This is a genomic window from Mucilaginibacter sp. UR6-1, assembly GCF_020880975.1.
In the GTDB taxonomy this organism is placed as follows: domain Bacteria; phylum Bacteroidota; class Bacteroidia; order Sphingobacteriales; family Sphingobacteriaceae; genus Mucilaginibacter.
This window is the reverse complement of the sequence record NZ_JAJIWP010000003.1, coordinates 692,058-922,743: the sequence shown is the minus strand read 5'-3', so window position 1 is coordinate 922,743 and position 230,686 is coordinate 692,058. Positions and strand designations below refer to the sequence as shown.

Annotated in this window: 196 protein-coding genes and 1 tRNA gene (2 of these 197 only partly in view); 87 read left to right on the top strand and 110 right to left on the bottom strand. The window is 44.7% G+C overall.

Annotation, left to right across the window (positions count from 1 at the left end; genetic code table 11):
• Together priA and LJ707_RS14545 are read right to left on the bottom strand one after the other, a co-directional pair.
• Positions 1–879 carry the beginning of a primosomal protein N' gene (gene priA / locus LJ707_RS14550; protein WP_228952197.1) on the bottom strand. It extends 1,605 nt beyond the left edge of the window, so 879 of the gene's 2,484 nt are visible here — the first part of the coding sequence; the start codon lies at positions 877–879; the stop codon falls past the left edge of the window.
• 9 nt (positions 880–888) lie between these two features.
• Positions 889–1,275, bottom strand: a complete 387-nt coding sequence (locus LJ707_RS14545; protein ID WP_228952196.1) for a DUF423 domain-containing protein — start codon at positions 1,273–1,275, stop codon at positions 889–891.
• A gap of 93 nt (positions 1,276–1,368) precedes the next feature.
• Here LJ707_RS14545 and LJ707_RS14540 point away from each other — a divergent pair, with 93 nt between their 5' ends.
• Positions 1,369–2,952 carry a hypothetical protein gene (locus tag LJ707_RS14540; protein WP_228952195.1) on the top strand — a complete coding sequence of 528 codons (1,584 nt, stop codon included), beginning with the start codon at positions 1,369–1,371 and terminating at the stop codon, positions 2,950–2,952.
• A 109-nt stretch (positions 2,953–3,061) separates the two neighbouring features.
• Positions 3,062–4,492, top strand: a complete 1,431-nt coding sequence (locus LJ707_RS14535; protein WP_228952194.1) for a DUF5723 family protein — start codon at positions 3,062–3,064, stop codon at positions 4,490–4,492.
• On the opposite strand, the gene tsaB is transcribed toward LJ707_RS14535, so the two are convergent.
• From tsaB to mscL, 5 genes are all read right to left on the bottom strand, one after another.
• Positions 4,487–5,176, bottom strand: a complete 690-nt coding sequence (tsaB, locus tag LJ707_RS14530) for a tRNA (adenosine(37)-N6)-threonylcarbamoyltransferase complex dimerization subunit type 1 TsaB (protein ID WP_228952193.1) — start codon at positions 5,174–5,176, stop codon at positions 4,487–4,489. The two genes, LJ707_RS14535 and tsaB, sit on opposite strands and share 6 nt — an antisense overlap.
• Positions 5,177–5,193: 17 nt before the next feature.
• Complete coding sequence (gene yidD / locus LJ707_RS14525; RefSeq protein WP_228952192.1) at positions 5,194–5,439, bottom strand: membrane protein insertion efficiency factor YidD; 246 nt, start codon at positions 5,437–5,439, stop codon at positions 5,194–5,196.
• Entirely contained in the window at positions 5,436–5,819 is a 384-nt protein-coding gene (locus LJ707_RS14520; protein ID WP_228952190.1) for a ribonuclease P protein component, read from the bottom strand. Before LJ707_RS14520 ends, yidD begins: the two co-directional genes overlap by 4 nt.
• Positions 5,820–5,890: 71 nt before the next feature.
• A complete protein-coding gene (rpmH, locus tag LJ707_RS14515; RefSeq protein ID WP_092390256.1) occupies positions 5,891–6,049 on the bottom strand; it encodes a 50S ribosomal protein L34 in 159 nt (52 codons plus the stop codon).
• A gap of 136 nt (positions 6,050–6,185) precedes the next feature.
• Positions 6,186–6,599 (bottom strand): large-conductance mechanosensitive channel protein MscL, encoded by a 414-nt coding sequence (gene mscL / locus LJ707_RS14510; protein ID WP_228952188.1) that lies wholly within the window; start codon positions 6,597–6,599, stop codon positions 6,186–6,188.
• 148 nt (positions 6,600–6,747) lie between these two features.
• Here mscL and rpoN point away from each other — a divergent pair, with 148 nt between their 5' ends.
• On the top strand, positions 6,748–8,220 hold the full coding sequence (rpoN, locus tag LJ707_RS14505; protein WP_228952186.1) for an RNA polymerase factor sigma-54: 1,473 nt from the start codon (positions 6,748–6,750) through the stop codon (positions 8,218–8,220).
• 2 nt (positions 8,221–8,222) lie between these two features.
• On the opposite strand, the gene LJ707_RS14500 is transcribed toward rpoN, so the two are convergent.
• The 8 genes from LJ707_RS14500 to LJ707_RS14465 all read right to left on the bottom strand — a co-directional run bounded on the left by LJ707_RS14500 (position 8,223) and on the right by LJ707_RS14465 (position 23,301).
• Positions 8,223–11,708, bottom strand: a complete 3,486-nt coding sequence (locus LJ707_RS14500; RefSeq protein WP_228952184.1) for a PKD domain-containing protein — start codon at positions 11,706–11,708, stop codon at positions 8,223–8,225.
• Positions 11,709–11,792: 84 nt separating this feature from the next.
• A complete protein-coding gene (locus LJ707_RS14495; RefSeq protein WP_228952182.1) occupies positions 11,793–12,500 on the bottom strand; it encodes an NUDIX domain-containing protein in 708 nt (235 codons plus the stop codon).
• A 66-nt stretch (positions 12,501–12,566) separates the two neighbouring features.
• Positions 12,567–13,832: an L-fucose:H+ symporter permease gene (gene fucP / locus LJ707_RS14490; protein WP_228952179.1), complete on the bottom strand. Its 1,266-nt coding sequence runs from the start codon at positions 13,830–13,832 to the stop codon at positions 12,567–12,569.
• Positions 13,833–14,000: 168 nt separating this feature from the next.
• Entirely contained in the window at positions 14,001–16,037 is a 2,037-nt protein-coding gene (locus LJ707_RS14485) for a beta-L-arabinofuranosidase domain-containing protein (protein ID WP_228952177.1), read from the bottom strand.
• A 21-nt stretch (positions 16,038–16,058) separates the two neighbouring features.
• Positions 16,059–18,527: a glutaminase family protein gene (locus LJ707_RS14480; protein ID WP_228952175.1), complete on the bottom strand. Its 2,469-nt coding sequence runs from the start codon at positions 18,525–18,527 to the stop codon at positions 16,059–16,061.
• A 141-nt stretch (positions 18,528–18,668) separates the two neighbouring features.
• Positions 18,669–20,618 carry a glycoside hydrolase family 97 protein gene (locus LJ707_RS14475; RefSeq protein ID WP_228952173.1) on the bottom strand — a complete coding sequence of 650 codons (1,950 nt, stop codon included), beginning with the start codon at positions 20,616–20,618 and terminating at the stop codon, positions 18,669–18,671.
• 41 nt (positions 20,619–20,659) lie between these two features.
• A complete protein-coding gene (locus tag LJ707_RS14470) occupies positions 20,660–22,816 on the bottom strand; it encodes a TIM-barrel domain-containing protein (protein WP_228952172.1) in 2,157 nt (718 codons plus the stop codon).
• Between the two features lie 92 nt (positions 22,817–22,908).
• Positions 22,909–23,301, bottom strand: a complete 393-nt coding sequence (locus LJ707_RS14465; RefSeq protein WP_228952171.1) for a group III truncated hemoglobin — start codon at positions 23,299–23,301, stop codon at positions 22,909–22,911.
• A 131-nt stretch (positions 23,302–23,432) separates the two neighbouring features.
• On the opposite strand from LJ707_RS14465, the gene LJ707_RS14460 reads away from it, so the two are divergent.
• Positions 23,433–24,548, top strand: coding sequence for an AI-2E family transporter (locus LJ707_RS14460; RefSeq protein ID WP_228952170.1), 1,116 nt, complete (start codon positions 23,433–23,435; stop codon positions 24,546–24,548).
• A 128-nt stretch (positions 24,549–24,676) separates the two neighbouring features.
• On the opposite strand, the gene LJ707_RS14455 is transcribed toward LJ707_RS14460, so the two are convergent.
• Positions 24,677–25,390, bottom strand: coding sequence for a superoxide dismutase (locus LJ707_RS14455; protein ID WP_228952169.1), 714 nt, complete (start codon positions 25,388–25,390; stop codon positions 24,677–24,679).
• A gap of 167 nt (positions 25,391–25,557) precedes the next feature.
• Here LJ707_RS14455 and LJ707_RS14450 point away from each other — a divergent pair, with 167 nt between their 5' ends.
• From LJ707_RS14450 to LJ707_RS14435, 4 genes are all read left to right on the top strand, one after another.
• Positions 25,558–26,463 (top strand): AraC family transcriptional regulator, encoded by a 906-nt coding sequence (locus LJ707_RS14450; RefSeq protein WP_228952167.1) that lies wholly within the window; start codon positions 25,558–25,560, stop codon positions 26,461–26,463.
• Positions 26,464–26,548: 85 nt separating this feature from the next.
• Positions 26,549–27,379: an SDR family NAD(P)-dependent oxidoreductase gene (locus LJ707_RS14445; protein ID WP_228952165.1), complete on the top strand. Its 831-nt coding sequence runs from the start codon at positions 26,549–26,551 to the stop codon at positions 27,377–27,379.
• 32 nt (positions 27,380–27,411) lie between these two features.
• Positions 27,412–28,272 carry an SDR family NAD(P)-dependent oxidoreductase gene (locus LJ707_RS14440; RefSeq protein ID WP_228952163.1) on the top strand — a complete coding sequence of 287 codons (861 nt, stop codon included), beginning with the start codon at positions 27,412–27,414 and terminating at the stop codon, positions 28,270–28,272.
• 12 nt (positions 28,273–28,284) lie between these two features.
• Complete coding sequence (locus LJ707_RS14435) at positions 28,285–28,521, top strand: Atu4866 domain-containing protein (RefSeq protein WP_228952161.1); 237 nt, start codon at positions 28,285–28,287, stop codon at positions 28,519–28,521.
• Positions 28,522–29,015: 494 nt separating this feature from the next.
• Here LJ707_RS14435 and LJ707_RS14430 read toward each other — a convergent pair whose 3' ends face one another.
• The 3 genes from LJ707_RS14430 to LJ707_RS14420 form a co-directional block, all read right to left on the bottom strand.
• Positions 29,016–29,699: an HAD family hydrolase gene (locus LJ707_RS14430; protein WP_228952159.1), complete on the bottom strand. Its 684-nt coding sequence runs from the start codon at positions 29,697–29,699 to the stop codon at positions 29,016–29,018.
• A 67-nt stretch (positions 29,700–29,766) separates the two neighbouring features.
• Positions 29,767–30,288: a DinB family protein gene (locus LJ707_RS14425; RefSeq protein WP_228952157.1), complete on the bottom strand. Its 522-nt coding sequence runs from the start codon at positions 30,286–30,288 to the stop codon at positions 29,767–29,769.
• A 20-nt stretch (positions 30,289–30,308) separates the two neighbouring features.
• On the bottom strand, positions 30,309–30,773 hold the full coding sequence (locus LJ707_RS14420) for an SRPBCC domain-containing protein (protein WP_228952155.1): 465 nt from the start codon (positions 30,771–30,773) through the stop codon (positions 30,309–30,311).
• Between the two features lie 174 nt (positions 30,774–30,947).
• Here LJ707_RS14420 and LJ707_RS14415 point away from each other — a divergent pair, with 174 nt between their 5' ends.
• The 5 genes from LJ707_RS14415 (at position 30,948) to LJ707_RS14395 (ending at position 38,674) form a co-directional block, all read left to right on the top strand.
• Complete coding sequence (locus LJ707_RS14415; protein WP_228952153.1) at positions 30,948–31,631, top strand: response regulator transcription factor; 684 nt, start codon at positions 30,948–30,950, stop codon at positions 31,629–31,631.
• Positions 31,632–31,637: 6 nt separating this feature from the next.
• Positions 31,638–33,008, top strand: a complete 1,371-nt coding sequence (locus LJ707_RS14410; RefSeq protein WP_228952145.1) for a HAMP domain-containing sensor histidine kinase — start codon at positions 31,638–31,640, stop codon at positions 33,006–33,008.
• 84 nt (positions 33,009–33,092) lie between these two features.
• Positions 33,093–34,367: a TolC family protein gene (locus tag LJ707_RS14405; RefSeq protein ID WP_228952143.1), complete on the top strand. Its 1,275-nt coding sequence runs from the start codon at positions 33,093–33,095 to the stop codon at positions 34,365–34,367.
• A 15-nt stretch (positions 34,368–34,382) separates the two neighbouring features.
• A complete protein-coding gene (locus LJ707_RS14400) occupies positions 34,383–35,480 on the top strand; it encodes an efflux RND transporter periplasmic adaptor subunit (RefSeq protein ID WP_228952141.1) in 1,098 nt (365 codons plus the stop codon).
• 56 nt (positions 35,481–35,536) lie between these two features.
• Entirely contained in the window at positions 35,537–38,674 is a 3,138-nt protein-coding gene (locus LJ707_RS14395; protein WP_228952139.1) for an efflux RND transporter permease subunit, read from the top strand.
• A gap of 487 nt (positions 38,675–39,161) precedes the next feature.
• Here LJ707_RS14395 and nagB read toward each other — a convergent pair whose 3' ends face one another.
• Entirely contained in the window at positions 39,162–41,081 is a 1,920-nt protein-coding gene (gene nagB / locus LJ707_RS14390; protein ID WP_228952136.1) for a glucosamine-6-phosphate deaminase, read from the bottom strand.
• A gap of 154 nt (positions 41,082–41,235) precedes the next feature.
• Positions 41,236–42,453: an ROK family transcriptional regulator gene (locus LJ707_RS14385; RefSeq protein ID WP_228952134.1), complete on the bottom strand. Its 1,218-nt coding sequence runs from the start codon at positions 42,451–42,453 to the stop codon at positions 41,236–41,238.
• Between the two features lie 351 nt (positions 42,454–42,804).
• Here LJ707_RS14385 and LJ707_RS14380 point away from each other — a divergent pair, with 351 nt between their 5' ends.
• Together LJ707_RS14380 and LJ707_RS14375 are read left to right on the top strand one after the other, a co-directional pair.
• Complete coding sequence (locus LJ707_RS14380; protein ID WP_228952132.1) at positions 42,805–43,671, top strand: N-acetylglucosamine kinase; 867 nt, start codon at positions 42,805–42,807, stop codon at positions 43,669–43,671.
• Positions 43,672–43,781: 110 nt separating this feature from the next.
• A complete protein-coding gene (locus tag LJ707_RS14375; RefSeq protein ID WP_228952130.1) occupies positions 43,782–46,307 on the top strand; it encodes a family 20 glycosylhydrolase in 2,526 nt (841 codons plus the stop codon).
• Positions 46,308–46,463: 156 nt separating this feature from the next.
• On the opposite strand, the gene LJ707_RS14370 is transcribed toward LJ707_RS14375, so the two are convergent.
• The 4 genes from LJ707_RS14370 to LJ707_RS14355 all read right to left on the bottom strand — a co-directional run bounded on the left by LJ707_RS14370 (position 46,464) and on the right by LJ707_RS14355 (position 56,130).
• Positions 46,464–48,557, bottom strand: coding sequence for a glycoside hydrolase domain-containing protein (locus LJ707_RS14370; protein WP_228952122.1), 2,094 nt, complete (start codon positions 48,555–48,557; stop codon positions 46,464–46,466).
• A 372-nt stretch (positions 48,558–48,929) separates the two neighbouring features.
• Positions 48,930–50,351, bottom strand: coding sequence for a SusD/RagB family nutrient-binding outer membrane lipoprotein (locus LJ707_RS14365; RefSeq protein ID WP_228952120.1), 1,422 nt, complete (start codon positions 50,349–50,351; stop codon positions 48,930–48,932).
• A gap of 13 nt (positions 50,352–50,364) precedes the next feature.
• Positions 50,365–53,640, bottom strand: coding sequence for a SusC/RagA family TonB-linked outer membrane protein (locus LJ707_RS14360; protein ID WP_228952117.1), 3,276 nt, complete (start codon positions 53,638–53,640; stop codon positions 50,365–50,367).
• A 147-nt stretch (positions 53,641–53,787) separates the two neighbouring features.
• Positions 53,788–56,130, bottom strand: a complete 2,343-nt coding sequence (locus LJ707_RS14355) for a PAS domain S-box protein (RefSeq protein WP_228952115.1) — start codon at positions 56,128–56,130, stop codon at positions 53,788–53,790.
• A 179-nt stretch (positions 56,131–56,309) separates the two neighbouring features.
• Here LJ707_RS14355 and LJ707_RS14350 point away from each other — a divergent pair, with 179 nt between their 5' ends.
• Positions 56,310–57,017: a GDSL-type esterase/lipase family protein gene (locus LJ707_RS14350; protein WP_228952113.1), complete on the top strand. Its 708-nt coding sequence runs from the start codon at positions 56,310–56,312 to the stop codon at positions 57,015–57,017.
• Positions 57,018–57,092: 75 nt separating this feature from the next.
• The gene (locus LJ707_RS14345) at positions 57,093–60,110 is read left to right on the top strand and encodes a PAS domain S-box protein (protein WP_228952111.1); all 3,018 of its coding nucleotides are present in this window, start codon (positions 57,093–57,095) and stop codon (positions 60,108–60,110) included.
• Between the two features lie 117 nt (positions 60,111–60,227).
• Here LJ707_RS14345 and LJ707_RS14340 read toward each other — a convergent pair whose 3' ends face one another.
• The 9 genes from LJ707_RS14340 to fbaA all read right to left on the bottom strand — a co-directional run bounded on the left by LJ707_RS14340 (position 60,228) and on the right by fbaA (position 77,495).
• Complete coding sequence (locus LJ707_RS14340; protein ID WP_228952109.1) at positions 60,228–62,063, bottom strand: beta-galactosidase family protein; 1,836 nt, start codon at positions 62,061–62,063, stop codon at positions 60,228–60,230.
• A 128-nt stretch (positions 62,064–62,191) separates the two neighbouring features.
• Entirely contained in the window at positions 62,192–63,883 is a 1,692-nt protein-coding gene (locus LJ707_RS14335; RefSeq protein ID WP_228952107.1) for a RagB/SusD family nutrient uptake outer membrane protein, read from the bottom strand.
• 19 nt (positions 63,884–63,902) lie between these two features.
• Entirely contained in the window at positions 63,903–67,082 is a 3,180-nt protein-coding gene (locus tag LJ707_RS14330; RefSeq protein ID WP_228952105.1) for a TonB-dependent receptor, read from the bottom strand.
• A 249-nt stretch (positions 67,083–67,331) separates the two neighbouring features.
• Positions 67,332–71,465, bottom strand: coding sequence for a two-component regulator propeller domain-containing protein (locus tag LJ707_RS14325; protein WP_228952103.1), 4,134 nt, complete (start codon positions 71,463–71,465; stop codon positions 67,332–67,334).
• Between the two features lie 166 nt (positions 71,466–71,631).
• Positions 71,632–73,209: a glycoside hydrolase gene (locus tag LJ707_RS14320; RefSeq protein WP_228952101.1), complete on the bottom strand. Its 1,578-nt coding sequence runs from the start codon at positions 73,207–73,209 to the stop codon at positions 71,632–71,634.
• Between the two features lie 35 nt (positions 73,210–73,244).
• Positions 73,245–75,419 carry a family 43 glycosylhydrolase gene (locus LJ707_RS14315; protein WP_228952099.1) on the bottom strand — a complete coding sequence of 725 codons (2,175 nt, stop codon included), beginning with the start codon at positions 75,417–75,419 and terminating at the stop codon, positions 73,245–73,247.
• Positions 75,420–75,572: 153 nt separating this feature from the next.
• Positions 75,573–75,803 (bottom strand): hypothetical protein, encoded by a 231-nt coding sequence (locus LJ707_RS14310; protein ID WP_228952097.1) that lies wholly within the window; start codon positions 75,801–75,803, stop codon positions 75,573–75,575.
• Positions 75,804–75,859: 56 nt separating this feature from the next.
• On the bottom strand, positions 75,860–76,333 hold the full coding sequence (locus tag LJ707_RS14305; protein WP_228952095.1) for a low affinity iron permease family protein: 474 nt from the start codon (positions 76,331–76,333) through the stop codon (positions 75,860–75,862).
• Positions 76,334–76,415: 82 nt separating this feature from the next.
• Entirely contained in the window at positions 76,416–77,495 is a 1,080-nt protein-coding gene (gene fbaA, locus LJ707_RS14300) for a class II fructose-bisphosphate aldolase (RefSeq protein ID WP_228952093.1), read from the bottom strand.
• Between the two features lie 211 nt (positions 77,496–77,706).
• On the opposite strand from fbaA, the gene accD reads away from it, so the two are divergent.
• Positions 77,707–78,558 carry an acetyl-CoA carboxylase, carboxyltransferase subunit beta gene (gene accD, locus LJ707_RS14295; RefSeq protein ID WP_228952091.1) on the top strand — a complete coding sequence of 284 codons (852 nt, stop codon included), beginning with the start codon at positions 77,707–77,709 and terminating at the stop codon, positions 78,556–78,558.
• A gap of 85 nt (positions 78,559–78,643) precedes the next feature.
• On the opposite strand, the gene LJ707_RS14290 is transcribed toward accD, so the two are convergent.
• The 4 genes from LJ707_RS14290 to LJ707_RS14275 form a co-directional block, all read right to left on the bottom strand.
• Positions 78,644–79,072, bottom strand: coding sequence for a VOC family protein (locus LJ707_RS14290; protein WP_228952088.1), 429 nt, complete (start codon positions 79,070–79,072; stop codon positions 78,644–78,646).
• A gap of 56 nt (positions 79,073–79,128) precedes the next feature.
• A complete protein-coding gene (locus tag LJ707_RS14285) occupies positions 79,129–79,620 on the bottom strand; it encodes an SRPBCC domain-containing protein (RefSeq protein WP_228952086.1) in 492 nt (163 codons plus the stop codon).
• Complete coding sequence (locus LJ707_RS14280; RefSeq protein ID WP_228952084.1) at positions 79,620–79,937, bottom strand: helix-turn-helix transcriptional regulator; 318 nt, start codon at positions 79,935–79,937, stop codon at positions 79,620–79,622. The genes LJ707_RS14285 and LJ707_RS14280 overlap by 1 nt, the downstream gene beginning before the upstream one ends.
• 112 nt (positions 79,938–80,049) lie before the next feature.
• Positions 80,050–82,878 (bottom strand): FAD-binding and (Fe-S)-binding domain-containing protein, encoded by a 2,829-nt coding sequence (locus tag LJ707_RS14275; protein WP_228952082.1) that lies wholly within the window; start codon positions 82,876–82,878, stop codon positions 80,050–80,052.
• 334 nt (positions 82,879–83,212) lie between these two features.
• Between LJ707_RS14275 and LJ707_RS14270 the strand changes: the two genes are divergently transcribed.
• The 3 genes from LJ707_RS14270 to LJ707_RS14260 all read left to right on the top strand — a co-directional run bounded on the left by LJ707_RS14270 (position 83,213) and on the right by LJ707_RS14260 (position 84,919).
• Positions 83,213–83,590, top strand: a complete 378-nt coding sequence (locus LJ707_RS14270; RefSeq protein ID WP_228952080.1) for a response regulator — start codon at positions 83,213–83,215, stop codon at positions 83,588–83,590.
• A gap of 168 nt (positions 83,591–83,758) precedes the next feature.
• The gene (locus tag LJ707_RS14265) at positions 83,759–84,181 is read left to right on the top strand and encodes a secondary thiamine-phosphate synthase enzyme YjbQ (protein WP_228952077.1); all 423 of its coding nucleotides are present in this window, start codon (positions 83,759–83,761) and stop codon (positions 84,179–84,181) included.
• Positions 84,182–84,235: 54 nt separating this feature from the next.
• On the top strand, positions 84,236–84,919 hold the full coding sequence (locus LJ707_RS14260; protein ID WP_228952075.1) for a DsbA family protein: 684 nt from the start codon (positions 84,236–84,238) through the stop codon (positions 84,917–84,919).
• 81 nt (positions 84,920–85,000) lie between these two features.
• Here LJ707_RS14260 and LJ707_RS14255 read toward each other — a convergent pair whose 3' ends face one another.
• Positions 85,001–86,215, bottom strand: a complete 1,215-nt coding sequence (locus LJ707_RS14255) for a sterol desaturase family protein (protein WP_228952073.1) — start codon at positions 86,213–86,215, stop codon at positions 85,001–85,003.
• Between the two features lie 230 nt (positions 86,216–86,445).
• Here LJ707_RS14255 and LJ707_RS14250 point away from each other — a divergent pair, with 230 nt between their 5' ends.
• Positions 86,446–86,718 (top strand): (2Fe-2S) ferredoxin domain-containing protein, encoded by a 273-nt coding sequence (locus LJ707_RS14250; protein WP_228952071.1) that lies wholly within the window; start codon positions 86,446–86,448, stop codon positions 86,716–86,718.
• Here LJ707_RS14250 and LJ707_RS14245 read toward each other — a convergent pair.
• Complete coding sequence (locus LJ707_RS14245; RefSeq protein ID WP_228952069.1) at positions 86,715–87,245, bottom strand: ferritin; 531 nt, start codon at positions 87,243–87,245, stop codon at positions 86,715–86,717. The genes LJ707_RS14250 and LJ707_RS14245 overlap by 4 nt on opposite strands.
• Before the next feature lie 96 nt (positions 87,246–87,341).
• Positions 87,342–87,704, bottom strand: coding sequence for a hypothetical protein (locus LJ707_RS14240; protein WP_228952067.1), 363 nt, complete (start codon positions 87,702–87,704; stop codon positions 87,342–87,344).
• Between the two features lie 197 nt (positions 87,705–87,901).
• Here LJ707_RS14240 and LJ707_RS14235 point away from each other — a divergent pair, with 197 nt between their 5' ends.
• Positions 87,902–89,233: a BamA/TamA family outer membrane protein gene (locus tag LJ707_RS14235; protein ID WP_228952066.1), complete on the top strand. Its 1,332-nt coding sequence runs from the start codon at positions 87,902–87,904 to the stop codon at positions 89,231–89,233.
• On the opposite strand, the gene LJ707_RS14230 is transcribed toward LJ707_RS14235, so the two are convergent.
• The 3 genes from LJ707_RS14230 to LJ707_RS14220 all read right to left on the bottom strand — a co-directional run bounded on the left by LJ707_RS14230 (position 89,230) and on the right by LJ707_RS14220 (position 91,957).
• On the bottom strand, positions 89,230–90,675 hold the full coding sequence (locus LJ707_RS14230) for an NAD(P)/FAD-dependent oxidoreductase (RefSeq protein ID WP_228952065.1): 1,446 nt from the start codon (positions 90,673–90,675) through the stop codon (positions 89,230–89,232). The genes LJ707_RS14235 and LJ707_RS14230 overlap by 4 nt on opposite strands.
• Positions 90,676–90,763: 88 nt before the next feature.
• The gene (locus tag LJ707_RS14225; RefSeq protein ID WP_228952064.1) at positions 90,764–91,381 is read right to left on the bottom strand and encodes a redoxin domain-containing protein; all 618 of its coding nucleotides are present in this window, start codon (positions 91,379–91,381) and stop codon (positions 90,764–90,766) included.
• 246 nt (positions 91,382–91,627) lie between these two features.
• On the bottom strand, positions 91,628–91,957 hold the full coding sequence (locus tag LJ707_RS14220) for a multidrug efflux SMR transporter (RefSeq protein ID WP_228952063.1): 330 nt from the start codon (positions 91,955–91,957) through the stop codon (positions 91,628–91,630).
• Between the two features lie 116 nt (positions 91,958–92,073).
• Between LJ707_RS14220 and LJ707_RS14215 the strand changes: the two genes are divergently transcribed.
• Together LJ707_RS14215 and LJ707_RS14210 are read left to right on the top strand one after the other, a co-directional pair.
• Positions 92,074–92,316, top strand: coding sequence for a MoaD/ThiS family protein (locus tag LJ707_RS14215; RefSeq protein WP_194099769.1), 243 nt, complete (start codon positions 92,074–92,076; stop codon positions 92,314–92,316).
• Positions 92,316–92,747, top strand: a complete 432-nt coding sequence (locus tag LJ707_RS14210; protein WP_228952062.1) for a molybdenum cofactor biosynthesis protein MoaE — start codon at positions 92,316–92,318, stop codon at positions 92,745–92,747. The genes LJ707_RS14215 and LJ707_RS14210 overlap by 1 nt, the downstream gene beginning before the upstream one ends.
• Before the next feature lie 10 nt (positions 92,748–92,757).
• On the opposite strand, the gene LJ707_RS14205 is transcribed toward LJ707_RS14210, so the two are convergent.
• The 11 genes from LJ707_RS14205 to LJ707_RS14155 form a co-directional block, all read right to left on the bottom strand.
• On the bottom strand, positions 92,758–93,822 hold the full coding sequence (locus LJ707_RS14205) for a HesA/MoeB/ThiF family protein (RefSeq protein WP_228952060.1): 1,065 nt from the start codon (positions 93,820–93,822) through the stop codon (positions 92,758–92,760).
• Positions 93,815–94,951 (bottom strand): NTP transferase domain-containing protein, encoded by a 1,137-nt coding sequence (locus LJ707_RS14200; protein ID WP_228952058.1) that lies wholly within the window; start codon positions 94,949–94,951, stop codon positions 93,815–93,817. The genes LJ707_RS14205 and LJ707_RS14200 overlap by 8 nt, the downstream gene beginning before the upstream one ends.
• Positions 94,952–94,964: 13 nt before the next feature.
• A complete protein-coding gene (gene moaC / locus LJ707_RS14195; protein ID WP_228952055.1) occupies positions 94,965–95,438 on the bottom strand; it encodes a cyclic pyranopterin monophosphate synthase MoaC in 474 nt (157 codons plus the stop codon).
• A 3-nt stretch (positions 95,439–95,441) separates the two neighbouring features.
• Positions 95,442–96,644: a molybdopterin molybdotransferase MoeA gene (locus LJ707_RS14190; protein WP_228952053.1), complete on the bottom strand. Its 1,203-nt coding sequence runs from the start codon at positions 96,642–96,644 to the stop codon at positions 95,442–95,444.
• 9 nt (positions 96,645–96,653) lie between these two features.
• On the bottom strand, positions 96,654–97,643 hold the full coding sequence (gene moaA, locus LJ707_RS14185) for a GTP 3',8-cyclase MoaA (RefSeq protein ID WP_255678929.1): 990 nt from the start codon (positions 97,641–97,643) through the stop codon (positions 96,654–96,656).
• Between the two features lie 103 nt (positions 97,644–97,746).
• A complete protein-coding gene (locus tag LJ707_RS14180; RefSeq protein WP_228952051.1) occupies positions 97,747–98,826 on the bottom strand; it encodes an aldose epimerase family protein in 1,080 nt (359 codons plus the stop codon).
• A gap of 124 nt (positions 98,827–98,950) precedes the next feature.
• The gene (locus tag LJ707_RS14175; RefSeq protein WP_228952049.1) at positions 98,951–100,039 is read right to left on the bottom strand and encodes a cellulase family glycosylhydrolase; all 1,089 of its coding nucleotides are present in this window, start codon (positions 100,037–100,039) and stop codon (positions 98,951–98,953) included.
• Positions 100,040–100,061: 22 nt separating this feature from the next.
• The gene (locus tag LJ707_RS14170; protein ID WP_228952046.1) at positions 100,062–101,093 is read right to left on the bottom strand and encodes a family 43 glycosylhydrolase; all 1,032 of its coding nucleotides are present in this window, start codon (positions 101,091–101,093) and stop codon (positions 100,062–100,064) included.
• A gap of 96 nt (positions 101,094–101,189) precedes the next feature.
• On the bottom strand, positions 101,190–102,059 hold the full coding sequence (locus LJ707_RS14165) for an HAD-IIA family hydrolase (RefSeq protein ID WP_228952041.1): 870 nt from the start codon (positions 102,057–102,059) through the stop codon (positions 101,190–101,192).
• Positions 102,059–103,096: a hypothetical protein gene (locus tag LJ707_RS14160; protein WP_228952040.1), complete on the bottom strand. Its 1,038-nt coding sequence runs from the start codon at positions 103,094–103,096 to the stop codon at positions 102,059–102,061. The genes LJ707_RS14165 and LJ707_RS14160 overlap by 1 nt, the downstream gene beginning before the upstream one ends.
• A gap of 148 nt (positions 103,097–103,244) precedes the next feature.
• Positions 103,245–104,603, bottom strand: a complete 1,359-nt coding sequence (locus LJ707_RS14155) for a glutamine synthetase family protein (protein WP_228952039.1) — start codon at positions 104,601–104,603, stop codon at positions 103,245–103,247.
• Between the two features lie 80 nt (positions 104,604–104,683).
• Here LJ707_RS14155 and LJ707_RS14150 point away from each other — a divergent pair, with 80 nt between their 5' ends.
• Positions 104,684–105,097 (top strand): gamma-glutamylcyclotransferase, encoded by a 414-nt coding sequence (locus LJ707_RS14150; protein ID WP_228952038.1) that lies wholly within the window; start codon positions 104,684–104,686, stop codon positions 105,095–105,097.
• On the opposite strand, the gene LJ707_RS14145 is transcribed toward LJ707_RS14150, so the two are convergent.
• On the bottom strand, positions 105,073–105,441 hold the full coding sequence (locus LJ707_RS14145; RefSeq protein WP_228952037.1) for a DUF5655 domain-containing protein: 369 nt from the start codon (positions 105,439–105,441) through the stop codon (positions 105,073–105,075). The genes LJ707_RS14150 and LJ707_RS14145 overlap by 25 nt on opposite strands.
• A gap of 149 nt (positions 105,442–105,590) precedes the next feature.
• On the opposite strand from LJ707_RS14145, the gene LJ707_RS14140 reads away from it, so the two are divergent.
• Positions 105,591–106,154, top strand: coding sequence for a hypothetical protein (locus tag LJ707_RS14140; protein ID WP_228952036.1), 564 nt, complete (start codon positions 105,591–105,593; stop codon positions 106,152–106,154).
• A gap of 537 nt (positions 106,155–106,691) precedes the next feature.
• Here the strand turns inward: LJ707_RS14140 and LJ707_RS14135 are convergent.
• The gene (locus LJ707_RS14135) at positions 106,692–107,699 is read right to left on the bottom strand and encodes a glutamine synthetase beta-grasp domain-containing protein (RefSeq protein ID WP_228952032.1); all 1,008 of its coding nucleotides are present in this window, start codon (positions 107,697–107,699) and stop codon (positions 106,692–106,694) included.
• 529 nt (positions 107,700–108,228) lie between these two features.
• On the opposite strand from LJ707_RS14135, the gene LJ707_RS14130 reads away from it, so the two are divergent.
• The 7 genes from LJ707_RS14130 to rseP all read left to right on the top strand — a co-directional run bounded on the left by LJ707_RS14130 (position 108,229) and on the right by rseP (position 116,805).
• A complete protein-coding gene (locus LJ707_RS14130) occupies positions 108,229–109,731 on the top strand; it encodes a malate:quinone oxidoreductase (RefSeq protein WP_228952030.1) in 1,503 nt (500 codons plus the stop codon).
• 140 nt (positions 109,732–109,871) lie between these two features.
• Complete coding sequence (locus LJ707_RS14125) at positions 109,872–110,822, top strand: glycosyltransferase family 2 protein (protein WP_228952029.1); 951 nt, start codon at positions 109,872–109,874, stop codon at positions 110,820–110,822.
• Between the two features lie 193 nt (positions 110,823–111,015).
• The gene (locus LJ707_RS14120; protein ID WP_228952027.1) at positions 111,016–111,987 is read left to right on the top strand and encodes a glycosyltransferase family 2 protein; all 972 of its coding nucleotides are present in this window, start codon (positions 111,016–111,018) and stop codon (positions 111,985–111,987) included.
• 9 nt (positions 111,988–111,996) lie between these two features.
• Positions 111,997–112,725 carry a hypothetical protein gene (locus LJ707_RS14115; protein WP_228952024.1) on the top strand — a complete coding sequence of 243 codons (729 nt, stop codon included), beginning with the start codon at positions 111,997–111,999 and terminating at the stop codon, positions 112,723–112,725.
• Positions 112,726–112,728: 3 nt separating this feature from the next.
• Positions 112,729–114,228 carry a GH3 auxin-responsive promoter family protein gene (locus tag LJ707_RS14110; RefSeq protein ID WP_228952023.1) on the top strand — a complete coding sequence of 500 codons (1,500 nt, stop codon included), beginning with the start codon at positions 112,729–112,731 and terminating at the stop codon, positions 114,226–114,228.
• 39 nt (positions 114,229–114,267) lie between these two features.
• Complete coding sequence (locus tag LJ707_RS14105) at positions 114,268–115,473, top strand: 1-deoxy-D-xylulose-5-phosphate reductoisomerase (RefSeq protein ID WP_228952022.1); 1,206 nt, start codon at positions 114,268–114,270, stop codon at positions 115,471–115,473.
• 3 nt (positions 115,474–115,476) lie between these two features.
• Complete coding sequence (gene rseP, locus LJ707_RS14100; RefSeq protein WP_228952019.1) at positions 115,477–116,805, top strand: RIP metalloprotease RseP; 1,329 nt, start codon at positions 115,477–115,479, stop codon at positions 116,803–116,805.
• A gap of 401 nt (positions 116,806–117,206) precedes the next feature.
• On the opposite strand, the gene LJ707_RS14095 is transcribed toward rseP, so the two are convergent.
• The 4 genes from LJ707_RS14095 to LJ707_RS14080 are packed head-to-tail and all read right to left on the bottom strand — an operon-like array spanning position 117,207 to position 121,798.
• A complete protein-coding gene (locus LJ707_RS14095) occupies positions 117,207–117,767 on the bottom strand; it encodes a DUF4199 domain-containing protein (RefSeq protein ID WP_228952017.1) in 561 nt (186 codons plus the stop codon).
• Between the two features lie 19 nt (positions 117,768–117,786).
• Positions 117,787–118,455, bottom strand: coding sequence for a hypothetical protein (locus LJ707_RS14090; protein ID WP_228952014.1), 669 nt, complete (start codon positions 118,453–118,455; stop codon positions 117,787–117,789).
• Between the two features lie 3 nt (positions 118,456–118,458).
• On the bottom strand, positions 118,459–119,718 hold the full coding sequence (locus LJ707_RS14085; RefSeq protein ID WP_228952012.1) for a dihydroorotase family protein: 1,260 nt from the start codon (positions 119,716–119,718) through the stop codon (positions 118,459–118,461).
• 10 nt (positions 119,719–119,728) lie between these two features.
• Positions 119,729–121,798, bottom strand: coding sequence for a BatA and WFA domain-containing protein (locus tag LJ707_RS14080; protein ID WP_228952011.1), 2,070 nt, complete (start codon positions 121,796–121,798; stop codon positions 119,729–119,731).
• 86 nt (positions 121,799–121,884) lie between these two features.
• Between LJ707_RS14080 and LJ707_RS14075 the strand changes: the two genes are divergently transcribed.
• Positions 121,885–122,490, top strand: a complete 606-nt coding sequence (locus LJ707_RS14075) for a CDP-alcohol phosphatidyltransferase family protein (RefSeq protein WP_228952010.1) — start codon at positions 121,885–121,887, stop codon at positions 122,488–122,490.
• Between the two features lie 68 nt (positions 122,491–122,558).
• Here the strand turns inward: LJ707_RS14075 and LJ707_RS14070 are convergent, their stop codons facing one another.
• The 3 genes from LJ707_RS14070 to trxB form a co-directional block, all read right to left on the bottom strand.
• Complete coding sequence (locus LJ707_RS14070) at positions 122,559–123,311, bottom strand: hypothetical protein (protein WP_228952009.1); 753 nt, start codon at positions 123,309–123,311, stop codon at positions 122,559–122,561.
• 20 nt (positions 123,312–123,331) lie between these two features.
• Positions 123,332–125,638, bottom strand: coding sequence for a family 20 glycosylhydrolase (locus LJ707_RS14065; protein WP_228952008.1), 2,307 nt, complete (start codon positions 125,636–125,638; stop codon positions 123,332–123,334).
• A gap of 196 nt (positions 125,639–125,834) precedes the next feature.
• Positions 125,835–126,791 (bottom strand): thioredoxin-disulfide reductase, encoded by a 957-nt coding sequence (gene trxB / locus LJ707_RS14060; protein WP_228952007.1) that lies wholly within the window; start codon positions 126,789–126,791, stop codon positions 125,835–125,837.
• A 217-nt stretch (positions 126,792–127,008) separates the two neighbouring features.
• Here trxB and LJ707_RS14055 point away from each other — a divergent pair, with 217 nt between their 5' ends.
• Complete coding sequence (locus LJ707_RS14055; protein ID WP_228952005.1) at positions 127,009–127,374, top strand: YtxH domain-containing protein; 366 nt, start codon at positions 127,009–127,011, stop codon at positions 127,372–127,374.
• Positions 127,375–127,441: 67 nt separating this feature from the next.
• Here LJ707_RS14055 and LJ707_RS14050 read toward each other — a convergent pair whose 3' ends face one another.
• Genes LJ707_RS14050 through LJ707_RS14040 form a run of 3 tightly spaced genes read right to left on the bottom strand, consistent with a single transcriptional unit; the run spans position 127,442 to position 130,453 of the window.
• Positions 127,442–129,313, bottom strand: coding sequence for a M1 family metallopeptidase (locus tag LJ707_RS14050; RefSeq protein WP_228952003.1), 1,872 nt, complete (start codon positions 129,311–129,313; stop codon positions 127,442–127,444).
• A gap of 44 nt (positions 129,314–129,357) precedes the next feature.
• Positions 129,358–129,936, bottom strand: a complete 579-nt coding sequence (locus LJ707_RS14045) for a hypothetical protein (RefSeq protein WP_228952001.1) — start codon at positions 129,934–129,936, stop codon at positions 129,358–129,360.
• A 10-nt stretch (positions 129,937–129,946) separates the two neighbouring features.
• Complete coding sequence (locus LJ707_RS14040) at positions 129,947–130,453, bottom strand: DUF892 family protein (RefSeq protein WP_228951998.1); 507 nt, start codon at positions 130,451–130,453, stop codon at positions 129,947–129,949.
• Between the two features lie 194 nt (positions 130,454–130,647).
• Between LJ707_RS14040 and LJ707_RS14035 the strand changes: the two genes are divergently transcribed.
• On the top strand, positions 130,648–131,601 hold the full coding sequence (locus LJ707_RS14035; RefSeq protein ID WP_228951997.1) for a Smr/MutS family protein: 954 nt from the start codon (positions 130,648–130,650) through the stop codon (positions 131,599–131,601).
• An 8-nt stretch (positions 131,602–131,609) separates the two neighbouring features.
• Here the strand turns inward: LJ707_RS14035 and LJ707_RS14030 are convergent, their stop codons facing one another.
• The gene (locus tag LJ707_RS14030; protein WP_228951996.1) at positions 131,610–132,944 is read right to left on the bottom strand and encodes a sensor histidine kinase KdpD; all 1,335 of its coding nucleotides are present in this window, start codon (positions 132,942–132,944) and stop codon (positions 131,610–131,612) included.
• 144 nt (positions 132,945–133,088) lie between these two features.
• Positions 133,089–133,778 (bottom strand): bifunctional 2-polyprenyl-6-hydroxyphenol methylase/3-demethylubiquinol 3-O-methyltransferase UbiG, encoded by a 690-nt coding sequence (locus LJ707_RS14025; RefSeq protein WP_228951995.1) that lies wholly within the window; start codon positions 133,776–133,778, stop codon positions 133,089–133,091.
• Positions 133,779–133,819: 41 nt separating this feature from the next.
• Here LJ707_RS14025 and LJ707_RS14020 point away from each other — a divergent pair, with 41 nt between their 5' ends.
• Positions 133,820–134,527 (top strand): DUF92 domain-containing protein, encoded by a 708-nt coding sequence (locus tag LJ707_RS14020; protein ID WP_228951994.1) that lies wholly within the window; start codon positions 133,820–133,822, stop codon positions 134,525–134,527.
• A 58-nt stretch (positions 134,528–134,585) separates the two neighbouring features.
• Here the strand turns inward: LJ707_RS14020 and LJ707_RS14015 are convergent, their stop codons facing one another.
• The 6 genes from LJ707_RS14015 to LJ707_RS13990 all read right to left on the bottom strand — a co-directional run bounded on the left by LJ707_RS14015 (position 134,586) and on the right by LJ707_RS13990 (position 139,826).
• Positions 134,586–134,780, bottom strand: a complete 195-nt coding sequence (locus LJ707_RS14015) for a cold-shock protein (protein ID WP_228951993.1) — start codon at positions 134,778–134,780, stop codon at positions 134,586–134,588.
• Between the two features lie 120 nt (positions 134,781–134,900).
• On the bottom strand, positions 134,901–136,061 hold the full coding sequence (lysA, locus tag LJ707_RS14010; RefSeq protein WP_228952536.1) for a diaminopimelate decarboxylase: 1,161 nt from the start codon (positions 136,059–136,061) through the stop codon (positions 134,901–134,903).
• A gap of 51 nt (positions 136,062–136,112) precedes the next feature.
• Positions 136,113–137,423 (bottom strand): aspartate kinase, encoded by a 1,311-nt coding sequence (locus LJ707_RS14005; RefSeq protein ID WP_228951992.1) that lies wholly within the window; start codon positions 137,421–137,423, stop codon positions 136,113–136,115.
• A gap of 640 nt (positions 137,424–138,063) precedes the next feature.
• Positions 138,064–138,786, bottom strand: coding sequence for an ABC transporter ATP-binding protein (locus tag LJ707_RS14000; RefSeq protein ID WP_228951991.1), 723 nt, complete (start codon positions 138,784–138,786; stop codon positions 138,064–138,066).
• A 141-nt stretch (positions 138,787–138,927) separates the two neighbouring features.
• Positions 138,928–139,218: an Asp-tRNA(Asn)/Glu-tRNA(Gln) amidotransferase subunit GatC gene (gene gatC, locus LJ707_RS13995; RefSeq protein WP_228951990.1), complete on the bottom strand. Its 291-nt coding sequence runs from the start codon at positions 139,216–139,218 to the stop codon at positions 138,928–138,930.
• Complete coding sequence (locus LJ707_RS13990) at positions 139,215–139,826, bottom strand: 1-acyl-sn-glycerol-3-phosphate acyltransferase (RefSeq protein WP_228951989.1); 612 nt, start codon at positions 139,824–139,826, stop codon at positions 139,215–139,217. The genes gatC and LJ707_RS13990 overlap by 4 nt, the downstream gene beginning before the upstream one ends.
• Before the next feature lie 157 nt (positions 139,827–139,983).
• On the opposite strand from LJ707_RS13990, the gene trpS reads away from it, so the two are divergent.
• From trpS to LJ707_RS13950, 8 genes are all read left to right on the top strand, one after another.
• Positions 139,984–140,979 carry a tryptophan--tRNA ligase gene (gene trpS / locus LJ707_RS13985; RefSeq protein WP_228951988.1) on the top strand — a complete coding sequence of 332 codons (996 nt, stop codon included), beginning with the start codon at positions 139,984–139,986 and terminating at the stop codon, positions 140,977–140,979.
• Between the two features lie 177 nt (positions 140,980–141,156).
• Positions 141,157–141,771: a deoxynucleoside kinase gene (locus tag LJ707_RS13980; RefSeq protein WP_228951986.1), complete on the top strand. Its 615-nt coding sequence runs from the start codon at positions 141,157–141,159 to the stop codon at positions 141,769–141,771.
• A 79-nt stretch (positions 141,772–141,850) separates the two neighbouring features.
• Positions 141,851–142,618, top strand: a complete 768-nt coding sequence (gene kdsB, locus LJ707_RS13975) for a 3-deoxy-manno-octulosonate cytidylyltransferase (protein ID WP_228952534.1) — start codon at positions 141,851–141,853, stop codon at positions 142,616–142,618.
• A 326-nt stretch (positions 142,619–142,944) separates the two neighbouring features.
• Positions 142,945–144,267, top strand: a complete 1,323-nt coding sequence (locus tag LJ707_RS13970) for a M23 family metallopeptidase (protein ID WP_228951984.1) — start codon at positions 142,945–142,947, stop codon at positions 144,265–144,267.
• A 126-nt stretch (positions 144,268–144,393) separates the two neighbouring features.
• Positions 144,394–146,004 carry a CTP synthase gene (locus LJ707_RS13965; RefSeq protein WP_228951983.1) on the top strand — a complete coding sequence of 537 codons (1,611 nt, stop codon included), beginning with the start codon at positions 144,394–144,396 and terminating at the stop codon, positions 146,002–146,004.
• Between the two features lie 20 nt (positions 146,005–146,024).
• Positions 146,025–147,827 carry a membrane protein insertase YidC gene (yidC, locus tag LJ707_RS13960; RefSeq protein ID WP_228951982.1) on the top strand — a complete coding sequence of 601 codons (1,803 nt, stop codon included), beginning with the start codon at positions 146,025–146,027 and terminating at the stop codon, positions 147,825–147,827.
• A 1,764-nt stretch (positions 147,828–149,591) separates the two neighbouring features.
• Positions 149,592–149,918 (top strand): hypothetical protein, encoded by a 327-nt coding sequence (locus LJ707_RS13955; protein ID WP_228951981.1) that lies wholly within the window; start codon positions 149,592–149,594, stop codon positions 149,916–149,918.
• Between the two features lie 60 nt (positions 149,919–149,978).
• Positions 149,979–151,349: an exonuclease domain-containing protein gene (locus LJ707_RS13950; protein ID WP_228951980.1), complete on the top strand. Its 1,371-nt coding sequence runs from the start codon at positions 149,979–149,981 to the stop codon at positions 151,347–151,349.
• 55 nt (positions 151,350–151,404) lie between these two features.
• Here LJ707_RS13950 and LJ707_RS13945 read toward each other — a convergent pair whose 3' ends face one another.
• On the bottom strand, positions 151,405–152,469 hold the full coding sequence (locus tag LJ707_RS13945) for a glycosyl hydrolase 53 family protein (RefSeq protein WP_228951978.1): 1,065 nt from the start codon (positions 152,467–152,469) through the stop codon (positions 151,405–151,407).
• A gap of 335 nt (positions 152,470–152,804) precedes the next feature.
• Between LJ707_RS13945 and LJ707_RS13940 the strand changes: the two genes are divergently transcribed.
• Entirely contained in the window at positions 152,805–153,341 is a 537-nt protein-coding gene (locus tag LJ707_RS13940; protein ID WP_228951976.1) for a pyridoxamine 5'-phosphate oxidase family protein, read from the top strand.
• 292 nt (positions 153,342–153,633) lie between these two features.
• On the opposite strand, the gene pyrF is transcribed toward LJ707_RS13940, so the two are convergent.
• The gene (pyrF, locus tag LJ707_RS13935) at positions 153,634–154,464 is read right to left on the bottom strand and encodes an orotidine-5'-phosphate decarboxylase (RefSeq protein ID WP_228952532.1); all 831 of its coding nucleotides are present in this window, start codon (positions 154,462–154,464) and stop codon (positions 153,634–153,636) included.
• 262 nt (positions 154,465–154,726) lie between these two features.
• Between pyrF and rho the strand changes: the two genes are divergently transcribed.
• From rho to purS, 3 genes are all read left to right on the top strand, one after another.
• Positions 154,727–156,355, top strand: a complete 1,629-nt coding sequence (gene rho, locus LJ707_RS13930) for a transcription termination factor Rho (protein ID WP_228951974.1) — start codon at positions 154,727–154,729, stop codon at positions 156,353–156,355.
• A gap of 80 nt (positions 156,356–156,435) precedes the next feature.
• Entirely contained in the window at positions 156,436–157,161 is a 726-nt protein-coding gene (locus LJ707_RS13925; RefSeq protein ID WP_228951972.1) for a phosphatidylcholine/phosphatidylserine synthase, read from the top strand.
• On the top strand, positions 157,142–157,396 hold the full coding sequence (gene purS / locus LJ707_RS13920) for a phosphoribosylformylglycinamidine synthase subunit PurS (RefSeq protein ID WP_228951971.1): 255 nt from the start codon (positions 157,142–157,144) through the stop codon (positions 157,394–157,396). Before LJ707_RS13925 ends, purS begins: the two co-directional genes overlap by 20 nt.
• A 1-nt stretch (position 157,397) precedes the next feature.
• Here the strand turns inward: purS and LJ707_RS13915 are convergent, their stop codons facing one another.
• Both LJ707_RS13915 and folK read right to left on the bottom strand, forming a co-directional pair.
• Complete coding sequence (locus LJ707_RS13915) at positions 157,398–157,766, bottom strand: Hpt domain-containing protein (protein WP_228951970.1); 369 nt, start codon at positions 157,764–157,766, stop codon at positions 157,398–157,400.
• 24 nt (positions 157,767–157,790) lie between these two features.
• Complete coding sequence (folK, locus tag LJ707_RS13910; RefSeq protein ID WP_228951968.1) at positions 157,791–158,270, bottom strand: 2-amino-4-hydroxy-6-hydroxymethyldihydropteridine diphosphokinase; 480 nt, start codon at positions 158,268–158,270, stop codon at positions 157,791–157,793.
• Positions 158,271–158,356: 86 nt separating this feature from the next.
• Between folK and sppA the strand changes: the two genes are divergently transcribed.
• From sppA to LJ707_RS13870, 8 genes are all read left to right on the top strand, one after another.
• Positions 158,357–160,147, top strand: coding sequence for a signal peptide peptidase SppA (gene sppA / locus LJ707_RS13905; RefSeq protein ID WP_228951959.1), 1,791 nt, complete (start codon positions 158,357–158,359; stop codon positions 160,145–160,147).
• 72 nt (positions 160,148–160,219) lie between these two features.
• Positions 160,220–161,893 (top strand): helix-hairpin-helix domain-containing protein, encoded by a 1,674-nt coding sequence (locus LJ707_RS13900; RefSeq protein ID WP_228951957.1) that lies wholly within the window; start codon positions 160,220–160,222, stop codon positions 161,891–161,893.
• Positions 161,894–161,912: 19 nt separating this feature from the next.
• On the top strand, positions 161,913–162,896 hold the full coding sequence (gene rfaE1 / locus LJ707_RS13895) for a D-glycero-beta-D-manno-heptose-7-phosphate kinase (protein ID WP_228951955.1): 984 nt from the start codon (positions 161,913–161,915) through the stop codon (positions 162,894–162,896).
• 2 nt (positions 162,897–162,898) lie between these two features.
• On the top strand, positions 162,899–163,453 hold the full coding sequence (gene gmhA, locus LJ707_RS13890; RefSeq protein ID WP_228951953.1) for a D-sedoheptulose 7-phosphate isomerase: 555 nt from the start codon (positions 162,899–162,901) through the stop codon (positions 163,451–163,453).
• 17 nt (positions 163,454–163,470) lie between these two features.
• A complete protein-coding gene (gene rfaE2 / locus LJ707_RS13885) occupies positions 163,471–163,983 on the top strand; it encodes a D-glycero-beta-D-manno-heptose 1-phosphate adenylyltransferase (protein ID WP_228951951.1) in 513 nt (170 codons plus the stop codon).
• Positions 163,984–163,985: 2 nt separating this feature from the next.
• Positions 163,986–164,954: a glycosyltransferase family 9 protein gene (locus LJ707_RS13880; RefSeq protein WP_228951950.1), complete on the top strand. Its 969-nt coding sequence runs from the start codon at positions 163,986–163,988 to the stop codon at positions 164,952–164,954.
• A 67-nt stretch (positions 164,955–165,021) separates the two neighbouring features.
• Positions 165,022–165,651 carry a porin family protein gene (locus tag LJ707_RS13875; RefSeq protein ID WP_228951949.1) on the top strand — a complete coding sequence of 210 codons (630 nt, stop codon included), beginning with the start codon at positions 165,022–165,024 and terminating at the stop codon, positions 165,649–165,651.
• Between the two features lie 69 nt (positions 165,652–165,720).
• Positions 165,721–166,191 (top strand): histidine phosphatase family protein, encoded by a 471-nt coding sequence (locus LJ707_RS13870; protein WP_228951948.1) that lies wholly within the window; start codon positions 165,721–165,723, stop codon positions 166,189–166,191.
• Here the strand turns inward: LJ707_RS13870 and dprA are convergent.
• Entirely contained in the window at positions 166,188–167,318 is a 1,131-nt protein-coding gene (gene dprA / locus LJ707_RS13865) for a DNA-processing protein DprA (RefSeq protein WP_228951946.1), read from the bottom strand. The two genes, LJ707_RS13870 and dprA, sit on opposite strands and share 4 nt — an antisense overlap.
• 104 nt (positions 167,319–167,422) lie before the next feature.
• On the opposite strand from dprA, the gene LJ707_RS13860 reads away from it, so the two are divergent.
• Entirely contained in the window at positions 167,423–167,794 is a 372-nt protein-coding gene (locus tag LJ707_RS13860; protein ID WP_228951945.1) for a BlaI/MecI/CopY family transcriptional regulator, read from the top strand.
• Positions 167,791–169,668, top strand: coding sequence for a M56 family metallopeptidase (locus tag LJ707_RS13855; protein ID WP_228951943.1), 1,878 nt, complete (start codon positions 167,791–167,793; stop codon positions 169,666–169,668). The genes LJ707_RS13860 and LJ707_RS13855 overlap by 4 nt, the downstream gene beginning before the upstream one ends.
• On the opposite strand, the gene rsmG is transcribed toward LJ707_RS13855, so the two are convergent.
• The 3 genes from rsmG to LJ707_RS13840 are packed head-to-tail and all read right to left on the bottom strand — an operon-like array spanning position 169,665 to position 171,995.
• Positions 169,665–170,291 (bottom strand): 16S rRNA (guanine(527)-N(7))-methyltransferase RsmG, encoded by a 627-nt coding sequence (rsmG, locus tag LJ707_RS13850; RefSeq protein WP_228951942.1) that lies wholly within the window; start codon positions 170,289–170,291, stop codon positions 169,665–169,667. The two genes, LJ707_RS13855 and rsmG, sit on opposite strands and share 4 nt — an antisense overlap.
• Positions 170,281–170,886 carry an RNA polymerase sigma factor gene (locus LJ707_RS13845; RefSeq protein WP_228951941.1) on the bottom strand — a complete coding sequence of 202 codons (606 nt, stop codon included), beginning with the start codon at positions 170,884–170,886 and terminating at the stop codon, positions 170,281–170,283. The genes rsmG and LJ707_RS13845 overlap by 11 nt, the downstream gene beginning before the upstream one ends.
• Positions 170,877–171,995, bottom strand: coding sequence for a glycosyltransferase (locus tag LJ707_RS13840; RefSeq protein WP_228951940.1), 1,119 nt, complete (start codon positions 171,993–171,995; stop codon positions 170,877–170,879). Before LJ707_RS13840 ends, LJ707_RS13845 begins: the two co-directional genes overlap by 10 nt.
• 114 nt (positions 171,996–172,109) lie before the next feature.
• On the opposite strand from LJ707_RS13840, the gene tgt reads away from it, so the two are divergent.
• The 5 genes from tgt (at position 172,110) to LJ707_RS13815 (ending at position 177,287) form a co-directional block, all read left to right on the top strand.
• The gene (tgt, locus tag LJ707_RS13835; protein ID WP_228951939.1) at positions 172,110–173,240 is read left to right on the top strand and encodes a tRNA guanosine(34) transglycosylase Tgt; all 1,131 of its coding nucleotides are present in this window, start codon (positions 172,110–172,112) and stop codon (positions 173,238–173,240) included.
• 3 nt (positions 173,241–173,243) lie between these two features.
• Positions 173,244–174,350 (top strand): LptF/LptG family permease, encoded by a 1,107-nt coding sequence (locus tag LJ707_RS13830; protein WP_370632404.1) that lies wholly within the window; start codon positions 173,244–173,246, stop codon positions 174,348–174,350.
• Positions 174,351–174,352: 2 nt separating this feature from the next.
• Positions 174,353–175,270 carry a DMT family transporter gene (locus tag LJ707_RS13825; protein WP_228951937.1) on the top strand — a complete coding sequence of 306 codons (918 nt, stop codon included), beginning with the start codon at positions 174,353–174,355 and terminating at the stop codon, positions 175,268–175,270.
• A gap of 841 nt (positions 175,271–176,111) precedes the next feature.
• Positions 176,112–176,390 carry a hypothetical protein gene (locus LJ707_RS13820; protein WP_228951935.1) on the top strand — a complete coding sequence of 93 codons (279 nt, stop codon included), beginning with the start codon at positions 176,112–176,114 and terminating at the stop codon, positions 176,388–176,390.
• Positions 176,391–176,396: 6 nt separating this feature from the next.
• Positions 176,397–177,287 (top strand): NAD(P)-dependent oxidoreductase, encoded by an 891-nt coding sequence (locus tag LJ707_RS13815; protein WP_228951933.1) that lies wholly within the window; start codon positions 176,397–176,399, stop codon positions 177,285–177,287.
• 111 nt (positions 177,288–177,398) lie between these two features.
• On the opposite strand, the gene ispE is transcribed toward LJ707_RS13815, so the two are convergent.
• Positions 177,399–178,199, bottom strand: coding sequence for a 4-(cytidine 5'-diphospho)-2-C-methyl-D-erythritol kinase (gene ispE / locus LJ707_RS13810; protein ID WP_228951931.1), 801 nt, complete (start codon positions 178,197–178,199; stop codon positions 177,399–177,401).
• Between the two features lie 105 nt (positions 178,200–178,304).
• Here ispE and LJ707_RS13805 point away from each other — a divergent pair, with 105 nt between their 5' ends.
• From LJ707_RS13805 to LJ707_RS13785, 5 genes are all read left to right on the top strand, one after another.
• Positions 178,305–179,099: a thymidylate synthase gene (locus LJ707_RS13805; protein WP_228951929.1), complete on the top strand. Its 795-nt coding sequence runs from the start codon at positions 178,305–178,307 to the stop codon at positions 179,097–179,099.
• Positions 179,100–179,217: 118 nt separating this feature from the next.
• Entirely contained in the window at positions 179,218–179,553 is a 336-nt protein-coding gene (locus LJ707_RS13800; RefSeq protein ID WP_228951926.1) for a four helix bundle protein, read from the top strand.
• 67 nt (positions 179,554–179,620) lie between these two features.
• Positions 179,621–180,124 carry a dihydrofolate reductase gene (locus tag LJ707_RS13795; RefSeq protein ID WP_370632403.1) on the top strand — a complete coding sequence of 168 codons (504 nt, stop codon included), beginning with the start codon at positions 179,621–179,623 and terminating at the stop codon, positions 180,122–180,124.
• Between the two features lie 125 nt (positions 180,125–180,249).
• A complete protein-coding gene (secDF, locus tag LJ707_RS13790) occupies positions 180,250–183,204 on the top strand; it encodes a protein translocase subunit SecDF (protein ID WP_228951925.1) in 2,955 nt (984 codons plus the stop codon).
• Positions 183,205–183,299: 95 nt separating this feature from the next.
• A complete protein-coding gene (locus LJ707_RS13785) occupies positions 183,300–184,613 on the top strand; it encodes an NAD(P)/FAD-dependent oxidoreductase (protein ID WP_228951924.1) in 1,314 nt (437 codons plus the stop codon).
• A gap of 50 nt (positions 184,614–184,663) precedes the next feature.
• Here the strand turns inward: LJ707_RS13785 and LJ707_RS13780 are convergent, their stop codons facing one another.
• From LJ707_RS13780 to LJ707_RS13765, 4 genes are read right to left on the bottom strand one after another with little or no spacing between them, the layout of a single operon-like run.
• The gene (locus LJ707_RS13780; protein WP_228951923.1) at positions 184,664–185,914 is read right to left on the bottom strand and encodes a S41 family peptidase; all 1,251 of its coding nucleotides are present in this window, start codon (positions 185,912–185,914) and stop codon (positions 184,664–184,666) included.
• A 50-nt stretch (positions 185,915–185,964) separates the two neighbouring features.
• A complete protein-coding gene (locus LJ707_RS13775; protein WP_228951922.1) occupies positions 185,965–186,399 on the bottom strand; it encodes a GNAT family N-acetyltransferase in 435 nt (144 codons plus the stop codon).
• Between the two features lie 21 nt (positions 186,400–186,420).
• Positions 186,421–187,395 (bottom strand): Gfo/Idh/MocA family protein, encoded by a 975-nt coding sequence (locus LJ707_RS13770; RefSeq protein ID WP_228951921.1) that lies wholly within the window; start codon positions 187,393–187,395, stop codon positions 186,421–186,423.
• Positions 187,396–187,439: 44 nt separating this feature from the next.
• Positions 187,440–188,324: a polyphosphate kinase 2 family protein gene (locus LJ707_RS13765; RefSeq protein WP_228951919.1), complete on the bottom strand. Its 885-nt coding sequence runs from the start codon at positions 188,322–188,324 to the stop codon at positions 187,440–187,442.
• Positions 188,325–188,443: 119 nt separating this feature from the next.
• Here LJ707_RS13765 and LJ707_RS13760 point away from each other — a divergent pair, with 119 nt between their 5' ends.
• The 3 genes from LJ707_RS13760 (at position 188,444) to LJ707_RS13750 (ending at position 190,889) form a co-directional block, all read left to right on the top strand.
• Positions 188,444–188,905 carry a DUF4268 domain-containing protein gene (locus LJ707_RS13760; RefSeq protein WP_228951917.1) on the top strand — a complete coding sequence of 154 codons (462 nt, stop codon included), beginning with the start codon at positions 188,444–188,446 and terminating at the stop codon, positions 188,903–188,905.
• A gap of 164 nt (positions 188,906–189,069) precedes the next feature.
• A complete protein-coding gene (locus tag LJ707_RS13755) occupies positions 189,070–189,948 on the top strand; it encodes a sce7726 family protein (protein WP_228951915.1) in 879 nt (292 codons plus the stop codon).
• Positions 189,949–189,971: 23 nt separating this feature from the next.
• The gene (locus LJ707_RS13750) at positions 189,972–190,889 is read left to right on the top strand and encodes a sce7725 family protein (RefSeq protein ID WP_228951913.1); all 918 of its coding nucleotides are present in this window, start codon (positions 189,972–189,974) and stop codon (positions 190,887–190,889) included.
• 24 nt (positions 190,890–190,913) lie between these two features.
• Here the strand turns inward: LJ707_RS13750 and LJ707_RS13745 are convergent, their stop codons facing one another.
• The 3 genes from LJ707_RS13745 to LJ707_RS13735 form a co-directional block, all read right to left on the bottom strand.
• A complete protein-coding gene (locus tag LJ707_RS13745) occupies positions 190,914–192,434 on the bottom strand; it encodes a carboxylesterase/lipase family protein (protein WP_228951911.1) in 1,521 nt (506 codons plus the stop codon).
• A gap of 71 nt (positions 192,435–192,505) precedes the next feature.
• A complete protein-coding gene (gnd, locus tag LJ707_RS13740; RefSeq protein WP_228951909.1) occupies positions 192,506–193,483 on the bottom strand; it encodes a phosphogluconate dehydrogenase (NAD(+)-dependent, decarboxylating) in 978 nt (325 codons plus the stop codon).
• Between the two features lie 111 nt (positions 193,484–193,594).
• Positions 193,595–194,905: a gluconate:H+ symporter gene (locus LJ707_RS13735; RefSeq protein WP_228951907.1), complete on the bottom strand. Its 1,311-nt coding sequence runs from the start codon at positions 194,903–194,905 to the stop codon at positions 193,595–193,597.
• Positions 194,906–195,319: 414 nt separating this feature from the next.
• On the opposite strand from LJ707_RS13735, the gene LJ707_RS13730 reads away from it, so the two are divergent.
• Both LJ707_RS13730 and LJ707_RS13725 read left to right on the top strand, forming a co-directional pair.
• On the top strand, positions 195,320–196,201 hold the full coding sequence (locus tag LJ707_RS13730) for an AraC family transcriptional regulator (RefSeq protein ID WP_228951905.1): 882 nt from the start codon (positions 195,320–195,322) through the stop codon (positions 196,199–196,201).
• A gap of 14 nt (positions 196,202–196,215) precedes the next feature.
• Complete coding sequence (locus tag LJ707_RS13725) at positions 196,216–198,318, top strand: alpha-amylase family protein (RefSeq protein ID WP_228951902.1); 2,103 nt, start codon at positions 196,216–196,218, stop codon at positions 198,316–198,318.
• A 1-nt stretch (position 198,319) separates the two neighbouring features.
• On the opposite strand, the gene LJ707_RS13720 is transcribed toward LJ707_RS13725, so the two are convergent.
• The 8 genes from LJ707_RS13720 to LJ707_RS13685 all read right to left on the bottom strand — a co-directional run bounded on the left by LJ707_RS13720 (position 198,320) and on the right by LJ707_RS13685 (position 209,084).
• Complete coding sequence (locus LJ707_RS13720; protein ID WP_228951900.1) at positions 198,320–199,198, bottom strand: alpha/beta hydrolase; 879 nt, start codon at positions 199,196–199,198, stop codon at positions 198,320–198,322.
• 11 nt (positions 199,199–199,209) lie between these two features.
• Positions 199,210–200,322 carry a bile acid:sodium symporter family protein gene (locus tag LJ707_RS13715; protein WP_228951897.1) on the bottom strand — a complete coding sequence of 371 codons (1,113 nt, stop codon included), beginning with the start codon at positions 200,320–200,322 and terminating at the stop codon, positions 199,210–199,212.
• A 26-nt stretch (positions 200,323–200,348) separates the two neighbouring features.
• On the bottom strand, positions 200,349–201,830 hold the full coding sequence (locus tag LJ707_RS13710; protein WP_228951895.1) for a mandelate racemase/muconate lactonizing enzyme family protein: 1,482 nt from the start codon (positions 201,828–201,830) through the stop codon (positions 200,349–200,351).
• Positions 201,831–201,851: 21 nt separating this feature from the next.
• Positions 201,852–202,778, bottom strand: coding sequence for an RraA family protein (locus LJ707_RS13705; protein ID WP_228951893.1), 927 nt, complete (start codon positions 202,776–202,778; stop codon positions 201,852–201,854).
• A 17-nt stretch (positions 202,779–202,795) separates the two neighbouring features.
• On the bottom strand, positions 202,796–204,349 hold the full coding sequence (locus LJ707_RS13700) for a SusD/RagB family nutrient-binding outer membrane lipoprotein (RefSeq protein ID WP_228951890.1): 1,554 nt from the start codon (positions 204,347–204,349) through the stop codon (positions 202,796–202,798).
• Positions 204,350–204,365: 16 nt separating this feature from the next.
• Positions 204,366–207,521, bottom strand: coding sequence for a SusC/RagA family TonB-linked outer membrane protein (locus LJ707_RS13695; RefSeq protein WP_228951888.1), 3,156 nt, complete (start codon positions 207,519–207,521; stop codon positions 204,366–204,368).
• A gap of 302 nt (positions 207,522–207,823) precedes the next feature.
• On the bottom strand, positions 207,824–208,261 hold the full coding sequence (locus LJ707_RS13690; RefSeq protein WP_228951886.1) for a nuclear transport factor 2 family protein: 438 nt from the start codon (positions 208,259–208,261) through the stop codon (positions 207,824–207,826).
• A gap of 10 nt (positions 208,262–208,271) precedes the next feature.
• On the bottom strand, positions 208,272–209,084 hold the full coding sequence (locus LJ707_RS13685; RefSeq protein ID WP_228951884.1) for a strictosidine synthase family protein: 813 nt from the start codon (positions 209,082–209,084) through the stop codon (positions 208,272–208,274).
• A gap of 192 nt (positions 209,085–209,276) precedes the next feature.
• On the opposite strand from LJ707_RS13685, the gene LJ707_RS13680 reads away from it, so the two are divergent.
• Positions 209,277–210,170, top strand: coding sequence for a glycerophosphodiester phosphodiesterase family protein (locus LJ707_RS13680; protein WP_228951882.1), 894 nt, complete (start codon positions 209,277–209,279; stop codon positions 210,168–210,170).
• Between the two features lie 47 nt (positions 210,171–210,217).
• Here LJ707_RS13680 and LJ707_RS13675 read toward each other — a convergent pair whose 3' ends face one another.
• Entirely contained in the window at positions 210,218–210,526 is a 309-nt protein-coding gene (locus LJ707_RS13675) for a hypothetical protein (protein WP_228951880.1), read from the bottom strand.
• Positions 210,527–210,755: 229 nt separating this feature from the next.
• Here LJ707_RS13675 and LJ707_RS13670 point away from each other — a divergent pair, with 229 nt between their 5' ends.
• Genes LJ707_RS13670 through LJ707_RS13660 form a run of 3 tightly spaced genes read left to right on the top strand, consistent with a single transcriptional unit; the run spans position 210,756 to position 213,749 of the window.
• A complete protein-coding gene (locus tag LJ707_RS13670) occupies positions 210,756–211,880 on the top strand; it encodes a sensor histidine kinase (protein ID WP_228951877.1) in 1,125 nt (374 codons plus the stop codon).
• Positions 211,855–212,583 carry a LytTR family DNA-binding domain-containing protein gene (locus LJ707_RS13665; protein ID WP_228951876.1) on the top strand — a complete coding sequence of 243 codons (729 nt, stop codon included), beginning with the start codon at positions 211,855–211,857 and terminating at the stop codon, positions 212,581–212,583. Before LJ707_RS13670 ends, LJ707_RS13665 begins: the two co-directional genes overlap by 26 nt.
• Positions 212,584–212,609: 26 nt before the next feature.
• Positions 212,610–213,749 carry a lipopolysaccharide assembly protein LapB gene (locus LJ707_RS13660; protein WP_228951875.1) on the top strand — a complete coding sequence of 380 codons (1,140 nt, stop codon included), beginning with the start codon at positions 212,610–212,612 and terminating at the stop codon, positions 213,747–213,749.
• 3 nt (positions 213,750–213,752) lie between these two features.
• Here the strand turns inward: LJ707_RS13660 and LJ707_RS13655 are convergent, their stop codons facing one another.
• Positions 213,753–215,165: an alpha-L-fucosidase gene (locus tag LJ707_RS13655; protein WP_228951874.1), complete on the bottom strand. Its 1,413-nt coding sequence runs from the start codon at positions 215,163–215,165 to the stop codon at positions 213,753–213,755.
• A gap of 143 nt (positions 215,166–215,308) precedes the next feature.
• Positions 215,309–216,916 (bottom strand): glycosyltransferase family 39 protein, encoded by a 1,608-nt coding sequence (locus LJ707_RS13650; RefSeq protein WP_228951873.1) that lies wholly within the window; start codon positions 216,914–216,916, stop codon positions 215,309–215,311.
• A gap of 185 nt (positions 216,917–217,101) precedes the next feature.
• Between LJ707_RS13650 and LJ707_RS13645 the strand changes: the two genes are divergently transcribed.
• The 4 genes from LJ707_RS13645 to LJ707_RS13630 all read left to right on the top strand — a co-directional run bounded on the left by LJ707_RS13645 (position 217,102) and on the right by LJ707_RS13630 (position 218,941).
• Positions 217,102–217,638 carry an RNA polymerase sigma factor gene (locus LJ707_RS13645; RefSeq protein ID WP_228951872.1) on the top strand — a complete coding sequence of 179 codons (537 nt, stop codon included), beginning with the start codon at positions 217,102–217,104 and terminating at the stop codon, positions 217,636–217,638.
• Positions 217,619–217,885, top strand: coding sequence for a hypothetical protein (locus tag LJ707_RS13640; protein WP_228951870.1), 267 nt, complete (start codon positions 217,619–217,621; stop codon positions 217,883–217,885). The genes LJ707_RS13645 and LJ707_RS13640 overlap by 20 nt, the downstream gene beginning before the upstream one ends.
• A 133-nt stretch (positions 217,886–218,018) precedes the next feature.
• On the top strand, positions 218,019–218,708 hold the full coding sequence (locus LJ707_RS13635; RefSeq protein WP_255678923.1) for an ATP-dependent Clp protease proteolytic subunit: 690 nt from the start codon (positions 218,019–218,021) through the stop codon (positions 218,706–218,708).
• Positions 218,709–218,755: 47 nt separating this feature from the next.
• Positions 218,756–218,941, top strand: a complete 186-nt coding sequence (locus tag LJ707_RS13630) for a YtxH domain-containing protein (RefSeq protein WP_228951868.1) — start codon at positions 218,756–218,758, stop codon at positions 218,939–218,941.
• Positions 218,942–219,008: 67 nt separating this feature from the next.
• Here the strand turns inward: LJ707_RS13630 and LJ707_RS13625 are convergent, their stop codons facing one another.
• Positions 219,009–221,279 (bottom strand): GH92 family glycosyl hydrolase, encoded by a 2,271-nt coding sequence (locus tag LJ707_RS13625; RefSeq protein WP_228951866.1) that lies wholly within the window; start codon positions 221,277–221,279, stop codon positions 219,009–219,011.
• Positions 221,280–221,607: 328 nt separating this feature from the next.
• On the opposite strand from LJ707_RS13625, the gene LJ707_RS13620 reads away from it, so the two are divergent.
• Positions 221,608–223,080, top strand: a complete 1,473-nt coding sequence (locus tag LJ707_RS13620) for a S10 family peptidase (RefSeq protein ID WP_228951864.1) — start codon at positions 221,608–221,610, stop codon at positions 223,078–223,080.
• 15 nt (positions 223,081–223,095) lie between these two features.
• Here LJ707_RS13620 and uxuA read toward each other — a convergent pair whose 3' ends face one another.
• Both uxuA and LJ707_RS13610 read right to left on the bottom strand, forming a co-directional pair.
• Positions 223,096–224,298: a mannonate dehydratase gene (gene uxuA / locus LJ707_RS13615; RefSeq protein ID WP_228951862.1), complete on the bottom strand. Its 1,203-nt coding sequence runs from the start codon at positions 224,296–224,298 to the stop codon at positions 223,096–223,098.
• Between the two features lie 76 nt (positions 224,299–224,374).
• Positions 224,375–224,731: a nuclear transport factor 2 family protein gene (locus LJ707_RS13610; protein WP_228951859.1), complete on the bottom strand. Its 357-nt coding sequence runs from the start codon at positions 224,729–224,731 to the stop codon at positions 224,375–224,377.
• 127 nt (positions 224,732–224,858) lie between these two features.
• On the opposite strand from LJ707_RS13610, the gene LJ707_RS13605 reads away from it, so the two are divergent.
• The 3 genes from LJ707_RS13605 to LJ707_RS13595 all read left to right on the top strand — a co-directional run bounded on the left by LJ707_RS13605 (position 224,859) and on the right by LJ707_RS13595 (position 227,321).
• The gene (locus tag LJ707_RS13605) at positions 224,859–225,461 is read left to right on the top strand and encodes a TlpA disulfide reductase family protein (protein WP_228951856.1); all 603 of its coding nucleotides are present in this window, start codon (positions 224,859–224,861) and stop codon (positions 225,459–225,461) included.
• 70 nt (positions 225,462–225,531) lie between these two features.
• Positions 225,532–225,819: a hypothetical protein gene (locus LJ707_RS13600; protein ID WP_228951854.1), complete on the top strand. Its 288-nt coding sequence runs from the start codon at positions 225,532–225,534 to the stop codon at positions 225,817–225,819.
• 122 nt (positions 225,820–225,941) lie between these two features.
• Positions 225,942–227,321, top strand: a complete 1,380-nt coding sequence (locus LJ707_RS13595; protein ID WP_228951852.1) for a glycoside hydrolase family 28 protein — start codon at positions 225,942–225,944, stop codon at positions 227,319–227,321.
• Positions 227,322–227,420: 99 nt separating this feature from the next.
• On the opposite strand, the gene LJ707_RS13590 is transcribed toward LJ707_RS13595, so the two are convergent.
• The 5 genes from LJ707_RS13590 to glgB form a co-directional block, all read right to left on the bottom strand.
• Positions 227,421–227,494, bottom strand: a tRNA-Arg gene (locus LJ707_RS13590).
• Between the two features lie 400 nt (positions 227,495–227,894).
• Positions 227,895–228,302, bottom strand: coding sequence for a DoxX family protein (locus LJ707_RS13585; RefSeq protein ID WP_228951850.1), 408 nt, complete (start codon positions 228,300–228,302; stop codon positions 227,895–227,897).
• Positions 228,299–229,564, bottom strand: a complete 1,266-nt coding sequence (locus LJ707_RS13580; RefSeq protein ID WP_228951848.1) for an ectonucleotide pyrophosphatase/phosphodiesterase — start codon at positions 229,562–229,564, stop codon at positions 228,299–228,301. The genes LJ707_RS13585 and LJ707_RS13580 overlap by 4 nt, the downstream gene beginning before the upstream one ends.
• Before the next feature lie 59 nt (positions 229,565–229,623).
• Positions 229,624–230,040 (bottom strand): BLUF domain-containing protein, encoded by a 417-nt coding sequence (locus tag LJ707_RS13575; protein WP_228951847.1) that lies wholly within the window; start codon positions 230,038–230,040, stop codon positions 229,624–229,626.
• 69 nt (positions 230,041–230,109) lie between these two features.
• Positions 230,110–230,686: the end of a 1,4-alpha-glucan branching protein GlgB gene (glgB, locus tag LJ707_RS13570; protein WP_228952523.1), read on the bottom strand. The gene runs 1,370 nt beyond the window's last position; only the last 577 of its 1,947 coding nucleotides appear in the window; its start codon lies off the right edge, out of view; the stop codon is at positions 230,110–230,112.

The following is a 230,686-nucleotide window of genomic DNA, read 5'->3' as shown; positions in this document are numbered from 1 at the left end:
CTCGCTCAGGTCAAATATACCGGTATCGTTCTCCTCCTCGTAATGCAGGCGGCTCACACTTTTTTCCTCTGCAAAAAATATCTCTTTTTCTATAAGCGCCTTTATTACGGCGGGGCCCGCACCGCTCTCTTCGGCAATATCATTTTTTGATACCGCCTTTTGGTAGCGTGCCAGCTTTATATAAGTCAGCAACGCATCGGCCTGTTTTGGGGCACGCTCTAAAATATTGAACAGCTCGCGCAGGTTATCCTGATCGTGATAAATAGGGTTAAGCGTAATAAAGGTACGCTTGCGCGGCTTATACCTGTCGCTCACTTCTTCGGATATATTGATGATGTTCTTCTCAAACATCCCCTTCAATATCGGCATAACCGTTTTTTGGCCCAGCAGCTTGGCTATGTCGCTCACGGTAAGTTCAGGCTGCAGATCAAGCGCCTCGGCTATCAGAAACTCCTTATCGTGCAGGGTGGCCCGGTCTATAGGAAAGTCCTTGTTCAGCACAATCTTGGTTTCGCTGGCCAGTTTTAATGCCGATGGCAGCGCGGCATTCATTACCTCGCCTACATTACACATGTAATACTCGGCTATCCACTGCCAAAGCTGTAGCTGGTACGCGGTAACTATGGGCTGGTCGTCCAGCACCTCTAACAAATACTTAGCCTCATATTTTTCGGGTGCCTGTGTGCCTATGCCCGCTACTATAGCCGTATACAGTTTACTTTTACCAAACTGCACCACCACCCGCTTGCCAATGGCAACGGCGTTATTCATTTCAAAAGGCACGCGGTAGGTATAATTTTTGGCTATGGCCAGGGGCAAAATAACCTCAACAAAAAGCGTTTTCCTTTCGGATGTATCTGATGATGCGAACTCGAGCATGTAGTAATATTAACGATAACGTAAGGCGGCCAGTGCGAGGCATACCCAACCGGCAATAAATAACAAACCCCCTATTGGCGTTACGGGGCCAAGCACACTCAGCCAGTTCCAGCCTAACAGATCGCGGCAGGATAATAAATACAGTGAACCCGAAAAAAACACGATGCCCAGCGTAAATAAATAATAGGCCGCCGCAATTAATTTGTTTTTAAAACGTGTAAATGTAGAAAGGAACAGCAAAGCGAACACGTGATAAAAATTATACTGTACGCCTGTTTGCCAAACTTCAAGCTGGCGCTCAGCTATTAACGCACGCAAGCCGTGAGCGCCAAAGGCACCAAGTATAACCGCAACCGCGCCAAATACCGCGGCCGTGAATATGATTTGTTTATTCATTGAAAGATAAAAAGACTAAGTTAGCTTAATTTTGGGAAGTAAACGTTTAACGCAGTGCCATAATTTACATAACTTGCGAGTGCAAACATATAAATGAAACGGATAATTTTTATTACGGTTATTTTGCTTGTTGCCTGCGGTTATATTACGGTGGCTTACTTTAAAAACCTTAACCCGCCCGGCCAGCATACCAGCCAGGTTATGCGCAGCATACCTGCTAATGCCGCCATGGTGTTTGAATTCCCTAATGATAAAAGCTTTTACGATATTTTCAAGAACAATAAGCTGCTTGCAGCCATATCAGGCAAGGATAATATTGACGACCTGGATACGCTGCGTAAAATACTTAACCCTGAAAATAATGGGGAAGGCTTATTTAACGGACAACACCTCTTTATATCAGTACACCCGGCCGATACCGGTACCGCTTTACTTATTACCGCGGTAGCCCCAAAAAACTTTAACAACAAAGCTTTTGATTTGCTTAAAGCCAATAAACAGCTTTTAATATCGCCATATACCGTTGGTAAGCGCAAAGGCTATGCTATATATATTAAACCCATAAAAAGGCGGTTCTACATTATTAACAAAGGGCGGGGTATATACACCGGCAGCTTTTCAAATAACCTGATACAGGCCGCTGCCGGCAATGAGGCCGAAAAAACAGATTACGCCATTTCGCCCACTCAGCAAAACAACAACTCGCTGGCTAACCTGTATATTAACTACCAGCAGTTTAACCCGCTGCTAAAGAGTTATTTTACTAATGACAATAGTTTGCCTGCCAGTGTTTACGGCTTAGCCGCAACGGGTATACTCAGCCTTAATTATAAAAGCGACGCGTTGATGTTCAACGGTACATCAAGCCTTACACAGGGCGGCAGGCATGGTTACCTTAATGTATTCATCAACCAAAAACCGGTTGATAATCATTTAAAAAATATACTGCCATCAACCACGGCCTATTACAACGGTTTTGCGCTTTCAAACACCAAACAATTTTTTACCGACCTTGATAAATGGCAGCAAAACACCGGCATCAGCAAAAAGGAAAGCAGCTTGTATGCTAACATTAAAAATGAAACAGGTGTAAATATTAAGCAGGCATTCAATTTATTAGCCGGAAATGAATTCGCGGTGGTTACCACCCGCTTTCAGGAGAAACTGGCTATTGTGGCTTTAAAGGACGGATCAAAGTTGTTACCTCATTTTTTAAACATAAGCTCGGGCATGAGCGAAAACAGCGGGAAGTTGAATTACGACAGGCTGATGTATTACCTGCTGGGTGATGCATTCGGTGGTTTCCGTAAGCCATATTTTATGGTGATTGATAATTACCTGATACTGGCGGCCACCTATCAGGAGATACAGAGTTATTACGAGAGCTACATGAATCGCAAGTTTTTAACCAAAACCGATGGTTACAGTAATTTTGATAACCTGATGTCGCAAAGAGGTAACATTTGCTATTTTGTACACAGCAAAAACGCGCGCTACGTTTTCAGGCGAGGCATGCGTAAACAAACTTACCGCTCATTTAACGAGAGCGAACCCGGCTGGCAAAATGTGTTCGGGGTATCGTACCAGCTAACCGCTGCAGGCAACAGTTTTTATACCAACTTTTGCATAGGCGCAAATGCCAAAAAGGATGAGGATGAAACATTGACTGTTAACTAATTAAGTATTTAACATTTTAAACAACCATACCGTCATAAAAGCGTTTAACAAGCAAACTACTGCATACTAAAGCAAACGCGTTACAAGGGGTTAAAACCAAGTTTTTTATATGAAGAAATTTTTACTACTGTTACTACTGTCGGCCCCTATGTTTGCAGCAGCACAGCAGTTTTCACAATATAACACCGGAACACTTTTTGATTCATTCGAAAATCCGTCGCAGCGCTCCTTCATCCGCGATTCGAGCTATAACATGGCTTCCAACTTTTTGATACCCAATTTTGGGGCCTATGCCTTTTTAACAGGTAACGCGCAACGCTCTATACAAAGCCGTTTGTTTGATGAGCGTTATGATAACTCGCAGTTAGAGGTGGGCAACCGTAAACTAAACCATGTAGTAGGCAATACCGGCGTTTATTTGCTGATGTTTAAATGGTATGCCGATATGAGGGGCGATAAGGAGATGGGCATATCAGTTAAAACAAAAGGCGAAGCCAATGGCACCATTACTGATGAAACGATAGCCCTGTTTAACGGTTCGGCAAATTTTCAGAACCGCCCGTATGAAGATGTTTTGAACAGCAATGGGTATTACCAAACTTACCACCAGATAGGTTTTTCGTACCGCGAAAAATTGAGCAAAAGGGCGGCATTTGGTTTTAAGGTAAACTTTTTGATGGGCTTGCAATACCAGGAGGTGCTGATCAACAGATCGAGCATCGAGTTTGATAAACCCGCCGACCAGGCCAATTTATACTTAGACGGATTGTATTACGCCAGCGAGAACGCGGGCCGGTTCAAGGCAAACACCTTCGCGCCAAACTTTCGTAACCCCGGCGCTTCGGTATCCATAGGCGGATCATACAAAACCGAGGAAGGTTATATATTACAAGGCAACGTAAAGGATCTGGGTTTTGTACACTGGAGCGGAAAGTCAAACACCTATCGCGTATTGGGCTCAACCACACTTACTGACCTGTCGCAGCCATGGCGTGAAGATAGCGTGCGCAATCAGCTCTCAAACCTGTTAAAATCAGGCTATATACACACCGGCTCGTTTACCACCCCTACTGATGGGTTGGCCGAGATGAGCATCGCCAAAAAATTCTTTTTTAATTACGACCGCACTTTTAGCATGTTGCCAACGCTTATTGTACAAAAGCAGGTGTTTTACCGTGGTTTAACCGGCGCGCTGGTTGATCATTTTCAATACAACAACATTACGCTTACGGCCACCGCATCTTATAACGATCTGCGCTTGTTTAACTTTGGCGGGCAGTTTATGTACAAATCGCCAAACGCCGAATTTTATATCGGCTCAGAAAGATTGCTCCCTACCGGGCGTATCGCCATACAAAGTACAGGCTATAATACACCGTACACCGGTGCCGATTTCTTTTTAGGCTTTTCGTTAAAGTTTGGCCGGCCTATTGAAAGCCCGATGAACGCCAGCTACATCCCAATGGGTGAAGAGAAAGGCTTTTTCGGCAGATTTTTCGATAAAATATTCGGCAAGCGTAAAGGCGGCGGCGAGTTATAGCGCCTTTTTACCGGCAATAAAATCTTTAAGATAAAATGGCTCATAGTAAGCCACATCCTCAAACTGCCCGGCTTTAAACTTTTGCAGGGCGGCTTTGGTGAGGTAAGCCGCCGAATTGATAAACTCAGGGGCTATAATGGCGTTGGCGTGCGTCAGCACATCCTGAAATTTGGGGGCGCCATCACCAAAAAACACCACCTGGTTATTTGCCAGTTCCGCAGCATAACTATCAACGTCAATTATCTCGGCCGAAGTTTCTTTAAGGCGATTACCACCGGCATTAAATATAGCGGTGTAAACCTCCATACGGCGCGCATCAATCATGGGGCATAACAATGTACCCTTAGTAATATCAACCAAACCAGAGCTGATAAAACCCTGCGTCATGGCTTCCAGCGTTTCAACAGCAATAAGCGGCTTATCCAATGCGAAGCACAAACCTTTAGCTGTTGATATACCTATCCGCAAACCCGTATATGAACCCGGCCCCGCGCTAACGGCTACAGCATCGAGCGCGTTATGAGCAATACCTGCATCGCTAAGCAATTCATCAATAAACAAGGTAATCACCTCGGCATGTATATTACGCTGGTTAACGGTTTTTACAGCGATCACCTCCCCGTTTACAGCGATAGCTACTGAACAGGCAGTGGTTGCGGTTTCAATTTGCAGTATGGTATTCATAGAAAATTTGTACAGTATCAATCAGGTACCGGATCGTGCCCGTGGCCACCCCAGGGGTTGCAACGCGCAATGCGCTTCAAAGTTAACCATCCGCCTTTAAAAGCACCATGTTTTTTTACAGCCTCAATGCCGTATTGCGAACATGAAGGCGTGTAGCGGCAGGCCGCGCCAAACAGCGGCGATAATAAATATTGGTAAATACGTATGAGCAGGATAAAAAACGCGCCTATAAGGCTTTTAAACAAGTTAGCCAGCCATCTCATTTCAGTACCTCTCCGCTTAATTGCGCAAATAGTTTGATCATCTTTTTTTCGATAAACGAATAATCGGCGATTTCCTTGCCTACATAAGTTAACGAGAGAATGATTTCCTTATCAGGTAAATGGCTATATAAAAGTTGATGTTTATGCAGGCGGTATGCCTCGCGCGAGCGGCGTTTGATCAGATTTCGGTCTACAGCCCTTTTAAACCGTTTTTTGGGGACGGAAAAAAGCACCTGTACAGGCACGCCTGCTGCATCATCAGCAGCAACGGGCATCCACGAAACCTTAAAGGGATAACATAAAAAAGAAGAACCGTTATGATACAAACCGGCGATAAGCCGTTTATTACATAAGCGTTCTTCTTTTTTAAAAGTATACATAGTTGCAAGGGTTGAACCAATAAATTAAAAAACGGTCTGGCCCGGGTATTCGCAACTGGTGGAAACCGGAATTATGCTTTGTGACGACGCTCGTCAGACACGCTTAATCTTTTTCTGCCTTTAGCTCTTCTTGAAGCTAAAACCCTTCTGCCGTTAGCAGTTGACATACGCTCACGGAAACCGTGCTTATTTCTTCTTTTTCTTTGAGATGGCTGAAACGTTCTTTTCATCGCTGTATATTGTTATTCGTCGTTATATCGTTTTTAAAAACAAGAGCGCAAATGTAGTGCTTTTTTTGTTTTAATCAAACACCCTGTTAACTAATATTTATAGTAATATCTGGTTAGTTATCAACATATGCACTTTTCAGGCCTGTTTACTGGCAAGTATATCGCGAATTTCGGCTAATAAAACTTCCTCCTTGCTTGGTGCCGGAGGGGCGGCAGGTGCAGCTTCCTCTTTCTTTTTTAATGAATTAATACCTTTCACCACAATGAAAATACAAAACGCTACAATCAAAAACTGAATGATGGTATTAATAAAGTTGCCGTATAAAATTGATACTTCAGCAGTCTTAGCAACCGGATCTGCAGCTTTAAGGAGTATTTTTTTATCAGAGAAATCAACACCGCCGGTAACGTATCCTATAGGCGGCATAATTACATCATTTACCAGGGAGGTAACTATTTTACCAAATGCCGCGCCGATGATGACACCCACTGCCAGATCGACCACGTTGCCACGCATGGCAAACTCTCTGAATTCCTTTGCAAAGCCCATAATTTATAATTTAAGTTTTACTAAGTTAAAAAATAATAGCGTGTTAAAACAAATGTATTCCTTTTATCCTTTTACATCATTATCCCGTCAATAATGTAACTTATTTTAAAGTTATGCCTATTTGATGTAATTTTGGGCTTACTAAACTATGCTAAAACAAAATCTTCAACAAAAGCTACTACAAAAGCTATCGCCGCAGCAAATACAATTTATAAAATTGCTGCAGGTGCCTACCGTGTCATTAGATACCCGTATTAAAGAGGAACTGGAGGACAACCCGGCACTTGAAGATTTTAGCCTTACCTTAAGCGAACCGGAGGAACAATACCCCGACCGCGACCCGGATGATGACTTTGGCAACAATGACCATGAGGGCGGTGAGGCTGATGAATTTAATATAGATGATTATTTGCAGGATGACAGCGTGAACGATTACGGATCGCGCTATGACCAGAACGGCGATGATGAGGAAGATAAGAAGGAAATGCCCATCGCTATTCAAAGCTCATTTATTGAGAACCTGCAAGCCCAACTGGATCTGCTGCTGCTATCAGACAAGGACTTTTTAATTGGCAAGCAGATCATCGGCAGCCTTGATGATGATGGTTACCTGCGCAGGCCTATTATGTCGCTTACGGACGATCTTGCCTTTTCAGCCAACGTTATGGCCGAGGACGAAGAAGTTGAGGATATGCTGAAGGTGATACAAACTTTTGACCCGCCGGGAGTGGCTGCGCGTACCTTACAGGAATGCCTGCTGATACAACTGCGCAAAAAGGACGCTAACGACCCTATTGTTAAGAAAGCAATACTGGTGGTTGAAAATCACCTTGATGAGTTTACACGCAAGCATTACGATAAACTGGAGCGCTCGCTAAACCTTAACTCTAACGAGTTGCGTGCCGTTGTTAATGAGATACTGAAACTTAACCCTAAGCCCGGCGACTCGAGCGAGGTGAACACCAAGCAAATGCAGGTGATCCCTGATTTTCATATCAGCAATAACGATGGCGTGCTGATACTTACCCTGAATGCCAAAAACGCGCCTGAACTGAAGGTAAGCCGATCATACCAGGAGATGTTTCAGCACTACGATAAGGCATCGCAAAAAGATAAAAAATTAAAAGAGGCCGTTCAGTTCGTTAAACAAAAGCTCGATTCGGCTAAATGGTTTATTGATGCCATTAAGCAGCGCCAGCAAACGCTGCTCAAAACAATGAACGCCATTATGCAATATCAGTACGATTTCTTTTTAACCGGGGACGACAAAAACCTGCGCCCGATGATATTGAAAGATATTGCCGATAAGATAAACATGGATATATCGACCGTATCGCGTGTGGCAAACTCAAAATATGTACAAACCGAGCATGGCACTTTTTTACTGAAATCATTTTTCTCCGAAGCTATACAAACCGAAAGCGGCGAAGAGGTATCAAACAAAGAGGTGAAAAAGATATTGGAAGAGCACATTGGCAAGGAAGATAAACGCCATCCGCTGGCCGACGAAAAGCTTACCGAAATATTAAAAGATGCCGGTTACAATATTGCCCGCCGTACTGTTGCCAAATACCGCGAACAAATGAATATTCCGGTAGCCCGATTACGTAAGGAACTATAAGATCACTTTAACAAGGTTAAATAACCTGTGTAAAGTTTGCTCCCGTCTTTCAGATCGAGTGTGTAGTAATAAGTGCCCGCCGGTAACTGGTTACCGTTAATAGTACCGTTCCAAGGGGTTTGGTACCCTACTGATGTAAATACCTTTGACCCATTTCTGTTAACCACAGTAATCACACAATCCGGAAAGCTTTTAAGCAGATCAATATTCCAGGTATCATTTATACCATCGCCATTGGGGGTGAAAGTATTGGGTATAGTAAGTTGCTGATGCACCTTTACATTTACTATTTTGGTAACGCTGCAACTTGCCGAGGTAACGATGAGCCGGTAACTCATATCAGCATTTAACGTAATATTGGGGTTAAGCACATCATCCCTATCAAGCCCGGCAGATGGCACCCACTTATAAGTCAGGCCATCACCTGTGGCTTGTATATTAGCCTGCATGGTGCGATTATTAAATACATTGACCACATCGGGCACCGTAACTACCGGCAGTTTGCTTACTACTACATCAAAGTTTTTTACAGCAGGGCACCCATTAGCCGACCGGAAGGTGTAAGTAACGCTATGCGTGCCTACCCCTGCTGTAGCGGGGGTAAAAACCCCGGCAGCAGAAATGCCGGCACCTGAGTAAGTACCTGTACCTGAAAGTCCGTTAAAATCAGCCATAAAATTTACCGGCCCGGCATCTTCGCATATCGTAAAACCGGCTGATGATGTAATATCTATCTGTGGCTGTGCATACAGGGTAATATCCTCCGTGTATTCCTCAAAACAGCTTTGGCCCGAATATGCCACCATTTTAACACGAATGGTTTTGGTAGCAGGTGAAGAAAAAACCTCATACATGTGACTAAACCTACCATCGGCAGGCATGTTATCCCCGGTATAGCTCACCTTATCAGCAGGCTTTGCCAATACATCAAAGTACCATTCAACCTTTATAATTTTACCGCTGTTTACTGATGCCTTATTTATAAATGTTACCGGCTCACTTACACATAAATTAGCGCGGTTCTCTACATCAATATTCCCGCTAATTGTACCGCCGTTTACTACAATCTCAGCAGTGCGGCTAACCGCGCAGCCATTGTTACTGAATGCGGTAAGTGTAACCGTGTAACGCCCGGCGGTTGCGTAACGGTGCTCGCCATCCGTAGCATTGCTGTTATTATTCGCGCCCGAAGCCGGGTCGCCAAAGTTCCACGAATACGTAATCTGCCCGGCAGTGCCATCAGCCAGCAAGGTTTTATTTTCAAACTTAGCCACATCGGCAGTACAAATTTCGGGCACGGTAAAAGCGGTAACGGGCGCGGTATTTACTGTTAACGCATGGCTAACCGGTTCGCTGTAACAACTTGCGTTTACCGCGCGCACCCTTAATGAAACCGTATAAACGCCCCCACGGCTATACTGATGGAACAATTTATTATCTGTAAAACTTTTTTCGGGTGTACCGTCGCCAAAGTCAACGCGCCATTCGGCAATATCAGTAAGCGTTGGCGATGTACCGGTTAAGCGTACAGTTTCACCTGCCGAACATAATAAAGCGGCATAAGTAAAATCACCCTCGGGCGGCGGGGCTATAGCAACAGTTTGCGTTGTTGCGTCAATACAACCGTTGGCATTAGTTACCACCAGCGTAACTTTATAGCTACCCTGTGATGCATATAGGTGTGATGGCGACTGTACATCGGCCGTGGTACCATCACCAAAATCCCAATGCCAGTTTTTTATTGTATTTGCTGTTGCCCGGCTATTATCAACAAAGGCAACCTCATTGGTTAAGCAAACATTCTGCGCCGTAAAATCAGCTACGGGCGGGGCAGTAATATTAAATTCAAAATCTACTTCCCGTGTTGAGCCGCAGTCGTTATTCTCGCCCGGATAAACAAAAGCCTTAACATTATAATCGCCCGGAGTATATTTAACCTTATCAACATATCTGTAAACATATAATTCCCGCTCATTTATAATCACCGTGTTATACCTGGGATTATTATCAACCACCTCGGTACCATCATGCAATATCCACCTGATCGCACCTGTTTTGTATGGCAACGTTAACTGTAAGTAATAATCAGCCTCTGAACAGCCGGCCAGATAGCTGTCATTACTGCCAGCGGAAGCAAGCACTATCCTTTCGTTCAGATTTTCGAGATTAGCACCGGCAGAATAACCATAAGATTCAAAACGCCCAAAACCGTAGGCAATAGCGTTAAAACCGCTCGAAGCGGAGATGTTATGAACGCCTCTTGATACTTTTATCTGAGCATAGGAGTAATTATTACTACCCGGAACGGTAAAAAATTCGTTGTATGGTTTGCCATCAATTTTAAAGGAAGCAGCATCAGCAGTTTTTAGCACCACGTTGATGTAGTGAGAGCGTATACTGAAATTATTTGCTGAATATAAGGTAACCCTGTCAAGCGTTTGCTCAAGCGGATTAAGGTAGATCACCTCCGGATCTCCTTCTGTTTCATCACTTGCAACACAGCTTGTAGTTTGTGTTTGTGTAACTGCATATTGAACAACCTGCACAGGTTTATTGGCAGTAATTACGTTTGCTTTTTGTGATGAAAATTCAATGTAATTTATGCCCGGAGTTTGAGGTGCCATTACAGTGCCGTTAACTTTTACCTCGGTATTGCGTTCACTGAATATTACTCTGAAAATATCGTAATCACGATTTTTTAACGGTACTGTTATATAATTTTTACCCCATGATGCTGTCGGATAAACCTGCTGTATGACATTGTCTGACGAAAAATTACTTTCATCACACCCGATAGCCATTTTTGTGCTCCCGGAAAATACAGCTATTTTTTTACAGGGCTCATCATCAACGCTTATTGATCTGATGCGGGTGCTTGTCAAATCTCTTTCTGATTGGCCCTGATAAACCTCCCCTTTTTTAAGCTTAACAGCAAAAGGTTGATTTGCCTCATGCCTGTCAGTAAGTAATTCATTTGGCGTGATCTCAACAGTTGTATTATCTTCAGTAGCAATAACCGCAAACTCCGACAAACTCTTTTTCTTCTCCTGCGTAGGAAACATTGAGTTTGACTGCTGGGTATAATTAATAGAGTAATAATCCTTACCCAAAGTATTTACAGGCAGCAACAAAGTAGCACCTGAAACTGCCGATGCAAAGATGTGGGCGTAAACAGCCACAGGATTTTTGGCTTCAATAAATATACCTTTTAATTTAGAGCCCGACCGGGTGATGTGTGCTGACGACGGTATCTCTACATAAGCCAATCCGTTTGCAGGCACACTAAAGGTAGTACTAAAACTACCGTCAGCTATGTTTACCGTACCCGATGTACTAACATCACAAGCAATGTATAATATCATCCTGCTTTTACTTGCACCGGCCCCGCTTATATGTTCAATATAAGCCGCCCAAAATTTAGTGCCTTTACTGGTAGTATAGCTTTGTGCATTGGCTGATAGCGCGCATATTATTAGCAGCCACAACAAGCAGATGTGATAAATAAAACGCACGTGATATATTTATTAACCGATTTATAATAAGCTGGTTAATAAATATACTAAATATTGCGTTTACTGAAAAAATTTATTCGGATTAGGCACCAGGTTAAGGAATGATTCAAAATTCTCCTCGTAGTGCGATTGATCTAAGGTATAATAAAATGCTCCTTTTTTTGAGGATTGCTTATCCTTTTCGTTCAGTTTGATGAGTAAACCGGTTGATAGCAATTTGCGGCTAAAGTTACGATCATCAAACTTGGTTTGGTATACACCCTCGTATAATGCCTGCAATTGCGGTATGGTAAATTTTTCGGGCAGTAACTGGAACAATATCGGGTGCAGGGCAGCCTTATACATTAACTGGCGGCGGGCCAGCTTCACCATTTCGGTATGGTCAAATATCAGTTCGGGCATTTCCTCAGGCAAAAACCATTCGGCATGGTGCTCATCATTCAGTTGTTTTTCGTACTCATTAATGTCAATAAGTGCGTAATAAACAATAGAAAGCGTACGCTCCACCGGGTCGCGATCCGGGTTGCCGAAAACCTTGAGCTGATCCATGTATACATTTTTGAGGCCGGTACGCTGTTCGAGCACGCGGTTGGCGGCATCATCGGGCGATTCGCCGGGTTTCATAAAACCACCCATCAAACTCCATTTACCCTTTTCAGGATCAAGGTTACGTTGCACCAGCAGCAGTTTGATGTTCCATCCGTCGAAACCGAAAATTATACAATCGGCAGCCACTAAAACCGGAGTTTCACCCGTATATTTTTGCATGAATTATGACCTGTAGGTTAATTATGATGTAATTATAGATATTTACATCAACTGTAACAAATACAATTATTGCGCCTGCCTTATATTCTTGTTCAACTTAGGATACAAAAAGCCGAACAGCCCGATAACCGCGTAACAGATGATAGGCAAGTAATAAGCCTTGGCAACATCAGTATTGGCCACCAAACCCATAATTGGCGGGAATAAGGCGCCGCCTACAACCCCCATCACAATAAATGACGATGCCTGCTCGGTATGTTTACCCAGATCCTTCAACCCTAAACTGAATATGGTTGGGAACATGATGCTGAAGAAGAAGTTGATCATGATCAATGCTACATATGATGCCCAGCCGTAACCCTGTGATGCTATGATACACATTATAATAGCGCCCGAGGCGAATACAGCTAAAAGCTTGTTCGGGGCAATAAAGCTCATTAAAACAGTACCTATAAAACGACCAACCATCAGCATTACCATACTTAATGATAAAAAGTAGCCCGCTTTTTCAGGTGTAAATCCCATTACTTCTTCACCGTAATTGATGAAAAATGCCCAGGTACCACCTTGTGCGCCAACGTTAAATAACTGCGCCACCACTGCAAATACGTAATGTTTACGTTTTGATAGCCAGCTAATCTCCTCTAAAAAACCAACCTTTACGGTTTCATTGGCATCCTTTGCATAGGTATCATTTGCAATAACATGCGGATCGCTTAAAGGCGGTACTTTTACAAATGAAAATAAAATACCTATCAGGGCAATTACACTGCCTATAACTACATATAATATTTTTACGGAAGTCAGATCAACGGAACCGGCACCCACACCTCTTAAAATGAAGTAACTACCAATTGACGGGCCCAAGATAGCTCCTACTCCGTTAAATGATTGTGCAAAATTTATCCGCTGGTCACTTGTGCGCTGGTCGCCTAAGGCAGCTACAAACGGGTGTGCAACCGTTTCTAACGTTGCCAGTCCGCAAGCTAAAATAAACAGCGCTATCCTGAAAAAGGTGAATGATTCTGCACCTGCTGCAGGAACAAACAAAAAAGCCCCAACCGCATATAAAAACAAGCCCAGCAAAACCCCATTTTTATAACCAAACTTTTTCATGAATAAACCTGCCGGGATACCCATAAAAGCATAAGCTCCGAATATAGAAACCTGTACGTATGCAGATTGCGACTTACTAAGATTCAACACGGTTTGGAAATGCTTGTTCAACACATCGCCCATGGTAATGGCTATGCCCCACAGCATAAACAGTGAAGTTACAAACGCAAAAACAATAAGGTACTTGCTCTCGGTTAATTTAGGTTTTTGATCCATAAAAGTTGATAACGGTAATAATTGGGTATGGCGCTAATGTATGTATTTTTTAGTAAACCGATTTATGTTGTACTTTATTTGTTACCAATAATTAGTATAACGCAAACAAGGCGTGAAAGTATGTACTCTCACGCCTTGCCGAAATGTATTATCCTACTTTTTTACGGATTATTGCACCACCGGGAATGATGCTATGCGTAACCTTGCACCGCCCATCGGTACCAGCGTAAGGCTGGTTTGGGGCTGCTCGGTTTTAACCGGGCTTTGCGGCAATACACCGCATAAACCATACTGATCTATTTGCCAGCTGGGTATCTGCTTGCCGCTTGCCTTGAGCGTAATTGGTGCCGAGGCATTAGTGAACGGATTATTATCCTTTGGCCAGGTGCCTTTAACCACCGTGAATGATTGCTCGGGCTTTTGGCTGTTTAGCAGCAAACCATAGTTCCATGCCGATTCGGGGTAGATCTCCCAGCTTGGCCATTTCACAGGATCGGCATTCTCCTGCCATTGCGAATCGCCAATGGCGGTTTTCTTGCTGTCCTTTTTTTCATAACGCTCGTTGATCTTTAACGAGTAAGTTAGCGGCCCATAATTTACGCTGGCGCTGTTTTTGTTTTTAGCCCATTGCCTAACCGCTATCTTCATAGGCAGTTGCAGGCTTATTTTATCCCCGTTTTTCCAGGTATTATCCAGCTTAATGTACTCACCGCCTTGCGCAGTAACCTTTACTACCTTGCCGTTAACTTTTACTACAGGGGCGATGCACCAGGCCGGTACACGCAAATAAACCGGGAATGCATTTTTTTCAAAGGTGATCACTTTCATGTCGATCACATCATTAAAGGGGTATTGGGTTGTGGTGATAATTTTGGTCAGCCCGCCTGAACCTACCTTGGCGGTAACTTCGCCCGGAGCGTATAGCAGCGCCGCGACACCATTATCTGGCGTAGCCATCCAGCTATTCTCGTTATAATACACCCAACCTGCCGAGTGGTTGTGCTGGCAGCAACGGCTGCTAAAGGGGTTCATGGCCAAAAACGGACCGGTGTTATCAATACCCGGCGCATGGTTCTTGCTGTCGCTCACTACCATATTGGGTGCGGTAAGGTAACGCAGGGCTTTATAATCTGACGTAAATGCCGCCGGGAAGGTATTAAAAGCCACATCCTCGCAGTTATCGGCCCAAAAGGTATCGCCGGTAAATTGCAGCAGGTACTGGTCTGATGTCATTTGCTCTACCAGTCCGCAGGTTTCAACCGCCTGGCGCGGGTCATCATAACCTTTGCGGGCGTTTTCGTCAGCACCGAACATTCCGCCAGGCACCTGGCCGTAAATGTCACGTGTTAGTTTAAACACATCGTAAGTGGCCTGCAGGTCGGCCGGGTTATTACTTTGCAGGTAATAGGTTGCCGGCTCGCGAAAGCATTGCGCTATATTAACATTATGCCAGTTGGGCAGGTTGCCTTTTTGCCTCCAGTCGGATGTATTTTTATCCAGCTTGGTAGCCAGGTCGAGCAAAAACTGGTCGCCGGTGCGGTTATAGAGCCAGTACACGCTTAGCATGTTATCGCCACCGCGGCTTTTCTCCCAGTAATCCTCTAAAAACTTATCGTCAGGAATGCTTAGCTGCCACTTGAAGTATTTGGTCATTACATCCAGCACACGCGGATCTTTTGAATAATCGTAATATGATTGCAGGCACCAAAGCATCGGCATGTTTGTCCACAGGTCGCGCTTGCCGGGGCCCTTTTCCACATCCGGACCAAAATCACCATTATCGCGCTGATTGTTAAGCACCGCTTCTATCCAGAATTTGGTTTCCTTCAGCATTTTCGGGTCTTTAAGCACGTAGGCCATATCGCCGTAGCCTTTCAGCCAGTACGGCAGCTCTTCCCAGCCGTACTTGCCTTTGCCATCCTTACTCAGCCAGGCGTTATCATTTTTTGACAGCCATATACTGATCTCGCCCAGGTTTCCGGTCAGGCCATCGCGCTGTAATTCCAACTGCTTTAACAGCCAGCCGCCGGGTTTAATGGCCGTTACCGGCAGCTTTACAAAGTATTGCTGCCGTAACGGGGCCTTGTTTGATACATAATAGCTGTTCACCTTGCTGTTATCAACCTGCTTAATTGCCGTAGCGGTTTGCGCCATAAGGCTGCCGCCCTGCAATGCCAGCAGTGTTAAAAGCCAGGTTCTTCTCATATCAGGTAAACGCATATTGGTTTATTTTTTTGATTTCATTTTATCGTAAAGCATTTTCATGTAGTAACCACTTACCACGCTACGTGCCTGGAAACCCACCATTTTACCATCGGTGGTTTCGTGCCAATCATTCAGCGGAACACGTGATGGTGTTTCCATAGCGAATTTCCATATAGGGTTTACCAACGCGTCAAAATCCTTTTGGTTGTTGGCCAGTGTTGCTGTCCATAATATCCAGTCGGATTTTGTGTAGGTTTTACGGCTATCTAACGGCAAACCGAACTCGTTTTGTTTGGTAAGATAGAATTTTATTTCCTTGTTGTACACTTCCTGCGGGAACAGGTTCAAGCCTAATACTTTATCCCAAACAATATTATACTTTTGGCTCCAGGTGCCTTTGTTCTCAAAGGTAAGGGTGTAGTGGTCGCCATCACCGGCAAGCTCCATCCATTTGGTTACCATGCCTTTAGCAATCGTGCGGTATTTATCGGCAGTTTTAGTATCACCTAAACGCTGGGCCATATCGGCGTAGCAGGCAATACCCACAATAGCTTTTGCTGATAAGTTGGCATTACGCGCCAGGTGACCGGCAAAGTCATCGGTACATAGCTGTGTTTTAGGATCGAAACCATCCTTAACCAGGTAGTTAACCCATTTGCTTAACACGCCCCAGTGTTTTTTGGCATAAGCGGCGTTGCCATCTGCCTTTACAATAGCATCGGTAAGAATGATCATGTTGCCTGATTCTTCAACCGGCATATCCTCACCGTAGGTTTGGCCATTAGCCAGCGGATAGGTACCCAGATCATGCGCGGCCCAATCCTTAGGGAATTTACCGCTCTCGCTGTAGTAGAATATACCATTCATCATGCCTTTAAGCAACCCGGTATTATAGATCAGGTACATTGGCGCCGATGGATAGGTAATATCAACCGTATTGATCGAACCATTACTGAAGTTCTCTTTTGATAACCAAAGCAGATCGCCCTGCGGGCTTTTTACCAGGTTATGCGCCGCGATGCTTTGGCGATAAGCCAATACGCAAAGGTCGGCATATTTTGCACCGCCTGATTTTTTGGCATCGGCGTATAGCGTTTTATCGAATGCCTGGCATTTGCTGATCACTGATTTATACTGATCCGCAGCTAAAGCCAGTTGGCCTTCAATAGTTTGCTTGCCGGAATTATTCCACCAAGGGCGCAGGTTTTGTTTAAAATATTGAATTGAGTATACCTCATCATAACCCAGTTCAACATATTTTTCGACCGCGGTTGCGCCTACTGTACCAAATGGAATAACCGTATTAAGCGCAAGTGAACGGCCTTGCTGCGCTGTTGATACACGGCTGCCACTAACAAACGACGTAGCAGCCTCGCTTTCGGCAGTGATGAATTGCGATACGTTCTCGGCTTTTGGTGCTGCTACGTACATGTAACCCCAATCAATGCGCAAATCGTCGCCACGCTTTTGCAATACCGGCTGCGAGGTAGTACCTGCTTTTAATATAGATAATTTTGCAGTAGCGTATTTGGTAGCCTTAACCTCCTGTACGGGCGTGTTAACCGCCACGTCTGTCGATGCGCTGAACAGCACTTTTACCGCATGGCTTTTACCATCATTTGCTTTGGCTTTGTAGGCTATATAGCTTACCGGCCTTGCAATCAGGTTCAAATCGCTCATTAACAATGGCGAGGTGAAAGTAACATCCAGGTTAACACCGCCTGCGGTAAAGTTATAAATGGTTTGGGTAGCATTTACGGTTACGGCTTTCTGTTTGGCAATTTCCAGTTTGCTACTACTCTCGTCTTTTATTTTTTCAACCAAACCGGCATCAAGGTAACGGCCACCGGCGGTATTGGCTACGTGTATGGCTAATACATTCTCACCATCCTTCAACTTGTTTTTTACACCATCGCTCAGCTTGATCATTTTAAAATCATTGGTCCAGCCTTCGCGGTCAAATATTTTGTCGCCATTTAAATATACCTCAACGTTATCATCGTGATTTATTTTCAGGTATAACTCGTTCAAATTAGTTTTTGTATAGCTAAATGTGCGGCGTACCCACAGGTCGTGGCTTTTCCAGCTTGTTTTAACCTGGTCGTTATCACCAAATGGCGCCGCGCCGGTTTTCCAGGAAGCATCGTTAAAGTTGGCATTATTCCAATCATCGGCAGGCTTGGTTTCAGTATATTTCACGCTGTAACCTTTTTCATCAGATGCCGGTAATATGGTTTTATACTTATCGGCCGCCTGGCCTAAAAAGCGGTAAAACTTACCATCAACGCTGATAACACCTAATAACGATTGTGTTGCTCCGGTCCAGTGGTTGGTTGATGATTCGGTCAGCTTATCGGTGTTTGACCATATGCTGAAATACGGATTGTGCGTTACTAATGGGTACGATGGCGCCTTTCTATCCTGGGCATGTGCCACACCCGCCGATAAAAGGCATGCGAACGCAATAGAACGAAAACTGATTTTTTTCATTGCTTGTTTGGTATAGTATTAATTGAATTGGTTTTCAGTAAGCCGTAAAGTTATAATAAATGTCTAACTGACAAAAAATAAATAAAAAAGAGGATAAGCTTATGCCTACCCTCCTGTTTAGATGCTTTAACTGAAAATGGTTTAGTTAGCCGGCTCAATACGTGCTACCCAACCGCCGTCAGCCTCCATTTTTATATCGATAGCCTCGCCTGCTTTAATGGTTTTAATAACCTGCTTAAAGTCCATCGCCTGAAAATCGGCATTGATACCATCCTTAATCAGCGTGATGTTGTAGGTAATACCCGGCTTTAAAAAGCTGGTGTTAATCGTAATTTCATGCGGTTTACTGTTGCCCATAGCGCCTATAAACCAATTGCCACCCTTGCGGCGGGCGGTTACTACGTACTCGCCTAAAGAGGCATCGAGCACGCGGGTTTCATCCCACGTAACAGGTACACTGGTAATGAATTTAATGGCCTCCGGCTCGCGGTAGTAGTTATATGGATTATCGGCCAGCATTTGCAGGCCGCTTTCAAACACAATATACATAGCCAGTTGATGCGCACGGGTACCAATGCTCATGGTATTTACCCAGGTTGGTTTATAATCTTTTTTATGGGCTGAACGCATAGCACCCGGTGTGTAATCCATCGGTCCGACAGCGTTACGCAGAAACGGCAGATATAAATTGTTATCAGGCGTAGCCCAACCACCACCAATGTTTTGCTCCATACCGATAACACCCTCGTACGAGAGCACGTTGGGATAAGCATATTCCAAACCGGCAGGCTTGAAAGCGCCGTGAAAATCAACCAGTATCTGGTGCTTGGCAGCCTCTTTAGCAACACGGGTATAGTAGTTCACCATCCACTGGTCGCTGCGATCCATAAAGTCGATCTTCATGCCCGCGATACCCCATTTTTTCAGGGTCTCGAATATGTCAAAATGATTTTCAACCGACAGCCAGGTAAACCACAGTATGATCTTTACATTCTTCTTTTTACCGTAATCAATGAGCTCGTGCAGGTTGATGGTTGGGTTAGGCTCGAAAGGATTTTCGGTAGTTTTGGCCCAGCCCTCATCCATAATAATATATGGTATACCGTATTTCGAGGCAAAGTCTATATAGTATTTATAAGTTTCCTGGTTATAGCCTGATTTAAAATCGACACCATACACATAAGCATTGTGCCACCACTCCCAGGTTACCTGGCCGGGTTTTATCCATTTGGTATCTTTTAATTGATTTTGGGTTGACAGGCGCGCAACCATCTGATTAGCCACCAACTCCTTATCCTGATCGGTAATCACCACAAAGCGCCAAGGAAAATTGCGCTTGCCTGCTGTTTTGGCAATGTAAGGCGCTTCCTTCTTGATCTCCAGGCTACGGTCGCCATCCGGACCAAAAGCCAGCGGCGCTTTCGGGAATATGGCATCAACGCTTTTATCGCCGGTAGTTTTTACAAACAGGCAGGGATAATCGTACAAGTCAGCTTCGGAAAGCAACACCTTATACTTTTTATTATCGAACAATATAGGCAGCACGCTCATTTTACCCTTATTCACATCGGCTAATGGTTTGCGTTGATAAACTATCTCATATGATGTTTTAAAGCTCCCGGTTTCAAGGTACGATGCCTCCACATTATCCGCGAAGTTCAAATGAACATCCTCGTTATTTATAGCGATAGAATCCTTTTTATTGGTAACAAAGCGATACGCCACCCCATCATTATAAGCACGGAACTCTACGCTGTAATCACCTTTTAAGTCGAGCTTTAGCTGATTGTAATTATTAGGCACCGAGCTATTTTTTAAAGATACCACCGGATGCAAAACGGTGTTAACAGCAGTAACCGCCTTTTTAATCAACTTTGGTTTTTCGCCCAGCTTTTGCTTGCCCAAATCAAGCTGCAGGTATGAGTTGCTCAACAGCGCATCGCCGTTAACGCTAACGGAATAGTTGATCCTGTCCTTCAGGTCAACCGTCAGCTTGATCTTGTTATCGGGCGAGGTAAGATCAATGGTTTGCGCCATCAGCCTCACACCTGCCGAGAGTAGTAAAGTGGTGAGTAAAATTTGTTTCTTCATGTGCTTGTATTAAGTGATGTATTTAGTATCAGGTGGAAGTTTTATTTAATTACTTCCCATTTTTTTATAATGTACCGTTTGTTTTTAAAATTGCCTTTACGTTCGGCCTTGCCCTTTGCACCCTCATAGTTCAGGCTGATGTTATTGTAATTTCCCTTATCGTAATTAAAGGTAACGCCATCATCTTCAAATAAACTGCCTGTCGCTTTTTCGCCGTAAACATAGCAGGTTATCTCAAATTTGGTGTCGGGTGCAACATATTCAACTGGTTTGGCCATCGGCAAAACGGTACCTTCTTTTATAAAAATGGGCAAATCGGTGAACGAAGTATTGATGGTATATTCCCTTCCCCCATCCATCTTTTTACCGGTATTATAATCGTACCAGTTACCGGCTGGCAGGTAAACTTTGCGTTCATTTTGCTTCTCGGTAAGCGGGGCGGCTAAAATGCCCTGCCCTATCATATACTCATCAGGTATGTTATACACCTTTTCATCGTTAGGATAATCCATCACCAAAGCCCTGAATGGTGGTATACCCTTAAAATGATAATCGGCAAAGGCGTTATACAGATACGGTACCAAACTCATGCGGAAGTTAAGCAGCTTACGCACATCAGCCTCCACCTCTTTGGCATTGGCCATCAGCTCGTTATTGTTATTTTGCTTGATATTGATTTGTAACCAAGGCGGGTTTTGCAAATACCATGAATTGTACAAGGCCTGTGCCGATAGCACTGCCGTTTGACTGCGGCGCATCAGATCCTTCACTGTGTTTGACTCCCGCACCTCGGGCGACCAGATCAGCCCCGAAAAGCCAGAGTTAACCACCATGCCGATATATTCGTTATGATCATAAGTATCGCTGTATAGGGCAGCCGGGTATGATGAAGCGAATGAGCTCGAAGCCCTCACATCCAGATAAGTACGGATATTATTTTGCTTGTAGATATTATATATGGCCTTTTGGTACAGCACACCAAATACCTGGTGCATTTGCTCGCCATCCATACCCGAAGGAAAACGGCTATGCTCCGGAAAACTCCACGTGGCATCGCCCATGGTGATGTTGGAGTTGTCGCACTCATCCATTTTAAAGCCGGATATGCCTTGCTTTACAAAGGTATTTTGATGATAATCGGCAAATAGCTTAGTGGCCTGCTTGTCGGCAAAGTCGGGCACCAGGCCGTTCCACACCAAATAGTTGCCTGATCTATTTTTTAACTGCGCATACAACGGCGATTTAGGATTGACAAAAGCGTGCTCCCACAAATTGATATGGAATCCCTGCAGTTTCATGCTATCGGTCAGGTTTTGCGGGTTTGGAAAAAACTCGTTATTCCATACGTATGAGCATGAGTATGATGCCGTTTGCCACCGCGGCTCAAGCCCCAACACATCACAAGGGATGTGGTTATCCCTGAAATAAGCTGCCATTTTTTTAACCTGATCCTGCTTAAAGTCAGCCTTAACGCGATACTTAACACCTAAACCCCAAATGGCAGGCAACGCGCCACCGCCCGAAAAAAGGTTATAACGCTGCATAACACTCAGCATATCCGGCCCTTCAAAAACGTATATCTCAATCCCTTTGGCGCCCGGCACATCAGCAGATACAAAGCCCGCCGAACCGCCTTTGTTGGCATACAACTCATTTACCGAATTGCCGCCATTGCTTTGCGTGGATGCCTTTGCATCGTTAACATTTTTAGCAGTGGTTCCGCAATAAAAAGTAGCGTAGCGGGCTGTGTTTACCAGTATGCCATACCCTTTGTTGGATACATAAAAAGTTGTGGGGGCGTGCGTATAACCTAAATTGGTTGACGGATTATCGTTCACGATGGGCTTTTTACGTAAACCGCGCTGGTTGAACGAGCCTATCTGCAAGCCGAAACCATAAAGTTGTTCCTTATCGTCCAAAGGTACTTCAACCAATACCCCCCTTTCGCTGATGTTAATACTAATGCTGTTAATATCAAACGGCAGTTTACCGGCGGGCAGCTTCTGCATGGCAGCTACCTGTGGTTTTTCATCACAAAAACTATAGGGTGTTAACGGCTCTGATTGGCCGATGCTTATCTTTTTTACTCCCGGCGCAACCGCTGTAATTTGCCTTTGCTGCGCAAAAGCAACGGGTGAAGAAACATTAAAAAGTATAAGCAGAATAAAAAATTCGCGTAAACGTATTTTGAATGGCATGTTTAATTAGCATTGGTTAGCTGTTAAACATACAGATAAAAAACTTTTAGATAAAAATTATTGAAAAAACGTTTTTGCAGATCGCCTGATTGTTACAGGATATTGTGGTTAGCGTTTCGAAAGTGAGCTATCTTGATCTGGAACATTTCGGCCATTTTGCCTGCGCGCCATTTGGCTTCGGTGGCTTTATCGCCGGTAAAGAGTTCGTCAACGGTTTCATTGAAGATACTCAGCCAGGTTTCAAAATGCTCACGCTCAACCGGCAACTGCGCATGCGGCGGAAACGGGCGGCCAAAATAGGTGTACTCTTCTAACAATACGGTTTGCCAAAAGCTGTACATTTTTTCAAGATGCTGCGGCCATCTGTCCTGAATACGCTCATTAAAAACCGGGCCTATCAATTGGTTGTGCTGCACCTTGCCATAAAAGGTATCAACCAGTTTTTTTATGTCATCAAGGTTAAAAATATCTTTAGGTGCTGCCATTGCTTACAAATATAAATACGGCAACTTTTGCGGGCGTTAAAATTGTGTAATAATAATTTATAAAAGATGCCAATATTAACCCTATTGTATAAACAAAAGGAGCGATTTTCGCTTATACTTTTAACTGAATTATGAAAGAGATCCCCATTACGGTAAAACGGTCAATCGAGCTTTTGGGCCTTGCGCTTGCAGGTACCATATTTATTATCGGCCAAAACATTATCATGCCCCTGCTGATGGCTTTTTTCATTAGCCTGATGCTATTGCCTGTACTCCGTTTTTTCAGAAAAGTCAGGGTGCCTGAGGTGCTGGCCATATTTCTGCCTATATTACTATTGTTCATATTCCTGGGGCTTATCGTATGGTTCTTTTCAGCACAAATAGGTTCATTGGTGGCTGATTTTCCGCAAATTGAAAAAAATGTGGGCAAGCACCTTAATTCCCTCAGCCAGTGGATAGCCGAAGAGTTTAACTACTCCGCTAAAGAACAGTTAAAATTTATTGACGAGCAAAGTAATAAACTGCTCGGTTCATTGGGTAATATTTTGGGCGGCGCGGCAGGTTCAGTGGGTAACATATTGCTGTTTTTTGGTTTGTTGCCTATTTATATATACCTCATACTGCTTTATAAAAACCTGCTGGTACGCTTTGTATTTATGTGGTTTGAACCTGCCCAGCACACTAAGGTTGAAGAAGGTATGCGCGCCACCGAGAGTATTATTAAAAGCTACCTGATAGGCTTGCTGATACAGATTACCTACATCACTGTATTATTAGGCGGCATATTGTTTCTGTTTGGTATAAAGCATGCTTTGCTTATTGGAGTGATATTCGCGTTTTTAAACCTGATACCTTACCTGGGCGCATTGATAGGCAACGTACTGGGTGTACTGATCACGCTCGCTTCATCACAGCAAATATTACCTATATTTATTGTACTGGGTGCTATAGCCGTAGTTCAGTTTTTGGATAACAATATACTGATGCCACGCATAGTAGGCTCAAAGGTGAAGATAAATGCCCTGGCGGCAATAGTCGGGGTAATATTGGCAGGCACTATGGGCGGCATATCAGCTATGTTTTTAGCCCTGCCGTTAATAGCGGTACTTAAAATAATGTTCGACCGCTCGGAACAATTTAAACAATGGGGCGTACTATTAGGCGACGAAAGGCCTAACCTCAGCCCCATGAATTTCCCTGCATTCCGCAAAAAGAAGAATGTTCCGGATAAGCCTACTACCGTTTAGTCATTAGGCGTTGGTCATTAGTCATTGGTCATTAGTCATTTCTTAGGTTGGTCATTATAACCTATTCAAATCTAATGACCAATGACCAATGACTAATGACAATTGACCAATGACAGCACAGCGAATGACTATACCATCCTTTTAGCTACGGCATCCCAGTTTACAACGTTCCACCAGGCGTTAATATAGTCGGGGCGTTTGTTCTGGTATTTCAGGTAATAGGCATGCTCCCACACGTCAAGGCCTAAAAGCGGTGTACCTTTGATCTCTGAATTATCGAACAATGGATTATCCTGGTTAGCGGTCGACCCTATTTTCAATTTAGCGCCATCTTTTACCAGCCATGCCCAGCCTGAGCCAAAACGTTTGGTAGCGGCATCGGTAAACTCAGCTTTAAACTTATCAAACGATCCGAACGAGGCATTGATAGCATCTGCTACTTTACCGGTGGGCGCAGCGGTTGAAGGCGATTTCAGGCTTTCCCAAAAAAAGTTATGGTTCCAGGCACCGCCCGCATTGTTACGTGCTTTTGCAGATAACTTGGAAGCGTTAGCGAAAAATTCCTTTTCGGTTTTGTAAGGTATCTTATCAGATACGATCAGCTCGTTAATTGTTTTAATATAGCTGGCGTGGTGCTTGGTGTAATGTATTTCGTTGGTAAGCGCGTCAATACTTGGCTCAAGGTCGGCATACTTAAAAGGCAGTGGCACCTGTTTAAAAGCAAAAGCCGCGGGCTCAGTTTCGGCGGCAATGGCATTTGCAATAAATGAGTTACCTACAGTTACCGCGGCGGTAGCGGCAAGCGAGGTTTGTATGAATTTACGACGGCTGTTGTTTTCCATGATGAAATGAATTATAAGTTTGAATACTGCTAACTTAACAATTAATATTAAGCTGATGTTTAACCTCATGTTACAAAATCGGGCTTGTTGCAATGTTTTTACATATACCACCCAACACATAAGGCAAGCATTTGTATTTGATGGTTTGAATTACGTAAGTTTGCACCATGATAGCCGGCACAGAATCATTAGAAGATTTTTATAAAAGCAAATTTGACTGGTTGCCTGATAACCTTGGGCAGGATATTGGGCATTTTAATGTTTTCCGTTTAGAGGACTGCCATGGGCCAAACAAAACACCTGTTAAGTATACACGCCGCGATTACTACAAAGTAACCCTGTTCACCGGTAAATGCCGCTACCATTATGCCGATAAAAGTGTGGATGTTGATGGCAAGGCCCTGATGTTCTTCAACCCCAATGTACCTTATACCTTCGAGTCCATGTCTGACGATATGCAAGGCTACTTCTGCATTTTTAAAGAGGGCTTTTTTACCGAGCGGCTTCGCAGCAATATCAGCGACTTGCCTATGTTTACCCCCGGAGGCAAACCATCATATGCACTTAATGATGAGCAATATGACAATATTGCCCAGATATTTGAAAAAATGCTCAATGAAATAGCCTCCGACTATCGTTTCAAGTATGATCTGCTTAACAACTACGTGAACGAGGTGATCCATTACGCGTTAAAACTCCAACCTACCGAAACCCTGTACCGCCACCCCGATGCCAACTCACGCATAACCTCAATATTTACCGAACTGCTGGAAAGGCAATTCCCTATCGAGTCGACCTCGCAACGGTTTACCCTGCGCTCGGCTAATGATTTTGCCGACAAGTTATCAGTACATGTAAATCACCTTAACCGTGCCATACGCCAAACAACAGGGCGCACCACAACCAGCCATATTTTTGAGCGCTTGGCCAACGAGGCACGTGTGCTGCTGAGGCATACCACCTGGAACATCTCCGAAATAAGTTATACCCTTGGCTTTGATGAGCCCGCGCACTTTAATAACTTTTTTAAAAAACAAACACAGCTCACACCGTCGGCTTATCGCAATGTGTGAATTTTGCAACTTTTGGTTTGATTAACGCTATCGCTCCCCTTTAAACCCGTATTACCTTTGTACTGTTAATAAAATAAACAGCACAATGGAAAACAAACAAATATGGTTTATAACCGGGGCCTCTAAAGGTTTAGGCCTTTCACTTGTAAAAAGCCTTTTAAACGCGGGCCACGCTGTAGCCGCAACATCGCGCAAACTGGTTGAACTGGTTGCCGCCGCCGGGGTTGATGATAATTTTTTACCCCTGCAAGCCGATGTTAAGGACGAAGCAGCCATTGCATCAGCCATAAAAAGCACTGTTGAAAAGTTTGGCCGTATTGATGTGGTTGTCAATAACGCAGGTTACGGCATTGGCGGCAGCATTGAAGAGTTGAGTCACGACGAAACACGCGTTAGTTTTGATGTAAATGTATTCGGCACGCTCAACGTTATTAGGCAGGCAATGCCTTATTTGCGTGCACAACGCTCAGGGCACATCATCAATATATCATCAATAGCTGGTATAACCGCCAACACAGGCTGGGCCATTTACGCTGCCACAAAATATGCCATTGTTGGGCTAACCGAATCATTAGCTACTGATATAAAAGAGTTTGGCATTAAAGCGACTGTTGTTGCACCCGGCGGTTTCCGCACCAACTTTTTGGAACCTGATTCGCTTTACATCACCAACAATACTATTGATGCCTATACCGCCGTGCGCGAAACACATACCCGGTACCTGAAAATGAGCGGCGCGCAGGCTGGCGACCCCGACAAGGCAGCCACGGCCATGATGGAACTGGTTAACCTTGAAAACCCGCCGCTTTACCTGCTTTTAGGCAGCGATGCCTATGCACGCGCTAATGAAAAACTGGAACGCCTGAATACTGCATTTAAACAATACGAAAGCCTAACCAAATCAACAGATTATTAATAAAGTAAATCACTAAAACATCCTTTAATAAAATGAAAAAGCAAAAAACATGGTTTGTTACCGGAGCATCTAAAGGCTTGGGCCTATCACTGGTAAAACAATTACTGGCAGCAGGTTACAACGTAGCCGCTACCTCACGCAACGCCGCCGAGCTTAACAATGCCGTTGGCAACCCTAATGATGAATTTTTACCACTTGAAATGAACATTAAAAGTGAGCAAAGCGTAGCCGAAGCCATCAGCGTTACGGTAAAGCACTTTGGTAAAATTGATGTGGTGGTAAACAACGCCGGTTACGGTATGCTGGGCAGTTTAGAAGAATTGAGCGAGGAAGAAACTTATGACAACTTCGCGGTAAACGTATTCGGCTCGCTGAACGTGATCCGCAAGGCAATGCCGCACTTACGCGCACAAGGCTCAGGCCATATATTCAACATCGCCTCGATAGGCGGCTTTACCGGCGATTTTCCGGGCTTTGGTATCTACTGCGCCACAAAATTCGCGGTACACGGCTTTACCGAATCATTGGCTGCCGAGATCAAGGAATTTGGCGTACATGCTACCGTAGTATCTCCAGGTTATTTCCGTACCGATTTCCTTACATCAGGCTCAATGACCGTGCCTTCAAACCCTATTGAAGAGTACAAAAGCGTGCGTGACTCGCAAAACTTTCATGAGAATGAAATGAACGGCAACCAGGGCGGCGATCCGGACAAGGCGGCACTTGCCATGATAAAAATAAGTGAGGTTGAAAACCCGCCGGTACATTTATTTTTAGGTGAGGATGCTTACAACCTGGCCTATAAAAAGATTGAAAATGTAAAGAACGAATTGGAAGCCTGGAAAGAAGTAACCTTTTCAACCGGTTATGATGTTCAAGCGGTTGACAAATAATTTTTTAAACATATGGATAATAAGTATGCCGGCATGTGGGTAACCAAAGATGGTTATATACGTCACAATTTGTTACCTAACGGCCGTTATGACGAAGCCCGCGGCGACCGTGAAAGTGCTTACCAGGGCAACTACACAATTGTAGGCGACCATATAGAATATGTAGACGATACCGGCTTTACCGCCGATGGCGACTTCAGGAACGGGATATTGTACCACGCAGGTATGGTACTTTACCGTCAGGATTAATACCTCACCCAGCCCCTCTCCTGAAGGAGAGGGGCTTTTTTACGTCATTGCGAGGTACGAAGCAATCTCTGAAGCGATAAGTAGTTAAATTGCCTTAAAGGGATTGCTTCGTACCTCGCAATGACGCATTTTCTACTTTTTCGATAACAGAGCGATAGATTCCTCCTCGTACCTCGTTCGGAATGACAAATCGTTTGAAAACAAAAGCATAAAGCTGATAAATAAAAATGAAATTTGCCCGCGTTCAATAACAAGGCGACAGATTCCTCCTCGTACCTCGTTCGGAATGACAAATCAATTGGAAAACAAAAGCATAAAGCTGATAGCTAAGAGCGGGATATCGCCTACGTTCATTAACAGAGCGACAGATTCCTCCTCGTACCTCGTTCGGAATGACAATTGACTGTAAAACAAAAGCATAAACTTTCACCGGGTAGGACGCAGACGGCGACTTTTGCTTCTTTTGTTCGCACAAAAGAAGTTCAGGACAGGTTTTACACCATTTTCAGTATTTCCCTAATGCTCGCTATACTTTCAAACTTATCGTTATCAATGGTATCCTCAATCTGCTCGTGCGCCCAGGTAATGTGGTAAGGCACATGTATGGCCGAGCCGCCAATGTTAAGCACCGGCATAATATCTGATTTTAAAGAGTTACCGATCATCAGCAATTCATCCGGCTGAATGTCCAGATGTTTTACCAGTTTCAGATAGTTAGCATCATCTTTTTCGGACATGATCTCAATGTGGTGAAAATAATGGTTCAGTCCTGATTTTTTAAGCTTACGTTCCTGATCAAGCAGGTCGCCTTTGGTAGCTACAACCAAACGGTAACGCTCTTTTAAGGTACCCAGCACCTCTTCTACCCCATCAAGCAATTCAATAGGCTCATCAAGCAGGGCTTTGCCCAGGTCAAGTATCCGTCCTATAATTTCAGCAGGTATAGTATTGTTGGTAACCTGTAAAGCTGTTTCAATCATCGAAAGGATGAAGCCTTTTACACCGTAACCATATAGTTTTAAATTAGCGATCTCCGTTTTAAGCAATTCCCGCTCAAGCGCGTGTTGCTGCAAATATTCGTTAAGCAGTATATAAAATGCCTCCTCTGTACGCCTGAAATATGGCTCGTTTACCCAAAGGGTATCATCAGCATCAAAAGCGATAACTTTTATACTCATAGTGCGTTAAAAATAACGCTTTGATGGTTAATACAATAATATTTTTATAGCATTATCCTCAAGCCTGTCAAACCAAAGCTTTTTTTATATTTTTAAGCTGATGCGTATGTCTCCGGGTATGGTAGGTTATAAATGCCACGCTTTCGCGGCGTGTTATATGCCCCATCTGCGGTAATTCAAAACCGGTGCAGGTTTTATCAAGATCAAGCGTGGCAGCGGCGTTAAAAAGCAGCTCGGTAACTTTTTGCAACTTGTTTAGCTGTTCATTTTTAACATATTCATTTTCGGCCGGCCAAATAAAATCCGGCGATTGCATTTTGATCTCCATATTACCTAATATGGTACGCAATTCATCAACCAGGGCATCAGGCGGGCGTTGCGTATCTTGAGTTGGCCCCTGCATAAGGCCTACAAAGGCATTTGCCGAGAGTATGAGGTGCTCGGCCACCTGCGCTGCCGTCCAACTACCGGCAAAGGGCATACTATTTATTTTTTCGGCAGGCATCCTCTCAAATTCGTAAACAAAAGTATCGAGTATATCCTGCAACTCGTGCAGCATCTGCCCTTTGGTAAGCTTTAATGTTTCCATGGTGGTGTTTAAATAAATGGTTAAATGTTATCTTTCATAAAATCAAAAGCGCCCTTACGCAGGTTGATGCCATACTCGACGTAAGCTTTTAAACAGGCCGAAAAATTGGCCCAGCCCTCGGTATTATTTTTAAGCCATTGTATTGATGGTTGCCCTGCCGCGGTACTTTTTTCAGTTACAGTTAGTTTTGTAGCATATTCGCCGCGTGGCGTCAGTATCATTTCAACTAAAAAAGGTGTACCCTCTACATCCCATGTCAACGTTACCAATTCATTCTCTTTTACCTTTTTTACCTCCACCGGAAACTCACCCTCAAACTCAGGAAAGCTCCACATTACCTGCCGCCCCGCTTCCAAACAGCCACTGCCGCGGGCAATAAAATAGTTTGACATTTTCGCGGGATCAACAATAGCCTCGAATACCTCGGCGGCAGGTTTGCTGATCTGAATGTTGGTTTTGATCTCAAAATCGGCTGTACTCATCATGTTAGGTTTTGTAAAACAAACTTAACATCAATACAATAACTCCGGCAGGTGCATTCGCGACTAATACAGGGGGCAATAATGCCAAACCGCGGTGTATATAATTTATAATTAGCCACGGCTTTTATAGTAGGCTATTAAATGCTTAAAATTGCATATTAATAGCCGGGCTTTTTTATGACGCGTATTTGTTTAGTTGAAGATGAAGAGAAAGTTTCATCCTTTATAAAAAAGGGGCTTGAAGAGCATAATTATACCGTTGACGTAGCTGCCGATGGTGTGGCCGGGCTTACCATGATGCTGCAAAACAAGTACGACCTGTTTATTCTGGATATGATGCTGCCCCTGCTTAGCGGCATGGAGCTTTGCCGGCAGATACGCCAAAAGCAACAGGATGCCCCTATATTGATACTAAGCGCTTTAGGCACTATTGATGACAAGGTAAACGGCCTCCACGCCGGGGCTGATGATTACCTGGTTAAACCCTTCCATTTTAAAGAGCTGCTGGCTCGTATTGAGGCGCTGATGCGCCGCAGGCAACCCGCTGACGCGGCAGGAAGCCACTACCTCAACTTTAGCGATCTGAAACTGAACATTTGGGATAAAACCGCTGAGCGCGCAGGTAAACAGATAGCTTTGACAGCGAAAGAGTATGCCTTGCTGGAGCTTTTTATCCGCAACGCGAACAAACTGTTATCACGAGAATATATTACCGAAAAGGTTTGGGGTATCAACTTTGACACACAGACGAACATGGTTGATGTGTATGTAAATTACCTGCGCAACAAAATCCAAAAAGGGTTTGATAAAAAGCTGATACATACCGTTATTGGCATGGGGTATATTTTAAAGGAACAATAACCGGCCATGAAGATAAAAACCCGCCTGTCGTTATATTTTACGCTGATCAGTTCGGGCGCGTTACTGCTGGTGCTGATAGCGTTGTACCTGGCGGTTTACTCCTTCTCGCGTGAGGATTTTTATGACCGTCTTACGGACCGTGCCAATGTGGCCTCGCAGCTATACCTGAAAGCCGACGAGATCAATGCCGACTCGCTGGTACAGGTGCAGCAACGCTACCTCGACAAGCTGAACGGCGAAGTGATAAAGGTGTATGATGATGATAATAAATCGGCATTTAATACCCACAACAACATTTTTTGGACCGATACCATTATTGAACAGGTACGTAAGGATAAGTACCTGAAGTACCAGGATGGCAGCCGACAGGTGGTAGGTAAACTCTATCATGATAACCAGGGCGACTTTGTGATACTGGTATCGGCCGTTGACCGCAGTTTTCCGCGCCGTGTTACCATGCTGAGCCAGGTAGCACTGGTACTGTTTATTGTATTTACGGCAGTGCTGTTTTTTGCCGGGCAGATATTCGCCAACCGCGCCCTCGCCCCTATTAAAAAGGTGATTACCCAAATGGGGCAAATACGATCGAGCAACCTGCACATGCGGGTTGAAGGGGCTAAAAATAAGGATGAGATTGATGAATTGATCAGCAACTTTAATAGCTTGCTTGAGCGTTTAGAGAATGCGTTTGAGTTGCAGCAAACTTTTGTGGCAAACGCCTCGCACGAGCTGCGCACCCCGCTTACCAGTATTATGGGCGAGGTGGAAGTTGCCTTAACCAAAATACGCAATACGGATGAATACGAGCGCATTTTAGCCTCCATATCTGCCGATGCACTGCGCCTGCAGGAAACCATTACCAGCCTGATGGAACTGGCACAGGTGGATATGAACTACACGCAGGCTAAAATATCGCCCGTGCGGGTTGATGAGTTGCTATGGGAACTGCATGAAAGCTGGACAGAAAAAAAAGGCCCCGGAAAATTGAACCTTACGCTGGCCAATATGCCTGATGATGAAAGCGAACTTGAAATTCAGGGCAACAAACCGCTGCTCTACATAGCGCTGAATAACATTATTGATAACGCCTTTAAATATTCGGGCGGCGAACCGGTTAATGTTAAGTTTGAGGCATTGGCAACAAAGGTTAGCATTACGGTTACTGATAAGGGCCCCGGCATTTCTGAAACCGACCGGCAAAAGATCCTCCGCCCCTTTTACCGCGCAGGCAATGTTAAAAAACTGCCTGGCAACGGGCTTGGCCTGTATATTACCGATAAGATAATTCAGCTTTGCCACGGCCGTATTGAGGTAATATCTGACGGAAAAGCAGGCAGTACTTTTGTGGTTCAATTCATTAAAAACGGCGTATTATAAATTCTAATCGCTTTTTAATGCAGGTTTAATTCACTTCCAATTTGGCTGCAATAGTTTTGATCTATCGAAAGATCAGAACAAAAAATGGCACCTTATAAAAATTTATTCAAACTACTGCTGCCCGTACTGGCAATATGCAGCGCCCCAAAAGCCTACAGCCAAACGGACACACTCAAGCTGAACTTTAAGGACAGCGAAAGTCTTTTTTTACAAAACAACCTTACCCTGCTTGCTCAAAAGTATAATGTAGATGCCTCAAAGGCCCTCATTAAGCAAGCCGGTTTGTGGGATAACCCCGTATTAAGCACCGATCAGAACATCACCGATAATTCGGGCAAGTTTTTTGATCACAGCAAAAATAACGGGCAGATATTCTTACAACTAAGCCAGGTATTTACCACTGCCGGTAAACGCGGTAAACAGGTACAGGTAGCAAAGGATGATGCCAGCATACAGCAAGCCGCGTTTGATGACCTGCTGCGTAACCTGCGCTACAACCTGCTGCTTGATTTTGCCCAAATATCAAACCTGGTTGAACAGGGTAAAGTTTACCAAACCGAAATAGCATCGGCACAAAACCTGGTGAACGCCATTCAAAAATCGTACGATGCGGGTAATAACTCACTGAAGGATGTGGTACGCTTAAAGGCATTGCTATTCGGCCTGCAAAACGACCTGGTGGAGAATAACCGCCAGCTTACCCAACTGCAAAGCGAACTTAAAACCCTGCTTGGCGTACCTGCTGATAAATTTGTGTTACCACAGATAAATTTCAAGGCAAACAACACACCGTTAAACGCCGCCGAGCTTGCCGAAAAAGCCAAAACCCTGCGCGGCGATTATTTAGCCGGCCAGTACACCTTACAGCAAAATAATGATAATGTAGCCCTGCAAAAGGCATTAGCCAAGCCCGATGTTACCCTTGGCGTAGCGTATGACCAAAACAGCAACTACGCGCCGCACTATGTTGGCTTACAGATCAGCGTGCCGCTGCCCTTGTTTAACCGCAACCAAGGCAATATAAAGGCAGCCCAGCTAAGCGCTCAAGGTCAGCAATTTGTTGTACAAAACAATGCCCTGCAGTTGCAGAATGATGTTTACTCGGCCGTTAACCAGTACCGCCTCAGCAACCAGTTGCTTGGCCAAAGCGAAACCGATTTTTACGACCGCTACGATCAGTTATATACCAACATGCTGAAAGGTTTTAAGCTACGGCAGATCAGTTTGCCTGAATTTGTGGATTTCTTTGACTCCTACAAAGACACTAAGCTCAAAATATTACAACAGCAATTTAACCTTAATAAAGCCATTGCCGATCTGAATTTCGCGGTAGGCACCACAGTAGTTGATCCTCTATAAACAATATATAAAAAGATGAAAAAGCAATTTGCATACGGCGCTATAGCCCTCGTTTTTGCACTTAGCGCCTGCGAGCAGCATAAAACCAATACCATGGAAACCAAAAAGGTTTGCGTTAGCGATTCCATGGCACGCATGATCAAGATAGACACCGTTAAGGTATCGCAGGTTAAGGATGAACTATCGCTTACCGGCGAGGTATCATTTGATGAGAATAAGGTGGTAAAGGTATTCCCGTTTACGAGCGGGCAGGTAACCGATGTTAAGGTATCTCTTGGCGATAAGGTGAGCAAAGGCCAGGTGCTTGCCATACTGCGCAGTGCCGATGTGGCCGGTAACTATACCGACCAGCAATCAACCCGTGCCGATGTTGCCATCAGCAAACGCCAGTTACAACAGGCCGAATACCTGTACAAAAATGGTATATCAAGCGAACGGGATTACACCGAGGCCAAAGAGAACTATGCCAAAGCCCTCGCTGCCGACGACAAGGTAAAACAACAGATAGCCATTAACGGCGGCGGCAACACCAGCGCAAATGGTACGCTTGTTATCCGCGCACCGCGTGATGGTTATGTGGTTGAAAAAAATATATCGGCAGGCAACTTTATCAGGCCCGATAATAACGAGAGTTTGTTCACCATATCAGACATGAAGGATGTGTGGATAAACGCCAATGTTTTTGAAAGCGATATCGCCAAAGTAAAACAGGGTTATACAGCCAAGGTAACCACCATTGCCTACCCCGACAAGGTATTTACCGGTAAGATAGACCTGGTGAACTCCGTACTTGACCCGGACAGCAAGGTAATGAATATACGTATTTCACTGCCTAATAAAGATTTACTGCTTAAACCCGAAATGTTTACCAACGTAGTGGTTACCAATAACGAAAGCGGTACTGCCGTGGCCCTGCCTGCATCAGCCGTAATATTTGATAACAGCAAGCATTACGTGGTGATATACAACAACCGCTGCGATATGGAAATACGCGAAGTTAACCCGGTAAAAACGGTTGACAGCGTAACCTACATAGCAGGCGGATTAAAACCCGGTGAGCGCATTATCTCTCAAAACCAATTGTTTTTATACAACGCGCTATCAGCCGAATAACAGCCTGACCTGTTTCACTGCCGCTGTGGGTTACCACCGGCGCAATATTTACTACAATGAACAAATTCATTAAAAGCATCATATATTTTTCGCTGCGCAACCGGGCCCTTGTGTTTTTTTTAACCGCTGTGCTTGCCGTTGCCGGGGTGTGGAGCTATCTCAATACCCCTATTGAAACCTTTCCGGATGTTACCAATACGCAGATCATTATTATAGCGCAATGGCCCGGCCGCAGTGCCGAGGAAGTTGAAAAAATGGTGACCATACCTATGGAAACCGTTTTAAACTCGGTACAAAAAAAGGTAAACCTGCGTACCACCTCATCCTTCGGCCTGTCATACGTACGCATTATTTTTGATGATGATGTTGACGATGCCTTTGCACGCCAGCAGGTATTAAGCCGGCTAAGTAACGCTGAGTTACCGGATGGTGTAAAACCCGAAGTTGAGCCGCCTTACGGCCCCACCGGCGAGATATTCCGTTATACGCTTAAAAGTAAAACCAAATCGCTGCATGAGCTTACCGCCATACAGGATTGGGTGCTTGACCGCCAGTTCAAGGCCATCCCCGGCGTTGCCGACGTAAACAGCTTTGGCGGCGAAGAAAAAGATTACGAGGTGAGTGTAAACCCATCGCTGTTACAAAAATATGGCCTTACCTCGCTGGATGTGTACAACGCCATTAACCGCAGCAACATTAACGTAGGCGGCGATATTATTGAAAAGAACGACCAGGCATTTGTGGTACGCGGCATCGGCCTCATCAACAACATCAATGAGATTGAGAACATCATTATTAAGAATGTTAACAATGTGCCTATCCTGGCTAAAAACATCGCGGTAATAAAGGAGAGCGGCTTACCGCGCTTAGGGCAGGTAGGCAGGGATAAAAACAACGATGTTATTGAAGGCATTGTGGTTATGCGCAAAGGCGAAAACCCGGCGGATGTACTGGTACGTATTAAAGATAAGGTGCAGGACCTGAACGAAAATGTACTGCCAAAAGATGTTAAGATAGACACCTTTTACGACCGCACCACCCTGATGGAGTTTTGTACCGAAACGGTTATCCATAACCTTTTGGAGGGTATAGTACTGGTTACCGTTGTGGTATTACTTTTTATGGCCGACTGGCGTACTACGCTTACCGTATCCATCATTATTCCGCTGGCTTTGTTATTCGCCTTTATCTGTATGCGGATAAAGGGCATGACGGCCAATTTAATCTCTATGGGTGCTGTCGATTTCGGTATCATTATAGATGGTGCCGTAGTAATGGTTGAAGGCCTTTTTGTCGCGCTTGATCATCGCGCTAAAGAGGTTGGCATGGAGAAATTCAACAAGCTGGCCAAGCTGGGCCTATTTAAAAATGTGGGTTCTGAAATGGGTAAAGCCATCTTTTTCTCCAAACTGATTATCATTACCTGCCTGATCCCCATCTTCGCGTTTCAAAAGGTTGAGGGTAAAATATTCTCGCCGTTGGCTTACACGCTGGCCTTTGCCTTACTGGGTGCGCTGCTGTTCACCCTTACACTGGTGCCTGCCCTGTCGAGCGTGTTACTGCGTAAAAACGTGCGCGAAAAACATAACCCTATCGTGTTGTTTTTTGAGAATGGCATCAAAAAGATGTTCAGCTTTACTTATCGCAACCAAAAGCTGAGCCTGATAGTAGCTATGAGTGCCATGGTGCTAACCTTTATGTCGGCTAAGTTACTTGGTACCGAGTTTTTACCGCAGCTTAACGAGGGTGCGCTTTGGGTATCGGCACAATTGCCAATGAGTACTTCGCTGGAAAACTCGGTGAATGTAACCAACAAAATGCGCGACATACTGGCTACTTTTCCGGAGGTTAAGCAAACTCTGTCGCAGGTTGGCCGCACCAATGATGGTACCGACCCTAAAGGATTTTTCAACGTACAGATACAGGTTGACCTTTTGCCCCAAAAGGAATGGAAAAGACACATTACACAGGATGAACTGATAGCCGAGATGGATAAAAAACTCAGCCAGTTTCCGGGTATTGTATTCAACTATTCGCAACCTATTATTGATAACGTGGCCGAGGCTGTGGCAGGTGTTCCGGCATCAATGGCGGTAAAAATATTCGGGCCCGATTTTGAGGTGCTCGATAAAAAAGCCGACGCGGTAATGTCGGTACTAAAACATGTAGATGGCGTTACCGACCTCGGCGTACTGCGCAACCTTGGCCAGCCTGAGTTCAGGATAGAGCTTGACCAGCGCAAGATGGCTCTTTACGGTGTATCAACTGCTGATGCTAACGCGGTGATAGAGATGGCCATTGGCGGCAAAGCCGCTACCCAGCTTTATGAAGGTGAGCGCAAGTTTGACATCCGCATACGTTACCAAAAACAATATCGGGCCACACAGGAGGATATTGAACGCCTGATGGTACCAACCCTTAACGGATCAAAAATCTCCATCAAAGAGATCTCAACCATCAGGGAAATTACCGGCCCGGCCTTTGTTTACCGTGATAACAACTCAAGGTACATCGCCGTAAAATTCTCTGTTCGTGGCCGCGATTTGGGCAGCACCATTACCGAGGCGCAAGCTAAGGTAAACAAGAGTGTACAATTACCTCATGCCTACTCCTTTACCTGGAACGGTGAGTTTGAAAACCAGATACGCGCATCAAACACCCTGGCGCGTGTGGTACCAATTTGTTTGCTGGTAATATTCCTGATACTGTTTGTAACCTTTGGTAACAGTAAGGATGCCGTACTTGTGCTGATGAATGTACCTTTTGCCTTAATTGGTGGCATACTGGCATTGCACATAACCGGTATCAACTTTAGCATATCAGCAGGTATTGGTTTTATCGCCTTGTTTGGTGTGTGTATACAGAATGGGGTAATACTCATATCGGTATTCCGCAAAAACCTGCAGGAGGGCATGCACCTTGATCAGGCCTTGCTTGATGGCGTAATATCCAGGGTACGCCCCGTGGTAATGACAGCCCTGATGGCAGCGATAGGTTTGATGCCCGCAGCCATATCAACAGGTATAGGTTCTGAAACGCAAAAACCGCTGGCCATTGTAGTAATAGGCGGTTTGGTTACTTCAACCATACTTACCTTGCTGATACTGCCTGTTATTTATGCTATAGTGTATAAACTTATCCACAAGCGTGAAAACCGCAAACTATTGAAAAAAATTGGCGCTATAAGTTCATAGTAAATTAGCGCCGGTAATCAGCAAAATACCCCACGCCATAGCGAACTTCGCTATGGCGTTTTTGTTGCTATCAATATATCTAAAATAGCCATTAGACTATAAAAAACGCAAAACTGCTTTATTACCTGTCCTCAATTTCTTTTGAGCGATCAAAAGAAACAAAAATCGCCGGCTACGCCCTGCCCGGTGAAAGGGTGTGCTTTGGCAAGACTTGTGCTGCTCCGGGCATTCCTGATGCCGGTATAAAAGGTTATTTACGGTTTGTGCTTTTGATTAACAATCAATTTGTCATTCCGAACGAGGTATGAGGAGGAATCTGTCGATTTGTTAATACCTGTGTAATGATCTTTCGCTACCGCTCGATAATTTAACTCCCTCTCCTTTAGGAGAGGGCCGGGGTGAGGTAAAACAATTAAGCCTGGGTTCTGCAATTAAGCGGAACACCAGGCTTCTTTTTTAATTAACCCCTTAACTAAAAAAAGCTCTTTTAAAAATCCCAGCGTACAAAGGCCTCAATAGCTTCGTACTCGGCAAGGCCAAGTTCATCGTAAGCGCGGGCGGTTTCGGCGGTGCGCTGCTCGGCACGTACCCAAAACTCGCGTGCATCATCACCCGGAAATACTGGCAGATCCTTTTGCGACTGGTGTTTGAAAATGGCCAAACGTTTGCGCATCACCTCCTGCGGCGAAAGCGGAACAGCCATTTGTATCTCATGTATCTCAAACTCGTGCCATGCGCCGCGGTATAACCACAACCAGCAATCATCAACCCATGCTTCGGTGCCTTTAAGGCGCTGTAAGGCGGCCAAAATAACATCAAAGCAAACTTTGTGTGTACCATGCGGGTCGGCAAAATCGCCGGCGGCAAATACCTGTTGTGGTTTTACTTTACGTAATAACTCAATGGTTTGTTGTATATCATCCTCAAAACTTACATTGCTGTTAGTTTTCTGCCTGTCGTAAAACGGCAGGTTTTGGAAGTGTATATTCTCGTCAGGTAAGCCCGCGAACCTTGCACCAGCAATAGCTTCGCCCTTACGGATAAGGCCTTTAACCTCACGTATAGCTAACTGATCGGGCTGATTTGGCAGCTTTTTGCCTATAAATTCGCGACTTACTTTATAAGTATTTTCAAGCGAAGCGGTATCAAGTCCTTGCGCTTTGTTAAAATCAATGGCAAACTCCATAAAACGCAGCACATCATCATCCCAAACGGCGGTATTGCCTGATGTTTGGTAAGCTACGTGTACCTCATGCCCCTGGTCGGCCAGGCGAATGAAGGTACCGCCCATCGAGATCACATCATCATCCGGGTGCGGAGAGAATATGATAGAGCGCTTTTTAGCCGGGTCCTTACGTTCAGGGCGCTGGCTGTCGTCAGCATTAGGCTTACCACCCGGCCAGCCGGTAATGGTATGCTGCAGCTTGTTAAATATATCAATGTTGATGTTGTAAACCGGCCCTTTTTCGGTAGCCAGTTGCGCCATACCATTGTTGTTGTAATCTTCTTCGGTAAGCTTTAATATAGGCTTGCCGGTAGTTTTTGAAAGCCAAACCACGGCTTTCTTTATCAGTTGTATATCCCAAACACAATCGCGAACCAGCCAAGGTGTATCAAAACGGGTAAGCTCGGCAGCAGCATCCTGATCAAGGATAAACTCCACCTTGTCAGACAGTTGCAGATAAGTAGCCGGTACTTCGGCTGATACCGTACCTTCAACCGCTTTTTTAATGATGCTGGCTTTTTTAAGGTTCCAGGCCATCAAAATGATCTCGCGGGCTTTAAATATAGTACCCACCCCCATGGTGATGGCTTTGGTAGGTACGTTCTCTTTACCACCAAAATCACGCGATGCATCGCGGCGGGTCAAATCATCTAAGGTTACCAAACGGGTACCTGAATTTGGGGCCGAGCCCGGCTCATTAAAACCGATGTGACCGGTACGGCCGATACCCAGTATTTGCAGGTCGAGCCCGCCGTATGAATTTATTTTTTGTTCGTAATTGATGCAAAATTGCGCTACATCCTCTTCGGCCAAAGTACCGTCAGGTATGTGTATGTTAGCCGGGTCAATGTCAATATGATCAAACAGTTGCTGCTTCATAAAAGTAACATAGCTCTGTTCGGCATCAGGCTGCATCGGAAAGTACTCGTCAAGGTTAAAGGTCACTACGCTCTTAAAGCTCAATCCCTCCTCTTTGTGCAGGCGTATCAGTTCTTTATAAACCTTTACCGGAGTAGCACCTGTTGCCAAACCTAAAACGGTGGTTTCACCACGGCTTTGTTTGTCGCGTATCAGTGCGGCTATGCGCGCGGCAACACTATTTGAGGCGGCTGTTGAATCAGGAAATACCGTAACCGGGAGTTTTTCGTAACGGGTTTCTTCAAGCAGATTGAGTCGTGACATATATTGGGTTGTTGTTTGGTACTCTACAAATTAAACAAACTTACTTATATTTTTTAAATATGAAATAAAACTTATTAAATTTTTTACAAAGTATCCAAACGATGATTATCTCCTTAAACGCAGTAATTTATACTATGTTTCAGTAATATTATTTTTATGCGGATGCTTTGGCGCTTGCTTCGTGCACCTTGTTAAAACTCTCCATCACCAGTATGGCAGCACCTATCAGTTCGGCATCAAAGCCAATGTCAGAGATAAAAAGTTCGGTACCCTGCGCCAACCTTGGTATGCAATATTTATTAAGTGCTTGTTGTATGGGTGCCAGTAACAGTTTGCCCACCTTTACACCGCGGCCGCTTAGCACAATGGCCTTAGGGTTGAGTATATGTATCAATATGGAAAGCGCACGGCCTATCTTATAAGCCGCGTCAGACAGGAGTTCAATGGCGTACTGATCGCCTTTGTTGGCGGCATCCATCAGGGCATTGCCTACGGCCAGATTTGAGTGATCGTCGGTAATATATTGTTGCAGGCTTGATTTTTGCCCGCTCTCCACCCCTTCAATGGCTTTTTGGGCAACGGCCATCAGTGATGCTTCGGCCTCAAGGCAACCCTGTTTACCGCAGGCACATAATGCACCTTCTTCGGCAATGGGTATATGGCTAAACTCACCCGCAAAACCATTCTCTCCCCTGAATATCTGCCCGTTAATGATCATGCCAAGGCCTATACCCCAGCCTATGTTGATCACCATAACATCCTTTATTGATTTGGCTATGCCGAACTTAAGTTCAGATAAAGCGATCAGGCTCGAATCGTTATCGATATAAACCGGCAGTTCAACCTTATCTGACAGGTATTCGGTAAGCGTTTTTTTGCCTGCATCAAGGTATGTGTAGTTTATACCTTCATTAACATTCACAAATCCCGGCATACCTATACCTACCCCAATTATCTTCTCTTTATCAACGCCCGATTGTTCAACGTGCTTGCTGATAATATCTACCAGTGAATCCAGCGCCTGCGCATTATCCTTTAGTTTAAGGCTGATGATCTCTATCGGCGAAACAAAGTTGTTCAGCAGGTCAACAATACCTATACGGGTTGATAGCTGATCCATAGCCACGGTTACAATGTACAACCTGTTATGCCGTACCGAGTACATTAACGGCCTGCGCCCGCCGCTTGACGGGGCATAACCCTGCTCAACCACGAAACCCGCCTCTATAAGGTGGTTAACCGCTTTGGTAACCAATGGAATACTTTTATCAATACGCGCGCTAAGCTCGGCGCTTGATAATTGCTCGCCATAATACAATTGCTGTATTATCTCGGCATAAAGCTTAGCGGTTTTTTTGTTGGCGTTAAACATAAAGGTTTAAAATTCTCAATACAAAACGGTTGTAGCCTGCTAAAATTACAATCTTATAATATTGTAACGCCTTATGCTTACAATTACAACAATATAAGTTAATATATATGACGCTAATATACATACAGGCGTTACATTTTTTAGTAACTACTTATCAAAATTTATAAAACCCAAAAATCTTTTTAATTTTTTTTTAAAGTTTATCGTCCTTTTTATTAGTTTTGATTTAACTGACTACAATAAACTTAAAGCTGTTCCCCATCTAAAAGAATAATGTGTAGTAGGATATAAGCTTTGCCGTAATTAATTTTTCGGCATGGGCAGGTTGCAACTTTTAAACAGATCATTAAAATGAAACTTATTGCAGACAGTGGCTCTACAAAAACCGACTGGTGCCTGTTGGGCGACAACAACTCCATCACTTATTTTGATACCGAGGGTTTTAACCCTTACTATGTTGATGCCGAGTACATATACAGCACCATATTATCAAAACTACCTGCAACTGTTGATAGCACCAGGGTAAGCGAAGTATATTTTTACGGAGCGGGGTGCAGCGGTGATAAGAACCATATATTGGAAACCGCGCTTGGCCGTGTATTTACCCATGCGCACATTGAAGTTCAGCATGATTTGCTGGCAGCCGCACGGGCCGTACTGGGTAATGACACCGGTTTTGTAGCCATTTTAGGTACAGGAGCCAATAGCTGTATTTTTGATGGCAAAACTATTACCCATCAAATTGATTCATTAGGCTTTATGCTGGGCGATGAAGGCAGCGGTGCCTACATTGGCAAACAATTGCTGGTACGCTACGGCCGCGGCCAATTGCCTGAAGACCTGCGGGTGGAATTTTGGAACGAGTACGGCCTTACACCTGATGATGTTGTGGAACACGCCCACTCAAAACCCCTGCCCAACAGGTTTTGCGCAAGCTTTGTACGTTTTATGGCACCGCGCATGGAACATCCTTACATAGCCGGGATCATCAGGAAAGCATTTACCGATTGCTTTGAGAATATGATCTCATTATACCCTGATTTTAAACTATACTCGCTAAATTGTGTCGGATCAATAGGCTATATGTTTTCGGCAATATTGACTGACGTTGCTAAAAACTATGGTATGCGTACAGGTAATATTATAAAAGCACCTATTGAAGGTTTGATAAACTACCATGCCAAAGCAACCGTGCAGCCTTTGGGTGATGTGAATTAAGCTTGGGTATTACGGCATAGCAGCTTTTTTTATTTTTATCGGCAGGTTTTTTGCGACTGCATATATTTACGCGTATAACCAGGGGATATGTATCCCCTAAATATATATTTATGAGAAAACCGGTTTTAGTATTTTTACTCGTGATGATAGCCGCCACGGTAGTGGCGCAAAGCAAAAACCCATTTAATGCCGCCGATGTAAGGCTTACCTGGCAAATTGTTGAAAATCCTTATGCCAACACTACCCAAGCCAGGGCTAAGGTAACCCTGGTTAATAAAGGTGCTAAACCTGTACCTGCAAAAGGCTGGAAAATTTATTTTAACGCCACTACTACCCGCAGCGGCGGGCTTGACAAAAACCTGCTTGTTGACCGTGTTAACGGCGACCTTTTTATACTCTACCCCGGCAATGGTTTTAAAAGCGTAGCCACCGGGGATTCCATATCATCAAGTGTACTGCAAAGCCACGTAAAGGATATTACCGATTTTCCGAAAGGGTTTTATATTGTTTTTGACAGCGAACCGGAGAAGGGCTACCCCCTGCTTACCAATATTACCAACCAGGTAAATGTTGACAAGAGTGAAAAGGCCCTGGCCGAAAAGATTTATAGCCAAAACCAGCTAATTACTGATATACCTGCGGCTAATTTGTCGCCGGTGTTGCCTACGCCGGTTACTTATAAGCGCACTGCCGGTAATTTTAAGCTAACCCCACAGGTTAAAATTATTAACGACCCGGCCTTTATCAAGGAAGCCACTTATTTTAAGGATGAATTGGCCAAGGTATTTGGCAGCAAGCCGCAAACCGGTTTTACCGAAAAATACAATGTTATAGTACTGCAAAAAGGTGGCAACAACGGCCCCGAGGGTTATCAGTTGCAGGTTGCGCCCGGCCGTATAACTATCACAGCCACCAATGGCTCTGGTATATTTTATGGTTTGCAATCGCTAAAAAACCTGTTACCGGCTACGGCCTGGGCAGGTACGCAAAAGAATTTTGATATACCCTGCATCAGCATTACCGATGCGCCGCGCTTTGAGCACCGCGCCTTTATGATGGATGTGGCGCGTAACTTTTTGCCAAAATCGCACGTGTTAAAGGTTATCGACCTTTTATCATTATACAAATTTAATGTGCTGCACATGCATATTACGGATGATGAAGGCTGGCGAATTGAAATACCCGGACTGCCGGAGCTTACCTCTACCGGTTCAACCCGCGGGCACAGCAGCAATGAGTTAAAAAGCATAAACCCTGCCTATGGCTCAGGCCCAGACACTACCAACCAGGCTGGCAGCGGCTACTACAGCAAGCAGGAATATATAGAGATACTGCGTTATGCTAATGATCGCCATATAAAGGTTATACCCGAAATTGAAACACCCGGCCATGCACGTGCCGCCATAAAGGCCATGAACGCCCGTTACGATCGTTTTATGAAACTTGGCAAAAAAGCCGAGGCCGAGCAGTACCTGCTGCGTGATATTAACGATAAATCAGCCTACCGTTCGGTACAGGGTTTTAGTGATAACGTACTTAACGCGGGCCAGCCATCGGCCTACGCATTTTTGGAAAAGGTGACCGACGAACTGATAGCTATGTATAAAGAAGCCGGTGCGCCGCTGCAAACCATCCACTTTGGTGGTGATGAGGTGCCCGCTGGTGTTTGGGAGAAATCTCCGGTTATTGCCGACCTGATGAAGAGGGATTCGAGCATCAAGAACACTTCTGATGTTTGGTACTACTACTTCGGCAAGCTAAATACAATGCTGAAAAGCAAAGGCCTCTATTTGTCGGGTTGGGAAGAGATAGGGCTTACCAGCGGTGTGGTTAATGGCCGTAAACGCCTGGTGACAGATCCCCGCTTTGCTAACGAAAATTTCCATACCGATGTTTGGAACAACCTTGCCGGCAATGAGGATCTGGCTTACAAACTGGCCAACGCGGGTTACAAAGTAGTGCTTACTAATGTTACCAATATGTACCTTGATCTGGCTTATAATACCAGCTTTTACGAGCGCGGCCAGTATTGGGGCGGTTATGTTGATGTGAATAAGCCATTCTCGTTCATCCCGTACAACTATTACAAAAATCAAAAGGAAAACGAACAGGGACAGCCGCTCAAAGCCGGGTATTTTGATGGGAAGGAGTCGCTAACCGATGCCGGTAAACGTAATATTGTAGGTATACAGTCTCCGCTTTGGGCTGAGGTGATTACTTCGACACAGAAACACGAGTACCTGCTGCTGCCTAAATTATTGGGCGTGGCCGAACGTGCCTGGGCACCTGACCCGCAGTGGGCAACCGAGCCCGAGATAGCCAAAAGCGAAGCCCTGTACAACCAGGCCTGGGCGGCATTTGCCAACAAGATCGCTAAAACCGAATTGCCAAAGCTTGATCATTACGCAGGTGGCTTTGAGTACCGCATACCTACACCGGGCTTTGTTATTGAGAATGGCCTGGTTAAAGCTAATGTACAACTACCGGGCTTTACTATCCGTTATACCACCGATGGTACCGAGCCCGATGCCAACAGCAGCGTAATTACGGATAGCCTTAACTACTCGCCACAACTAAACCTGCGCGTGTTTAATGCCGAAGGCCGTGGCGGCCGTACAGTTAAAGTGGTACAGTAGTTTGGTGAATGGTGATTGGAGGTTAGAGATCAGTAATTGGAGAATAGTTGTTGGAGATTATAATTTAGAGTTTAGGTATTAGAATTTAGGATTTATAACTTACCATTTAGTATTTAACAACAAAGGCGCTGTTTTTGATAAACAGCGCCCTTTGTGTTATTTGGCGTTTATATCAGTTATGTACTGATTTTTTGTTCCCCAGCTTTTATCAGGCTTATTGCTTAGGGTAAGATTAAGCGTTCCGCCTTTGCGGAGTTCGGCGTAGGTTAGCCAGTTACGTTCGAGTGGTTTACCGTTAAGTGTGGCCGAGGTAACGTAGATGTTTTTGGGGCCAAAGTTGTTGGTAGTAATGTTAAACTTCTTTCCGTCCGGAAAGTTGAACTTTACACCTGAAAACAAGGGCGCGTTCAGGTAAAACACCGGTTCGCCAACACAGGCAGGCATAATACCGCATGCTGTAAATACATACCAGGCCGACATAGCGCCGCCGTCATCATCCATAGTGCGTACATAAGTATCAGTCTGGTTACGGTATATGCGGTTCACAAACGGATCAATACCCCGGCTGTTATCGTTAAAATAATACTGTACAACGGTATCAGCCGCGTATTTATGCGCCAGTTGCTGCGATTTCCATGGCTGCGAGGTCATGTTATACATAAAGGGTGCCTGTATATCCGGCTCGTTGGCATGATTGTACAGATCGTTGGCAAAAAAATAATCTAACTGCTCCATATACTTTTGCTCACCTCCTACCAGGCTTATCAATCCCTTAACATCAAACGGAACAAACCAACGGTATTGCCATATGGTACCCTGGTACAAGCCACGGGCTTGCATACGGTCAACATCACGCTTGGTAATATCCTTAAAATCCTTTTCCCAGTAATCTTTATACTTCAGGGCGATAGCATGGAATTTAGCGCTTTCGGTTTTACGCCCGGCTATGTCCATAAGGTGTGATAGTGCCCAGGCATCATAGCTCGACTCAAGCGCTTTATCAGGCTTGGCAAAATCAAGGCGGTTACCTTCGGCAATCAGCGAATCGGCAATGCCTTTAATATCAAACTTAAATCCCTTGCGCCAAGCATCAAGCAATACCACCAGGGCATGTTCGGTACGTACTGTGTTTGATGGTTCGTGCTGGGTAGCATAATCCTTTTTGCCGTATTTGTACATTGCCGCTATGGACGTTACCATATCAGCATACTTATCCGGATAGAGTAATGACATCAGTGGCAACTGCGTACGGTAATTATCCCATATCGACCAGCCGTTATACACCGTTGTACCGGTTTTTTGCAGCGAGCCATCGGTACCACGGTAAGCGCCATCAGCCTCAGATATAAGGTATGGCGATTGCACGGTACGGTAAAGTAACGAGTAAAAAAGCTTTTGTTTTTCGGCATCGCCGTTTACCTCAACCGCGCCGAGAATTTTATTCCATTCATTATTACCAGCGGTTTGCAGTGCCTGTCTGTCGTTATTTTTGGCTGATGCCTGCGCGTGTGCCACATCAACCGATGATATGCCGATGTTAAGCAGCACTGTTTTGTTGGCCCCTTCAACACGTGCGATAAGTTTATGATCTGTACCCTCTTCAAATTTTACAGGGCTGCTAAAATCAATGGAGTAATACAACCTGTAAACACCTGCGCCGCAGGTAGTTCGCGCGTCAACCCAACCACTCAAACTGTTAGTCGTGTTGGTATGTTCCTCGGCCACAAAGCCATTGGCCAGCGTATGGCTAAGGTTGATATAAAAACCACGCTTGCCATCTATAGGAAACGTATAAGCCTCGGTGCCTGAATTTTTATTAACGGCTATATTTACGCTGATGCCATTCTCAAAACCGATGCGGTAAAATCCCGGCCCGGCTGCTTCAGACGATTTTAGCAGTTCGGTATCATCTACATTATTGCCAATAAAAGGCTTAATGAGGATACTGCCACCACTGCCCATGCAGCCTACCCCTTCAAAACGGGTATGGGTAAAGCCCAATACTTTTTTGGCATTGTGCTCATACCCGGCATGCAGGTTAGGGTAAGTTTGCGGCGCAATGCTGAGCATCCCGAACGGATATGATGCCGCGGGTGATAGCTGCCCATGATCGCCGGAGGTACCCAGGAAAACATTTACCGCGCCCGTCGGATCATTAGCAGCCTTATCCTGCTGCGCAAAGCTGCCTCCGGCCTGCAATAGCGATACAGCGCATGCCGACCAAAGGATAAGTTTTGTACATTTTTTCATCGAAGCTTATTAATATTTTGTGATATGCTAAAACCTTTTATTTTCATAACAATAATAGGTAAGCCCAACTTAGCAAACAAAAAAGCAGGGTATATTTAACTTAAAGATTTTGTTACAACACCGCCCCTCCCTGAATTACAATCCCCCTAAATCCTACCCCAGGGACTGGAGAGTTCTTCGACATGCTCAGCATCACAAAGCGGTTAAACTTATAAGCTATTAGTACGAATCAACTTCTTTATGATAATCCTTTTTTCATCTGCACAAAACAAGTTTAGGTAGGCAATACAAATATTTCATCAACCCGATACAATTAAAAAAGCAGCCTTAGCTTTCGCGGAGGCTGCTTAAAAAATTAACTATTGGGTGTGATCAGAATTTATCAAAAAAGAGTTTGGTGCTTACCTCATCGCCACCAATGGCAGCGGCAGCCGTAGCATAGTTGGTGCCGTTTACGTTTTGCTCAACCACCGGGTAGGTCATCCGTACCGGAAAATCACTCACCGGGTCCTCGGGCGCGGGCAATTCCGGATAGTCAAGCCTGCGGTTCTCAATCCAGGCATCCCAGCCACGGTTGTACAACGCACGCCATTTTTGCAATCCTATTTTTTGCTTATAGTTGCCTGTGGCTGTAAGGTAATTAACCGTTGGCCTGGCCAGGTAAGCTGTAGCCTGTGTTTCGGTACCACCCCAATATTCAATTGAGGCCGTAATGGCATTGTTGTAATGGGTTTGCGCGGTACCGCCTACGCTGTAACCACGTTCAACGGCTTCGGCAAGGGCGAACTCGGTTTCTGAATAATCAAGTATATCACCCGGAAAATCAGGCGCGGTAATTTTAGTACCCGGTTTTGAGAAAGCGCCGAAACTATTGGTTGTGCCCATATCGCCACCTACATATTGCCCGGCGTTATTAGTAGTAAAATAAAACGTCAGCCGTGGGTCGCTGTCAGCCTTCATGGCATCAATGATGGTTTTGGCAGCTACAAAATCCTGCCTGCCACTTTGCACAAGGTCAACCCACACCGGGTTGGTATTAGGCGAATTGCTATCGTACTGGTAGTCGGCATTATCATCATTACTGGTAAATACTCCGGCCTGCACAGCCTCCTGTATAGTTGTACCGGCCAGTTGGCTATCATAATCGGCAATTGTTATACCCATTTTAAGTTTAAGGGTATTGGCAAATTTTATCCACTTTGCCACATCACCATCGTAAATACGATCGGCAGAGCCAAAGCTTGGATATGAGGTATCAAGCGCCTCTGTGGCAGCATCCAGCCTTACCAGTAATGCTTTATATACCGTAGCAGCATCATCATACTTAGGGGTGATGCTTGTTTTTAATGCTTCGTTATAAGGCACATCTCCAAATGTAGTTACCAGGTAATACCAGGTGTATACTTCCATTATCTCGATCAGTGCGTCATCATTTTTGCGCTCGTTCTCGTCCAGCACATATTCCGGCAGGCGTAAGCGCGATTGCTCAAAATTATTAAGTACGTCAGTATACAAACTTGTCCACTGTTCATCAGGTATGGCATTATCCTTTATGTTGTAGTTACTCTCGGTATAATAGGTTGTTTCTGTCCAGTACTGTTCAAACAGCCTGAAGGTGTTAACATATACGTTTGATGAATGCAGGTTATTTACCAATTGCCTTTGTGCCTGTGTAAACAATGTTGAAGCAGGTACCGTTAACGGATTCTTCGGGTCATCATTAAGGCTTGTTATATCTTTTTTGCAAGCTCCCAACAATAATAAAGGAAGTATTGCAGTAATTATTTTTTTCATGTTAGCTTTTTTCTTAGAATCTGAATTTAGCGTTTAATGCAAATGTGCGTACTGACGGGTATGCGCCGCTTTGAAAACCGGTAATGTTACCTGAGCTCAAACCATCTTCAGGATCAGCGTATGGCAGGTTTTTATGGATGATCCATAAGTTACGCCCTATCAGCGAAAGGTCGATACCTTTTACCGGGCCTAATTTTGATACTACCGAACGCGGTAAGCTATAGCTTAATGATACTTCTCTCAGCTTAACAAAACCTGCATCATATACAAATGCTTTGTTTGGCAAGGTTTCGTAACCATATAAGCCGGTATAAACGTTTTCAACACGTACATCATTAGGCTGGCCATTTTCTTTTACGCCCGGCAAGATTACACCACCACCCTGATCAAGCGGATTACGTGACGGGTTACCCAAATCATTTAAACCTGCTGATTCAGGATACAAACCGGTATCCTGACCGTAGTACTGATCTAATGAGAACACGCTGCCGCCTTTCCGGATATCGATCAAAAAGCTCAAACCAAAATCCTTGTAGCGGAAACGGTTATTGATACCGCCTATCCAATCCGGGTTTACATCGCCAATTACGTTATTTGATGTTGCCGTTTGCAGGTAATAACCATCTTCGCCAATAACCTTTTCACCATTTTCATTATAAATAAAATCAGACCCACGCAGGGTACCCAGCGGCTGCCCCAGGGTTGCATTAAGCGTGATATTACCCTGGAAAGACGCGGTTTGCATATTGGTAATGGCTGTACCTGTCGGATCAGTAAACAGATCAAGCACCTTGTTACGGTTACGTGAAAAATTCACATCAATACGCCACGAGAAATCATTACTTTGAATTGGCGTACCATTCAATGAAACCTCGATACCTTTATTTTGTACTATACCCGAATTAAAAAATTGCCCTACATACCCATAAGCAGGTGATGTAGTAACCGGGATAATCTGATTAACAGTTTTGTTTACATAGTATGTAGCATCAAGCCCTAAACGATTGTTAAAAAACGCCAGTTCAATACCACCTTCGGTACTTTTTGACCGCTCAGGCACCAAATCAGGATTGTTTCGTATTGTGTTGATGTATGACTGTGGCTGTCCTTTTATAGGAGCGCCTAACCTATAAGTTGTATAAAGACTATTAATTGGCGCATCGTTACCCACTTCCGCATAGTTTAAGCGAACTTTACCATAAGACAGCCATTTTTCATCTTTAAGCAATTCAGAAAATATGAAACCGCCATTAATAGATGGATAATAAAAAGTATTATTATCGCTACTTAATGTTGATGACACATCTCTACGTAAAGTACCATCAAGCACGATTAACTTTTTCCAGGTAAGCGTTGCTCCGGTAAATACACCATTAACCTGACGCCGCTGGGCTTCTTCAAACGGCGCCGCGGGCGCGGTTACCGAATTAGACAAAGCATAAATACCAGGCACCACCAAGCCATTATTTGTTGATGCTGATACAGTTTGATAATCCTGCTTGCGTATGTTAGTACCTAATAAAGCTTTCAAATTAAAATCAGATGAAAGATTTTTATCAACTGTTGCGATCAGATCAAAATCTGTTTGTGTCCACCCAAGGTCGCGGCGGGTATAACTGGATACGCCTGTACTACCTACAGCCCTGCGTTCCTGCTGTAGCTGGTTCCAATGGTCAACCGTTACACGGCCTAATATATTTAACCAATTAGTTACCTTGTAATTGGCATTTACGTTGCCAAAGTAGCGATGGCGGGTATCTGTTTCATAATTTTGATACCGAACAAAGTAAGGGTTATCCCAATAGATCGGGGTTGGGTCATCAATGTCAGACAGGTTCCAGGTAATGTTTTTGCCGCCTGATGAAAAGTAAGCATCCTTTAATTGTTTGATATCATTATTAACCTGCCACCACTGGCGAAAGTTGGACATCAGGTTGTCTGAATCATAACCGGTTCCATAACGGCCCAAACCATCAGTACGCGTATAATCAATATTAGCGCCTACGGTTAATTTTGATGTTGGCGTATAAGTACCACCAAAATTAATGGCATTTTTAAGTACGTTACTATTTGGTAATATACCCGAATCATTGTTACGGGTATAACCTAATTTAAAGGTACTGTTTTCGCCACCGTTTTGTATAAAAACGCTTTGGTTATTTGATACAGCGGTTTGGAAAAAAGTGCTCGGATCATTTTTGGCTGCTACCCATGGAGTAGCTTTTTGATAATTTGGTAAGCCTTCGTAAAATGAATCCCAATGGTAAACCAATAAATTCGGATCAAAACGGGCACCGTACGAGGCATCCTCAGTTAATGGCACTACCAGGTCTTCCTGCCCATCGCCATTAGCGTCGCGAAACCAGAAAAAGCCTGAATCATCCTCATAACCGGGGCCATAACCGCCGCCATATTCTTTTTGATATTTTGCGAAGGTAGACTTATCAACCTTACCAACGGTTACACCGGTATTTACAGTTACACCTAAACCTTTGGCGGCTTTTTTAGTGGTTATCAATATAACACCATTTGCACCCTGCGAACCGTACAGCGCGCTACCGGCGGCACCTTTCAAAACGGTTACCGACTCAATATCGTCAGGGTTAAGGTCATTAACCGGGCTACCATAATCGTACCCACCACCCGCTTGTTTTTGGGCTGACGAATTTACGTTGTTACCAGCTAAATTGTTAGTACTTGATGGTGCACCATTATTAAATGGAACTCCATCAATTACAAATAGTGCCTGGTTATTTGAGTAAATTGATTTATTACCACGCAATACAACGTTGGTTGAGCCGCCTATACTGTTATTCTGGCGTATCTCTAAACCGGCCACTTTACCCTGCAAACCATTTACAAAGTTTGATGAGCGCTGTTTGCTCACCTCATCGCCCCCTACCTGCTGGGCAGCATAGGCCTGTTGGTTGCGCGTACGCGTTATACCAAGCGCGCCCGTAACCACAACTTCGCCAAGTTGCTGGTTTGAGGTTGATAAAAGTACGTTGAGCGTGGTACCGGTTGCGGTAAGCTCCTGGTTACCATAACCGATAAAACTAAATACAAGCACCGGGTTAGCCCCGTTTACCTGTATTTTATAATTACCGTTAACATCGGTTACTGTACCGTTGTTGCTGCCTTTAATTATTACGCTTACGCCAGGCAAGGGTAAGCCATCCTCTTTAGCGGTTACCTTACCGGTAACTGTTCGGGATTGTGCATAGATCTGCGTAATGAACAACAGATTTAGCAAGAAGATCGGGAGTAGAGTTTTCTTCAAAGCATTCATTTTTCGTAAGGTGTGTAGTTATTATTTGCAAAGTATTGAATTTTTAACCAAAATTTAATAAAAACCAATATTTAATGTAACTTTTTTAATATTAAGATCATTAAAATACCAACTACATGAAAATAATGAACGCTAAAAGCAATTAATTTAACTCACATCATTCTTCTTCATCTCATCCGTATTACCAATAGGTTCATTTTGCAGTGCATCATTTATTTTAACGTGTATATTATGCACAATTTCGTCCATCTCTTTTATACTGGTGCCAAGCATGGGCAATATCTCTTCCTTTTCCTCGTCCTTTTCGGCAATGTCCATTAAACCCATGAGTCCCAGCATAGTGGCAACCGGCCTGCGCATCTGGTGCGAGCTCATCCAGGCCAGTTCGCGCAAAAAATTATTCTGCCGCTGTATCTCTACTTCTTTCTCCTTACGTGAAGTAATATTCTGGTATACGGCTATGTAACCGCTATACTCATTTTCATCATTATAAAAGGGGGTAAACTCGGCCGAAACCCAAACTACCTGTTGGTCAGCCGTATATATAACAAAATCAGTTGTAAAGGGTTTTCGTCTCAGCAGTTTTTCCCTAAATTCCGGATCAAGTGATTTATCAAACTCAGGCCCGTTAAGTACCTGGTAAGGGGTTTTCCCTTTAATATCATGTAAAAGATGGCCTGTATTGTCCTCAAATGCTTTGTTAACCCATGTTATGCTGTTATCTACATCGGTAACAATGATCATGTTATTTACCCGGGTAATAATATCAGCCAGCCGTTTATTCTCCTGGGTAGAGCGTTTAAGGGCATCAATATCACGTATCGCGCCTATCAGCCGCACAGGTTCATGCTGCTCATTAAACACAAAGTATCCCTGATCCATAATGTATTTGTACTCCCCGTTACCGCAGTAAATACGGTACTCGCACTCCCAGTTTGTTTTGCGCAGGCGCTTTACACGCTCCTGGCTGGCTACTACTTCCTCAGCATCAGCCGGATGTATCAATCCCCGCCACCATCGCAGGTTATAGCGTATATGCTCAAACGGCATATTTACCAACTGGGTTAAACTGGTGTTGTATATGATACTGTCATTCACAATATCCAGATCGTATATCACATCGCGTGTAGCCTGTGCAACAAGCTCGTAACGCTCAACAGCTTCTTTAAGCTTAATATCTTTAAGCCTATCTTCAGATATATCCGCAAAATAAACCGACACGCCATCATTTGTAGGAAATGCGGCCATCCGGATCCATTTATGCAGTACCTCCGAATAATCTTCATGCTTGATAATCACCCTCTCGCGAAGGGCTTTTTCATAGTGCTCATAAAAACGGTTATGCGCTTTAGGGAATATTTTAAATATGCTTTCGCCCAAAACTTCGGATGTTGGCTGCCCGGTCATCTGCCTGAATGCTTCATTGATACGTATTACGCGCATATCATTATCGAGCGCGAAAAAGGCATCTGATATACTGTTTAGCGTATCTTCAAAATTGTACAGGTATTTATTACGCTCTATTTCAAGCTGCTTTAATTCGGTAATATCCTGTGCCGAACCAACAACTTTCACTTCCGGGCTTACCGTTTCAAGCCTGGCCAACTGGCGCACATAACGCAGGCTGCCATCTATGGCGGTTATGCGGTGGGTAACATCTATCTGCTTACCCTGGGTTACCAGTTCATGCAATCCTTTAAGCATCATCTCCCTGTCTTCAGCAAAAATGTGGCTTACATATATCTCGAAAGCAGGCCGCTTATCGGCTTTGCTTACACCAAATATTTCATAAAACTCGTCAGACCATATGAGGTTATTTGCAGCCGGATAAAACTCCCACCCAGCTACTTTTGATATGAGCTGCGTTTCGCTCAGTTTTTTCTTTTCGGCCTGCAGGTCGCGGTTTATTTTATCAAGCGATTGCCGGTATAATATCTGGTCGGTCATGTCACGCACCATGGCCAGCATATGCGGCTTGCCGTTAAACTGTATCTTATGCAACGACAGGTTTACGTAAAACACCGAGCCATCTACTTTTATATGGCGGCGGTCGCCCTCCGTTTCGTTCGCAAAAACATCATTATCTTGTAGATGCACATCCTCACCTTCATCAATATAGGTGATCTGGGCCATGGTTTTTTTGAGAAAATCGTCGCGATGGTAACCATACACTTCGGTAGCCGCATCATTTACCGATACTATTTGCAGCGTTTCGGTATCATATATCCACATGGGTGTGTGGTTTGATTGATACATATCCCTGTACTGGCTTTCGCTTTGTTTTAGCGCCTTGTCATCAGCCCGTATAAGTACATACAAAAACAAGCCGGTACAAAAAATGAAAAAATACCCTTTAAAAGTACTTAACATCAGGATGTACCTGCCATTGGCATCGTTAAGCAAATAAATAAGCAACCGGTCGCTAAAGGTTATCCAGATCAGGCTTATTATTAAATATATCAGGGCTATTTTTAAAGCACCATATCTCATAAAGTATCTGAAAATACGCTCATACCAGGGTTTACGGATAAGCGTACCATTGGTTACATAATTTGGTTATATAGCTTTATTATTGGTTAATATATTTATTACAAATATGGTAGGAATTTGCTTTTATTAAACTATTAAATATTTTATTACCTTTTGCCAACCATATAAAACTATACTTTATGAAAAGCAAATTAATACTTACAGCTTTATTGTTATGCGCATCATCACTGTTTGCACAGGATAAACCGGCGGCAGAAGATTTCAGGGATGACTGGGCAGACCTGCGCCATTATGCTGCTGAAAACAAAACCCTGCCTGCTCCTGCAAGTGCTGAAAAACGCGTGGTATTTTTGGGTAGTTCCATATTTGAGTTCTGGAAAACGAGGATGCCCGAGTATTTTACCAATAACAAAAATTATATTGACCGTGGTATTAGCGGGCAGATATCGCCGCAACTGCTTATCCGTTTCAGGCAGGATGTTATTGATCTGAAACCAAAGGCGGTGATCATACTCGCGGGCAGTAATGACCTTGCCGGCTCAACCGGCCATGTAAGCATTGAAAGCATTATGAACAATGTACGCTCAATGGCTGAACTTGCAAAAACGCATAACATAAAGCCTATATTATGCGCCTATTTACCTGTGTTTGAATATCCGTGGAAAAAGGCCTATCCCGCTGCCGAAAATATTATCGCGCTAAATAAAGCCATTAAGCTATACGCCGAACAAAACAAGCTGGTATTACTTGATTATTTTACACCACTTGTTGACGAAAAGAACGGACAACGGGCTGAATTAACCCTGGATGGCGTACACCCTAACCGTAAAGGGTACGAAATTATGGCCCGGGTTACTGATGAAGCTATTAAACGCGCTTTAAAATAATTTAACTTAAAAACGAAAAGTTTTAAGTTCATTAAAACAAAAGCCGTATATTCAAATTATCCCTTTTACACGTACATGACATTAAGCGAGATTAAAGTTGTTGTTGACGCGCAGCCGGTACCTTGCCTGCTTATAGATATTTTGCAGCCTCATAATGTGATGTTTGCGAACAAGGCTTTTTTAAACGCTTTTAATGTTGCCTCAAAAACATTAACCGGTGTTGCACATAATGAGCTAACAGCGCAATATTTTGAGCACTCCGCGCAAAACGCAATGCGGCTTGCTGTTGAAACTGCTGGTAAAACTAAACTACCCTATACTGAAAAGCTGCTGGTTGCTTTGAGCAACAACAGCAGCATGATGGCTGTGGATACCTACCCGGTGTATAATGCCGATGGCGATGTTTTATGCCTGGCACAAAATTTTAACCATTATGGTACAGAGGTTAAAGATACCGATAACCCCTGGCGAAAGAGTTTTGACCTGTTTAACTACAGCCCGCTGCCCACCTGGGCTTATGATACCGTAACATTGAAATTTTTGGCGGCTAACCAGGCGGCGCAAAATACCTTTGGCTACACGCTTGATGAATACCTTAACCTAACCATTATGGATATGTGGTATGGTGAGGATGCGGACGCCCTGCAACAAGCCCTGGATGAAAAGGTACGCGAAGGGTTACCCAACAACCAGCTTATACGCCTTATTACCAGGGATGGACGGGCGCTTTACACTGAAATATCCTCAGCACCATTGCCATCCTGGGGCCCAAATACCCGTATAGCGATGGCAAATGACGTTACCGAGCAGATCAGATCGGCACAGAACGCGGAGCTATCCAATAACCTTGAACGCCTGGAAAAACGTATACTTGAACTTAACTCGCAGCCGGACACCCCCATACTGGAGGTATTGAACAGCTATACCAAGGGCATTGAAAATATATTTCCTGAGATGATTTGCTCGGTTATGCAGGTGCATGATGATAAAATTTACAACTGGGCAACATCATCATTACCGGCAGATTATATCAACAGTATTGAAGGTACAGCAATAGCTGAGAATACAGGATCATGCGGTACATGCGCTTTTTTAAAACAGCCTGTAATAGCCGGCGACATTGCTACTGATGCACGCTGGATCGACTATCGTGAATGCGCGCTGGCTAATAATTTACTGGCATGCTGGTCATACCCGATAATGGACAGCGCTAATGAGGTTGTTGCCACGTTTGGATTATACTACAGCCAGGTAAGGTTGCCTGAAAAGCATGAGATAAAAATTATTGAACGCGCCGCCGCCCTGCTTAAAGTAATTATTGAGAACAGACGATACGCCGCTACCCTTAAAGAAACCATGCAGTTGATGACGCTGGGGCAGGAACTGGCCAGCTTTGGTAACTGGGCCTGGGATATTGCGAATAATAAGGTAACGTGGTCTGACACGTTATACCAAATATACGGGCTTGATAAAGCCGGATTTAAAGCCACATTTGAGGGATACCAGGAGTTGCTGCATCCGGATGACAGAGAGCGGGTGTATAACATTATATCGGGTGTGCTCACCAATAAACAGGATGTAACCTTTGAGGAGCGCATTATCAGGCCGAACGGGGAGGTACGTTACCTCCGATCATGGGGAACTCTTAAATATGATAGTAACGGCACGCCACTTAAAATGATAGGTGCCTGCCTTGACATTACGGAAAGCAAACTTGTGCAGCAGGATCTGGAAGCGCTGAACAGCCGCTATAGCGATCTTTTTCAGCTAAGCCCCCACCCTATGTTTGTTTACGATATAAATACCTTGAGCTACCTGGATGTAAATGATGCCGCTATTGAAATATATGGCTATAGCAAAGAAGAGTTCAGGGCGATGACATTGTATGAGATCAGGCCGCAGGAAGATATACCGTTGTTTAAGAAAATATTAAATGATGATATTAAAGAGGGCGTACAACATACCGGCCTGTCAAGGCATGTAAAACGTAACGGCGAAATAATAACGGTAATGACGCGTGGCAACTCTATTAATTATGACGGCAAAGCCGCACGCATAGCCATAGCCATTGATTATACGGATAAGCTCAAAGCCGAGGATGCACTGAAAGCGAGTGAACGCCGTTTCAGGGCGTTGATACAGGAAGGATCTGACCTGATTTGCATAACCGATACGGAAGGAAGATGTAAATATGTTAGCCCGAATGCCGCTTTTGTGGCAGGGATTGATGCTGACGAGCTTATGGGCAAAAAAATAGGCGATTACATGTCAGCCCCGGATGCAGCTTTACTGGCCGATAAACTGGCAAAGATAACTGAACACAAACGTGTGGAACTGCCGCCGTTAACGTTTAATAATGCTGATGGTGAAACCCGCTGGCTGCAAACCGTGATTACCGACCTGCGTGAGGATACCGCCATTGATGGCATTGTACTAAACTCGCGGGATGTTACCCAGCGTGTACAGCAGGACATCGTTATAAAAGAACATCTCGAACGGTTCAACAGCGTATCAAAAGCTACCAGCGATGCCATCTGGGACCTGAACATCCTTTCCGGCGAGATCACCTGGAACCATGGCATAAATGGCATTTTCGGTCATAAGGCGTTAAAAAATGATTACCAATGGTGGTACAGCCATGTACATCCCGAAGATATTGATAATGTTACCTCGATAGTGAACCGCACTATCATTAATCGTTTTTCGAGGTGGACAAGCGAATACCGCTTTCAATGCGCCGATGGCAGCTATAAATCGGTTTTAGACCGTGGTTTTTTAGTATTTGATGATGACGGATGCCCGGTACGAATGATAGGCGCCATACAGGATATTACCGAAAGGGTAAATTATATTCACGCCATTGAAAAGCATAATGCCATGTTGCAGGAAATAGCCTGGACACAATCACACGTAGTAAGGGCGCCGCTTGCCCGTATACTTGGCTTGCTTGATCTGCTGAATAGCGGCCATTGCGATGCCGACAGTAAACTTATGCTCCAATATTTAAACATATCGGCAAAGGAGCTTGATGAGGTAATCCATAAAATCATCACAAAAAGCCAGCCTCAGCCAACAGAGATAAACCCAAATTGATGTAACAATTTTCTTCAGTACCCTTGAAATTGTCATGTACTGCCCAGGGGCAAATATTGTACAAAAAAGCGCGGCCTGTAATACAGGCCGCGCTTTTTTGTAGTGTTTAAATTATTCTTATTTTAACTCATTAAGTATTGGTTTAGCTAAACTGGTAAGCTCGGTTTGGCCGGGTTTTATCAGTTCAAATACAACCACCTCGTTTTTACCTTGTTTAAGCCACTCCGCAGGTACATAAATAGTTTGCTGGGGGCCTATGCTCCAGTAGCGGCCAAGGTTGTGGCCGTTTACCCATACCACGCCCTTACCCCACTTACGCATATCCAGGTAGGTATCCTGTGGTTTGCTTATCTCAAACTCGGCCGACATAAGTACAGGCTGATCTGTAACCGGCTGGTTTCCGCTTATCTTTTCGGCCCCTGCCTTATCAAATGGCAACTGGAACATCTTCCAGTTATAAACCGGTTTTTTGTCAAGCAAAACAGCCTCGGTTATACCTTTTTTATTTTTTAGCAGATATGGCCCAAAGTTGATACGCCCCATATTTTCAACCAGAATGTCAAGCGTAACATCGCCGGCGGGCAGGTTTATTTGCAAACTGTCCTGGTTTAAACGGCGGTCAAGCGTACCTGCTTTTTTACCGTTGATAAATATCACACCGTAATCGCGCAGATCCTTTATTTTTAAAAGGGATTTGCTGCCGCCTTTTATGGTAGTGCGGTAAAGCACGTAGCCGTATGCCTGGTTCATATCCTCAAAAGTTAGCGGGGTTTTGCTTTCCTTTGGAGTACCAACTATATTGAATACGCTTACCTGTTTTTGCATTTTGATAGCAGGTATAGCCACTGATGGTTTTGCCGCAGGTACATCCGGTATTTGCTGCCCGGCAGGCAGGTTCTTTTTAATTACCTCCCTAAACTGCATAAACTTGTCGGTAGCGTTACCGGCCTCGTCAAGCGGGGCATCATAATCGTAACTGCTTATTTGCGGTTCATAAGGAGTGGTATCTTTAAAGTTAGCCCCATTCATAAAGCCCCTTGTGGTACCACCATGAAACATATACATATTGATGGATATGCCTCCCTTTAAGGCCGAATCCAAACGGTTTACATAATCCTTAGCGGGTACGGTATGGTGCGGCGTGCCCCACCAGTCAAACCAGGCCGGATACCATTCGGCTACAAAATACGGGCCTTTACCTTTGTTGTATTTGTTAACCAGCTCTTTTACCTGTTTAGGGTTGTCAATACCGTTTACGCCGGGCAGCAGGCCGGGCAAATGCCCTCCTTCAAGCGCCGGCACCGGGTCGCAGGTTGATAATATGCCATCAAACCCGGCTTCACGAAACATCTGTTCATTAATTTTCAGATACTCCTTATCACTGCCGTATGAGCCATACTCATTCTCTACCTGAACCATCAGGATGTTACCGCCATGATTTATTTGCAAGGGCGCAAGTTGCTTGCCTACCTCGTTAATATATTCACGGTACTCTTTTAAATATTGTTTTTCCTTGCTGCGTACCTCAAGGCCTTTTTCATTTTGCAGCCAGTACGGGTAACCGCCAAATTCCCATTCGGCACAAACGTACGGGCTTGGCCGTAATACCACCCACAGGCCTTCCTGCTGTGCTATGCGTACAAACTCGGCCACATCATTGTTGCCGGTAAAATCATACTGATCCTTATTAGGCTCATGCAGGTTCCAGAATACGTAGGTTCCGATGGTGTTCAGGCCCATTGCCTTCGCCATCTTCATGCGGGCACGCCAGGCCTCGCGCGGTACGCGGGGATAGTGCATTTCACCCGAGATGATCTGAAAAGGCTTGCCATCAAGCACAAAAGTACTGTCGCCCAGTGCAAAGGTATGAAGCTGCTTTTTTTCGGACGTGCATCCGCCAAGCAGCGAGGCGGCAAGCAGGAAAATAAATAATGAGCAGGAAAATTGCTTCATAGATATTGGATTAAAGAATGGTAGAATAATTTAAATGGTTTGTTTTTACCAGCCGGATACTGAAAGTTAATTGATGATGCAAACTAAAAGGCCGGGGCCAGGGCCCCGACCTTCATCCAACCAACTTACTAATACCCATCGTTTTGGTCAAGCTGACCGCCCGAAGCCTGAATTTCAGATCTCGGTATTGGTAACCAATAGTGTTTGGTTTCAAAGTGGCGGCCATCAAGGGCAACTTTAGGTGTGTAAGTAAATCCGGTAGCGGTTTTAGTGATCGTTACACCGGCCGCGGGTTTATTTTCGGTAACGTTGGCTATCTGCCAACGCCTTACGTCGTAAAAACGATGTTCTTCAAAGGCAAGTTCAACGCGGCGCTCACGGCGGATGGCCTCACGCATATCATCTTTACCAGCGGCAATAACATCAGGCATGTTTACGCCGGTACGCTTCCTGATCAGGTTAACCGCCTGCCTTGCCGACATGGTGGCACCTGTTGGCACCGCATCGGGCCCGTAAGCCTCATTGGCCGCTTCGGCATAGTTTAACAACACCTCGGCGTAACGTATGTATATCCATGGTTGAAAGCCTGCATTACCCCATGGGTTTTGCAGCGGATAAGCATCATTCATGTACTTTTTAAGGTAGTAGCCGGTTTTGGTGGTATTCCAGTTATCAATACCATCGCGGCTATCCTTACCTCCCGGTACAAAGGTTTCGATATTACGCTCACGGTACGGTGCTCCATTGTACAAAATAGTGGCATAAAAACGCGGATCACGGTTTACATACGGATCACTCTCATCATAGCCTGATGTTGGATCAGTTATAAGCTTACCATTTGCCATCTCGTAATCATCAACCAGGTTTTGCAGCGGCGAATTGCCTGCCCAACCGCCATAACCGTTAGGGCCGTTGGCGATTTCAAGATGCACGTGGTTGGCATTCTTTGTATATAAACGCTGAAATATTACCTCGTTAGTTTGATCAACCAGAAACATATTGGCGTAGCCGCCATTATAGATACCGTATTTGTTAAGCGCGATTACAGCTTGCGCGGCACTCGCTGCATCGGCCCAGGTACCGGCATTATATAACGGGCTGGCAGCATATACTGCAAGCCTTGCTTTAAGAGCAAGTGCCGCACCACGGGTTGCACGGCCTGGTATCCACTGGTCACCGTTATCAAGCGGCAATTCCGTAGCGGCTGAATCAAGCTGAGCAAGTGTATAATCAAGCCCTTCCTTTATAGTAGCCCGGTTAAACAATGTCGGATCCTGCAGGTTATCGGTCAAATTCAATACCCTGCTACCCATAAGCACTACTCGGCCGTAATTACGTATCAAATCATGATATCTGTAAGCGCGGATAAATTTAAGCTCGCCATCCAAACGTTTTTTATGACCATCGCTCATAGTGATACGTGATAAAATACTTAGCGCGTAATTACACTCACGTATACTACGATAACTACGGGCCCAAAAAGAGCCTGCACTGCCCAGGTTTTCGGGAGCAAGTTGCCCGCGTTGTATCAGCCAACTGCCGTCATCATTATTATATATCGATTCATCGGTATATGAGCTCATCATGCTGTACTCAAACCCCCGGCCAAAACCAGGATTGGTGCCCTCACCCTCTTTATCCTGTAGCTTTGCACCAATATACCTGTTGGTTACAAAAGCTTCAAAAACCGCTGTATCTGTTTCAATATTTTCAGTGGAGATCCTGTCGGTTGGTGTAATATTTAAAAAGTCTTTTTTGCAGGCCGCAAGCGTTATGGCGCATAACGCAAAGTAAAACGGCTTTATATATCTCAATTTCATAACTTATCTTAATTTGTGGTTAAAATTTAACACTTGCACCTATATTGATTATTCGCTGCTGCGGGTAGAACTGGCCGCTACCGCTTGAACCTTCCGGATCATAATCCTTCACTTTTGTTATGGTGAACAAGTTAAATGCGCTGGCATAAATCCTCAAACCTGAAATACTGATTTTTGACAGGAACGGCGCTTTCAGATTATAACCCAACTCAACATTTTTAAGCCTTAAAAATGATGCGTTATTAAGCCAGAAAGTATTGTTGTATGAACCACCGCTTATGGCGTTTGATGCACGCTCTGTTACCCTTGGATAGCTACCATTCGGATTTGTAGGACTGAACCGGTTATCAGCCCAGGTACTATAAAAGTTACCTACACTGCCCGCTTCAGGCAATACATACTGTGTAACTTGAGCCTGACCTGAGAACAGCAATGATAGGTCGAAATTTTTGTATGACGCGTTCATGGTAAAACCATAGGTTATTTGCGGAATGTTACCATATTTAGTCCGTGTCTGGTCATCGGCAGTGATCTGGCCGTCGCCATTGTAATCCTCATAAATCAGGTCGCCTACTTTGGCACCGGTTACATGCGGATAAGCATCCAGATCGGCCTGTGTACGGAATATACCAATTGAGTTGTAAAGCAGGTAAGTATTTAAAGGCAAACCGGTTTGGCGCTGGTAATCAAGTGTGCCACTTGCTTCGTCAATAAATACGATCTTGCTTTTGGCATAAGTAAAATTACCTGATACTCCCCAGTTAAAATCCTTATTGTTAGAGCTATAACCTAATGTACCTTCAAAACCGGTGCTGTTTACTTTACCAATATTCTCTGACGGTACCAGCGGGTCGCTGCCGTAAGGATTTACAATACCTGATGAACCAGGCAATGAAGCATTACGCTGTGTTAATATGGATGAACGTTTTTGCTGGAAGTAAATAGCCTCAACGGTGAAATTATTAAATACAGTGGCATTGATACCTATATCAAGCTTGCGGGCTACTTCCCAGGTAATATTAGGGTTAGCCAGCTTAACCAGGTTTACACCCGGCTGTATGGTTGCGGCTGTTGCGTTGGTTGGTACAGCTACAAAGCCGTTGTTAACTAACACATAGTTATCAAAATACTGGAAACCGTTAACATTATCATTACCCAATGAACCATACGAGGCACGTATTTTAAGATCGTTGATAGCTTTTACGCTGTTTTGAAACCATTCTTCTTTTGAGATACGCCATGCGGCAGATGCTGATGGGAAATATCCCCAGCGCTTACCTTCAGGAAATATGGATGATCCATCAATACGTAGCTGACCCTCAAATAAGTATTTTTCATCATAGTTATAAGCTAACCTGCTTATAACACTTTGACGGGTGTAATTGGTACTGTAACCAGAGTTAAGATAGTCTGTTGCAGCTACCCCGCCTTGCGAAAGTTCAGGCAATTGAGTTGAAAGGAAATTGAAACGCTGCGCGTCAAAATATTCCAAGTGGTTTTTACTTTGTTCGTAACCTACAAATGTGTTAATATCATGCTTGCCAAATTTGCGCGCATAGTTTAATTTAATGTTTGAAGTAATAAGCGACTGATTGGTGTGGCTTTCAGATAAAGTTGCTTTTGAGTTGTTACCCCCGGTTACTACAGGCACATATGTTTCGGTACCTGCATCATAACGGTACAGGTTATAAGGCTTTGAAAAGCTTTTATTAAAAGCGTTTGATTTATCTACCGAAAAGAAACCATCTATCGATAAACCCTCAACCCCCGGTATTAAAAAGCTACCGCGCAATATACCGTTGAATACCTGCGTCGGGTTATCAACTGTACCGCCAATATCAGTAACCTGTACTGCCGGATTATTATTTTCGATGCCTACAGTAGGTAGGCCGTTTGGATAATAAGCGGCAACTATTGGTTTAGCCCGATAAATTGACCGGAATACATCTCCGGCACCAACTTGCGGAAACAGCCTGTTTTCCTGACGACCAGCTAATGACAGCCCTACCTTAAGGCGGCTTGATACGTTGGCATCAATATTTGAACGGAAGTTGTATTGCTTGTATTTGGTTACCCCTTCTTTATAAATACCATCCTGGTATATAGTACCCAGTGAAGTATAATATTTAACATTATCGCTACCACCGCTTATTGAAAGGTTTTGCTGATTTTGAAGGGCCACCTTTTTCAGTGTCTGATCTATCCAGTCGGTATTAGGATATAACAACGGATCTGAACCATCCCTGAATTTTTGGATCTGCTCATCAGTATAAGCCTGGTTTAAACCACCTGCCGGGTTTGAGTCATAAACTATCTCATTCATGATCTGGGCATAGGTAGGCGCGTCGGCCATTTTAGGCAAACGGGTTGGCGAACTAAAGCCCTGGTTAAAGCTGTAGTTAATAGTTGGCTTGCCTGTTTTACCCTTTTTGGTAGTTACTAATATAACACCGTTAGCCGCACGGTTACCATATATAGCAGCCGACGCATCCTTTAGTACCGATACGCTTTCAACATCATTAGGATCCAGTCGCTCTAAACCGCCTATCTGGCCCGGTACACCATCTACAACCACTAATACGCTATTGCTGCCTGTTGTGGCTAAACCACGAATATTGATGTTTGAACCATCATAACCCGGCTCGCCGCTGCGGTTATTGATCACCACGCCCGAGAAGCGGCCTGCCAGCGAGTTTGAAAGGTTGGGCTGCGGGCTCTTTACCAGATCCGATCCCTTAACCTGCGATATGGAACCGGTAAGGGTAGCCTTTTTTTGCGTACCGTAACCTACCACTACCACTTCGCTTAGTGCTTTATTGTCTGCCGAAAGCTGAACGTTTACTTTAGCACTGCCGCCCACAGGTTTTTCAATAGTTTGGTAGCCGATGAATGAAAACACGAGCACATCGCTTTCGGTATTGGCCTGTATGGTGTATTTACCATCAACATCAGTAATTACACCAATGGTGGTACCTTTTACCATAACGCTTACACCGGGTAGCGGCGCGCCTTTTTCGTCGGTAACCACACCGCTAACCGTAAATTTGTTCATTGCCGCGTTAACCTTGTGTAAAGGGTTAACTACAGCGGCATGTACCGGCCTCACCGCTATAACCGCGAGCGAAAAAAAAGCTGCGGCCAAAATGGCTTTTGACGATAAACATGGAGGCGATAATTCGTTCTGTAAATTTTTTCTCATGCTCATAAAAGGTTATTAAATATTAACAATTGGTAAAATATCCGCATTAGCGCGCAGCAGCACGGCCTGAGCCTGCACTAATCATTCTGCAAGAAAAAACTAAGCGGTTACTTTAGGTTTATGGAGCTAAGTTGCAGGTAAAATGGGCACAGTAAAAGGGGACAACCGGCAAAAAACAGGGGGTAAACTGATAATTCACCCCCGCTGTTCCATTTCAAAAAAACATGTTAATTATTAACTATCAATACATTACCTGTATTTTACCATATCAGGATTAACGGCAAGGTTGTGCGAAAAATTTTTACGGTATTTTTTGATGTATTGCGATGGGTTCATGTTAAACAGCTTGTTAAACTGCTCACGAAAATACTTAGGATCATTAATACCCACCAGGTACGAGGTTTCTAAAATGGTATTATCGGTATTGATAAATATTTCGGCAGCTTTACGCAGGCGAATGAACCTAATAAAGCTGTTTGATGACTGCCCTGATACCGACTTTATTTTTTTGAACAGGTTAGACCGCGACATGCCTATCTCATCAGCCAGTACCTGTATGCTAAAGTCAGGATCGGTAATGTGCTTATCAACTATGCTGATGCAATTGTCCAGAAACTCCTTGTACTCGGCGGATATGCGCAGGTTGTTTGAGTTGAGCGTAACCTCGTTATAAAAATACTTTTGTAAATGGTTTTTGCTTTTAAGGATGCTGGCTACCCGTGCCTTTAGTATCTCTTTTTCAAAAGGTTTACTGATGTAATCGTCAGCTCCCCCTTCAATGCCCTTTAACTTTATTTCGGGCGATGAACTGGCAGTGAGCAATATGATAGGAATATGGGATATGGCTACATCCTCCTTCATCACGCTGCAAAGCTCAATACCACTCATGCCCTGCATCATCACATCGCTTATTACCAGGTCAGGCAGGTATTCTTTTACCAACCTTAAACCGTCCTCACCGTTATCGGCCTCATAAATACGGTATTCCAGCTTAAATATTTGTTTTAAATACTCGCGCACATCATCATTATCATCTATCAGTAGCAGCGTTTTTACATCCGATGCCAGCTTATCGTCAAACAGCAATTCCTCGGCGGCCTCTACCTTGGCGTTGGCAGTTATCTCATCTTCTATCAACTCCTTCAAAAATTCCGACCGTGTATCAACATCTTCAATAATTTCACAATCATTTAAATGCGCCTTGCCTTTAAGTAGTACAATCGTAAATGTTGTTCCCTTATCCACCTTGCTTTGGTAGGTAATGGTACCCTTGTGCTTTTCAATAAACGTACGAACAATATACAAGCCTATACCAAAGCCGCCCTTTAGCGAGTTATTGATGCCCGGCTCCTGGTAAAAGCGGTCGTACAGTTTTTCGCCGGTAGTTTCGGGAATGCCGCAGCCGGTATCTGCTATCTCTATCAGCATTTCGTTACCTTTGTCTTTAATGGTAAAGCCTACCCTGCCGCCCTCGGGTGTAAATTTAATAGCGTTGGATAAAAGGTTGAAAAGTACGATCTCCAGCTTTTCGCGGTCGGCATACAGCTCAACAGCATCAGTATTGGTATTAAAATCAAACTGTATATTTTTTGACCGGGCCTGGTGGCTAAAGCATAAAAACACTTCCTTGCTTAGGTTTACAGCGTTTAACCCGGATACTTTAAGATGATCCGCTTGCAGATCAGCCTTACGGAACAGCAGTAACTGGTCAACCAAACCCAGCAGTCTGCGGGCATTGCGGTAAACCACGTTAAGGTTGGTGGTATCCACATTTTTATCATCCCGATACAACAGCTCTTTTACCGGGTTAATAATGAGCGTTAAAGGAGTACGAAACTCGTGCGAAACATTGGTGAAAAACGAAAGTTTTTTCTCGTTCAGCTCCTTTTCCTTTTCATTCTCAATGTGCGATATTTTGATCTCATACTCCAGCCTGGCCTGCCTTTCCCGATAAAGTATATAGGCGTAGATCACCCCTATAGCGGCAAGGGCATACAACGCATAAGCCCACCAGGTAAGGTACCATGGCGGTAAAATGGTGATGATTAACTGGCTCCCTTTATTATTCCAAACCCCATCATTGTTAGAGCCTTTTACCAAAAGTTTATAGGTGCCGGGGTTTAAGTTGGTGTAGGTTGCCTTGCGCTGCCTGCCTACATAGTTCCATTTTTTATCAAAGCCGGATAACTTGTAGGCATACTCATTCTTCTCCGGATGGGTAAAGCTTAACCCGACAAACTCAACCGAAAACACGCTTTGATGATAGTTCAATGTTACCTCGCGGGCCAGGTTCAGATTCTCTTTTAACGGAGCATCGGCACCCGGAATTACTGTTTTATTGAACACCTGAAAATCGGAGAAGTAAACCGGCGGCACATGCTCATTGTACTTTATTTTAAGCGGATCAAAATAGATCACACCATCGGTACCGGCAAGGTATATGCCATTGAGCCTGTCATTAAACATTACGCTGTTCACAAACAAACCATCGGCCTCATCAAAATTCCTGACTACTTTTTTAACCGGGTCTAAAACCGAAGCACCTTTTTCAGTAAGCGCCCATATGTTGCCTGCCTTATCCTCTGTAATATCATTGAACACATTACTGGCAAAACCGTTACGGCGCGAGTATACCTCGAACGTGCCTTTATTTTTATCAAACCTGTTCAACCCGTCGGGCGTGCAAACCCACAGGTTGCCCCTCGAATCAGGAAATATGGTTTTGATGATGTTATTGCTGATATTACCCTTAACATTGTTGTTGGTGGTGTATGAGTAAAACCGCCCCGTACGCCTGTCAAACCGGTTAAGGCCACCGCCGTAAGTACCTACCCAAACGGTATTGCTCCCATCTTTTAGCAAACTGTATACGTGGTTGTTGCTGATGGAATATTTGTTATTTTTTTGATTGAAATAATGCGTGAATTTTCCGGTTTGGCTGTTAAATATTTTAAGCCCGGCATCCGTGGCCAGCCAGTACTCGCCAGGCGCTACTTCAATAATATCCCTGAAAACATCCTCGTTAAACAGGCTGCCAATAGCCGAGTGGTGCTCGTGGTGAATAAATTTGTTCGCCTGCTGATCGTACCTGTCAAAACCATTTTCTGTTAACACCCATATATCACCTTTGCTATCCCGGTAAAGCTTAATGATATCATCACTATGCAGCGCGCCTTTAGCTGCAGCATGAAAATAAGTTTGGTTTTTACCTGTACGATAATCGTACTTAAAAAGCCCGTTACTTGTGCCAATCCACAAACATGAATCAGCAACCAGCATGGCCTTAACCGGGCGCTGCCCCAAAGCCAGTTTAAACAGATTGAATTTATATTGCCCGCGGTCAATCTTGATAAGTCCGCTGTTGGAGCATATCCAGATGATGCCATTCTTATCGGTATAACTGCTCCCGTTTGAAAAATTGGCGATATCGGGCAGCACCTGCCAGGTTTTATTAGCTGTATTAAGCCAGTAATAATGTTCGGAACCGCCTATCAGCAAACTGTTTTTACCGGCGGCCATGATACTGAAAACCGACGAATTTTTACCCGCGGTGCAGGAGTATGCGGTGAATTTTTCGGTTGAAGGATCAAAGCAGAACAAGCCCTTCCAATAGGTGCCCACCCATATACGGCCATCGCCGTCATAGCATAACGACCATACATCATTCGGGTTTTTATCGCCCGCGGTATACCTTTGCTGGTAGTTGCTGAATTTGCGGGTTTTAACATCAAATTTATTTAGTCCGCTGCTCCAATTGCCCAGCCAAAGGTTGCCTTGCCTGTCCTCAACTATAGCATTTACCGATTTACCCTTCATGGCCGTTACCGATGCCGCATCGGGCTGGTAAACGGTGAACTTATGGGTACTTTTCTCGTTATACTGATTAAAGCCATCATCGGTACCTACCCATATCCTGCCCCTGGTATCCGCCAATAAACTCCAAATCTTATTATTGCTTAGCGAGTACGCGTCCTTATCATCATGATAGAAACGAACAAACTTTTCGGTAAGCGGATCGAAGAGGTTTAAGCCATCCATAGTACCCACCCACAGGCGGCCCCTGCTATCCTCAACAATAGCGTTTACATAATTGCTGGTAATGGTGGTGCTATCACCGGGTATGGTAACAAAGGTTTTAAAAGTATAGCCATCAAACTTACAAAGCCCGTTTTCTGAACCTACCCACAAAAATCCCCGCCTGTCAGTATAGGCGCAGGTAGTTGTTTTTGACGGAAGGCCATCATTGGTAGTGTATACTTTTAACGCGTAATTACCCGGCGCGTTTACCTTATTTAACGATGCGCGCCAAACCTGTGCAATTACCGGCTTGCACAGGGCAAATGGCAGCACCAGGCATATCAAACTCTTTAATAATCCCCTCATTGCACTCGGTATCTTACCGCGAACGGTTAATTTTCATAGGTACAGGCAGAATGTATGTTACCTATGGTATATAATTGTTACGGTAAAAATATAAATTATGCTGATATGTTTATCGCAAACACATCTATTTAACATTTGGTGCTGTGCTATAACAGCCGTTATTTTGCTAATTAAACACTATGGTTGTAACCGAGCGTGGTTGTAACGCTACACTACCTTTTAACGGCTGCACAGGCGATGCCTTTAAGTTATCATCAGCCGCGGCAGATGTGGTGTATGTACGGTATGTTTTAGCCCCTTTAAGGTTACTTAAATTCAGGTTTAAAGCTGTAGGTTTTTCGGTGTAATTGATAGCCACAACCACCAGCTTGTTTTTACCGCCGGTATAGGCGGATACCATTACATCCTGCGCCTGCTTATACAGATCAAGCCCATCGCCGCGGCTTACCTCTACCCTTTTCATTTCCGGGCGAATGAACAGGCTGTAATTACCCATTGCCCACAGGTTTTTGGTGATAGCGAACTCGCCATCGGTATGCTCCTTATTAGGTTGCAGGGCAATCAGGTAGTATCGGGTATCAAACTCGGCATTGCCGGGCTCGTAGGAATTCCATAAATGCCAGGCCGAAGCGTTACCAACGGTTAAATCGTGATGTATCATTTTGGCCAAAAACAACGCGCAATCTATAGCGCTGCGTTTACCTTTGATGCCCTCTCTAAAACCATCGGCCAGCATAGAGTATTCAGACTGCCAATATTCGAGGCCATATTTTTTAGCAGTGTCGGCCACGTTTTTGCGCACGTTTACTATGCTGCTGTCACCACTATCGGTAAAGTAGCTGTGCCCGGCAACTACCGGCGGCACAAATTTTAGCTTCTTAATATTGAGTTTTGAAGTATCAGCATACAGTTGTTGTATCTGCCTTGACGATGCCGTTTTACCACTGTACAAATAGGTTAGCATACCGGCTTCGGTAGTGAGGATTTTGGTGGATAGCTTATTTTTGTCCAGTTCGGTATTGAGTGAACTGATCACACGGTGAATCTCGGTATTCGTCCAGGGGCTTCCCTCCTGGCTGGCCTTACCCGGCGGGTTTGACCAATCCCACTGCGGCTCATTTACCGGACTAATGTAGCTGAAGTGCAATCCCTCTTTATCAAAATGCTTTATCACCTCGGCTAAAAAAGCGGTGTAGGCATCGTACTTATCTTCTTTCAGGTTTGATATATAATCCTTCTCGGTTTTAAAGCCACGGCCATTCTTGGTAAACTGCACCGGTGGCGTGTTTGAAAAAGCGATCAGGTTTTCAACTCCATAACTTTTGGCTTTGCGTAAAAACCATTGGTAACCGGCCTGCTTAGTCCAGTCGTATTTGCCATCGGGCGATAAAAAGCTTTCAACACGTCTTCTAAAATCAACTATTCCGCTACTGTCGCCCTGCTCGGTTGTACCCCCGCCAATGTTAAAGCGCCATGCCGATAGGCCAATACCCTTTGGATTGCCCTGCGCATCAACCTCACGGCTGAATAGTAACTCCGCTATCTTTTCTCGCTTGGCTGATGGCCAATACTTGCCAATGCCCTCAGAAAACCAGCACCCCGATGCACCTATATTGTGTACGGCTTGGGCGGTGTTCTTTCCGTCAATAGTTATTGTAAGTTGCTTTTGCGCGGTTTGCGCCCGCGCATTAAATATAGTGCCGCAAACAAAAATGGCTGCGAGTGTAATGTTATTTATCTTCATGGTATACAGAGGGGTATTTGTTTTAGTAGATGCTGTTATTTTTTTACACTTACAGGTTTTATACCGGTATGGGTAGGTATAACCTGTTTAATGGTGCCATCGGCATTAAAGTACAATCTGTCAATACATACCTCGCGGTTGTAACCCGCCGCATCGCCCATGGTAATACCTTTAGGGTAGTTAAAACGATGGTAAACAATGTACCACTCATCCGTACCCGGAATTTGTATTACCGAATTATGCCCTGTACCGTATATTCCCTTTAAAGCATCCTTTTTCAGGATGATGCTGTTTTGCGGGATAATGATCTCGCCCAGCGGAGAATCAGCCACGCCATAAGCCACGCGGTAATCCGGGCTGCGGGTATCATCCTCCGACCACATAAAGTAATATTTACCCTCGCGATAGAATACATAAGTACCCTCGCGGTAATCCTTACCGGGCTTTAATACTTTGGTAGTACCTTGCTTTAGCGATACCATATCGTCACTCAGCTCGGCACCGGCCATGTAACCATTGCCCCAGTACAGGTAGCTTTTGCCGGTTTTAGGATCGGAAAATACATCAGGATCTATCTGCTGCCCGCCTGTTATGCCATCGGGGAAAGCATCTATCAGCGGCTTACCCGAATCAACGAACGGCCCCGCCGGATCATCAGCCACGGCCACCCCTATTTTTTGCGCTGCAGTAAAATAGTAAAAGTATTTAAACGCGCCGTTTATCTTCTTCTCTACAATGCAGGGGGCCCAGGCATTGCGTTTGGCCCATTTTATATCTTTTGGCAGATCGATAATCACGCCTTCATCCTTCCAGTTCACCATATCGGGCGATGAAAAGGTTTTGAAATACTTGCCCGACCAACCTGTAAAGCCATCGCTGGTTGGGTAGAGGTAAAACCTGCCGGTTTTCTCGGCATACAATATATCCGGGTCAGCGTAGTATCCGGCCAATACAGGGTTATGATTTTCAACCGCGCTTACCTTATACTTTACCGGGGCCTTACCTTTTATGGTAACCGTAAATATTTTTGGCCCTTTTGAAAGATCAGCCGTTTTTGGCGTAACCATTATACCCGGAAATGTTGTAAACTGTGGATTAAAAGCCTTTAAAGATGTGCCGGGTCTTACGGCAAGTTCCAGTGTTTTTGCAGCAGTGTCCAGCTTAGTATTGATTGTTTTAAGCGCGGGGTTAGTTGCTGATAGCAGTACATCTTCGGCACTCATCCATTTAGCGGCCAGCCTTTGCGCTTCGGCGGTGGTTATAGGCATTACGGTACCGTGGCGCGGGTGAAAGTTCATGCTCACCTCACCATCAACTACCTTGAACGTTTTAAAATCGGTACTTTTGGTAAACTGGTAACGGCCGCTGGCGTATACATCATACATCAGTATATAACCGCTGCCATCATTCAGTTTAAATACACCCGAGCCTTCAACCGGCTCTTTGGTTTGCTGCACATCCACGCTTTGCAGCTTATAACCTTCGGTAAGTTTGGTTGATATGGCTATGTTGATGCCCAGGTTGGCCCCTTCGGTTTTGTAGAACAAATAAAATAAGCCATCTTTATTTACAATCTCCCCATCAATACACGAGCCCTTATCCGGGCTAAAGAATAACTGCTTCGGCTCGCCCTCCAGATCAGTAAAAGCGGCATTGGCATAAGCATAATAAATAATATCGCGCCCGCGCAGGCCATGTTTCATAGACCAGTAGATTAGGTATTTGCCCTTCGCCGCATCGTAAATAGTTTGCGGCGCCCATACACGCATCAAACTATCATTACCCTTAAACCTCTTTTGTATATTAACTACGGATGACGACCAGTTAACCAGATCGGTTGATTTGAGCAGCACCATGGCGCGGTTAGAGTCCCACCCTTTGTCAGACACCATATCGGTAGCTACCATGTAAAATGTTTTGCCATCGGCCCCGCGCACAATGTGCGGATCGCGCACACCGCCTGATTCGCTTATTTTTGCCGAGTTAAGTATTGGTTTATCCTGATTTAGGGCGCGGTAGTGATACCCGTCAGCACTTAAAGCAAAGTGAATAGCTTCCTCATTTTTTTGATTGCCGGTAAAGTAAGCAAACAGGTAAGCTGAGTATTTTTGATTAACCTTTTGAGGTTGAGAATAAGCCGGTAAATAACCGGCAAATAAAATAAGTGTTAAAATTACAATTTTAAAAAAAGACGTGTTTTTCACCATCATATTTAGGAATTTGGTCTATACTTCCGAAAGTTTGAAGTTAATACTTTCGTTTAAGTTTCAAATCCTAAATGATAAAATATTTATCAACCACCTGTATTATAGGTGGCGATTGTACACTTATTGCGCAATAAATAACTTGAATTGATATGAAACTCAGGCAACCTGCTCGTTAAATGAGTATAGTTTCATTACGGCAGCATGGTCGGTATTGTCTTGAGATAAATGTTCGAACCTTTGTTTAGCCAGCGATAAGTCGGCATCAAAGCGTTGTAAATTCATATGCAGATCGGCCAAACCGGTTTGGTATCTGCTCAAATTTGCGCGGTAAGTATCGGCTTGTATCCTTAAACGGGTAAGGGTATCTTTAAAAAGTTCAGTATTCACAACACATCATTTATTATTGATGTGCAAAGCAAAATTTATTCCAATTAGTGGTGAATTTATTTTTTTTTGTGATGATGGTAGTGTTTTGTGAGTTCGAGCTTAGTATTGTGGTTATCGTTAGCCGCGTCAATAGAGTGTGTACACAAAATATCGTCCTCTTTTTCGGCCAGATCCGAAAGTTGTTCATAAAACTTATGCAGCTTGTCCAGCTCCTCCTCGTTCAGGTCCTCAATATCAACCATACGGTTGCTGGCTCCCTGGTGTGAGGCTATCAGTTCATTCAATTTAAGGTGTATGGCCTTTGAGTCCTTGTTCTGTGTTTTTTGTATCAAAAATACCATCAAAAAGGTAATTATAGTGGTACCGGTATTAATAACCAGTTGCCAGGTATCCGAGTAACCAAATATCGGCCCGGTAATGCCCCAAACTATTATTACACCAAAAGCAACTATAAACGCGGTTGAGCTGCCTGTGGCATTGGTAGCCCAGTTTGCAAAACGCTCAAATAAGTTCTTCTTTCCGGCTGGCATAAGTTTTTAATAAATAGGTATTAAACTAAAAAAGAGCGCCAAAGTTTAAACCGGCGCTCTTTTATATTACTTTAAAGAATAATTATAATTTGCTTGTCGCGTCGATACAGTTAAGATCGCCGAAGGCAACAGTTAACCTTTTTACAAAGTTCTCTTCAGCCTTACGTAACCAAACGCGTGGATCGTAGTATTTCTTGTTCGGAGAATCTTCACCTTCAGGATTACCGATCTGGCCTTGCAGATAAGCTTCTTTTGACTGGTAGAAATCTTTAATACCTTCCCAGAAAGCCCATTGCATATCGGTATCGATATTCATTTTGATAGCACCGTATGAGATAGCCTCGCGGATCTCTTCCTGGCTTGAGCCTGAACCACCGTGGAACACAAAGTTGATAGGCTTTTCAGCAGCTATACCATGTTTCTTTTTCAGGAATTCCTGAGAGTTGTGCAGGATAACCGGCTGCAATTTTACGTTACCCGGTTTGTATACACCATGTACGTTACCAAATGCAGCGGCAACAGTAAAGCGGTGGCTTACTTTTGATAGTTCTTCGTAAGCGTAAGCAACCTCTTCAGGTTGAGTATATAAGCGTGAACTATCAACATCGCTGTTATCAACACCATCTTCCTCACCACCGGTTACACCAAGCTCAATTTCAACAGTCATGCCCATTTTGGCCATGCGCTCAAGGTATTTGGCTGATGTTTCGATGTTCTCTTCAATAGGCTCTTCAGAAAGGTCAAGCATATGCGATGAGAATAATGGCTTACCGGTTTCGGCAAAGAACTTCTCGCCGTGCTCTAACAAACCATCTATCCAGGGTAATAACTTTTTAGCAGCATGGTCGGTGTGCAAAATAACCGCGACACCATAGTGCTCAGCAAGCAGGTGTACGTGCTTAGCTGCCGATACGGCACCTAAGATACAAGCCTGAAGTTTTGAATTATCTAACGATTTGCCGGCGTAAAACTGCGCGCCGCCGTTTGAAAGCTGAATAATAACAGGTGAATTTACCGCTTTAGCCGTTTCCATAACAGCGTTTACAGTGTTTGTACCTATAACGTTTACCGCAGGTAAAGCAAACTGGTGCTTTTTAGCTGCCTCAAATAGCTCCTGCACCTGATCGCCGTGCAGAACGCCTTTGTAATCTTTTAAACTCATTAATTATTTAACGTTTGGTTTGGGCTCCGAAGATATAAAATTAAACTTGTTATATGATGTAAACAGCTTAATTATATGCTGTTTTTTATAAACATAGTGTAATTTATACACATACATCATACCAGTACTTAAAAACTCAATTTATTAGAAACAATTAAGTAAACTATTTTTTTTGTTTCTTTGCATCACATTGACAGACACAGAAAACGATATGGCGTGGTTTAAACGAGAAATTAAGGGGATAATTACGACTACTCAGGAAAAGAAAGAAGCACCGGATGGTATCTGGAATAAATGCCCTGAATGTAAAAAACCCCTTCATTATTCGGAGCAAGTTGAGAACCAGTATGTTTGCCACTATTGCGGCTATCATCTGCGTATCGGCTCAAAAGAATATTTTTCAATTTTATTTGATAACAACGAATTTACCGAACTTTTTGGCAACCTGCGTTCGGGCGACCCTCTGCACTTTGAGGATACCAAAAAATATACCGACCGTATAAAGGAAACCACCAAAAAAACAGGCCTCACTGATGCTATCCGCTCGGCGCATGGCAAAATTGACGGGCAGGACCTGGTAATAGCCTGTATGGATTTCAATTTCATCGGCGGTTCAATGGGTTCGGTAGTGGGCGAAAAAATTGCCCGGTCTATCGACTATTGTATCCAGCACAAAATGCCTTTCCTGCTTATCTCAAAGTCAGGCGGCGCACGTATGATGGAGGCAGCCTTCTCGCTGATGCAGATGGCTAAAACATCAGCCAAACTGGCTTTGCTGAGTGAGGCTAAGTTGCCGTTCATCTCCCTGCTTACCGACCCTACTACAGGTGGTGTTACCGCATCATACGCTATGCTGGGCGATATTAATATTGCCGAGCCGGGCTCACTGATAGGTTTTGCAGGCCCGAGGGTTATTAAGGAAACCATCAAAAAAGATCTGCCTAAAGGCTTCCAAACCGCTGAGTTTGTTCAGGAACATGGCTTTCTTGACTTTATAGTTGACCGCCGTGAAATGAAGGAAAAACTGGCATCATTTATCAAAATGCTTGCCCCGGCAGCTTAATTGCCGTTCATAATATTAAAAAAAAGAGGCTGCTCAATTATTGGGCAGCCTCTTTTTTTTGAAGAATATTGAATAAAGCGGCGGCTTATGCAGCCGGGTCGAATTCTACGATCCATTCAATACCATACTTATCCCTGAACATGCCGGCGTAGGTACCCCACGGACTGTCGCCGATTGGGCCTTCCACGTCGCCGCCTGCTGATAGGCCATTAAATATCTTCTCTGCTTCGTCACGACTTTCGGCACTCACATAAATTTTCGACCGGTTCTCATTTTCGTTTACCTGTCCCATAAATGCCGGAACATCGTTGGCGATCAATACATTGTTTTTACCAAGCGGCAAGCCAATGTACATGATCTTGTTCGCCTCATCTTCAGGTACCTGAAACTCGGGGCTTGATAAATCTTTAAAGCGGACGATCTTCGTAAACTCGCCGCCAAAAACTGATTGGTAAAAATTGAATGCTTCTTCGGCATTGCCGTTAAAGTTGATCCATGGGTTGATTGCTCTCATGATTGGGTGTGTTTAATAATTGATTTATTTGTAAGTTTTAGTGTGATTATTGTTTGTTAAGATAAAGCGGCCAATAGGTTTTCCAGGTTTTTCAATGTCATGGTGAAGCCGATCCTGAAGCCTTCCAGTAGTTTTTCCAAACGCTCGAACGATTCGTTAAAAATCACAATATCAACCCGGGTAATGCCATCCTGCTCACTAAAATTATAATCCCAGTCTGATCCCGGCAATTCCCTGTTTTCGTCCTTATCAGCAAAGGTATTGTACATCTTAAAGTTGGTTTTCGGGGTAATGGAGGTAAATTCCTGTACAGACCAGCGCTCCTGCCCATCCGGAGCTATCATCGCGTAAAACCTGCGCCCCCCTATTTTAAAATCCATATACTTTGTTTTGGCGCGCATTGGCTCGGGTGCCCCCCATTGGTCAAGCAATTCAGCTTTGGTGAAGGCATCCCATACCAAATCAAGCCCGGCATTGAATTCCCTGGTGATGTATACCGTTTTGGCAGCTTTGTCAACATTAAAATCAAACAGCAGATCGTTATTCATTATTTTTCTTCTTTAATGGTTGATAATATTTTGTCGAGCTGATTAAACTGAGTTTGCCAGCTTTGCCTGAACTGCGCTAACCAATGATCAAATTCCTGCATCTTTTGCGCGTTAAAATGATAGTATATCTCCCTGCCCAAATGCCGGGGCTTGATCAGATCGCACTCGTGCAATACCTTGATATGTTTTGATACGGCCTGACGGCTCATATCAAATTTTTCGGCCATCACGTTTGGTGTCATCGCCTGCACTGCAAGCAATGTTAAAATGGCTCTGCGTGTAGGATCAGCTATGGCCTGAAATATATCCTGCTTCATTTATTATACATATTTGCAACCTTACAGTTGCAAATATAAACGCAACTTTTTAGTCGCGCAAATTTATTCGCAATTATTTTTTCTTTATTAGTAACGATAATAAACTGCCTCTCTATTCCATTACCTCATCCAGCAGGTAAAGTATTGATTCATAATCCTGCCCCACAGCGTGCGACATGGCCATCTCGCAGGTTTTGGTGGATGAATAATAACCGTCATATTGTTTCTGCTGCACTTCTAATGCTTCGGGCAAGGTGGCTGAGGCAGTAAGTTCAGGTACCAGGAAACCACGATCACCGGCCATACCACAGCAACCCGAATGTACCGGCACATCAACATGTGCGGCATAGTGTTGTGCTAAAGCGGTAAATTTGCCTTGGATATTCATTTTTTGCAATGAGCAAACCGGATGCAATACTACCGTACCTTTTTTGCTGATGTTTTGCGGCTTAGGCATCACAACATCATGCAGGTAATCCACGCAATCCAATATGGTCATGCTGTCAAACTTATACTGATTAGCTTCACTTAAATTTTGGCGCATATTTTTGATGGCGTAGGCACAGGAGCTTACATCGATCACTATCCTGATCTTACCTTCGCTGCTGGCCTCCCACATCCGTTCAATAAATATATTAGCCATGTATTTATTAGCATCGGCATACCCTTTTGATGAGAAAATCTGGCTGCAACAACTGCCAAATACGTTACCGGGGATATTTACTTTAATACCAGCTTTTTTGGATACGCTCATAAACGTATCCATCACGCTTTTTTTACCTTTAACCCCACTGCCCAGCATACGCGATATGCAGCTTGGGTAATAAATAACCTCAGCATCCTGCGGCTGCTTGCCCCTGCTTTGTTTTATCGGGTTTAAATTGGGTGGCGAAGCTAATTGCTCCGTCCATAAAGGCATGGCGGGAATAATACGTTTAAAGGCCGTGGTGACGTTTGCCATAGCCCTGGCGCCAAATACCTTGTTCAGCACATTACCTGCCGAGAGGGCAAAGCGCGCCGCGCCCATGGCAATGCCAAAGTTACGGGCAACAGTAAGCGCTACCTTGTTAGCCAGCGGCGAATGATTTTCGCGGCGCAGGCGTTTAATCAGCTCGCCGGTATTAATGTCAACCGGGCAGGCCGTGGCGCAAAGGCCGTCAACAGCGCAGGTATCCATACCATCGTATTGGTATTGGTCGAGCAGTAATTTATGATTAACCATATCGCCATTCAGCTCCATCTTTTTCAATTCCCTGCGGATAACTATCCTGCGCCGTGGCGTTGTGGTGAGGTTTCGGCTCGGGCATTTATGTTCGCAATAACCGCATTCAATACACTTATCCACCTCGTGCTCAACCGTTGGCAGGGGTTTGATATTTTTAATGTGGACGCTTTTATCGGCATTGATGATAACCCCCGGATTAAGCAGGTTAGCCGGATCAACCGCCTCCTTTATCTGCTTCATGATGGCGTAGATCCCATCGCCCCACTCGGTTTGTACAAAGGGGGCCATGTTTCGGCCGGTGCCATGCTCGGCCTTTAACGCGCCATCGTATTTGTTAACTACCATATCAACCACCTCCAGCATAAAACGATCGTAACGGGTTACTTCATCGGGCGAGTTGAACTCGGGTGTGATCAGGAAGTGGATGTTACCATCACGGGCATGGCCAAAAATGATGGCATTGTTATATTCATATTTTTTAAACAGTGCCTGCAGATCCAATATCGCATCGCCAAGTTTGGGCACCGGGAAAGCCACATCCTCCAAAATAACGGTTGATCCGCTGGCTCGCACCGCCCCTACCGATGGGAAAAGTCCTTTGCGTATTTTCCAGTAATATTCCAGCTCCTGCGGAATTGAGGTAAAAACAGGGGCATGCAACAAAGCTAAAGTTTCTGCCTGCTGCAAAAAGTCGTTCACTTTTTGTTCTATCTCTGCATAGGTATCTTCCTGAAACTCCACCAGCAGGCATGAGGCTTGTTCAGGCAAACCTTTAATTACCGCGGGCAAATTGGGCATATGCTCAATGGCGTGTAACGATGCCCTGTCCATCAGTTCAATGGCGCGTGCACCCGCATCCGTAAGCGGCACTATGGCCTGGCAGGCGGTGTATATATCCGGAAAGTATAATAGCGCTGCTGATTTAAACGGATATTCAGGTACGGTATTCATCACCGTTTCGGCAATAAAGGCCAGCGTACCTTCGGCACCTATCAGCAAATGGGCCAAAATATCCAGTGGGTGCTCATGATCTATCAGCGAATTAACGGCATAGCCCACCGTGTTTTTTATCTGGTATTTACTCCGGATCTTATTATATAGTTCAGCATCAGCCAACAATTGTTGCCGGGTATTTTTAAGCAAATGGTATAGCGAACCGCACTCCTGTTCAAAGCGGCGGTAATCGGCCTCGTTTTCGGTACTGAACACCTTTCCGTCAGGCAATATAAAGCGGATATATTTTACGGTATGATAGGAGTTTTGCTTTACCCCGCAACACATTCCGCTTGAATTATTAGAAAGGATGCCCCCCATCATGGCCGAGTTGATACTTGCCGGATCAGGGCCTATCTTTTTTTTATGCTTACGCAAATAGCTGTTCACCATACCGCCGGTTATACCGGGCTGTACGCGTACCTCGCTGCCGCTGTTCTCAATGCTGATCTTATCCCAATGCTGACTCAGATCAACTAAAATACCATCTGTTATGGATTGCCCGGAAAGACTGGTGCCACCGGTACGAAACACCAGCGGAATGTTATTCGCCTCTGAAAATTTAAACAGCGCGATCACCTCCTGCTCGTTCACCGGCTGTACTACGGCCTGTGGTGTGAGGGTATAAAAACCCGCGTCAGACGCGTAAGATACCAGATCGATGAGGCGTGTTTTTATTCGTGCCGCCGGTATTATTGCCTCAAGTTGTTTACCTATTTGCAAGACTACTGTATTAAACACCTAAATTGTGATATATTTTTCACTTACGCGTAATTTGTCGGAATAAAATAAGCAACGTTTATTAATTATTAATTAACAAACATTTCGGGCATCATAAAAGCATTATTCCGCTTAGGAGTAATTAAAATTAGATTAAATCTTAACTTAATCAACTAAAATAAAAGACAGATGTTAAACCGCCTATTTTTACATAGCACTTGATAATGTCAAAAATTATCTTACCTTTACATTAATTATTTCAATTCTTAATATAATTCAGACAATTCTCCCACCTATTAATTGCCTGTTTACTTTCAACTATAAACAAGATACAGGTATGAAAAAAAGTGTTGTTCTTATTGAAAATGACGCGGCTATCGCCGAGGTTGTTGATTATATTTTAACCGAACTTGGTTGTGACGTAATACAAACCCCTGCCAAAGATTACGCTAACGCAATATCGGCATATAACCCCGGGCTTATTATGCTTGACTACTCATTAGGCGGCGATTTAACCGGCGACCAGATATGCCGTAACTTAAAATCTGATTCAACCACAGCCAATATACCGGTAGTGCTGGTATCCGCCATAAACGGGCTTGAAGAAGCCGGCCGCATGTGCGATGCTGATGATGTACTTGCCAAACCATTTGATATTACTGATCTTGAAAAATTAGTAAACAAATGGCTGGGCACCGACCGTATAGCCAGCTAATACCCATACTATCCTCTCCCGCGCAGGGCAACTCCACCCTACTGATATTATTCATCATCCTGTTTTATTATTCTCATTAGCGTATCTGTTACAGGATAAGCAATGTTATGCTTAAACCATAACGCGCTTTTTAAGTTGTTATATTAGCACGCGTTACAATATATATCCATGAAAATATACCAGCAGCATATACGCCTTGCAGCCCGTCGCCGTGGCTTTCACCTCATAACCAATGATGTTTTACAGGCTCTACCGCAATTGAGAGAGATCAGTATAGGTATGTTACAGGTTTTTATCCAGCATACATCAGCATCGCTTACCATAAATGAAAATGCCGACCCTACCGTGCGTATGGACTTTGAGATGTATTTTAACAAGGCCGTGCCCGAGAATGACCCGGATTATGAGCACGATTACGAAGGATCAGACGATATGCCCGCGCACCTTAAAGCCGCCATGCTGGGCAGCTCGGTAACCATACCGATAACTAATGGCAGGCCGGCTTTGGGCACCTGGCAGGGCATTTACCTGTGCGAGCACCGTAACCATGGCGGTAACCGCAGCGTGGTAATTACCGCCTGGGGCACTTAAAAACCTGACAATTCGCTAACCATTGTTTGCCCGGCAAGCACTTACATTTGTTTTATGAGAGTAGACATATGGTCGGACATTGTTTGTCCGTTTTGCTATATAGGCAAGCGCCGCTTTGAAAATGCCCTTGAGGGTTTTGATGATAAGGTAGAGATTGTTTGGCACAGCTACCAGTTAGATCCTGAAGCCAAATACGAGGAAGGCCAAACGCTTGACCAGTATCTTTCAAAACGTAAAGGCTTACCGCTTGAAAAAGCCAGCGAAATGAATGCTTATGTTACCGCGCAGGCGGCCGAACTGGGCTTAAACTATAATTTAGATACCGCTAAAATAGCCAACACACTTGATGCGCATCGCCTGCTGCACCTGGCCGCTAAATATGGTAAGCAAAATGAAGTAAAGGAAACCTTGCTTGCAGCTTACTTTACCGAAGGCAAAAACATCAGCGATGCTGAAACGCTGGTAAACACAGGGCAAAAACACGGACTTGATGCCGATGAGGTACGCCGGGCATTAAATGAAGATGCCTACAAGCAGGATGTTGAGGAAGATATATACCATGCCCGCCAGATAGGTGTACAGGGAGTGCCATTTTTTGTATTTAATAATAAATACGCGGTATCGGGTGCCCAGCCTACTGAACTTTTTAAGCAGGTACTTGATAAGGTTAAGAGCGAAGAAAAACCACAGGTATTAAATGCCGATGGTGATTTTTGCGGCCCCGATGAAAATTGCTAAAGCTGACACTTTAATATATATGAATGAGAAAGGGCCGGTAATTATTACCGGCCCTCTTTTTTTGTAATACTATTTCTTTATCTATTGTTCCTGGTATACTACCGAAAGATAACGCTCTTCAACCGTGCGGTAAAACAAGGCCATCAGCGCGAGCACCGCGCATATAAAGAAGGTTACGATATGGTAATCGGCATTGTAAATATATAGCGCGCTGCCTATAACCAGCATACGCAAAAACTCCACAGCAAACACCCATTTCTTTTGCTCCATTATGGCACCACAGTTAATGAGCGTAAGTACGGTAAATGTAGTGAACAGGAATTTTTCCATCGCTCCCAGCTCAAACTCAAACAGGATGAAGAAAAACAGTGTGATCAGCATAAATATTACCTGCCAAACTACGTAATTGTTCAGCCTTTGCTGCATAGGCTCCTCATGCACCTTGATACCGAATATACGCTCGGCATTTTCACGCGCGGCGGGGTCTATCAGGTTAGGGCTGCCAAATATCATACGAATTTTTCCTTTCAGCGTTTTTTCGCGCTTAACCATTATCCAGAGCTCTATAAAAAAGTGGAAGTGCTGCCACATAAAGCTATACGTATTTAACTGGTGCGTAAGGCCGTAAACAGGCTTCTCGTCCTCCTTTTTAAAGGTACCGAATAACTTATCCCAAATAATAAGCACATCGCCATAGTTTTTATCCAGGTACTCATCATTACAGGCGTGGTGTACACGGTGGTGAGATGGGGTAACCAAAAAATACTCTAAAAAGCCCAGCTTACCTATTACCTGGGTATGCACAAAGAAAGGGTACAAACCATGTATCAGCAGCATAACCACGATCATTTCGGCCGGAAAACCCAATACGGGCAAAACACTCCAAAAACCGGTGCGTACAATAGCCTGCAAAAGCGTTATACGTGCCGACACGGTGTAGTTAAAGTCTTCGCTTTGGTGGTGTACCACGTGTACGGCCCAAAGCACATTCATTTCGTGTGCAAGCCTGTGGTACCAGTACCAAATAAAATCGGTACCTAAAAAAAGCAATATCCACATGGCTATGGTTGGCTTTATCTGGAATATGCCATAGGTTTTTTGCAGATAATCATACACGCCGTAAAATACCGCAGCGGCAAGCACATCAGTAAGGCGTTCAAGTATGCCTATACTAACGTTCGCTATTGAACGGTGAAGATCAAACAGCTTAAGTTTTTTTTGTTTTGCGACGAAATACTCCAGCAGCATAAATACTACAAAGAGCGGTACAGCAAAAGCGAGGATGTTGTATTTCATTACTCGTTTTTATTGTTTGTTTTAATATTTATTAAAACGAAAAAACACTCAAATATAATCTTAATTGATATACAAACACAAACTTTATGCCCAAAGGCAACAAATACACCTGTGAACCTGCCATTTATATATTTTAAATAATATTTAAACTTTAGCTGTTAACTAAATTACACAGTATATACTTAAAACAAAATACAAACCGTTTAAGTACGATTGTATAAATTTGTTACATGGGAAAATTTGAGGTGCCTGATAAAGTGCTTTATGTATGCACAGGCAGCAAGTGTGGTAAACGTGGTGGTAAGGATACTTACAAAATGGCATCGGGCTTTGTAAAGCACAGCAAAGGTAAGGTAGATATTGAAGTGATACGTATTGAATGCACAGACCGTTGCAAATTTGCACCGGTCTGTAACATACAGCCTGAAAATATATGGCTGAAAGAATATTCTGAAAAGGAGGTATTACGCCTGCTGGCGGGCCTCATGCAGCAGCAGGATTAGGCCTCGCTGCTGTAGCTGATTTTAGGGATATGATGATCAATTTCCCAACGGCCGGTACCTTCTTCGCCAATAACTTCAAATAGTTCAAGGGCGCGGCGTGCTTTGTACTCTTCTTCGCGTTGCTCTTTAAAGAACCAGTTTAAAAATTCAAGGGTTACAAAATCCTGCTCTTTGTAGCAACGGCTGGCGATGGCTTTAATAGATTCGGTAACGCTTACCTCTTGCTCCAAAGCATCCTCAAATACTTCGCGGAATGAGTTGTACTCAATTTTGATATTGGTAACCTCCGGAGAGATAGCAGTGCCGCCCATATCAAGCACGTATTTAAAAAATTTAAGCTGGTGCTCTCTTTCCTCTTCAGACTGTTTGTAAAAATAGTCGGCCGAGTTATCAAAACCATTACGGTCACACCATGAAGCCATGGCTAAATATATTGACGCTGATTGCGCTTCCTTTTTAATTTGCTGATTTAAAACCTCTTCTATCTCGGTTGATAAAAGTGATTTTATGCGAATGATATCTTTCATGATCTAATTGTTTTAATCATTTATAACAATACAAAGATAATGCTATAAACGCCCAAACAATTAAATATTAACAATATAGAAGCAATCTAAGTATAGTTAAACGGCTGTACGATAAAGCCTGTTGTAGATGATGTGGTTAAGCTCAAGCATTACAAAAGTACCTTGTAACAGCTCCTTAAAGTGAATGATCTGGGTAAGGGTGAGCACGTAAGTGTCATCACAGGCGCAAATAAAGATGATCTCCATATCAGGCGACAGGGCATCCATCAGTTTTTGCTCAATATCAATGCTGTTAATAGCCTTGTTAAGCTTTAGCAGGCAGCGGTAATCAAAACGGGCAAGTTTACCGGCAAAATCAATATACCAGCAGCTTTCACTGTCTGATTGATAGATAGCGCCCTGCGCTGTGGTAAAAACCTCTGTAAATGTTGGATTATCAACTACCTCTTTAACCTGCATTCCCTTTTTTGTGTAGAAGTGTGTTTAGCAAAAATAGGACTATTTAGATTAAATCCAAATACAAGTGCCATAAATGTTCATAAATATTTTACAACCATACCATTTAACTGTTACAGAGGCTGTAAAAAAAACCTTTTGGCAATAAATAGGTTAAAAGTTAAGTTTTAATAACTCACTATCAAAAACACATCACTACCGTGCAAAAACAATTGAGATATACCATATTAAAGTATTTGCTGATTACTATCCCCCTCAGCATAAGCTTGTACCAGCCTGCTTTGGCGCAGGTTCAGGCCACTACCGACTCACTTAAAACCGACTCGTTACAGCGTGATACCGTAAAAAAGCCAAAAGTTGAATATGCAGGGCAATATGACATCAGCGACCTGATACAGAATGTAATTCATCCCAGTAAGAAACCCGATTCGCTCAAGAAAAAATCGGGTATTACCCTAATGCCCAATGTAGCCTCAAACCCAAGTATTGGTTTTCAAATTGGTGTTAAGGCAGTTGCAGGGCGTGTGCTGGGCAGTGAGCCGGGTACATTAATGTCTGTAGCGGCAACGTCGGCATCCATTACCACTAAGGGTATTATCTATTTTTATTTAAGTCATAATGTGTTTACACCCGGCAACCACTGGAATCTACAAGGTAGCCTGGTAGCCGCCAAAACCCTGACACCCGATTTCGGCATAGGTATAGGCGAAGCCGCTAATGGCAGCGAGGCGGACAGGATATTATCTAACCCTGACCGCAAGGGCTATGTACTGCACTCCTACTTTTACAATCTCCGCGAAAAAATATACAAGCAGGTTACTAACAACCTATTTTTAGGCGCGGGCTTATCCTTTGATATCAGGCGAAGCATTGAGGACCGTAATAACCCGGTTGGCGAAAAACTTACGCCGTACTACATTTATAACGAACGAAACGGCTTTAACAACGCCAATTACAGCTCAAATGGTTTATTGTTCAACGCACAATACACCACGCGCGACAATCAGAACCGCGCGTACAAGGGTATTTATGCGGATGCCGGTATCAGGGTAAATCAAACCTGGATAGGCAGTACCAAGAATGCCACGCAGCTCACCACTGATTTCAGGAAATATTGGAGCCTGTCAAAACGTAACCCTGAGCACGTGATAGCCTTTTGGAACTGGACCTCATTTGTTATAGGTGGTGCCCTGCCCTACCTGGAACTGCCGGGCACGGGGCGTGATCCAAGCTTTCGCAGTGGGCGCGGATATACCGTTACCTACTTTAAAGGTACGCAATACGCTTATTCCGAGGTGGAATACCGTTTCCCGATCACCCGGAACAAGTTTATCAGCGGGGTAACTTTCTTTAACCTTCAAACGGCCAATGATGATCTGGGTACAAAGATAGGCCAGGTATGGCAACCCGGCGGCGGCGCGGGTTTACGTGTACTGTTTAACAAGGCAACACGTACCAATCTTTGTATTGATTACGCGTTTGGTAAATATGGAGCAAAGGGCTTATTTTTGGGCTTGAATGAGGCCTTTTAAAGCTTGCCGGTTTTAATATCGAAAATATCTTTAAGCGCGCGTTTGGCGGCATTGTAACCGCACATACCATGCACACCACCACCCGGAGGGGTTGATGATGAACAAATGTAAAGGCCCTTGGCTGATGTTCGGTATGGCGACCAGCGCAGGGCGGGACGAGTATATAACTGCCCGATATCGATTATTCCGCCATTTATATCGCCGCCTATGTAATTGGGGTTATGCTCCTGCATCTGGGCGGTATTAAAGGCATGCCTGGCGAGTATCCTATCCTTAAAACCTGGCGCAAACCGCTCTACCTGGTTCTCAATAATGGCCGTCATGTCTTTAGTCGAGCCGTTGGGTACATGGCAGTAAGCCCAAACCGTTTGCTTGCCTTCAGGAGCGCGTGTGGCATCATAAGTACTTTGCTGGGCCATTAGCACATAAGGTTTTTCGCAATGTATGCCCGCGGCGGATGCCTTTTCGGAGATCTCTATCTCTTCCAGCGTACCCCCAATGTGCACGGTGCCTGCCTTACGGCATTCTTCGGCTGTAAAAGGCACCGGGCCGTCAAGCGCCCAGTCAACTTTAAATACGCCATCGCCATAACGGTAACGCTCCAACTGCCATTTATAAATGGACGAAAATTTATGCCCGGCAATTTGCAGTAGTTGTTTCGGCGTAACGTCAAAAAATATGGCACGTGCCGATGGCAATTGCGAAAGCGAAGTGATGTAGGTATTAACCTCTATCTTTCCGCCTAATGATGTAAAGTAGCCTGCCAGCGCATCGGCAATACTTTGCGAACCACCTTTAGGAATTACCCAGCCGCCTATATGCCCGTTAGCCAGTAGCACCATGCCAATGGCCGATGTAGCGATATTGCTGAGCGGCTGTATGGAATGTGCTGCCATCCCTGCAAAAAGGCCTTTTGCTTGTACGGTTTTAAACTGTTTAGCCAGCATGGTGGCCGGTTGCAATGCCGAAAGGCCGAAATGCGCCATGGCAAAAGGCTTGGATGGAATATGCAGCGGCCCCAATATATCGGCAGCCATACTTGGCCAGTTTTTTACCACCGGACCAATCAGTTTACGGTAAGTATCCGCATCGGCACCAAGTAATGAGGCTGTTTCATCAACCGAGCGCTTTAATACCGCTGCGGTACCATCATCAAACGGGTGGGCGGCATCAACCTCGGGGGCTATATATTCCAAGCCATGCTCATGCAGCGGCAGCTTGCTAAAAAATGGCGAGCCTGCTGCCAGCGGATGTATGGCCGAACAAATATCATGCTTAAAGCCGGGCAGGGTGAGCTCGGCTGTACGCAGGCCGCCGCCAATGGTGCCCTTGCCCTCAACTACCAGTACCTGTAAGCCTTGTTGCTGTAACAGTATGGCCGCCGCGAGTCCGTTAGGGCCCGAGCCTACTACTACGGCATCATAATCCTTTTTATCAGCCATATCACTTAATTACCTGGTTAAATATGCAAAATAAAGGGGGATAAACATACAGTTTACCCCCCTGGCACTTTAACCTACTTGAAACTAATTATATAAATTCTTTTTTATTAACCAGCAGCGCCGAACTGTACACTGCCGATATTACCTCACCTGCCGAAAAACTGTTGCCCGTGTTATGATATACGTGCCGGTAAGTTACCTTGCGGCGGGCATCGGTAACATAAATTGCAGGCAGCAGTACTTTTTGAGCTGCCTCATTGTTCCAACCGGATAACAGCTCATGGTATAGCCCTAACTGCTGTGCTAAGGCATGCTGCTCATCAACATAAAAACTGAGTGTAAGGCTGTTAAGCCATGCTATCTGCTCTAAATGCTGCTCACCTTCGGGTATTATCACCAGCAGGTTACCACCGTTAGCTTTCACTTCGGCCTGTATGGTGTTAAGCGAACGCAGTAAGTTTAAACCGGTATCGCCCCATTTGCCCGAATAAAAGGCAATTACCAGCGGCTTGTTGTTAAACTTTTTAAGATCAATATATCCATGTGTTATGGCCCCGTTGTAGTACTCGTACCAGCGGTTACTATCGGCAGTAAGGCGCAGATCAGTATAGTTGCCTGATAGCGCGCTGTGCGAAACGGTTTGTTTATTGAGCGATAAGCGGGCCTCGTTTAGCGCCACTTCATCGTAAAGAGTATACGTGTTCATTTAAATTTGGTTGTTGCAAAAAAGTACGATCAATTGAGTTTATTTTTCAGTTCGATCAATTGCAACAACAACACATACCGGCACTTGGTTGGCAATGGAGCGTGATTTTTTTAACAGATGTTAATTGTTGTGTCTTCATGGCATGATGATACAAATGTATATAAAATCTATATACTTAGTAGTATACTAATCAAAATCAATCAATATTTTTTATAAAATACTGAATAACAGATAAATTATTTTTTTTCAGTGAGATATTGATCGTGAAAAAACATTCATTACTATAACCCCGCTAACGATCATGGTCATGCCGATGACGGCCGGTGCATCCAGCGATTGCCTGAACACGAATACTGATACCAGCGCGGTAAGCACAATGCCCAACCCGCCCCATATGGCGTAGGCCACCCCTAATGGTATGCTTTTTAATGAGATAGAGAAGAAGTACAAACAGGACAAATAAGCAACTACAGCAATAACAGAAGGTACAAGTTTAGAGAACTGATTAGATGCCTGGATAAAGCTCGAGCCAATCACTTCGCAAAGGATGGCCAACGCCAAAAAAACATATTTCATAGATAGAGGTGTTTACGCAAAAGTAAGATTATTGGACTGCTAAATGACAACGATTTAGTTAGAACCTTTCCTGTTTATGTTGTTATATTTGCCATAGCCACAATTTAAAGTTTTTTATGACGATCACTATTTTGGCATTCGGTGTTGCTAAGGACATTTTTAATGCCCCATCCATACAATTAGAACTAATGAACGATGCCACCGTAATGAGTCTGAAATATACTTTGGAACAGGAGTATCCACGGTTAAAACAACTGTCATCCTATCTTATCGCCGTAAATAATGAATATGCACTGCCTGAGGATTACATTCATCAGCGTGATGAAGTGGCCATTATCCCACCTGTAAGCGGCGGATAATGATGAGCAGCTCTCTTGTAAACATACTTATAACTGATGCGCCGCTGGATATTACCGCTTGCAGCCAATGGGTAATGACACCCGAAAGTGGCGGCATTGATGTATTTATAGGTACGGTACGCAATGCAACCAAAGGCAAAACCGTTTTACGCCTGGAGTTTGAGGCCTATCAAACTATGGCCATGCGCGAAATGGAAAAGATAGCCACCGCGGCGTTTGAGCAGTGGCCCTTGCAAAAGATATTGATACACCACCGTACAGGCGTTTTACAGGTTGGGGAGATACCGGTTATCATCGCCGTATCTGCCGCGCACCGGGATGCCGCCTTTACCGCCTGCCGTTATATTATCGATACCCTGAAACAAACCGTGCCTATCTGGAAAAAGGAATTTTTTGAGGATGGCGAGGTATGGGTAGCCGCGCACCCTTAAACCCGGCCAATCAACCGTTTTCGTCGAGCCACTCATTTAAGCCCCCCTTCAGGGATGCCGCTTTACTATCGGGCAGGGCGTTTTTAACTATCTTAACCGCTTCGGCACTGCGTTTGCCCGAGGCACAATAAAATACAGTGGTTTTAGCAGGATCAACTTCGTGCAAATTATCTTCAAGCCGGTTAAGCGGTATATGCTTTCCGCCGATATGATGCGCCTGCCGTTCTTCATCGGTACGTACATCTATCAACTGCGCATCGCCACGCGCCATTATTTCTTTAAGTTCGGTTTGATCAATATCCGGCACACTCTCATCAGCAACCGGCAAGGTAACAATATTGGTTTTTGTGTAGGTACCTATCTTTACAACCCGGCTTTGCAGCGTTTGGGCATCAAACACCAGCAGTTTACCGGCAAGCAGCTCGCCGGTTTGCGTGATATATTTTATTACCTCGTTGGCTTGCAGGCAACCTATTATACCGGCCAGCGTAGGTATTACACCGCCTTGCGTGCAGTTGGGTATCTGCGCTGCATTTACCTTCGGGTAAAGGTCACGGTAATTGGGTGAGCGCTCGCCATTGCTTTGGTCAACGTTCCATACTGCTACCTGGCCTTCAAATTGGTAAATGGCTCCGTAAACCAGTGGTTTCCCGCTGATAACCGCGGCATCGTTCAGTAGGTAGCGGGTTTCAAAATTGTCGGTACAGTCAACCACTACATCATACTCAGCCATAAACTCAAGTACGTTTTTGGGCGATACACGCTGCTCGTACGGTACAAACTCAATCCCGGGGTTTTGCTGTTTAAGCTTGCGGCAGGCTACGGCTGCCTTGTTACTTCCCGTATCATCCGGCCCAAACAACACCTGCCGGTGCAGATTACCCTCGCTAACCGTATCAAAATCAGCAATACCGATAGTGCCCACCCCCGACGAAGTGAGGTATAAAGCTGTTGGGCACCCTAAACCGCCCATACCCACAATTAAAACACTGGCCTGCTGCAAACGCTGCTGTGCTGCCTCACCAAAGCCGGGTAAGGCTATCTGGCAATGGTATCGTGCCCAATCATTAGTCATGTGATGCTATTTTTTGGTGTAGTAATAGTTTAATGCGGTCATGCTCGTCCGGTGTGTTCACATTTGTGAGCGCGTCGGGGTTTGCAGGTGGTATAAGCGAGGTATCGCTGTTTATCAGCACCTTGCGCGGGCAGCTATATCCCTGCGCTAAAAAAGCCAGCAATTGCGGGTAGCTTTTAGGCTCCCAAATGGTAATAAGCGGCTCGGGCAAACCATCAAACGTGCTGGTATACGCCGTGGCTATAGCGGCAGGGTTACGCAAAGCTATCAGGTGTTGTATTGTTGTTTCATCCAGCAGAGGCAGATCTGTGGCTACGACCAGCCAGGCACTGTCCGGCTCACTGCGAAAAGCAGACAAGATAGCCCCGTAAGGCCCCAGATCGGTGAAGGTATCGGGCAACACGGCATAACCTGTATGCACCTCATCCTGCTGCTCTGCACGGCAGGATATATATACGTTGCTGCAAAACCCGCGCAGCATATCGGCAACGTGATAACGCTGTTCCTTACCGTGCCATTTTACGGCGGTTTTATCAAAGCCCATGCGCTGGCTTTTGCCACCGGCAAGCACCAGGCCGTTAAGCTTAGGCTGGTTTTGTATGAGTTTACCTTTAAAAAAAGTAATTATCCCTTGCAGATCATCCACTTTAAGCATGGGTATATCGCGCCAATTTAATACGGCATCCTGCACAAAATCAAATACCTCATTAGTGTTATCACTTACCAGAATCAGCTCCACGTTTGTAAGGTTGGCCGCCCGCTTTTGGAGCGATGCCTTTTTGTTTTCATCCAACACTAAAACCTGCGCCTTAGCCTGCTGATGATTGCCGTTTACCAGCACAAAGTCAGCCTGCGAAAAATGCTGCCTTAATTGAAATGGCGATAACGGCGCGGCATAGCTTAACTGCGAATATTGTAACTGATCGGTATACTCTAACACCGCGCCGGCATTTAACCTGCCCGGCGGCAGTATCATGTCATCGGTATGTGTGGTATCGGCGTAAGCGCCTTTATAATCGGGAGCCAGCCCTTTGATCACATCATCGGCCAATAGCTTTATCACGGTACAGGGCGCTCCCAATATGGCCCACTCGCTACGCCCGAAATTTCCCAGCGACGGCCTCGCCATTTTGGTATGTTTATTATGCCCGTTTAAAATCATGCTTCCCTCCTGTTTTTTCAACAAGCCTTGTTTCTTTTATCACGATATTATGGCTCAAGGCCTTACACATATCATAAATGGTAAGCGCCGCTATTGACGCGCCCACCAATGCCTCCATCTCCACTCCTGTGCGGGCTGTTAATGCAGCGGTACACTGCACCACCACCTCACGCTCAGGGTTAAAGCTGATGGTTACCGAGCAGTTATCTAACCCCAGCGGGTGACAAAGCGGTATCAACTCACCGGTTTTTTTGGCCGCCATAATACCTGCTATAATGGCTGTTTGAAACACCGGTCCTTTTTTGGATTGCAGCTCATCGCCACTAAGTAAAGTTAAAACTTCATCGGGCAATAAAACAATACTTTGGGCTACGGCCCTGCGGGCGGTTACCTGTTTGGCCCCCACATCAACCATGGCGGGGTTGCCTTCACTGTCAATATGCGTTAAGTCCATATTTTATAACGGGTTAATGAGGTGCACACGATAAACTTCGCCTTTATTGAACACCGATTTACCGGCCGGTAATTCCATAAAGCCATTGGCATCGGCCAGGTTGGCAAAATCGCCGGAGCCATTGCCTGCAATTGGTTCGGCAATTAATTGTGCCTGCTCATTTACCAGTAACTTAACCTGCAAAAAGTATTTTAGCTCGGGTTTAAATTCCAGGTCATTATCCAGCATGGCGTAAACCGGCGTGGGTTGCTGCCTACCTAAAGTGGCATATAGCCAGGGTAGAAAATAACGGTGCATACACAGGTACACCGCCACAGGGTTACCCGGAAAAGCGAATACAGGCACGCCATTGCCATGTTTACCAAACCAAAGCGGTTTGCCCGGTCGCTGCGCTACCTTATGAAACAGTTGTTCAACACCCAATACGTTCAATACCTGCGGCAGATAGTCGAACTTACCGGCTGATACACCACCGGCCAGTATAATGGCATCGTAATACTGAAAACATTGCGATAACTGGTTACGCATAACTTCCGGATCATCGGGCAAATGCAGCACCGATGCCTCGTAACCCAGTGATTTAAGGATAGCCTGCGCGGTATAATTGTTTGACCGCCTTATCTGGAAAGGCGTCGGGCGTTTATGCACCTCTATCACTTCATCACCTGTCGAGATAACCACGACGCGCGGCATCTTTTTTACCCGTACCTCGGCCTCGCCTACTGACGCGATAAGGCTCAACACCGCCGGGGTAATTAACTGACCGGGCACAGCCAGTACATCGCCCTGCTTCCGGTCGGCACCTTTTAAGTGCAAGCCCTGCCCTTTTTCAATTGTGGCCAGGTTGATGATCGCCTCACCCTCGCCAATGGTGATATCCTCATAACGGATCACTGTATCCACAGATTCCGGCAAGGAAGCCCCTGTCATTATCTCTATACATTCTTCATCGCTGTCAACCTCAACGGGCGCTGCACCCGCCGCCTGTACCGCCTTTATTTTAAATATGCGGATGCCCTGCTCAAAGGCGCTATATTTTATGGCGATGCCATCAACCATCACCCGGTTATAGGGGGGCATATCTCGGTCGGCACGGATGGTTTCGGCCAGTACACGGCCTGCCGAAGTATCAAACATAGTGATCTCGGCACCGAGGTCGCTTTTATTTTCGAGTATTATCTGCTCAGCTTGTTCAACTGTTATCATAGTAAATTTTTATCCGCCAATGACGGCCATTGATTGGTGAATTGACGCGGTTGACTTTACCAGGCGCTCAGCCTCGTGGCCATCAGCAGCACGATGTTTCAGGGCATACAACAATGCCCGTTTTACTTCTTCATCATTGTTACCTGTGCGCAGCATATCACGCAGGTTAAGTACGCCATCATCATACAAACAGGTTTTTAATATACCCGTAGGCGTAACCCTGATGCGGTTACAGGTACCGCAAAAAGTACGTGAATAAGCGGCGATTACCCCCACATTGCCTTTATGGCCGGGTATATTATAATTGTAGGATGTTGAATATGGCCCATCCACCGCCTTAATTATTTGCGGATGATGCTGCCTTATTTCCTCCATAATACGCACATGATCCCATGCTATTCCGCTGAACTGGTGCCCATCGCCATTAAAAGGCATTTCCTCAATAAAACGAACGCTTACGGGCAGCTCACGGGTCAACTCAACCAGCGGCAGTATATCCTGCGTGTTGCGGCCTTGCATCACTACAGCATTTATCTTTACATCGATATCGTGCTTCAGCAGTTGCTCCAGCGTGTGCATTACTGCCGCGAATTCATCACGGCGGGTAATGGCAAAAAATCTTGCTGCATCCAGCGTATCCAAACTCAAATTTACCGAACGGATACCCAGGCGTTTTAACTCGCTCACATAAGGCGCGGTAAGTACACCGTTGGTGGTAATCGTCAGTTCATCCAACCCGGGCAAAGCGGATAAAGAGGATAACAACTGCATAATATCACGCCGTACAAAGGGTTCGCCGCCGGTAATGCGGATCTTATTCACGCCCATGCCTACCATTAAACTGCTGATGCGAAGCAACTCCTCGTAACTAAGCAGTTCGACACGTGAAAGCCAATCAAGACCATGCTCGGGCATGCAGTAAAAACAGCGCAGGTTGCACCTGTCTGTCACCGCAAGGCGCAGGTAATTTATTGGCCGGCCATGGTTATCTGTAAGCAAACGCGTTTAATTTTATTTGTAAAAGTAACGATTTAACGGTGGCTATGTTACAAAAAAGTCCTGCCGGTTGCGCGGCAGGACTTTAATTATGATAAGCCAGTGCTTATTTTTTTACAGTAAACTTATAGATGGTATGTGTTTTATAAGTTTCGCCCGGTTTTAATACCGTTGTTGGAAATGATGGCTGATTTGGTGAATCAGGATAATGTTGTGTTTCCAGCGCGAACGAGGTGCGGAAATCATCCTTTTTACCATACTTCATCTCATTTTTTGACTGCATAAAGTTACCGCTGTAAAATTGCAGGCCCGGCTCCTCGGTATAAATATCCATGGTGATACCGCTCTTATCGCCGGTTATGGAGGCGATTGATTTGCTGATATCGTGCTTATTCAGCACAAAGTTATGATCGTAACCTTTGCCGTTTTTTAACTGCTCGTTGGCGTTGGTATCAATACGGGCACCTATTTCGGTAGGCTTGGTAAAATCAAACGGTGTACCGGCCACCTTATCAATCCGGCCAAACGGAATTAAACCCGCATCAACCGGGATATAAGTATCGGCATCAACCTGTAAAACGTGTTCCAGGATGTCGCCGCTGCCGCAACCGTTCAGGTTAAAAAAGCCGTGGCTGGTAAGGTTACAAACGGTAGTTTTATCGGTAGTAGCCTCGTATTTAATATCTAAAGCGTTATCATCAGTAAACTGGTAAGTAACCTTTACTTTAAGGTTGCCCGGAAAGTTTTCCTCACCATCTTTTGACAGGTAGGTAAGCACCAGGGTTGATGAATCGGGCTGTGCGCCATCCCAAACTACATACTGAAAGCCTTTTTTACCGCCATGCAGCGTGTTAGGGCCGTTATTGGTAAACAGGCTATAATCCTTACCTTCCAGCTTGAACTTGCCTTTGGCAATGCGGTTGCCATAACGGCCTATAAGCGCGCCGTAATAAGGCTCGGTTGAATTTACAAAGCCTTCGGCACTGCCGGGGCCAACAATTACGTCAGTAAGTTTGCCATCCTTATCAGGCACTTGCAGGCTAACCAAACGGCCGCCATAGTTGGTGATGCCTACCTGGGCACCGCTTTTATTTTTAAGGGTGAAAAGCTGAACTTTTTTACCATCAATGGTGGTATCAAACGCGGCGGCTTGAGGTGCCGCTGCAGCGGTAGTACTGTCGGTCATAGTGTCGGTTGAATTTTTGCTTGCTTGCTGATTACAGGCAGACAAATATATTGCACAAACCGGTAATGCCATTGCGATTGAACGCAGAAAATGTTTTTTCATGTTTTGATTTTGGTTTATTGGTTTATTTTCCGTTGAGTTTTTTGATCAGGTCAACCTCGGCCTGTTTGTATGGGGTACCGTCTTTTCTAAAAACATCATGAAACCATAACGGTGGCTCACTGCCATCAGGTATTACTTTCTCCCATGAGAAGATGGTATTTGTTTTGCCTGATACAAAGCCCCAGTTTATGGCAGCTACATTTTGCTCTTTCAGCATCGGCATTACCGTTTCAAATGTACTGTTGCGGGTACGCGCCATGTACTCGGTACATATCAACGGGCGGGCGTGGAATTTTAACACCTTAACCATGGCCGTATGCGGCTCAACCGCGTCATAATTATGATAAGTGATCACGTCTGAATTATTGGCCTGAAACGCATTCAGGTCATACAAATCCCAACGCCATACACCGGCACTGATGGGTTGCGACGGGTTTACCGTCCTCGCCCATTTAAATACCTCAACCAGTAGTTCCATTGAGGCATTGCCTTTGTCTTTATTGCCGGGTTCGTTATATAAATCCCAAAGTAAAATGCGCTTATCATTTTTAAAGGTGGTTAGTATATCGGTAACATACTTTTTAAGATAGGCAAAGTCCTCCGGCTTTTTAACGATAAAGCCAGGATCCTGCAACCAGCCGGAATTGTGTACGCCCACCTTTGGTTCAGGCTGCTTGCCCGGCTTGGCACCGGTATTCCAGCAATCATCAAAAAACACAAACATTATTTTGATGTGGTGCTTATCGGCCAAGCCTAAAAACTGATCGATACGTTTTTTAAAGCCGGGGGCATCAGCCTTCCAGGCCTGGCTGTGTAAAAATACGCGCATCAGGTTAAAGCCTATGCCTTCAGCCCAACCGAATTCCTTATCAATAGCCGCCGGGTCAAACGTTTCGGCCTGCCACATTTCCATTTGGTTAATGGCATAGGCCGGTATGTAATTGGCGCCGCTCATCCACGGGTATTGGGCATACCAGGTGTTGGCTTTTTCCATCGTCCAACGGCCGGGGATGACAGGCGGTGTGTACGCAGGTTTCTTAGCAGCATCCTGCGCATTTGCTACCGTTGCAATACATAACATTGCCGCGGCTAAAATACTTTTGATTTTCATTTATAAGTAGTTTAATTGGTTTTTATTTAATTCCGGATGGTTTAGCCAAGGGCTTACTGGTACTTAGCGGAACGCCAAAATTGGGTGAGCCATCCTTATTCCAGGTAAACTTTTGCGCACGCGGCGAACGTTTATTGCCGCAGCCGTCGCCGGGATTTGAGTTGGCGTGATATAAAATCCAGTCCTCCTTACCATCAGGCGATTTAAAGAAGGAGTTATGCCCCGGCGCGTAAACGCCTGTTTCGGGCGATTGCTTAAATACCGGCTCGGGCGATTTAGTCCATGATTTAGGATCAAGCAGATTGGCATTGGCCTTTGTACGCAGCATACCCAGTGCGTAATTATCCGTCCAACAGGCGCTGGCCGAGTAGATCAGGAAAACATCCTTACCGTGTATCAGTATCTGTGGCCCTTCGTTCACGTCTAAATGTTTGCCTCCGGGCAAATCGCCGTCCTTTTCCCAGGCATAGGTTGGCGTGGCTATCATTACCCGTTCGCTGCTAATGGTCCAGGGGTTGATCATTTTGGCGATGTATATGTTCTGCTTTTCATTCACATCACCTTCCCAGCCTGCCCATATCATGTAAAGCTGACCTTTGAGTTCAAACACCGAACCATCTATCGCCCATTTGCCACTTGGGTCTTTTACCTGTCCTTTAAAAGTCCATTCGCCCTGCATCGGGTCGGCAGAGGCATTCTCTACCACATACATACGATGATGATCGTTATTGCCATCATCGGCTGCAAAATACATGTACCATTTTCCTCGGATGAAATGCAGTTCAGGTGCCCAGATCTCTTTGGAGTACATGGTGCCCGGTGGTGGTGTCCATATCGTTTTTCTTTCGGCTGATTTAAGGTCGGTAATGTCCTTAGTTTTCCAGATAGCTAAGTGGTTGCCAGTGGTGTGGGTGTAATAATAATATCCGTCTTTATAAGTATTCCACGGATCGGGCCCGCCCGGCAGCAGCGGGTTGGTAAATGTGGCTGTTTGCTGGGCAAAACCCGCACAAAATGCAAGGCAAAGCCCTAAACATAAAAGCGCTTTCTTCATTACGATAATTTAATTGGTAAAGGCAAATATAATTTTCTCTAACAATTAAAAAATGTAAAAGCTACATTTATTTAAGTTTTACAGGTTATAAACGCATCAAAAGCCGAAACCGCCATCCTCAACAACGGCACTCTGGCAAATATAAGTAGGCACTATGCCGGTTGAGTGGATGTTTGATTCCGCATCGCCGGGCAGGGTATTGCCTGATAGTACCAGCACAGTATCCAACCCGAACTTATTGCCGCCCATAATATCGGTAAACAGGGTATCACCTACCATAACAATATCTTTTTTGCTGATACCGCGGCGTTCGCGTATCATATCATAAGCGAACATGAACATTTGCGAATCGGGCTTACCAAAGCGGATAAACTCCTTGCCCACTATGCTTTCAACCATATTAGCGATACCGCCAATAGCCACGGCAATATCATTAGCGGTAAGCGGGTAGGCATAGTCGGTATTGGCTACAATGGCCGGGATAGGGCGCTTACGCAAAATGTTCACGGCCTTGTTGATATCCTCAAACCAGTTAAAGCCTTCGTCATCCATAAAAACGAGGGCATTAACCTTATCAATATTTGTACTATCAACTTCAGATACAGGCAATGTGTGCCGCCCGTTGTTCTCGATATAGTGTGCCGATTCGGGTGTACCCAAAAAGGCCACGATGCCGTCCTTAACTTTAAGATCCAGGTATTCCTTGGTGAGCATACCCGATGAAATGATACGTTCCGGATCAATAACAGTTAACCCTTTTTTATGGTATGACGCGGCCAGTTCTGCCGGGCTGCGCGATGCATCGTTGGTAACAATGTAATACTCCTTGCCTTGTTTGGTAAGGTATTCAAACGTTTTTTCAATACCCGGTACCAGGCCCTCATAGTTCTTTAAAACGCCAAAGGCATCAAAAAATATAATCTCGTAACGGTCAATTATCGATTTAAAGTTATCTATACGCTGCATTAAGTAAGCTTTAAGGCATCAATTATCTTTTCAGCATTAAAATCCCTGTCAACTGATGGCAGGTAGATCTCAAACGCCTCGGCCTGTAACTTTTTGGCATACTGCTCATGAAAAAAGTACTTGCCATCCTTAATTACATAATTAAGGATAAAAAAGCGATAAACCTCCTTTAAAAAGCGAATTTCATCAGCCTTAAGCGGGTTTATCTTGTGATACTCCTTCAGGAAAAGTATAAAACGGTCCTCCATCATGGTATCGATCACGTAGCTGAATACCGTACGATCACCAATGGTAGATACTACCCTGCTAAAAAAGTAAAAATCAAGTATGCGGTAACTCATCCTGAACCAATCATAATCCCAGCGTGAATACAGTTCCAGATCAGGCGTTACCGAGAAGTTACCGATGTTCCAGTCAATAAACACCGGGATGATCTCGAACGAGTTAAGGTTATATTTTGAGCGATTTTTCAGGAACAGTTCGCAATGGTATTTTATATAGTCGGCCTGCATACGGCTGCCAAACTGTTTTTCGTTTTTGGCTATCTGCTCCAGCAAAATATTAATATCCGTACGCAGCGTTTTTGATGATTTGGGCAGCACATTTTTAACCCTTGAACAGGCTTTGTGGAACTTGCCCACCTGCTGCCCCAGCTTCATGATATGCTCCTCCTCCAGTTGGCGGGGCAGGCGCGTCATGATGCGGGTGGGATTATAAAACACTACCCATACATCATTTTTACCCTGCTTATAGCGGTAGGTGTAAACCCGGTTATTTTTTAACAATGATTTTGAAAGCAGTGTTTCAAACGGGTAAAGCAGGTTGTTTGACAGGGCGTGGATCAGCCGGTGATCCTCTTTAAAATGCTCGTACTTACCAAAATAGGATAGCTTGGCGATGATGATATCGTCATCATCAAACGTAATGCGGTAAACGTGATTGGTTGACACCTTCGCACTGATATCGTCGATTGTTTTGATCGTTTTCGACGCATCGTATCCCTCCCATGCGGCCTTTATAATAACTGAGTAGTCCATTTAGAATTTATAATCGCCGCAAAGATTGGGAATTATTTTCAGTTTTACTCATCCCCTGCCCCTCTCTGCTGCGCAAAGAGAGGTGAAATTTCTTACATGATACTCCCGGAAATAAATCCGAAATCAAACCTCCGCAATGCGCAATCGTCTATATCGCTTCAAAGTAACGTTTCAGCTCCCAGTCGGTTACGGCTTTGGCATGCTGCCGGTGCTCCCATATACGGGTATTGGTAAAATGATCAACAAAGCCCTCGCCAAACAACTCTTTAGCTACCGCTGAGCTTTGCATAGAGATGGCGGCATCGTACAAGTTACTATGCAGGCGGCCATTGCGTAAATACTGGTAACCGTTACCCTCTGTCGCCGGGATATTCAGGTCCAACTTATGCTTTATACCATACAAGCCGGATGCCAGCGAGGCGGCTATAGCCAGGTATGGGTTGGTATCAGAGCCGGGAATACGCATTTCTGACCGGGTATATTTCTCGTTATCATTCAAAATACGGATGGCTGTTGTACGGTTATCAAAGCCCCAGGTAATGGTTGTTGGTGCCCATGCGCCTTCAACCAATCGCTTATAGCTGTTGATGGTGGGCGCGTACATGGGCAGCAAATGCGGCAGGCAATACAACTGCCCGGCAACATAATGTTTTAGCAGATCGCTCATGTTATTGGCATCGGCGGCATCGTAAAACAGGTTGCTTTTTTTATCCTTATCCCATAAACTTTGATGAACGTGCCCGCTGCAACCCGGCAAATCAGCATTCCATTTGGCCATAAAGGTAGCGGTAATGCCATGTTTTGAGGCGATCTCTTTCACCGCGGTTTTAAACAGCACAGCCTTATCAGCAGCGGCAAGGATTTCATCGTGCACTATGGCAGCCTCATAAACTCCCGGCCCGGTTTCGGTATGCAGGCCCTCTATCGGAATATCAAACCTGGTAAGCAGGTCAAACAGATCATTATAAAAAGCACTTTGCTGCGAAGTGCGTAATATGGAATAACCAAACATGCCCGGCGTTAATGGCTGCATGTTGGTGTAACCTTTCTGCTCCAGGCTATGCGGCGTTTCTAAAAAATTAAACCACTCAAACTCCTGCGCAAACTCAGCATGGTAGCCCATATCATGGCATTGCTTAACAATACGCTTTAGCAAACTGCGCGGGCATGCTTCAAGGTCGTTACCATCGGCCTTGCTAAAATCAGCCAAAAAAAACGGAATATTATCCTGCCACGGAATGTTACGTTTGGTTGTCAGGTCAATACGGCAATCCTTATCGGGGTAGCCGCTATGCCAGCCGGTAAGCTTAACATTATCATACGCGGCATCGTTTATATCCCAGCCAAACACCACATCGCAAAAACCATAGCCATCCTGCAAGCCATCTAAAAACTTTTGCACATTGATGGTTTTTCCGCGCAGGGCGCCATCAATATCGGCAAAGGCGAATTTTATTTTAGTGATGTTATTGTCTTTAATGTAGGCGAGTAACTGGTCTTTATTCATGCGTGTAAAGGTATAGCCAAAAGTGAAAATAATAAAGTTTTTGCAAAGCCGGTTATTAACCGATAAATTGGAGTTAAATAATGACTCACAACCCAAACTTGCTTTTTGTTTATGGCACGTTGCTGATAACGAACAATACGTTTGGCGCATACCTGCAAAGCCATTGCAGGCTATTAACCAAAGGTAGGGTTAAAGGCATATTGTATGATGCAGGCGAATACCCGGGTGCAATTATTAACAATTCAGGCAACTACATTTACGGCCATATTTATAGCATTAATAAGCCCGATAACGTACTGCCCATATTGGATGATTACGAGGGTATTAGTATTAATGAACCCCTGCCGCATGAATATCTGCGCTTGTTAATACCTGTTGAAACTGATGCAGGGATGATAAATTGCTGGATGTATGTTTATAACTGGCCGGTTGATGGGTTAAAGGTTATTGATGGCGGAGATTACTTGGTTTATAAATCTGCTTCCTCGTTATAAGCTACACGCATAAACCGCATTACTTCATCATTCACATCTTCCGGATTTAGCATCCTGAAATGGTGGTTATATTGTTCATCGCCGGGTACCTGCGCTATCTTCTGGAAACACAAATTATCTTCGTAAGCCTGTTTAAACGGAAATACCACGTGGATAAAATTCTTACCCAGTTGCGCTACCCATGCTACGCGCTTTTGCCCGTTGCTGATACCGATCATGGTTTTGGTTGGATGTAATTCAACAATTCCGACTTCATTAAACTTTGCCATAAAGTGATGGAATAAGCTAAGCGTATGCTCCGACTTGCCTATAAGAAAATCGTTAAGTTGATCATCCGTCCGCATATTGTAAAGATATGATTTGGATGTTAATTATTAGTGAGTTGTATTAAATGCGAATAATGAAATTTTATTGTAAACAAAATCACAAATAACATCTTCAAGTTTAAAAAATCGTTTTATCTTAACGGGAATTTACCTTTATACCCATCACAATGAAATTTTCAATATCTAAACTTGCAACTACCTTCCTGTTATTAATAATTAGCTTTTCAGCCTTGGCGCAGAAAAAACCAAGTGCAAAACCTTTGCATGATGTTGTTGAACAGCACAAGCAAATTTTTGACAACTCCTGTATCCCGATGTCGATCGAACTTGTATTGAAATATCATAACAAAGTTGCTCCTGATTTTTATGACCTTCAAAAACAATGGCAAAACAAACTGGACGGTACCTTTAGCAACTTTGACGGCAAAACAATAGCCGGTTTAAAGTTTAAACGCCAGTTTGATATGTCCAGGGGTGATAACTTTCCATTTAACAAGCTTTTCGCTACCATCGACTCCGAACTAAAAGCAGGCAGAAAGGTGATCGTTTCATTACCCTCCGGCGCTAACATGTGGCACATGTATGTTATCGACAGAAAAATAGAAGGCGGGGATTATCTGGCCTACTCAAGGGCATACAATTACAACAGTCATTTAACACTCGAGTACATTAAGAGGTGGATATTTGGCGTTAAAGGCACCGATATCATGACTTATTCTATTGTTAATTAGGTTGGATGATGTCTATTTGAATATTTCATTACTTGTCCTATATTTCTTTTGTGCGATCAAAAGAAACAAAACTCGCCGGCTACGCCCTGCCCGGTGAAAGGGTATGCTTTGGCAGGGGCCTGTGCTGCTCCGGGCATTTCTGATGCCGGTTAGATAGGTTATTTGCGGTTTGTGCTTTGGTTAGGTTAAAATAATTCCCTCCCCACGGGAGGGTTAGGGAGGGTTTCGCAAACTATTACTTCCTGATCATATCCCTTAGTCAGCGAGAAATCTACAAGCGTTTATAATCAGTCGACAGATTTCTCTCTCGTACCTCAATCGAAATGACAACTTTAGTAGTTTACGTCATTGCGACGTACGAAGCAATCTCTTTAGTGCATTCCTCATGATAAGTCGCTCGAGGATTGCTTCGTACCTCGCAATGACGTGATTTTAATTTTCAAAGTCCTCCCCCTCGGGGAGGATTTAGGAGGGATAAAAAAAATCCCCCGGCTTTTTCAAACCGGGGGACCAATTATTTATAAAAAAGCTACAGTATTAAACTTTAGCTGATTTTACAGTTTTGATGATAACCGCAGCTACTTTGTATGGATCGGCAGCCGAGTTAGGGCGACGATCTTCAAGGTAACCGCTCCAGTTGTGCTCAACTGCGTAAAGCGGGATACGGATTGATGCACCACGGTCAGATACGCCATAGCTAAAATCGTGGATAGAAGCAGTTTCATGCTTACCGGTTAAGCGCTGATCGTTATCGGCACCATAAACCGCGATACACTCGGCAACAGCCGGACGGAAGGCCTCGCAAACTGCTTCGAATTTCTCTTTGCTGTTTGCAGTACGTAATAAGCTGTTTGAGAAGTTAGCGTGCATACCTGAACCGTTCCAGTCAAGCTGACCAAGCGGTTTGCAATGCCAGTTAATTGCTACTCCGTATTTCTCGCCAATTCTTTCCAACAGGTAACGTGCAACCCAGATCTGGTCACCGGCTTCTTTAGCGCCTTTAGCAAATATCTGGAACTCCCACTGACCGGCAGCAACCTCGGCGTTGATACCTTCAACGTTAAGGCCAGCCTCTAAACAAACGTCTAAGTGCTCTTCAACAATCTCGCGGCCGAAAGCGTTGTTAGCGCCTACTGAACAGTAGTACGGGCCTTGCGGACCAGGGTAACCACCAGCCGGGAAACCAAGCGGTTTGTTGGTTGCTGGATCCCACAGGAAGTACTCCTGCTCAAAACCGAACCAGAAATCATTATCGTCATCCTCAATGTGGGCACGGCCGTTTGATTCATGCGGCTCACCTTTTGAGTCAAGCACTTCACACATAACCAGGTAGCCATCCTTACGTTGAGGATCAGGAATAACGAATACTGGTTTTAAGATACAATCTGACGAGCCGCCTGGTGCTTGCTCGGTTGACGAACCATCAAAGCTCCAGTTAGGAAGATCTTCTAATTTACCGCTAAAATCTTTTTCAATTTTTGTTTTGCTGCGCAGGCTTTGTGTTGGTTTGTAGCCGTCAAGCCAGATGTACTCAAGTTTTGCCATTGTTTTATTTATTTCTTTTTTAAAATAGTTGGGGTTTAATAACAGTTTGGTGTATTTCGCAACTAATTATTGAGGCGAATTTAAATTATTTTTATAGAATTCATAATAATATTACAAAATATTTAACTTTTTTTTGTGAATACCGTATAAATCCAATTCAAATTAATAAATAGTTACAAATTCGCTATTAAAGTTAACCACTACTACAATTTACCTTTGCAAACGCGACCAATAATTTTCCATAACTGTTTAAAACTATCACATCCGGTAATATTGTATCATAGCATGGTAAATACCGTAAATATCATCTCAAAATAAAAATGTATGTAAATACGCTATTACGATTTACCATAATGCGATCGATTGTTGTATTTTTTTATTAAAATTGCCTGATTTAAAAAAAGCGGCTGCACATAAATAGCCGATGAAAGCATAACAGATACATTTTTAAATCAAAAACCGTTTTGGTTTTAATCAGTTAATATTTTTGGCGCCCGTTATTAATTAACAAAGGGCAATTGTAGAGAGAATGAACAATACTAACAGTGTTGCAGGCAGCTATGCCGATGTTGTTTTAATTGGCGCAGGTATTATGAGCGCTACTTTAGGTGTAATGCTTAAAGAACTCCAGCCCGACCTCACCATTGAGATATTTGAACGCCTTGACGTTATAGCTGCTGAAAGTTCGGACGCGATGAACAACGCGGGCACAGGCCACTCCGCCTTTTGCGAACTCAATTACACCCCCCAAAAGCCCGATGGCTCTGTTGAGATAAAAAAAGCCATACAAATTGCCGAGCAATTTGAGATAAGCAAAGAATTTTGGGCACACCTGGTTGAAACCGGCTACATCTCATCTCCAAAGGAATTTATTACCAAAGTACCCCACATGAGCTTTGTTTGGGGCGATGATAATGTAGAATACCTTAAAAAACGCCAGCAGGCACTGGTAAAGCATCACTTTTTTAAGGATATGCGGTATTCAGAAGATGCGCAGCAGCTAAAACAGTGGATTCCCCTTATAATGGATGGCCGCCAGCCCGGCGAAAAGGTTTCAGCCACTTATATGGACATTGGTACCGATGTTAATTTTGGCGCGCTAACACGTTCATTGTTAAATAAATTAAAAGCCCAGCCCGGCGTTAACCTGAGTGTTAACCACGAGGTTGAGGATATAACACGCAATAAAGATAATAATAATTGGCAGCTTAAAGTTGCTGATAAAACCACGGGCAAAACCCGCAAACTCGAAGCTAAATTTGTTTTTGTAGGTGCGGGCGGTGGCGCTTTGCCTTTGCTGCAAAAATCGGGCATACCGGAGAGCAAGGGCTTTGGCGGTTTCCCGGTAAGCGGGCAATGGCTGGTTTGTACCAACCCCGCCGTGGTTGCGCAGCATAATGCCAAGGTTTACGGCAAGGCATCTGTTGGTTCGCCGCCAATGTCGGTACCGCATTTGGATACCCGAATGGTAAATGGCAAACGCGAATTGCTATTCGGACCATACGCTGGTTTCTCTACCCGTTTTTTAAAGAAAGGTTCGCTGCTTGATCTGTTTAAATCTATCAAGCTACACAATATAAAACCGCTGCTATCAGTAGGTCTGCATGAAATGGCCCTGACTAAATACCTCATCGGCCAGGTAATGCAATCACCCGCCGACCGCCTGAAAGCCTTGCAGGATTACTACCCGCAAGCCAAGCAAAGCGACTGGAAGCTGGATATTGCAGGCCAGCGTGTGCAGATCATCAAAAAGGACGACAAACTGGGAGGCAAACTTGAATTCGGCACCGAGGTGGTTACCTCTGCTGATGGCAGCATATCGGCCTTACTGGGTGCATCGCCGGGCGCGTCAACCTCAGTGCCTATCATGATACAGTTGATTGAGCGTTGCTTTAAAGACAAAGCCCGGTCAGCAGCTTGGCAGGCCAAATTAAAGCAGATGATACCATCTTACGGGCAATCCCTTTCAAATAACGAACAGTTAGCCAATGCTACCCGCGAACGGACGGGGAATGTGCTGGGGATATTGTAAGTTTAGATATTATATATGAAAGGCGTTTTGAGAATATCAAGACGCTTTCTTTTTGGCATATCGTTAAGACGCTATTGTTACTTAATACCATTCCCGCTTTTTTTATATTTTTGCATCGCCTCAAAACACGGGCTTAATAGATGGATATATCAGTAGTAGTACCTTTATATGATGAGGTTGAATCGTTACCGGAGCTTACCTCATGGATAGCGCGCGTAATGGATGAGCATAAATTCAGCTATGAGGTAATACTGGTTGATGATGGCAGCAAGGATGGTTCGTGGGAGATGATCTGCCGCCTTAAACTGAACAATCCGCATTTAAGAGGTGTAAAATTCAGGCGCAACTATGGCAAATCCGCCGCGTTGAATGTGGGCTTTGAGGCCGCGCAGGGTAATGTTGTGATCACTATGGATGCTGATCTGCAGGATAGTCCGGATGAGATACCTGAGCTTTACCGCCGCATAACCGAGGAGCGATATGACCTGATATCGGGCTGGAAAGCCAAGCGTTATGATCCGCTGACCAAAACCATCCCTACCAAACTGTTCAACTCGGCTACCCGCAGCATGTCGGGCATACATAACCTGCACGATTTTAACTGCGGCCTGAAAGCGTATCGAAAAGCCGTAGTTAAAAACATTGAAGTTTACGGCGAAATGCACCGATATATACCCGTTTTGGCCAAATGGGCGGGCTTTACCAAAATAGGCGAACAGGTAGTTGAGCACCGTGCACGTAAATACGGCAAAACAAAGTTCGGCCTAAGCAGGTTCATCAATGGTTTTCTGGATTTGCTTTCCATATTTTTTGTGGGCAAGTTTGGCAAACGCCCGATGCACTTTTTTGGTACTATGGGCGTGCTCAGTTTTTTTACAGGTTTGGTAATGGCCTTATGGATCATATTTGAAAAGCTTTACCACATTGCACGCAATGAGCATTATCGTGATACGACAGACAATCCGCTGTTTTATATAGCGTTGGTGGCTATTATCTTAGGCTCTCAACTATTTTTAACCGGCTTTGTGGCCGAACTGGTTTCACGCAATTCAAGCGACAGAAATAACTACCAGGTTGAGGAAACGGTTTAGATCTGTTGATGTGCAGATATTTTTTGATGTGCAGATATGCGGATGTGCAAATGTGCAGATCAAAAAAAACAGATACATGAAAAATATTTGGGAATACAATCAACTTAGATTACAAACAATTTAATCAAACTCATCTGCACATTTGCACATCCGCATATCTGCACATCAAAAAATATCTGCACATTAACAAAGCATGCATTATACCATCATTATACCTTTATATAACCGCCCGCAGGAAATAAAAGAACTGCTGGAAACACTCACCCTGCAAACGTATAAGCAGTTTGATGTGATGGTTATTGAGGATGGTTCAAAAGATGATGCTGCCGATATTGTAAAAAGCTTTCAGGGTAAGCTTGAGCTTACTTATTACGTTAAACCGAACGAAGGTCAGGGCTTTACCCGCAATTTTGGCTTTGAACGCGCTAAAGGCGATTACTTTATTATATTCGATTCGGACTGCCTGATACCGCCCGATTACCTGGAAACGGTTAATAACACCCTTACCACCAACTGGCTCGACATGTATGGCGGGCCCGACGCGGCGCACAGCTCCTTCACCCCTATCCAAAAGGCTATCAGTTACTCCATGACCTCGTCTTTTACTACCGGCGGCATCCGTGGCAATAAAAAAAATATGGGCGGGCAGTTTCACCCGCGCAGCTTTAACATGGGTCTGTCGCGCAAGGTGTGGGAAAAGGTTGGCGGTTTTATCATCACCCGCCTGGGCGAGGATATTGAGTACAGCATCCGGGTACATACCGCCGGTTTTAAGATCGGCCTGATACCTGATGCCATTGTTTACCATAAACGCCGCACCAACTTTACGCAGTTTTACAAGCAGTTGCATTTTTTTGGCAGGGCGCGTATCAATATTTATAAATTTTTCCCGCAGCAGTTAAAGGCGGTACACTTTTTTCCGGCGGTGTTTACGCTGGGTTTAGGCTTTACGCTGATAGCCAATTTATTGCAATGGCAAATAGCAGCGCTTTGCAATATTTTACTGTCTGTTTATATATTGTTAATATTTTTTCATTCGTTAACTAAAAATAAATCTCTAAAAATCGCATTTTTGAGCATAATAACATCCCTCATTCAACTGGTAGCCTATGGCTTTGGTTTTATGCAGGATTATTGGAAACATGTTATCATGAAAAAAGCTTAGCATCTATATATGTACCATCCGTTTTCTATTGTAGAAACTTTAAAATCTTCATGGCACATTTTCAAGGGTAACTTTGTAACCATCATTGTTTATTCGGCTATTACCTTTTTGCTGTTAGGTGTACTTTCTGTGGCTTTGGCGTTCACATTTTCTCCGGATGATTTTACGTCGACCATGATATTCTCCTTTATTATGCTGTTTATCCAGGCTTATTCAACCTTAGGTTTGTATAAACTGATATTCACGGTTATCGATAGTGAGTATTACGAGTTCGAGTTCTCGCAGATTATTCCAACCATTAAAATGGTGTTGAGCTACCTGGCTGTTGTTTTTTTGCTGGCATTTATTGTTACCAATTACAATATCGGCGTTAATATGCTTGAACCTTATGAGGATTTGCAAACCCTGGTGATGGTATTCAGTACCATAGTGGGGCTGTACCTTGCATTCCGCATCATGTTTTTCAACACCTTTATTGTTGACGACCATTCCGGCCCCCTTGAATCATTAAAGCAGAGTTTTATGCTTACCAAGGGTTATCTGCTTAAGATCATTAGCATACTGGGTATAATATTATTGCTTATCGCGCTGCCCATTGCCCTGTCAAACTTTTACCCTATTATTTCAATTGCTATACTGTTTACCTATCCCTTTGTTAACATTGTACTGGCTGTTACCTACCGCAAACTTGTATACAGCCACATGGATCTGGATGACAGCGTAGCCGAAACTGACTAAACTATGGGTTTAAAAGCTTCCCTGAGTAAAATATTTGCCGCCTACGTTAACCGCCAGCTTAACAAGCAACGCAAAAACGCGGTACCCCTGCAACATAAAACTTTTTTACAACTGATAGCGCAGGCTAAAGATACCGAATTTGGCAAGGCGCATAACTTTGACCAGATACGTACTTACGCCGATTTTAAACGCCACGTACCCGTACGCGATTATGAGGAACTGCGCCCCTATATTGAGCGCATTGTAGCCGGCGAACCTAACGTAACCTGGCCGGGCAAGCCTTTGTATCTCACTAAAACATCGGGCACTACATCGGGTGTTAAGTATATTCCCTTATCAAAGGAAAGCATGCCGGGGCATATCAAAGCCGCCCGCAACGCGCTGCTGAGCTATATACATGAAACGGGTAATGCCGAATTTGTGGATGGCAAAATGATATTTTTACAGGGCAGCCCCGAGCTGGCCGAAAAAAATGGGGTTCCTGTTGGTCGGCTGTCGGGCATTGTGGCGCACCATGTGCCGGGTTACCTGCAAAAAAACCGTTTGCCAAGCTACCAGGTAAATTGCATTGATGATTGGGAGCAAAAGGTAGATGCCATTGTAGCCGAAACCGGCCAGGCTGATATGCGCCTCATATCGGGCATACCGCCCTGGTGCCAAATGTATTTTGACCGGCTATCGGCCAAACACGGCGGTAAAAAGATAAAGGATATCTTCCCGAACTTTAAGCTGTACGTATACGGCGGCGTTAACTATGAGCCTTACCGTGCCCGTATGGAAGAAAGCATCGGCTTCGCGATAGATACCATTGAAACCTACCCGGCATCAGAGGGTTTTATCGCTTTCCAGGATTCGCAAAAGGAACGCGGGCTACTGCTACAGGTTGACCTGGGCATGTTTTACGAGTTTATCCCTGCGGATGAATACTTTAACGATAACCCTACCCGCGTCAGTTTAGAGGACGTGGAGCTGGATAAAAACTACGCACTCATACTCAACACCAATGCCGGCCTGTGGGGCTATAGCATTGGCGATACGGTTAAGTTCATTTCAAAAGATCCATATAAAATAGTGGTGAGCGGGCGTATAAAACACTACATCTCTGCCTTTGGCGAGCACGTTATTGGCGAAGAGGTAGAGCACGCGCTGATGAGCGTAGCCAAAGAGGAAGGGCTTAACGTGGTAGAATTTACCGTAGCGCCGCAGGTTACACCCGAAGCGGGGCAACTCCCTTACCATGAGTGGTTTGTGGAGTTTGGCAAGGAGCCCGCCGACCTGAAAAGCTTTGCTTTGAAAGTAGACAAGGCACTGCAAAAGAAAAATATTTACTATTTTGACCTTATTGAGGGTAACATTTTACAGCCTTTGATAGTCAATAGCGTAAAAAAGGATACTTTTATAAATTATATGCGGTCGCAGGGCAAACTTGGCGGCCAAAACAAAGTTCCGCGCCTGGCTAACGACCGGAAGATAGCGGATGAACTGAAACAATATATTAATTAACGCCATTGAGGATATACACATCTTCAGGTGCGACAGAGAATGCTTGATAATACATCTTATATAAAAAATATTGCCATTTTAGGCTCAACAGGCAGTATTGGCACGCAGGCGCTGGAGGTGGTTACTGAAAACCCGGACCTGTTCCAGATGGTGTTGCTTACGGCTAATAATAATGCCGACCTGCTGATACAACAAGCGCTGGAATTTTACCCTACCCACGTAGCTATTTGCGACGAAAGCAAATATGGCCAGGTAAAAGAAGCGCTGGCAAAAACCGAAATACAGGTACATGCCGGGCACAAAGCCATTGTTGAACTGGTTACCCTGCCCGAAATTAATGTTGTACTTACCGCTATGGTGGGCTTCGCCGGGCTTGAGCCTACCATTGCCGCTATAAAGGCAGGTAAGGACATCGCTTTAGCCAATAAGGAAACTTTGGTAGTTGCCGGTGAACTGATTACCGAATTAGCCCGTGAACACGAAGTAAAGATATTGCCGGTTGATTCAGAACATTCGGCCATATTTCAATGCCTGGTTGGTGAAGAACAAAATCCCATAGAAAAAATCATCCTGACCGCATCGGGCGGCCCGTTCCGTGGCAGGGATGCCGCGTATTTGGCCAATGTTACCCGTGAAGATGCCCTGAAGCACCCCAACTGGGTAATGGGCGCCAAGATCACCATTGATTCGGCCTCGCTGATGAATAAGGGCCTTGAAGTGGTTGAAGCCAAATGGTTGTTTGATTTGCAACCCTCGCAAATTGAGGTGATCGTGCATCCGCAATCCATCATTCACTCTATGGTTCAGTTTCAGGATGGATCGATCAAAGCACAGATGGGCCTGCCTGATATGAAATTGCCGATACAATACGCTTTGGGTTATCCGGAACGGATAGCTAATAATTTTAAGCGTTTCAGCTTTACCGATTACCCCTCGCTTAGCTTTGAACAGCCTGACATAAAGACATTCCGTAATCTTGGTTTGGTATTTGATGCACTGCAAGCAGGTGGTAATATGCCCTGTATAGTTAACGCGGCCAATGAGGTAGCCGTTGCAGCCTTTTTAAACAGGCAAACCGGCTTTTTGGCTATGAGCGATGTTATTGAGGCCTGTATGCAAAAAATGGAGTTTATTGAAACGCCTACCCTGCATAACTACCTGGAAACTGACAGACAGACACGCATGTTAGCACAAAATTTAATACAAACTTTGCCGTTAAAGGCTTTACAACTTGATACAAACTAATAAATGGACGTAATAGTAATGATAGGCCAGTTACTGCTTGGCCTTTCAATCCTGGTAATTTTACATGAGTTTGGGCACTTTATTGCCGCCCGCGCTTTTGGCATCAAGGTTGAAAAATTTTACCTTTTTTTTGATGCCTGGAATTTCAGCCTGTTTAAATTTAAATATAAAGGCGTAGAGTACGGCATAGGCTGGCTGCCGTTGGGCGGTTATGTTAAAATTGCCGGTATGATTGATGAATCAATGGATACTGAACAGATGGCCGGCGAACCGCAACCCTGGGAGTTCCGCTCGAAACCGGCATGGCAAAGGCTTATTGTGATGCTTGGCGGTATTATCGTCAATATTATTGTAGGTATCTTCATCTTCTGGATGCTTACCGTAAAATACGGAGAAACATACATCCCTAACAGCGATATTAAATACGGCATTGTACCCGGTACCATTGGCGAAAAGATAGGCCTGCGTGCCGGCGATAAAATTTACGCTATAAACGGTAAACCTGTTGATCGCTTTGATGATATCATTAGCTCAAAAGTACTGATAGATAACGCTACGCTGAATGTACAACGCGGTGATCAAAAGCTGGATGTTACTATTCCTGCTGATATATTAAACGATGTGTCTGATCTGGGTATAGAGCAGTTTATTAGCCGTATGCCCCGCTCAAAAATATTGGTTGACAGCCTTGCACCTAACAGCGGTGCCAAAAAGGCCGGGTTAGCCCATGGCGATGTGATAACCGCTATTGACGGCAAACCGGTAACTTTTTTGGATGAACTGCAAAAGGAGCTTAAACAACATAAAAACAAACAGGTAGCTCTTACCGTTAACCGCGCCAGCAAGATAATAACACTAAACTCGCAGGTGAGCAAAGAGGGTACTATCGGTTTTCAAAACAAATTTGATATTCCTGAGAAAACGATCAATTATAGCTTCTTTGCCTCGCTGCCAATTGGTGCCGAGCGTGCCATAACCTCTTTTAAGGATAATGCAAAGGGTTTGGGCAAGCTGTTTACCGGTAAAGTAAAGGCTACAAAAGCTGTATCGAGCCCGATTGGCATTGCTACCCTTTATGGCGGCGACTGGGATTGGGCCCGTTTCTGGAGCCTTACAGGCCTCCTGTCAATGGTATTGGCATTAATGAACCTGTTGCCTATCCCGGCACTTGATGGCGGCCATGCGCTGTTCCTGCTTATCGAAATGATAAAGGGCAAGCCATTGAGCGATAAATTCCTGGAGCGTGCACAGCTTGTTGGCTTTGTAATGCTGATATCGCTGATGCTGTTCGCCTTCGGTAATGATATTTTTAAGCATATACTGCCTAAATAAAGGCCGTTTACACAATAAACAAAAAGCGCTGATGGGTAACCCTGTCAGCGCTTTTTGTTTTACTTCATACCGTCATTGCGAGGTACGAGCAATCGCAAGCAGACTATCTTTAGGAAATATCCCCAGAGATTGCTTCGTACCTCGCAATGACGTAATTTTTCAGCCTCTTCTACTTTAATAAGCAGGCTGGCCGAGTTAAACAAAGCGGGCGAATTTCTTCCCTTATCTCGCTCAAGATAATATATATTCATTATCCTGTCATTTCGAGCGATAGCGAGAAATCTGCACGCATTCAATAACCAAGCGAACGGATTTCTCCTCGTACCTCGTTCGAAAGGACATACAATTCCATAAAAAAAGCGCCCGATTGAGCGCTTTATATAATTTATATTTTACGATAATCACACTGTAGGATCAGTTTTATCATCTGCTATTACCGCATCATCAAAATCATAAGCCGAACGTTCTTTTTTAAGGATAGCTGCACCTACAAGGCTTATAACAGCGCCAATTACCGCGGTACCGATAGCAGCGAAGAACGCGCCTATTATTTGTCCGTACTTACGGGTAATGTTCATGGCTGTTTCTATTTGGTCATCAGTCATTCCCTTTGCAACCATATCACTCTCCGCCTTATCAAGTGATCTTGCAAATACATCAGGTGCTAAAACTTTAGTGTAAAGAAATACAAACACTGCACCTAATAAACCAGCAAATACAGCAAACCGGAAACCCACGCTAAACGCTTTTCCAAAAGTTATAAAACCACCCTGTACATCGCGATACTCCTTTTGCGTCAATAATATAAAAACTATTAACAATACCATGTTTAAATAACGCAATGGTGAATCCTGCTCCAATCCCATCATATCAAAGCCATACGTAAGGATTATCGAGAATACGATGTAAATTAGTGCCCACTTAGTTGCTACCGCAGTAGGTGATTTTACTTGATCTGCCATAATTGAAATAATTTAGGGTTTATTTAAAGTTGATTAATATCTCGTAAACAGGCATATCAAACTCCGCGTCAACGGCGTTTTTGGCTACGGCTTCTTTTACACTGTCCGTAGGTTCAATATCCTGAAAAAAGGCAACGATAGGATAAAACAGCTCCTTTAGTTCAGAGTCTGCCGGAAGGCGGGTAGCTGTTTTCTTCACTTCTTCAAGCGGCGCATCAATCAATATCTGGTTAGCGATGATCGGCTCATAAATTCGGTGCTCATCCTGAAACTCGTCCTCATCAACCAATAAAAACTCCTTCAGGTAATCTTCTAAACCTGGTTCTATTTCTTCGTCTGCACACTCATTAAGGTATAGCAGTACATTAAGCAGTTCGGTACCACGATCAAGGGTTTCATCCTCAATTTTAGCCCATTCCGGGCTATCAAGATAATCCTCTTCGAGCTTTTTAACGTCGGCGCTAAAAAAGTTTATCAGCAGCAGGTCAAAGAAAACCTCACGCAGTGGTTCAAGCTGTGCATTGTCGTCAAATACACCGTCAAGCAGCTCAGCCTTAGCTAAAAAATCCTTTTCAGATGAAAATACCGCCTCAAAATCGCCCGAAAGCGTGGTGGCATCAAAACCGCCGTATTGTTTAAAAGCCTTTAAAGCCGCCTCAATGGCCGATTGTACTTTTGGAGCTACCATATGCTATTTTGATTTAAATAATTGTTTATTGTTACAAGTTAATAAAACTTTGCCCTTTAAAGTTTGACCAATGAACGGCGAATTTGCTGATTTTGAATAGTTGTTATCGCGTGTGTATTCCCACTCGGCTTCCGTATCAAATATTACAAAGTTAGCGGCCTCACCCTCTGCAAACGCGGGTAATTCAACCGATAATACTTTGCGCGGGTTGATGGCCAGTTTATCCACTATGGCCTCGGCAGTTAGCCCGGCTTTTACAGCCAATGGCAGTGCCGTTTGCAGGCCGATGATACCAAACTCGGCAATCTCGAACTCTACATCCTTAAACTCAATTTCGTGCGGCGTATGCTGCGATACAATGGCATCAATAGTGCCATCGGCCAGGCCTTCCAGCAAGGCGTCAACATCCTTTTGCGTACGCAGCGGTGGTTTTACCTTATACAGGCTATCAAAGCCTAACAGCACCTCGTCAGTAAGTACCAGGTGGTGTGCGGCCACATCGCAGGTTACATTAAGCCCTTTAGCCTTTGCTTCGCGGATAAGCTTAACCGAACTACCGGCAGATATGGTGCTGAAATGTATACCTGAATCGGTATACTCGGCCAGGTAAATATCACGGGCAATCATCAGTTCCTCGGCAAGGGGCGGGATGCCCTTCATACCCAGCAGAGTGCTGATATGGCCCTCGTTCACCTTGGCCTTACCCGCGATAGCGGCATCCTCAGGGTACGAGAATACTTTAGCGCCAAAACCATGCGCATACAGCATGGCACGCTCCATCAGGCCGGCATCCTGCACCGGGCGGGTGGCATCGGTAAAGGCCTTTGCACCGCTACGGTACATATCATACATTTCGGCAAGATCCTTACCCTCCCGCTTGTGCGATATGGTGCCCAACGGGTATATATCAACCAAATTACCTTTGGCGCGATTGATCAGATATTCAACCTCGGTTTTTGAATGCACAGGCGGCTGTGTGGCCGGCATCAGGGCAAGGGCGGTAAAACCTCCGGCAGCGGCGGCGGCTGTTCCGGTACCGATATCCTCCTTGGTTTCGAGGCCGGGCTCGCCTATTTTACAGTTAAGATCGAAAAAACCGGGAGCGATAACAGCCCCATTAACATCAATCACTTCGGCCGAATCATCTGTAATGGTTTCGGCTATTTGTTTGATAATGCCATCGGCAACTAAAACATCAACGGTTTTTTTATAAAATGCAGATTCGGGGTATAATACGAGGGCAGATTTGATAAGCAAATTCATCAGCGTTGCTTTATTGAGTAGTTTGGGTTGACGTTACCTGGCTTGCGGCAATGTTACCACCGGTTTTGTAGAACCTGATGAGCGCTATTTCGGCAGCCAGAAATATCAACGCCAAAATTATACAAAGTTTCCATAATTGCGTATCATAATTTGCCTCATTAATTGCAGAGGCTACCGGCTTATTAGCACCGATTACCCTGCCACCAGCCAATCGCAGCAGTTTTTGCAGTTCGGCAGGCGTTAAATAGCTTAGGTCCGACTCGCGACGGTTATCATTAAAGGCCAGTACAGCGGCGGCGCTGTCGCCTTTTTTAAGGTTATATAAACCGGGTTGCTGTAACTGGTCGGCCACATAAAGGCGGGTGCTGCCATCCTGCTGACGAACGTCAGGAATAATCTCATAACCATCACTGCTCAACTTTAACACCTCTTTTTCTGTTGAGCGCAGCGGTATCGTTTCGACTGACTCGCCACTACCCAGGGTATTGAATAAAGGCAAATTATGCCCACTAAGTAAGGCTATACGATACAGTAACGGCACAAACAGGCCATGGCGCTGCAGGTTACTAAAATCATCATTTAATGGCACGGCAGCTATGTAAACCATACCACTACCGCTTTTGTATCCTGACCAAAAAGTTTCGCCGCCGGGTAAGGCCATGATGCTTTCGCCCTGCCCCGCACCACTTAGTCCATAATATTTTTTAACCGATGGCAGATCCGGATTTTGCGGCATTGCATCAAACACCTCTTTAAAAAGCGGGTTTTGCAAATTCAGTTTTGATGCCTTTACCTCATTGGTAATTAAACGCTGCGGCCATGCAGCGCCTGATGGTTGCAGCAAAGCTTTATAACTTTCAACATCTGCATCGGCTGCCGGGAAAACAGCCAGCGTGTTACCCTTTTTTACATAAGTGCCCAGCTCTCTTGCCAGGCCTGCCGATATATTTTTCACATCCGTTAGTATTACCAACCCGTATTTGTTAATCCCGGTATAATCAACGTTTCCTTCGGGCGCACGGTCGGCCTTAAAAAATTTATCAGCACCGAATGCGGCTTTTATAAATGTATTTTCGGTACCGTTATCAATAACCAGCACCGGCATCTGCGGGCTCACATTAAAAGCTAAGTAAAAGCTGTTATCAAAGGTTATGGGGTTATCCTGCAGTTGCAGTTCGCCCTGCTGCCAGCCTGCTTTAAGGCCCGAAAAACTGAGCGTATCCGTAAGCGTGGCGCGCGGCGCGATGGTAAAACTCGCCAGCGCCTTTTGCTGTTTATTAACGAATAATTTTAAAGGGATACCGGCGGCTTCCTGATCGGCATAATTGTGCAGTTTTACTACCAGCTTTTCCTCGTCGCCGGGTTTGTGCACCGCGCTTAGTAACCATACCGAATCAATAGCCACATTGGGTAAGTTGTTAGCCTTTAACAGTATCAGGTTAATGCTGATGTTTTTATCAGCCAATACTTTACTATCTACAGATGAACTACGCTGAAAGTCAGACACGATATAGATATCGCCATTGCCCGGCGAATTGCTTTTTAATAATTGCCGCTGCCGCGATATTACCTGGTTAAGGCTACGGTTTTGGCCGCTTATCTTTACTTCATCAACCGCGTCAAAAAACTCATCGCGACTAAGCAGGCGCTGGTGACGGCCTTCAAAGTTGTAGGTAAGTAGCTGAAAGCGATCATTAATACCATACTGCGCGGCTATCTCCTTTGCCTTTTGCTTAGCCTGATCGAGCAGGTTACCCTCGCTGTTGAGGGTTTGCATGGAGTATGAATTATCAACAAATATGCTTACGTTACGCTGCTGCCCTGCGGCTGCTCCATCCTGCTTGCTGATGTATGGTTTTGCGAATGCCAGCACCAAAAACAGCAAGGCTAATAACCGCGCTACCAGTATCAAACATTCCTTAATGTTTCTACGAGAGGCCGGCTGCTCCTGCAATTGCTTTAAAAACTGCACATTGCTAAACTGCACTTTTTGGTATCGCCTGAAATTGTACAAATGCACTATTACCGGGATGGCAAGCGAGGCTAAGGCAAATAAAAACGCGGGATATAAAAAGTGCATAGCTATTTACAAATGTGCAAATTATAAACTGCCATACAAACCCGTATATTGCCTGCTACAAGCTTTATGCTGATAAATACTGAAGTATGCTCAAAAAGTTACCTATCACATTAGTGTATTCGCGGCTGGTGTTTGCCGCCGCCATAATTTTGTTGGCATTAACTCAGCCCTTATACTTTAGTACGATGATCATTACACTCATCAGCGTGGGTTTGCTGTCGGATATATTTGATGGTATCATAGCCCGCAGGCTCAACGTATCTACCGAAAAATTAAGACGGTTGGATTCAACCATCGACCAGGTATTCTGGCTAAGCGTACTGGCATCGGCATATATTATTTACCCCGGCTTTTTTAAGGATAATGTGGTTAAACTTGCCTTGTTATTAGGATTGGAGGGATGCTGCTACATTATTTGCTACATCAGGTTCCGTAAGGAAGTAGCTACCCATGCTATTGCATCCAAATTTTGGGCACTCACTGTTTTCGCTTCGCTGATTCAGGTTATCGCTACCGGTGATGCCGGTTTTATATTTGAATTATGTTTTTATACGGGCGTTATCACCCGGCTTGAAATTATTGCCATTATCCTGATCATTAAACAATGGACCAACGATGTACCCTCGGTATACCATGCCGTATTACTGCGCAATAATAAACCCGTTAAGCGGCATAAATTATTTAACGGCTAAACAATTGGGGATACCATGGTTGCTGAGTCCGTTTACAACGCCAAAGGAATGGTTAGGCTCACCGGCAATTAACCGCGATGCCTGCGTCGCCTTTTCCGGCTATGAGATGATGATCTTTTCTTTTTACCTGATCTGCTCACTGATGATGATCTTTTTTCCTGTTGTACAGGCTGGCTTACAGCCGCTGCCGGTTGTGTTTTATCGGTCGAGTCCTTGCTTAGCTGTTCAACGGTAAAGCTGTTGCCGCGTAAGCCGTACTCAAATACCCGTTTGGCGCCGGTAGGCTTTGCGCCTGTGCTGTCACTCTCATAGATCGGGAACTCGCGGATGAACTTACCCTCTTTGATATAAAAATTATCCTTACCCTGGTATCCCCTACGCTGCTTTTTGGTCAGCTTTGGGAAGTCTAACTTCCGGGCATCGTTACCATTAAATTCATACGGATAAATGCTTACGTAATTAGTGGTATCCTTGGCATTGGCCTGTACCAGCAGTTCGGGGTTACCGTCCGAATCCATATCGGCATTGTAAACATCCACTATGCCTCCTTCCAGGTCGCCGGTTGTGGTGGTATATTTCATTCCCGATGAATCGGAATGCAGGATAAGCAATGAGCCAACATCCTTTGAGCCCCTGCCCCAACTATACACATCAAAATCATTACCCGGCGCTACCACCACGTGTTTATGATACCTGAAGGGTGCCGGTAATGCTACTTTTAGCTGCTTTTTTACCGCAGAGCCTGCCTTTTTATCGTTGCCGCCACAGCCCCATAACAATGTGAGGCAGGGCAGCATGGCCACATAAGTTTTTATGCCCATGGCTTATCAATAGTTTATGTTCAATTAAATAATGACTCGGGCGAAAGCTCGCCTTTTGACTTACCCGGAATAGTTAGGTACACCCTGAGTATAGCCGATGGATTAATATTAAAATACTTAACAGTTAGTTTGTGAAAACCCTTTTGCAAGGCCACCGATCCGCCCTGCTCATACAGGTTATGGCGGCCATCATTATCAACCACAGGTTGGTCGTCTATCAGCAATACCGAGCCATCGTCAGACACGGTAGCGAAGCCGTACACGCCATCAGCATTAATGTTGATATAGCCGCTGTATATCACACCAAAATTGGTATTCTCCCTTTTAAAAGGTAGCGGGCTAAAGATTTTTGTGCTGCCGGTATCGGCTAAACCGCCGCTTTCTATACGCCCGGTGTTACCGAACGCGCCTGTATACAACTGGTATTTTACGCCCTTTGCGGTACCACTAAACTGTACCGCGGGCAGCGGCCCAACATTATACACCGTAGTTTTGGTAACACGGCTGCGCTTGCCTGATGGCGATATCACAATGGTTTGCAATTCGCGGTACTGGCCTGCCGGTATGTTATAAGTGATTGGCGTGGTGTATTGTATATCCTTATCTGATACCTCATAACCATCAATATTGTAATACACCTTGGCACCCTCTACCGGAGATTTAAGGTTTACCGTAAGCTGCGGCGCAAACATGATGGTATCAATAGCGCCGATGGCCGGTGGTACGCGGTAGTTGTATTTCAACCCGTCAAGCCTTGCCAGGTGATGCGGCAAACGCTGCTGCGAAAAGTTAGTAAAATTCTTATTTGCCAGTTGTGACCATGCCACTTCTGACAGGGCGATCAACCTCGGCAACATCATGTATTCCAGCTTATTTTCAGTGCCGATGTACTCCGTCCATAAGTTGGCTTGCACACCAATAATGTATTTTTGCTGCTCGGGCGTAAGCGCGCCGGGTGTTGGGTTATAGCTGTACGTTTTTGCAAGCGGCGCGTAACCGCCTATGCCGAATGGCTCGCGGTAAAGCTTATCCTGCGCGTGATCGAGGTACAGACCATTGGTGCCGGGTGTCATGATAACGTTATGCTTTTGCTGTGCCGCCTCAATACCGCCCGACTCGCCCCTCCAGCTCATTACGGTGGCGTTTGGCGCAAGGCCGCCCTCCAATATCTCATCCCAACCGATGATGCTGCGGCCTTTGGCATTCACAAACTTTTCCATACGTTGTATAAAATAGCTTTGCAAACCATGCTCGTCCTTCAGCTTCAGGTCGCGGATCAGTTTTTGGCAAAAGGTCGATTTTTTCCAAGCCTCCTTGGGTACCTCATCCCCCCCGATATGAATATACTTGCTCGGAAAAAGCTCAATCACTTCGGTCAGCACATCCTGCAAAAAGGAGAACGTTTTTTCGCTTGGGCAAAAAACATTTTCAAATACGCCCCAGGTTTCGGCCACTTTATAAGTCTGGCTTGGGTCGCAGCTTAACTCGGGGTAAGCGGCAAGCGCGGCCATGGCGTGGCCCGGCATTTCAATTTCGGGCACTACAGTTATGTAACGGTCGGCAGCATACTTAACCACCTCACGTATTTGTTCCTGGGTGTAATAACCGCCATGCGGCGTATTGTCATATTGCTGTGGCGTACGGTCGTGGTAGTTACCAATAACCGTTTGCGCCCTGCGGCTGCCAACCTGGGTTAGCTTAGGGTATTTTTTGATCTCGATGCGCCAACCCTGATCGTCCGTTAAATGCCAGTGAAAATTATTCAGCTTGTAATAAGCCATCAGATCAATGTATTTTTTAACCGCCTCTACCGTAAAAAAATGGCGGCATACATCAAGCATAAAGCCACGGTAGCCAAAGCGCGGATAATCATCCACCACAACCGATGGCAGTTTTATAGCACCTGCCCTATCATCAGGGAATAATTGGATAAATGATTGTATGCCATAAAATAAACCGGCACCCTTGCCTGCAATGGTTACCTTTTCGGGCGTAATGGTAAGGCGGTAGCCATCGGCCGGCATATTTTCGGTACCTGTTGAGGTAAGCACAATACTGTTGTTAATATTTTTACCGGCATTATGCTGCGGTGAAATGGCCAGATTTGCGCCGGTCTTTAAAAAATCAGCCAGAAACTGAACGGCCTTGTTGCTTACCGTATCGGCAAGCAATGTGGTTTGCCTGCTTAATACAAACTCTCCGGCGGTTTTACGTACCGATACAGGTACAGGTATTATATTAAGATCGGTATTGAGCTTTTGGGCGGATAGCGGGTTCGTAAAAACGCTAAAAGCCATGGGAAGCAGTAAAGCAATTTTTTTATACATCAATTTAAAAACGAATAGTTTATATAATTATGATGTGGTGAATATAGCAGATTTTGCCATATTAATAATCCTGTTACTCAATTATTACAAAAGCGGTATAGCTAAAAGGAGATTCGGGTTAAAATATTGCCATATAAGCAAAAAGCCATATTCAAATTAATGAACATGGCCTTGCTGTATTTTTACTTATGTGATATTAAGCGGTTACTACGTGCTCCTTAGCAGCCAGGTAGCGCTCGGCATCAATGGCGGCCATACATCCTGAACCGGCGGCGGTAATAGCCTGGCGGTAAATATGATCCTGCGCATCGCCGCAGGCAAATACACCTTCAATATTAGTTTCAGATGAATCGGGCTTGGTGATGATGTAGCCTGTTTCGTCCATGTTGATCCATCCGCGAAAGATCTCGGTATTCGGGTGGTGGCCGATAGCAACAAAAAAGCCTGTAACGTCAAGGTTGGTTTCCTCGTTGGTTTGGTTGTTGATCACCTTAACAGCGTTCACTGTCTGGCCATCGCCCAGTATCTCCTTGGTTTCGGTATTGTACAATACTTCGATGTTAGGCGTATTCAATACGCGGTGAACCATTGCCTTTGAGGCACGGAATTCGTCGCGGCGAACGATCATGTATACCTTGCGGCAAAGTTTAGCGAGGTAAGTAGCTTCTTCGGCAGCGGTATCACCGGCACCTACTATGACTACATCCTGCCCGCGGAAAAAGAAACCATCGCACACGGCACAGGCAGATACGCCAAAGCCGTTATATTTTTGTTCAGACTCCAAACCCAGCCATTTTGCCGATGCACCGGTTGAAATGATAACCGTATCGGCAAGGATGGTTTTGCTTTCGTCAACCACCACTTTATGCGGCAAGCTTGCAAAATCAACCGAACTTACATAACCAAAACGGATATCGGTACCCAAACGTGATGCCTGCTTTTCAAAGTTCTGCATCATCTCGGGGCCCAAAATACCTTCGGGATAACCGGGATAATTTTCTACCTCGGTAGTTTGGGTAAGCTGGCCGCCGGCAAGCATACCTGTGTATAATACCGGTTTAAGATCGGCACGGGCGGCATATATAGCGGCAGTATATCCCGCCGGACCAGAGCCTATAATAAGGCACTTTACGTGTTCAAGTTCTTCAGACATCAATCTATATTGAATTAATATACAAATGTACAATTAAAGGCTGACCGGGTCAATACGGGATGGTCAACAGAGTGCAATTAGCATGATCACCTTTAACAAATCTAATTTTATTTATGGCAAGTCAATTTACTGTATTTAACTTTTTATAAAATAATCTAAACCAGCGCTATCCTATTTTGTTAGACCTTAGAATCATCTATAAAAAGGAAGGAAAGACATGAAAGATCAATCAAAATTAGTTGCCGCGTTATTAATAGGCGCAGCAGCAGGTGCGGCAGCAGCATTATTGCTGGCACCGGATAGCGGTAAAGCAACCCGTGATGAAATTGCTGATTATTTTAGCGACCTGCTTGAAACTACCAAAGAGAAAGCAAGCAAGGCAGCATCAACTGTAAAAGATTACAGCAATGATATTGTTGACCGTGCTAAATCAAAATTTCAGCACGTTAGCGAAAACGTATCTGACTATACCGACACGCTTGCAGATACCGCAAAAGCTAAAGGCAGCGAATATGCCGGTGAAGCCAAAGGTGCCGTTAAAGATACCGCCAACAACTGGAACAACGCTATACAAAACTCATAACGTTAACCATATAAATAAAAAACCCGACCATTTACCGGCCGGGTTTTTTATTTTACAGTTGCTGCTGTTATAGTTTAAAGGTGTTATCCTTAACGGTAGCATCCATAAATATGCCGCCATCAAGCGTTACGCTTTGTATGGCTTTGTTTGTTTTAAGGGCTATCGAAGCCTGTTTTTGATCTGCCTTCCAAACAGCGGCAGTTTGATGCACGCTTTCGGTACTGCCATCGGCATAAGTGATCTTAACATCAAACGGTACCGCGAAGCCCCCTACGTTTTGTACCGCGAGGCTGTAGCCGCCATCAGCTTTGTTAACGCCCTGTATAGCCAGATCGATGTAGTAATTGGTAAAGTACCAGTTGTTAAAGAACCAAGTAAGATCCTGGCCTGATACATTGCTCATGGAGTTAAAGTAATCCCACGGAATTGGGTGTTTGCCATTCCAGCGATCCATATAGCCATGCAGCGCTTTTTTAAACAGCTCATCGCCCAGCATATCCTTCAACGCTAAATGACTTAGCGCTGGTTTGCCGTAAGCATTATTGCCATAACCCATGCGCAACTCGCTGGATGGGGTGATAATGGGCAGATCCTGAAAAGTTGATTTGTTGTTGATCCAGCCTGCCACACGAAACTGCTTGAACAGGCTTTCGGCCTTTTGTTTGCCAAACTCGGCCGTGCCTATCAGCAATTCAAAGGTGGTTGCCCAGCCCTCGTCCATAAAGGCATAGCGGCTTTCATTTATACCCATGTAAAACGGCATATAGGTATGGGCAACTTCGTGATCCTGCACAAACTGGGTAAAATCAAAACTATCGGTATGGCTGTCGTTACACATCATCGGGTATTCCATATCGGCAAAACCCATTACTGATGTCATTTTAGGGAACGGATAAGGTACGCCCGGCCAGTTTTGCGATAACCAGCTCAAGGTATGGCGGCCAAATTGCACCACTTTATGAAAATCAGCAGCCGAATCGGCAAAGGCGGCCTGCATACTGGCACGGCGCTTGGTTTTCGGGTCAACGATTACGCTGGCGGCATCCCACACATAATTATCGCTTACGGCCAGGGCCACATCGCTAATATTGGTGCAGGTCCACGTCCAGGTGTTCAGGTCGTTCTGCGCGGTTACTTTCTTTTTGGCAATGTCATCAGCCGTAGCGATATGGATGGTCGAGTCGCTTGTGAATGATTTTTGCAGGCGCTTGTAATACTCAGGCTGTAGTACCTGCTTGGCATTTTGCAGGGTGCCGGTAGCCCAAACTATAAAATTCTTTGGGGCTTTTACGTTAAGGGTATAGTCGTTAAAATCGTTGTAAAACTCCTGCGCGTCTAAAAACTCCAGGGTGTCCCAGCCATTGTAATCATCATACACGGCTATACGCGGATAAAAATACGCCAGGAACATGGTTGACGGGTTGAGCATCCCTTCCCGGCCGCTTTGTACCGATGCCTGGAAATGCCAGTCAATATCCAGCTTCAGCGAATCGCCCGGGTTTAGCGGTTTAGCTAAACGTACGCCGCGGTTGGTGCCTGATGGCGCGTTGTTCCACTTTTGTGTACTACCGTTTATTTGCATCTTATCCACCTGGATACCCTCGGTCAGGTAATCAGCCTGGGTTGCCGAAAAGCGGGCGGCACCGGGGCGGTGCGTGTTCAGTATAAATTTCAGGTTTAACAAGCGTAGCGTATCCGGGCTGTTGTTAATGTAGGTAATCTGCTCGGTACCTTTAACGTTGCGTGTTGCAGGGTCAACCGTTACGGTAATGTTGTAACGGCCGCGGTTTTGCCAGTAATTTTTACCGGGCTTACCATCAGGCGAGCGGGTTTGTTTGGCAAAGGCCGCCTTAATATCGCGCGGCATGTAGAGGCTTTGCGCCTGGGTTTGGCAAACCGCAGCGCCAAGCAGCGTAGTAATGAGTAATTTTTTAAGCATAGTGTATGAGGTCAGCTAAATTTAATGCAAGTTAGGTATTTCAATTATATGCTATCATCATATTTTTCAAGTACCTCTTCACAGAATTCTTTAAGTTCCTTAGCCCGGTCAGGGTCATTGGCTATTTGCCTGATAACGTCAATATATTTGCCCTCACTACTTCGCAATAAGCCTAATATACATTCTACATATACTAAGAAAAAGCTATCATAACTTTGCAGTTTTTGCAACCGGCCTTCGTTAGCTTGTTCGCTCTCATTATATTTTAATAGTGATGCGGCTTTCCATGCCAGTTCGCCGGTATTGTTTAAAAGCCAATCAATCAAGTTCTCCATTAACCCGGCAGGAATGTCAAAATCCTGATCTATGTTATCGATGATCTCAATAGCAGCATACATAAAATCAGCACGCCATACATCAGTATCGATGGAGTGATTAATTTTTTGCAGCAAGGGTTCAACAAAATCAGGGCTGTTAAGCTCGGCTAACAATGAAGCGAATTTATTTGTATCATCAATTTTTTCCGGGTGATGGATTAGATCAACTAATTCAGCTTTAAGTACTGAATAATTGTCTACCAAAAAGTCATAAAGTATGGGTAACTTTTGATTTATACCGCTCATTAACGCTTAATTATTCAACACCCAGATACTCTTTGGCGATCAGCTCAAACAGGCCATCGTTATCAACGGCCTCGTCAAAACACTCCACAAGCAATTGTTTTACATCGGCATGTTCAAGCTTGTCGGCAAGTAGTTTAAGCATCCGGCAGGCACTAATGTTGATGTGTTCCAGCATCTGTAAATACAGTATAATATCGGTATCAACTATTACCGGCATATCTTGCGGCTCATCCAAACAAAAATTATCACGAACAATAGATTTTATCGGGTTACAGTTCGCGTCAGACGGCTTTTCGCCAATGATGCTGTATATCACCTCCATCCTGTCTATCTCCCGTTTAATATCATCGGCAAACTCTTCTAAACCCAATTTAAGCGATTTAATTGAGGCCAGCGTGATCAGATCGTCTATTTTACCTGCAAGATAACATTTGCCAAAGTACAGCCGGTTAAGGTTATGTACAAACAGTTTAAAAAAAACCTCGTTCTCGGGCTGTTTGGCAGGCACTATTGTCATAAAATATTTGTGATAGATACTTAGTAAGCGTACATCAAAATTATACTTAAAAAACATAAAACGCACTATTCACTGCAATTAGCTTGCTTTTTACCTTATAAGTTAAGCCACTTATTTTATTTGGAAATAAATATACGCCTGAGTAAATGACGGCAGGATGTTACTTATTGACCCCGATGCCGTAACTTTGAGGCATGAAGCATAAGTTAGGCGATTTTGTACGTTTTATTGATGAAAAGCTGGAAGGCTACGTTACCCGTATTATTGATGAACAGATGATAGGTGTTACCGGCGATGATGGTTTTGAGATACCCGTAATGGCCAGCAAGGTAACATCAGTATACGGGCACATGGATGCCGAAAATAACAGCAATACCAAAATTGCTGAAACCGTAGTGATGCCTGCCGGTGAATTTATAAGCAGAGGGATATATCTTGCCGCCGTGCCCGATACACGTGCCAGCTCGGTAGCGCATTTTCAACTGATAAATACTACCTCGTTTCAACTATTGGTTTCGCTGCATACCGAACGCGACAAGCAATTCAAGGGTGAGTATGCCGGCATTTTACAACCCAGATCAAGCATACAGGTTTATTCGGCGCAGTTGGCTGATCTGCAGGTTTGGCCTAAACTAAGTTTCGGCATTATTTACCATACCACGCAAAACGTGCAGCCACCGGCACCATTGGTGTATACCGAAAAATTTAAGGCAAAGGATTTTGCCGGTGCCAAACAAAAGCTGCCCGTAACCGGCGCGCAGGGCTGGCTGTTCAGGCTTGATGAGGATGAACTGGTAATTGATGCCGGTAAACTAAAGGAAAGCTTTTTTAAGACCGCCGAAGAAAAGACTGAGATTATAGGCAAACCCGATAACGAGGTTGACCTGCATATTGAAAAACTGCGCGACGACCATCACTTTTTAGGCAGTGCCGAAATTTTGAAGATACAGCTTGACCATTTTAACAAAAAGCTTGACGCGGCCATTGTTCATCAACTGCCTGAGATTGTATTTATACACGGCGCGGGCAATGGTATTTTAAGGCACGAACTACATAAAGCGCTGGGCCGCAACAATAAGGTGCAAACGTTTATGGATGCCCGAAAAGAAAAATTTGGATACGGCGCTACCAAGGCTATCTTAAAATAACAGGATATTTAATTAACGTTTGCGGCGGCCTGCAGATCGCTTTTTATAAAGCTATCGCCGCTGTGAACCTTTAGGCCGAGGCAAAAGGTAGTACCTTTGCCCGGCTCACTTGAAAACCATATTTTGCCACCCTGTAGCTCGGCAAACTCCTTGCACAGCAACAAGCCAAGGCCCACCCCTTTTTCGTTACGTGTACCATAGGTTGATCGTCCGCGTATCGAGAATACTTCAGCCTGCTGCTCGGCGGGTATGCCTATGCCCTTATCAATTATGCTGATACAGCATTCACCGTCTTCATAGGCCGATCGCACCTCTATCTCGCCACCCGTTTTACTGAACTTAATGGCGTTATTTACAAGGTTGCGTACAATAAGCTGCAACATATCCGGGTCGGCAACCACAAGGGCGTCATCCTGTAGGTTATTAACCAGGGTAATACCTTTATGCTGCGCCTCATTCTTTTGTATCTGCAAAGTGGTTTGCAGCACATCGCTCAATTTAACGGTTGCCAGGTTAACGGTAACACCTTCCATTTGCGATTTAGTCCACATCAGCAGGTTCGACAGCATTTTCTGCGTATTTTGGGTGGTATTGAGCAATTCCTTTTTGATAGACATACGCTCGCTTTCATCCAGCTTTAGTTCAGACAGTATCTCCAGGTAGTTTTGTATGGAGCTCAGTGGTGCGCGAAGGTCATGCGCGAGTATGGAGAACAGCTTGTTTTTGGTAATATTGGCCTGCTCCAGTTCATCGGCCTTATGCTCTACCTGTAAACGCTCAAAATTATAGCTCCGCCTAACATAGGTGGTAACTATCGATATAATGATGGCAATTACCAGGTATGAATACATCATATCAATAAAGCGGCTTTCCCTGTCGGGATAGCTGACCGGGGCAAGGTCGGCATCAAAATACTCCAGCCCTATCAGCGTAAGCATAATAATAATGTTGATGCTTATCCAAAACCAATACTGCTTTTTAGGCACTACCGATATATTGATAAAACAGGCTAATAAAAAAATAAGCATGGTAGGCCCCTGCGTGCCCGAATTATTGAAAAAATTGGCTATAAGCAGGCAGTTGCTGAAAATATTATAAATAACGATACTGCTGCTAAAAAGCCTGCGGTACCTTGATAAATAATAGGCTATTGATACAAGCGCAATACCTGCCACCATAAGCATGGCCAGGTAAGGCATATCCAGAAAATAATTGACAATAGTATTAAGGAAAAGCGCTAACAGCGTTACCGTGCAGATGGTATGAAAAATACGCTGCTCCAGTACAAAAGCCGTGCGCTCGCCTATCAATCGCCCAATTAAGGCCGGCAATTTATTTGGCATCTTGCAGCAATAGTAAAGTGTTTATCAGGGTCGCTTGCGTGAAGGTAACTGGCTTTTACGTAATTAAATATAAAAAAAAATACATTTTAATTAAAGGGAATGGTTTTTTACGTTAAGTTAAAGTTAATTGCCGTTTACTTACAATCAACTATTTAAAGTAAGCCGGGTGAGGTATTGGCCATATTCATCCTCAAAAATCACCTCGGTATTCCAGCCTTCTTCGGCGGCAATTTTAAGCATGGTTTGTTCATCAACATAAAGCCAGCTAAACCAATCGGTACGCTGCCCTTTATAAGCGTATTGGTACCATATCTCACCATAATACCCGTCATCAGGCAAGCCATCGGCATACAGGTAACTCACGTCAGACGAATCAAACAACAATTGCCCGCCATCATTAAGCAAAGTTTTGGCATGGCGCAAAAAACGGCGCATGCCATCCAGGCTGGCGGCAAGGCCAATACCGTTCATCAGCAGTAAAAGCGTGTCGAACTTCCTGTCGGCATAAGTAAAAATATCCGCCTGCAATACATTGCGTACCCCCCTGCCGGTTATTACCTCCGCGGCAAGCGGAGATATCTCGAGTGCGGTTACCTCTGTACCCCATTGTTGCAAAACCAAACTATGGCTGCCCGCACCTGCACCAATATCAAGCACGGTACCCTCACATCTGTTAAGCGCGCACCATTCCAGATCGGGCATATCATCCTCGCCCCTGAAATAGGTTTTCACGGGCATCTCCTCCCTTGGGCCATAGCGGTTATATATCCAAAGCTTGCTGGTTTTATCGCCGTGGTAGTAATTATGTATAGCCTGTCCTAAAATATCGCTCATATTAAGTGGCAAAGTAAATAATTTATATTTGATGCTTAACCATGAACAACACCACTTCATACCTTTTACTGGCGGCGTTACTTACAGCGGGTGTTACCTTTGCCCTTATTAAACACAAGCTTACCCCTTTGGCAGCCCTTACCGGCGTTGTGGTGGCTTTGCTGCTGTTTGCCGCGGGCGGTTTTACAGGGGTTATGCTGATGACGGTATTCTTCATCATCGGTACGGCGGTTACATCGCACAAAAAAGCATTAAAGCAGCAAACCGGGGCCGATAATATTAATGCCCCGCGTGATTCCCGGCAGGTACTGGCCAATAGCGGTATGGCAGCAATATTGGCCATACTAATACTATTATTGCCCGGATACAAAACGCTGTTTACAATGATGATAGCCGCCGCTTTCGCCACAGCATCCGGCGATACGGCATCAAGCGAACTGGGGATGGTATATGGCCGTAAATTTTATAACATTATTACCCTTAAAAAGGACGCGCGCGGGCTTGACGGGGTAATAAGCCTTGAGGGCACACTGCTGGGCATTGCCGCAAGCATGGTGATAGCCGCTGTATATGCTATATATTTTGGCTGGGGATGGAGCTTTGCCGTGCTGACCCTGAGCGGCCTGACCGGCAATTTAACCGACTCGCTATTAGGCGCCGTGCTTGAACGCAAGCATCGCCTGGGCAACAATATGGTAAACTTTTTGGCTACACTCGCAGGTGCTTTAGCCGCCTGGTTACTGGCATAAAAAAAGCACCGGTAACATACCGGTGCTTTTGTAGACGATCAATAAAAAATATATATTATTATATAACTTTTACTTTTACCGCATTCAAGCCTTTACGGCCGTTCTCAACCTCGAACTCCACTTTGTCGTTCTCCTGTATCTCATCGATAAGGCCGGTTGAATGTACAAAAATTTCTTGCTCGCCATTGTCAGGCACTATAAAGCCGAAACCTTTTGTTACATTGAAGAATTTTACTGTTCCTTGTTTTTGCATTGTATTGTTATTAAAGCGCGCAAGGTATACATAATATTTGGCAATGCGGCAATCAATTTAACGCATGGCCATTAGCTGACGTTGCCGTGATTGTTTACAACCGCTAAAGCAGCCTATAGCCTATTCAGAATACACGCTTTGAATACTATCTCGCAAATTATAACCCGAGGCCATTACCTGCCCGTAAGCGCCGGCGGTACGTACCGCTATGATATCGCCGCGGTATGATTGCGGCAGCTCCACATCCTTTCGAAAACAGTCAGTACTTTCGCAAATCGGGCCAACCACATCGTACTTAACCGCGTCAATAACATTCTCAGGCGAGCGGCTTAAATTATCTATCTGGTGGTAGGCCTGGTATAGCATGGGGCGTATCAACTCGGTCATGCCGGCATCCAGCACCAAAAAATTTTTACGCTGCCCGTTTTTAACATACAACACGCGCGATACAAGGGCCGATGATTGCGCTACCAGTACCCTGCCCAGCTCAAAATGCACCTCCTGGCCCGGCTTAACGTTTAAAAAATCATGAAATACCTTAAAGTAGCTTTCAAAATCGGCCACGTTATTATTGTCAGGACTGTAGTAATCAACCCCTAAACCACCGCCGGCGTTAAGCACTTTTATGGTAAAGCCACGGTCCTCAAACCACGTTTGTATCTCGTTTATGCGCATGCAAAGGCTCTTGAACACTTCCATATCGGTAATTTGCGAACCAACGTGAAAGTGTATGCCGATAAATTCGAGGTTGGCGCTTTTACGCAATTGCTCGGCAACATCATTAAGCTGCCAGGTGTTTATACCGAACTTATTTTCATCAAGCCCGGTGGTAATGTAATGATGGGTATGCGCATCAACATTGGGGTTTATGCGGATGGCTATGCGTGGTTTCTTGCCTCGCGCTGCAGCCAGCTCATTGATCACCTCCATCTCCTGCACCGACTCTACGTTGAAGCAGAATATATCCGCATCCAGCGAGGCTTTTATCTCTTTGTCTGATTTACCTACACCGGCAAATACTACCTTGTTTTTATCAAAACCATACTTCAGGGCCGTAAGCACCTCGTTACCGCTCACGCAATCGGCACCAAAACCGTATGATTGAATGGTTTTTAAAACCTGCCCGTCAAAATTGGCTTTCATGGCATAATGTACATGAAAACCATACTTACCCGATGCCTGGCTGCACGCGGCCAGCGTACGGCGCAGCAAATCCAGATCGTAGTAATAAAAAGGTGTTTCCAAACCCCGGAAACGGTTTATAACATTATCGTTAAACATCTTATCTATCAAATTATTTACCTGCTTAAACAGGCTATACATTAACAGCCATTAAAATAAGCGACTATGCAAACTGCGCAGCGCTTCTGTTTTTTCATCAGTTTTTACCAGTAACGACAGGTTGTGCTCGCTGCCGCCGTATGATATCATCCTCAGCGGAATATGCTTAATAGCCTCAAGTACGCGCGCGGCATAACCATGCTTATCGGTACCAAAATCACCTACTACACATATAATGGTTTGATGCTTTTCAATCTCAACACTGCCAAATGTAGTAAGCTCGGCCTCAATATCTTTTATATAAGTAGTATCGTCAATGGTTAATGATACGGCCACTTCTGAGGTAGTGATCATATCGATAGAGGTTTTATAACGCTCAAATACCTCAAAAACGCGCCTTAAAAAACCATATGCCAGCAGCATTCGGGTTGATTGTATACGGATGGCCGTAATATCATCCTTGGCGGCAATTGATTTTATCTTGTTCTTTTCGCTCTCGTTAGTGATCAGGGTACCCTTTGCCTGCGGATCCATGGTGTTCAGCAAACGTACAGGTATTTTATACCGCTGCGCCGGGAAAACGCTTTGCGGGTGCAATATTTTAGCGCCAAAATAGGCCAGCTCGGCAGCCTCGTCAAATGATAGCTGAGCGATGGGCTGCGTACCTTTAACAATGCGCGGGTCGTTATTGTGCATACCGTCAATATCTGTCCATATCTGCACTTCCTCGCTGCGTATGCCCGCCCCTATAAGTGATGCGGTATAATCACTGCCGCCACGGCGCAGGTTATCAATTTCGCCAAAGCTGTTGCGGCAAATATAACCCTGGGTGATGAACAGGTTATTCTCCGGATGTTTTTCAAGCAGCGGGGTAAGGTGCGAGGTAATGTAATCAACCACGGGCTCGTTATCCTCATCTATCTTCATAAAATCAAGCGCAGGCAGCAGTACCGATGGTACGCCTATCTCTTTAAGATAAACATGGTACAGCGTGGTTGACAGCAGTTCGCCTTGTGCCAATATTACTTTTTCTTCGATATTGGTAAACAGATCATTAGCCAGGCCGCTAAGCAGGTTAAAATGGTAATCAATCACCTCTTTACCCTGTGCCAGGTATTGCTCACCGGCAAAAAGCTCCTGTATAAAAAACTGGTACTTATCCTTTAATGCAGCAATTAACAAGGCTGCCTTTGGCTTGTCGCCTGCAAGGTATGCCTTTCCAATTTCAACCAAACTGTTTGTTGTGCCCGACACTGCCGAAAGCACCACGATCTGACGCTGAGAAGCATCAACAATGTCAAGCAGCTTTTTCATCCTTTCAGGGCTGCCTACTGATGTTCCTCCGAATTTTAAAACTTTCATTTTTACGTTAATTATTGATCGAAAAACTGATCTTGCTGCATCAATTTTAGCGGCGCTAAAAATAGGATTTTTAAGCGCTTATAAGCATGTTAATATCAATTTAATACACTTAGTGTATTACAAGTTGCATTATTTTGTTAACACAGAGTTTATATTAGCCAGTACACTAACCCCACCCTGTTACATTATAGATAATTTTTTATAACTGTAAATCAACACCTTAAACATCGTTAAAATTCACATCGAAACAATTGGCCGAAAATTTGCTTTAATACAGCGTTATTATGTAGCACCAAATACATAAAAACCTAAATTATAACTGAGGAATATATTGTGAGTATGAAGCTTTGCCATAGTAATGTGGCCGGGCTGTGTTTATTATCTAATTTTTTTATGAAAATCGAAAAATCAACGTTAAGGTGCACATGTGGCGCACCTTATCATTTCGAGAGCAAAACCAATCCTCTCGGAGCGCTATTGTTTTTCTTACCTATCCGCCGCTTTTTTTGCGCACATTGTTTAAAAAACGCTTATGTGTGGCTACCTGAAAGAATGGCAAGACGGTATCACCGAGTATAAGTGAGTATGGAGAAAAGTTACTAAAAAGAAAGAGCCGCTACGAAAAGCGGCTCTTTTGTTTTTATAATACTTCCCGTTCTTTTGATACGGTATGTATATCGGGGTTTTCATAATCCTTTTCAATCAGCCCATCGCGCATACGTACAATACGGTGCGCGTGCTGTGCTATATCCTCCTCGTGCGTTACCAGTATAATGGTGTTGCCTTTGGCGTGTATATCCTCAATCAGGCCCATTATCTCGATAGAGGTTTTGGTATCAAGGTTACCGGTGGGCTCATCGGCCAAAATAATTGATGGATTGTTGATGAGTGCCCTGGCTACGGCTACGCGCTGACGCTGCCCGCCCGAAAGCTCATTAGGCCGGTGATCAACCCTGTGGCCAAGGCCTACATTATCCAGCGCTTTATGCGCGCGGGCCAGCCTGTCGGTTTTACTGATGCCGGCATAAACCAGCGGCAGGGCCACATTCTCGAGCGAGGTATTGCGGGGCAGCAAGTTAAATGTTTGAAAAACAAACCCGATCTCGGCGTTGCGTACCTCGGCCAGGTCATCATCCGTCATGTGGCTTACGTTAATGCCGTTCAGTATATATTCGCCCTTGGTTGGGGTATCCAAACAGCCCAGAATATTCATCAATGTTGACTTACCCGAACCCGAAGGCCCCATCAAAGCCACAAACTCGCCCTTGTTGATACTCAACGAAACTGATTTCAGCGCGTGAATAACCTCGGTACCGATAACATATTTACGGCCTATATCTTTAAGGGTAATAAGTGGCTGCATGCGTTTTTATTGGTTTGACTGTGGTTAGGGTGGAATTGTTACAAGTAAAGTCAGAAAGTTGGGAAGTCCGTAAAACCGAAAGTTTCTATAAGAACTCTTTACTTCCGGACTTTCCGTTTTACCTACTTTCGGACTAAAGAACTACCGCTCAATTACCTTAGCTACCAAAAAGTGGCTTTCATCATGCTTAGGCGCGTTAAGCAGGGCTTGCTCGGTGGTTATTTCCTGTTTTACCACGTCCTCACGCAGCACATTGTCTTCGGTGGTCATATACACCAGCGGCTCAACGCCAGCCGTATCAACCTCGTTCAGTTTGGCCATAAAGTCGAGTATCTGGCTCATGTCCTTCATCAGTTCCTCTTTTTCAGTATCAGCCAGTTCAAGGCGGGCAAGGTGTGCTATTTTGTCAACGGTATCTTTATCAATGGTCATGCGGTATGCAGTTTTTGTTGAATGATGCTGTGCACCTGATCGCGCAGGGCATCGGTATCATCAATGGTTAAATGTGCCGTTTCAACAGGCTTATGTACAAATATATTACAAACGCCCGGTTTACTGCCATATTTAAGTCCGTCGTCCCATAAAATTTTCCAGGTGTTGAGTGATGTTACCGGGATGATGGGTATTTTATGCTCAATAGCCAGCCTGAACGGACCGTTTTTAAAGGAGATCATCTCGGGCGGATAAATATCAGGTATGGTACCTTCGGGAAAAATGATCATGGTAACGCCCTTCTGCAAACGCTCGGCAGTAGCCTTGAAGGCGCGGAATGATGACATTTTGCTTTCGCGGTTTACCGGTATATCAATGGTGCGAAAAAAAAGCCCGGTAACCAGGCCATCCAGCAACTCATCCTTACCCATAAAACAAATATTGTTTTTTATGGCGATGCTCATGGCCGTAATATCCAAATTTGAGGTATGGTTAGGGCAAATGATGTAGGTACGGCTCCAGTCAATCTTTTGTTCCAGATCGATATTGTAAGTAATACCCGCTACCAGCGAACTGATGAAACCCCAGGCGCGGCGCACTTTATTCATATTAAAATAACGCTCGGGTTTACGGGATAAATAATAAAGCAAAGGCCAGAAAACGAAGTAAAAAAAGCCTACGCTGTACCGGTAAAATCTGGCGTGGGCCTTTCTCAAAAACATTTTCATCGGTGCCAAAAATATAAAAATTCTTACTTTCGCCCCTATGGAAACAGTTGTTAGTGGTATACGGTCTACCGGAAATTTACATTTAGGCAATTATTACGGTGCGATACAGAATTTTATAAAGATGCAGCATGAGTATAACTGCTACTTTTTTATTGCCGACCTGCACTCGCTAACCACGCACCCAACCCCTGCCAACCTGCATAACAATGTAAAACAGGTACTGGTAGAATATCTTGCCGCTGGCATTGATCCGGAGAAAGCTACCATTTATGTACAATCAGACGTGCCCGAGGTTGCCGAATTGTACCTGTATCTTAATATGAACGCTTACCTGGGCGAGCTGGAACGCAGCACATCCTTTAAAGATAAAGTACGCGCGCAGCCTGATAACGTAAATGCCGGCCTGCTTACCTACCCGGTATTAATGGCGGCGGATATCATCATCCATAAAGCCACTAAGGTACCTGTGGGTAAAGATCAGGAGCAGCACCTTGAAATGGCACGCACCTTTGGCAACCGTTTTAACAGGCTGTATAATAATGATTATTTTCCTGAGCCATATGCCTTTACTTATGGCAGCAACCTTGTAAAAATTCCGGGGTTGGATGGTAAGGGCAAAATGGGCAAATCAGAAGGTGAGGGCAATGCCGTTTATCTGTCTGACACGCCTGAGGTGATCCGCAAAAAAGTAATGCGCGCCGTTACTGACAGTGGCCCCACCGTTGAGAACCAGGAAAAACCACAGGAAATACAAAACCTGTTCGATTTGATGAAAGTGGTATCAACCGAGGATACATACAAGCATTTTGACAACCTGTATAACACGATGCAGGTGCGTTACGGCGACCTTAAAAAGCAGCTTGCCGAGGATATGGTAAATGCTACAGCGCCGATCCGCGAACGCATAAACGATATTGCCGGCGATAGCGTTTATCTTAGCCGTGTGGCCAGTTTGGGTGCCGAAAAGGCCCGCGAAAGCGCCGGCAGAACCATCCGCGAGGTGCGCGAGATCATCGGTTTCAGAAAATTCTAACACCCGGGCAAACATTCCCGTAAACAGGAGTACTTATACGCAACACCTCACAACTTTTTTGACAGTTAAGGGTTGTTGGTGTATATTTAATGGTTCATAGCAAATGGATAATGGTTCATGGCCGCAAACATTCACTATGAACTATCAACCATGAACTATTAACAACATACACCACACATGCACATTGCTATTGTAGGAAACATAGGTGCCGGTAAAACTACCCTCACCGAAATGCTGGCAAAAAATTATGGCTGGGAACCACTTTTTGAGGCGGTTGACAATAACCCTTACCTTGAAGATTTTTACAGCGATATGAAGCGCTGGAGCTTTAACCTGCAGATCTACTTTTTGAACAGCCGCTACCGCCAGATAATGGAGATACAAAAAAGCGGCCGCAATGTGATACAGGACCGTACCATTTACGAGGACGCCTTTATTTTTGCCGAGAACCTGCACGATATGGGCCTGATGACCTCGCGCGATTATGAAAACTACCGCTCCATATTTGATAATATTACCTCGTTTATTAAACCGCCCGACCTGCTGGTATATTTAAAAGCATCGGTACCTACGTTGGTGAACAATATACAACGACGCGGTCGCGAGTACGAAAGCGGCATCAGGCTGGATTACCTTTCAAAACTGAACGAAAAATACCAGAAATGGATAAACGGCTATGACCTGGGTAAATTGCTGATACTGGATAAGGATAACCTCGACTTTGCCAACAACACTGAGGACATGGCTACTATTGTGCAAATGATCGAGAGGGAGATACACGGGTTGTTTTAAAATAACAAGCCACAGCCCCCTAAATCCCCCTGAAGGGGGACTTGAGTAACTACAATATATAATGAGCGATATATCAAATATGCAAAATATCTCCTCCCCTTTAGGGGAAGCCGGGAGGGGCTCTGTTCTCGGTATAATACCTGCACGTTACGCGTCGAGCCGTTTTCCGGGCAAGCCATTGGTTGACATCGCGGGTAAGAGCATGATACAGCGTGTTTACGAGCAGGCATCTAAATGTATTGACCTTTCCGCTGTGATAGTTGCTACAGACGATGAGCGCATATTCGATCATGTTATCGCTTTTGGCGGGCAAGCCATCATGACCGGTGCCGACCACCAAAGCGGTACAGACCGCTGCGCCGAGGTAGCTTTACAGCACCCGGAATACGAGGTAATCATTAACATTCAGGGTGATGAGCCGTATATAGACCCGGAACAGATCAGCAAGCTGGCGCATTGCTTTGATAACGCGCAAACGCAGATAGCCACGCTCATCAAACGCATAAAAACAACGCAGGAATTACTGAATACCAACTCGCCCAAGGTGGTTATCAACAAACTATCCGAGGCCATCTATTTTTCGCGTTCGCCCCTGCCACACCTGCGTGGCGAGCAGCCCGAAAACTGGCTGGAATTTCATACTTATTTTAAACACATAGGCATATACGGCTATCGTGCCGATGTACTGCAGCAAATAACCAAACTCCCCCTATCATCACTCGAAACCGCCGAAAAACTCGAACAACTCCGCTGGATAGAGAACGGCTACCGCATAAAGGTTGCCGAAACAGAACTGGAAACCCACGCCATTGATACGCCGGAAGATTTAAAGTTGTTGAAGCTTTAGCCTCACCCCGGCCCTCTCCTAAAGGAGAGGGAGTTAAAAACAAAATTTATCTTGTCATTTTGACCGGTACGAGGAGAAATCTGTCGCTTGGCAATTGAACGCGTGCAGATTTCTCGCTATCGCTCGAAATGACAAGTGTAATATAACCGCGTCATTGCGAGGTACGAAGCAATCAATAGTTTACTAACCCCTCCCTAACCCTCCCAGGGGAGGGAATTATTTTTTAGAGTTTCCCTCCCTTGGGAGGGTTAGGGAGGGGTTAATTAAGCAATCCTCTTCAAACTTTAACCTCCCCCAAAAGTTACTACTTCAATAATATCAAGGGGATGAAAATACAGTTGCGCGGCATCATTGCGATGGTATGCTTATTAATAACACTCAGCGCTTGCAGTGACAGGGGCGGCATCGCTATCTTCAAAAAGCAATCGCCGCATGAGGCTTACGGGCAAAGGCTGAAAGATGCCGGGCTTGACCGTACCGCCATGGGCAGCCGGTGGCTGGTTAAGGCCGACGAGGTAATTGCCAAGCCGCTTGATGTTACCATACCATACAGAGAAACGGGCTATTTCGCCGCCGATAAGGCTGGCGGTACCGCTTTGCGCTTTACCGCTAAGCGTGGTAAAAAACTCAGCATCAGCATAACCAAAAAACCGCTTAACATTAATATTTATGCTGATCTGTTTGAAATTAACGGTAATGAAACCAAACGTATAGCCTTTGCTGATACCACCGGCAAGCCGCTTGAATATGAAATAAAACGCGATGGCAATTACCTGCTCAGGCTGCAACCCGAACTGCTGATCAGCGGGGAATACACCTTAACCATTACCGACGGGCCGTCGCTTGGTTTCCCGGTATCGGCAGTCGGAAAACCTCATATAGGCAGTTTTTGGGGTGCCGGCCGCGATGCCGGGAACCGCAGGCACGAGGGTATTGATATTTTTGCCCCGAAGGGCACACCAGCCATAGCGGCCGCGGCCGGTACGGTAAACAATGTTACCAACAACAACCTGGGCGGCAAGGTGATATTTTTTAGGCCCGATGGAAAGGATTACACATTGTATTACGCACACCTGGATAGCCAACTGGTGCAAAACGGACAAACGTTAAAGCCCGGCGATACCATTGGCCTGGTAGGCAATACCGGCAACGCGCGTTATACGCCATCGCACCTGCACTTTGGCATATATACCTCGGGCGGGGCTATTGATCCGCTGGCGTTTGTTGACCGGAAAATAAGCGAACCTGCCGCTTTAACAGCGGCGTTAAACAACCTGAATGCTACCGTACGTACAGCCAACACCTCTAACAAAATATATAATGCCCCTACTGATAAGGGTACCTTTTTGATTGATGTGCCCAAAAACACGGTACTTACCGTTGAGGCCGCGGCAAGCTCATGGTATAAGGTACATTTGCCCGACGGATTGAACGGCTACATCAGCAGTAAAGGCGTTACAGATATTAATACCCTGCGTACCATAACCTTAAAAAACGCGCAGCCTTTGCTTGACAGGCCCGACACCGCCAACGCCCCGGGCATACGCCAACTGGCAGCAGGCAATAAAGTAGCCATACTTGGAGCCTATAAAAATTACTATCTGGTAAAGGATAACCAGGAAACAGGCTGGGTAACTGTTAATCAATAAATTACATTTCAACATCACGCATTTTCTCAACAACCACAAAAAACTGTTAAAATTTGTTACCTTTGTATCCCGTACACAAACAATTTGACGAGAGGTTAAAACTATCGCCAAAATTCAAAAAACAACATGACCAAGTATATTTTTGTTACGGGCGGCGTTACTTCGTCGTTAGGGAAAGGTATTATTTCCGCATCATTAGCTAAACTCTTACAGGCGCGTGGTTACCGTGTAACCATCCAAAAGTTCGACCCTTATATCAACGTCGATCCGGGAACGCTGAACCCTTATGAGCATGGCGAATGCTATGTTACCGAGGATGGTGCCGAAACCGACCTTGACCTTGGCCATTACGAGCGTTTTTTGAATACGCCTACTTCGCAATCAAACAATATTACTACCGGCCGTATCTACCAAAACGTGATCAACCGCGAACGCGAGGGTGCTTTTTTGGGTAAAACGGTACAGGTTGTTCCGCATATTACGGATGAGATCAAGCGCAACTTTCGCATTTTAGGTGAGAGCGGCGATTATGATATCGTGATCACCGAAATTGGTGGTACTGTGGGCGATATCGAGTCGCTGCCGTTTGTGGAGGCCGTACGCCAGTTCAGGTGGGAGGTTGGCTCAAGCAATTCGCTGGTGATACACCTTACCCTGGTGCCATTTCTGGCTGCCGCTGGCGAGCTGAAAACCAAACCAACACAACACTCTGTAAAAATGCTTTTAGAGTACGGTATACAACCTGATATACTGGTTTGCCGTACCGAACATCACCTAACACAGGATCTTCGCAAAAAGATAGCCCTGTTCTGTAACGTAAATATCAATGCGGTTATCGAGTCGATAGACGCGTCGACCATTTACGATGTGCCTTTGCTGATGCTGAAAGAGCAGTTAGACAAAACGGTACTGACCAAATTCAAGCTTCCGCATAAAAACGAGCCTGCTTTAGATAGCTGGAAAGACTTTTTAGGTCGCCTGAAAAACCCGACATCCGAAGTGCGCATTGGCCTGGTAGGTAAATACGTTGAACTGCCTGATGCCTACAAATCCATTACCGAAGCCTTTATACATGCCGGTGCCAAAAATGAGTGCAAGGTTAAGGTGGAATACATACACTCAGAGCAATTAACTCCGGGTAACGCCATTGAGCGCCTTAAAGGCCTGCACGGCGTATTGGTAGCGCCGGGCTTTGGCGAACGCGGTTTTGAGGGTAAAATTGAAGCTATACGCTATGTGCGCGAAAATAATATACCTTTCTTTGGCATATGCCTGGGCATGCAATGCTCAGTAGTTGAGTTTGGCCGTAACGTATTGGGCCTTGAAAGCGCCAACAGTACCGAAATGAACCCTGATACCAAATACCCGGTGATCAGCATGATGGAGGAACAAAAAAACATTACCGCGAAAGGCGGCACCATGCGTTTGGGCGCTTACCCATGCGATCTTAAAAAGGGATCAAAAGCGGCAGCTATCTACGGTAAAACGCATATCAGCGAGCGCCACCGCCACCGTTATGAGTTTAATAACGAGTACCTGAAAAAGTACGAAGAAGCAGGCCTTATCCCATCAGGCATTAACCCTGAAAATGGTTTGGTTGAGATAGTTGAGCTTAAAAACCACCCATATTTTGTAGGCGCGCAGTTTCACCCTGAATTAAAATCAACAGTTGCTAATCCGCATCCACTTTTTATTAACTTTGTCGCCGCTTCGCTGGCCTACGCCCGCAAGAATTAATTATTGTTCGATTTTAAATAATGGATAGAAATACATTTACAGGACTATTCCTGATCATGCTGATAATGGTAGGCGGGTTTTACCTGATCAAACCATCACCAGAAGAAATAAAGAAAGAAAAAGAGCGTACAGAAGCTGCAGCAGCGGCAAAAAACGGCAAAAAACCGGCTCCTGCTAAAAAAACTGAAACCGTAGCGACCCCGCAACCGGTTGATTCGGCTGCCTTGAAAGGCCCATTTGGCGCGGCATTAGCAGGCAAAGCACAGCCTGTAATACTTGAAAACGCCGATGTTAAGGTTGAATTGAATACCCTGGGCGGTAAAGTACAATCAGTTGAGCTTAAAGGCTACAAAACATTTGATAAAAAAGCACTGGTATTATTTGATGGCGAAGGCAACAACTTTGGCACTACTTTAAACACCGCCGGCCGTGGCTTTAACACCGCTGCCTTATACTTTGCGCCGGTGCAAGCTGCACGCAATACCGTAACCCTGCGCCTGAGCTACAGCCCAACACAATATATTGATTATATATATACCCTTGCTGATAAGGGCTTTAAGCTTGCCCTTAATATTAAAGCTACCGGTATGGATGCCCTGATAGGCAACAACGGCGTGCTTAACCTTAACTGGGCTGCCAGCCTGCACAAGCAGGAGAAGGACATGACGCAAGAGCGTCAGTTCTCGACCGTTTATTACAAACTGCTGGATGATAATGTAGAGCACCTGAGCGTTACTGAGGACGAGCAAAAGGATGTGACCGAAAAAAAGGTGCAATGGGTATCATTCAAACAGCACTTTTTCTCGAACGTAATTATCAGCAAAACAGGTTTTGACAAGGCCAAGCTGGCTGTTAGCACTGATGTTAATACCCAAACCGATGTTAAGCAAATGAAGGCTGACCTGGCTGTATCCCGTGATGCAAGCGGCGTTTATCCGCTTGAGTTTTACTTTGGCCCTAACCGCTTCAGCACCCTTAAAGACCAGGGGTATGAGCTGCAGGACCAGGTTGATATGGGCTGGGGACCGCTTAAATACATTAACCGCTTTGCCGTATTACCTATATTTAACGCCCTGAACCAGTTTAACTGGAACTATGGTGTGATCATCCTGGTGCTTACTATTTTGCTTAAAGTAGTATTGTCGCCGCTTACGTATAAATCATACCTGTCAATGGCTAAAATGCGTGTGCTAAAGCCTGAGATGGATGAGATAAAAACCAAAGTTGGTGAGGATAACCCTACCCTGCTGCAACAGGAATACCTGAAGCTTTACAAAAAGGCAGGCGTTAATCCGCTGGGTGGTTGTTTGCCGCTGTTGCTGCAAATGCCGATAGTGATCGCTTTCTTCCGCTTCTTCCCGAGCTTGTTTGAGTTGCGCGGCGAGAGCTTTTTATGGATGAAGGACCTTTCAACGTATGACGCGGTACTTTCATTTTCGCCACTGCCGCTAATCGGCTGGTCGCACATCAGCTTAATGTGTTTGCTGATGACCATCTCAACACTGATCTACACTTATTTTAACAACCAGTTATCAGGCGCTACCGGCCAGATGAAATATATCGGTTACATTACGCCGCTTATCTTCTTCGGTATGCTGAACAGCTACCCGGCAGGTTTGAACTATTACTACTTTTTGGCCAACATGTTAACATTCGGTCAGCAATACCTGATCCGCCTGATGGTTGACGATAAAAAGATCCACGCCAAAATACAGGAGAACAAGTCAAAGCCTGAGGATGCTAAAAAGAAAAAATCAGGCTTCTCTGCACGTTTAGAAGAAATGATGCGCCAGCAACAACAAGCGCAGCAGAAAAAGAAATAATTTACCTCACCCCAACCCCTCTCCTAAAGGAGAGGGGCTTTTTTGCTTTGTAAATCTTACCTATATATGTTTTTCCGTTACGATGTGTGTGTGTGTGTGTGTGTGTGTGTGTGTGTGTGTGTGTGTGTGTGTGTGAAGAAAGCTGTCGATTAGCGAACCTAAACCCGGCCCTCTCCAAAACTGAGGGAGTTAAAAAGCAAAGCATAAACCCCTAATAACCTCAAATACCGGCATCAGTAATGCCTGGAGTAGCACAAGCCCTGCCGAAGCATAAACATTCACCAGGCAGGACGTAGCCGGCGATTTTTGTTTCTTTTGATCGCTCAAAAGAAATTTAGGACAGGTAATGAATTAATTTAATCAAGCGCTTTAACCTCGAGATTGTGCTTTATCTATTGTCAGCCTGCTCTTGGCCGCAGAGGCCAGTTACTTTACCTTAGATGCAAAGTAACCAAACATCAAGGCAGAAAAAACCTTCCGCCCGCAGGCCATACTCCCTGGCCCGGTTTTCTGCCAGCCCCGCGCTCTTTTTATCAATCACCCATTGTCATTCCGAACGAGGTACGAGGAGGAATCTGTCGCTTTATTATGAACCTGTGCAGATTCCTCTCTATCGTTCGGAATGACAAGAATCTACTTATAACTTTCAAATTACTTCTTTTGATCGCTTAAAAGAAATTTAGGACAGGCAATCAAGTGCTTTAATCAGGAGATTGTGCTTTGTCTATTGTCGGCCTGCTCTTGGCCGCAGAGGCCAGTTACTTTACCTTAGATGCAAAGTAACCAAACATCAAGGCAGAAAAAACCTTCCGCCCACAGGCCATACTCCCTGGCCCGGTTTTCTGCCAGCCCCGCGCTCTTTTTTCTCAAATTTTAAAAAGCATAAACCCCTAATAACCTCAAATACCGGCATCAGTAATGCCTGGAGTAGCACAAGCCCTGCCGAAGCATAAACTTTAACCAGGCAGGACGTAGCCGGCGATTTTTGTTTCTTTTGATCGCTCAAAAGAAATTTAGGACAGGTAATGAATTAATTTAATCAAGCGCTTTAACCTCGAGATTGTGCTTTATCTATCGTCAGCCTGCTCTTGGCCGCAGAGACCAGTTACTTTACCTTAGATGCAAAGTAACCAAACATCAAGGCAGAAAAAACCTTCCGCCCGCAGGCCATACTCCCTGGCCCGGTTTTCTGCCAGCCCCGCGCTCTTTTTATCAATCACCCATTGTCATTCCGAACGAGGTACGAGGAGGAATCTGTCGCTTTATTATGAACCTGTGCAGATTCCTCTCTATCGTTCGGAATGACAAGAATCTACTTATAACTTTCAAATTACTTCTTTTGATCGCTTAAAAGAAATTTAGGACAGGCAATCAAGTGCTTTAATCAGGAGATTGTGCTTTGTCTATTGTCGGCCTGCTCTTGGCCGCAGAGGCCAGTTACTTTACCTTAGATGCAAAGTAACCAAACATCAAGGCAGAAAAAACCTTCCGCCCACAGGCCATACTCCCTGGCCCGGTTTTCTGCCAGCCCCGCGCTCTTTTTTCTCAAATTTTAAAAAGCATAAACCCCTAATAACCTCAAATACCGGCATCAGTAATGCCTGGAGTAGCACAAGCCCTGCCGAAGCATAAACATTCACCAGGCAGGACGTAGCCGGCGACTTTTGCTTCTTTTGTTCGCACAAAAGAAGTTTAGGACAGGTATTTAAATTAAGTTTTAACGCCTCAATAGTTTAATTAATATTGTACACTATAATTACGTTCATGAAAAAATACAAATCACCCATTTCCGGACATTTAGATATCACAATAATTAAAAATGAAGATGAATTTGAAGGTGAGATTGATTACTGGGATAACATTATGATTCATGGCGATCCCGAGGGCTTGAGATCATTAGCTAACTTACTTTTTAAATTAGCAGACCTTAATCAAAGTACGGTTGCCAATCTGCCAGTTGGAGCCAGGGAACATTACCACTTACAACCAAAGTGGGATCTATCAAAAAGTTCAGTGCAGGTTATTGTGGGCCGGTTAGATGCTAATGGTACGGGTGAATTTTATAACAAATATATCGCAAAAGAAAAATAGCCAACCAATATCATCCACTAAATTATTTAGCAAATTGTTAAAAATTAGTACATTTGATTTATGTACGCTATTGTGGATATTGAAACGACGGGGGGGCATGCCAACGCTAATGGCATTACAGAAATAGCTATTTGTATTCATGACGGCGTGCAGGTGGTTAAACGTTATGATACGTTGGTAAATCCGCAACGCGATATTCCGGTTTACATACGGGCGCTTACCGGTATTACCAATGAAATGGTAGCCGATGCCCCGCTGTTTAAGGATGTAGCGCATGAGATTTTCCAACTACTGGATGGTAAAATATTCGTAGCCCATAACGTTAATTTCGACTACTCATTTGTACGCTACCATTTGGCGCAGGCTGGCTATGAGTTACATTGCAACAAGTTGTGCACTGTTAGGCTTGGGCGTAAAATAATGCCCGGCTTCCCTTCATATAGCCTGGGTAAATTGTGTTCGCAATTAGGTATAATAAATATCAGCCGTCACCGTGCCGCCGGTGATGCCGAAGCTACAGCTAAACTGTTTACCATGCTGCTTGCCGCTGATGCTGATAAACACATTGGCAAGGCGCTTAAACAAAACTCAAAGGAGCAGGTGCTGCCCGCCAATTTGCCTAAACAGTATATTGAACAATTGCCTTGTACACCCGGTGTTTACTATTTTCATGACAGTAAGGGCAAGGTAATTTACGTAGGCAAAGCCAAAAATCTAAAAAAAAGGGTTTGCAGCCATTTTACGGGCAACAATGCCGGGCGGCAACGGCAGGATTTTATGAAGAACATATATAGCATAAGCCACCAGGTATGCGGTACCGAACTAATTGCCTTTGTGCTGGAAGCCGTAGAAATTAAACGCCTGTGGCCGCAGTACAACCGCTCGCTTAAACGCTTTGAGCAGGGCTATGCTTTGTATGATTATATTGACCAGCGAGGCTACGTACGCCTGGCGGTTGACAAGCACCGCAAGCACCAGATGCCGCTGTACACCTGCAACTCCATGCTGGAAGGTTACAATTTGCTGAACCAGTTGATAGATACTTTTGGCCTTTGCCCTAAGCTTTGCTTTATCCAAAAAAACAATGCCGAATGTAACGGTATACACAAGGAGGCCTGTGCCTGCTGTGGCGGCATGACGGCCGATGATTATAACAGCCGCGTTAACCTGGCCATTGAATCACTCAACCAGGCGTTGCCAACTTTTGCCGTACGCGATGAGGGCCGCACTATTGACGAGCATAGCTGCATCCTGATAGAAAAAGGGCGCTTTTATGGCATGGGTTATATCTCCCATTATTTCCGTACGGATGATATTCAGCAGCTAAAAAGCCACCTCACACCCTACCCGGGTAATGATTATATCCGCAACATCGTATCTGGCTACGCGGCGCGCTTTCCGGAGCGTAAGCTGGTGTTTGCCGGCGCTTAATCATAAAAAAACGCAGGCATCTAATTATAATGCCCGCGTTTTACTGCTTAGTATTTTAATGTATAAAAGCATCCATGGCTACGGTAGGTTTGCCGCTGCTGTCAAATGCGCCCATGTTGTAACCCTTCCAGCTTGCATAGGCTTGCGGCTCCCAGTAATAAACGCCCAACCCGCCTGATACTGATTTGGTTTTAGCGATCAGATCAGTAAGGAAATATTTACAGGTGGCGGCGGCCGATACATCCATACCTGCCTCGCATATCATTACCTGCTTGCCGTAGCGGCTTACCATATCTTTCATATTGGCCAGCACCTGGTTGTTGGTTGTTTGCCAGCCGCTGGTTGACGGATATACCGAAAAACCACATATATCCCACTTACCGCCGTTGGCTTTTATGCCATCAAATATCCAGCGGGTGGTGGTATTGTTAAAGCCATTGGCTACATGAACAATCACCTTTGCCGACGGAAATATTGCTTTAGTAGCATCATACCCGCAATTGATAAGCCAGGCAAAATTTTTAAAATTGGTGGCCGATAACGATGCCCTGCCATCAGGCCATAACATGCCATCGCTGGTTTCATTACCTACCTGCACATAATCAGGTGTAATACCGTTTGATTTAATGGTATTCAAGGTATTGTAAGTGTAATTGTACACGGTTGACATCAGCGTTGTAAAATCCTGACTGGCCCATGCCCCGGGCTTGATTTGATTGCCCGGATCAGCCCATGTATCGCTGTAATGAAAATCGATCATGATACTTAGTCCGGCGGCTTTAGCGCGTTTACATTTAGCTACCACATCAGCCGTTGAATTATAAGTATTGGATGGATTTACCCATACCCTGAACCTGATAGCATTGATTCCCTTACTTTTAAGTATCGTAAATATATCCTGCTGGGTACCGCTGCTGTTATAGAATTTTTTATTACCGGCCTCCTGCTCGGTTATCCAGCTTACATCGGCACCATAGGCAAATGATGGCGCGGCGGCAGCCCTCAGTTTACTTTCAGCAACCGGCGCCTGTTGCGGCACATTTTCAACATTGGCTGATTTTTTACATGCCGCAAAAAAAGTTACGGCACCAAAAAGTACGAAAGCGATTTTCTTTCTCATAATTAAGTTTTAAGGTTAAAAACGGTGTTTATATGGTACTATCTTACTCCTTTTGCCGCATACACTTTTCCGGCTGATTATATATCAGCGGCCGCATTTTATAAGTACAACCGGCATGGTTTGCCGGGCAAAAAACTGAGAAACAGTACTATGGGTTTATAATTAAAGCAAAGTAAGTGCATACCTACCGGGATGAGTTAGCTCAAAACAGCTTTTATTTTGTTCTTATTGCCTTAATTTAGGCAACTTGGATACACTGCCATCATAAATAACAATAAACAATATAGAAGCGCGATCGTTATTGTATTAATAATTTACCTATAACGAAAAATATTATGGATAGCATTAATGCCAATCAGCCCGAAGATAATTTTGAGAACCTTGAAGGCAACGAAGCCTGGAAAAAACTTAAACAGTTAGCCGAAAAGGCCGATACCTGCTTTTTTTGCAGCAATATAAAAACAGGGCTGCCTTTTTCAACCCGCCCAATGTCGCCACAAAAGATAGACGATAATGGCGATCTGTGGTTTTTAAGTTCAAACGACAGCCACAAAAATGCTGAAATAGCCGCCGACCCGTTTGTGCAGTTGCTGTTCCAGAGTTCGTCATACTCCGGCTTTTTGAATGTTTACGGCATAGCTGAAATAAGCGAAGATAAAAACAAGATAGATGAGCTGTGGGACCCTATATTAAAAGTGTGGTTTACTGAGGGCAAAAGTGATCCGCGTATCAGCATAATCAAAGTAACACCAACCCAGGGCCACTATTGGGACAATAAACATGGCAACGCCATCGCCTTTGTTAAACAAATTGCCGGTGCAATTATGGGTACCACTATCGATGATTCAATAGAAGGTGATTTGAAAGCGTAAGTTCTCGCCGATTTCGGATTTCGGATTTTCGAGTGCGGAGTGATTACAGAATATTATACTTCAAAACCTGTCATTTCGAACGATAGTGAGAAATCTGTCCGCCTTCATTACAAAGCGACAGATTTCTCCTCGTACCTCGTTCGAAATGACAGATTACTATAATTTATTTCCCCCTCTCCTACAGGAAAGGGGTTGGGTGAGGTTAGCGGTAGATTTCTCCTCCTACCTCGTTCAAAATGACAGTTTATTGTATTTAAAGTCCTCCCTTTTGGGGGAGGATTTAGGAGGGTGATTAAATAATCCCCGCCTTTTCCAGCTCAGCCTCCATTTGCTTTTGCAGCTTTTGTGCTTCTGCCCGGGCGGCGTCAGCAAAATCTTCTCCGTTGGATGCGTAAATAATAGAGCGCGAGGCGTTAACGATCAGGCCGCAATCCCTGGTGATACCGTATTTACATACATCCTCTAAACTACCGCCCTGCGCGCCTACGCCGGGTACAAGCAAAAAGTTGTCGGGCGCGTACTTGCGGATGCTGGTAAACTCGGTGCTTTTGGTTGCACCTACCACAAACATCAGCCTGTCAGCACCGGCCCAGGTATTTGACTTTTTAATAACGGTCTCAAACAAGTGCCCTTCGGGGGTATCAAGGTATTGAAAATCCTTACTGCCTACTGATGATGTTAAAGCCAATATAATCACCCACTTACCATCATATTTTAAATAAGGGGTAACACTGTCATTACCCATGTAAGGCGTTACGGTAATGGCATCAAAACCCATTTCGGTTTCGGTTTCATCAAAAAAGGCACGGGCATACATATCAGATGTGTTGCCGATATCGCCACGCTTGGCATCTATAATGCTCAGGGTATCTTTGGGTATGTATTTATAGGTATCTATCAGGCTTTGCAGGCCCTTAACGCCACGGCTTTCGTAAAAGGCGGCGTTGGGTTTATAGGCGATGCAAAGGTCGCTGGTGGCATCAATTATACGCTTGTTGAATTCGAGCATCGGGTCAGGGTACTGCTTTAAAAAATCGGGGATCTTGTTAATATCAGTATCAAGGCCTACGCATAAAAAGCTGCGTTTTTGTTTTATCTGTTCAATAAGCTGTTGTCTGGAGATCATGCAAAATAATTTAAGGGTCAAAAAAACTAAAAATTAATAAAACTGTTAGCCTTAAACACGATAAATATTTTTGAGAATTTGCTATTTGAAAATATTTAAGTAACATTGCAATGTTTTCCTCTTTGAATTTTTCTTGCACTAAAGAAATAATTTAAAATCCGGGTATTTTATAACAGTTGTATAAGTTACGAAAGTGCTGCGTTGCTAATGCGGGGATAACCTTCAAACAAAATAATTCTCTTGAACTATAATCCAAATCATGTCTGATAAGATTGAATTGAACGACAAGCTCGTATCTGAGTTGCGTGATATCGCAAAAAGCTTAGGTATAGGCGAGGCCGATGAACTTAGAAAAGCACAGCTTATAACACGTATAAAAGAGCAGCAGCAACTTATTGAAGTTGCACGTGCTCAGCAAAGTATAGTTGAACAAAACTACGCCGAAAAAACACAACCCGAGGCCGAAGCCGAAGCAAGCACCGAAGCTTTTGATAAGCCGCGTAAAAGAACACGCTCTGTAAAAACGGCCAACTCACAGCCTGCGCGCAGGCCTGAAGTTCCGGTAACCGATACCAATTTGTTTGATTTGCCCGAGGATGATGCCCCGGAGAACGAGCAAACTGAACAGGCCGCTGCCGAAGCACCTGCACCGGTACAGGCAGAAACAGCACCGGTTGCCAGGCAGGAAGCCCCTGCCGAACAGCGCCCGCAAAAATTTGAGCGCCGTATTAACCCTAACCAGCAAAAACAGCAGGAAGCCATTAACCTTGATTTTGATAATGTTATCATAAACGAGGGTGTATTGGAGATAATGCCTGATGGTTACGGTTTCCTTCGCTCGTCAGACTATAACTACCTTACCTCGCCTGATGATATTTATGTATCGCAATCGCAGATAAAGTTATTCGGTTTAAAAACCGGTGATACTGTGCGTGGCAGTATCCGCCCGCCAAAAGAGGGCGAAAAATATTTCCCGCTGGTACGTGTTGAGGCCATTAACGGCCGTATACCTGCCGAAGTGCGCGACCGTGTTCCGTTTGATCACTTAACGCCGCTCTTCCCTTCAGAAAGGCTGAACCTGTTTACTGACGCTAACAACTACTCAACCCGTATTATGGACCTGTTTTCGCCGATAGGTAAGGGCCAGCGTGGTTTAATTGTAGCGCAGCCTAAAACCGGCAAAACCATGTTGCTGAAGGATGTAGCCAACGCCATCGCCAAAAACCACCCCGAAGTGTACCTGATCATTTTATTGATTGACGAACGCCCCGAGGAGGTTACCGATATGGCCCGCAGCGTACGTGCCGAGGTGGTATCATCAACCTTTGATGAACCGGCTGAAAGACACGTGAAGATTGCCAACATCGTATTAGAAAAAGCTAAACGTATGGTTGAGTGCGGCCATGATGTAGTAATATTGCTTGACTCTATTACCCGCCTTGCCCGTGCTTATAACACCGTTGCCCCGGCATCAGGTAAAATACTGTCAGGCGGTGTGGATGCCAACGCGCTGCACAAACCTAAACGCTTTTTTGGCGCGGCCCGTAACATTGAGGATGGCGGCTCGTTAACCATTATTGCTACCGCCCTTACCGAAACAGGCTCAAAAATGGACGAGGTGATCTTTGAAGAATTTAAAGGTACCGGTAACATGGAGCTTCAGTTGGATCGTAAGCTATCAAACAAACGTATATTCCCGGCTATTGATATTACCGCATCCAGCACCCGCCGCGACGATCTGTTGCTTGACCGCGACGCGTTGCAGCGTATATGGATACTGCGTAATCACCTTGCCGATATGAATTCGCAGGAATCAATGGAGTTTTTGCAAAGCCAGATACGCGGCACAAGAACCAACGAAGAATTCCTGATCTCGATGAATTCATAATAATTTAATAATCGCGAAGTTTATAAGTTAGGAATAATTAACTTGTAACTTCGCTATTATTGATACCTTCATGGCTTGAAATGAAGAAACGCGTCAGAAAACACCTTCCAAATTTTATTACCTGCGCCAACCTGTTTAGCGGCTGTATAGGCATAGTATTAACTTTTACGGCTGATAACCTGATATTTGCATCGTACGCCATATTTCTTTCGGCTATATTTGATTTTTTTGACGGCCTGGCCTCGCGTGTGCTGCAATCCTACTCGGGCATCGGTAAGGATCTGGATTCGCTGGCCGATATGGTGAGCTTTGGCGTATTGCCATCTGTTATTTTGTATGAATTTTTTCAGCAAGGCCCGCAATTGGGTATCGTAAGCGAGTACCTGCCCTTTGTTGCTTTCCTGATACCGGTATTTTCGGCCCTGCGCCTGGCCAAGTTTAATAATGATACACGCCAGGCCGAAAGCTTTATTGGCCTGCCAACACCGGCAAATGCCATACTGATCGGCTCGTTCCCGCTTATTTTACAGCAAATACCAAACGTGGGCGAAATTTTATTTAACCCGTATATGTTAACGGTATTTATACTGGTTATGTGCGCTTTACTGGTGGCCGAACTGCCGCTGATGTCGTTAAAATTCAAGAACCGCGACTTCAATAAAAATATTTACCGCTATTTACTGCTGCTGCTTTCGGCAATATTGATACTATTTTTTAAATTTGCCGCTGTTCCGGTGGTTATCATATTTTATATCACCCTATCATTAATTCAATTCAAATTAGCAAATGATAAAGTTTCAGGCTGAGATCGATGTAATGCCCAAAAAAGAAATATTAGACCCTCAAGGTAAAGCCGTAACCGGCAGCATGAAAAACCTTGGGCTGGCCGAAATTCAAAATGTGCGCATTGGCAAACACATTACTTTAGAGATCGAGGCTGAAAGCGAAGCAGCAGCTACCGACAAGGTTGACGAAGCATGCAAAAACCTGCTTGCCAACCTTATTATGGAAAGCTACTCGTTCACACTACGCCAGGCTTAATTTAAAGCCCAGCTTCTTTTTCCTGCTTTACCCTTTCAAGCTCGGCAAGGTTTACCGTAATATTATCATTAACGGTTTTAAACTTTTGTACCACATCGGCAGCATCAGGTGTGCCTGTTTTGCATTGCAATTCAATGTCCTGCAGTAAAGCCTGGCTGTTAAGCATCCCAAAAAAGCCAAGGTTTGGTTTTAATTTGTGGGCGGCGCTGGCGGCATTAGGCCAATCGGCGGCGGCTATGGCATTGCTTATGTTTTGCAGCAACTCCGGTGTTTGCTGTAAAAACATACCTACTGATTCTACAATAAATTCGTCACTTCCATCAGCTATCTCGTATAGAAATGAAAGGTCAAGGTCTTGATTAACTGGCATACAGAAAGATTATAATTTACAAATCTATAATTTTTTAACAATCAAGTTATCATGCAGTTCATTTAGTAGCTGCAAAACATTTTTTTTAAACACCGGGTGGATAAGGCCGGGCGCTATCTCAGTAAGCGGTTCAAGGGTAAAGCGCCGCTCGTGCAGGCGCTTATGCGGTACTTGCAGCTTTGGCGTATTGATCACGCCATCGCCATAAAATAAAATATCAATATCAATAACGCGGGCTCCCCAGCGTTCACGCCGTTCGCGGCCCATATCAAGTTCAACATTCAACAAGGCATCTAACAACAGCTCAGGCTCTTGGTTAGTATATAGCATAACCACCTGGTTTATATAATCAGGCTCATCGGTTTTACCCCATGCCTGGGTTTCATACAGGGCCGATGCCGCCGCTACAGGGGCCACACGCTGTTCAATAAGCTTTATGGTTTGTGCTAAAAGCGTTTTACGGTCGCCTAAATTACTTCCAAGCAATAAAAATACTTTCGTCATTGTAACAAATTATAACCCGATAGCTCTTAGTGTTATATGCTCCGAATTATTAAGTTTGCATAGATAAAAAAGATTAAGCGTATTTAATGAAACAATTCTTCAAATTTGTACTCGCCACGGTGGTTGGTATTTTTGCGGCCACTATAATAATGGGGGTACTGTCTGTAATTATTTTTGCGGGCATCATATCCTCCGCATCCGAAAAAGAAACACCTGTTGAGGCCAATTCCGTGCTGATGCTCGACTTTAAAAAGCCCATTGGCGAACGTACACCCAACAATCCGCTGGCTGACCTTAATTTTCTGGGGTTTGAAGATAAAAATCTGGGTTTGAACGATATATTAGCCAATATAAAAAAGGCTAAAACAGATGATAACATTAAAGGCATCTTTTTAAACGAGAGCTACCTGTCATCAGGCCAGGCCACTACCGAGGAGATACGCAACGCGCTGATCGATTTCAAAAAATCGGGCAAATTTATTGTTGCCTATGGCGAGGTTTACACCCAGTCATTTTACTACCTGGCATCAGTAGCCGATAAGATTTACCTTAACCCGCAGGGCTTTTTTGAGCTGAGCGGCTTTAGCTCTGAAGTTACCTTTTTAAAGGGAACACTTGATAAGCTGGGCATTGAGGCGCAGGTAATAAAGGTAGGTACCTATAAAAGCGCGGTTGAACCGTTTGTGCTAACAAAAATGAGCGATGCCAACCGTTTGCAGGTTACCTCGTACCTTAACTCTATGTTCGGGCACTTTTTGGATGGCATCAGCAAAAGCAGAAAGATAAACCGCGACTCGCTGTTTGCTTACTCGGATAACATGCGCGTGCGTTACCCCGAAGATGCTGTTCGCCTGAAACTGGTTGATGGCCTGAAATATAAGGATGAGGTACTGGAGGATCTGAAAAAGCGCACTAAAACCGACCTGAAGGATGACCTGAACGCGGTAACCATAAATGAATATGATGGCGCGCCTACCAATGGCGGTGCCGATAAGGATGGTGAGGACTCAGGATCATCACGCAACCGCATTGCCATGATATATGCCTCGGGCGAAATTAACGGCGGCGATGGCGATGATAATACCATCGGATCTGAAAAGCTATCAAAAGCCCTGCGCGAAGCTCGTTTGGATGATAAGGTAAAAGCCGTAGTACTGCGTGTTAACTCACCGGGCGGCAGCTCATTAGCATCGGACGTGATATGGCGCGAGGTTGCCATCACCAAAAAGGTAAAACCTATCATGGTATCAATGGGTGATGTTGCGGCATCGGGTGGTTACTACATCTCGTGCGCGGCCGATTCTATCTTTGCCGAGCCTAACACCATCACCGGTTCAATAGGCATATTCGCGGTATTGCCTAATATGCAGAAATTTTTTAATGATAAACTGGGCATGACGTTTGACAATGTGAAAACCAGCAAATATGCCGACCTTGGAGATATATCACGCCCCCTTACCCCTGCCGAGCGTGCCATACTGCAAAACCAGGTTAACCATGGTTATGATGTGTTTACCGGCGTAGTGGCCAAAGGGCGCAAAAAATCACAACGATATATTGACAGCATAGGCCAGGGCCGTGTATGGACAGGCAAGCAAGCCCTTAAAATAGGTTTGGTTGATCGCCTGGGTAATATTGACGATGCTGTGAAGGCCGCCGCTAAAAAAGCCAACATCAAAAACTATAAAGTGATTGAGTACCCAGAGCAGGATAGTCCGTTTAAAAGCTTTAGTTCTGCATTCAGCGCTGAGGTAAAAACCCGCATCATTAAATCAGAACTTGGTGTTGACTACCGTTATTACGATCAGATAAAACAGGTTAAAAGCATTATGCGTGTGCCGCAGGCCCGTTTGCCGTTTAACGTGGTGATAAAATAATTAATAAAACAATTTTTTACAAGCCGCCTTGTTACAGGGCGGCTTTTGTATTTTTACAGCCCGATACTCTGCATGGAAAATAAACCGATTGCCCGTACCCTGCGCCTGCTGTCGCAACTGATGGAACTGCACGAAGAGAACAGTTTCAAAATACGCTCAGTAGCTAACGCCGCCTTTAAGGTTGATAAGCTGCCTTTTAAAGTTGCCGACAAAACACCTGCCGAACTGGAGGCTGTTGATGGCATAGGCAAAAGCACCGCAGGCAAAATTACCGAGCTGCTGCAAACCGGCACCATTAAGGAGATGCAGGCTCTCATTGAAAAAACACCCGAAGGTGTTATGGAGATGATGGGTATTAAAGGCATCGGCCCTAAAAAGGTGGGTATTATTTGGCGTGAGATGGGAATTGAAAATACCGGCGAACTGCTGTATGCCTGTAACGAGAACCGCCTGATAGAGCTGAAAGGCTTCGGTGCCAAAACCCAGGCCGAAATAATAAAGGCCATTGAATTCAGGATGGCCAGCAACGGCAAATTCCTGTTTGCGCAGGTGGAGCAGCAAGCGCATGATTTTATGGATCAGCTAAAGGCTGTTTTTCCGGAAGCGTTAAAGCATATTACAGGCGAGTTCAGGCGTTACAGCGAAATCATCAGCGAGTTAAGCATTGTTGTTGGCAGCAATGACCGGGATATGGCATTGGCTACGCTTGAACAATCAGATCTGCTCAAATCAGTAAAAGTAATAGACCACCATGTAACCGGCGAGCTTGAAAACGGCCTGATGGTTGATATTTGGTGTGTTGAAAAGGGCGATTACTTTAAAACGCTTTTTCTTAATACCGGTAATGACGATCATGTACAGGCTGTGCTCAATCGCTTGTCTGAACCATTAGGCCAGCCCGAAACGGAGGAAATGATCTACAAAAAAGCAGGCCTGCAATGGATACAGCCTGAATTGCGCGAGGGCGATGCTTATATTGAAAAAGCGGCACAGGATAATTTGCCCAAACTGATAAAACTTGCCGACATGCAAGGCTCGCTGCATAACCACAGTACATGGAGCGATGGCGTACACACCATTGAAGAAATGGCGGTTTACTGCCGCGATGTGATGAAACTGCAATATTTAGGCATGTGCGACCATAGCCGCAGCGCGGTATACGCCAAAGGTTTAAATATTGAAAGGGTATTGCAGCAGCATGAGGAAATAGATCATCTGAATAAAAAGCTGAATGGTTTTCAGGTATTTAAAGGCATCGAGTCAGATATATTAGGCGATGGATCACTGGATTATCCGGAGGAGATACTGCAAAAGTTTGATTTTATAGTAGCATCAATACACGCCAATTTAAAAATGGATATTGATAAGGCCACTACCCGGCTTATCAAAGCTATTGAAAACCCATACACTACCATACTGGGCCACCCTACCGGCAGGCTGCTGCTTAGCCGTAACGGTTACCAGATAGATCATAAAAAAGTGATAGATGCCTGCGCCGCTAATAATGTGGTGATAGAGATAAATGCCAATCCGCTAAGGCTCGACCTTGACTGGCGTTGGCAACAATATGCGCTTGATAAGGGCGTTTGGCTATCAATAAACCCCGATGCACACCGCAAAGAAGGCCATAATGATATGCAGTACGGTGTATACGCTGCCCGTAAAGGCGGTTTATATAAAGAAAAATGTTTAAATGCCTTATCATTGCAGCAAATTCAGGAGTTCTTTAAACAAAAGCGAGCCTGAGCATATTTAAGAAACACAAATGCTGATCGATAAAATAACACAACTGCAGCAAGCAGGCAGCAAACCTAATATACTGGTAGTGGGCGACCTTATGGTTGACCATTATATAACCGGCAGCGCCAGCCGTTTATCGCCGGAGGCACCTGTACCCATAGTAAACCTGAAGGGTGAAAGCACTACTTTGGGCGGTGCCGGCAATGTGGTGCAAAACCTTATCTCGCTGGGCGCTGGCGTTATGGTTAGCGGTATAATTGGTAATGACATTTATGGCGAACAGCTTATACAGATATTACATGCTGATGGCGTTACCACTGATGCTTTAGTGGTTGACAGCAGCCGAACTACTACGGTTAAAACCCGCGTGCTTGCAGGCAGTCACCAATTGCTGCGTATTGACCGGGAAGTTACCGATCAGCTTAGCGAAGATTTGCAGCAGCAACTGCTTGACAGGCTCGAACCCTTAATTGAGCAGGCCGATATTGTGATACTGAGCGACTACAGCAAAGGCCTTTTTTCGCCCGGGCTTACCCAAAGGGTAATACACCTGGCTACTGCTCATAATAAAAAGGTAATTATTGACCCTAAAGGGTTAGATTATAGCAAATATAAGGGCGCTTACATGATAAAACCCAACCGTAAGGAACTGGGCGAAGCGGCACGTGCCGCCAAAGTAAACACGCTTGATGAGGTAAAACTTGCCGCGCAAACCATTTTCGCGCAAACCGAAGCGGAATACCTGGTGGTTACCTTGTCAGAAGAAGGTATGGTGATATTGAGCGAATTAACACATAAATTGCTCCCCGTAAAGGCTACATCTGTTTTTGACGTTACCGGCGCGGGTGATACTGTACTGGCTACCATTGCCTATTTTATGGCATCAGGTTTTGAGATTGATGAGGCTTGCGAACTGGGCAACCATGCCGCAGCCATCGTAATAAAAGAAATTGGTAGCGCTACTACCACTGTTGAACAAATAAAAGAGCATTTAATTACACGCCAATAGTTATGGTGATTGAAGAATTGATTGAACATCAGCAAACCCTGCAAAAGGTTATTGATACGCTGCAAGATGATATAAAAACAGCCTGTGAAATGACGGTTGCCGCGTTAAAGGATGGCAAAAAAGTATTGTTAGCCGGTAACGGCGGCAGCGCCGGCGATGCACAGCATATAGCAGCCGAGCTGACCGGACGCTATGTTAAAGAGCGCATATCCTTACCCGGCATCGCCTTAACCGTTGATACATCGGCACTTACAGCCATTGGTAACGATTATGGGTACGACCGTGTTTTTGCCCGCCAGTTAGAAGGCCTTGGCCAGCCGGGCGATCTGTTTATCGGTATATCAACCAGCGGTAACAGCGAAAGCATATTACAGGCTTTTGAAATAGCCAAACAAAAAGGGTTAAAAACCCTCGGCCTTTCAGGCAGGGATGGCGGTAAAATGAATGGTGCCTGCGATCTGAACATCATAGTACCATCAAACGTTACAGCCCGAATTCAGGAAATGCACATACTTATAGGCCACATTATTTGCAAGGCCATTGATAATGCCTTTTAAACAACACAAATTATAACATGCGTATCGATCTGGAAAAAACACTGGTAAACAAAATATGCGGCGATATTGATAGCGCTAAAAAATTGGTTTCGGGCTGGCAGGCCGAAGGTAAAAAGGTGGTTTTTACCAACGGTGTGTTCGATTTGCTGCATATAGGCCATATTACTTACCTGGCCAAAGCGGCGGAAGCGGGTGATAAACTCATACTTGGCCTTAACAGCGATAGCTCCGTTAAGCGCATAAAAGGCGAAAGCCGCCCCATTAACGATCAAAACAGCCGTGCGGCGTTGTTGGCCGCCATGTTTTTTATAGATGCCATTATTATTTTCGGGGAAAATACCCCGCTTTACCTGATCAGCACGTTACTGCCTGATATACTGATAAAAGGTGCCGATTACTCGGTTGAGAATATCGTGGGTGCTAAGGAAGTGATAGCCAATGGCGGCGAGGTAAAAACCATTACCTTTGTTGAAGGCTACTCGTCAACCTCTATCATCAACAGGATAAAGGACCAAAACAAGGCCGGTTAAGTATGAAGATACTGGTGATCCGCTTTAGCTCAATGGGCGATATTATTTATACCACGCCTGTTGTACGCTGCCTCAAAAAGCAATTACCAAATGCCGAAATTCATTTTTTAACCAAACCAGCCTTTCAGTACATATACAACAACAACCCTTACCTTGATAAGTTACTGCTGCTAAAGGATACCCTGAGCGAAACCATCCGTGAGATAAAAGCTGAAAAGTACGATCATATTATTGATCTGCACAATAACCTGCGCACCACTATTATTAAACTGCGTACCGGTATCCCGGCATCAACCTACAAAAAGCAGCGCTTGCGTAAATGGCTCAGCCTTAAATTTAAATTAAAGCTGGTACCCCCTACTCATTTGGTTGACCGCTACCTTGAAACGGTTAAGTTTTTAGGGGTAATGAATGACGGCGAACCTATAAATTACTACATAAACGGGCAATATAATTTATCTGACCTGCTGCCGGCATCGCACCAAAACGGTTTTGTAGCTTTTATAATTGGCGCTACGCATTTTACCAAGCGGATGCCTAACCATAAAATCATCAATATTTGCAGGCAGATCAATCAACCAATAATATTGTTGGGCGGTAACGATGTGGCCGCCAATGGCGATGAAATAAGCGCCGCTATAAGCGATAGGATAATTAACTTGTGCGGTAAAACTACGCTCGATCAATCGGTATTCCTGGTATCGCAGGCTAAAAGCATTATTGGTTTTGATACCGGCCTTACCCACATTGCCGAGGCCTTTAACAAACCCATTGCTTCGGTTTGGGGTGGTACCACGCCCGAATTGCTTGGTGTACAACCGTACCGGGTTGATAAAACCTTGGTTGCCGGTATTGAATTGCCTTGCCGCCCCTGCTCAAAATTTGGTTTACCCAAATGCCCGCTCGGCCATTTTAAGTGCATGAACGATATGCCTGAAACGCTTATAGCTGATTTTGCAAATAATATTTAAAAACCGCTGCTTGCGTTATTGCTGCAAAAAATTACTTTTGCAGCTAATTAATCTTATCACAAGCACAATGAAAAAAATTTTACTCCTGGCCTGCTTTGCAGTGTCATCCCTAACAACTTTCGCGCAAAATGAACCCAAAAAAGTAAACTTTGGTGTTTTAGCAAACGTAAATCTGGCATTTTTACATGCAACTGCCGATTTTACTAACGACTACGATAACTCAAAAGCTACCGCGACTTTTACAGCCGGTGGTTATGCTGATTTTAAAGTGGCAAATACCTTTACCGTAAGGGCATCACTTTTATACGCGCAAAAGGGTGGCCGCGAAAATGAGGAAGGCGTTAACTACAAACTTAAACTGAACTATCTGCAACTGCCGGTGCATTTTGTTTACCATAAGCCGCTTAATTTGGGCGAGTTTTATTTAGGCCTGGGCCCGTATGTTGCATATGGCCTTTCGGCAAAAGTATCAGCTACCGAAGGCGGCAGGTCTGTTAGCGAAAGTATTGGTTTTGGGTCAGACACTGACACTTATAAAAGAGTGGATGTTGGCGTTGATTTTATAGCCGGATTAAAATTCAAAAACAACCTGTTTATTAATCTGAATAGCAACTCAGGCATCACCAGCATATCAAACTATGATAATCCGAAGATCAGGAATAACGTGTTCGGCTTAGGTATTGGTTACGCTTTTTAACAAAACAAAACTATCAACCCAAAAGTTAAAAGAGGAACCGAACATTCCTCTTTTTTTATTTCAAATTCTATGAAAAAGCTGTTATTGATACGCCACGCACAAGCCACGCACGAAGGTGGATATATTGATTTTGAACGCCCTTTAACACAAAAAGGCATCAGGGAAGCCACTACTATGGCCGAGCGGGTGAAGGCAAAAGGCATAATTCCGGAACTGATAATATCCAGTACAGCGACAAGAACACTTGCCACTGCCGATATTTTTACGCAGCACCTGCCGGTAAACAAGCCATTAACCAATAAGAATGTTTATGATGCCAGCCTTAAAACATTGCTGGAAGCGATCAGCGCGTTTACTGATGAGGCAAATTTTATCGCGTTGGTTGGGCATAACCCCGGCATCAGCGAAATTTTGTATTACCTCACCGGTTCGCCACAGCAAATGGATACATCGGGCGTGGCATTGATAGAGTTGGGTATTGCCAACTGGGCCGAAGTTAGCGAAGATGCCGGTGAGCTGCTTTTTTACGAGGCCCCCTAACCCAGCCGGTACACCTTGCCCGGCAATGAGGTAATGTAGCCCTGCATTTCCATATTTAGCAGTGCCATAGCTAACTGGCTCATGGGCATACCGGTTTTTATGGTAAGCTCATCAATAGGCAGGGTTTTATATTGCTGTAATATATTGAATATCAGTCGTTCATCCTCCGGCAGATCAATAGGCATAGCCAATTGCTGTTTTGGCCTGGCACTGCCTGCTTTTTCCCAACCCAGGCTAAAAGCCACATCGGCCATACAGGTTATCAAACCCGCTTTGTTGTTGCGTATCAAAAAATTACATCCTTCCGAAAACTCATCCCCCAGCCTGCCGGGGAACGCAAATACATCTCGATTATAGGAATTGGCTATCTCCGCCGTAATCAGCGCGCCGCCTTTTATGCTGGCCTCAACCACAATTGTGGCATCGGCCATACCGGCTACAATGCGGTTACGCGCCGGGAATTTCTCCCTGTCAGGCCGCGTACCCGACGGATATTCGGTCAGGATGCCCCCCTGCTCCAGCATTTTATCAGCCACCTGCCGGTTTTGGCTTGGGTACAACCTGTCGTGCCCATGGCCTAATACGCCAATGGTTGGCACGCCAAGCCGCAGGCACTCCTTATGCGCGGCCACATCAATACCAAGGGCAAGCCCGCTAACTATCAGCACATTGTATTGCTGCAGCTCTTCTATCAACTGCTTACACAATAATTTACCATAATCGGTAGCGTTACGGGTACCTACTATGCTGATTACATGCTGCTTATTCAAATCGGTATTGCCACGGCTGTATAGCAGCAAGGGCGCGTCGTTACAATTTTTTAAACGCTTCGGGTAACGCGGATCGGTATACAGCAGCACATCAATATGGTGCTTTTCAACAAATTTCAACTCGGCCTCAGCTTTGCGCAGTGCTTCGGCAAAATTTAACGAGGCTACGGTTTTTTCGCCGATGCCGGGCACCTTCATTAACCGTTTTTCATTACCGGCAAATACTTTTTCGGCATCGCCAAAGTAAGCAACGATAGTTTTTGAAAGCGTGGCACCAATATTTTTAAGATTGGTAAGGGCGATTTGGTGTAGTAGCGACATGGTTTGTATGCCCGAAAATAAATATTTAAGCTGCATATTCCTAATAATATTAGCATTAAATAAAAAAACTATAAAAATAGTTTGCAAACTACAATTATAGTTTATATGTTTACAACTATAAAAATAGTTTGCTTTATACGATGAAAGAATTGACCAAGGCCGAAGAACAAGTGATGCAGATACTGTGGCAGTTAAATGAAGGTATTGTAAAAGATATTATTGAGCGGATGCCCGAGCCTAAGCCTGCCTACAATACCGTATCAACCGTGGTACGGGTACTTGAGGGTAAGGGTTTTGTTGACCATAAGGCTTATGGCAACTCGCACGTATACTTCCCGCTGATGAGTGAGGATGAATATAAAAAATTCAGCCTCAATAAAATAATGAGCAACTATTTTGATAATTCCTATAAAAGCCTCGTATCATTCATCGCTGATGAAAAAAAGCTGGGTATAAAGGAGTTGGATGAACTGGCCGAACTGATTGACAAACTTAAACAACAGAAAAAATGAACTGGCTGTATTACCTGTTAGAAGCCAACCTGTACCTGGCTATATTTTACGCGGTTTATCTGCTCATACTACGTAACGAAACCTTTTATACCGCCAACCGCTGGTACCTGTTAACCACCAGCATACTCGCGTTTGTATTACCTGTTATACAAATTGGTTGGTTAAAACCTGCTGAAGTAATTACACAAATCAGCATGATTAACTTTAATACAAACCTTGCCCCTGCCGTGGCAGCAGGCATACCATCAAAACCAGAGCCGATGACTTTTGAATGGACGGAACTGATCCTTCCTTTTTATTTATTAGGTTCGATGTTGGCCATCATTCTGTTTGCCATTAAGCTGACCAAGCTTTACATGCTGGTGAGTAAAAGCTATAAAACAAATTTTGGCGGTTATGAGCTTATTGAGGTTGATGCACAAAATACCGGCTTTTCATTTTTCAGGTATCTTTTTATAGGCAAAAATACTACCGATAGGCAAACCATTATTACACATGAGCTGGTGCATATCAGGCAAAACCACTCGGCCGATATTGTTTTTTCTGAGTTTATCAAGATCGTCAGTTGGTTTAATCCACTGGTTTATATGCTGCAAAACAGCCTTAAAACCGTACATGAATACATTGCCGATGAGCATACCGCCCATGCTGAAAACGATAGCCTCACCTATTCCTCGTTTTTGTTAAATAACGTTTATGGTTTGCAGGGGCCAGCAGCGGCCAACTCGTTTTTCAATTATAACCTATTAAAAAATCGTATAATTATGTTAAACAAACCACGCTCAGGTAGTGCAGCAAGGCTGAAATACCTGATGACCATTCCGATTGCCGCGGGCACATTATGCCTGTCAACGCTTAGTTTTAGTAAAAATTATCCAACTTTTGACCTTTACAGCGGGGCAAACGAGTATAAGGCGAAAAATACGCCTTTGACAAATGAACAGCATCAGGCTGATACCGGTTTAAGATTGCCCGCCCCTGATTTTGTTAAAAAAGATTTTATTACGCTCACAAATTATCTGAGTAAGCATATAAAATTCCCTTCGTCAGAAATTAACAAGATTAAATTCGCGGGTTTAAGTGTAAGTTTTGACGTGGATAAAGCAGGTACCGTAGGCGATGTGAGATTGTTGGCACCCGCCAAAAATGTGTTGGGTAACGCTGCAGTAAGCGCTTTTAATACATTTTCGGGTAAGTTGAATGTAAAACCCGGCACTTACATAATGGGTGTAAACTTTGTTACCCTTGCAAAAAACTATGTGCGTTTCCCGGAGCCTTCTATAACTAAAAACGCCAATTTTATAGGCACGGTTACCATTGTAGGGTTAGATAAAGAGCAGAAAAAAATGCTGAAGGAACAATCTGTATCTCATGTTAAAAGATCAAATTCATCAGTGCAAATACCTCAGCCTAAAATTGAACGGGTTTCATTCCAAAACACAAATGATAATGATATAAAGGCTTTTAACAAACATTTAAGTCAACACATTGCGTATCCAAAAGCTGACTATGATAATAAAGTTACCGGCCGTGTGTTTGCTCAAATAACAACCAATGCAAATAATGAGATTGAAGATGTAAGAATATTGAGAGCTCCAAGTAAAACACTTGAAGATGCAGTTGTCAGAGCAATCAAATCCTACAAAGGCAGATTACCCGCTGCAAAAACAAGTAACGCCGATTATACTGTACCGGTTTCATTTAACTTTGCTGACAAGGATGGCAGCATGTTAACTGAAAAAAGTATAGTTGATAATAACATCCCTAAATCAAATCTGCAGGAAAAAAATACTGATGCAGATAATGCAAAAACCGAAAAGCTGCATTATTCACTTAACGAAATAGCGATAACGGCCTACCTCCCTAAAAACTAAACCTTAACATATATTACCTGCTTGGTTTCAAAAAACTCCTCATCAAAGTAGTTTTTGAGATAGAATTGCTGAACGGCTAAACCCGACTCGGCAATTTCTTCGTTTAGATCGCCCCCCTTTAAATACAGTATCCCGTTAGGTAAAACATTGCCTGATTGCTTGTTGAATTTACCCTTTACCCAAGGATAAAACTCCTTTAAACGCGTTACCGCGCGCGACACCACAAAATCGAACTTATCATTGATCTGCTCGGCACGTGCATGGGTAGCCTGCAGGTTTTGCAAGCCTAATGCTGCGGCAACCTCATTTACAACCTTAATTTTTTTGCCGATAGAATCAACCAGATGAAACTGTGTTTGCGGAAACATTATGGCCAGCGGAATGCCCGGGAAGCCGCCGCCGGTGCCTACATCAAGCACCTTTTCGCCGGGTTTAAAGGTCATTACCTTGGCTATACCTAATGAGTGCAGCACGTGGCGCTCATACAGTTGATCAATATCCTTGCGGGATATTACGTTGATCTGGTTGTTCCAGTGTGTATATAATTCGGGCAGTTGTTCAAACTGATTTAACTGCGCGGGGGTAATTTCAGGAAAATATTTTAGTAGAATTTCAGATGTCATCCCGGTTGTAACGGTTAATAATATTGCCCAGCAGATAGCGTGCCCTAAACAATTGCGCCTTTACCGTGCCCAAAGGCAGGTCAAGATGCTGTGCTATCTCCTCGTACGATAGTTCATCAAAATACCTTAACGTAATAAGGTTACGATAGCGCAAAGGTAAGCCTTCAATCAATTGTTTCAGCTCCTTGGTTTGCTGTTTTTTTATGGATGTTTCCTCGGGATTCAGTGTATCCGCCTTAATTTGCAGCGGCTTCTCCTCGCCCTCATCATCAAGCATACCATGGATTGACATGGTATTTAGCTTTTTTTTGCGGATAAAATCGATACAATTATTGGTGGCTACCCTAAACAACCAGGTACTAAAAGCGTAATCGGGCTGATACTTATCAAGCTTTTCAAAGGCTTTGGCAAAGGTTTCAACCATGAGGTCCATGGCATCTTCCTTATTATTTACCATTTTAAGAATCATAAAATAGATGGAATCCTTATAGCGCACCATCAAGTCGGCATAAGCTTTTTGATCGCCTTGCCTTGCCTTTACAACGAGGTGAAAATCGTTCTTGGCATTCTCGGTGAAGTTGGTATTTATTTCCATTGGGTAGTCTTTATAAATGTCCCAATCAGTCCAAACACATTCAAATATACGTAATAAATCAGGTCAAGGATTGGTAAGTAAAATAACAAGTCTTTTGCTTTTAAGTTTTTTAAAGTTTTATTATAAATTAAAATTTGCGTTACCAAACGCAATAAATACAATCCTAAAACCAGTATCGGTTCTATATTAAATACCAAACAAATTACCAGCAATATATAAAATAAAAAGCCGCTCATGGCATCCCAGCTAAGCATCCGGCGGTGTTTATTTTTGTACAATTTACCTACACCCATGTGGCGCTTTTTTTGCCTGTACCAGCCGCTCAGCGTAGTTTTTGAGTGGGTGTACATAAAGGTATCGGGGTGTATCTCAATGATGGTATTACCGGCCGTGGCATTCTGGTTTACAAACAGATCATCATCTCCCGGCAAAACGTGCATATGGGCCGCAAAGCCTTTATTGCTAAAAAACAAGGTTTTTGTATAGGCCAGGTTGCGCCCTATACCCATGTAAGCATCGCCGCGTAAGACTGCCGAAAGATAGCTGATAGCCGTTTTTATGGTTTCAAACCGGGTAAAAGTATTGATAATGCCACCGGTTTTATAATACGGCGAGTAGCCTAAAACAATTTGCGCTTTTGTAGTAAAGTTAATTGCCATACGCGTTACCCAGTTATCAGTAGCCGGGGTACAATCCGCGTCTGTAAATAGCAAATGTTCGTTTTTAGCGGCTTTTATACCCAGTGTAAGGGCAAATTTTTTGCCGGTTTTAAAGCGTGCGTGCTCAGTAATGGTTACTACTTTAAGGTGCTTGTAGGTATTTTGAAACTCAAGCAATAGCAAATCCGACTCATCAACCGAGCAATCATTCACCACCACAACCTCAAAATCAGGGTATTTTTGTTCAAGGATAAGGGGCAGGTTATACTTTAAGTTATCATACTCGTTACGCGCGCTTATGATAACCGATATCGGGATATTAACCTGCGGCAAAGCCTCCAGAGGTTTGTAACCCGCAAGTTTGCTGTGATAATTTACCAAATAATATAGCTGACTGATAAAACAGATCTGAAAAAACAGGAGTAGCGCGTCGAGTAAATATGTTTCCAACCCTAAAAATTATAGCTGCAAAGTTGTTAAAAATCAACCGATATAAGGCCGATATCAAGCTAAAAATAAACAAATATTTAGTATACAGTTATTTGTTAATTTTGCATTCTCATAATGAAATTCACTTTAGCAGCACAAGATAAGTTTTCGAAGGCCCGGGCGGGCGAGATAACTACCGATCACGGCACTATACAAACCCCTATTTTTATGCCTGTAGGCACAGCGGGTACTGTAAAAGCCGTACATCAGCGCGAACTGGCTGATGATATTAAAGCACAGATTATTTTAGGTAACACCTACCATTTATACCTGCGGCCGGGCCTTAATACCATTGAACAAGCCGGCGGCTTACATAAATTTAACGGTTGGGATAAGCCCATTTTAACCGATAGCGGCGGCTACCAAGTGTACTCGCTTACTGATGTACGTAAGATAAAGGAAGAGGGCGTTACCTTTCGCTCGCATGTTGATGGCTCAAAACATCTGTTTACGCCCGAGAATGTGATGGATATACAGCGCATTATTGGTGCCGATATTATTATGGCATTTGATGAGTGCACACCCTACCCCTGCGATTACCGGTATGCCAAAAATTCTATAGAGATGACGCACCGCTGGCTTAAACGCTGCTGCGAACGTTTTGATACCACCGAACCTAAGTACGGCTACAGCCAAACGTTGTTCCCTATTGTGCAGGGATCGGTATATAAGGATCTGAGGGTACGCTCGGCGGAAGTTATCGCTTCGTTTGAGCGTGAGGGTAACGCTATAGGCGGCCTCTCGGTAGGTGAACCGGCTGAGGAAATGTATGCCATGACAGAAATTGTATGCGATATATTACCGGAGCAAAAACCACGTTATTTAATGGGCGTGGGTACACCTGTCAACATACTCGAAAACATTGCCCTCGGGGTGGATATGTTTGATTGTGTGATGCCTACGCGCAACGCCCGCAATGGCATGCTTTTCACAAAAAACGGTATCATCAACATCAAAAACGAGAAATGGAAGAACGACTTTTCGCCTGTTGAGGCGGAAAGCGACCTGTTTGCCGATACGGCGTACAGCAAGGCCTATTTAAGGCACCTTATCCACTCGGGCGAAATGCTGGGCGCGCAGATAGCCACGCTGCACAACCTGCACTTTTATTTATGGCTGGTTGAGCAGGCCCGTGAACGCATTATTGCTGGCGATTTTTACGATTGGAAGAATAAAATGGTTAAAACCCTGGGGCAACGCTTATAAACTGTGAAGAAAATCATCAGGAAATATTTGCCGGTAATTGACCGGTATATCATCGGTAAATACTTAGGTACATTTACGTTTACACTGATGATATTTATCGTTATCACGGTTGTGTTTGATATATCCGAACATATTGATAACTTCCTCCAATCAGGCAGTTCGGTGTATGAGATAGCGACGGATTATTACGGCGGTTTCATACCATTTTACATGAATATGCTGTCGCCGCTGATAAACTTTCTGGCGGTAATTTTCTTTACGGCCAAGATGGCTAATCAAACAGAAATTGTACCGATACTGAGCAGTCGGGCCAGTTTTAACCGCTTTTTACGGCCATATTTTATATCGGCAACCATCGTATTCATTGTATCTCTTTACGCCAACGTGTACCTGATACCGTATACCAATAAGCTTAAAATTACCTTTGAGAACGAGAATGGCTTTAACGGCAGCGGCGACCCTACGCGCAGCGACGTACACATGCAGATTGACAAGAATACCTACGTCTATCTGCAAAACTTTGACAAGACCATAAACACCGGGTATACGTTTATTCTGGAGAAATTTGACGGTGATAAGCTGCGCGAAAAAATGGTGGCCGACCGCATTGTTTACGACTCCCTGAAACGCAAATGGAATATAATAAACCCTGATACCCGTTATGTTGACGGCCTGCGTGAAACCAGGGTAAAAAACGGCGCGCAAAAGGACACTGTGCTTGATATGCACCCTACCGATTTTATCAAGATAGATAATGAATATACGGCCATGCCGATGCACGAGTTGAATGCTACTATTGAGAAAGAAACACTGCGCAGGCCCGAAGTTTTACCCTCTATTTATTACGAAAAGTACCGCCGTTTTGTGTACCCTTTATCCACCTATGTGCTCACATTAATAGGTGTGGCACTGTCATCACGCAAGGTGCGCGGGGGTATCGGCCTGCCTTTAGGGATAGGGATATTTCTGTGTTTCGCCTACATCGTGGTTGATAAATTCGCCACGGTTTTCGCTATTCAGGGTGGAGTTGCACCACTCATTTCCGTGTTTATACCAAACGCTTTATTTGGCGTTTTGGGATACTATTTACTGCTGAAAGCACCTAAATAACCATGACCAAAAATACCCCGGAAACGGCCTCAAAAAACGCCGTGAACCGCAACCTTTTGATACTTCATTTCACGGTATTTATATGGGGTTTTACGGGTATTCTGGGGGCGCTTATTTCAGTACCGGCCATACAACTGGTATGGTACCGGGTGGTGATAGCGGTAGCCTCGTTATTCCTCTATTTCAAATTTAACCGTACCTATTTTGGGGTGAGCCGGCACTCATTTTTGTCACTAATATTTACGGGCGCTTTGGTAGGCGGGCATTGGATTTTATTCTTCGCCGCCATCAAATTATCAACCGTATCGGTAACGCTGGTATGCCTTTCATCTATCACTTTGTTCACTGCCGTTATTGAACCTTTGGTGAGTAAAAAGGCCATATCAAAGCTCGAAATAATTGCAGGCCTGCTTATCATCATTGGCATATTTTTAATATTCAAATTTGAATTTAATTACACTAAGGGTATTATAACCGCGCTTACAAGCGCCCTGCTTGCAAGCCTTTTTTCTATCATAAACTCTAAACAGGCACAAAAATTAGAAGCTCCGGTCATCGCATTTTACGAGCTGGGCGGTGCTGTTTTATGGATAAGTTTATATCTTTTATTTACCGGTGGCTTTAACAAACACATGGCATTAACTCCTGCCGATGCAGGCTATCTTATACTCCTGGGCACGGTATGTACATCCCTCGCTTACGTTGCCGGGGTATCAGTTATGCGCGAACTTTCGGCATTCAAAGTTGCGCTGATCACTAACCTTGAGCCGGTGTACGGCATCATTATGGCGGCACTTTTTTTTGGTGATATGAAGAAAATGACGCCCGGTTTCTGGGCCGGTGCGATCATCATTTTGTCAACTATTTTTTTGTTTCCTGTAGCCCAAAAACAGATCTCTAAACGCCGGAGCAAACGTTAGTTTTTTGCCCTTATTTAAACTCTAACCCATCGGGTAGGGGATTTTCACCGCCCTTAATTAAGGCCATTTTTAAGCCTTTTAAGCCACTCTAATTTTCCGACCATATTCCGGCACCTAAAATACTTTCGGTGCGCACACAGCAAAAATCAAATTTTAAGATAGTGTACAGTTACACATTTGCCATCCAGGCATCAACAACTACCACTCAATCGTATTTTCGTGAAACAAATTTTAAAAATCTACTTAAATTAAATAAAAAAAACATCTTAAAATCAGATACTTATCAATACTATCTAAAATCAATATTTAAATAAAGTAATTTAAAATAAACTATGAAATACTAATAATATTAGCATTTTAAAATAACACAATAAATAATGCCACTTAAATAATTACTAATCAGTAAAATATGTTACATTATTTAAACAATAAATTTTAAATAGATCCTTTTAAACAAGAAAGTTGATAGTGTATTGAACACTAAATTGAGGAATTGACAAAAACGGGCTCAGTAGTGTGGCTTGTATACAGTCACCTCATTTTTGGTCAGAAATTACGCGGGAATATGGCCGTTATTTCGGCTCGATTGTAAAGCAGATGTTCGCAACAAATCCTCCCACGCGGCAATCATCATCTGTTATATATCGTATTGCAAACACCTTGCCAAAGCAGTCTTTTATTTTTTATCCACCTAATATAAAAGAGTAGAAAATCTGAGGAGTGGCATCATTCTTTTTTTGCGTAGTCTATCCTGCTGCATTATACAGCACGCGCCAAAACAAGTGTTTTATAAAAACACATAAAATGCGGATATTGGTTATATACATAAACCAGGCACAACATGAGCATTAAAACAATCATAGCGATCATCATCGCTGTACTCCTCACCATCGTTATTATGCAAAACCGCGACGAGGTTCCGTTCACCATTTTATTCACTTCCATGTACGCGTCAAAACTCGTGGTGATGGCAAGCGTTGCCGTGGCCGCGTTTATTGTGGGGGTGATTATTGGCAGGCCCAAAAAACAGAAGTACGATATTGAGCAGTACCACGACACCATGTACAACAAAAACAAACCCGATACACTAAGCGATGAAGATCGTGATTACATCAGCTAATTATATATGGACAAAAAGATAGCATTTATAGGCCTCGGTAATTTAGGTACCCCGATGGCAAAAAACCTGATCGCCGCAGGTTATCACTTGCAGGTTTACAATCGCACGGCATCAAAAGCCGACGAGCTGGAGCAGGCATCAATAACTGTTTGCAGCACCCCGGCGCAGGCCGCGGAAGGGGTTGATTTTGTCATTACCATTTTGTCTGACGACGCGGTGGTGACCGAGATAGTTACCGGCACCAACGGCATTTTAACGACCATGAAAAACGGCGCGCTGCACATCTCCATGAGCACCATTTCGCCGCAAACATCTGAGCAGCTTTTGGCCCTGCATAAAGAGGCCGGAACAGGCTACCTGGCCGCCCCTGTTTTTGGCAGGCCGGAAGCCGCCGCCGCGAAGAAATTATGGGTGTGCGTTTCGGGCGAAGCAGAGGTAAAAAAATCAGCCGAGGATATACTGAACGCCATGGGCCAGGGTATTATTGATTTTGGTGAAACCACGGGCGGCGCCAACGTGGTTAAACTAACCGGCAACTTCATGATTATGGCAGCGCTGGAAACCATGGCAGAGGCTTACACTCTTGCCGAAAAGAACGGACTTGACCGCCAGCAGGTGGCCGACTTTTTTAGCTCCACACTTTTTGCCTGCCCGATTTTTCAGAACTATGGAAAATTCATCGCCGCCAAAAATTATGAGCCTGTTGCATTTAAAGCAAAACTGGGTTATAAGGACGCGCGCCTGGCGCTGGCATTAACGCAAAAAAGCGAGGTACCGGCACCACTGGTATCGCTGGTAAATACCCGCCTGCTTACCCAGGTAGCCAAAGGCAAAGGCGACAGCAGCGACTGGATAGCCGCGTTCGGTGAAGGAGTGTCGGAAGATGCGGGGGTATAGAAATTTGCAAGAATAACCCCTCCCTGCCCTCCCCGAGGAGGGAATTAAAAATTCTAAATTACAATATGCAAAATTCCCTCCCTGGGGAGGGCAGGGAGGGGTTTAGAGATTTTAAAGATAATACACCTGATTCTCCTTCTCCAACATCCCCAGCTCCGGCACACTCTCAAATATGCCGAAAACGGATGCTCCACTGCCGCTCATACTGGCGTATAATGCGCCGGCCTCGTACAAGGCCGCTTTTACGCCACGGATAACGGGATGATTTTTAAATATTGACTCTTCAAAATCATTTTTTATATGATGTCGCCAATTGGCTACGGGCAATTGCACCAACTCCTGTAATGATGCCTCTGACCGTTTGGGCCGCACGCCACGATAGGCCTCCCCTGTTGATACGTGGGCAGGCGGCATTACCAAAACAATTTTATAGGCCGATAGATCGAGCTGCACGGGTTTAAAAACATCACCCTTCTCATGGGCGTAAACCGGCTTGTTTTGAATGAAGAAAGCACAGTCGGCACCGAGCTGGCGGGCATAGCTTTCCATTTGCTCAATAGTTAAATTCAAAGCAAACTGCTGATCGAGCAATTTGATGAAAAAAGCAGCATCTGCCGAGCCGCCGCCAAGGCCCGCCCCTATCGGGATATTTTTGTGCAGGTGGATGCTTACCGGCGGCAGGTCGTGATCCTTTTTGATGAGGTGATAGCCCTTAACGCAAAGGTTATCCTCCACCCTGCCCGGAATACCGATGCCCGAAGCCTCGAACGTTAATTCACCGGCTTCCATAATTTCAAGCGCGTCTTTTATCCCGATAGGGTAAAAAACGGTTTCGAGGTTGTGGTAACCATCAGCGCGGCGTTCGGTAATGTTGAGGCCAATGTTTATTTTTGCATTCGGAAAATTGATCATAGAAAAAGATTAACAACGGCGGTTAGTTACTCACAACCGTAGGTTTCCAAAAATAGATTATTTTTATTTGCAGCAAACGCCGTAAAGGCAACAACCCATAAAACGATGAAACAGTATTTAGACCTGATGAGCCATGTGATAGCGAACGGAACCCAGAAGCACGACCGCACAGGTACCGGTACCATCAGCGTTTTTGGTTACCAGATGCGTTTTAACCTGCAGGATGGCTTCCCGATGGTGACCACCAAGAAGCTGCACCTTAAATCCATCATCCACGAGCTGATATGGTTTTTACAGGGCGATACCAACATTAAATATTTAAAAGATAACGGCGTGCGCATTTGGGATGAGTGGGCTGATGCCGATGGCAACCTCGGCCCGGTTTACGGGCACCAGTGGCGCTCATGGCCAACACCGGATGGCGGGCATGTTGACCAGATCAGTCAGATCATCGATCAGATCAAGAAAAACCCGGACTCGCGCCGCATCATTGTTTCGGCATGGAATGTGGCCGAGGTAAATAAAATGGCGCTGCCGCCATGCCACAGTCTTTTCCAGTTTTACGTGGCCGATGGCAAACTATCGTGCCAATTGTATCAGCGTAGTGCCGATATATTTTTGGGCGTGCCGTTCAATATCGCATCGTACGCGCTGCTCACCATGATGGTGGCACAGGTATGCGGCCTGCAATCCGGTGATTTTATACACACCTTTGGCGATGCGCACATTTACAATAATCACCTGGAGCAGGTAAACCTGCAATTAAGCCGTGAACCAAGACCGTTGCCTACCATGCGCATAAATCCCGATGTAACCAATATTTTTGATTTTAAGTACGAAGACTTCACTTTAGAAAATTACGATCCTCATCCGCATATAAAAGGGATCGTAGCGGTATAGTCATTGGGCGTTGGTCATTAGTCATTGGACTTTGTCGTAATTTTGCAATTGCCATTTGTCATTGTTGAACATTAGCGGGAGAATTAACTATTAATATTCAAAACATCTTCACTTTATCATGAGTAACCGCATCGAGGATTTAGAGGTTTACCGTTTAGCGGAGGCTTTTGGTGACGAGATATGGTTTGTGGTTACTGGTTGGGATTATTTTACCAGGGATACTATCGGCAAGCAACTCGTAAGATCGGCTGATTCCATTAGTGCAAATATTGCTGAAGGATTTGGCAGGTATCATTTTAAAGAGAATAAGAACTTCTGTTATTTTAGCCGGGGATCGATCATTGAAACAAAAGGCTGGCTTAATAAGGCACAGACCCGAAATTTGCTTCCTGCCGATACACATGCAACACTTATCAGCAAATTAGAACTCATACACATAAAACTTAACGCATAAATCAAACATATTGGCATTAAATCATCGGAAATTAATGACTAATCATCATTTAAATGACCAATGCCCAATGACAAATGACCTTACTCAAATGACCACATCCATCATAGTAGCCATTGCGCAAAACCACGCTATCGGTAAAAACAACCAGTTGCTCTGGCATCTGCCTACTGATCTGAAACATTTTAAAAATACTACCAGCGGCCATACGGTAATTATGGGCCGCAAAACTTTTGATTCGGTAGGCAAACCGCTGCCAAAGCGTCGTAATATTGTTATCACCCGCCAAAACATCAGCATTGAGGGTTGCGAGGTGGTAAGCAGTGTGGAAGATGCACTGGCTTTATGCGCCGGTGAAGATGAAGTGTTTATTGTTGGCGGTGCAGAAATTTACAAACTGGCGATGCCGCTTACCGATAAAATATACCTAACCATTGTTCATCATGATTTTGAGGGGGATACTTATTTCCCGGAGATAGATTACAGCCAGTGGAATGAAACCGCGCGTACTGACTATGAAGCCGATGATAAACACGCGTATGCCTACTCCATCTTAACGCTTGAAAGGCGTTAACAACCTGCGTTTTATTTTGTTTCAATTTAAAATTCCTTGCTTTAGAAATTTTATTAGATTTGCCGTCTTATTAAAAAAAGCTTTAAAAGTCTAAATTATAATATATTCAATAGTTACACTTCACGATGCAAGGTAAAGGGATCATCAAATTTTTTGCAATAGTGCTGGCTTTGCTCAGTTTCTATTATTTTTCGCTAACATGGGTTGTACAGAAGGTTGAAGGCGACGCCAGGGAATATGCTAAGGGCAACCCCGAAAAAGAGAAAGCTTACCTCGACTCGGTAGAGCAACAACCCGTATATCCGGTTTTAAACCACACTTACCAATACTGTAAAAGCCACGAGCTTGCTTTAGGGCTTGACCTTAAAGGCGGTATGAACGTTACCATGCAGGTATCGTTACGTGAGCTGGTTAAAAAATTAGGCAATAACAGCCCTGACCCTGCATTTAACCAGGCTTTAACCAATGCGGAAAAAGCACAGGTAAACAGCCAGAAGGATTACATTACCCTTTTTGTTGAGGAATATGAAAAGCTTAACCCAAGCGGTAAGCTGGCCACCATCTTCTCTACTCAGGATAACCAGGCCAACCTGAAATTCAACGCCAGCAACGACCAGGTAAAAACTTACCTGCAGGATCAGGCCAATGTAGCCGTTAAACAATCGTACACGGTATTGAATACCCGTATAGATCAGTTTGGCGTTGCCCAGCCTAACATTCAGTTGCAGCAAGGCACTAACCGCATATTGATTGAGCTGCCGGGTGTTAAAGATCCTGAGCGTGTACGTAAGTTGTTACAGGGTACCGCTAAGCTTGAGTTTTACAAAACTTTTGATAACCAGGAGGTATACCCAATCCTGGCAAATATTGATAAATTACTTGCCGCAAAAAGCAAAACAGCAACTACTAAAACCGCTGATACCGCTAAAGCAGCAACTGCCGCGAAAGACACCGCTGCCAAAGGCGATGGCTCATTGTTAGGCAAACTGGGCAAAGGTACAGGTAAAGACAGTGCTGCCGCTGTTGGCAAATTAAAGCAGCAAAATGCTAATCCATTGCTTTCAGTACTTACCCCGGCTGTGTATCAAGGTCAAAACGGTATGCAACTGCTGCCTGGCCCTGCTGTTGGTATCGCCCGATTGCAGGATACCGCCAAGGTTAATGATATGCTGAGAAGCGCCGAAGCAAAAAGCGCTACGCCTAACAATATTAAATTCCTGTGGGATGTAAAACCACGTACTGATGCTAAAGAAAAAGCATTCACACTATACGCCATCAAATTATCAGGTGCCGAGAATGGCCCGGTATTGACCGGCGACGTGATCACTGACGCGAAAGCTGACGTTGATGAAAAAGGCCGCCCTGATGTTCAGATGATCATGAACTCAAGCGGTGCCCAGTCATGGAAAAATATTACTGCCGAGGCTGCCCCTTCAAAAGCGGCTATCGCCATCGTACTTGATGATAACGTATACTCTGCCCCTAACGTGCAGAACGAGATCTCAGGCGGTGTATCATCAATCTCAGGTAACTTTACTGTTGAGGATACTAAGGATTTGGCCAACGTATTAAAAGCTGGCCGTTTGCCTGCACCTGCACGCATTGTTAACGATGCCGTGGTAGGTCCGTCATTAGGCCAGGAAGCAATCAGCGCCGGCTTATTGTCATGCGTGCTTGGCTTTGTAGTAGTACTGGTATTCATGGTGGTATATTACAACCGTGCCGGTAGCGTAGCGGTAGTTGCGGTATTAATCAACGTAGTATTCCTGATGGGGGTATTGATCAGCTTCGGCGCGGTGTTAACGCTGCCTGGTATAGCCGGTATCGTACTAACCCTGGGTATAGCGGTTGATGCCAACGTACTGGTGTATGAACGGGTACGTGAGGAGATGGCTTTAGGCAAATCATTAAAACAAGCTATTAGCGATGGTTTTAAACACGCTTTATCATCAATCCTTGATGCTAACATCAGTACCTTTTTAACAGCAACTATCCTGCTGATCTTTGGTTCAGGCCCTATAAAGGGTTTTGCAAGCACGTTGATGATCGGTATTGTTACCTCATTATTCTGCTCATTACTGATCTCAAGGTTGATATTTGAGTGGATGCTTGAAAAAGGCTGGGATGTTAAATTCTCGCACGCATGGAGCTCACATACCTTTAAAAACGCTAACTACGCGTTTGTTAAAAACCGCTTTAAATTCTATGCCTTCTCGGGTATATTCATCGCGGCAGGTATCGTATCTATCGTAACCCGTGGCTTTAACTACGGTGTTGATTTCCAGGGCGGCCATAACTACATTGTTCAGTTTAAAGATTCAAAGATAGATGCTGAGCAAACCCGTGAGGCGGTTACCAAATACCTGGGTGTTGGTAAGGCTGAGGTTAAAACTTTTGGTTCGGATAAACTGAGCATCACTACCAACTACCTGCTTGAAGATAAATCAGAAGACGCGGACGCTAAGGTTGAAAGCGCCTTAACGAAAGGTTTGAACGAGGTATCGCCAAATTACACCATAGTTGGCCGTACAAAGGTAGATCCAACCATCTCAAACGACCTGAAGACTTCAGCCAGCTTAACCGTTATATTCGCCATACTGGTTATCGCGGCATACATCCTCATCAGGTTCCGCAAATGGCAGTACAGTTTGGGTGCATTGGTTGCTACCGTGCATGATGCCTTGCTGGTAATGTCATTCTTCTCGTTGTTTAAGGATGCCCTGCCGTTCTCGCTTGATATTGACCAGGCGTTTATCGCGGCTATCCTGACCGTTATCGGTTACTCAATTAACGATACCGTGGTAGTGTTTGACCGCATCCGCGAGTACCTGAAATTCCATAACACCAAAGGCGAGGCTACAGAGGTAGTTATCAACAACGCAATTAACAGCACTTTAAGCCGTACAATAATTACTTCGCTTACGGTACTGTTTGTTTTGATCGTATTGTTTATCTTTGGCGGCGACGTAATCAAAGGGTTCTCTTTCGCCCTGCTTATCGGTATCACATTTGGTACTTACTCGTCCATCTGCGTGGCAACACCGGTAATCATTGACTTTGGGAAAAAAGGTCTTAAATAAAATTTGACAAATATTTAAGAAGCCCCAAAGAACATTTGGGGCTTTTTTGTTTTATACATACAGCAACTTTTAACATAAATATATACCCATAACACATGGATTTCGAAAATTCTAAATTTCCATTAGTAGTAATTGTAGGCGGAGGCTTTGGCGGCATTGAAGTAGCCAAAAAACTAAAGAACAAGCCGGTTAATGTATTAATGCTCGATAAAAATAACTACCATGGCTTTTGGCCCCTGCTATACCAGGTTGCCATGGGCAGTTTGGAGTGCGAATCCATAGCTTTTTCCATCCGTAAAAAATTTGACGATCAAAAAAACTTCCGCTTTCGTATAGCCGAGGTAAAATCAATAAATAAGGAAAACAACTTTGTTGAAACCAGCATTGGCGATATTAACTATGATTACCTGGTAATAGCCACCGGTTCAACCACCAACTTTTTCGGCAATAAAGATATTGAGCGTTACGCCATGCCGATGAAAACCATCCCCGAGGCGCTTAACATCCGTTACCTGATATTGCAAAACCTTGAGGCTGCTGTATTACAGCCATCAAAAGAGGCGCGCGAGCCTTACCTTAACTTTGTACTGGTTGGCGCAGGTCCAACCGGTGTAGAGCTTGCCGGCTCATTAGCCGAAATACGTAACCACATACTCACCAAGGATTACCCTGAGCTGCGTAAAGAAGAAATGAAGGTTTATCTGGTTGACTTTTTGCCAAAGGTATTGGGACCAATGTCAGAAGAAGCATCAAAAGCGGCCGAAAAATCATTGCGCGGCATGGGTGTTGAGCTATTGCTGGGCACCAAGGTTGAGAGTTACGATGGTGAGGTGATCAATTTTGAGGGTGGTAAAAGCATCCGTACCAAGAGCGTTATATGGTCTGCCGGGGTAATGGGCCAGGTACCGGGCGGTATTGAGAAGGAAAACGTAGTACGCGGTAACCGTATTAAAACCAACGCGATTAGCCAGATAGAGGGCAGCACCAACATATTCGCCATTGGCGACGTTGCCGCAAGCATTACCGAAGCTACACCAAACGGGCACCCGGGCGTAGCACAGGTGGCCATGCAGCAAGGTGTTAAGGTAGCCGAAAACATCCTGAACATTATTGAAAACAAACCGACAGAGCCATTCAAATACTTTGACAAAGGCTCGATGGCCACCATTGGCCGTAACAAGGCCGTTGCCGATATTGGCAAGATAAGAATGAGCGGTTTTTTTGCCTGGATGACATGGATGTTTATCCACTTAATATCGCTTATGGGTGGCCGTAACCGTTGGGTGGTATTTATTAACTGGGTAGCCAGCTATGTAAGCTACAACGGTGGTAACAGGCTCATCATCCGTAAATTTATTAAAGAAAAGGCCGACGCGCAAAACAACGCCGTAACCAAGGCTGATCAATAATCTCCGTTATAAAACAAACAAGGCTCACTATAAAGTGAGCCTTGTTTGTTTTATTTAGTACTGATAATGGCCTGCACTTGCCCTATCCAATCGCTATCAGCATTGAGGTATTTATCAGGTTTTACGCCAACATCCTCATACTGCAGGTAATTACCATCATCGCGCATATCGGTAAGGTATAATTTATACTTGCCGCTGGGCATGGTTTCGGTTTTGCCGTAGTTACTGCCGTAGGCTAACATGCCCTTGGTATCAGCACCTAACACAGTAATGTTTTTGCGTCCTTTTAATTTGAGGGTGAATTGCTCGGCATTGCTTACCGTAGCATAGTTTACAAGCACATATACCTGCGCCTTTTTACTATGCCCGGTAATAAGATCAAGGTATTTTTTTGAGGATTTCCAACCGCCGCCGCCGTTATTACGCACATCAACGATCAGGTTTGAAGCTGTAATCATCGTCTTCACGCTATCATAAAACCGTTGCGATTCAACCAGCGATCTGTTATCCGTAGCGAAACGCCCCAGGCGCAGATACTGGGTATTATTATCAATATTTTTAAGCTGATAGACCGGTGTTCCGGCCGGTATAGCGGTATTATCAGCCTCGGCCGGAAACTTGTTCCATACGTAATACAGGTTTAGCTTATTACCCGCGAACTTTATGCGATGGTTATATTCAAATATTTTGTACACCGGGTTAGCGCAAACACCCTCAAAACTACCGGGCGATAGCTGGTTAAACACAGCCAGCAACTGCCCGCGCTGCCATACAGGTTGTTTGGCTGATAGCACTACCGCTACCAAGCTATCCGGCTTTGCCGTACGGTAAACACCGGCCTTCATAAAATCATCCAAATAATAAATTCCCTCAACACCATTGCGGGGTTTGCCCGTTAATGCCTGCTCCAGCGAATCAACATTTACATTGGCTTTTGGAAAGTTATTGAACGTTGCTGAATTTACGTAAGTACTTACGTAAGCACTATCAGATAATTTTGACGGATCAACTTTTAACGCATCCCATTGGTAAAAACCTAAATGATTATCGCGCAAGGTTTGTACAAGGCGGGTAAGCAAATAAAATTCATTGAGCGATGATGTGGGTTGCTGAGCACGCAGCGAATGATACAGCGCTTCGTATCGCGTTTTGCGCTCGCCCTTTATTTGATCCTTGTAGGATGGCGTGGTTTTTAATGCCTTGTAGATCCCGTCCAGATCGGCCTGGTAGGTTGATGCCGTTTGCGCCGACGCGCCAATAGCGCATAACAATGCCAGCAAAATTGTGTAAAGGTTTTTCATATAATATTAATGACTACCGGGCAGCGAAATGGATTAAAGCGGGCAGTAAATTACCTGCTGCCCTTAAACACCATTTTGTAATGCTGTATGCCAGCTTCCTCAAACTCCGGCCCCTCGGCAACAAACCCGAACTTGCTGTACAAACCTACAGCCTGCACCTGCGCGTTCAGGTAAATATAGGCGGCATCAGCAGGCAGATCATCCAACACGGTTTGTACCACGGCCTGCGCCACACCACGGCACCTGTATTGCTGTAACACCGCGAAACGCTCCAGTTTATAGCCATTTTCGGTTTTACGCCAGCGGGCTGCACCGGCAGGTTCACTGTTAACGGTCGCCAAAAAATGTGTGGATTCTTCCTCATGCTCCCACTCCAGCTCGGGCGGGCAATTCTGTTCACCTACAAACACCTCACGCCTGATGGCAAAAACTTTTTCCAGATCGGCAGGAGCGCTAACCTTGGTTACTTTAATATCGTTATTCATTACAAGCAAAAATAGGTATTATCATTTCCCGGTAAAGGCATCCATAATTTTCATCAGCGTAACGGCTTCCTCAATGGTGCAGGGGTTGGTGGTTTCGCCGTTAAAATACCGTACAATATCAGCTATCATAGGCTGCTGTATGTGTTCCGGATGTACAAATTCTTCGGTTTGGTGCTGCCTGTCGCTGTGCCATTTAATATAGTTGCCAAAGCAGGCAAAAGTAATACGCCCGCGGGTACCTATTATCTCAATGCTGTCCACCTGCTCCTCATCGCCCACATTAAAACACCACGAGCCGTTGAACACAACGTTATTTTTAAATAGGATGGTACCGCAAACATGGTCATCAGCAGGCGTAGCGGCAGACTGGTTTAAGGAATAACCTGAATATTTTTCGGGCTCGCCAAAATAGTACAACATCAAATCTAACTGATGCGGTGCCAGGTCATGAAAATAACCACCACCCGAAAGCTCGGGGTTAACGCGCCAGTTATCAGCAACATTGGCCACCAATGCAGGCTTACGGCTTTGCCACATGCGCAATTGCACCGTACGTACCTCGCCTACCACACCCTCATCCAGCAATTGCTTCACCCGCAAAAATAATGGTACACGGCGTCGGTAATGGGCTATCACCAGTTTGCCATTAGCTTTACTGGCAGCATCGGCCATCGCTTTGGCCTCTGCAGCGTTAAGTGTTACGGGTTTTTCCACATACACGTAGTGCCCCTTTTTAAGCGCCTCAAGCGCGTAAGGCAAATGTGATGATGGAGGCGTGGCAATGTAAACCGCGTTAACCTCAGCATCGTTTAAAAGCGCATCAGCATCGTTGTACCATTTGGGTACGCCATGCCTGCGGGCATAATCTTCGGCTTTGGCGGCATCACGGCGCATTACCGCCGCCAGCCTGCTATCGGGCACTTTGTTAAATGCCGGACCGCTCTTTTTTTCGGTAACATCACCGCAACCTATAATTCCCCAAACTATGGTTTTCATAACGCCAAATATAATTGTTGAATAGTGGTTTAAAACATCCGGCCTTAATCTTTTTCGGCCTGTAATACTGCTTTAGCTTTGTCGAGCTTTGCACGCTCGGCTTCGGGCAGCTCAGGGTATTTAAGGTCAAGCCGGGTAAGCGTATCCAACACAATGGATGATATAGCTATGCGGGTGAACCATTTTTTATCAGCAGGAAGCACATACCAGGGGCACTCGTCGGTAGCGGTTTCGGCAATGGCCTTTTCGTAAGCTTTCATATAATCATCCCAGCGCTCGCGCTCGTAAATATCACCGTAGGAGAATTTCCAATTCTTCTCGCTATCTGCTATCCGCTTTAAAAACCGCTCCTTTTGCTCTTTTTTTGAAAGATGCAGAAAGAATTTGATCACCACCGTACCATTGGCAGTAAGGTGTTTCTCAAAATTGCGAATGCTTTGATAGCGTTGCTTCCAAAAAGCATCGTTTATATCCTTCGCGCTGTTAATGCCCGGCAACTTTTCGTTCACAATATTTTCAGGGTGCACTTTGGTGATCAGCACATTTTCGTAATGCGAGCGGTTATGTATACCAATGCGGCCACGCTCGGGCAGGGCCTTATAGTGCCGCCATAAAAAATCATGATCCAGTTCCTCAGTGCTGGGCTGTTTAAAGCTGTACACCTGGCACCCTTGCGGGTTTAAACCCGACATGGTATGCGCTATGGCGCTATCCTTCCCCGCCGCATCCATCGCCTGGAAAATAATTAATAACGAATGGCTGTTGGCCGCGTACAGCGCTGTTTGCAATGCTGCTGTTTGCTTTACCAGATCCTGCAATATGCCATCGGCATCGGCCTTAACATAATCGCCGGAAAAATTGGTATCGTATTTATCAAGCGAGAACTTGTCGCCATTGGTTACTTTAAAAAGTTCGGTTATATTTTTCATAGCGCGTATTTGCGCTTATATAATGATGATAATGCACATAAGGTTTTACCACAAGGGTATTGTATCGCCATTTTTTACGCTTGGTACATTTAATTACCTTTGCAGCAAAACAAAAAATCTTGTATTCAAAGGACGAGGCATCACAAATAAGACAGGCATTCTGGACAGCGTTTGGCCAGTATATAGCCCCTCAGCTATCGGCAGACGGGTTAAAGATCAACTGGATAAATTATAAAACCGGTATCCGTAATTTATTTTTTAAGATGTATACCGATAACCGCTCGGCCACCATCATGATAGAGTTTACCCACCCCGATGCCGAGATACGTGAGCTTTTTTACGAGCAAATGCTAACCCTTAAACGCCTTTTTACCGGGCACATGCAGGAAGAATGGGACTGGCAGCCCGATCATATCGACACTTACGGCAAAAGCACTACCCGAATCAGCAAAACACTGGACGATGTAAGCATTTTCCGTAAGGATGACTGGCCCGCGCTGATCTCATTTTTCAAGCCACGTATCATAGCGCTGGATGAATTTTGGAGCACGGCGCAATACAGCTTTGAGTTATTTAAGTAAGTACTTATGTAAAATAATAGCTCTTTGATGCCATATTTTTATATTTTTGAATTAAAAATAAGCAATGTTTACCTATTGCTTAATTAATATAACTGTGTAGAAAATCACCCCTGCTATTTGGTAATATAGAGGGCATTTTTTATTTTAGGCTCAGAGGATAAATTATGCAAAACATTAAAAATAGGCAAAACAAAAAAGCTTATAATTACGCTCTTGCACAACTTTTTAGCCCATCGTTGTTAAAAAAATTACAGAACTTTTCAGATGAAAAAAATATTGAATTCCTAATAAAGGATAGTGGCATTTACCCCAATGACGATGATTGGAATTTAATTAAAGGATTACAGTTGACTTACGACTACCTTAAATTAAATTATAGATGTGAATACATTTATATGAATGAAATTGCAAATCAACTCCTTTTAAAATATCACAACGACAATTCAGCAACACTACTCAAAGAAGTATCATCAAATTTATCGATTGCGGATATAATTATAATAAATGGAAGTACTGTAGCGTATGAGATTAAAACAGAACTGGACAGCCTTGACAGACTTCCAAGTCAAATTGATTCCTATAAAACAATATATGATAAGATTAATATAGTCACTCATCAAGCCGCAGTTAAATTATTAAAGAAAAAGCTTGATAATAGCATTGGGATTATAGTTTTAGACGATAACGGAACATTAATAGAAATCCGTAAAGCAGTATCAAACCAGGAATTGTTTGATCCAATAAAAGCAGTTTTTACTCTTCGACAATCAGAGCTTATTAAAGCTTATGAAAAGTATGTATCAAAAATTCCCGCTATGGGTACGGCTTTAATATATGGCTTTTGTCACAATTGGTTTATTAATTTAAACCCAGATGACGCTCGTAGAGTATTTACAGAGGCCCTCAAATCTCGTAAACCACTACCGTATCAGTTTGAATTGATTACAGAGTGCCATCCAGCTTTAAAGATGCTATTTTTAGGACGGGAGATACCAAAAAAAACTTGCACTTTATTATATGACAAAATATGTATATTTGATTAAGTAACCATTAAATCCTTAATCACATGTATTTCCCTTATTTAAGAGGTAAACAGTTTGAACTTGAAGCGTTAACTGAAGTTTCCTCTACCGTATTTTCAAACACATTACCGATTTTAGAACCAATCAATTTAACCAGTCGAGCAAAAGGATTATACGACCGAATAGCAGGTCAAGGAGTTCCACTTATATTAATAATTAATCCTTATTACGGTTCGCTTACAATTGCTAATGTTCAGAATTTGATAGACACAAATTTAGCCAATCATCAAAATTTAATAATAGGTTTTTTGATTGACGAGCGATTTAGTTTAGCAGACTTGAATGCTTTTTTAACATCAAATTCTAATTTAAGTAAGTCTTTAATATTCCGTCATGATCCATTCCCAGCTGAATTAGCTGCAATTAATTCAGCTATATTGGCAAACTCAGTAGATTATATTTTATTTGACGATACAAAAGTTTCAAACCAAACTAAAGCTGCATTTATTAATCACCCGAGATTGGTATTGATAAGCAATGGTTTCCAACGCAAATCCAGAAATAGAGATTATCAACAAACAAGTGCATTCAATTCAAATTTCGAAACATATAGAAACAACGGTTGGTTTGGTATAGGAGATTATCTAACTATAGGAGATTATTTTTCTGATGGTGGAGGTGCAACATATATAGTGACATTGCACATCACAAGGCATTCTCCGAAGGGTCTTATAACTCATCATTTTTCATCGACTTATCAATCTAAAACAAAAGGCTTAACCGCTCCTAAATTCGCGGAAGCTAATAGCTTGTTAGTAACAAATCCCAATATAACACCTCTATCTTCATCAGGCTTAACATTATACAGAGGTTGGCACAATACAAAACATAATCCACAATTAGGAGCTGCAAAAAAAGCTTCGATGATGCATCATATAGAATTGATGTCAAGTTTAATATAATTTAGTCATAATCTGATTTCATTATCACTTTTTAACAGTCAGTTCGTCCATCAGCGCGTAGCGTTTGGCCGTATCATCGGGTTTGGCAACAGTTTCGGCAGCCAACACCTGCACTGGTGGCTTGCCGCTTTTTACCTCATTCCACACGGGTAAACCTTTGCCGTTAGGATTACCGGTTTTAATAAAATTGGCAAAGTAATCCTGTGTTATTTGCGATGCTTTGTAGTCGGCCGGTGTCCATTTAAAAGCCTTTATGAGCGGCAGGTTACCCAGCGAATATTCGATATCCGAAGCATGGGGCGCGCCTATCAGTGTGGTATCCGGTCGTTTTTGTGAAAACAGATAGCGGTACACATTCTTTTTGCCCGACTTGCTGTGCATATCCACAATTTTCCAGGTGCTGTAAGCGATAAACCTGTCGGATGCCAGTTGGGTAGCCACCTGCTTTACTTCACTATCCGTAGCGGCGGGGTAAGCTTCCAATATTTTGGCGGCATTATCCGGGTAAAGAGTTTGAATAGCATCCTTATAAATGGCCAATGTTGGCGGATGCATACCCAACACGCCCTGGTAACCTACCTCGGCGGATGTCCACCCGGCAAGCAGTGGTACATTCATTTGCCTGCCCGCGGCAAAGGTAGCTTCCGGCTTCTCGGTCAAAAAGTAACCATCAATAATATGCGCGAAACGTGCGTTGCCCGATAGCTCGAGCAGTTTATCGGCCGGTATTTTGCGCAGATCGGCCAATGTAGTTGCCCCCGTAGTAGTAGCGAACTTTACGCCCATTTGTTCGGCCTGCTCGTGCGGCGTTGGCGTAAGATTGCCCAATATGGCACCGCTTTGGCAAATAGCGCCGCTAAATAAGCCTTTGGATAATGGCGATGCCATTTGCGCGCTAACCGACATGGAGCCAGCCGACTCGCCCGCTATGGTAACCTTTGACGGATCACCGCCAAAGGCCGCTATATTTTTTTTAACCCACTCCAGGGCAGCGTGCTGATCCAGCAAACCATAGTTGCCCGAGGCATGGTTGGGTGATTCGGCAGTAAGCTCAGGGTGCGCCATAAAGCCGAACACACCCAGGCGGTAATTCACCGTGATGCTTACAATGCCTTTTTGGGCCATGCTTTCGCCATCATAACGCAGTTCGGAACCATCGCCGGCCACAAAGCCGCCACCGTAAAAATAAACCAGCACGGGCAGTTTTTCATTGCCTTTTTTAGCGGGAGTCCATACATTCAAATACAGGCAATCCTCGCTTTTGCCATTGCTGCGAAAAAGCATATCGCTAAATATAAAGCGCTGCATGGCCTGCGGACCAAACTTATCGGCTTTGCGTACGCCCATCCAGTTTTGCAAAGGTTGAGGGGCCTTCCAACGCAGATCGCCAACCGGTGGCTGCGCAAAGGGGATGCCTTTATAGGAGCGTATGCCGCTGGCTTCGGTAACGCCTTCCAGTAAACCGTTGGCTGTTTTTACCTGTGGATTTTGCGCAAAGGCAGGCGAGATGCCGATCATCAGCAAAAGAAGAAATATGTTTTTCATAAGGAGATTATAATTGATATACAATGCTATACATTATATCAATAACCTGCAAGTTAAAGCCTGTAACCTTTTTACGACTGTACAATGCCCGGATCCATATTTACGGGCGGGAAGCCCCCTACCCGGCCAAAATGGCGCTCATGCTCAATGCCCGCCTCGGGCCCGAATGGATGCCCGCCAAACCCGTTACGCATCATGGCGATGGCGCGCGGCGCAATGTTAGCCCCATCTCGCGAGGCGATCAATTGCATAACTGATTGTGCTATAACCGGTATGGCTACTTCCATACTCATGGCATCGCTCACCAGCCAGTTTACCTCGCCGGTATCTTCCACGTACGATGGTACGTTGTAGCCTTGTTTTTCATCATACAACTGCTTCATCAGCTCCACCAGCCACGAGCGTACTACCGAGCCATGGTTCCAGGTGTGCAGTATATCGCTTACGTCCAGCTTTTCGCGGTAGCCCTCCAGCAGGGCCATACCTTCGCCAATAGCCTGCAGCATACCAAACTCAATGCCATTATGCACCAGTTTTACAAAATGCCCCGAGCCGGAGTTACCGGTGTATGAGTAGCCATGCGGTACAGCCAGATCGCGCAGCAAACCTTCAATCTGCCCAACGGCATCCTTATCGCCGCCTACCATAAAACAGGCACCGTTACGGGCACCGTTTATGCCGCCGCTGGTACCGCAGTCTATCAGGTGCAGGCCTTCTTCCTTCAGTTTTTCGGCACGGCGAATGCTGTCGCCCCAGTAAGAGTTGCCGCCATCGATAATAATATCACCCTCCTCAAGCAGGGGTTTTAACTCGGTGATCACGCTATCAATAGCCGGGCCGGCGGGTATGTAAATGAATATTTTGCGCGGGCGATCTAATCCTGCCACCAGGGTAGCCAGTTCGTCAACTATCTGCAGGTTTTGCTGTTCGGGGATGATCGGCACAAACTTATCATAGCCCAGTATGGTATAGCCTTTTTCGGCAGCCTGCAAAGCAAGGTTGGCACCCATTTTACCCAGGCCTATAATTCCGTATTTATTATTTTCCATATTATTTGGTATAACCGGATGTATGTTAGCCCGGCCAATAGTTTAAATGATGAATTGAGTACAAATTAACATATCAGTACTGATAACATTTGAGCGAATGAATGTGTTATATTAACCCATAAAAGTTTTTATAAGCATAACACCGCCCAGGCCAATAACGGCGATAAGCGACTCCATGGCGGACCATGACCGGAAGGTATCCTTCATGCTCAAATTAAAATACTCCTTAAACAGCCAGAAACCCGAATCGTTAACATGCGAAAAGGCCAGGCTGCCCGCGCCTATAGCCAACACCATCAGGTTAGGGTTGGCGTGCGACTGAATAACCAGAGGGGCCACAATACCCGCCGCCGTAAGCCCGGCCACTGTTGCCGAACCTAAACTGGCACGAATGATAGCGGCAATGAGCCAGCCTAACACCAACGGATCAAGCGGTAACTGCTGCAGGTGATAACCGATCTGCTTATCTACACCGCTATCAACCAATACCTGCTTGAACGCGCCCGAGCCGCCGATGATGAGCAGGATGAGTGCCACATCCTTTACCGCGTCAGTATAAATAGTGTTCAGTTCGCTCATGCTGCGGCCTTGGGCTGTACCCAAAAAATACGATGCGACGCCTAATGTGATGAGCATTACTACGGATGGATCACCGATCAATGTCAGCCATTTTGCCGCATCGGCAGATAGATTGATTATTGCGGGCAACGCCGAGGTACCCATGAGTAAAAATACCGGCAGCAGGGCTATGCCAAAGCTCCTGAAAGCACCGGGCAATTTATCAGCAGGTATATCCTCCGGCCTGAAGGTAGACAGCGGACTTGAAGGGATTTTTTTCAGGGTTTGCGCGAATACCGGTCCGGCTAAAATAATGGTAGGTATGGCGATGATTAATCCATACATGAGCGTGATGCCCATATTGGCGTTAAACTGTACCACCAGTGCTGCGGGCGAAGGATGCGGCGGCAGAAAACCATGTGTAACCGATAGTGAGGCCAGCATAGGCAGGCCAATGAAAACCGCGGGCAGCTTATACTTATATACTACCGAAAAGATAAGCGGCACCATCAGCACAAAGCCGATACCGTAAAACAGCGGGATGCCGATAATAAAGCCCGTAGCAACCAGCGCCCACTGTATATATTTTATACCTACCGCGTTAACCATTACCGACGCTATTTTTTGCGCCGCCCCGCTAACCGCCACCAGCTTACCCAGCATGGCCCCGAGGCAAATAATCACGGCTAAGGAGCCCAGGGTATCGCCCAGGCCTTTTTGTATGGACGACAGCAGCTTTGCCGCCGGTATTTGCAGCAACAAGCCCGCAACAATGGCCACGATAAGGAATGCGATGAAGGGATTGATCTTGAACCAGCTTACCAGTACAATAAGCAATACAATGCACAAAAAAACTATAAGCATGGGCAGGTATAAATGGTTTAATTAGTAAATAATTGATTGCGGCTGCCACTAAAGTAGCATTTTAGGCAGGCAAAAAAACGGCTTTTGCAAACTTGAAAAAAAACCGCACAATTTGGTTAACATCGCACACAGCAAGTATGGCAATTTAGCGCGGTATACCTTGCCAACCCATTCAATTACCGTGTATTATATTAACTAAGTATTGACAGTGCGTATTTGTTTACTATATTAGTTAAACCAATTTATAAATAAAAACCTGACCTATTTAATGTGTTACAGCATCAACCTTTATTGAATACCAGCGGCATTGTGTACCATGTTGCCTGCTGCTTTGTTGTGGCATGTTTGCCGCGAAAGCCATATAAAACTGATGCTATGTAACATGTTGACCTGTAAACCAAACAACGCTGAATTATGAAAGCTATCCTGAAAAAAGCTACGCCAACGCCCGACCATTCCTTTAACGTACATAAGGATGTTGGCGAGGCCATGCTGAGTTCTTGGCATTACCACCCCGAGATTGAGCTATTGCTGATAAAGCGCAGCTCGGGCACCTGCTTAATAGGCGACCATGTTGGCCCGTTTAAAAACGGCGATACCTTTTTGTTCGGCTCAAATTTGCCGCATACTTTCAGGCACGAAAAAAAATACATGCAGCGTACGGACGAAAGGATAGGCGAATCGGTAGTTGTACTGTTTCAGCAGGAATTGTGGGGTAATCACCTGCTTAGTTTACCCGAACTGAAACATATTACCCGTTTGCTGGAATGCGCTAAACTTGGTCTGCGCATACATGGCGAAACCCGTAAAAAAGTGGCCAAACTAATTGATGATATGCTGAACGAGCCGCCGGGCAAGCGCATTGTGCATTTACTGACCGTACTGGAACTTATCGCATCAACACAGGAATACGCAACCATATCAAGCAACGGTTTTAACCATGAGGCTAACAACATCGATAAATCGCGCATAAACAAGATTTTTGAATACACCTTTAATAATTTTCAAAACAGGATAACCATTGAGGAGGTGGCTGACCTGATCGCCATGGGTAAGCACTCGTTTTGCCGCTACTTTAAATCAAAGACCAAGAAAACCTATTTCGATTTTTTGATAGAGGTGCGCATAGGCCATGCATGCCGCCTGCTGGCCGAGCAGGACCTGAACGTGGCCGAGATAGGTTACGCCTGTGGCTACAACAATATATCGCATTTTTACCACCAGTTTAAGGCGGTAACCAACAAACACCCGCTTGAATACCGGGCTAATTACATCCACATTGAGCATGTGGCTTAACGCATATCATCTGCATGAATAAAACCCTACTTGTATTTATAGCGATACTACTCTGGCTTCCCGGCCGGGCGCAACAACAAAGCACAACCCCCGGCTGGTGGAAACGTAATAATTTAAGGGTGATACAAACCAACCTGCCCGATTATGAAGCAGCCACCCTCAACCCCGATTCGCTGGTTACCGACCTGGTTAAATTTTCGGCCAATACGCTTATCATCAACGCGGGTGGTATTATGGCCTTTTATCCTACCAAACTATCTTACCAATATCAAAACCCTTATGTTAAGCGCGATTTTTTGAAGGATGTAGTAGCCAAATGCCATCAGCAGGGCATTAAGGTTATTGTTCGGTTTGATTTTAGCCGTGTGCACGAGAGCATTTATAAAGCCCACCCCGATTGGTGCTACCTATCGCCCAAAGGTGAGCGCATGACCAACCCCGGCATGTATACCGTATCCATCAACGGGCCCTATGTGCAGCAGCGTGCCTTTGATATCGTGACCGAAGTAATGGATAACTACCCTATCGACGGAATATTTTTGAACATGCCCGGCTACCAGACCAACAATACCTACGAGGGCCGATACATGGGTATCGATCAAAATGAATATGATAAAAAACGCTTCGCGGAATTTAGCGGCGGCAAGGCATTGCCTGTTGAGGAGAACAAGGCTGATAGCCTGTACCAGCAATACCTGAAATTTAAAAAATTTACGCTGGATGAATGGGGCAAACGGTTATACACACTGGTAAAAAGTAAAAATCCGCAGGCGGCTATTTGTACCTACACCGATCAGTATGTGGACATCATCAGGCACGAAACGCAGGCTGTACCAACTTTACCGCTATGGCCATACAGCGCGGCGGATAATGTGAACAATGCGGGTAAAACCTTTCCGGATCACATCATCAGCAATGCCAGCATACAGCAGATCTCTTTTCAATCACGTTATAATGCTATTGAGCCGGAGGAGATATCAGTACGGCTTTACCAGAATATGGCGCACGGTTCCGGCCTCGACCTGAGCATGATGGGCGATACCCGCGGTTATGAGGACGAACGGAATTTCAAGGCCATCGAAAAGATATACGGTCTGCACAAAAAGTATGAGCCGTACTTTGGCCGCTATACATCTATCGCTAAAATAGCCGTGGTAGCGCCCGGTTCGTGGCCTAACGGCACGCCCGCGCAGGAGTATCGTGGCATACAGCAAATATTGCTGGAGGCGCACCTCCCCTTTGATATTATTGAGGACAACCAACTGCAAAACCGTGGCGATAAGCTGAAAAACTACAAGGTAATTATATTGCCCGATATTACTTTTTTGAACGATGGCGGCGTAAAACAATTAAAAACGGCCATAGCTAATGGCACCAATATCATCGCCACCAATATCGCCTTAAATGATAACCCGGCTTTGCTAAACGAATTATTTGGCGCTAAACTAAAAAGCCTCACTAATGACGCGGCAGGTAATTACCTGGTGCCCGAGGATAGAACCATCTTTAAAAACTTTAGAGGGCAAACCATGCTTTTTATGAAGTATAACCTGGCCTTATATGATGTGTCTGCCGCGGATAAAACAGGCTTGCCCCTGCTGGCTAAAGGCCGTACCGGTCCGCCGGAAATTATTGGCGGGCATGATATTACCGGCGACAAAATGCTGGCCATTAAACAACATGGCACAGCCAAAGCGGTATTGCTGCCATTTAACGTGGGGCGATTATATTATAACAACGGCTACCAGGAACACAAGCAGTTGCTACTTGATGTGCTGAACAATATTTACCCGGATGCCGGAAAGCAGCTCCTTACCAACGCGCACCCGAAGGTTGAAACGGTATTGCAGCAGTATGCTAAAAATACTACCACAAATAAAAGCGATAATGACGGACTGATACTCCACCTTATCAACCTTACGGGCGTAAGTTCAACCAGCTACCTGCCAGCGTTGCCGGTATACAACATCAGCCTGAAAATAAAAAGCGGGTATAAACCCGCCCGTGTAACCGACCTGCTGAGTGGCAGGCCGGTCAAGTTTACTTATGCCGATGGCTATGTAAGTTTCATTGCCGACCGACTGAATGATTATAAGATCATCGTTATGGATAAATGATTTATTTACTTGCCTGCTTGTTAAAGTAATCGTTATCAGCAAACCAGTCGGCAAGGCGCTGCGGCCATGCTTTTAGCGATTGCAGCTTTGCGCGTTTACCCATATTAAAAGCATGATCGCCTTTTGAAAAAATGTGCGCCTCAACAGGTACGCCGGCTTCGCGATACTTTTGCAGCAGCGTTACTATGGGCGGCGAGCAGCAAACATCATCATTAGCCGCTATGAGAAACGCAGGTGGCGCATCGCGTTCAACCTTTTGCGGCACGCCAAGCGGGCCCGGATAAACCAGTATAACAAAGTTGGGTTTGTAATTCAGTTTATCGATCACGTCGACAGGTTTTAGCGGTTGTTTATAAGTGTTAAAGGCAACCATATCCACCACTTCGCCACCTGCCGAAAAGCCCATCATGCCGATACGCGCGGTATCAACACCCCATTGTTGGGCATTGCTGCGGATCAGGCGCATGGCACGCATGGCATCCTGCGGGGCATGTACATCTAATTTGTATACAGAGTTGGTATCTCGCGCCAATCTGTACTTTAAAACCACAGCCACAATACCCAGGCTGTTTAAAAATTGGGCCGCTTCCCTGCCTTCTGAATTAATAACCAGCATACGGTGCCCGCCGCCGGGGCATACCAGCACCGCGGCACCGTTTGCCTTATCCTTAGGCGGCAAATAAACCGTTATGGTTGGGTTATGAATATTGCTGATGTATTTATCGCCCTTCTCGGGTTCGGTACGGCGGCTTTCAAAACCCGGCGCACCGTTCTTCCATAAACTGATAACAGTAGAATCAGCTTGTGCAAAAGCATCGCCATTAACACCGGCCATTATCGCTATCAGTAATAACAGGGACTTAAACAAGCGTGTTTTCATAATTACATCGATTAATTATGGTGATGTTGCGCAGGCGCTTCAACCTGCAGGTCTTCGGGCGGAATTTTGCCATGCCACCAGGTAGCTAATGATGAACCGGTAATATTCATCAGCGGACCAAAAATAGCCGGTGCCAGCCCAATAGTGGCCAGTCCGCCCATTAGCAGCGCAAGGCCTGATGCCAGTCCGCCGTTTTGCATCCCCACTTCGAGGGATATGGTACGGCAATCCTTTTCGGCAAAGCCCATCAGCCTGCCCAGCCAATAACCCAGCGCATAGCCGGATACGTTATGGATGAATACCGCCACTATAAGCAACAAGCCTACATTCAGTAAACTTTGATGCCCTGCCGAAGTAATTACCACGATGATGAGGCCGATACCGATCATGGAAATAAGTGGCATAATACTGTCCAGCCATTTAACCTTGCCACGCACCAAGGCATGGAACAAGGCTCCTGCGATGATGGGCAGCAATACTACCTTGGTGGTATCCCAGGCCATATCTAAAAAATGCACCTCAACCAACCGGCCTGCTAATAAGCGCATCAGCAGTGGTGTAAATACCGGTGCAAGCAGTGTTGATACGGTAGTAATAGCGATTGACAGCGCCAGGTTAGCCCTCGCCAAATATGACATTACGTTGGATGCCAAACCACTCGGGCAGCAGCCCACCAATATAATTCCGGCGGCAATCTCGGGCGGAAAGTTAAAGGTATTAGCCAAAATGTAACCCACCAATGGCATCACCGTGTAATGGCAAATCACCCCGATGATGATGGTTTTTGGCTGTTTAAGCACAGTAGCAAGCTCCTTCATGCTCAGCTCGCTCCCCATACCGAACATGATGATCTGCAATAACGGGATAATGAGCTTTGACAATTTAAAATCGCCCACCTGTACAAAATACTGCGGGTAGTACATGGCCAAACTCACCGCCGCGAAGATCATGATGGTAAACGAAAAGCCTTTGAGCTTGGGATGCTGCCTGAAGGCCATAGCAAGGGCTATAAAAAAAAGCATCAGCAACCAGCCACCCCATTGCGGGTGGCCCGTTGCTGATACCGTTATAAAACCCAATAAAATAAGAAACGAGAACGCGTAATAAACTTTAGCTGGTACCATAAGTTTTTAAGTTTTAAATTGGTTAATTAACTCCATAACCTATCCCACGATCGTTTCTCATCCCACTCCCTGGTGGGTACAAACCATGATTTGTCTTTCGGGTCGAGGTGTTGTTTCAGCACATCCTCGTTAAGCTCGATACCCAGGCCCGGCGAATCAGGCACTAAGGCGAAACCTTTATCGATCAGCGGTTTTTTATCAACCGTTTTCACGTAGCTTTCCCAGTAAGGCAAATCAATATTGTGATGCTCAAGCGCCAAAAAGTTTTGCGTAGCGGCAGCGCAATGCACATTGGCCATAAAGGCTACCGGCGTACCGGCAAAGTGCATGGCCATGGCTACGCCATGTTCTTCTGCATAATCGCCTATCTTTTTGGTTTCGAGCAACCCACCCGACGATGAAAGGTCAGGGTGGATGATATCAACCGCGTGATGGTCGACCAATTTAATGAATTCTTCTTTAAGGTATATATCTTCTCCCGTTAATGTTGGTGTTTCTATCGCATTGGTGATCTCTTTCCACTGCTGGGTGTACTCCCAGGGCACCATATCTTCCATCCAGGCCAACCGGTATGGCTCCAGCTTGCGGGCCAGCCTGATGGCGTTATTGGTATCAAAATGCCCGAAATGATCTGATGATAGCGGTACATCATACCCTACCGCGCTGCGCACCTTATCCACATATTTGGCTATTTCGTCAAGCCCTTTCTCGGTGATCTGTATCTGGGTAAAAGGGTGCTTGGTATTGCCCAGCGTCATGGGTTTATCGTTCCACTGGCTGCCTTTCCAAAAGCCGGAGTTAACGGTGGTACCGGGTATATCCTTTATCAGCTCGATACCCAGATCCATTTTTAGCCAGGTATAGCCTTTGGTAACCAGCCTGTCCTTCACCTTGGCGCTAAAGGCGGTCATATCCTCTTCCTCGGGGGTATCGGCATAAAGCCTTACCGTATCCCGATATTTACCGCCCAACAACTGGTAAGCGGGTACATTGTAAGCCTTTCCTGCCAAATCCCACAGCGCCATCTCGACGGCGCAAACGCCGCCCGCCTGCCTGCCATGAAAGCCGAATTGTTTAATCGCCTTAAATACCATCTCTACACTGCATGGGTTCATACCTAAAATGCGGCTTTTCAGCATAAGGGCATAGCGTGGGTCGGCACCATCGCGCACCTCGCCAAGCCCGTAAATGCCCTGGTTAGTTTCAATACGGATGATGGGGCAACGGCCAACGGTGGTCATGGGTACGATGTACCGCATATCGGTAATCTTTAATTCTGACGGAGAGCTATTACGGTTCACTTTTGAGGTTGATTGCGCCAGCGTATCCTCAGCAGAGGCGAATAGCATACCGCCCAACGCCAGGCCACCGCCTAATGCCGATTTCTTTAAAAAATCGCGCCTTGCCGAGCCCTTGGTTTCTTCGGGTTGGGTTGATGCGGGTGTTGCCTTTGATTGCTTATCCAATTGCTTGCCATTGGCTAACAGCCTGAGTAATTCGTTTTTCATATCATTATAGGTTTAGTAGGGTTACCAGGTACGGTTTTTCATGTAATCGTCGAGTTGTTTGCGGGTCATGGGCAGTTTGCCGGGGTAACTGTTTAGCCATTTGATGAAATCGTTTTTGATCTCCTCGGTCCACTGGCTGTCAATCTGCCCCGGCGTATACTTACCCTCGCGCAGGCGCTGGTGACCGTATTCGTCGCGCAGCACAATAAATTCAGCGGTGATAACTGCCTCTTCTGCCAAAGATGCGGGAATAAACAGCGTACCGCCACGCTTGGCCAGCACCACATCGCCGGGCAGTACCGTAGCGCGCCCGATACGTACAGGTACGTTGATACCCGCCAGCATTACCTGTTGCAGGTACGATGGATCGACCGCCTTGATCCAGCCGTTAAAGCCCTTGATCTCGTTAAGCCCTTCCAAATCGCGCACCGAGCCGTAAAATACCACGCCCCGTTTGGTTTTGGCATAGATGGAATTGCCCAGGTTATCGCCAATCAGCGTACCATCAACCACCTTGTTAAAACCATCGGCCACATAGATGTCGCCATTCTTCAAAACGTCAATCGGCCACGAGTTGGTTGGCCCTACACGGCCTTCGGCTTTGCCCTTATCTTTAATTACCTTATCCACATCAGGGCGCAGGGGCATATATTGGGCAGTTACCGCCCGGCCAACCATTACGCTGTCGGGATGCAGTATCATCCAATCGCCCTCAAACTGGTTTTGGTAGCTCTTGCCGCGCAAAAAGCCCCAAACGTCTTCAATGCCCACATTCTTAAAACGCTCCAGCACATCGTCAGCCACGTGGGGACGGCCATCAGGCGAGCGCTCACCTTTCCAGTCGGCGGTAAGCAGTTTGATCTGATCGGGCGTTAAGGTTACCTGCTGGGCCTGTAAATGCAGCGCCGCCAAAAGCAGCGCTGCAAGCATTATGATCCTGTTTTTCATAGGTAGTATTTGGTTGGTTATTCCTTATCCCAAAAAACGCGTGTGGCCAGGTTATCCGGCCCGTTATGCGATACGGCTGCCTGGTAGTTGGCAGCGTTTACAGTTTGCTCGCGTAGCGGATAGGTTAACCTGCGGATAAACGCGCCTTTTACCGAGGCATCAGCCGTTGGGTACGGGTTTGGCGTTAAGACCGGGTACCCGCTTCGGCGAAAATTAGCCCAGGCCTCGTTGCCGTTAAGGAATGATGATACCCAGTATTGTGTATTGATCTGCTCCAAAGCGTTTGCCGGGTTAAATGGATTAGCCAGCAGGTAAGCGTTTTGCGCATCGGCACTTATGGTTGCCGTACCATCATACTGCGCCAGTTGATCCATATGTGCCTTTACCCCATTGGCATACAAAGTTGCTACGGTACCGGTTGCCCAGCCACGTTGTACGGCTTCGGCCAAAAGCAAGGTAGTTTGCGAGTAGGTTACATAAAATTCCGGAATATCTATTTTACCTAAAGTGCGGCGGTTAACCTGCGAGTAAGCATAGCCCGCGCCAAGCCGTCCCGGAAAGCCGGGCGCGGTGCTGATGGTAGATTCATTATAACCCAAAGGCATCCCCAACTGATCGGCAGGGTTGGTATTTTCTGTACCCACCGTTGCCAGCGGATTGGCAGGCTGCGCGTATTTAACGGAGATAACACGCAGGCGCGGGTCATCCGTATCCTGCAAATACTCCACAAACGGCGCGGCCAGGTAAATGTTACCGCGCTCGGTAGCCTGGAACCAGCTACCGGTCGGGCTATTAAACGTGCTATTGAACTGTATCAAAGCATTATCGGCGTTTGATTGCATGAGGCCGCCACTTACCGCGATACTTACATATTGCTGCGCCTTTGTCGCGTCTATCTTGCTGTAACGCATTGCGGCACGCAGTAATAGCGAGTTGCCCAGTTTTTTCCATTTGGGGATGTCGCCTTTATAAAACAGGTCGCCGGCCTCAATGGCTTTGCTGGCATCCAGGGCTTTGGTGGCCTCGTCAAGCTCCTTCAAAATATCCGTGTAAATATCCTGCTGGTTATCATATTTAGGCAGGTTGATGCCTTCCAGGTAACCTTTACCCGCTTCGGTGTAAGGCACATCGCCGTAGGTATCAACCAGTATCATAAATACATAAGCCTTAAAAATACGGGCCATATTGTACAGGTTGCTTCGCGCAGGCTGATCTTTCAGCTTATCGAGCACGGTGGTAAGCAGCACCACCGGCCCGGTAACTATACCACCGGTAGTGTTACTGGTACTGCGGTACATATAGTTAAAGGTGATGTTGGCATTCGGGTCATAACTCACGTTGTGGTTGCCGCCTTCCAGTACGCCGGTGTTGGGTGTTATCAGTTGCTGAACGATCATGGGCTGATAGTAGTAATTAGGCAACGCGGCGCTGAACTGGGCGTTGGAGAACAGGTACGAAGGTTCAAGATCTGACGGCAGCACCGGGTTTACGTTGATCTCCTCAAAATTCTTTTTACAGGCTCCAAGCGTTACTATGGTTGCCAGTAAAGCGATGATATATTTCTTTTTCATGATGATTTCGGGATGGTTAGAGTTTAACATTTACGTTGACACCGTAGCTGCGCGTGGTTGGCAGCGTATGCGATTCAATGCCCTGCAGGTTATCTGACGCTGAAACGCTGGCCTGCGGATCGAGGTTATCAATGTACTTTTTGATCATCAGCACGTTGTTAACCAACAGCGATACATTGAGGCCTTTGATAAAGGTTTTTTTCATGTACTTGCTGAAATCATAACCTACCGATATGGATCTCCATCTAACAAATGCCGCGTTATAGATAAATGGTGTGGCTATGTTGGTGGTGCGGTAGTTGGAGTAAAAGGTTTCGGCCTCAACAGCGGTGGTATTGGGTGTACCATCAGGGTTAACACCATCAAACACTACCCCACCCTCGCGGCCAACCAATGATTGCTGCGACAAGCCCTCACGCAAAAAGTTGAGGTTGGAGTTTGACATGATCTTGGCACCGGCCTTAAAATCAACCTGCGTAAATACACGGAAGCCCTTGTAGCGGAAGGTATTGGTCCAGCCGCCTACCCATTTAGGTATAGCGCTGCCGAAGGTGGTCAGCTCGCCGCGCTGCGGTAAACCGTTGATGGTAACGATACGGCCCTGTGCATCGCGGCGGTAATCAAACCCACGCAGCGATGCCAGCGGTAAACCTACCTCATGCGATACGGTACCGAAGAACTCGCCCGTGCCTACATCAACCCTGGCCTGTCCGTTAGCCAGTTCCTGAACTTTTGAGGCGTTGTATGATCCGTTAAAGGCGGTTTCCCAATTAAAGCCGGTCTTTTTAATAGGCACAATGGTCAGTAATGCCTCAACGCCACGGTTGCGCAGCTTACCAATATTTACTTTGGTTGAATTGAAACCCGACGCTACCGAAACATCTACATTCAATATCTCGTCAACGGTGTTTTTTTCGTAAACAGACATATCCAGGTTCAGGCGGCTGTTAAATGTCCTGATCTCCAAACCGGCCTCCTTTTCCTTCACCTTTAACGGTCGCAGGCCCGCATTCGGACTAATATCGCTGTTAATGGAGCCCAGCGCGGTACCGCCAAACGGATTAGAGTTTAGCGAGTAATACAACGTATTGGCATAAGGGTCGGTATCGCCGCCTACTTCGGCATAAGCTATGCGCACCTTACCATAATCAATCCACGATGGCATGCGTATGGCATCACTAAACACAAAGCTGGCGCTTACTGATGGATACAGGTAGCTGTTGGAGTTGATATTGAGGGTTGAAAACCAATCGTTACGGGCGGTAGCGGTTACATACAAAAAGTTTTTGTATGATACCTCGAACGAGCCATAAACCGAGTTAACCCGTTTTTCAAAATAACTGTAGTTAGGGTTTTTTACCTGCCCGTTACTGATGGTGTATAAATCGCGTACAAAGAAGTTGGTAACCGCTGTACCCATAACATCGCTTACCTGTTTCATGGCATTGCCACCCAGGGTAAGGTCAAAGCCAAAATCCTTTACCTTTTTGTTAGCGCCGATCAGGAAATCCATATTACGTTCTCTGAAAGTGGTTACATCCTGGTAGTAATAGCCGTTGAAGCCGGTAGTTACCGCGCCGATAGAACGGGTACCTGTAGGGCGGTTATAGTTGTACGGGCGGGTAAAATAATCCTGCCCTATGCGTGCCTGCAAATACAACCAGTCGGTAAACTGGTAACGTAATGAGGCATTACCGAAAATACGGTCACGGTGCACATTCTCAAACCTTTGCATAGTCACCCAATATGGGTTGTTACGGTTGGTAAAGCGCGAAAGCGGCATCTCGTTACCGTTAGGGTCTTTATAATTCTTCAGCCAGTCGGTATTAATACTGTTGGCCAGGGTATAAATGGTGGTATTGGCATTCATATCCTGAATACCAATTTGCGGCGGGTTGTGGTTGTACTCGTTTGAGTAGTTGGCATTCAGTTGCAAACTAAGCTTTGGCGTAACCTTATAATTGAGCCCGAGGTTGAATATCTTTTTATGATAATCGGAATTTGGCATAATGGCGTTAGCATCATTATTAGCGAACGACAAACGGAAGCTACCCTTATCGCTGCCACCTGATATGGCCACCGAGTTAGAAAAATTACGGCCCGTACGGTAAAACTGCGAGATGCGGTTTTTAAACGGCGAGTAAGGTTGCGTTGAACCATCAAACTGAATGGTTGGCGCGCCATCAAACCTTTCGCCAAAACTGTGCACGCCAAAAGTTTGCGCCTCGGCAAGCGTGGTTTGGCGTTTGCCGTATTCGCCCTGGCCGTATTCGTACTGAAAATCGGTATAATCCAGCGCCTGGTCGGCCTGGTAGTTGGAGTTCAGCTCGATGCCTATACCCTGTGTTTTGCTGCCTGTTTTTGTAGTAATGATGATAGCGCCATCCTTAGCCCGAAAGCCGTACAGCGCGGCGGCGGCGGCACCTTTCAGTACTGTCATACTTTCTATGTCATCCTGGTTGATGCTCTGCAAACCGTCGCCCTGGTCAGACGAGCCGCCGGTTACGTTGCCCGCGCCATTACCCGCGAAACCGCCTGCCGAAACAGAGGTATTATTAATAGGGATGCCGTTAACAATAATTAATGGTGAGTTATTGCCGCCAAATGATGACTGCCCCCTGATGCGGATCTTGGTTGACCCGCCCGGGCCACCGGCGGGTGGCGTAACGTTAACACCTGCTATTTTACCCTCTAAACTGTTACCCACGTTGGTTGTGCGGTTAACCGTAAGCAGGTCGGTATTTACGGTAGCGGTTGAGTAGCCCAGCTTTTTTGATTCGCGCTTTATGCCCAGGGCGGTTACTACAATATCACTTAACTGGTTATTGTTCTCCTCTAAAATAATATCGAGCACATTGCCTGCACCCACGGGTACCTCCTTAGTGGCAAAACCGATGTATGATATTTGTAATACGGCCGAGCGGCTGGGCACTCTCAGGGTATACTTGCCGTTGGCATCGGTTACTGCGCCGGTAGTGGTGTTCTTTATCCGTACGGATACACCTGCAAGTATTTCGCCTTTGCCGGTTTTTACGGTGCCGGTAATCTGCACCGCGTCCTGCGCGTAAGCCTGCAGGCAGCAAAGGCATATAAATGCCAGCAGCCACACAATTGGTTTGTAAAATTTCAGGTTCATATTATTGAGGTTATTATTGGTTTCAATCGATTTCATTCAATAAATTATTAATAGCGCAACCCTTGCTGCAAGGAGCGTTAGCGAAACAGTCATTAAAAATTTATTATCAGTTGGTTTATAATCGGCCTAATTACTCAGCCCCGGCTCATCCTTTTACAGATTGGATAAGCATGAACAAATAAAGGCAATAGCTAAGTCACCCAAATTCAGTATCATAGCATATTGATGTAATATATTAACCTGAAAAGCTGCGCAGTTAAAACTATCGGCCAATAGCCCTGAAATAACAAAGGCACCCCAACCGGAGTGCCCCTGCAATATATATAGTACAGCGAGTGTTAAGGTAACTTATATGCCTGCCGGGCCAACAAAACCCATTGCTTTTGCTGCTTTTTCCATACCAGCAATATGCCCAGCTTAACGTTGCCCGGCTTACCGCCATCCAGTATCTCACCATTAAGTACATGCCTAACTATGGCTACATCCTTAACAATGGTTATGGTTTGGTTACCGGCAGTAATGCTTGTAAAATCAGATGCGCCGCTGGTAAGCGCATTTATAAACGCCGCTTTATCTTCCACCTTTCCGCTGGAGTGGCCAAAACTTAATTGGGGCGCGGTTAGTTTGTCCAGTTTATCCTTATCGGCATCAACCATGGCCTTGTAAAGTGTATCAACCGCGGCGGCTACCTGCTTTTGGGCCGGGGTTTGCGCTGATGCTATGCTGATACTTAGCCAGCTAATAAGTACTACCAGTATGCCGTATTTTAATTTCATATCTATCCTGTTAATTAAGTTTATAAGCCGTTACTGAGTTACCAAAAAATGTAGGCACATAAATTATTTGCTTTTTAGGATCGTACCCAATATCGGCGGTTTTGCTTTTGCCTTCATGTGTATCCAGCAATACCTGCTTTTTTCCATCCGGGGTAACATAATACAGGTAGCCTACCCAGGCCGTGATCAGCAAGTCGCCGTAACCAACAGGTTCAATACCATCGCCGCCATGCTCCAGGTCGCATATTTTGGTCAGCTTTTTATCGGCGCCGGCCTTGTAAGCGGCATCGGCGGTAAGTACGTACAGGTTATTACCGATGCTTTTTACACCATTAACACCTTTTAATCCCTCCAGATAAACCTCCTGTTTATCGCCCTCAAAACGAAATACACGGGCATTCTTTGGGTCGGATACATAGATCACGCCTTTGGCATCAATACTCACATCATTTAATCCGGCATTTTCATCGATCAGCTTTTTGTTAACCTTACCGGTTTTCAGATCAACCGATACCAGTTCGCTCAGATCAGCAACGTACAAGGTATTGTTATATATGCCCATGCCTTTAGGAGCGTTTAAGCCGGTAACAAAGGCCGTATCAATAATTTTCCCATCCGGAGATACTTTGGCTACGCCGCCTATGCCATCCTTAGCGCCCGAATTACCGCTGATAAGCGATACATATAATACCTTACCCGCAGGCAGTACAGATTCGGGCGTGGCCAGTACGCTATCCGTTTGCCAGAGTTTTTGTACTGAGTGTTGGGCGAACAAGCCTAACGGCATCGCCAGTAAAAAAAGGGAAGCGGTTATTTTTATCATTAAGGCAGATATTGGTTTATGTAAAGCTACAACACTGTTTTTACAGTATTTGTTATAAAATTATGCAAACTATCAATAGGTTAATATAGCACACAAATTGGTTAATTTATTAACCACGCCAGGTACGCTTAACAAAAGCTTTACATGGTTTATTTATCATCATTAAAACAAAAAGCGGATATTGCCCGGCTTATGAAATACTTGCTTTCTGTGCTTTTAAGCTGTAGCCTGCTGTCCGCATCGGCACAAAACAGCATTGACCTGCAGGCACACCGTGGCGGCCGCGCCCTGATGCCAGAAAACTCTATCCAAGCCATGATACATGCCGTAGACCTGGGTGCACGTACTATGGAACTGGACGTGGTAATATCAAAGGACGGGCAGGTAGTGGTATCGCACGATACGTATATGAATGCCGATTTTATGTTGAAACCTGATGGCAGCGAGATCAGCAAAGCGGAGCAAAAGAGCCTGCTTTTGTATACCATGCCTTATGACAGTATCCGCAAATACGATAGCGGCACCAAAGTTCACGCCGGTTTCACCGCGCAAAAAAAGATGCGTACCTACAAACCGCTGCTGACCGAAATGATAGACGCGGTGGATAAATACACAAAAGCCAAGCACCTGAAACCGGTTTATTATAACATCGAGATAAAATGCTCGCCCAAAGGTGATAATGTAGAACATCCTACCCCTGACGTAATTGCCGAAAAGGTAATGGCCATCGTAAAACAAAAAAATTTACTGAACCGCTGCAACATACAATCGTTTGATGAGCGCCCGCTGCAATACCTGCACGGCAAATACCCGAAAGTAGTGCTGGCCTACCTGGTATCAAACAAAAACACCTTTCAGCAAAATATTGATAAGCTGGGCTTTAAGCCGCCCATCATCAGCCCGGAATATAAGCAGATAGATGCCACTTTTGTGAATGACGCGCACGCGGCCGGTGTTAAAGTGATACCCTGGACAGTGAACGATGCCGAGGCCATGAAACAGTTAGCCGCCATAAAGGTGGATGGCATTATATCCGACAATCCGGACATTTTGGTTGAACTGTTTGGCAGCTACCAGAAAAAGTAAAAACAACAAGCCCCGCTACTATACGGGGCATTGCTGACTTTTTTTATTTATTGTTTTGCAAGGTAGATGCTGAGTAATTCCTGATCGGCTGTGTAGCGGCGCTGGTTTACCATTACCGTCAGTATTTTATTAAGTGCCTTTTGCACCTTTTTATCGCTTAGCTTTATTTTGGCGTTCACCGTTTCCTGGTACACCAGGTGGTGGTTATCATTATAAAACTTAACCGTATTGAGTTTGGGTGTTTTAACATTGCTTTCAATAACCCAGTAGCCTTGCAGCGAGTCGGCCTTGTTTTGTGCTATGCTTTGAGTAAGGGCCATAACTGTTACAGCCATTACAAGTATTAACTTTTTCATTGTGATGTATTTAAATTTTATGCCTCAAAACTAAATGCTCCTCCTACCTTAATAAAGCAGGTACGATACTCATACCCCAGGGCACTATAAGCTGACTAAAAAGCCGCGCAAAAGCCATCTATCCGTATATTATTACCATTGATGTACTGATGGATGCTGTTTGTCATGTTTAGTCTGCGTTTCGTCGGCCATAGGTTTATACATCAATTTTTTTGAAGTAATTTAGTACATGGCAAAGGGTGTAAACTTATCAGCTTTGGCAGGTAACAGGTGGGTGCAGCATGGAGCATTCTGGCTGGCAGTATCATCATTTTTTGTGATGATGTACTCGTTTAAAAGCACCTGGCAAATAGCACTGCACAACAATGTGTTTTTTATGCCGGTACACATAGCATTGTTTTATGCTATTGGCTACTGGCTTATACCGCGCTACCTGCTCACCGGCAAATACGTTCAGTTTGGCTTGCTGCTGATACTTACCAACATTATACTGGGCCTTACATCAAGGTTTGTGGATATAGTTATTGCTTACCCCTACCTGGCTAAACATTACCTGGGCAAATTTAATGACCCGTACGACGGGGAGCCGCTGAGTAAGCTATTTTTGCACCCGGTTTATTTTTTCAACGCTTTTAAAAGCCTTAACCTGGTGGCCTGCTTTGGTATAGGTGTAAAATATTTTAAGATGTGGCATGAGCGTAAGCAGGCTGCGCTTAAAGCCGAACTGGATGCGCTGAAAGGGCAGTTGCATCCGCATTTTCTGTTCAATACGCTTAACAATTTGTATTCGCTTACGCTGCAAAATTCGCCCAAATCATCAAACGCGGTGCTTGGCCTGTCTGAAATGCTGCGGTATATGCTGTATGAGTGCAATACCGACCTGGTGTCTTTAAGCAATGAGGTAAGTATGCTGAAACATTACACCGACCTTGAACAATTACGCTACGAAGAACGGCTTGACCTTACCTTTAACATTACCGGCAACCTTGACGGCTTGTACATTGCGCCCCTGTTGCTGCTGCCATTTATTGAAAATACCTTTAAACATGGCGCCAGCGAAAAGCTTGGCCATAACTGGATCAACATCAATTTATCGGTTAATGGTAACGTATTAAAAATTAAAGCGTCTAATAGTAAACCGGAACAGGTTAAGAGCAATGCGGACAGGCATTTTGGCAACATAGGCTTGCAAAACGTAAAAAAGCGGCTTGAGCTTTTGTACCCGCGGCAGCATAGCCTTAAAATTCTGGATGATGATGAAGCTTTTTTAATTGTGCTTGAACTAACGCTTATACGCCGCCAGCAAGCCATACCTACTGCCCAACCACATGAAAATACGTACACTTATAGTTGATGATGAACCGCATGCCATAGAGATCATAAGCAGTTACCTGCAAAATTTTAGCGATGTTGAGGTTGCGGGCAAATGCGGCAATGCCATGCAGGCCTTCCAGATACTGCAGCAAAAACCTGTCGACCTGATGTTTTTGGATATTAAGATGCCCGGCCTTAATGGTACCGACTTTTTGCGCAGCCTAAAAAATCGCCCTAAAACCATATTTACCACCGCCTACAGCGAGTACGCGCTGGAAGGTTTTGAGTTGGACGCGGTGGATTACCTGCTGAAACCCATATCCTTCGACCGCTTTTTGCGTGCCATGGATAAGGTTTACCAATTATATGACAACCGCGCCACCACACGCCTTTCCCACGAAACACCCATCGGCGATCAGGAAGCGTTTTTATATATCAAGGTTGACCGCAAAACCATCAAGCTGAACATAAACGCCATTTTATGGATAGAAAGCATACGCGATTATGTAAAGGTGATTACAGCCGACCAGGTATACATCAGCAAGCAAAAAATAAGCTTTTTAGAGGAGATGCTGCCCGACCGATATTTTGTGCGCATCCATCGCTCATTTATTGTATCGCTATCAAAAATCAACTCCTTTTACGCCTACAGCCTCGAAGTTAACGGCCATGAGCTACCCATCGGCCGCAATTATAAGCAGGATGTACAGAAGAAGTTAAAAGCGGAGCAGTTGTTTTTTTAGTGACAATTCAATTGTATATTAGGACGATGGCTACCTTATATATTATCGGCCTTATTTTTATTGGCTATTCCTTATGCACATTTCTTATTGTAACAACACATGAATTAGGACACGCGCTGGCTTATCTTATTCTTACTAAGCCGGATGAGATCATCATCAATATAGGTTCGCAAGAAAAGCCTAAAAAGGCTTTGCGCTTTAAATTAGGCAAACTTCATTTTAACATAATCGGTAAGGCATTTATAACCTGTTGCGGCTCATGCTCAAGCAGTGAGTATGAATTTAATTATAAAAAAGAGATATTTATCCTGTTGGCAGGTAATCTATTAACCTTGTTTCTATCGTTTATTTTACTATTTGCCGCATTCGGATTAGATTGGCATGGTGGTATAAAACTGTTTAGTATTGTTTTATTAGTTTATGCTTTGATTATAGCTTACTATAATTTATTATCGAATAATGGAAGAGCAAACACTGATGGCCGCCTGATAATTTCTACAATTAAATTAAGTAAAGTATACAACTATTATTCAGAGGGCCGGAAAGCATTTGGAAAAAACGATTTCAGCGATGCTATAAATCATTTTGAAATTGCCAACAATCGTTATCCTGATGAAATAAATATTCTACGCCCTTTATTTATCAGTTATTGTGCACTACGTGATATTGAAAACGCATTAAAAATATATCATCAATTTAAAAATCAGCCGAATCTGACAGAACACGATCTTATATCATTAGGATATATAAACTCGATCACCAGGGATAGCGAAACAGCTATTGGTTATTACAATCAGGCGTTAAGCTATCCTGCTACTTATAGGTTTGCCTCTTTGAATTTAGCGTTTGAAATGATTATTGCCGGGCAATATACCTTAGCAGATAAAAAATTGCTAAAGTTGATAAGTGATATGCCTGATGATTTTAATCCCTACGGATACTTGGGTTACAGTAAAATTATGCAGAATGAGCTTGAAGAAGGAAAAGCATTAATTGATAAATGCTTTGAATACGGAGGGGACGATAATGCTTATATGTACAAAGCTTTGGGTATTTATTATATGAAGATCGATGATCTTACTAAAGCAAGGGAGAATTTTGATAAGGCTAAAAAATTAGATAGCTGGGTAGATGTAGATGATTACATTACCCAGCTATCTGATTAAAATCTATCTCCTTTCATCAAAAACCTGGAATTCGGCTATTGATGGGTTTTCTTTAGAGCCTTCTATCTGGATGCGCACTTTGCTGCCCCAAACGCGGGCAAAACGATGGAGTTTTACACGCTCGGCATTATCTCCGCTGAATATCTGTTTCCAGGCGGCGCCATCCCAGTATTGCAGTTTGTATTTGTTGATGTTGGCTTTTGACTCGAATACCACGATGGTGTTGAATGACCTGTCCTTCTTAAAATCAATCTCGAACCAGGGCTCCTTTACACGCGGGTTTGATTGCCATGATGAGCCATAATCATCATCATTGGCAAAATCCATTATGTTCATGTCATCGCTCCAGCTTGAGTTGGCGGGCGCGTTTTTAGCGATATTGCTGGCAATGATCGGGTCTTCCAACGGCGAAAGTTTGGTAGTAGGGCCGTCGTTCTTCCACAACTTGCCTACCTCTTTCAGGCTGGCCAGGGCATTATCGTCAATCAGGCCATCGCGGTTTGGCGCAACGTTCAGGATGAAGTTACAGCTTGCCTCGTTCAGGGGTTTGATCAGTTCGTTTACTATTTTTTGCGGCTCACGCACCGGCACGGTCGGGAAATCCTCTTTCCAGAACCAGGCACTGTTTATTGGCAAACAAGCCAGGGTTGGCATACGCTTAACATCCTTAGCCATGCGCTGGCCTGCTCCCATTTCGTAAGTCTTTATATCAGTATAATACAAACCATCACCCGGATATTTGGCACCGTTCAAATCCATCACTAAACACTCGGGCTGTAGTTTTTTAATCAGGTTATAAATATCTTCAAACGGCACATCGTCATATGATATACGCGACCATGGCGCATCCCAGCCATCAATAATCAGGGCTTCAATCTTACCATATTTAGTTAAAAGCTCGGTCAACTGGGTTTTGATCATCTCGATATCCTGCGGCTCAATCTGGTGCGGGCGAATCTTGTGGTGCGTATCTAAAATAGAGTAATACAGCATCACCTTTAAGCCGTTGGCACGGAAGGCATCAGTAAATTGCTTTACCACGTCCTTTTTGTACGGACTGTTCATCACGCTATAATCGGTGCTTTTGGTATCCCAAATACAAAAACCGCTGTGGTGCTTGGTGGTTAAGCAACCATAAGTCATGTTGGCTGACTTAGCCGCCTTGGCCCACTGATCGGCATTCAGTTTTTTAGGATTGAACAGCGCGGGCGAAGCTTCCGGGTCAGGCCAGTCGGCATTCCAGTATGTTGGCATGTTAAAGTGGATGAACATACCGAAACGGAGGTCAACAAACTGCTGCTGCAATTTATTGAGGTTACTGCCTGATGCACTATTGTTTGATTGCGCGCGCAAAGCTACAGGCAATATCAGCACAAAAAGAAGTGAGAAAATGGATTTTACTTTTGTGTATCGCATTTTTTAGCAAAGGTTAATAAAAAACCAAAGTAGCGTAATTTGCCGAGTAAGGCATTAAATGTTTTTGGCAATATGATAAACCCTTTTACCATCACTCCTCAAATATGTAAAAGCCCTCCCCCTCGGGGAGGGTTGGGAGGGGTCTACTTCCCAAACGGCGGCCTGCCTGTCAACTGTTTGTACAGCGGCAAATCATTACGCTCCTGTGCCGGTACATGGAAATTTTTGCAATAGTATACCTGCAGGTGTAATTCATCCACCCCGTTACGCATAATGGCAATATCAGGCAGTTGCTCAACCGAATCAAAAAACGGTTTTACATCATTATCTACATTTACCTGGTGGCGCTGGCCTATTACTACGCAATCGTACCCCTTTAACTTGTTAGGATCAACCAGAAAAGCCATATTTCGCGGATCGTTATTAAAGCAGATAATATCTTTTTTGCCTTTTAGCGCCCAGTCAACCTTACCGGTTAGCCACCAGCGTGGCGCACCTGCAAACAGGTGGTCGTTATTAAACCAGCCTTCTTTTTCAAAGCGCTTGTAAATATCATCATAGTCGATTCCTTGTATGGTCGGGTCGTCGGTATCACCGGCCAGGCCTACTATCCATTTAGGGCCGTAGCTTTGCCAAAAACCGGTTACCATGTGCAAGCTCAATACCGTAATAACAATAACTGTAAACCCGGTTGAGAACCGCAGCCAGCGGCGTGTAGAGCGGGCTTGTTTAGGCTCGCCGTTCAAATTTTTGTCGATAACATAGCCCAAAGGCATAAACAGCATCATGTAGCCGGGTGCCTGCCAGTGAAAATGGTATTGCAAGTCGGCCCAAAGGGTAACCACGGTAAAGAATACGATAGGCAATACCGATGTCCAGAAAACAAAGCTGTATGATAAAGAAGTATTACGCTCCTTATACGAACGGATGAATTGCCTGATGATGGGCACCCAAACCCATGGCAGCAGCCACAAGGCCTGCCCGCCAATGCTGCGTAAAAACCATTCGGGGTGCAGTTTAAATTCACCGCCATCGCCCGCGCGTGAGCCCTGGAAAACGAATGATGCCCAGTCGTTTTTATAGTTCCACCAGATAACCGGGAAGGCGATGATCAACGTTAACAGCACAGCCAGGTACGGCCCCGGGTGGCGCAGCCAGTGGCGCTGATTTTTGTTAGCTACCACAAACATAAACACACCCGCGAACAGGAAAAGCACATGGTACTTGCTCAGCGTAGCCAAACCCATCAATACCCCAACCCAAAGCCATCCCATATATGCGTTGCGCGATGAGGCCTGATCCTGGTTAATATCCATTACGCGGGCTATATAGTATGCCGCCGCCATCCAAAAGAACATTAACGGCGCATCGGGCTGAAACCAGCAGGCAATGGCCACGGTAAATACCGCGCTCAAATTCATGATGGCAACTGCCCAAAAACCGGCCTTGGCATTAAACAACTTTCGCGACAACAAAAACAAGAACCAGCTTGTACCCGCGAACAATATTACCGCCGGAAAACGGAGCGCGAACGTACTCAAACCTAATACCTTTATGCTCAACCAGCTTAGCCAAAAAAACAAGGGCGGTTGGTCAAAGTAACTTAGCTCAAGGCTCAAAGCACCACGAAAGTAGTATGATTCGCCAATGCCCAAACCGGTGTAGGCTGCTATAAGTATTCGCACAACAAAGGTGATGGCTATAAACACAAGGGTGTACCGCGCGGCATTCTGTTCAGTAAGTTTTTTCATTTATGGAGGAGCAATGGTGTGATGGTGTCCTGCTTTTTCAACATGCAATATTAAGCAACTATTGTTAAATTAAATGTAAAATAACGGGCATAGTGCGGGCAGCGAATTAAATGCCGGTCAAAAAAAATTAAATTAGCGGGTGATAGTTGGCCGGTAATTTACACATCATTATAAAAAGCGAAAATATGGCAGCGTTCAATAACACAGCTCAAAACCGGGAGCAGCTTTTCGGCAGCCTGTATCAAAGCGCCTTTCCGGCGGTGGCGGCCTATGTAAGTAAAATGGGTGGCAGCTTTGATGAGGCTAAGGATGTTTTTCAGGATGCGCTGATAGCTTATTATGAAAAGGTACTGGTAAACGATAACACCATCAGCACTACTGAAAATGGCTACCTGTATGGTACAGCCCGCAATATGTGGCTGCAACGCTATCGTAACAAAAGCAAACAGGCGCCTTTAAATAACGATGCTGACTTTACCAACTGTGAAGATGCAGCACAACCATCAACTAATAAGATACTGACCTACCTGGCTACAGCCGGCAAAAAGTGTATGGATATGCTGAAGGCTTTTTATTATGATAAGCTGGACGCGGAGGAGATAGCCACTACATTCGGCTATGCGGGTGCGCGCTCGGCCACCGTACAAAAATATAAGTGCCTCGAAAAAGTGCGCGATACCGTTAAACAAAAATCACTACAGTATGCGGACTTTATTGAATAACATTAAACTTACCGAGGAGTACCTCACCGGCCAACTACCAACCGGCGATAAGCTGCTTTTTGAAGCCCGTATGCTGCTTGACCAAAATATGCTTACTAATGTTAATGCACAGCGACAGGCCGTTGAATTGATTAAACAATACAGCCGCGAGCAATTACGTGCCGAGATAGACACGGTACATCAAACACTTTTTAATAGTAAACAGCATAGCACGTTCGCTAAGCGGGTGATAGGGCTTTTTAAGTAACCCAAACAATAAAATATTTTGTCATTTCGAGCGATAGCGAGAAATCTGTCTGCGTTCATTACAAAGCAACAGATTTCTCCTCGTACCTCGTCGAAATGACAAACCTATAAGATTCAAGTAAACACACACCATTATGAATTACACTAACGAATTCCGCAGTTATGCGGCAGGGCACCGCCGTGTGCAAAAATCAGGGGTTGATGCTTATATCAACCACATCAACACCATGCAGCTACCGGTGGCTACCACCCCCTACATTATGGAGGAGCGGCAATTTAATGTAGCCCAAATGGATGTTTTTTCGCGGTTGATGATGGACCGTATCATCTTTTTAGGCTCAGCGATTGACGATCAGATCGCCAATATTATCCAGGCGCAACTGCTCTTCCTGCAATCAGCCGATGCCAAACGGGATATTCAGTTGTACATCAATTCACCGGGCGGATCGGTTTACGCCGGGCTGGGCATTTATGATACCATGCACTTTATATCGCCTGATGTAGCAACCATTTGCACCGGCATGGCGGCATCCATGTCGGCCGTATTGCTATGTTCAGGCGCACCGGGAAAACGTGCCGCCCTCAAACATTCTCGGGTTATGCTGCACCAGCCATCGGGAGGGGTGCAGGGTACACAGGCCGATATTGAGATTACCGCGAGGGAAATAGCCAAGATCAAAAAGGATCTGTACACTATTGTGGCTACGCATAGCGGCCAAACTTATGAAAAAGTGCATGAGGTATCAGACCGCGATTATTGGATGATAGCCCATGAGGCTAAAGAGTTTGGTGTAATTGATGAAATATTGGGCGAAGCAAAATAAAATGGCATCATCCTTGTACATATCTCTGCAACAAACAGATAAATACCATGAACATACTTAAATTTATTGCATTAGGTGCAGCCGTAGCTTATGGCGTAAGCTACCTAACCAAACGCGACGCCAATGGCCGCTCAGTAGTAGACGATGTTTTAGACAAAGCACCGGATTTAATAGACAATTTAAAAAAATACGGCCAGGACGCTTTAGAAAAAGCGAAGGCCAAAGCGGTATAAAACCGTAAGTATAAAGCAGCAAAGCCTCCGTGATAATCCGGGAGGCTTTGTTGTTTTACAGACTTTTTTATTTTGATGATAGCGAGAAAGGCTTATCACCCTCGCTGATACCCCGCGAGGTGTTCGGTTTGCTATCCATCGTTAAACTGAATGTGCCACCCTGGTTAATATCACCGTAGGTAACATAGTTTTGCGTATGATTCTTACCGTTCAGTTTGGCTGATTGTATGTATACATTTGCCTGGCTGTTGTTGGCAGCATCGATCACGAATTTTTTTCCGTTCTCCAGCGTGATGGTAGCTTTTTTGAATACCGGGCTGCCTACCACGTACTGATCCGTTCCGGGGCAAACGCTGTATAAACCCAGCGCGCTCAGTACGTACCATGATGATGTTTGCCCCTGGTCCTCATCACCGGGATAACCATCTTCGGTCGCATTGTACAATTTGCTCATGATGTTGCGCAAGTGATATTGCGATTTCCAGGGCTGGCCGGCATAATTGTATAAATAGGCCATGTGCTGTATAGGCTGATTGCCATGCGCGTACTGCCCCATGTTGATGAGTGCCATCTCCGTCATCTCATGTATCGGGCCACCATAGGTACCTACCTTAAACTTATTGGGTTCGGTAAATACCGAATCGAGCTTGGCTACAAACTTCTGGTCGCTGCCGATGAGGCCGGTCAAGCCCTTAATATCATGAAAAACCGACCATACCCAATGCCACGGCGCGCCTTCGGTGAACGGACCGCCCCACTCTATCGGGTCAAAATTAGCAGACCACTGGCCATCGTTATCCCTACCCTGCATAAAACCTGTTGTTGGGTTAAATACATTTTTGTAGTTATACATCTGGCGGGCAAAGATGCCCTCATAGAACGGGTTATCGGTCATTTTGGCTAACCGGTAACCGCAAAAATCATCATAAGCATACTCTAAAGTTTTGGCTGTTGCTTCGCGATATTTTGGATAAGGCACGTAGCCCAGCTCAAAATATTCCTTCCAGCCATCACGACCGTTGGCCGGGCCCCACGGGCCTTTGTTAAATGCCTCGTGGCGGTAGGCTTCCAGCGCCTTTTTAGGATCGAACGTGCGGATGCCCTTTGCCCAGGCGTCAGCAAATAATGATATGGCGTGATTACCGATCATGCTGCCCGCCTCGCCGGGAAATGACCATGACGGCAGCCATCCGCATTGATCATAAGCGGCAAGCATGGCCTGCATATATTGCCCGTGCATTTTAGGGTACATTAAAGCATTTAGCGGAAACTGCGCACGAAAGGTATCCCAAAAGCCGGTATCAGTATACATATAACCCTCGTATACCTTACCATCATACGGACTAAAGTAATAAGGCTTTCCATTTTTATCGTACTCAAAAAACTGGCGCGAAAAAAGGCTCGCCCTAAAAAAGCAGGAATAAAAAGTCGCTGTCTCTTCCTCGGTACCGCCCTCAACCAAAATACGGCTCAGGTGCTTGTTCCATACCTTTTGGGCGGCAAGTTTGGTAGCTTCCAGGTTTTTATCCTTGCCCAGTTCGCGTTGCAGTGTCAGGTCGGCCTGCTCGGGGCTTATGTATGATGACGCCGCCTTGGCCTGCACCGAGCGTTTACCGCTTTTAAACTGTACGTAAACGCCTACCTTTTTGCCTTGGATAGCCGTTTCGGACGGATTGATCTTATCATTCTCCTTAGTCCAGGTACCGCAGGCTACTATCGGCGAATCAAATATCACCTCGAAATAGCTCTTGAAATTATCGGTTAAGCCGCGCCCGTTGTGTACCCAGCCGGTTATCTTTTTGTTTTTTATATCGATCTTGATGTCGCTTTCCTCGGTATAGCCATCCAGCACCAAAAAGTTATCACCCTCGCCGGTAAAGCTGAAACGCAGGTGCGCCCCACGCTCGGATGGTGATATTTCGGTAGTGATGCCGTTATCAAACTTAACCTTGTAATAGTTTGGCTTGGCCACCTCATTGGCATGGCTGAACTTCAGCGCGCGGGCATCCTCATTCACCACCAGTTTACCGGCTACCGGCATCAGTGAAAAAACGCAGTAATCATTCGTCCACGAGCTGCATTGGTGCGCCTGCTGAAAGCCGCGGATGGTTTCCTTTTTGTACTGGTACTTCCAGCCATCGCCGTTGTTACCGGTTTGCGGTGTCCAGGTGTGCATACCAAAGGGCAATGCCGTTGTAGGATAAGTATTCCCCCGGGTTAGCCTGTGTTCAGAATTGGTGCCTTGCAACGTATTTACATACTTCACCAGGTCGGCATTTTGTGCAAACGCCGTGTTTACGGCACATAATGTTAATATGCCGGCTTTAATAAATTTCATAAAAAGTGATTGGTTAGACCGTATAGTTTAATTCGCCCTAAAATACTGCTATCATCCTTAAAACCATCATCTTCAACGTAAAATATTGATGACGGTGCAATAAAACCCAAAAGCAATATTCTACAAAGTCTATAATTTTAATAGATTTATTTTGAATTATGGATTTTGCCCATTACATTTGCTGCATCTGATATGACTACTCAAAATATCATAGGTTCAATAATGCGAATGCCTCTTTGTCAAGGGGTCATGTGTTGCTGTTGTTAATTCCCCCCGGCATCTGCCAAACAGCATATTTAGCATTATAAAAACTTACTGATATTTTTCCATGTTCGCTTCTTCCCGTCTACACTTACATCTTTTTCGCCTGGCTGCGCTTGTTCTGATAGCCTCCATCGCGGTTACACTTTTCAGCTCGTGGGGCGCCGCATCGCGCAATGCTACCTTTGCCGAAAAAGCCGGTTTAAAAGCGTTGAACGCCGTAATATCAAACCATAGCATTATTGTTAATGGCCAACAGTTAAACTATACCACTACGGCAGGTTACCTGCAAACAAATGATGGTAAATTTGGCGCTCATATTTTTTATACCGCGTACAAAGCAAACAACGGCAAAGCGCAGCGCCCGGTTACTTTTGTATTTAACGGCGGCCCCGGCTCGTCATCCATCTGGCTGCACATGGGCGCTTTCGGGCCGGTGCGCAGCGTGCCTGGCAAAGCCGGATATGAGCCTAACCAAAACACCTGGCTCGGTTTTACCGACCTGGTATTTATTGACCCCGTTGGTACAGGATACAGTCGCCCCGCGGATGGTACCGATGCCCGCCGGTTTTATGGGTATCATGAAGATATCAGGATAATAGGCAACTTTATAAAGCAATACCTTGCCGCTAACAACAGACAGCAAAGCCCCGTATTTTTAACCGGCGAAAGCTATGGCGGCGCACGCGCCGTAGGCCTGGCAGCATATTTGGGCGATGAGCAGCATATTAAGGTTGCAGGCCTTACGCTGATCTCGCCCGCGCTGAATTACCGTTTGATTAGCTTTAAGGATAAAAACACAGCAGCCTACCCGCTATACTTGCCAAGCTACACGCTGGCAGCGCAATATCATAAACGCTTAAACCCGGAGTGGCAGGCGTTACCTGCTAATGAACTTTATAAAAAGGCGACCGCATTCGGCAACACTACTTACAAAAGTTTCCTGGCCTCCGGCGATACCATAACACAGCCCATTGCCGATACATTACGATTAATTACCGGCCTGCCCGAACACACCATACGCCGCCTTAACGGCAGGATACCCGACCATGTATTTACCCGCCTGGTTTTGAACAACAATCGTGTTGGCATATTTGACGCGCGCGCAAGCGGCGAAGCCGACCAGGCCGACCCAAGTTCGGCGAGGTTAAGGGCGGTTTTTCCGCAGGCTTTTAAAGGTTATGTTGAGGATGTGTTGAATTACCATAACAACCTTCCCTACCTGGCTACCACAGCAACCCCTAACTGGAATTACGGCCCCGATGCCGAGAGTGGTTATTTGAATGTGTTGCCTGTTTTAACCAGTTTGCTTAACAAGCACAAAGAGCTAAAGGTAAACATAGTGGCCGGTTATTATGATCTGGCTACACCGGTAGCTACGGTAAACGCATCGTTAAAGCAACTATCAGCCAATAACGCATTTAAAAAACGGGTTAATGCTCACTATTACCAATCAGGCCATATGCCTTATATTGATGATGCGGTTAATACTGTTTTTGAGGCTGATAGCCGGGCATTTTATAACCAAACTTTAAATTAGGTTTTAGCCTGTTTGCTATACCAAACTCCGTAAAATACCCAGCTCCAGTCCGCGAATTTCGGCCAAACCACGGAGCCTGCCTATGGCGGAGTAGCCCGGGTTAACTTTTTTATACAGATCATCCAGCATTTGGTGCCCGTGGTCCGGGCGAACGGGGATAGCGATATTCCTTTCTTTAATTACCTGCACCACCTCTTTAATTACCGCGTACATATCTGTATCGCCCTCCAGGTGGTTATCCTCAAAAAAGTCGCCGTATTCGTTCCGTTTAACGTTTCGCAGGTGCAAAAAATTTATCCGGTTGCCAAATTGCCGCACCATTTGGGGCAGATCATTATCAGCCCGTACACCGAATGACCCGGTACAGAAACACAGGCCGTTGCTTAGTGAGGGCACGGCATTAAAAATATACGCCAGATCGGCGGCGGTGCTTACTACACGCGGCAGCCCTAAAATAGCATACGGCGGATCATCCGGGTGTATCACCATCTTCACGCCACATTCATCGGCAACGGGTACAACCTCCTGTAAAAAGTAAACCAGGTTAGCACGCAGCTTGTCAGCATTAATATTGTTATAGGTTGATAGCGCATCCCTGAAATTTTCGATAGTAAAATGCTCCTCGCTGCCCGGCAAACCGGCAATAATATTTGCAGCAAGCTTCGCTTTTTCGGCCTCGTTCATTTGCGCAAAGCGCTGGTGGGCGCGTTGCAGTTCGGCAGCGGTATAATCATTTTCGGCACCCTCGCGTTGCAGCATCAACAAATCAAAAGCGATAAAGGCTGCCTTTTCAAAGCGCAGGGCTTTACTGCCATCTTTTACCTCGTAATCCAGATCGGTACGCGTCCAGTCAAGCACGGGCATAAAATTGTAGGTAATCACTTTTATACCGCATTGTGCAAGGTTACACATAGAGATTTTATAGTTGTCTATCAACTCCTCAAATCCTGGCGCCTGGGTTTTAATGTGCTCATGCACGGGCAGGCTTTCAACCACGTTCCATGTAAGGCCGGCAGCGGCTATCAACTCACGGCGTTTTGTGATCTCCTCAACAGACCACTCCTCGCCATTTGGAATGTGGTGCAATGCCGTTACCACACCGGCACATCCGGCCTGCTTAATATCAGCCAAACTAACCGGATCAGCCGGACCAAACCAGCGCATACTTTGCTCCATGCGGATGCCTGTACCTTTATATGATGTAAATTGAGGGTTCATTTATAAGTGTATTTACAAGCTAAGGTAACGATGAATGGATGAAGATAAAATTACCAGTGATAAATATGGCAATTGTTTACGCTGCCTGTTGCTCAATTACAAAAGCCTTTAACTCAGCTAACTTGCCATCCCGTAAGCGCCAAACATCACAATAAGCGTAATGTATCAATACGCCTTCATCATTTTTTATGCTGATTTTACCGGTGGCAATAACATAATCACCTTCAGCTACCAAATGCTCAACCATAAACTGCGGCGGTTCTACATAAGCCTCGGACATGTACTGCCTTACCGCCTCTTTTCCGTGCAGCGTTCTATCGCCTATAAATTCCCACACCGTATCATCGGTACAAAAGGAAAGGAAACCTTCATTATCGCCAGCGGTAACAGCGGCATTGGCCTTTTCGAGTATTGTTTTATTGTCCTGATTCATGCTTTTATTATTTTCCCGGCACATGTATCTTGCCGTAATCTTAGCATTAACAATTATTTACTGCCTATATGTTTGCTGATTAATGATGGATTTATGTCAAATTTGATGCAGGTAATAATATAAAGCAATGAGTTTTAGTGAGCGGGCATCGGCCCTGAAACAGTTTTTCCGGAAAAACGGCCTTTTTTTGCTGATGCTTTCCGGAATGCTTGTCCTCCTGGTTAGCCCAACTGCAAAGTCGTGGTTTTTACGGCAGCTATTGCGCACAGGCATGTTTAACGCCAGTATCTCTGATAAAAAGCCTGAAAGCTCCGCCCGGCAGATCATTGATTTTTTGTACCGGGATGAAAACGGCCGGACACAGCATATAGCCAATTATAAAGGCAAGGTTGTACTTATCAATTTCTGGGCATCGTGGTGCCCACCCTGCAGGGCCGAATTTCCGTCTGTTCAAAGCCTGTACAATAAATTGAAGGATGACCCCGATATCATTTTCCTGACTTTTAATGAAGATGAAAACCTATCAGCCGCGCGTACATTCCTCGATAACGAAGGTTATACCGTACCTTTTTTAAAGGTGTTGAATGGCGTTCCGGAGGCTGTATTTACCGGCACATTACCTACCACCGTCATCCTCGATAAAACAGGCAGCATCAGGTACCACCATGAGGGAATGAGCAATTATGATGCAGCGGATTTTATAGAACAAATAAAATTACTCGCCAGGTAATAGTAGCCTGTTATATATTTAAGGGATGCTATATTTGTTCAATAACGCTCGTCAGCGCAACAAACATCTTATGAAAACATTGGCAGAATTTAAAGCATCACTAAGCGCACCGTACCCGCCCGGCACACTGCCGGTACAGTTAAAAAGCCTTTGGTATGATGCTAAAGGCGACTGGCACCAGGCACACGCGCAGGTTGACCAGTTAACCGATGCGGCATCCGCATGGGTACACGCCTACCTGCACCGTAAAGAGGGCGATGTATGGAACGCCGACTACTGGTATAAAAGAGCCGGGCAAACCAGGTCTGCATTATCTTTAGCGGAGGAATGGGAACAGTTGGTAGTGAATTTTATTTGATACAGGATAGTTTGCCGTTCTATAGAAAAGAGTAAAATATAAAATTAAATAACGATTTAGCTACCTGCTTACGATCCTTTTTTTAGTTTTGAAAAACTTGTTGACTATACCCCTATTGATTTATGATTTGTATTGCCCTTACCATCCGAACTTCTTTTCAAAACTTTATTATCGCATTGCTATTATTGATCCTGCCCTGTGTATCATTCGCACAACATAAAAGATATAACATCCAGGATCTTGGAGCAAAGGGTGATGATAAAACTTTGAATACCGACATAATTAACAAAGCCATAAGCAAATGCTTTACCGAGGGTGGCGGTACGGTTGTTATTCCGAAAGGTATTTTTTTGACCTCAACCATCTATTTAAAAAGCAATGTAAATATCGACCTGAAAAAAGGGGCTGTTTTAAAAGCAACCACTGATATAAACCTTTACCATTCCTTTATACCTGTAACTGATCTTACCAAGTACAGCACAGTAAGCTCAACAGGAGATAATGCCAACAGCGCGTATGACACTGTATGGACAAAGGCGATGATCATAGCTGAAGGTGTAAACAACATCACCATCTCAGGCGATGGAGTTATTGATGGCGAACACGTATTTAACGCAAAAGGCGAGGAAGGCATGAGGGGGCCGCACACCATTATTATGGCTAATTGCAACAACATCCGGTTTGAAAACATTACCATAATGAAAGCTGCCAATTATGCCCTACTTGCTTACAATTTGGAAAATACACTTTTTAAAAACATACACATACAGCAGGGATGGGACGGTATCCACATTCGCGGTGGCAGGAATGTGCTGTTAAAAAAATGCGAACTGCAAACCGGTGACGATGCCATTGCCGGCGGTTTCTGGGAAAACTTCAGGGTAGAAGATTGCATTATCAATTCATCATGCAATGGCATTCGGGTTATTATGCCTGTAAAAGGTTTTTTTGTAAAAAGCTGCAACTTTAATGGTCCGGGTAAATATCCGCACCGCACATCAGGCAAATTAAACCGTACCAATATGCTGGCAGGTATATACATTCAGCCGGGAGGTTGGGGCATAGTTAAGGGCGATCTGGAAGATATCCGTATTTCAAACCTCAAAATGCACAACATGAATAATCCATTTATTTTTGAACTGCATACAGGAAACAACGCCACCGATATTACCGTTGAAAATATAGTAGCCGATGACATTAAAAACCCCATAGCCATACATAGCGATGCCGGTTATAATTATAAAAACATTCTTTTTAAAAACCTATCAATACGTTACATAACCGATGGCGCTACACAGGCGCCCTGGGCTTTAGGCGCGGCCAACGTAAAGCATTTACGCTTACAAAACGTTAAATTTTATGCAACCGGCCCAAAACCGCAAACCGCCATTAAGCTGGATAATATAAGTGAGCCTTTATTTATCAACACAAATGTTTACAATACAAACAACACCCGTGAGGTAACATCATCAAACAGCGGAAAGATAGAATTGAGTAAATGATATAAATGAGGTAAACGACTTATACTCTCTCTTTTTGCCTCAACAGACAAAAACTAAAAAACCACTTTAAGTTAATAAAGTGGTTTTTTAGTTTTTTAGTGATCCCATCAGGATTCGAACCTGAGACCTACTGCTTAGAAGGCAGTTGCTCTATCCAGCTGAGCTATGGGACCAAACCTGCGTTTGTATTTCGCGGTGCAAATATGCTAATTTTTAGTGGAATTGACAATGCCTGTTTTTGGCTTGACTTTTTGATGGGACAGGGCTAAAAATAAAGCCCCCTTACACTCGCTGTTTGGGGGCTTCAAACCTAAACCTTATCACATTAGTAAGCATAAAACTTACTTAGTGTACAAACATAATAATTGTGTGTATCAAATACACCACATAAATGTAAAAAACTTATTATAATACTATTTATTTTCAACTCACTCAATATTTTATTTTATAATGAAAACTCACAACTATCACGAATTTCTTATAAAATATTATTACATAACAGCATAATAAATACCTGTCATGTTAACAAATAATGTGGTTTTATAGTATAAAAAAACGGTTTACCTGCTAAGCTCAGTTTTTTGTAACGGCAATAAATTTATCTGCCGCGTAGCTGTTATAATTAACAAAATGGTATAGTAAGGCAAAATACACGCCGTACATCATTTGGATGAAAACATTGTTCCACTGTTCTATCATGCTGGAGCCAAAAATCAGGAGCAGCATAACCACCACACCGGCTATAAGTGTATAGCGGGTAAACAACCCAATTACCAGCAATGCCCCAATAAGCAACTCGGCAAACGGTAATACATAAGCAAAAGCCTTTACCGCATTTTGTGGTAATACCGATTTACTGAATTCACTCATCATCCAGCCGCTAAATTTATCGAGCTTGGGTATGCGCACCAGGCCATGCCCCAACATGCTCACGGCTATGGGCAGCCTGGCCAGCAGGTAACTTATTTGCGGGTTATTCATTTTGCTTTTAGCAACACTTTACCGGCAATTTTGTTGGTGCCGTCAGTTTGCTCCTGCGGGGTTAAGCCTAATATTCGGGTAATAATGTTATATACATTTACATTGCTGAATGCCTTAACCTGCGTATGCTTTTTAAAGGCAGGCCCCCAGGCCAAAAACGTAGCATGAACATCCTTCACCAAAAACGGATCAAAACCATGCCAGCCGGGGTTGATATACGTTTTGCCGACGTACTTAAATACATAAGGCCAGTTGGGTTTTAACAAAATATCGCCTATGCGGTTATAGCGATCGTCCTTTGTACCGTAATGCAGGCGTGCAGGCATATCCTTCTTCAGTATCACGCTATAGTTACGGGCCTGCGCTTTAAGTACTTTGTAGGTGCCTTGTACATCGGCACCGGGTTTGGCGTACAGCTCAACCAGTATACCATCACCAGCCATGGTAAACTTTGTACTATCAACGGCGGGCAGTTGCATAGGGTGCTTGTTGTTAACGCGGGTCATGCCATGGTCGGATACGAAGATGAAGTTTACATCCAGCCCTGTTGGTTTAACCACCTTTACCAGTTCATTCACTACCGAATCAACATATTGCACAGCCTCCCCTGCCTCCTTTGAGTCGGGACCATATTTATGCGCGGCATCATCAACGTTAGACAGATAGAAGGTAATAAGGTGCGGGCGCTGCTCCGCGGGCAGCCTGAGCCATTCGCCTACTTTTTGTATGCGCCGCCCGATGGGTATCTGATTGTTATAATTATAGTAATATGTCGGGTTAACGCCCTGTATAGGCGCCTCGGCGGCTACCCAATAAAAGCTCGCGGCAAGCATTTGCTGCTTTTCAGCCAGTACCCAAAGCGGCGTACCGCCATACCATGAGCTATCGGCCACGGCCTTTTTGTCGTTATTATTATAATGTTTTTGAGTTGCAGGATCGTAAAAATTATTATGCACCAGCCCGCTGTGTGATGGGTACATACCTGTTACCAGGGCATAATGGTTAGGAAAGGTAAGCGACGGATATGATGGTATCATGGCATCGGCACGTACACCGCTATCACTAAATGCTAACAGGTGCTGCGCATTATACTTCTTTGCAAAATCGTACCTGAATGCATCTGATGATATGAGTATAACATAAGGCTTATTTTGCTGGGCAAGGCTATTTTTACGACCGGCAATAACTTTTTGTGTGGTATCCGTTTGAGCATAGCTGCTTATAAAAAGCAACAAAAGGGGAATTATAAAAAAGTGCTTCATACAATACAAAGTTACCTAAATGCAGGTTAACCCTATATTAATGCTTTAGTATAAACCTTTTAATTCATTTTATTATTCTCAGCAAAGCCTTTGAGCATAATGATGGCGGCATTTACTTTCTCGTTATTTAAAAAGCCTTTGCTCTGAGGGTCAACATAACCTTCAAACTCCTCCAGTACATCGGCATTTACAGACGCGAAACCCATGCTCCACTCAGGGAAGTTACGCGTGTCAAGCGGCCCGGCAGCAAGCTCTATCACATTTTTGTGCCGCTCGTCAAGCAATATTTTATGATAGGTGCGCATCACCTCTTCCTTTTCGCCCTCAAGTACCTGCATAAAGGTACCATCGGCATAAAGCAGCATACCGGTAAGCTGTTTTGCTACATTGTTATCACGACTTATCGAGAGTATCTCGGCCAATTCAAAATCATTAAGTAAAGTGGTAGCCGTGCTTAGGTAAATTATGTTGAACATGAAAAAAGCCTGTATTCGTTGTTATTAAACAGCAAACACAGGCTTTTTGTTATAATATGCCGATAAAAATTATCCTACACGCTTTAAATATACCGCGCCCAGGGGTGGCAATGCCAGGTTTACCGACTGCGGTTTACCATGCCATGCAACGCCTTCGGTATGCAGCTCGCCATTGGCAGTTGAGCCGCTGCCCCAAAATTCGCGGGCATCTGAATTGAATATCTCTCGCCAGGTACCTGCCGCGGGTACGCCTATGCGGTAGTTGTGGCGTACAACAGGTGTCATGTTCAGCACCACCATTATTTCGTTAGCCGGATCGTTACCTTTACGGGCATAAACCAGTATGGAGTCATTGGCATTGCCGCCATCAACCCATTCAAAGCCGCTCCAGTCAAAACCTTTTTCATACAGCGCCGGTTCGCTGCGGTAAATGTGGTTCAGGGCTTTAACGGTTTCTTTTATACCCTGATGGCACTCATACTGCAAAACATGCCAATCCAGCGAGTACTGGTAATTCCACTCGCCGCCCTGGCCAAACTCAGCACCCATAAAAAGCAATTTTGTACCGGGGTGACTAAACATATAGCTATACACCAGGCGCAGGTTGGCAAACTTTTGCCACTCATCGCCCGGCATTTTATTTAAT

Bases quoted from the DNA above. Each gene is read 5' to 3' on its own strand.
- LJ707_RS14545 (WP_228952196.1), bottom strand. From the start codon at position 1,275: ATGAATAAACAAATCATATTCACGGCCGCGGTATTTGGCGCGGTTGCG.
- LJ707_RS14540 (WP_228952195.1), top strand. From the start codon at position 1,369: ATGAAACGGATAATTTTTATTACGGTTATTTTGCTTGTTGCCTGCGGT.
- LJ707_RS14535 (WP_228952194.1), top strand. From the start codon at position 3,062: ATGAAGAAATTTTTACTACTGTTACTACTGTCGGCCCCTATGTTTGCA.
- tsaB (WP_228952193.1), bottom strand. From the start codon at position 5,176: ATGAATACCATACTGCAAATTGAAACCGCAACCACTGCCTGTTCAGTA.
- yidD (WP_228952192.1), bottom strand. From the start codon at position 5,439: ATGAGATGGCTGGCTAACTTGTTTAAAAGCCTTATAGGCGCGTTTTTT.
- LJ707_RS14520 (WP_228952190.1), bottom strand. From the start codon at position 5,819: ATGTATACTTTTAAAAAAGAAGAACGCTTATGTAATAAACGGCTTATC.
- rpmH (WP_092390256.1), bottom strand. From the start codon at position 6,049: ATGAAAAGAACGTTTCAGCCATCTCAAAGAAAAAGAAGAAATAAGCAC.
- mscL (WP_228952188.1), bottom strand. From the start codon at position 6,599: ATGGGCTTTGCAAAGGAATTCAGAGAGTTTGCCATGCGTGGCAACGTG.
- rpoN (WP_228952186.1), top strand. From the start codon at position 6,748: ATGCTAAAACAAAATCTTCAACAAAAGCTACTACAAAAGCTATCGCCG.
- LJ707_RS14495 (WP_228952182.1), bottom strand. From the start codon at position 12,500: ATGCAAAAATATACGGGTGAAACTCCGGTTTTAGTGGCTGCCGATTGT.
- fucP (WP_228952179.1), bottom strand. From the start codon at position 13,832: ATGGATCAAAAACCTAAATTAACCGAGAGCAAGTACCTTATTGTTTTT.
- LJ707_RS14485 (WP_228952177.1), bottom strand. From the start codon at position 16,037: ATGAGAAGAACCTGGCTTTTAACACTGCTGGCATTGCAGGGCGGCAGC.
- LJ707_RS14480 (WP_228952175.1), bottom strand. From the start codon at position 18,527: ATGAAAAAAATCAGTTTTCGTTCTATTGCGTTCGCATGCCTTTTATCG.
- LJ707_RS14475 (WP_228952173.1), bottom strand. From the start codon at position 20,618: ATGAAGAAACAAATTTTACTCACCACTTTACTACTCTCGGCAGGTGTG.
- LJ707_RS14470 (WP_228952172.1), bottom strand. From the start codon at position 22,816: ATGCCATTCAAAATACGTTTACGCGAATTTTTTATTCTGCTTATACTT.
- LJ707_RS14465 (WP_228952171.1), bottom strand. From the start codon at position 23,301: ATGGCAGCACCTAAAGATATTTTTAACCTTGATGACATAAAAAAACTG.
- LJ707_RS14460 (WP_228952170.1), top strand. From the start codon at position 23,433: ATGAAAGAGATCCCCATTACGGTAAAACGGTCAATCGAGCTTTTGGGC.
- LJ707_RS14455 (WP_228952169.1), bottom strand. From the start codon at position 25,390: ATGGAAAACAACAGCCGTCGTAAATTCATACAAACCTCGCTTGCCGCT.
- LJ707_RS14450 (WP_228952167.1), top strand. From the start codon at position 25,558: ATGATAGCCGGCACAGAATCATTAGAAGATTTTTATAAAAGCAAATTT.
- LJ707_RS14445 (WP_228952165.1), top strand. From the start codon at position 26,549: ATGGAAAACAAACAAATATGGTTTATAACCGGGGCCTCTAAAGGTTTA.
- LJ707_RS14440 (WP_228952163.1), top strand. From the start codon at position 27,412: ATGAAAAAGCAAAAAACATGGTTTGTTACCGGAGCATCTAAAGGCTTG.
- LJ707_RS14435 (WP_228952161.1), top strand. From the start codon at position 28,285: ATGGATAATAAGTATGCCGGCATGTGGGTAACCAAAGATGGTTATATA.
- LJ707_RS14430 (WP_228952159.1), bottom strand. From the start codon at position 29,699: ATGAGTATAAAAGTTATCGCTTTTGATGCTGATGATACCCTTTGGGTA.
- LJ707_RS14425 (WP_228952157.1), bottom strand. From the start codon at position 30,288: ATGGAAACATTAAAGCTTACCAAAGGGCAGATGCTGCACGAGTTGCAG.
- LJ707_RS14420 (WP_228952155.1), bottom strand. From the start codon at position 30,773: ATGATGAGTACAGCCGATTTTGAGATCAAAACCAACATTCAGATCAGC.
- LJ707_RS14415 (WP_228952153.1), top strand. From the start codon at position 30,948: ATGACGCGTATTTGTTTAGTTGAAGATGAAGAGAAAGTTTCATCCTTT.
- LJ707_RS14410 (WP_228952145.1), top strand. From the start codon at position 31,638: ATGAAGATAAAAACCCGCCTGTCGTTATATTTTACGCTGATCAGTTCG.
- LJ707_RS14405 (WP_228952143.1), top strand. From the start codon at position 33,093: ATGGCACCTTATAAAAATTTATTCAAACTACTGCTGCCCGTACTGGCA.
- LJ707_RS14400 (WP_228952141.1), top strand. From the start codon at position 34,383: ATGAAAAAGCAATTTGCATACGGCGCTATAGCCCTCGTTTTTGCACTT.
- LJ707_RS14395 (WP_228952139.1), top strand. From the start codon at position 35,537: ATGAACAAATTCATTAAAAGCATCATATATTTTTCGCTGCGCAACCGG.
- nagB (WP_228952136.1), bottom strand. From the start codon at position 41,081: ATGTCACGACTCAATCTGCTTGAAGAAACCCGTTACGAAAAACTCCCG.
- LJ707_RS14385 (WP_228952134.1), bottom strand. From the start codon at position 42,453: ATGTTTAACGCCAACAAAAAAACCGCTAAGCTTTATGCCGAGATAATA.
- LJ707_RS14380 (WP_228952132.1), top strand. From the start codon at position 42,805: ATGAAACTTATTGCAGACAGTGGCTCTACAAAAACCGACTGGTGCCTG.
- LJ707_RS14375 (WP_228952130.1), top strand. From the start codon at position 43,782: ATGAGAAAACCGGTTTTAGTATTTTTACTCGTGATGATAGCCGCCACG.
- LJ707_RS14370 (WP_228952122.1), bottom strand. From the start codon at position 48,557: ATGAAAAAATGTACAAAACTTATCCTTTGGTCGGCATGCGCTGTATCG.
- LJ707_RS14365 (WP_228952120.1), bottom strand. From the start codon at position 50,351: ATGAAAAAAATAATTACTGCAATACTTCCTTTATTATTGTTGGGAGCT.
- LJ707_RS14360 (WP_228952117.1), bottom strand. From the start codon at position 53,640: ATGAATGCTTTGAAGAAAACTCTACTCCCGATCTTCTTGCTAAATCTG.
- LJ707_RS14355 (WP_228952115.1), bottom strand. From the start codon at position 56,130: ATGAGATATGGTGCTTTAAAAATAGCCCTGATATATTTAATAATAAGC.
- LJ707_RS14350 (WP_228952113.1), top strand. From the start codon at position 56,310: ATGAAAAGCAAATTAATACTTACAGCTTTATTGTTATGCGCATCATCA.
- LJ707_RS14345 (WP_228952111.1), top strand. From the start codon at position 57,093: ATGACATTAAGCGAGATTAAAGTTGTTGTTGACGCGCAGCCGGTACCT.
- LJ707_RS14340 (WP_228952109.1), bottom strand. From the start codon at position 62,063: ATGAAGCAATTTTCCTGCTCATTATTTATTTTCCTGCTTGCCGCCTCG.
- LJ707_RS14335 (WP_228952107.1), bottom strand. From the start codon at position 63,883: ATGAAATTGAGATATATAAAGCCGTTTTACTTTGCGTTATGCGCCATA.
- LJ707_RS14330 (WP_228952105.1), bottom strand. From the start codon at position 67,082: ATGAGAAAAAATTTACAGAACGAATTATCGCCTCCATGTTTATCGTCA.
- LJ707_RS14325 (WP_228952103.1), bottom strand. From the start codon at position 71,465: ATGAGGGGATTATTAAAGAGTTTGATATGCCTGGTGCTGCCATTTGCC.
- LJ707_RS14320 (WP_228952101.1), bottom strand. From the start codon at position 73,209: ATGAAGATAAATAACATTACACTCGCAGCCATTTTTGTTTGCGGCACT.
- LJ707_RS14315 (WP_228952099.1), bottom strand. From the start codon at position 75,419: ATGATGGTGAAAAACACGTCTTTTTTTAAAATTGTAATTTTAACACTT.
- LJ707_RS14305 (WP_228952095.1), bottom strand. From the start codon at position 76,333: ATGCCAGCCGGAAAGAAGAACTTATTTGAGCGTTTTGCAAACTGGGCT.
- fbaA (WP_228952093.1), bottom strand. From the start codon at position 77,495: ATGAGTTTAAAAGATTACAAAGGCGTTCTGCACGGCGATCAGGTGCAG.
- accD (WP_228952091.1), top strand. From the start codon at position 77,707: ATGGCGTGGTTTAAACGAGAAATTAAGGGGATAATTACGACTACTCAG.
- LJ707_RS14290 (WP_228952088.1), bottom strand. From the start codon at position 79,072: ATGAGAGCAATCAACCCATGGATCAACTTTAACGGCAATGCCGAAGAA.
- LJ707_RS14285 (WP_228952086.1), bottom strand. From the start codon at position 79,620: ATGAATAACGATCTGCTGTTTGATTTTAATGTTGACAAAGCTGCCAAA.
- LJ707_RS14280 (WP_228952084.1), bottom strand. From the start codon at position 79,937: ATGAAGCAGGATATATTTCAGGCCATAGCTGATCCTACACGCAGAGCC.
- LJ707_RS14270 (WP_228952080.1), top strand. From the start codon at position 83,213: ATGAAAAAAAGTGTTGTTCTTATTGAAAATGACGCGGCTATCGCCGAG.
- LJ707_RS14265 (WP_228952077.1), top strand. From the start codon at position 83,759: ATGAAAATATACCAGCAGCATATACGCCTTGCAGCCCGTCGCCGTGGC.
- LJ707_RS14260 (WP_228952075.1), top strand. From the start codon at position 84,236: ATGAGAGTAGACATATGGTCGGACATTGTTTGTCCGTTTTGCTATATA.
- LJ707_RS14255 (WP_228952073.1), bottom strand. From the start codon at position 86,215: ATGAAATACAACATCCTCGCTTTTGCTGTACCGCTCTTTGTAGTATTT.
- LJ707_RS14250 (WP_228952071.1), top strand. From the start codon at position 86,446: ATGGGAAAATTTGAGGTGCCTGATAAAGTGCTTTATGTATGCACAGGC.
- LJ707_RS14245 (WP_228952069.1), bottom strand. From the start codon at position 87,245: ATGAAAGATATCATTCGCATAAAATCACTTTTATCAACCGAGATAGAA.
- LJ707_RS14240 (WP_228952067.1), bottom strand. From the start codon at position 87,704: ATGCAGGTTAAAGAGGTAGTTGATAATCCAACATTTACAGAGGTTTTT.
- LJ707_RS14230 (WP_228952065.1), bottom strand. From the start codon at position 90,675: ATGGCTGATAAAAAGGATTATGATGCCGTAGTAGTAGGCTCGGGCCCT.
- LJ707_RS14225 (WP_228952064.1), bottom strand. From the start codon at position 91,381: ATGAACACGTATACTCTTTACGATGAAGTGGCGCTAAACGAGGCCCGC.
- LJ707_RS14220 (WP_228952063.1), bottom strand. From the start codon at position 91,957: ATGAAATATGTTTTTTTGGCGTTGGCCATCCTTTGCGAAGTGATTGGC.
- LJ707_RS14215 (WP_194099769.1), top strand. From the start codon at position 92,074: ATGACGATCACTATTTTGGCATTCGGTGTTGCTAAGGACATTTTTAAT.
- LJ707_RS14210 (WP_228952062.1), top strand. From the start codon at position 92,316: ATGATGAGCAGCTCTCTTGTAAACATACTTATAACTGATGCGCCGCTG.
- LJ707_RS14205 (WP_228952060.1), bottom strand. From the start codon at position 93,822: ATGACTAATGATTGGGCACGATACCATTGCCAGATAGCCTTACCCGGC.
- LJ707_RS14200 (WP_228952058.1), bottom strand. From the start codon at position 94,951: ATGGCGAGGCCGTCGCTGGGAAATTTCGGGCGTAGCGAGTGGGCCATA.
- moaC (WP_228952055.1), bottom strand. From the start codon at position 95,438: ATGGACTTAACGCATATTGACAGTGAAGGCAACCCCGCCATGGTTGAT.
- LJ707_RS14190 (WP_228952053.1), bottom strand. From the start codon at position 96,644: ATGATAACAGTTGAACAAGCTGAGCAGATAATACTCGAAAATAAAAGC.
- LJ707_RS14180 (WP_228952051.1), bottom strand. From the start codon at position 98,826: ATGACCGACAGTACTACCGCTGCAGCGGCACCTCAAGCCGCCGCGTTT.
- LJ707_RS14175 (WP_228952049.1), bottom strand. From the start codon at position 100,039: ATGAAAATCAAAAGTATTTTAGCCGCGGCAATGTTATGTATTGCAACG.
- LJ707_RS14170 (WP_228952046.1), bottom strand. From the start codon at position 101,093: ATGAAGAAAGCGCTTTTATGTTTAGGGCTTTGCCTTGCATTTTGTGCG.
- LJ707_RS14165 (WP_228952041.1), bottom strand. From the start codon at position 102,059: ATGCAGCGTATAGATAACTTTAAATCGATAATTGACCGTTACGAGATT.
- LJ707_RS14160 (WP_228952040.1), bottom strand. From the start codon at position 103,096: ATGGACTACTCAGTTATTATAAAGGCCGCATGGGAGGGATACGATGCG.
- LJ707_RS14155 (WP_228952039.1), bottom strand. From the start codon at position 104,603: ATGAATAAAGACCAGTTACTCGCCTACATTAAAGACAATAACATCACT.
- LJ707_RS14150 (WP_228952038.1), top strand. From the start codon at position 104,684: ATGACTCACAACCCAAACTTGCTTTTTGTTTATGGCACGTTGCTGATA.
- LJ707_RS14145 (WP_228952037.1), bottom strand. From the start codon at position 105,441: ATGCGGACGGATGATCAACTTAACGATTTTCTTATAGGCAAGTCGGAG.
- LJ707_RS14140 (WP_228952036.1), top strand. From the start codon at position 105,591: ATGAAATTTTCAATATCTAAACTTGCAACTACCTTCCTGTTATTAATA.
- LJ707_RS14135 (WP_228952032.1), bottom strand. From the start codon at position 107,699: ATGGCAAAACTTGAGTACATCTGGCTTGACGGCTACAAACCAACACAA.
- LJ707_RS14130 (WP_228952030.1), top strand. From the start codon at position 108,229: ATGAACAATACTAACAGTGTTGCAGGCAGCTATGCCGATGTTGTTTTA.
- LJ707_RS14125 (WP_228952029.1), top strand. From the start codon at position 109,872: ATGGATATATCAGTAGTAGTACCTTTATATGATGAGGTTGAATCGTTA.
- LJ707_RS14120 (WP_228952027.1), top strand. From the start codon at position 111,016: ATGCATTATACCATCATTATACCTTTATATAACCGCCCGCAGGAAATA.
- LJ707_RS14115 (WP_228952024.1), top strand. From the start codon at position 111,997: ATGTACCATCCGTTTTCTATTGTAGAAACTTTAAAATCTTCATGGCAC.
- LJ707_RS14110 (WP_228952023.1), top strand. From the start codon at position 112,729: ATGGGTTTAAAAGCTTCCCTGAGTAAAATATTTGCCGCCTACGTTAAC.
- LJ707_RS14105 (WP_228952022.1), top strand. From the start codon at position 114,268: ATGCTTGATAATACATCTTATATAAAAAATATTGCCATTTTAGGCTCA.
- rseP (WP_228952019.1), top strand. From the start codon at position 115,477: ATGGACGTAATAGTAATGATAGGCCAGTTACTGCTTGGCCTTTCAATC.
- LJ707_RS14095 (WP_228952017.1), bottom strand. From the start codon at position 117,767: ATGGCAGATCAAGTAAAATCACCTACTGCGGTAGCAACTAAGTGGGCA.
- LJ707_RS14090 (WP_228952014.1), bottom strand. From the start codon at position 118,455: ATGGTAGCTCCAAAAGTACAATCGGCCATTGAGGCGGCTTTAAAGGCT.
- LJ707_RS14085 (WP_228952012.1), bottom strand. From the start codon at position 119,718: ATGAATTTGCTTATCAAATCTGCCCTCGTATTATACCCCGAATCTGCA.
- LJ707_RS14080 (WP_228952011.1), bottom strand. From the start codon at position 121,798: ATGCACTTTTTATATCCCGCGTTTTTATTTGCCTTAGCCTCGCTTGCC.
- LJ707_RS14075 (WP_228952010.1), top strand. From the start codon at position 121,885: ATGCTCAAAAAGTTACCTATCACATTAGTGTATTCGCGGCTGGTGTTT.
- LJ707_RS14070 (WP_228952009.1), bottom strand. From the start codon at position 123,311: ATGGGCATAAAAACTTATGTGGCCATGCTGCCCTGCCTCACATTGTTA.
- LJ707_RS14065 (WP_228952008.1), bottom strand. From the start codon at position 125,638: ATGTATAAAAAAATTGCTTTACTGCTTCCCATGGCTTTTAGCGTTTTT.
- trxB (WP_228952007.1), bottom strand. From the start codon at position 126,791: ATGTCTGAAGAACTTGAACACGTAAAGTGCCTTATTATAGGCTCTGGT.
- LJ707_RS14055 (WP_228952005.1), top strand. From the start codon at position 127,009: ATGAAAGATCAATCAAAATTAGTTGCCGCGTTATTAATAGGCGCAGCA.
- LJ707_RS14050 (WP_228952003.1), bottom strand. From the start codon at position 129,313: ATGCTTAAAAAATTACTCATTACTACGCTGCTTGGCGCTGCGGTTTGC.
- LJ707_RS14045 (WP_228952001.1), bottom strand. From the start codon at position 129,936: ATGAGCGGTATAAATCAAAAGTTACCCATACTTTATGACTTTTTGGTA.
- LJ707_RS14040 (WP_228951998.1), bottom strand. From the start codon at position 130,453: ATGACAATAGTGCCTGCCAAACAGCCCGAGAACGAGGTTTTTTTTAAA.
- LJ707_RS14035 (WP_228951997.1), top strand. From the start codon at position 130,648: ATGAAGCATAAGTTAGGCGATTTTGTACGTTTTATTGATGAAAAGCTG.
- LJ707_RS14030 (WP_228951996.1), bottom strand. From the start codon at position 132,944: ATGCCAAATAAATTGCCGGCCTTAATTGGGCGATTGATAGGCGAGCGC.
- LJ707_RS14025 (WP_228951995.1), bottom strand. From the start codon at position 133,778: ATGAGCGATATTTTAGGACAGGCTATACATAATTACTACCACGGCGAT.
- LJ707_RS14020 (WP_228951994.1), top strand. From the start codon at position 133,820: ATGAACAACACCACTTCATACCTTTTACTGGCGGCGTTACTTACAGCG.
- LJ707_RS14015 (WP_228951993.1), bottom strand. From the start codon at position 134,780: ATGCAAAAACAAGGAACAGTAAAATTCTTCAATGTAACAAAAGGTTTC.
- lysA (WP_228952536.1), bottom strand. From the start codon at position 136,061: ATGTTTAACGATAATGTTATAAACCGTTTCCGGGGTTTGGAAACACCT.
- LJ707_RS14005 (WP_228951992.1), bottom strand. From the start codon at position 137,423: ATGAAAGTTTTAAAATTCGGAGGAACATCAGTAGGCAGCCCTGAAAGG.
- LJ707_RS14000 (WP_228951991.1), bottom strand. From the start codon at position 138,786: ATGCAGCCACTTATTACCCTTAAAGATATAGGCCGTAAATATGTTATC.
- gatC (WP_228951990.1), bottom strand. From the start codon at position 139,218: ATGACCATTGATAAAGATACCGTTGACAAAATAGCACACCTTGCCCGC.
- LJ707_RS13990 (WP_228951989.1), bottom strand. From the start codon at position 139,826: ATGAATAAAGTGCGCCGCGCCTGGGGTTTCATCAGTTCGCTGGTAGCG.
- trpS (WP_228951988.1), top strand. From the start codon at position 139,984: ATGGAAACAGTTGTTAGTGGTATACGGTCTACCGGAAATTTACATTTA.
- LJ707_RS13980 (WP_228951986.1), top strand. From the start codon at position 141,157: ATGCACATTGCTATTGTAGGAAACATAGGTGCCGGTAAAACTACCCTC.
- kdsB (WP_228952534.1), top strand. From the start codon at position 141,851: ATGCAAAATATCTCCTCCCCTTTAGGGGAAGCCGGGAGGGGCTCTGTT.
- LJ707_RS13970 (WP_228951984.1), top strand. From the start codon at position 142,945: ATGAAAATACAGTTGCGCGGCATCATTGCGATGGTATGCTTATTAATA.
- LJ707_RS13965 (WP_228951983.1), top strand. From the start codon at position 144,394: ATGACCAAGTATATTTTTGTTACGGGCGGCGTTACTTCGTCGTTAGGG.
- yidC (WP_228951982.1), top strand. From the start codon at position 146,025: ATGGATAGAAATACATTTACAGGACTATTCCTGATCATGCTGATAATG.
- LJ707_RS13955 (WP_228951981.1), top strand. From the start codon at position 149,592: ATGAAAAAATACAAATCACCCATTTCCGGACATTTAGATATCACAATA.
- LJ707_RS13950 (WP_228951980.1), top strand. From the start codon at position 149,979: ATGTACGCTATTGTGGATATTGAAACGACGGGGGGGCATGCCAACGCT.
- LJ707_RS13945 (WP_228951978.1), bottom strand. From the start codon at position 152,469: ATGAGAAAGAAAATCGCTTTCGTACTTTTTGGTGCCGTAACTTTTTTT.
- LJ707_RS13940 (WP_228951976.1), top strand. From the start codon at position 152,805: ATGGATAGCATTAATGCCAATCAGCCCGAAGATAATTTTGAGAACCTT.
- rho (WP_228951974.1), top strand. From the start codon at position 154,727: ATGTCTGATAAGATTGAATTGAACGACAAGCTCGTATCTGAGTTGCGT.
- LJ707_RS13925 (WP_228951972.1), top strand. From the start codon at position 156,436: ATGAAGAAACGCGTCAGAAAACACCTTCCAAATTTTATTACCTGCGCC.
- purS (WP_228951971.1), top strand. From the start codon at position 157,142: ATGATAAAGTTTCAGGCTGAGATCGATGTAATGCCCAAAAAAGAAATA.
- LJ707_RS13915 (WP_228951970.1), bottom strand. From the start codon at position 157,766: ATGCCAGTTAATCAAGACCTTGACCTTTCATTTCTATACGAGATAGCT.
- folK (WP_228951968.1), bottom strand. From the start codon at position 158,270: ATGACGAAAGTATTTTTATTGCTTGGAAGTAATTTAGGCGACCGTAAA.
- sppA (WP_228951959.1), top strand. From the start codon at position 158,357: ATGAAACAATTCTTCAAATTTGTACTCGCCACGGTGGTTGGTATTTTT.
- LJ707_RS13900 (WP_228951957.1), top strand. From the start codon at position 160,220: ATGGAAAATAAACCGATTGCCCGTACCCTGCGCCTGCTGTCGCAACTG.
- rfaE1 (WP_228951955.1), top strand. From the start codon at position 161,913: ATGCTGATCGATAAAATAACACAACTGCAGCAAGCAGGCAGCAAACCT.
- gmhA (WP_228951953.1), top strand. From the start codon at position 162,899: ATGGTGATTGAAGAATTGATTGAACATCAGCAAACCCTGCAAAAGGTT.
- rfaE2 (WP_228951951.1), top strand. From the start codon at position 163,471: ATGCGTATCGATCTGGAAAAAACACTGGTAAACAAAATATGCGGCGAT.
- LJ707_RS13880 (WP_228951950.1), top strand. From the start codon at position 163,986: ATGAAGATACTGGTGATCCGCTTTAGCTCAATGGGCGATATTATTTAT.
- LJ707_RS13875 (WP_228951949.1), top strand. From the start codon at position 165,022: ATGAAAAAAATTTTACTCCTGGCCTGCTTTGCAGTGTCATCCCTAACA.
- LJ707_RS13870 (WP_228951948.1), top strand. From the start codon at position 165,721: ATGAAAAAGCTGTTATTGATACGCCACGCACAAGCCACGCACGAAGGT.
- dprA (WP_228951946.1), bottom strand. From the start codon at position 167,318: ATGCAGCTTAAATATTTATTTTCGGGCATACAAACCATGTCGCTACTA.
- LJ707_RS13860 (WP_228951945.1), top strand. From the start codon at position 167,423: ATGAAAGAATTGACCAAGGCCGAAGAACAAGTGATGCAGATACTGTGG.
- LJ707_RS13855 (WP_228951943.1), top strand. From the start codon at position 167,791: ATGAACTGGCTGTATTACCTGTTAGAAGCCAACCTGTACCTGGCTATA.
- rsmG (WP_228951942.1), bottom strand. From the start codon at position 170,291: ATGACATCTGAAATTCTACTAAAATATTTTCCTGAAATTACCCCCGCG.
- LJ707_RS13845 (WP_228951941.1), bottom strand. From the start codon at position 170,886: ATGGAAATAAATACCAACTTCACCGAGAATGCCAAGAACGATTTTCAC.
- tgt (WP_228951939.1), top strand. From the start codon at position 172,110: ATGAAATTCACTTTAGCAGCACAAGATAAGTTTTCGAAGGCCCGGGCG.
- LJ707_RS13825 (WP_228951937.1), top strand. From the start codon at position 174,353: ATGACCAAAAATACCCCGGAAACGGCCTCAAAAAACGCCGTGAACCGC.
- LJ707_RS13820 (WP_228951935.1), top strand. From the start codon at position 176,112: ATGAGCATTAAAACAATCATAGCGATCATCATCGCTGTACTCCTCACC.
- LJ707_RS13815 (WP_228951933.1), top strand. From the start codon at position 176,397: ATGGACAAAAAGATAGCATTTATAGGCCTCGGTAATTTAGGTACCCCG.
- ispE (WP_228951931.1), bottom strand. From the start codon at position 178,199: ATGATCAATTTTCCGAATGCAAAAATAAACATTGGCCTCAACATTACC.
- LJ707_RS13805 (WP_228951929.1), top strand. From the start codon at position 178,305: ATGAAACAGTATTTAGACCTGATGAGCCATGTGATAGCGAACGGAACC.
- LJ707_RS13800 (WP_228951926.1), top strand. From the start codon at position 179,218: ATGAGTAACCGCATCGAGGATTTAGAGGTTTACCGTTTAGCGGAGGCT.
- LJ707_RS13795 (WP_370632403.1), top strand. From the start codon at position 179,621: ATGACAAATGACCTTACTCAAATGACCACATCCATCATAGTAGCCATT.
- secDF (WP_228951925.1), top strand. From the start codon at position 180,250: ATGCAAGGTAAAGGGATCATCAAATTTTTTGCAATAGTGCTGGCTTTG.
- LJ707_RS13785 (WP_228951924.1), top strand. From the start codon at position 183,300: ATGGATTTCGAAAATTCTAAATTTCCATTAGTAGTAATTGTAGGCGGA.
- LJ707_RS13780 (WP_228951923.1), bottom strand. From the start codon at position 185,914: ATGAAAAACCTTTACACAATTTTGCTGGCATTGTTATGCGCTATTGGC.
- LJ707_RS13775 (WP_228951922.1), bottom strand. From the start codon at position 186,399: ATGAATAACGATATTAAAGTAACCAAGGTTAGCGCTCCTGCCGATCTG.
- LJ707_RS13770 (WP_228951921.1), bottom strand. From the start codon at position 187,395: ATGAAAACCATAGTTTGGGGAATTATAGGTTGCGGTGATGTTACCGAA.
- LJ707_RS13765 (WP_228951919.1), bottom strand. From the start codon at position 188,324: ATGAAAAATATAACCGAACTTTTTAAAGTAACCAATGGCGACAAGTTC.
- LJ707_RS13755 (WP_228951915.1), top strand. From the start codon at position 189,070: ATGCAAAACATTAAAAATAGGCAAAACAAAAAAGCTTATAATTACGCT.
- LJ707_RS13750 (WP_228951913.1), top strand. From the start codon at position 189,972: ATGTATTTCCCTTATTTAAGAGGTAAACAGTTTGAACTTGAAGCGTTA.
- LJ707_RS13745 (WP_228951911.1), bottom strand. From the start codon at position 192,434: ATGAAAAACATATTTCTTCTTTTGCTGATGATCGGCATCTCGCCTGCC.
- gnd (WP_228951909.1), bottom strand. From the start codon at position 193,483: ATGGAAAATAATAAATACGGAATTATAGGCCTGGGTAAAATGGGTGCC.
- LJ707_RS13735 (WP_228951907.1), bottom strand. From the start codon at position 194,905: ATGCTTATAGTTTTTTTGTGCATTGTATTGCTTATTGTACTGGTAAGC.
- LJ707_RS13730 (WP_228951905.1), top strand. From the start codon at position 195,320: ATGAAAGCTATCCTGAAAAAAGCTACGCCAACGCCCGACCATTCCTTT.
- LJ707_RS13725 (WP_228951902.1), top strand. From the start codon at position 196,216: ATGAATAAAACCCTACTTGTATTTATAGCGATACTACTCTGGCTTCCC.
- LJ707_RS13720 (WP_228951900.1), bottom strand. From the start codon at position 199,198: ATGAAAACACGCTTGTTTAAGTCCCTGTTATTACTGATAGCGATAATG.
- LJ707_RS13715 (WP_228951897.1), bottom strand. From the start codon at position 200,322: ATGGTACCAGCTAAAGTTTATTACGCGTTCTCGTTTCTTATTTTATTG.
- LJ707_RS13710 (WP_228951895.1), bottom strand. From the start codon at position 201,830: ATGAAAAACGAATTACTCAGGCTGTTAGCCAATGGCAAGCAATTGGAT.
- LJ707_RS13705 (WP_228951893.1), bottom strand. From the start codon at position 202,778: ATGAAAAACAGGATCATAATGCTTGCAGCGCTGCTTTTGGCGGCGCTG.
- LJ707_RS13700 (WP_228951890.1), bottom strand. From the start codon at position 204,349: ATGAAAAAGAAATATATCATCGCTTTACTGGCAACCATAGTAACGCTT.
- LJ707_RS13695 (WP_228951888.1), bottom strand. From the start codon at position 207,521: ATGAAATCGATTGAAACCAATAATAACCTCAATAATATGAACCTGAAA.
- LJ707_RS13690 (WP_228951886.1), bottom strand. From the start codon at position 208,261: ATGAAATTAAAATACGGCATACTGGTAGTACTTATTAGCTGGCTAAGT.
- LJ707_RS13685 (WP_228951884.1), bottom strand. From the start codon at position 209,084: ATGATAAAAATAACCGCTTCCCTTTTTTTACTGGCGATGCCGTTAGGC.
- LJ707_RS13680 (WP_228951882.1), top strand. From the start codon at position 209,277: ATGAAATACTTGCTTTCTGTGCTTTTAAGCTGTAGCCTGCTGTCCGCA.
- LJ707_RS13675 (WP_228951880.1), bottom strand. From the start codon at position 210,526: ATGAAAAAGTTAATACTTGTAATGGCTGTAACAGTTATGGCCCTTACT.
- LJ707_RS13670 (WP_228951877.1), top strand. From the start codon at position 210,756: ATGGCAAAGGGTGTAAACTTATCAGCTTTGGCAGGTAACAGGTGGGTG.
- LJ707_RS13665 (WP_228951876.1), top strand. From the start codon at position 211,855: ATGAAAATACGTACACTTATAGTTGATGATGAACCGCATGCCATAGAG.
- LJ707_RS13660 (WP_228951875.1), top strand. From the start codon at position 212,610: ATGGCTACCTTATATATTATCGGCCTTATTTTTATTGGCTATTCCTTA.
- LJ707_RS13655 (WP_228951874.1), bottom strand. From the start codon at position 215,165: ATGCGATACACAAAAGTAAAATCCATTTTCTCACTTCTTTTTGTGCTG.
- LJ707_RS13650 (WP_228951873.1), bottom strand. From the start codon at position 216,916: ATGAAAAAACTTACTGAACAGAATGCCGCGCGGTACACCCTTGTGTTT.
- LJ707_RS13645 (WP_228951872.1), top strand. From the start codon at position 217,102: ATGGCAGCGTTCAATAACACAGCTCAAAACCGGGAGCAGCTTTTCGGC.
- LJ707_RS13640 (WP_228951870.1), top strand. From the start codon at position 217,619: ATGCGGACTTTATTGAATAACATTAAACTTACCGAGGAGTACCTCACC.
- LJ707_RS13635 (WP_255678923.1), top strand. From the start codon at position 218,019: ATGAATTACACTAACGAATTCCGCAGTTATGCGGCAGGGCACCGCCGT.
- LJ707_RS13630 (WP_228951868.1), top strand. From the start codon at position 218,756: ATGAACATACTTAAATTTATTGCATTAGGTGCAGCCGTAGCTTATGGC.
- LJ707_RS13625 (WP_228951866.1), bottom strand. From the start codon at position 221,279: ATGAAATTTATTAAAGCCGGCATATTAACATTATGTGCCGTAAACACG.
- LJ707_RS13620 (WP_228951864.1), top strand. From the start codon at position 221,608: ATGTTCGCTTCTTCCCGTCTACACTTACATCTTTTTCGCCTGGCTGCG.
- uxuA (WP_228951862.1), bottom strand. From the start codon at position 224,298: ATGAACCCTCAATTTACATCATATAAAGGTACAGGCATCCGCATGGAG.
- LJ707_RS13610 (WP_228951859.1), bottom strand. From the start codon at position 224,731: ATGAATCAGGACAATAAAACAATACTCGAAAAGGCCAATGCCGCTGTT.
- LJ707_RS13605 (WP_228951856.1), top strand. From the start codon at position 224,859: ATGAGTTTTAGTGAGCGGGCATCGGCCCTGAAACAGTTTTTCCGGAAA.
- LJ707_RS13600 (WP_228951854.1), top strand. From the start codon at position 225,532: ATGAAAACATTGGCAGAATTTAAAGCATCACTAAGCGCACCGTACCCG.
- LJ707_RS13595 (WP_228951852.1), top strand. From the start codon at position 225,942: ATGATTTGTATTGCCCTTACCATCCGAACTTCTTTTCAAAACTTTATT.
- LJ707_RS13585 (WP_228951850.1), bottom strand. From the start codon at position 228,302: ATGAATAACCCGCAAATAAGTTACCTGCTGGCCAGGCTGCCCATAGCC.
- LJ707_RS13580 (WP_228951848.1), bottom strand. From the start codon at position 229,564: ATGAAGCACTTTTTTATAATTCCCCTTTTGTTGCTTTTTATAAGCAGC.
- LJ707_RS13575 (WP_228951847.1), bottom strand. From the start codon at position 230,040: ATGTTCAACATAATTTACCTAAGCACGGCTACCACTTTACTTAATGAT.